Source organism: Gordonia sp. McavH-238-E (assembly GCF_022348225.1).
GTDB classification, from domain to species: Bacteria; Actinomycetota; Actinomycetes; order Mycobacteriales; family Mycobacteriaceae; genus Gordonia; species Gordonia terrae.
Genome location: NZ_JAKRFE010000005.1, coordinates 115,343 through 346,028, shown reverse-complemented (window position 1 = coordinate 346,028; position 230,686 = coordinate 115,343). Strand labels below are relative to the sequence as shown.

205 protein-coding genes, 1 tRNA gene, 1 other RNA gene, 2 pseudogenes and 2 riboswitches (1 of these 211 only partly in view) are annotated in these 230,686 nt (G+C 68.7%); of the genes and pseudogenes, 128 read left to right on the top strand and 81 right to left on the bottom strand.

The window, feature by feature from the left end:
• Positions 1–53: 53 nt before the first annotated feature.
• Both MHN80_RS09650 and MHN80_RS09645 read right to left on the bottom strand, forming a co-directional pair.
• Positions 54–1,272 (bottom strand): annotated as a pseudogene (locus MHN80_RS09650) (IS110 family transposase).
• 417 nt (positions 1,273–1,689) lie between these two features.
• A complete protein-coding gene (locus MHN80_RS09645; protein WP_239401164.1) occupies positions 1,690–2,877 on the bottom strand; it encodes a TetR/AcrR family transcriptional regulator in 1,188 nt (395 codons plus the stop codon).
• Between the two features lie 200 nt (positions 2,878–3,077).
• Between MHN80_RS09645 and MHN80_RS09640 the strand changes: the two genes are divergently transcribed.
• The 5 genes from MHN80_RS09640 (at position 3,078) to MHN80_RS09620 (ending at position 8,422) form a co-directional block, all read left to right on the top strand.
• Entirely contained in the window at positions 3,078–3,884 is an 807-nt protein-coding gene (locus MHN80_RS09640; protein WP_101819388.1) for an enoyl-CoA hydratase-related protein, read from the top strand.
• Positions 3,885–3,963: 79 nt separating this feature from the next.
• Complete coding sequence (fadD5, locus tag MHN80_RS09635; RefSeq protein ID WP_239401162.1) at positions 3,964–5,568, top strand: fatty-acid--CoA ligase FadD5; 1,605 nt, start codon at positions 3,964–3,966, stop codon at positions 5,566–5,568.
• Between the two features lie 234 nt (positions 5,569–5,802).
• Positions 5,803–6,933 (top strand): NDMA-dependent alcohol dehydrogenase, encoded by a 1,131-nt coding sequence (locus MHN80_RS09630; protein WP_004022989.1) that lies wholly within the window; start codon positions 5,803–5,805, stop codon positions 6,931–6,933.
• A gap of 23 nt (positions 6,934–6,956) precedes the next feature.
• On the top strand, positions 6,957–7,775 hold the full coding sequence (locus tag MHN80_RS09625) for a serine hydrolase (RefSeq protein WP_239401160.1): 819 nt from the start codon (positions 6,957–6,959) through the stop codon (positions 7,773–7,775).
• 128 nt (positions 7,776–7,903) lie between these two features.
• Positions 7,904–8,422: a DUF3145 domain-containing protein gene (locus MHN80_RS09620; protein ID WP_004022987.1), complete on the top strand. Its 519-nt coding sequence runs from the start codon at positions 7,904–7,906 to the stop codon at positions 8,420–8,422.
• 109 nt (positions 8,423–8,531) lie between these two features.
• On the opposite strand, the gene MHN80_RS09615 is transcribed toward MHN80_RS09620, so the two are convergent.
• The 6 genes from MHN80_RS09615 to aceE form a co-directional block, all read right to left on the bottom strand.
• A complete protein-coding gene (locus MHN80_RS09615; protein WP_101819391.1) occupies positions 8,532–9,983 on the bottom strand; it encodes an acyl-CoA carboxylase subunit beta in 1,452 nt (483 codons plus the stop codon).
• Between the two features lie 37 nt (positions 9,984–10,020).
• Positions 10,021–11,289, bottom strand: coding sequence for a KasA/KasB family beta-ketoacyl-ACP synthase (locus MHN80_RS09610; RefSeq protein WP_004022985.1), 1,269 nt, complete (start codon positions 11,287–11,289; stop codon positions 10,021–10,023).
• Positions 11,289–11,591, bottom strand: coding sequence for a meromycolate extension acyl carrier protein AcpM (gene acpM, locus MHN80_RS09605; RefSeq protein ID WP_004022984.1), 303 nt, complete (start codon positions 11,589–11,591; stop codon positions 11,289–11,291). Before acpM ends, MHN80_RS09610 begins: the two co-directional genes overlap by 1 nt.
• A 132-nt stretch (positions 11,592–11,723) precedes the next feature.
• Complete coding sequence (locus MHN80_RS09600) at positions 11,724–12,632, bottom strand: ACP S-malonyltransferase (protein ID WP_239401158.1); 909 nt, start codon at positions 12,630–12,632, stop codon at positions 11,724–11,726.
• Positions 12,633–12,827: 195 nt separating this feature from the next.
• Positions 12,828–14,099, bottom strand: coding sequence for a CdaR family transcriptional regulator (locus tag MHN80_RS09595; protein WP_101819394.1), 1,272 nt, complete (start codon positions 14,097–14,099; stop codon positions 12,828–12,830).
• A gap of 77 nt (positions 14,100–14,176) precedes the next feature.
• Positions 14,177–17,059: a pyruvate dehydrogenase (acetyl-transferring), homodimeric type gene (aceE, locus tag MHN80_RS09590; RefSeq protein WP_275447596.1), complete on the bottom strand. Its 2,883-nt coding sequence runs from the start codon at positions 17,057–17,059 to the stop codon at positions 14,177–14,179.
• A 152-nt stretch (positions 17,060–17,211) separates the two neighbouring features.
• Here aceE and MHN80_RS09585 point away from each other — a divergent pair, with 152 nt between their 5' ends.
• The 3 genes from MHN80_RS09585 to MHN80_RS09575 all read left to right on the top strand — a co-directional run bounded on the left by MHN80_RS09585 (position 17,212) and on the right by MHN80_RS09575 (position 18,918).
• Complete coding sequence (locus MHN80_RS09585; RefSeq protein ID WP_239401156.1) at positions 17,212–17,829, top strand: hypothetical protein; 618 nt, start codon at positions 17,212–17,214, stop codon at positions 17,827–17,829.
• 187 nt (positions 17,830–18,016) lie between these two features.
• Complete coding sequence (locus MHN80_RS09580) at positions 18,017–18,439, top strand: DUF3052 domain-containing protein (RefSeq protein ID WP_004022979.1); 423 nt, start codon at positions 18,017–18,019, stop codon at positions 18,437–18,439.
• Entirely contained in the window at positions 18,436–18,918 is a 483-nt protein-coding gene (locus tag MHN80_RS09575; protein WP_239401154.1) for a peroxiredoxin, read from the top strand. The genes MHN80_RS09580 and MHN80_RS09575 overlap by 4 nt, the downstream gene beginning before the upstream one ends.
• Here the strand turns inward: MHN80_RS09575 and MHN80_RS09570 are convergent.
• Positions 18,908–19,771, bottom strand: a pseudogene (locus tag MHN80_RS09570) (serine/threonine-protein kinase). The gene MHN80_RS09575 and the pseudogene MHN80_RS09570 overlap by 11 nt on opposite strands.
• Before the next feature lie 127 nt (positions 19,772–19,898).
• Between MHN80_RS09570 and MHN80_RS09565 the strand changes: the two are divergent.
• Positions 19,899–21,104: an RtcB family protein gene (locus MHN80_RS09565; RefSeq protein WP_239401152.1), complete on the top strand. Its 1,206-nt coding sequence runs from the start codon at positions 19,899–19,901 to the stop codon at positions 21,102–21,104.
• A 105-nt stretch (positions 21,105–21,209) separates the two neighbouring features.
• Here the strand turns inward: MHN80_RS09565 and MHN80_RS09560 are convergent, their stop codons facing one another.
• From MHN80_RS09560 to MHN80_RS09530, 7 genes are all read right to left on the bottom strand, one after another.
• Positions 21,210–21,407, bottom strand: a complete 198-nt coding sequence (locus MHN80_RS09560) for a CsbD family protein (RefSeq protein ID WP_058252045.1) — start codon at positions 21,405–21,407, stop codon at positions 21,210–21,212.
• A gap of 71 nt (positions 21,408–21,478) precedes the next feature.
• On the bottom strand, positions 21,479–22,027 hold the full coding sequence (locus MHN80_RS09555) for a hypothetical protein (protein ID WP_239401150.1): 549 nt from the start codon (positions 22,025–22,027) through the stop codon (positions 21,479–21,481).
• Positions 22,024–22,623, bottom strand: coding sequence for a DUF6286 domain-containing protein (locus MHN80_RS09550; protein ID WP_239401148.1), 600 nt, complete (start codon positions 22,621–22,623; stop codon positions 22,024–22,026). The genes MHN80_RS09555 and MHN80_RS09550 overlap by 4 nt, the downstream gene beginning before the upstream one ends.
• Positions 22,620–23,174: an Asp23/Gls24 family envelope stress response protein gene (locus MHN80_RS09545; protein ID WP_239401146.1), complete on the bottom strand. Its 555-nt coding sequence runs from the start codon at positions 23,172–23,174 to the stop codon at positions 22,620–22,622. Before MHN80_RS09545 ends, MHN80_RS09550 begins: the two co-directional genes overlap by 4 nt.
• Positions 23,167–23,346, bottom strand: a complete 180-nt coding sequence (locus MHN80_RS09540) for a hypothetical protein (RefSeq protein WP_004022968.1) — start codon at positions 23,344–23,346, stop codon at positions 23,167–23,169. Before MHN80_RS09540 ends, MHN80_RS09545 begins: the two co-directional genes overlap by 8 nt.
• The gene (locus MHN80_RS09535) at positions 23,343–23,681 is read right to left on the bottom strand and encodes a hypothetical protein (protein ID WP_239401144.1); all 339 of its coding nucleotides are present in this window, start codon (positions 23,679–23,681) and stop codon (positions 23,343–23,345) included. Before MHN80_RS09535 ends, MHN80_RS09540 begins: the two co-directional genes overlap by 4 nt.
• Positions 23,681–24,178, bottom strand: a complete 498-nt coding sequence (locus tag MHN80_RS09530; protein WP_004022966.1) for an Asp23/Gls24 family envelope stress response protein — start codon at positions 24,176–24,178, stop codon at positions 23,681–23,683. The genes MHN80_RS09535 and MHN80_RS09530 overlap by 1 nt, the downstream gene beginning before the upstream one ends.
• 124 nt (positions 24,179–24,302) lie before the next feature.
• Between MHN80_RS09530 and MHN80_RS09525 the strand changes: the two genes are divergently transcribed.
• Positions 24,303–24,956, top strand: a complete 654-nt coding sequence (locus tag MHN80_RS09525) for an RNA polymerase sigma factor (RefSeq protein ID WP_239401142.1) — start codon at positions 24,303–24,305, stop codon at positions 24,954–24,956.
• On the top strand, positions 24,949–25,425 hold the full coding sequence (locus MHN80_RS09520) for a hypothetical protein (protein WP_239401140.1): 477 nt from the start codon (positions 24,949–24,951) through the stop codon (positions 25,423–25,425). The genes MHN80_RS09525 and MHN80_RS09520 overlap by 8 nt, the downstream gene beginning before the upstream one ends.
• 53 nt (positions 25,426–25,478) lie before the next feature.
• On the opposite strand, the gene MHN80_RS09515 is transcribed toward MHN80_RS09520, so the two are convergent.
• The 6 genes from MHN80_RS09515 to MHN80_RS09495 form a co-directional block, all read right to left on the bottom strand.
• Positions 25,479–25,553 (bottom strand) — tRNA-Val (locus MHN80_RS09515).
• A gap of 354 nt (positions 25,554–25,907) precedes the next feature.
• Complete coding sequence (locus MHN80_RS09510) at positions 25,908–26,615, bottom strand: CPBP family intramembrane glutamic endopeptidase (RefSeq protein ID WP_004022963.1); 708 nt, start codon at positions 26,613–26,615, stop codon at positions 25,908–25,910.
• A 50-nt stretch (positions 26,616–26,665) separates the two neighbouring features.
• Complete coding sequence (locus MHN80_RS09505; protein ID WP_239401138.1) at positions 26,666–27,757, bottom strand: NAD(P)H-binding protein; 1,092 nt, start codon at positions 27,755–27,757, stop codon at positions 26,666–26,668.
• A gap of 102 nt (positions 27,758–27,859) precedes the next feature.
• Entirely contained in the window at positions 27,860–28,843 is a 984-nt protein-coding gene (locus MHN80_RS09500) for a YafY family protein (protein ID WP_239401136.1), read from the bottom strand.
• 74 nt (positions 28,844–28,917) lie between these two features.
• Complete coding sequence (locus MHN80_RS25890) at positions 28,918–29,223, bottom strand: hypothetical protein (protein ID WP_374206325.1); 306 nt, start codon at positions 29,221–29,223, stop codon at positions 28,918–28,920.
• Positions 29,224–29,360: 137 nt separating this feature from the next.
• Positions 29,361–30,464 (bottom strand): protein kinase, encoded by a 1,104-nt coding sequence (locus MHN80_RS09495; RefSeq protein WP_374206324.1) that lies wholly within the window; start codon positions 30,462–30,464, stop codon positions 29,361–29,363.
• Between the two features lie 158 nt (positions 30,465–30,622).
• Here MHN80_RS09495 and MHN80_RS09490 point away from each other — a divergent pair, with 158 nt between their 5' ends.
• On the top strand, positions 30,623–31,447 hold the full coding sequence (locus tag MHN80_RS09490) for a maleylpyruvate isomerase family mycothiol-dependent enzyme (protein ID WP_239401134.1): 825 nt from the start codon (positions 30,623–30,625) through the stop codon (positions 31,445–31,447).
• 63 nt (positions 31,448–31,510) lie between these two features.
• On the opposite strand, the gene MHN80_RS09485 is transcribed toward MHN80_RS09490, so the two are convergent.
• The 3 genes from MHN80_RS09485 to MHN80_RS09475 form a co-directional block, all read right to left on the bottom strand.
• Complete coding sequence (locus MHN80_RS09485; protein WP_239401132.1) at positions 31,511–32,398, bottom strand: type IV toxin-antitoxin system AbiEi family antitoxin domain-containing protein; 888 nt, start codon at positions 32,396–32,398, stop codon at positions 31,511–31,513.
• 113 nt (positions 32,399–32,511) lie between these two features.
• Positions 32,512–34,485, bottom strand: coding sequence for a protein kinase (locus MHN80_RS09480; RefSeq protein WP_239401130.1), 1,974 nt, complete (start codon positions 34,483–34,485; stop codon positions 32,512–32,514).
• Between the two features lie 87 nt (positions 34,486–34,572).
• Entirely contained in the window at positions 34,573–35,385 is an 813-nt protein-coding gene (locus MHN80_RS09475; protein WP_064570582.1) for a spermidine synthase, read from the bottom strand.
• A gap of 111 nt (positions 35,386–35,496) precedes the next feature.
• On the opposite strand from MHN80_RS09475, the gene MHN80_RS09470 reads away from it, so the two are divergent.
• The gene (locus MHN80_RS09470) at positions 35,497–36,432 is read left to right on the top strand and encodes a cobalamin biosynthesis protein (RefSeq protein WP_239401228.1); all 936 of its coding nucleotides are present in this window, start codon (positions 35,497–35,499) and stop codon (positions 36,430–36,432) included.
• Here the strand turns inward: MHN80_RS09470 and MHN80_RS09465 are convergent.
• Positions 36,410–37,405, bottom strand: a complete 996-nt coding sequence (locus tag MHN80_RS09465) for an SURF1 family protein (RefSeq protein ID WP_239401128.1) — start codon at positions 37,403–37,405, stop codon at positions 36,410–36,412. The two genes, MHN80_RS09470 and MHN80_RS09465, sit on opposite strands and share 23 nt — an antisense overlap.
• A 37-nt stretch (positions 37,406–37,442) precedes the next feature.
• On the opposite strand from MHN80_RS09465, the gene MHN80_RS09460 reads away from it, so the two are divergent.
• The gene (locus MHN80_RS09460; RefSeq protein ID WP_004022953.1) at positions 37,443–38,447 is read left to right on the top strand and encodes a putative zinc-binding metallopeptidase; all 1,005 of its coding nucleotides are present in this window, start codon (positions 37,443–37,445) and stop codon (positions 38,445–38,447) included.
• Between the two features lie 96 nt (positions 38,448–38,543).
• Here the strand turns inward: MHN80_RS09460 and MHN80_RS09455 are convergent, their stop codons facing one another.
• From MHN80_RS09455 to MHN80_RS09445, 3 genes are all read right to left on the bottom strand, one after another.
• Positions 38,544–39,590: an IS30 family transposase gene (locus MHN80_RS09455; RefSeq protein WP_239401226.1), complete on the bottom strand. Its 1,047-nt coding sequence runs from the start codon at positions 39,588–39,590 to the stop codon at positions 38,544–38,546.
• Positions 39,591–40,042: 452 nt separating this feature from the next.
• Positions 40,043–40,522 (bottom strand): low molecular weight protein-tyrosine-phosphatase, encoded by a 480-nt coding sequence (locus MHN80_RS09450; RefSeq protein WP_033203936.1) that lies wholly within the window; start codon positions 40,520–40,522, stop codon positions 40,043–40,045.
• Between the two features lie 45 nt (positions 40,523–40,567).
• Complete coding sequence (locus MHN80_RS09445) at positions 40,568–41,254, bottom strand: HAD hydrolase-like protein (protein WP_239401126.1); 687 nt, start codon at positions 41,252–41,254, stop codon at positions 40,568–40,570.
• 30 nt (positions 41,255–41,284) lie between these two features.
• Here MHN80_RS09445 and cobC point away from each other — a divergent pair, with 30 nt between their 5' ends.
• From cobC to MHN80_RS09415, 6 genes are all read left to right on the top strand, one after another.
• Positions 41,285–42,481, top strand: coding sequence for an Rv2231c family pyridoxal phosphate-dependent protein CobC (gene cobC, locus MHN80_RS09440; protein WP_239401124.1), 1,197 nt, complete (start codon positions 41,285–41,287; stop codon positions 42,479–42,481).
• On the top strand, positions 42,459–43,595 hold the full coding sequence (locus MHN80_RS09435) for a Nif3-like dinuclear metal center hexameric protein (RefSeq protein ID WP_239401122.1): 1,137 nt from the start codon (positions 42,459–42,461) through the stop codon (positions 43,593–43,595). Before cobC ends, MHN80_RS09435 begins: the two co-directional genes overlap by 23 nt.
• A gap of 81 nt (positions 43,596–43,676) precedes the next feature.
• A complete protein-coding gene (locus MHN80_RS09430; RefSeq protein WP_064570578.1) occupies positions 43,677–44,414 on the top strand; it encodes a zinc ribbon domain-containing protein in 738 nt (245 codons plus the stop codon).
• A 4-nt stretch (positions 44,415–44,418) separates the two neighbouring features.
• Positions 44,419–45,111, top strand: a complete 693-nt coding sequence (locus MHN80_RS09425; protein ID WP_239401120.1) for a histidine phosphatase family protein — start codon at positions 44,419–44,421, stop codon at positions 45,109–45,111.
• 71 nt (positions 45,112–45,182) lie between these two features.
• An RNA gene (gene rnpB / locus MHN80_RS09420) (RNase P RNA component class A) lies at positions 45,183–45,599 on the top strand.
• A 72-nt stretch (positions 45,600–45,671) separates the two neighbouring features.
• Positions 45,672–47,120: an RNB domain-containing ribonuclease gene (locus MHN80_RS09415; RefSeq protein WP_239401118.1), complete on the top strand. Its 1,449-nt coding sequence runs from the start codon at positions 45,672–45,674 to the stop codon at positions 47,118–47,120.
• Positions 47,121–47,184: 64 nt separating this feature from the next.
• On the opposite strand, the gene MHN80_RS09410 is transcribed toward MHN80_RS09415, so the two are convergent.
• The 3 genes from MHN80_RS09410 to panB form a co-directional block, all read right to left on the bottom strand.
• Complete coding sequence (locus MHN80_RS09410; RefSeq protein ID WP_239401116.1) at positions 47,185–48,678, bottom strand: CYTH and CHAD domain-containing protein; 1,494 nt, start codon at positions 48,676–48,678, stop codon at positions 47,185–47,187.
• A gap of 69 nt (positions 48,679–48,747) precedes the next feature.
• The gene (pip, locus tag MHN80_RS09405; RefSeq protein WP_239401114.1) at positions 48,748–49,731 is read right to left on the bottom strand and encodes a prolyl aminopeptidase; all 984 of its coding nucleotides are present in this window, start codon (positions 49,729–49,731) and stop codon (positions 48,748–48,750) included.
• Between the two features lie 87 nt (positions 49,732–49,818).
• Positions 49,819–50,664: a 3-methyl-2-oxobutanoate hydroxymethyltransferase gene (gene panB / locus MHN80_RS09400; RefSeq protein ID WP_239401112.1), complete on the bottom strand. Its 846-nt coding sequence runs from the start codon at positions 50,662–50,664 to the stop codon at positions 49,819–49,821.
• A gap of 326 nt (positions 50,665–50,990) precedes the next feature.
• On the opposite strand from panB, the gene glnA (MHN80_RS09395) reads away from it, so the two are divergent.
• From glnA (MHN80_RS09395) to MHN80_RS09380, 4 genes are all read left to right on the top strand, one after another.
• Complete coding sequence (gene glnA / locus MHN80_RS09395) at positions 50,991–52,331, top strand: type I glutamate--ammonia ligase (protein WP_004022942.1); 1,341 nt, start codon at positions 50,991–50,993, stop codon at positions 52,329–52,331.
• 67 nt (positions 52,332–52,398) lie between these two features.
• Positions 52,399–55,428: a bifunctional [glutamine synthetase] adenylyltransferase/[glutamine synthetase]-adenylyl-L-tyrosine phosphorylase gene (locus MHN80_RS09390; RefSeq protein ID WP_081487044.1), complete on the top strand. Its 3,030-nt coding sequence runs from the start codon at positions 52,399–52,401 to the stop codon at positions 55,426–55,428.
• A gap of 75 nt (positions 55,429–55,503) precedes the next feature.
• Positions 55,504–56,454, top strand: coding sequence for an endonuclease/exonuclease/phosphatase family protein (locus tag MHN80_RS09385; RefSeq protein ID WP_101819423.1), 951 nt, complete (start codon positions 55,504–55,506; stop codon positions 56,452–56,454).
• Positions 56,451–57,134 (top strand): heme oxygenase (biliverdin-producing), encoded by a 684-nt coding sequence (locus MHN80_RS09380; RefSeq protein ID WP_239401110.1) that lies wholly within the window; start codon positions 56,451–56,453, stop codon positions 57,132–57,134. Before MHN80_RS09385 ends, MHN80_RS09380 begins: the two co-directional genes overlap by 4 nt.
• 43 nt (positions 57,135–57,177) lie before the next feature.
• On the opposite strand, the gene MHN80_RS09375 is transcribed toward MHN80_RS09380, so the two are convergent.
• On the bottom strand, positions 57,178–57,363 hold the full coding sequence (locus MHN80_RS09375; RefSeq protein ID WP_004022938.1) for a hypothetical protein: 186 nt from the start codon (positions 57,361–57,363) through the stop codon (positions 57,178–57,180).
• A 233-nt stretch (positions 57,364–57,596) separates the two neighbouring features.
• Between MHN80_RS09375 and MHN80_RS09370 the strand changes: the two genes are divergently transcribed.
• Positions 57,597–58,655, top strand: a complete 1,059-nt coding sequence (locus MHN80_RS09370) for a zinc-binding dehydrogenase (RefSeq protein ID WP_239401108.1) — start codon at positions 57,597–57,599, stop codon at positions 58,653–58,655.
• Between the two features lie 46 nt (positions 58,656–58,701).
• Here the strand turns inward: MHN80_RS09370 and MHN80_RS09365 are convergent, their stop codons facing one another.
• Entirely contained in the window at positions 58,702–58,959 is a 258-nt protein-coding gene (locus tag MHN80_RS09365; protein WP_004022936.1) for a hypothetical protein, read from the bottom strand.
• A gap of 137 nt (positions 58,960–59,096) precedes the next feature.
• A complete protein-coding gene (gene glnA / locus MHN80_RS09360) occupies positions 59,097–60,530 on the bottom strand; it encodes a type I glutamate--ammonia ligase (RefSeq protein WP_239401106.1) in 1,434 nt (477 codons plus the stop codon).
• A gap of 322 nt (positions 60,531–60,852) precedes the next feature.
• Here glnA (MHN80_RS09360) and MHN80_RS09355 point away from each other — a divergent pair, with 322 nt between their 5' ends.
• Positions 60,853–61,356, top strand: a complete 504-nt coding sequence (locus tag MHN80_RS09355; protein ID WP_064570570.1) for a hypothetical protein — start codon at positions 60,853–60,855, stop codon at positions 61,354–61,356.
• Between the two features lie 171 nt (positions 61,357–61,527).
• Here MHN80_RS09355 and MHN80_RS09350 read toward each other — a convergent pair whose 3' ends face one another.
• The 6 genes from MHN80_RS09350 to MHN80_RS09325 form a co-directional block, all read right to left on the bottom strand.
• Positions 61,528–62,268, bottom strand: coding sequence for a DUF4191 domain-containing protein (locus tag MHN80_RS09350; RefSeq protein WP_004022933.1), 741 nt, complete (start codon positions 62,266–62,268; stop codon positions 61,528–61,530).
• 30 nt (positions 62,269–62,298) lie between these two features.
• Positions 62,299–63,387 carry a lipoyl synthase gene (lipA, locus tag MHN80_RS09345; protein WP_004022932.1) on the bottom strand — a complete coding sequence of 363 codons (1,089 nt, stop codon included), beginning with the start codon at positions 63,385–63,387 and terminating at the stop codon, positions 62,299–62,301.
• Entirely contained in the window at positions 63,384–64,121 is a 738-nt protein-coding gene (gene lipB / locus MHN80_RS09340) for a lipoyl(octanoyl) transferase LipB (RefSeq protein WP_101819427.1), read from the bottom strand. Before lipB ends, lipA begins: the two co-directional genes overlap by 4 nt.
• Positions 64,114–65,013: a TIGR01777 family oxidoreductase gene (locus tag MHN80_RS09335; protein ID WP_239401104.1), complete on the bottom strand. Its 900-nt coding sequence runs from the start codon at positions 65,011–65,013 to the stop codon at positions 64,114–64,116. The genes lipB and MHN80_RS09335 overlap by 8 nt, the downstream gene beginning before the upstream one ends.
• 36 nt (positions 65,014–65,049) lie before the next feature.
• Positions 65,050–66,843, bottom strand: a complete 1,794-nt coding sequence (gene sucB, locus MHN80_RS09330; protein ID WP_239401102.1) for a 2-oxoglutarate dehydrogenase, E2 component, dihydrolipoamide succinyltransferase — start codon at positions 66,841–66,843, stop codon at positions 65,050–65,052.
• A 241-nt stretch (positions 66,844–67,084) separates the two neighbouring features.
• Positions 67,085–68,629, bottom strand: coding sequence for a leucyl aminopeptidase (locus tag MHN80_RS09325; protein ID WP_239401100.1), 1,545 nt, complete (start codon positions 68,627–68,629; stop codon positions 67,085–67,087).
• A 113-nt stretch (positions 68,630–68,742) separates the two neighbouring features.
• Here MHN80_RS09325 and gcvT point away from each other — a divergent pair, with 113 nt between their 5' ends.
• Together gcvT and MHN80_RS09315 are read left to right on the top strand one after the other, a co-directional pair.
• Positions 68,743–69,861: a glycine cleavage system aminomethyltransferase GcvT gene (gene gcvT / locus MHN80_RS09320; protein ID WP_239401098.1), complete on the top strand. Its 1,119-nt coding sequence runs from the start codon at positions 68,743–68,745 to the stop codon at positions 69,859–69,861.
• Between the two features lie 91 nt (positions 69,862–69,952).
• Positions 69,953–71,059 (top strand): branched-chain amino acid aminotransferase, encoded by a 1,107-nt coding sequence (locus MHN80_RS09315; RefSeq protein WP_004022926.1) that lies wholly within the window; start codon positions 69,953–69,955, stop codon positions 71,057–71,059.
• A 12-nt stretch (positions 71,060–71,071) separates the two neighbouring features.
• On the opposite strand, the gene MHN80_RS09310 is transcribed toward MHN80_RS09315, so the two are convergent.
• From MHN80_RS09310 to MHN80_RS09300, 3 genes are read right to left on the bottom strand one after another with little or no spacing between them, the layout of a single operon-like run.
• Positions 71,072–71,869 carry an adenosylcobinamide-GDP ribazoletransferase gene (locus MHN80_RS09310; RefSeq protein ID WP_239401095.1) on the bottom strand — a complete coding sequence of 266 codons (798 nt, stop codon included), beginning with the start codon at positions 71,867–71,869 and terminating at the stop codon, positions 71,072–71,074.
• Between the two features lie 17 nt (positions 71,870–71,886).
• The gene (gene cobT, locus MHN80_RS09305) at positions 71,887–73,770 is read right to left on the bottom strand and encodes a nicotinate-nucleotide--dimethylbenzimidazole phosphoribosyltransferase (RefSeq protein ID WP_239401093.1); all 1,884 of its coding nucleotides are present in this window, start codon (positions 73,768–73,770) and stop codon (positions 71,887–71,889) included.
• 3 nt (positions 73,771–73,773) lie between these two features.
• The gene (locus MHN80_RS09300) at positions 73,774–74,463 is read right to left on the bottom strand and encodes a DUF3043 domain-containing protein (RefSeq protein ID WP_004022923.1); all 690 of its coding nucleotides are present in this window, start codon (positions 74,461–74,463) and stop codon (positions 73,774–73,776) included.
• A 217-nt stretch (positions 74,464–74,680) separates the two neighbouring features.
• Here MHN80_RS09300 and MHN80_RS09295 point away from each other — a divergent pair, with 217 nt between their 5' ends.
• From MHN80_RS09295 to MHN80_RS09280, 4 genes are all read left to right on the top strand, one after another.
• Entirely contained in the window at positions 74,681–75,757 is a 1,077-nt protein-coding gene (locus tag MHN80_RS09295) for a glycerate kinase (protein WP_239401091.1), read from the top strand.
• Between the two features lie 219 nt (positions 75,758–75,976).
• Positions 75,977–76,336, top strand: coding sequence for an iron-sulfur cluster assembly accessory protein (locus tag MHN80_RS09290; protein ID WP_004022921.1), 360 nt, complete (start codon positions 75,977–75,979; stop codon positions 76,334–76,336).
• Between the two features lie 204 nt (positions 76,337–76,540).
• Positions 76,541–77,518 carry a carbohydrate kinase family protein gene (locus MHN80_RS09285; RefSeq protein ID WP_239401089.1) on the top strand — a complete coding sequence of 326 codons (978 nt, stop codon included), beginning with the start codon at positions 76,541–76,543 and terminating at the stop codon, positions 77,516–77,518.
• 67 nt (positions 77,519–77,585) lie between these two features.
• A riboswitch (guanidine-III (ykkC-III) riboswitch) is annotated at positions 77,586–77,652 on the top strand.
• Between the two features lie 10 nt (positions 77,653–77,662).
• The gene (locus tag MHN80_RS09280; RefSeq protein WP_239401087.1) at positions 77,663–77,977 is read left to right on the top strand and encodes a multidrug efflux SMR transporter; all 315 of its coding nucleotides are present in this window, start codon (positions 77,663–77,665) and stop codon (positions 77,975–77,977) included.
• Between the two features lie 127 nt (positions 77,978–78,104).
• On the opposite strand, the gene asnB is transcribed toward MHN80_RS09280, so the two are convergent.
• A complete protein-coding gene (asnB, locus tag MHN80_RS09275) occupies positions 78,105–80,030 on the bottom strand; it encodes an asparagine synthase (glutamine-hydrolyzing) (protein ID WP_004022918.1) in 1,926 nt (641 codons plus the stop codon).
• Positions 80,031–80,434: 404 nt separating this feature from the next.
• Between asnB and MHN80_RS09270 the strand changes: the two genes are divergently transcribed.
• Together MHN80_RS09270 and MHN80_RS09265 are read left to right on the top strand one after the other, a co-directional pair.
• A complete protein-coding gene (locus MHN80_RS09270; protein ID WP_004022917.1) occupies positions 80,435–81,532 on the top strand; it encodes a cytochrome c oxidase subunit II in 1,098 nt (365 codons plus the stop codon).
• A gap of 2 nt (positions 81,533–81,534) precedes the next feature.
• Positions 81,535–81,951, top strand: a complete 417-nt coding sequence (locus tag MHN80_RS09265) for a cytochrome c oxidase subunit 4 (RefSeq protein ID WP_004022916.1) — start codon at positions 81,535–81,537, stop codon at positions 81,949–81,951.
• A 122-nt stretch (positions 81,952–82,073) separates the two neighbouring features.
• On the opposite strand, the gene MHN80_RS09260 is transcribed toward MHN80_RS09265, so the two are convergent.
• From MHN80_RS09260 to MHN80_RS09240, 5 genes are all read right to left on the bottom strand, one after another.
• On the bottom strand, positions 82,074–83,570 hold the full coding sequence (locus tag MHN80_RS09260; protein ID WP_374206322.1) for a bifunctional phosphatase PAP2/diacylglycerol kinase family protein: 1,497 nt from the start codon (positions 83,568–83,570) through the stop codon (positions 82,074–82,076).
• Between the two features lie 148 nt (positions 83,571–83,718).
• Positions 83,719–85,341, bottom strand: coding sequence for a cytochrome bc complex cytochrome b subunit (locus tag MHN80_RS09255; RefSeq protein ID WP_004022914.1), 1,623 nt, complete (start codon positions 85,339–85,341; stop codon positions 83,719–83,721).
• On the bottom strand, positions 85,338–86,495 hold the full coding sequence (locus tag MHN80_RS09250; protein WP_004022913.1) for a ubiquinol-cytochrome c reductase iron-sulfur subunit: 1,158 nt from the start codon (positions 86,493–86,495) through the stop codon (positions 85,338–85,340). The genes MHN80_RS09255 and MHN80_RS09250 overlap by 4 nt, the downstream gene beginning before the upstream one ends.
• Positions 86,492–87,388, bottom strand: coding sequence for a cytochrome c (locus MHN80_RS09245; protein WP_004022912.1), 897 nt, complete (start codon positions 87,386–87,388; stop codon positions 86,492–86,494). The genes MHN80_RS09250 and MHN80_RS09245 overlap by 4 nt, the downstream gene beginning before the upstream one ends.
• Before the next feature lie 55 nt (positions 87,389–87,443).
• A complete protein-coding gene (locus MHN80_RS09240) occupies positions 87,444–88,055 on the bottom strand; it encodes a heme-copper oxidase subunit III (protein ID WP_081487040.1) in 612 nt (203 codons plus the stop codon).
• A 153-nt stretch (positions 88,056–88,208) separates the two neighbouring features.
• On the opposite strand from MHN80_RS09240, the gene MHN80_RS09235 reads away from it, so the two are divergent.
• Together MHN80_RS09235 and trpD are read left to right on the top strand one after the other, a co-directional pair.
• Complete coding sequence (locus MHN80_RS09235; protein ID WP_239401085.1) at positions 88,209–88,694, top strand: hypothetical protein; 486 nt, start codon at positions 88,209–88,211, stop codon at positions 88,692–88,694.
• Between the two features lie 22 nt (positions 88,695–88,716).
• Positions 88,717–89,787, top strand: coding sequence for an anthranilate phosphoribosyltransferase (gene trpD / locus MHN80_RS09230; protein ID WP_239401083.1), 1,071 nt, complete (start codon positions 88,717–88,719; stop codon positions 89,785–89,787).
• Between the two features lie 37 nt (positions 89,788–89,824).
• Here trpD and MHN80_RS09225 read toward each other — a convergent pair whose 3' ends face one another.
• Both MHN80_RS09225 and MHN80_RS09220 read right to left on the bottom strand, forming a co-directional pair.
• Positions 89,825–90,103: an Lrp/AsnC family transcriptional regulator gene (locus MHN80_RS09225; protein WP_004022908.1), complete on the bottom strand. Its 279-nt coding sequence runs from the start codon at positions 90,101–90,103 to the stop codon at positions 89,825–89,827.
• 26 nt (positions 90,104–90,129) lie between these two features.
• On the bottom strand, positions 90,130–91,932 hold the full coding sequence (locus MHN80_RS09220) for a DEDD exonuclease domain-containing protein (protein WP_239401081.1): 1,803 nt from the start codon (positions 91,930–91,932) through the stop codon (positions 90,130–90,132).
• A gap of 612 nt (positions 91,933–92,544) precedes the next feature.
• Positions 92,545–92,776: riboswitch (cyclic di-AMP (ydaO/yuaA leader) on the top strand.
• Between the two features lie 16 nt (positions 92,777–92,792).
• On the opposite strand from MHN80_RS09220, the gene MHN80_RS09215 reads away from it, so the two are divergent.
• From MHN80_RS09215 to MHN80_RS09200, 4 genes are all read left to right on the top strand, one after another.
• Positions 92,793–93,476: a C40 family peptidase gene (locus MHN80_RS09215; protein WP_239401079.1), complete on the top strand. Its 684-nt coding sequence runs from the start codon at positions 92,793–92,795 to the stop codon at positions 93,474–93,476.
• A 232-nt stretch (positions 93,477–93,708) separates the two neighbouring features.
• The gene (locus tag MHN80_RS09210; protein ID WP_239401222.1) at positions 93,709–94,746 is read left to right on the top strand and encodes an NlpC/P60 family protein; all 1,038 of its coding nucleotides are present in this window, start codon (positions 93,709–93,711) and stop codon (positions 94,744–94,746) included.
• A gap of 6 nt (positions 94,747–94,752) precedes the next feature.
• Positions 94,753–96,147 carry a hypothetical protein gene (locus MHN80_RS09205; protein WP_239401077.1) on the top strand — a complete coding sequence of 465 codons (1,395 nt, stop codon included), beginning with the start codon at positions 94,753–94,755 and terminating at the stop codon, positions 96,145–96,147.
• Positions 96,147–97,271 carry a glycosyltransferase family 4 protein gene (locus tag MHN80_RS09200; RefSeq protein ID WP_239401075.1) on the top strand — a complete coding sequence of 375 codons (1,125 nt, stop codon included), beginning with the start codon at positions 96,147–96,149 and terminating at the stop codon, positions 97,269–97,271. Before MHN80_RS09205 ends, MHN80_RS09200 begins: the two co-directional genes overlap by 1 nt.
• 37 nt (positions 97,272–97,308) lie before the next feature.
• Here the strand turns inward: MHN80_RS09200 and MHN80_RS09195 are convergent, their stop codons facing one another.
• The gene (locus MHN80_RS09195) at positions 97,309–99,117 is read right to left on the bottom strand and encodes a long-chain fatty acid--CoA ligase (RefSeq protein WP_064570562.1); all 1,809 of its coding nucleotides are present in this window, start codon (positions 99,115–99,117) and stop codon (positions 97,309–97,311) included.
• A 108-nt stretch (positions 99,118–99,225) separates the two neighbouring features.
• Here MHN80_RS09195 and MHN80_RS09190 point away from each other — a divergent pair, with 108 nt between their 5' ends.
• The 6 genes from MHN80_RS09190 (at position 99,226) to MHN80_RS09165 (ending at position 103,954) form a co-directional block, all read left to right on the top strand.
• Entirely contained in the window at positions 99,226–99,681 is a 456-nt protein-coding gene (locus tag MHN80_RS09190; protein ID WP_239401073.1) for a hypothetical protein, read from the top strand.
• Entirely contained in the window at positions 99,681–100,118 is a 438-nt protein-coding gene (locus MHN80_RS09185; protein WP_004022899.1) for an SRPBCC family protein, read from the top strand. Before MHN80_RS09190 ends, MHN80_RS09185 begins: the two co-directional genes overlap by 1 nt.
• 20 nt (positions 100,119–100,138) lie before the next feature.
• Positions 100,139–101,362 (top strand): ArsA-related P-loop ATPase, encoded by a 1,224-nt coding sequence (locus tag MHN80_RS09180; protein WP_239401071.1) that lies wholly within the window; start codon positions 100,139–100,141, stop codon positions 101,360–101,362.
• 206 nt (positions 101,363–101,568) lie between these two features.
• Positions 101,569–102,087, top strand: a complete 519-nt coding sequence (locus tag MHN80_RS09175) for a hypothetical protein (RefSeq protein WP_239401069.1) — start codon at positions 101,569–101,571, stop codon at positions 102,085–102,087.
• Entirely contained in the window at positions 102,087–103,094 is a 1,008-nt protein-coding gene (locus tag MHN80_RS09170) for an ROK family protein (protein ID WP_004022896.1), read from the top strand. The genes MHN80_RS09175 and MHN80_RS09170 overlap by 1 nt, the downstream gene beginning before the upstream one ends.
• Before the next feature lie 152 nt (positions 103,095–103,246).
• Positions 103,247–103,954 carry a 1-acyl-sn-glycerol-3-phosphate acyltransferase gene (locus MHN80_RS09165; RefSeq protein ID WP_101819571.1) on the top strand — a complete coding sequence of 236 codons (708 nt, stop codon included), beginning with the start codon at positions 103,247–103,249 and terminating at the stop codon, positions 103,952–103,954.
• 4 nt (positions 103,955–103,958) lie between these two features.
• Here MHN80_RS09165 and MHN80_RS09160 read toward each other — a convergent pair whose 3' ends face one another.
• Entirely contained in the window at positions 103,959–105,530 is a 1,572-nt protein-coding gene (locus MHN80_RS09160; RefSeq protein ID WP_308219772.1) for a mannosyltransferase, read from the bottom strand.
• Positions 105,531–105,633: 103 nt separating this feature from the next.
• Between MHN80_RS09160 and MHN80_RS09155 the strand changes: the two genes are divergently transcribed.
• Together MHN80_RS09155 and MHN80_RS09150 are read left to right on the top strand one after the other, a co-directional pair.
• Positions 105,634–106,116: a polyadenylate-specific 3'-exoribonuclease AS gene (locus tag MHN80_RS09155; RefSeq protein ID WP_004022893.1), complete on the top strand. Its 483-nt coding sequence runs from the start codon at positions 105,634–105,636 to the stop codon at positions 106,114–106,116.
• A 43-nt stretch (positions 106,117–106,159) separates the two neighbouring features.
• Positions 106,160–107,551 (top strand): class II 3-deoxy-7-phosphoheptulonate synthase, encoded by a 1,392-nt coding sequence (locus tag MHN80_RS09150; protein WP_033203917.1) that lies wholly within the window; start codon positions 106,160–106,162, stop codon positions 107,549–107,551.
• Positions 107,552–107,808: 257 nt separating this feature from the next.
• Here the strand turns inward: MHN80_RS09150 and MHN80_RS09145 are convergent, their stop codons facing one another.
• Complete coding sequence (locus MHN80_RS09145) at positions 107,809–109,023, bottom strand: protein kinase (RefSeq protein WP_101819449.1); 1,215 nt, start codon at positions 109,021–109,023, stop codon at positions 107,809–107,811.
• Positions 109,024–109,176: 153 nt separating this feature from the next.
• Here MHN80_RS09145 and MHN80_RS09140 point away from each other — a divergent pair, with 153 nt between their 5' ends.
• Positions 109,177–109,542 (top strand): Rv2175c family DNA-binding protein, encoded by a 366-nt coding sequence (locus MHN80_RS09140; RefSeq protein ID WP_239401065.1) that lies wholly within the window; start codon positions 109,177–109,179, stop codon positions 109,540–109,542.
• Here the strand turns inward: MHN80_RS09140 and MHN80_RS09135 are convergent.
• Complete coding sequence (locus MHN80_RS09135) at positions 109,511–111,133, bottom strand: alpha-(1->6)-mannopyranosyltransferase A (protein WP_239401063.1); 1,623 nt, start codon at positions 111,131–111,133, stop codon at positions 109,511–109,513. The genes MHN80_RS09140 and MHN80_RS09135 overlap by 32 nt on opposite strands.
• A gap of 8 nt (positions 111,134–111,141) precedes the next feature.
• Positions 111,142–112,395, bottom strand: coding sequence for a polyprenyl synthetase family protein (locus MHN80_RS09130; RefSeq protein WP_239401062.1), 1,254 nt, complete (start codon positions 112,393–112,395; stop codon positions 111,142–111,144).
• Between the two features lie 11 nt (positions 112,396–112,406).
• On the opposite strand from MHN80_RS09130, the gene MHN80_RS09125 reads away from it, so the two are divergent.
• Positions 112,407–113,384: a methylenetetrahydrofolate reductase gene (locus tag MHN80_RS09125; protein WP_033203915.1), complete on the top strand. Its 978-nt coding sequence runs from the start codon at positions 112,407–112,409 to the stop codon at positions 113,382–113,384.
• Positions 113,385–113,436: 52 nt separating this feature from the next.
• On the opposite strand, the gene MHN80_RS09120 is transcribed toward MHN80_RS09125, so the two are convergent.
• From MHN80_RS09120 to MHN80_RS09110, 3 genes are all read right to left on the bottom strand, one after another.
• Positions 113,437–114,426 carry a DUF3153 domain-containing protein gene (locus MHN80_RS09120; protein ID WP_239401060.1) on the bottom strand — a complete coding sequence of 330 codons (990 nt, stop codon included), beginning with the start codon at positions 114,424–114,426 and terminating at the stop codon, positions 113,437–113,439.
• A gap of 184 nt (positions 114,427–114,610) precedes the next feature.
• Entirely contained in the window at positions 114,611–116,230 is a 1,620-nt protein-coding gene (locus tag MHN80_RS09115; protein ID WP_239401058.1) for an NAD(P)/FAD-dependent oxidoreductase, read from the bottom strand.
• 1 nt (position 116,231) lies between these two features.
• Positions 116,232–116,906 (bottom strand): N-acetyltransferase, encoded by a 675-nt coding sequence (locus MHN80_RS09110; RefSeq protein ID WP_101819454.1) that lies wholly within the window; start codon positions 116,904–116,906, stop codon positions 116,232–116,234.
• 403 nt (positions 116,907–117,309) lie between these two features.
• Here MHN80_RS09110 and MHN80_RS09105 point away from each other — a divergent pair, with 403 nt between their 5' ends.
• The 23 genes from MHN80_RS09105 to MHN80_RS08995 all read left to right on the top strand — a co-directional run bounded on the left by MHN80_RS09105 (position 117,310) and on the right by MHN80_RS08995 (position 145,253).
• Positions 117,310–117,789 carry an SAV_6107 family HEPN domain-containing protein gene (locus MHN80_RS09105; protein WP_033204021.1) on the top strand — a complete coding sequence of 160 codons (480 nt, stop codon included), beginning with the start codon at positions 117,310–117,312 and terminating at the stop codon, positions 117,787–117,789.
• A gap of 166 nt (positions 117,790–117,955) precedes the next feature.
• Positions 117,956–118,360 (top strand): DUF3040 domain-containing protein, encoded by a 405-nt coding sequence (locus tag MHN80_RS09100; RefSeq protein ID WP_004022882.1) that lies wholly within the window; start codon positions 117,956–117,958, stop codon positions 118,358–118,360.
• 520 nt (positions 118,361–118,880) lie between these two features.
• Complete coding sequence (gene mraZ / locus MHN80_RS09095) at positions 118,881–119,321, top strand: division/cell wall cluster transcriptional repressor MraZ (protein WP_064570559.1); 441 nt, start codon at positions 118,881–118,883, stop codon at positions 119,319–119,321.
• A gap of 246 nt (positions 119,322–119,567) precedes the next feature.
• Positions 119,568–120,554 carry a 16S rRNA (cytosine(1402)-N(4))-methyltransferase RsmH gene (rsmH, locus tag MHN80_RS09090; RefSeq protein WP_239401056.1) on the top strand — a complete coding sequence of 329 codons (987 nt, stop codon included), beginning with the start codon at positions 119,568–119,570 and terminating at the stop codon, positions 120,552–120,554.
• Between the two features lie 2 nt (positions 120,555–120,556).
• The gene (locus MHN80_RS09085; protein WP_239401054.1) at positions 120,557–121,426 is read left to right on the top strand and encodes a hypothetical protein; all 870 of its coding nucleotides are present in this window, start codon (positions 120,557–120,559) and stop codon (positions 121,424–121,426) included.
• A 108-nt stretch (positions 121,427–121,534) separates the two neighbouring features.
• Complete coding sequence (locus tag MHN80_RS09080; RefSeq protein ID WP_239401052.1) at positions 121,535–123,460, top strand: penicillin-binding protein 2; 1,926 nt, start codon at positions 121,535–121,537, stop codon at positions 123,458–123,460.
• Between the two features lie 286 nt (positions 123,461–123,746).
• Positions 123,747–125,420, top strand: coding sequence for a UDP-N-acetylmuramoyl-L-alanyl-D-glutamate--2,6-diaminopimelate ligase (locus MHN80_RS09075; protein WP_239401050.1), 1,674 nt, complete (start codon positions 123,747–123,749; stop codon positions 125,418–125,420).
• Positions 125,417–125,902, top strand: a complete 486-nt coding sequence (locus MHN80_RS09070; protein WP_239401048.1) for a UDP-N-acetylmuramoyl-tripeptide--D-alanyl-D-alanine ligase — start codon at positions 125,417–125,419, stop codon at positions 125,900–125,902. The genes MHN80_RS09075 and MHN80_RS09070 overlap by 4 nt, the downstream gene beginning before the upstream one ends.
• A gap of 124 nt (positions 125,903–126,026) precedes the next feature.
• Positions 126,027–127,124, top strand: coding sequence for a phospho-N-acetylmuramoyl-pentapeptide-transferase (gene mraY, locus MHN80_RS09065; protein ID WP_004022875.1), 1,098 nt, complete (start codon positions 126,027–126,029; stop codon positions 127,122–127,124).
• 25 nt (positions 127,125–127,149) lie between these two features.
• The gene (gene murD / locus MHN80_RS09060; protein ID WP_239401046.1) at positions 127,150–128,715 is read left to right on the top strand and encodes a UDP-N-acetylmuramoyl-L-alanine--D-glutamate ligase; all 1,566 of its coding nucleotides are present in this window, start codon (positions 127,150–127,152) and stop codon (positions 128,713–128,715) included.
• Positions 128,716–128,720: 5 nt separating this feature from the next.
• The gene (ftsW, locus tag MHN80_RS09055) at positions 128,721–130,658 is read left to right on the top strand and encodes a putative lipid II flippase FtsW (protein ID WP_239401044.1); all 1,938 of its coding nucleotides are present in this window, start codon (positions 128,721–128,723) and stop codon (positions 130,656–130,658) included.
• 101 nt (positions 130,659–130,759) lie between these two features.
• Positions 130,760–131,947, top strand: a complete 1,188-nt coding sequence (murG, locus tag MHN80_RS09050) for an undecaprenyldiphospho-muramoylpentapeptide beta-N-acetylglucosaminyltransferase (RefSeq protein ID WP_308219769.1) — start codon at positions 130,760–130,762, stop codon at positions 131,945–131,947.
• A 109-nt stretch (positions 131,948–132,056) separates the two neighbouring features.
• Positions 132,057–133,619, top strand: coding sequence for a UDP-N-acetylmuramate--L-alanine ligase (gene murC / locus MHN80_RS09045; RefSeq protein WP_239401218.1), 1,563 nt, complete (start codon positions 132,057–132,059; stop codon positions 133,617–133,619).
• Positions 133,616–134,317: a cell division protein FtsQ/DivIB gene (locus MHN80_RS09040; protein WP_064571809.1), complete on the top strand. Its 702-nt coding sequence runs from the start codon at positions 133,616–133,618 to the stop codon at positions 134,315–134,317. Before murC ends, MHN80_RS09040 begins: the two co-directional genes overlap by 4 nt.
• Before the next feature lie 330 nt (positions 134,318–134,647).
• The gene (gene ftsZ, locus MHN80_RS09035) at positions 134,648–135,814 is read left to right on the top strand and encodes a cell division protein FtsZ (protein WP_004021229.1); all 1,167 of its coding nucleotides are present in this window, start codon (positions 134,648–134,650) and stop codon (positions 135,812–135,814) included.
• A gap of 8 nt (positions 135,815–135,822) precedes the next feature.
• On the top strand, positions 135,823–136,593 hold the full coding sequence (gene pgeF / locus MHN80_RS09030; protein ID WP_239401042.1) for a peptidoglycan editing factor PgeF: 771 nt from the start codon (positions 135,823–135,825) through the stop codon (positions 136,591–136,593).
• A 25-nt stretch (positions 136,594–136,618) separates the two neighbouring features.
• Entirely contained in the window at positions 136,619–137,386 is a 768-nt protein-coding gene (locus tag MHN80_RS09025; RefSeq protein ID WP_239401040.1) for a YggS family pyridoxal phosphate-dependent enzyme, read from the top strand.
• Positions 137,387–137,499: 113 nt separating this feature from the next.
• Positions 137,500–138,219: a cell division protein SepF gene (locus MHN80_RS09020; RefSeq protein WP_004021226.1), complete on the top strand. Its 720-nt coding sequence runs from the start codon at positions 137,500–137,502 to the stop codon at positions 138,217–138,219.
• A gap of 56 nt (positions 138,220–138,275) precedes the next feature.
• Positions 138,276–138,617 carry a YggT family protein gene (locus MHN80_RS09015; RefSeq protein ID WP_004021225.1) on the top strand — a complete coding sequence of 114 codons (342 nt, stop codon included), beginning with the start codon at positions 138,276–138,278 and terminating at the stop codon, positions 138,615–138,617.
• 322 nt (positions 138,618–138,939) lie between these two features.
• Positions 138,940–139,755 carry a DivIVA domain-containing protein gene (locus tag MHN80_RS09010; protein WP_239401038.1) on the top strand — a complete coding sequence of 272 codons (816 nt, stop codon included), beginning with the start codon at positions 138,940–138,942 and terminating at the stop codon, positions 139,753–139,755.
• A gap of 33 nt (positions 139,756–139,788) precedes the next feature.
• On the top strand, positions 139,789–140,649 hold the full coding sequence (locus tag MHN80_RS09005) for a hypothetical protein (protein ID WP_239401036.1): 861 nt from the start codon (positions 139,789–139,791) through the stop codon (positions 140,647–140,649).
• Between the two features lie 356 nt (positions 140,650–141,005).
• A complete protein-coding gene (gene ileS, locus MHN80_RS09000) occupies positions 141,006–144,149 on the top strand; it encodes an isoleucine--tRNA ligase (protein WP_275447568.1) in 3,144 nt (1,047 codons plus the stop codon).
• Between the two features lie 198 nt (positions 144,150–144,347).
• Positions 144,348–145,253, top strand: coding sequence for an RNA polymerase subunit sigma-24 (locus MHN80_RS08995; protein ID WP_239401032.1), 906 nt, complete (start codon positions 144,348–144,350; stop codon positions 145,251–145,253).
• 27 nt (positions 145,254–145,280) lie between these two features.
• Here MHN80_RS08995 and MHN80_RS08990 read toward each other — a convergent pair whose 3' ends face one another.
• Entirely contained in the window at positions 145,281–145,973 is a 693-nt protein-coding gene (locus tag MHN80_RS08990) for a TetR/AcrR family transcriptional regulator (RefSeq protein WP_101819472.1), read from the bottom strand.
• 115 nt (positions 145,974–146,088) lie between these two features.
• Here MHN80_RS08990 and MHN80_RS08985 point away from each other — a divergent pair, with 115 nt between their 5' ends.
• Together MHN80_RS08985 and MHN80_RS08980 are read left to right on the top strand one after the other, a co-directional pair.
• Complete coding sequence (locus tag MHN80_RS08985) at positions 146,089–146,544, top strand: nitroreductase/quinone reductase family protein (protein ID WP_239401030.1); 456 nt, start codon at positions 146,089–146,091, stop codon at positions 146,542–146,544.
• A 10-nt stretch (positions 146,545–146,554) separates the two neighbouring features.
• Positions 146,555–148,129, top strand: a complete 1,575-nt coding sequence (locus MHN80_RS08980; protein WP_374206321.1) for a DNA polymerase IV — start codon at positions 146,555–146,557, stop codon at positions 148,127–148,129.
• A 56-nt stretch (positions 148,130–148,185) separates the two neighbouring features.
• Here the strand turns inward: MHN80_RS08980 and MHN80_RS08975 are convergent, their stop codons facing one another.
• Positions 148,186–149,169, bottom strand: coding sequence for an asparaginase (locus MHN80_RS08975; protein ID WP_239401028.1), 984 nt, complete (start codon positions 149,167–149,169; stop codon positions 148,186–148,188).
• 281 nt (positions 149,170–149,450) lie between these two features.
• Between MHN80_RS08975 and MHN80_RS08970 the strand changes: the two genes are divergently transcribed.
• Complete coding sequence (locus tag MHN80_RS08970; protein ID WP_004021215.1) at positions 149,451–149,930, top strand: hypothetical protein; 480 nt, start codon at positions 149,451–149,453, stop codon at positions 149,928–149,930.
• 125 nt (positions 149,931–150,055) lie between these two features.
• Here MHN80_RS08970 and MHN80_RS08965 read toward each other — a convergent pair whose 3' ends face one another.
• Positions 150,056–151,003 carry a hypothetical protein gene (locus MHN80_RS08965; protein ID WP_239401026.1) on the bottom strand — a complete coding sequence of 316 codons (948 nt, stop codon included), beginning with the start codon at positions 151,001–151,003 and terminating at the stop codon, positions 150,056–150,058.
• A 40-nt stretch (positions 151,004–151,043) separates the two neighbouring features.
• On the opposite strand from MHN80_RS08965, the gene lspA reads away from it, so the two are divergent.
• The 5 genes from lspA (at position 151,044) to MHN80_RS08940 (ending at position 158,566) form a co-directional block, all read left to right on the top strand.
• Positions 151,044–151,709: a signal peptidase II gene (gene lspA, locus MHN80_RS08960; protein WP_239401024.1), complete on the top strand. Its 666-nt coding sequence runs from the start codon at positions 151,044–151,046 to the stop codon at positions 151,707–151,709.
• Positions 151,702–152,628, top strand: a complete 927-nt coding sequence (locus MHN80_RS08955; protein WP_101819478.1) for an RluA family pseudouridine synthase — start codon at positions 151,702–151,704, stop codon at positions 152,626–152,628. Before lspA ends, MHN80_RS08955 begins: the two co-directional genes overlap by 8 nt.
• Positions 152,629–152,691: 63 nt before the next feature.
• Positions 152,692–154,248 (top strand): protein kinase, encoded by a 1,557-nt coding sequence (locus tag MHN80_RS25700; RefSeq protein ID WP_308219768.1) that lies wholly within the window; start codon positions 152,692–152,694, stop codon positions 154,246–154,248.
• 239 nt (positions 154,249–154,487) lie between these two features.
• Positions 154,488–158,030, top strand: coding sequence for a DNA polymerase III subunit alpha (dnaE, locus tag MHN80_RS08945; RefSeq protein WP_239401022.1), 3,543 nt, complete (start codon positions 154,488–154,490; stop codon positions 158,028–158,030).
• Positions 158,031–158,296: 266 nt separating this feature from the next.
• Positions 158,297–158,566, top strand: a complete 270-nt coding sequence (locus MHN80_RS08940; protein WP_101819481.1) for a hypothetical protein — start codon at positions 158,297–158,299, stop codon at positions 158,564–158,566.
• Here the strand turns inward: MHN80_RS08940 and MHN80_RS08935 are convergent.
• Positions 158,509–159,495 (bottom strand): SMP-30/gluconolactonase/LRE family protein, encoded by a 987-nt coding sequence (locus tag MHN80_RS08935; protein WP_239401020.1) that lies wholly within the window; start codon positions 159,493–159,495, stop codon positions 158,509–158,511. The two genes, MHN80_RS08940 and MHN80_RS08935, sit on opposite strands and share 58 nt — an antisense overlap.
• Positions 159,496–159,716: 221 nt before the next feature.
• Between MHN80_RS08935 and ilvA the strand changes: the two genes are divergently transcribed.
• Together ilvA and MHN80_RS08925 are read left to right on the top strand one after the other, a co-directional pair.
• On the top strand, positions 159,717–161,093 hold the full coding sequence (gene ilvA / locus MHN80_RS08930; RefSeq protein ID WP_239401018.1) for a threonine ammonia-lyase IlvA: 1,377 nt from the start codon (positions 159,717–159,719) through the stop codon (positions 161,091–161,093).
• Positions 161,094–161,258: 165 nt separating this feature from the next.
• The gene (locus tag MHN80_RS08925) at positions 161,259–161,585 is read left to right on the top strand and encodes a hypothetical protein (protein WP_239401016.1); all 327 of its coding nucleotides are present in this window, start codon (positions 161,259–161,261) and stop codon (positions 161,583–161,585) included.
• Positions 161,586–161,634: 49 nt separating this feature from the next.
• Here the strand turns inward: MHN80_RS08925 and treZ are convergent, their stop codons facing one another.
• On the bottom strand, positions 161,635–163,395 hold the full coding sequence (treZ, locus tag MHN80_RS08920; protein ID WP_275447564.1) for a malto-oligosyltrehalose trehalohydrolase: 1,761 nt from the start codon (positions 163,393–163,395) through the stop codon (positions 161,635–161,637).
• A 340-nt stretch (positions 163,396–163,735) separates the two neighbouring features.
• Between treZ and MHN80_RS08915 the strand changes: the two genes are divergently transcribed.
• The 9 genes from MHN80_RS08915 to MHN80_RS08875 are packed head-to-tail and all read left to right on the top strand — an operon-like array spanning position 163,736 to position 173,286.
• The gene (locus MHN80_RS08915) at positions 163,736–164,593 is read left to right on the top strand and encodes an ABC transporter permease (RefSeq protein ID WP_004021204.1); all 858 of its coding nucleotides are present in this window, start codon (positions 163,736–163,738) and stop codon (positions 164,591–164,593) included.
• Position 164,594: 1 nt separating this feature from the next.
• Positions 164,595–165,461 carry an ABC transporter permease gene (locus tag MHN80_RS08910; RefSeq protein WP_239401012.1) on the top strand — a complete coding sequence of 289 codons (867 nt, stop codon included), beginning with the start codon at positions 164,595–164,597 and terminating at the stop codon, positions 165,459–165,461.
• Positions 165,462–165,471: 10 nt separating this feature from the next.
• Entirely contained in the window at positions 165,472–166,806 is a 1,335-nt protein-coding gene (locus MHN80_RS08905; protein ID WP_004021202.1) for an MlaD family protein, read from the top strand.
• Entirely contained in the window at positions 166,803–167,837 is a 1,035-nt protein-coding gene (locus tag MHN80_RS08900; protein ID WP_239401010.1) for an MCE family protein, read from the top strand. Before MHN80_RS08905 ends, MHN80_RS08900 begins: the two co-directional genes overlap by 4 nt.
• The gene (locus MHN80_RS08895) at positions 167,834–168,823 is read left to right on the top strand and encodes an MCE family protein (RefSeq protein WP_004021200.1); all 990 of its coding nucleotides are present in this window, start codon (positions 167,834–167,836) and stop codon (positions 168,821–168,823) included. Before MHN80_RS08900 ends, MHN80_RS08895 begins: the two co-directional genes overlap by 4 nt.
• A gap of 26 nt (positions 168,824–168,849) precedes the next feature.
• Positions 168,850–169,950, top strand: a complete 1,101-nt coding sequence (locus MHN80_RS08890; protein WP_239401008.1) for an MCE family protein — start codon at positions 168,850–168,852, stop codon at positions 169,948–169,950.
• Positions 169,947–171,134: an MlaD family protein gene (locus tag MHN80_RS08885; protein ID WP_374206320.1), complete on the top strand. Its 1,188-nt coding sequence runs from the start codon at positions 169,947–169,949 to the stop codon at positions 171,132–171,134. The genes MHN80_RS08890 and MHN80_RS08885 overlap by 4 nt, the downstream gene beginning before the upstream one ends.
• A complete protein-coding gene (locus tag MHN80_RS08880) occupies positions 171,131–172,303 on the top strand; it encodes an MlaD family protein (RefSeq protein ID WP_004021197.1) in 1,173 nt (390 codons plus the stop codon). Before MHN80_RS08885 ends, MHN80_RS08880 begins: the two co-directional genes overlap by 4 nt.
• 59 nt (positions 172,304–172,362) lie before the next feature.
• Positions 172,363–173,286 carry a hypothetical protein gene (locus tag MHN80_RS08875; protein ID WP_239401006.1) on the top strand — a complete coding sequence of 308 codons (924 nt, stop codon included), beginning with the start codon at positions 172,363–172,365 and terminating at the stop codon, positions 173,284–173,286.
• A gap of 10 nt (positions 173,287–173,296) precedes the next feature.
• On the opposite strand, the gene treY is transcribed toward MHN80_RS08875, so the two are convergent.
• The 4 genes from treY to MHN80_RS08855 form a co-directional block, all read right to left on the bottom strand.
• Complete coding sequence (gene treY / locus MHN80_RS08870) at positions 173,297–175,687, bottom strand: malto-oligosyltrehalose synthase (protein WP_239401004.1); 2,391 nt, start codon at positions 175,685–175,687, stop codon at positions 173,297–173,299.
• Positions 175,688–175,691: 4 nt separating this feature from the next.
• Positions 175,692–178,301, bottom strand: coding sequence for a glycogen debranching protein GlgX (glgX, locus tag MHN80_RS08865; protein WP_374206319.1), 2,610 nt, complete (start codon positions 178,299–178,301; stop codon positions 175,692–175,694).
• Between the two features lie 133 nt (positions 178,302–178,434).
• Entirely contained in the window at positions 178,435–180,612 is a 2,178-nt protein-coding gene (locus MHN80_RS08860; RefSeq protein ID WP_101819489.1) for an acyltransferase family protein, read from the bottom strand.
• A 169-nt stretch (positions 180,613–180,781) separates the two neighbouring features.
• Positions 180,782–181,339, bottom strand: a complete 558-nt coding sequence (locus MHN80_RS08855) for a TetR family transcriptional regulator (protein WP_033203892.1) — start codon at positions 181,337–181,339, stop codon at positions 180,782–180,784.
• Between the two features lie 132 nt (positions 181,340–181,471).
• Here MHN80_RS08855 and MHN80_RS08850 point away from each other — a divergent pair, with 132 nt between their 5' ends.
• Genes MHN80_RS08850 through MHN80_RS08825 form a run of 6 tightly spaced genes read left to right on the top strand, consistent with a single transcriptional unit; the run spans position 181,472 to position 186,787 of the window.
• Positions 181,472–182,794, top strand: a complete 1,323-nt coding sequence (locus MHN80_RS08850; RefSeq protein ID WP_239401002.1) for an adenosylmethionine--8-amino-7-oxononanoate transaminase — start codon at positions 181,472–181,474, stop codon at positions 182,792–182,794.
• Positions 182,791–183,972, top strand: a complete 1,182-nt coding sequence (locus MHN80_RS08845; RefSeq protein WP_239401000.1) for an 8-amino-7-oxononanoate synthase — start codon at positions 182,791–182,793, stop codon at positions 183,970–183,972. Before MHN80_RS08850 ends, MHN80_RS08845 begins: the two co-directional genes overlap by 4 nt.
• Positions 183,969–184,841: an ATP-dependent dethiobiotin synthetase BioD gene (bioD, locus tag MHN80_RS08840; protein WP_239400998.1), complete on the top strand. Its 873-nt coding sequence runs from the start codon at positions 183,969–183,971 to the stop codon at positions 184,839–184,841. The genes MHN80_RS08845 and bioD overlap by 4 nt, the downstream gene beginning before the upstream one ends.
• A gap of 41 nt (positions 184,842–184,882) precedes the next feature.
• Complete coding sequence (gene bioB / locus MHN80_RS08835) at positions 184,883–185,920, top strand: biotin synthase BioB (RefSeq protein WP_004021188.1); 1,038 nt, start codon at positions 184,883–184,885, stop codon at positions 185,918–185,920.
• A gap of 34 nt (positions 185,921–185,954) precedes the next feature.
• Entirely contained in the window at positions 185,955–186,194 is a 240-nt protein-coding gene (locus MHN80_RS08830; protein ID WP_004021187.1) for a hypothetical protein, read from the top strand.
• A complete protein-coding gene (locus MHN80_RS08825) occupies positions 186,191–186,787 on the top strand; it encodes a DUF2567 domain-containing protein (protein ID WP_239400996.1) in 597 nt (198 codons plus the stop codon). The genes MHN80_RS08830 and MHN80_RS08825 overlap by 4 nt, the downstream gene beginning before the upstream one ends.
• Here the strand turns inward: MHN80_RS08825 and MHN80_RS08820 are convergent.
• Together MHN80_RS08820 and map are read right to left on the bottom strand one after the other, a co-directional pair.
• Complete coding sequence (locus MHN80_RS08820; RefSeq protein ID WP_239400994.1) at positions 186,750–187,481, bottom strand: NUDIX domain-containing protein; 732 nt, start codon at positions 187,479–187,481, stop codon at positions 186,750–186,752. The genes MHN80_RS08825 and MHN80_RS08820 overlap by 38 nt on opposite strands.
• A gap of 103 nt (positions 187,482–187,584) precedes the next feature.
• Positions 187,585–188,358 carry a type I methionyl aminopeptidase gene (map, locus tag MHN80_RS08815; protein ID WP_239400992.1) on the bottom strand — a complete coding sequence of 258 codons (774 nt, stop codon included), beginning with the start codon at positions 188,356–188,358 and terminating at the stop codon, positions 187,585–187,587.
• Positions 188,359–188,440: 82 nt separating this feature from the next.
• On the opposite strand from map, the gene MHN80_RS08810 reads away from it, so the two are divergent.
• From MHN80_RS08810 to nadC, 4 genes are all read left to right on the top strand, one after another.
• Positions 188,441–188,701, top strand: a complete 261-nt coding sequence (locus tag MHN80_RS08810; RefSeq protein WP_239400990.1) for a helix-turn-helix domain-containing protein — start codon at positions 188,441–188,443, stop codon at positions 188,699–188,701.
• Positions 188,698–189,204, top strand: a complete 507-nt coding sequence (locus MHN80_RS08805) for a DUF1990 family protein (RefSeq protein ID WP_239400988.1) — start codon at positions 188,698–188,700, stop codon at positions 189,202–189,204. Before MHN80_RS08810 ends, MHN80_RS08805 begins: the two co-directional genes overlap by 4 nt.
• A gap of 193 nt (positions 189,205–189,397) precedes the next feature.
• Positions 189,398–190,465 (top strand): quinolinate synthase NadA, encoded by a 1,068-nt coding sequence (nadA, locus tag MHN80_RS08800; protein ID WP_239400986.1) that lies wholly within the window; start codon positions 189,398–189,400, stop codon positions 190,463–190,465.
• Positions 190,462–191,373 carry a carboxylating nicotinate-nucleotide diphosphorylase gene (gene nadC / locus MHN80_RS08795; protein WP_275447536.1) on the top strand — a complete coding sequence of 304 codons (912 nt, stop codon included), beginning with the start codon at positions 190,462–190,464 and terminating at the stop codon, positions 191,371–191,373. The genes nadA and nadC overlap by 4 nt, the downstream gene beginning before the upstream one ends.
• Before the next feature lie 4 nt (positions 191,374–191,377).
• On the opposite strand, the gene MHN80_RS08790 is transcribed toward nadC, so the two are convergent.
• The 3 genes from MHN80_RS08790 to MHN80_RS08780 all read right to left on the bottom strand — a co-directional run bounded on the left by MHN80_RS08790 (position 191,378) and on the right by MHN80_RS08780 (position 194,325).
• Positions 191,378–191,698: a hypothetical protein gene (locus MHN80_RS08790; protein WP_239400982.1), complete on the bottom strand. Its 321-nt coding sequence runs from the start codon at positions 191,696–191,698 to the stop codon at positions 191,378–191,380.
• A 324-nt stretch (positions 191,699–192,022) separates the two neighbouring features.
• Entirely contained in the window at positions 192,023–193,663 is a 1,641-nt protein-coding gene (locus MHN80_RS08785; protein ID WP_239400980.1) for an HNH endonuclease signature motif containing protein, read from the bottom strand.
• Between the two features lie 206 nt (positions 193,664–193,869).
• Complete coding sequence (locus MHN80_RS08780) at positions 193,870–194,325, bottom strand: hemerythrin domain-containing protein (protein WP_101819578.1); 456 nt, start codon at positions 194,323–194,325, stop codon at positions 193,870–193,872.
• A gap of 158 nt (positions 194,326–194,483) precedes the next feature.
• On the opposite strand from MHN80_RS08780, the gene hisD reads away from it, so the two are divergent.
• The 25 genes from hisD (at position 194,484) to MHN80_RS08655 (ending at position 223,580) form a co-directional block, all read left to right on the top strand.
• Positions 194,484–195,827, top strand: coding sequence for a histidinol dehydrogenase (gene hisD, locus MHN80_RS08775; RefSeq protein ID WP_239400978.1), 1,344 nt, complete (start codon positions 194,484–194,486; stop codon positions 195,825–195,827).
• Positions 195,824–196,975, top strand: a complete 1,152-nt coding sequence (locus MHN80_RS08770; RefSeq protein ID WP_239400976.1) for a histidinol-phosphate transaminase — start codon at positions 195,824–195,826, stop codon at positions 196,973–196,975. Before hisD ends, MHN80_RS08770 begins: the two co-directional genes overlap by 4 nt.
• A complete protein-coding gene (gene hisB / locus MHN80_RS08765) occupies positions 196,972–197,610 on the top strand; it encodes an imidazoleglycerol-phosphate dehydratase HisB (protein WP_101819501.1) in 639 nt (212 codons plus the stop codon). Before MHN80_RS08770 ends, hisB begins: the two co-directional genes overlap by 4 nt.
• A complete protein-coding gene (gene hisH / locus MHN80_RS08760; protein ID WP_239400974.1) occupies positions 197,607–198,248 on the top strand; it encodes an imidazole glycerol phosphate synthase subunit HisH in 642 nt (213 codons plus the stop codon). The genes hisB and hisH overlap by 4 nt, the downstream gene beginning before the upstream one ends.
• Positions 198,245–198,583, top strand: a complete 339-nt coding sequence (locus tag MHN80_RS08755) for a hypothetical protein (RefSeq protein WP_239400972.1) — start codon at positions 198,245–198,247, stop codon at positions 198,581–198,583. Before hisH ends, MHN80_RS08755 begins: the two co-directional genes overlap by 4 nt.
• A 66-nt stretch (positions 198,584–198,649) precedes the next feature.
• Entirely contained in the window at positions 198,650–199,393 is a 744-nt protein-coding gene (gene priA / locus MHN80_RS08750) for a bifunctional 1-(5-phosphoribosyl)-5-((5-phosphoribosylamino)methylideneamino)imidazole-4-carboxamide isomerase/phosphoribosylanthranilate isomerase PriA (RefSeq protein WP_239400970.1), read from the top strand.
• Positions 199,393–200,274, top strand: coding sequence for an inositol monophosphatase family protein (locus MHN80_RS08745; RefSeq protein WP_239400968.1), 882 nt, complete (start codon positions 199,393–199,395; stop codon positions 200,272–200,274). Before priA ends, MHN80_RS08745 begins: the two co-directional genes overlap by 1 nt.
• Positions 200,271–201,044, top strand: a complete 774-nt coding sequence (hisF, locus tag MHN80_RS08740; protein ID WP_004021169.1) for an imidazole glycerol phosphate synthase subunit HisF — start codon at positions 200,271–200,273, stop codon at positions 201,042–201,044. Before MHN80_RS08745 ends, hisF begins: the two co-directional genes overlap by 4 nt.
• A gap of 40 nt (positions 201,045–201,084) precedes the next feature.
• The gene (gene hisI / locus MHN80_RS08735; RefSeq protein ID WP_004021168.1) at positions 201,085–201,486 is read left to right on the top strand and encodes a phosphoribosyl-AMP cyclohydrolase; all 402 of its coding nucleotides are present in this window, start codon (positions 201,085–201,087) and stop codon (positions 201,484–201,486) included.
• A 76-nt stretch (positions 201,487–201,562) separates the two neighbouring features.
• Positions 201,563–201,742 carry a tautomerase family protein gene (locus tag MHN80_RS08730; protein WP_004021167.1) on the top strand — a complete coding sequence of 60 codons (180 nt, stop codon included), beginning with the start codon at positions 201,563–201,565 and terminating at the stop codon, positions 201,740–201,742.
• Positions 201,739–203,313 (top strand): anthranilate synthase component I, encoded by a 1,575-nt coding sequence (locus tag MHN80_RS08725; protein ID WP_101819506.1) that lies wholly within the window; start codon positions 201,739–201,741, stop codon positions 203,311–203,313. The genes MHN80_RS08730 and MHN80_RS08725 overlap by 4 nt, the downstream gene beginning before the upstream one ends.
• Positions 203,310–204,113 carry a TIGR02234 family membrane protein gene (locus tag MHN80_RS08720; RefSeq protein ID WP_239400966.1) on the top strand — a complete coding sequence of 268 codons (804 nt, stop codon included), beginning with the start codon at positions 203,310–203,312 and terminating at the stop codon, positions 204,111–204,113. Before MHN80_RS08725 ends, MHN80_RS08720 begins: the two co-directional genes overlap by 4 nt.
• Positions 204,114–204,277: 164 nt before the next feature.
• Positions 204,278–205,096 (top strand): indole-3-glycerol phosphate synthase TrpC, encoded by an 819-nt coding sequence (trpC, locus tag MHN80_RS08715; RefSeq protein WP_004019826.1) that lies wholly within the window; start codon positions 204,278–204,280, stop codon positions 205,094–205,096.
• Between the two features lie 61 nt (positions 205,097–205,157).
• Complete coding sequence (gene trpB / locus MHN80_RS08710) at positions 205,158–206,504, top strand: tryptophan synthase subunit beta (protein ID WP_239400964.1); 1,347 nt, start codon at positions 205,158–205,160, stop codon at positions 206,502–206,504.
• Complete coding sequence (gene trpA, locus MHN80_RS08705) at positions 206,501–207,310, top strand: tryptophan synthase subunit alpha (RefSeq protein WP_239400962.1); 810 nt, start codon at positions 206,501–206,503, stop codon at positions 207,308–207,310. The genes trpB and trpA overlap by 4 nt, the downstream gene beginning before the upstream one ends.
• An 80-nt stretch (positions 207,311–207,390) precedes the next feature.
• On the top strand, positions 207,391–209,124 hold the full coding sequence (gene lgt, locus MHN80_RS08700) for a prolipoprotein diacylglyceryl transferase (RefSeq protein WP_239400960.1): 1,734 nt from the start codon (positions 207,391–207,393) through the stop codon (positions 209,122–209,124).
• A 294-nt stretch (positions 209,125–209,418) separates the two neighbouring features.
• Entirely contained in the window at positions 209,419–213,990 is a 4,572-nt protein-coding gene (gene gltB, locus MHN80_RS08695; RefSeq protein ID WP_239400958.1) for a glutamate synthase large subunit, read from the top strand.
• Positions 213,983–215,488, top strand: coding sequence for a glutamate synthase subunit beta (locus MHN80_RS08690; protein WP_101819511.1), 1,506 nt, complete (start codon positions 213,983–213,985; stop codon positions 215,486–215,488). Before gltB ends, MHN80_RS08690 begins: the two co-directional genes overlap by 8 nt.
• 169 nt (positions 215,489–215,657) lie before the next feature.
• Positions 215,658–217,082 (top strand): pyruvate kinase, encoded by a 1,425-nt coding sequence (pyk, locus tag MHN80_RS08685; protein ID WP_064571845.1) that lies wholly within the window; start codon positions 215,658–215,660, stop codon positions 217,080–217,082.
• 76 nt (positions 217,083–217,158) lie between these two features.
• Positions 217,159–218,037: an acyl-CoA thioesterase II gene (locus MHN80_RS08680; protein WP_101819513.1), complete on the top strand. Its 879-nt coding sequence runs from the start codon at positions 217,159–217,161 to the stop codon at positions 218,035–218,037.
• A gap of 24 nt (positions 218,038–218,061) precedes the next feature.
• Positions 218,062–218,568 carry a hypothetical protein gene (locus MHN80_RS08675; RefSeq protein WP_004019834.1) on the top strand — a complete coding sequence of 169 codons (507 nt, stop codon included), beginning with the start codon at positions 218,062–218,064 and terminating at the stop codon, positions 218,566–218,568.
• Between the two features lie 220 nt (positions 218,569–218,788).
• Positions 218,789–220,774: an ABC transporter ATP-binding protein/permease gene (locus MHN80_RS08670; RefSeq protein ID WP_239400956.1), complete on the top strand. Its 1,986-nt coding sequence runs from the start codon at positions 218,789–218,791 to the stop codon at positions 220,772–220,774.
• Positions 220,775–220,882: 108 nt separating this feature from the next.
• Positions 220,883–222,712 (top strand): long-chain fatty acid--CoA ligase, encoded by a 1,830-nt coding sequence (locus MHN80_RS08665; RefSeq protein ID WP_239400954.1) that lies wholly within the window; start codon positions 220,883–220,885, stop codon positions 222,710–222,712.
• Between the two features lie 49 nt (positions 222,713–222,761).
• Positions 222,762–223,232 (top strand): DUF6325 family protein, encoded by a 471-nt coding sequence (locus MHN80_RS08660; protein ID WP_004019837.1) that lies wholly within the window; start codon positions 222,762–222,764, stop codon positions 223,230–223,232.
• Between the two features lie 42 nt (positions 223,233–223,274).
• Entirely contained in the window at positions 223,275–223,580 is a 306-nt protein-coding gene (locus tag MHN80_RS08655; RefSeq protein ID WP_239400952.1) for an SHOCT domain-containing protein, read from the top strand.
• A 50-nt stretch (positions 223,581–223,630) separates the two neighbouring features.
• Here MHN80_RS08655 and eutC read toward each other — a convergent pair whose 3' ends face one another.
• The 3 genes from eutC to MHN80_RS08640 all read right to left on the bottom strand — a co-directional run bounded on the left by eutC (position 223,631) and on the right by MHN80_RS08640 (position 226,280).
• Entirely contained in the window at positions 223,631–224,434 is an 804-nt protein-coding gene (gene eutC, locus MHN80_RS08650; RefSeq protein WP_239400950.1) for an ethanolamine ammonia-lyase subunit EutC, read from the bottom strand.
• Entirely contained in the window at positions 224,431–225,840 is a 1,410-nt protein-coding gene (locus MHN80_RS08645; RefSeq protein WP_239400948.1) for an ethanolamine ammonia-lyase subunit EutB, read from the bottom strand. Before MHN80_RS08645 ends, eutC begins: the two co-directional genes overlap by 4 nt.
• A 212-nt stretch (positions 225,841–226,052) precedes the next feature.
• The gene (locus MHN80_RS08640) at positions 226,053–226,280 is read right to left on the bottom strand and encodes a dodecin (protein ID WP_033203881.1); all 228 of its coding nucleotides are present in this window, start codon (positions 226,278–226,280) and stop codon (positions 226,053–226,055) included.
• A 95-nt stretch (positions 226,281–226,375) separates the two neighbouring features.
• Between MHN80_RS08640 and MHN80_RS08635 the strand changes: the two genes are divergently transcribed.
• Entirely contained in the window at positions 226,376–226,783 is a 408-nt protein-coding gene (locus tag MHN80_RS08635; protein ID WP_239400946.1) for a YchJ family protein, read from the top strand.
• Positions 226,784–226,790: 7 nt separating this feature from the next.
• Here the strand turns inward: MHN80_RS08635 and MHN80_RS08630 are convergent, their stop codons facing one another.
• The 4 genes from MHN80_RS08630 to MHN80_RS08615 all read right to left on the bottom strand — a co-directional run.
• Positions 226,791–227,723, bottom strand: coding sequence for an antibiotic biosynthesis monooxygenase (locus MHN80_RS08630; protein WP_239400944.1), 933 nt, complete (start codon positions 227,721–227,723; stop codon positions 226,791–226,793).
• A gap of 89 nt (positions 227,724–227,812) precedes the next feature.
• Positions 227,813–229,210 (bottom strand): amidohydrolase family protein, encoded by a 1,398-nt coding sequence (locus MHN80_RS08625; protein ID WP_239400942.1) that lies wholly within the window; start codon positions 229,208–229,210, stop codon positions 227,813–227,815.
• A 44-nt stretch (positions 229,211–229,254) separates the two neighbouring features.
• The gene (locus tag MHN80_RS08620; RefSeq protein WP_239400940.1) at positions 229,255–230,508 is read right to left on the bottom strand and encodes a multidrug effflux MFS transporter; all 1,254 of its coding nucleotides are present in this window, start codon (positions 230,506–230,508) and stop codon (positions 229,255–229,257) included.
• Between the two features lie 10 nt (positions 230,509–230,518).
• Positions 230,519–230,686 carry the 3' portion of an antibiotic biosynthesis monooxygenase gene (locus tag MHN80_RS08615; RefSeq protein ID WP_239400938.1) on the bottom strand. It continues 828 nt past the right edge of the window, so only the last 168 of its 996 coding nucleotides appear in the window; the start codon falls outside the window, past its right edge; it ends in the stop codon at positions 230,519–230,521.

The window sequence follows — 230,686 nt, the reverse complement described above, 5'->3', positions numbered from 1 at the left end:
GGTGAGAGGAGCGATAGCGACGAGCCTCGAAGACATCCCAGGGGTGCATGGTGTCAAGCGGCGAGGGTGGTGCGGTGGTTCCAGGCGGTGTGTTCGTTGTAGAGGGTGCGGTGGGTGAGGCAGCCGTGGAGGATGCCGATGAGCCGGTTGGCGACTGCACGCAGTGCCTGGCTGTGGGACTTCTTCTGGTCGCGGAGGCTGTCGTAGTAGGAGCGGGCGCCAGGACTACCGGTCAGGGCGCTTTGCGCCATCCGTAGGGCGGCGTCGTTGAGTCGGGTGTTGCGGATATGGCGGGCCAACACGACGTGTCCTTTGCCCGAGGCGATGGTGCGTGGTGAGGTGCCGGCGTAGTTTCTGCGAGACTTGGCAGTGGCATAGCGTTCGGGGTCGTCCCCGAACTCGCCAAGCATCCGGGCGCCGGTGATGTCACCGACTCCGGGCATGGACAGGTAGATCTCGGCGTCGGCGATGCGCTCTAAAAGACTGGGACAGACTGGTTTCGAGTTGACCGATTTGGGTGTTGAGCGCGGCCAGCATTTCCACGGTCGCTGTCACGGTCGCGGCATAGGCTGCGGTGAGCGCCTCGGGTGCACCCAGGTGGCCGCTACCGCGTAGGGCGTGCTGGATGTCGCGGGCACGGGTGTCGATATTGCGTTGGCGGCCGCCCTTTTTCAAGGCCGATCGGATCGCTGCGACCGACAGTGCCGCGCCCTGTCGGGGCGTTGGTGCGCGCCGCAACACCGCCAGGCAGTCTTTGTGGGCGAGGTCGTCGCCGAAGGCATCGACCGCGGCCGGGTAGTAGGCGCCGAGTTGGGAGCGCAACACATTCTGTTGCGCTGAACGCGCCCACACCAGGTTCTGGTGGGTGCGGGCCATCACCGTGATCGCGTCGGCGGCGACGGTGTCGGCGGCGACGAGGCGATGGTTGTGTCGGTCGGTGCGCACCAGATCAGCAAGGGTTTTCGCATCGGCCTTATCGGATTTGGTGCCCCCGACATGGTGGCGGTCGCGATACCGCGACACTGACAACGGGTTGATCGCGAACACCTGATAGCCCGCGGCGGCCAGGGCGGTGACCCACATGCCGTGATCGGTTTCGATACCCACCACCACCTCGGCGGGATCCTGGGCGAACCGGGCGATCAGTTCGTGCATCGCGGTGGCACCGGCAGCGGTTTCGGGTATTCGGCGGGTGGCCAGGGTGGTGCCGTGCTCATCCATCACGCACACGTCGTGATGATCTGAGGCCCAGTCGTTGCCCACAAAGATCATGACAGTCGTTCACCTCGTCTTCGGTCGTCTCGACGATCTCGATGTGAACCTTGCGGGAGTCACCCTGGACGCGGCCTAATGGATCAGTGCTCACCCAGATGTTTCGGGGGCACGACATCCCAGAAGCGTTCGAGCGGGTGATCCCTCCCGGCCGGGCCACGGTCTTCGAGTAGAAATCCGACACCGTTTCAGGGCCTGGCAGTGGTCACCGACCAGGAAGGCTCACACGACCAGCATCCCCTCCAGGACACCGATCCACCCCCATTAGGGCCTGGTGAGGCACGTTGCGATGCCCTTCGTGGCTCGCTTCGCTCGCACCTCAGGGAGCAGGGCTGGCCTCCGGGCGCTCCTCAGGAAGCAGGGGGTCGCTTCGTCCGGATCAGGGACCGGAGTCGAGAGCGTGGACGTGATCGATTCTCAGCCGTGCAGCAGGATGCGCATCGCGAGCGCCTCGATCCGCTCGGGTGAGGGCGGTGGGGACTGGCGGGACAGGTCGGTGACCACGTTGAGCGCCGCATGCACGAGGAACCGGGCCTGGGAGAGCGACAACTCGTCGCGGTCGCGGGTGAGCCAGGTGGCGAACTCGTCGACGGTGATCCGCTGCTGGTTGCGGAGTTCCGCGCGTACCTCCGGGGTCGTGTGCCCGATCTCGGTTTCGTAGATCGCGATCAGATCTGTTGTGCTGGAACTCAACCGGATGTAGGCGGCGAGGATTGCGACGATCGCCTCCCGGGGCGTCGTCGACGCGGCGAGGGCGTCGGCGATCGCCGACGTGACCCGGTCGGTGGCGCGCCAGAACGATGCCTCGAGGATTGCGACCTTGCTGGGGAAGTAGCGATACACACCCGAAGCGGGCAGCTCGGCCGCATGCGCGATGTCCTCGATCGTCACGTCCCGGAACCCGCGAGCGGCGAAGAGTTCGATCGCCTCGGTGAGGATGACCTCGCGCCTGGCTGCGGGCGCGAGGCCGGCGACCGTCGGCGGCTCCGGTTCTGTGGACTCGGGGAGGTCGACGTCGAGCAGGCCGGCCGCGGCGCAGCTCATCAGTGCCGTCGCGTCGCGGGCCGGCAACGCGGCGCGGTGCGTCGTCGGACTCGCCGCGACGCTGATCATCGCGGCCGCCATGAGGTTGGCGTCGACCTCGCCGAGCGACGGCCGCAGCCGACGGGCGGCCGCGCGTACGCGTCGGTGCTGGTGGACGACGACGTCTCGGACGATCGCGGCGTCGGCCGGCTCGAGATACCGAGATTCCCAGCGATACAGCCCCCCGCGGCGCCGGTTGTCGAACGAGGTGGCGGTGATCGCCTCGAGGAGCGCGTGCAGTTCCGCCGGCGTCCCCTCGGGAACGGTGTCGAGGACGTCGCGCAGACCGGTGGCGAGTTCGGCGGTGGTCTCGGCGAACAGTGCGTACTTGTTCGGAAAGTGCCGGTACAGCGCAGGCGTGGAGATGCCGACGGCCTCGGCGATGTCGTCGAGACGCACCGCGTGATATCCGCCGTCGCTGAACGCCTTCGCCGCGGAGTCGACGATCATGCGTCGCCGATCGGCTGGACGGCGACGCCGGGCGTCCGATTCGGGACGCGACGTCTGCGGGCGGGCGGTCATGACGACACAGCCTAACCGGAGACCACGTTCTCGTGACACATTTCGGGCTCTCGGACCAAAACAGCAGTAGAAGCGCTCAATCGCAGCTGATAAGTTAACGAGAATTCTCGTGATCTGCGTCGCACTGTGATAGTAATCTTAGCGATGGCACAGATGTGGGGAGCTGTGTCTATCGAAACCGGCATGAGTGGGGAGAGGTAGTGAGCGACGAGAGCACGCACGGCGGAGTGGTGACGTCCGTGGACGATTCCGGGATCGGGCGGCTGACGATCTCGCGACCCGAACGGATGAACGCCCTCGACGGCGGGGCGCATCAGGCGATCGAGGACACGTTGGCGGAGTGGTCGTCTCGGGACGACGTCCGCGTGGTCGTGATCGACGGCGCGGGCGGCAGTTTCAGCGCCGGTGCCGACGTCCGGGGCTTCGCCGAGAGGTCGACCGAGGGCGGCGCGTCCGGGTTCACCCGCGACCAGGCCCGGCAGATCATCTCCGGGGGCTCCGATCTCCTGCGCGCCGTGCGATCGGTCCCGGTCCCGGTGATCGCCTCCGTCGACGGCGCAGCCGCCGGAATCGGCGCATCGCTCGCGCTCGGTGCCGATCTCATCTACACGACGGCACGGTCGTACTTCCTGCTCGCGTTCGTCAACATCGGTCTGATGCCCGACGGCGCCGCGTCGATGTCGTTCGCCACGGCGGTGGGCCGCGTACGTGCCAACGAGTTGGCGCTGCTCGGCGAGAAGCTCCGAGCGTCGGAGGCTCTCGACGCCGGACTCGTCAACGGGGTCGTCGACGACCGCGCCGCGCTCGACGAGGTGGTCGGCACGGTGGCGCACAAGCTTGCGACCAAGAGCCCCGCCGCGCTACGGCTCACGAAAGCCGCGCTCGATGCCCACACGATGGCCGGGTTCGACGCCGCGATCGAGCGAGAACTCGACGGCCAGACCGAACTGCTCCAGTCCCCGGAGTTCCAGGCGGCGATCACCGCGTTCGCCGGCGCCTCCAAGTGAGCGCTGCGTCGCACCGGACGCACTGCACCACAACCGTTCCCGACCCCACCATCAGAAAGACAACGAGGAGACCGATCGTATGACCGCGACCGTCGACACCTTCAGCGACCTGGCCACCGAGCCACTGCGCTCGCGCCGCAACCACTGGAACAACCAGATCCGCCGGCACGCCTTCATGACCCCGGACAAGCCGGCCCTGAAGTTCTTGGGCAACGTCACCACCTGGAAGGAGCTCGACGAGCGCAGCCGGGCCTTCGCCGCCGCACTGAGCCGACGCGGTGTGCAGTTCGGCGATCGCGTCCTGATCGTCCTGCTCAATCGCTCGGAGTACGTCGAAGCGGTCCTCGGCGCCAACCTGATCGGCGCCATCCCGGTGCCGGTGAACATCCGGATGAGCCCGGCCGAGGTCGCCTTCCTCGTCGACGACAGCGGTGCCAAGGTGATCGTCACCGAGACCCTGCTGGCACCGCTGGCCGACGCCGCGGCCGCCTCCACCGGCGCGATCGAGCACACCATCGTGGTCGGTGGGTCGGACAAGGAGAACCACCTCGACTACGAGTCGCTCGTTGCCGAGGACGCCTCGGATCTCGAGGAGATCGACGTTCCCGAGGAGACCGTCGCGCTGATCATGTACACCTCGGGCACGACCGGAAAGCCCAAGGGCGCCATGCTCACCCACACGAACATGCAGGCGCAGGCCGTCACCTGTCTGCAGGCTCTGCAGACGCGGTCCGACGACATCGGCTCCTGCGTCGCGCCCATGTTCCACATCGCCGGCCTCGGCGCGATGGCGCCGCTGTTCTACATGGGTGCGCTCTCGGTGATCCATCCGCTCGGTGCGTTCGACCCCAACGACATGCTCGACACCATCGAGAAAGAGGGCACCACCTCGATCTTCCTGGTACCCGCGCAGTGGCAGGCCGTCTGCGCCGCGCAGCAGGCCAAACCGCGCGACCTCAAGCTCCGGGTGATCAGCTGGGGTGCCGCCCCGGCGTCGGACACCGTCCTGAATGCGATGAACGAGACCTTCCCCGACGCCCTGAACGTCGCCGTCTTCGGGCAGAGCGAGATGTCGCCGATCACCTGTGTGCTCGAAGGCAAGGACGCCCTGCGCAAGATCGGCTCCATCGGCAAGGTCGTCCCCGCGGTGACCGCGCGCATCGTCGACCCCGAAGGGAATGACGTGGCGCAGGGCGAGGTCGGCGAGATCGTCTACCGGGGACCGAACATGATGAAGGGGTACTGGCAGAACGAGCAGGGCACCGCCGACGCGTTCGCCGGTGGCTGGTTCCACTCCGGCGATCTGGTCCGCGCCGACGAGGAGGGCTTCCTCTATGTCGTCGACCGCGCCAAGGACATGATCATCTCCGGTGGCGAGAACATCTACTGCGCCGAGGTGGAGAACGCGCTCTTCGGTCACCCGAGCATCACCGAGGCGGCGATCATCGGTCGCGCACACGAGAAGTGGGGCGAGGTGCCGGTCGCCGTGGTGGTGCTGGCCGAAGGTGTCGAGGACCTGACCCTTGCCGACCTGGAGCCGTACCTGAACGAGAACCTGGCCCGGTTCAAGCATCCGAAGGACATCGTCATCGTCGACGAACTGCCCCGTAACGCCGGCGGCAAGGTCGTCAAGCCGACCCTGCGTCAGAGCTACGGCAGCAAGGATGCCGGCCTGGCCGACTGAGGCCGCGGTTCACGCCACACCAACACCCTCCGACCTGGGCGCGAGCACTCGCGCCCAGGTCGTTGTGTGCTGGTCGGCGCGCGATGCGTCGGGCATCGACACAAGCAAGAAACACCCACTAGAACACGTTCCAATTTTGTGGTTGAGTGACTACTGTCACGTCATGGCGGCAACCGTCGGAGTGAGTAGGTCCTCCCGGTGTGAGACGTCGCCGGGTTCGAACGGAGGAGTTCAGTGAAGACAAAAGGTGCGCTGCTGCGGGAGCACAACAAGCCGTGGGCGATCGAAGAGATCGAGATCGGCGATCCCAAGGCCCACGAGATCAAGATCAAGATGGAAGCCGCGGGCATGTGCCACTCCGATCATCACCTGATGACCGGTGGCATCCCGATGGCCGGGTTCCCGATCCTGGGTGGCCACGAGGGTGCCGGCGTCGTCGCCGAAATCGGCGAGGGGGTCACCGACTTCGAGGTCGGCGACCACGTCGTGCTGTCGTTCATCCCGTCGTGCGGCAAGTGTCCGTCGTGTCAGTCGGGCATGGCCAACCTGTGCGACTTCGGCGCCATGCTGCTGCAGGGCGAAGCCGTCTCGGACAACACCTTCCGCATCCACACCGCGGACGGCGAGAACGTCTACCCGATGACGCTGCTCGGTACGTTCTCGCCCTACATGGTGGTGCACGAGGCGTCGGCGGTGAAGATCGACAAGGACATCCCGTTCGAGGTCGCCGCACTGTGTGGGTGCGGCATCCCCACCGGTTACGGCTCGTCGACCCGCAGCGGCGACGTCCGGCCGGGTGAAGATGTCGCCATCGTCGGTGTCGGCGGCGTCGGTACCGCGGCGCTCCAGGGCGCGGTGATCTCCGGCGCACGCAACCTGTTCGCGATCGACCCGGTCGAGTGGAAGCGCGAGCAGGCGCTCAAGTTCGGGGCCACGGCGGCGTTCGCGTCGGTCGAGGAGGCCGCCATGGCCATCGCGGAGACCACGCACGGCGGTATGTGCCAGAAGGTGATCGTCACCGTCGGCGAGGTCCACGGCAAGGATGTCGACCTGTGGATGGGGATCACCGCCAAGGGTGGCACCTGTGTGCTGACGGGTATGGGCAACATGCTCGAGAGCGACGTGAATCTCAACCTCGCGATGCTGACCCTGCTGCAGAAGAACCTGCAGGGGTCCATCTTCGGTGGTGCCAACCCGAAGCTCGACATCCCGCAGCTGCTGTCGATGTACAAGATCGGGAAGCTCAACATCGCCGACATGATCACCCGGCAGTACCGCCTGGACCAGATCAACGAGGGTTACCAGGACATGTTGGACGGCAAGAACATCCGCGGTGTCATCCGCTACACCGAAGAGGACTGGTGAGCACCCGGGTAACGTGACCCGATGTGTCTGTCCTTGATTCTCTGACGGAATGGCCCGTCGACCACGTGTCGGCGGCGATCATCACCCGCGACGGGGTCGCCGAGCAGTTCGGCGACCCCGGTCGTGTCTTCGAACTCGCCTCGGTCACCAAGCCGCTGGTGGCCTACGCGGTTCTCGTGGCCGTCGAGGAGGGGGCCGTCGAACTCGACGACCCGGCCGGGCCGCCGGGGTCGACGCTCGCCCACCTGCTCTCGCACGCGTCCGGATTGTCCTACGACACCCGCGAGGTGGAGGCGCCGCCGGGGGAGCAGCGGATCTACTCGAGTTCGGGCTTCGAGGTGGCCTCCGAGACGGTGGCGGATGCCACCGGTATCGAGTTCGGCCGCTATCTCTCCGAAGCCGTCTGCGCGCCACTGGGGATGCCGTCGACCGCGCTCTACGGTCCCGCCGGGCACGCGGCCCGGTCGAGCGTCGCGGATCTGGCGATCTTCGCGCAGGAGTTGTTGTCTCCGCGCCTGCTGGCGCCGGAGACGTTCGGACAGCTGACGTCGGTCCGGTTCCCCGGCCTCGACGGGTTCGTCCCCGGGTTCGGCAAGCATCGCCCCAACGACTGGGGTCTCGGCTTCGAGATCCGCTCGGAGAAGTCGCCGCACTGGACCGGGACGAGAAATTCTCCGCGCACGTTCGGGCACTTCGGACAGGCCGGGACGTTTCTCTGGGTGGACCCGGCGCTCGACGCGGCGTGCGTGGTGTTGACCGATCGGGCCTTCGGGGCGTGGGCCAAGCCGCTGTGGAGCGAGTTCAACGATCGTGTCGTTGATGAACTCTCGTCACAGAACTGAATTTTTCTCGCACCAGAAACTAGCGCAACACGTGCATCATGGGGCACAATCGAGCTTACGAATGTGATATCCGCTGTCGTGAGGTGTGTTGGGGAAGACGTTCCTCGTCGACAACGGAGGTGAACAAGGTGCGCAATCTGAATCAGTTTGCGGACATGACAACAGGAGTGGTGTACATCCACTCGGCGCCGGTGGCGCTGTGCCCGCATGTGGAGTGGGCTCTGTCGTCGACCCTGAATGCGCGCGCCAACCTGAAATGGTCGGCACAGGATGCCGAGCCGGGCATGCAGCGCGCCACTGTCGACTGGGCAGGGCCGGTCGGCACCGCGGCACGTCTGGTGACGGCTCTGCGTGAGTGGTCGGCGCTTCGCTTCGAGGTGACCGAGAACGCGAGCGAGGGCGTCGACGGCGAACGGTTCTGCTACGTCCCGGGTCTCGGCCTCTGGCGGGGCTCCACGAGCGCCAACGGTGACGTCATCATCGGCGAGAACCAGTTGCGCTCGATGATCGAATCACAGCCTGACAGCGCCGGTCTCGCCGGCGAGCTCGAAGGCGCACTCGGAACCGCATGGGACAACGCGCTGGAGCAGTACCGCATGGGCGGCGCGGGCGCCGAGGTGACCTGGCTGCAGCAGCGGGTGGGGTGACCCTTCGAGACGCTTCCTCCGCAGGCTCCGGAAGCTCCTCAGGGAGCGGAATAAAGAAGTGCCCCGGTCCTCGTGGACCGGGGCACTTCTCGTCGTCTGCGAAGATGCGTCAGAGGGGGATGTTCTTGTGGCGTCCGCGACGTGCGGGTGCGGCCGCGAGCGCTTCGGCGATGATGCTGCGTGTCTGCGCCGGGTCGATGATCTCGTCGACGACGCCGATGGACTGGGCCCGGCCGACACCGCCGGCGATCGCCTCGTGCTCGGCGGCGAGGCGATCGTGCAGAGCCTCACGCTCGTCGTCGGGTGCCGCCGCGAGCGCCTTCTTGTGCAGGATGCCCACCGCGGCCTTGGCGCCCATCACGGCCACCTCGGAACCGGGCCAGGCGAACACAGCGGTGGCGCCGAGCGCGCGCGAGTTCATCGCGATGTAGGCGCCGCCGTAGATCTTTCGTGTCACGAGGGTGACCCGGGGGACCGAGCACTCGGCGAACGCGTGGAGGAGCTTGGCGCCGCGTCGGACGACGCCGTTCCACTCCTGGCCGACACCGGGCAGGTAGCCCGGCACGTCGGTGATGACGATGAGCGGGATGCCGAAGGCGTCGCAGAGGCGCACGAACCGCGAGGCCTTCTCGGCACTCTCCGAGTTGAGGCAACCGCCCATGCGCAGCGGGTTGTTCGCGATGACGCCCACGCTGCGGCCGGACAGGCGGCCGAAGCCGACGACGATGTTCGGCGCCCACTTGGCTTGCAGCTCTTCGAAACTCGAGATCTCGGTCTCGCCGTCGGCAGCCACGCCGGAGTCGAGCAACTGCTCGACGACGGGGTGGACGTCGTAGGCGCGCCGATTCGACTCGGGCAGCAGGGCCTTGAGGTCGGTGTCGCCGGCCCGGGCGTGTTCGCGGTCGAAGTGTCCCTGCTGGGTGAACGTCGACACGAGACGCCGTGCGCGCCACAGGGCGTCGGGCTCGGAGTCGGCGACGATGTGACAGACGCCGGACTTCTTGCCGTGGGTGTTCGGTCCGCCCAGCGACTCCATGTCGACCTCTTCGCCGGTGACGCTCTTGACGACGTCGGGCCCGGTCACGAAGACCCGGCCGGCCGGCGCCATGATCACGACATCGGTCAGGGCCGGTCCGTAGGCGGCGCCGCCTGCGGCGAAACCCACGACAACCGAGATCTGCGGGATGTAGCCGGAGGCGCGCACCATGGCCTCGAAGACCTGGCCGACAGCGTGCAACGCCTCGACACCCTCGGCGAGGCGAGCGCCACCCGAGTGCCAGATGCCGATGACCGGCGCCTGCTCGGTGATGGCGGTGTCGATGGCGTTGACGATGTGCGCACACCCCACGACACCCATGGCGCCGCCCATGACGGTGCCGTCGGTGCAATAGGAGACCGTTCGGACCCCGTGGACCAGACCGACGGCGGCCTGGACGCCCGACTTGTCGCGCGGATGGAGCAGCGACATCGTGCCTTCGTCGAAGAAGTTGGTGAGCCGCAACAGGGGGTCGCGGGGATCGGCAGCTTCTTCGCGGCCGGCAACGGGAGCCAAGGTCGTCATCGATGTCTCCTGGGTGTCGGGGGTGTGGCGGGAGTGCTCAGTAGCGACCGAAGGCGAGCGCCACGTTGTGCCCACCGAAACCGAACGAGTTGTTGATCGCGTAGTCGATCTGCCCGTAGCGGGGTTCACCGTGCACGACGTCGATGTCGCATTCCGGGTCCAGGTTCTCGAGGTTGAGGGTCGGCGGGATGACGCCTTCCTCGATGCTCTTGATGGTCAGGACCGATTCGAGCGCGCCGACGGCACCGATGGAGTGTCCGAGGGCGGACTTGGGCGCGTACACCGCGGCGTGCTGGCCGATGGCGGCGAGGATGCCCGCTGCCTCGGCGGTGTCGCCGATGGGGGTCGACGTCGCGTGTGCGTTGATGTGGCTGATGTCGGAGCGCTGCAGACCGGCTGTCTGCAATGCCCGGGTCATGGCCCGCGCGTTGCCCTGTCCACTCGGGTCGGGAGCGACCAGGTGGAAACCGTCGGAGGTGATGCCCGTGCCCAGCAGGCGGGCGTGGATGTGTGCACCGCGTGCTCGAGCGTGTTCTTCGCGTTCGAGGATCAGCATCGCCGAACCCTCACCGAAGACGAAGCCGTCGCGATCCTTGTCGAACGGTCGCGAGGCGGCCGCGGGGTCCTCGTTGCGCGTGCTCATCGCACGCATCATCGAGAACGCGGCGATCGGCACCGCGTCGATGTGTCCCTCGACGCCGCCGGTGACGACCATGTCGGCGTCACCCATGACGATGTGGCGCCAGGCGTGCGCGATGGCCTCGGCACCGGACGAGCAGGCCGAGACCGGGGTGATCACGCCGGCGCGTGCGCCGACGTTGAGTCCCGCGACGGCCGCCGGTCCGTTCGGCATCGCCATCGAGACGGCGAGGGGGGAGACCTTGCGGTAATTGCCGGTGCCCTCCATGGCCTGGACCGCGTCGACCATTGCGTCGGCGCCGCCCTGGCCGGTGCCGATGACGACCGCGAGGCGGTCCTTGTCGACGTCGGGTTCGCCGGCCTGCGCCCAGAGGCGCTTGCTCATGACGTGGGAGATGCGCTCGACATAGGCCATCCGCCGGGATTCGATGCGCGTGACCTCTTCGGCGGGATCCTGGAGCAGACGACCGCCGATGCGCACCGGGAGGTTGTACTTGGTGATGAAGTCGTCGGTCAGCTCACGGATGCCCGATTCGCCGGCCAGCAGGTTCTTCCAGGTCGAGTCGAGATCCCCACCCAACGAGGTGGTGGCCACCATGGAGGTGACCACCACACTCGGGAAGTTCCCACCCAGCGTGGAGTACTCGCGGAGGGAAGAGGGGGTCATCAGGCCTCGTCTGCCTCGACCTGCGCCTTGATGGCAGCTGCGGCCTCGGGGTTCTCGTTCTCGAGCTTCTGGATGTAGGCGACGGCGTCGCCGACGGTGCGCAGGCCGGCCAGATCCTCATCGGGGATCTTCACGCCGTACTTGTCCTCGGTCTGCACCGCGATCTCGACCATGGACAGCGAGTCGATGTCGAGGTCGTCGACGAACGACTTCTCGAGGGTCACCTCGGACGGCTCGATGCCGGTGACTTCCTCGATGATCTCGGCGATGCCGGCAATGAGTTGTTCCTGGGTGGCAGCCACTGTGTGGTTCCCTTTCCGTTTTCCTACGTGGATGTGAGATTTCCGGAGCGCAGCACGGACCGAGCGGTCCGCGCGCTTGGACACGCCGACATCAGAGCCGGCGTTCCGGGGGTCGCGGACTACCCGCGACCGCTATCCAAGTTCGGTGATCTTCGCGATGTCGCCGGGCTCCTTGAGCGCCAGCGCGGGAGTGCCCTTGAGTTCGCGCTTGGCGATACCCACCAGCGTCCCCGCCGGGGGCAGTTCCACCACGGCGTCGGCCGAGTGGTCCCGCAGGTACGCCGAGCAGAGATCCCAGCGGACCGGCTTGGTCACCTGTCCCACCAGTTTTGTCAGCGCATCGGCGCCGTTCGTTACAGGTCGGCCGTCGGAGTTGGACAGCAGGGTCCGGGTGGGGTCGGCGGGCGTGATCTGGGCGGCAGCCGCGGCGACGGCTTCTTGCGCCGGGGCCATGAAGTGCGTGTGGAAGGCGCCGGCGACCGCGAGCTTTCGGATGCGGGCCTTTTCCGGGGGCGCGGCGATGAGTTCGTCGATCTGCGCGACCGCGCCTGCGGCGACGATCTGCCCGGCAGCGTTGCGGTTGGCGGGGACGAGCTCGAGCTCGTCGAGGCGGGCGAGGACGGCAGCCTCGTCGCCACCGAGCACGGCCGCCATGATGGTGGGCTGCAGGGCGCAGGCCTTGGCCATCTCGGCGCCGCGGATCGCGGCCAGCGTGACGGCCTCGTCGGCGGAGATGACGCCGGTGATCGCCGCGGCGGCGAGCTCACCGACCGAATGTCCGGCGACGACGGCGTCGGCGGGCAGTTCGCCGTTCTTGCGCACCTCGTCGTAGGCCAGCAGTGCGGCGACGACAACGAGCGGCTGGGTCACGGCGGTGTCCGTGATCTCCTCCGCCGTCGCGGTGGTGCCGAGGCGTTCGAGGTCCAGACGGGTCTGTTTGGACCACGTGGAGATCTGGTCACGCGCGCCGGGCAGTTCGAGCCACGGGGTCAGCATGCCGGGTGTCTGTGAGCCCTGTCCGGGAGCAAGCATCGAAAGCACGTGACCAGAGAACACCCTTTCCCCTCGGGATGTGGGTGTGGAGAAGCATGAACCTTGTTGCCGCGTTTTGTGGGGTTCCCACAAAGGTGACCTTGGGGTCACCTGGTTCGTCACCAGTCTGAGATTTGTTACCCAACCGTGTTCTCAGGTCTCCTATCAGCACAAACGGTGAATCGGACATGAAACGCCTGTGACCTATGGGGCAGGTGTTGGCGATTTGTGCCGGAAGTGTGTCAGACGACCCACCGTGGACGCGACCCTCAGAACGTAGGCGTCGCGGGGGTTAGTTGGGTCACGTCCTGTGATTTCTGAAATTTTCTTCAGTCGATAACGAACCGTATTTGGATGTATGTACAGAACTCGTGCGCACGACTCGACCGAGCCGCCTGAGTCCAGATACGCGTCGAGGGTGGTGGTCAATGTGGTGCCGCCGTCGGCGAGCGGGTGGACGAGTGACTCGACCAGAGCGGTCATCGCCGACTCGTCGCCGTTGAGTGCGCGCTCGGGCAGGAGTTCGAGACTGTGCACCGGCCGCGGGGCGCTGGGCCAGCCGGCCACCGCCTCGATCCCGGCCATCGCCTCGGTGGCGCTCGAGTGCGCACTGCCGAGATTCGGCATCGTCGGCCCGATCACCACCGGGCCGTCGGCGAAGTGGGAGAGGAGCGCCGAGACGAACCGCTCGGTCGGACGGGCGGGGCCGCTGACGATCGCCACGAGCACCGAACCCTGCACCACCGACAGGGCGGATCGGTCGAACGACTTGGCCGTGTTGTGGATCGCCAGTGGGACCGACACGTTCTGTTCCGGTGGCGGCGTCCCGACTATCACCGTGGCAGGAGCGTCCGAGTCCCAGTTCAGTGCTGCTGCGCGCGAGAGCAATTGGGGGCCGGTGTCACCGCGGACCACGGCGTCGACGACCAGTGCTTCGAGTCGGGAGTCCCACGCGCCGCGCGATTCCGCGGCTGAGGCGTAGATGGAGGCGGCGGCGAAACCGATTTCGCGTCCGTATCGCAGCACGGATTCGGTCAGCGCGCGGAGCTGGGCATCGTTGCGGGCCAGCAGAGGGAGCCATTTCTCGAAGAACTCCATGGCCACGCGGACCATCTCGACGGTCTGCAGCAGGGTGATCCGGCGGGCGAGGTCCTGGGGAACGACCTGGAAGGCCTGAACCGTGAACTTCACGTTGCCCTCGGGGTCCTGAATCCACTCGACGAAGTTCACCACCGCGGTCTGTACGACGAGCTGCACGCTCGCGCGCTGTGCGGCGTCGAGATCGGAGAAGTACGGCAGCTGGTCCTGCATGGAATGGACCGCCTCGGTGGCGAGGCGGCCGCTGTACTGCTTGACCCGCCGCAGCAGCGTGTCGGGGAGCGCGTCGTGCACGGTGGCGGGGGCCGGTACGTGGGCACCCCGCTCACCGAACACGTCCGCGGGTGGGGACTTCCTGTTCACGCGGGCATCGGACACGACCTCAATCTAGACCTTCGGGGCGGCAGGAGTCCCCGGCCGTGGGCGAGACGAGGCCGCGTCCGTCGACGCGATGCTCAGGCGACGCCCGGATCGCTGGTCTGCTCGGGCGCGGCCGAGACGTCGTCGATCCGGTATTTGTCGGCAGCCTGCTTGGCGACCGACATCTCGATGTTGCCGTCCCGTGCGAGCGCCACGAGCACCGCGACCACGATCGACTCCGCGTCGACGTTGAAGAACCGCCGTGCCGCGGGCCGGGTGTCGGAGAACCCGAAGCCGTCCGTACCCAGCGTGAGGTAGGTGCCCGGGAGGTAGGCCCGGATCTGCTCCTGCACGCCGCGCATGTAGTCGCTGACACCGACGAACGGACCGGCGGCGTCGGCGAGCAGCCCGGTCAGGTAGGCCGGGGTCGGCTCGGTCGCCGGATCGCGAAGCGCCTCGCGGTCGGCGCGGATGCCGTCCCGGGCGAGTTCGCTCCAGGAGGTGACCGAGTAGACGTCGGCGCCGACGTTCCATTCCGCTGCGAGCATGTCGGCCGCGCGCAGGGCGTCGGGCATGGTGACGCCGGAGACCAGGATGTTGGCCGGATGTTCCGTGCCCTCGGGCGCCTTCTGGAACCGGTACGCGCCTCGGACGATGCCGGCCGGGTCGAGCCCCTCGGGCTTGGCCGGCTGACTGATCGGCTCGTTGTAGACCGTGAGGTAGTAGAAGACGTTCTCCGGATCGTCCCCGTACATGCGCTCCATGCCGTTCTCGACGATGTGGCCGAGCTCGTAGGCGAAGGCCGGATCGTAGGCGACGACGGCAGGATTGGTGGCCGCCAGCAGCGGGGAGTGCCCGTCGGCGTGCTGGAGTCCCTCGCCGGTCAGCGTGGTGCGGCCCGCGGTCGCGCCGATGACGAAGCCGCGCGCCATCTGATCGGCCGCCGCCCAGAAGCTGTCGCCGGTGCGCTGGAAGCCGAACATCGAGTAGAAGATGTAGAGCGGGATCATCGGCTCGTCGTGCGTCGCGTACGACGTGCCGACCGCGGCGAAGCTGGCCGCCGAGCCGGCCTCATTGATGCCCTCGTGGAGGATCTGGCCCTCCGAGCTCTCCTTGTAGGCGAGCATGAGTTCGGCATCGACCGAGGTGTAGAGCTGTCCGTTGCGGTTGTAGATCTTGAGGGTCGGGAACCAGGAGTCCATCCCGAACGTGCGCGCCTCGTCCGGGATGATCGGCACGATCCGCTTGCCGACTTCCTTGTCGCGCAACAGATCCTTGAAGACGCGGACGAGCGCCATGGTGGTCGCGACCTGCTGCTTGCCGGACCCCTTGGCGGTGGCCTTCAGTGCCGAACTCATGTCGGCCTTCAGGACCTTCGCCGTGGTGCGGCGGCTCGGCAGGAACCCGCCGAGGGTCTTGCGCCGGTCGAGCATGTACTGCAGCTCGGGCGAGTCCTTGCCGGGGTTGTAGTACGGCGGCAGATACGGATCCTTCTCGAGCTGCTCGTCGGTGATCGGGATTCGCGTGCTGTCGCGGAAGGCCTTCAGATCGTCGAGAGTCAGTTTCTTCATCTGGTGCGTCGCGTTGCGACCCTCGAAGTGCTTGCCCAGCGTGTAGCCCTTGATGGTGTGGGCCAGGATCACCGTCGGTTGGCCCTTGTGGGTCATCGCCGAGGCGTAGGCCGCGTGGATCTTGCGGTAGTCGTGACCGCCGCGCTTGAGGTTCCAGATGTCGGCGTCGGAGAGGTCCTTGACGAGTTCCTTGGTGCGCGGGTCGCGGTTGAAGAAGTGCTCGCGGACGAAGGCTCCGTCGTTGGCCTTGTAGGTCTGGAAATCGCCGTCGGGGGTGGTGTTCATCAGATTGACCAGCGCACCATCGCGGTCGGCGTGCAGCAGCGAGTCCCACTCGCGGCCCCAGATCACCTTGATGACGTTCCACCCCGCACCACGGAAGAACGACTCGAGTTCCTGGATGATCTTGCCGTTGCCACGAACCGGTCCGTCGAGGCGCTGCAGGTTGCAGTTGATGACGAACGTCAGGTTGTCCAGGCCCTCGGTCGCCGCGAAGCTGGCGAAGCCGCGCGACTCCGGCTCGTCCATCTCGCCGTCGCCGAGAAACGCCCACACGTGCTGGTCGGACGTGTCCTTGATCCCGCGGTCGTGCAGGTAGTGGTTGAACCGTGCCTGGTAGATGGCGTTCATGGGACCGATGCCCATCGACACCGTCGGGAACTCCCAGAAGTCGGGCATCAGCCGGGGGTGCGGGTACGACGGCAGGCCGCCGCCCTCACCGGCGTGGCTGTGCTCCTGGCGGAACCCGTCCATGCGGGCCTCGTCGATCCGGCCCTCGAGATAGGCGCGGGCGTAGATGCCCGGGGAGGCGTGGCCCTGGATGAAGATGTGGTCGCCGCCGCCGGAGTGGTCCTTGCCGCGGAAGAAGTGGTTGAAGCCGACCTCGTACAGCGACGCCGACGAGGCATACGTGGAGATGTGGCCGCCCACACCGACGCCCGGCCGCTGGGCGCGATGCACCATGATCGCGGCGTTCCAGCGGATCATCTGGCGGAAGCGGCGTTCGATGTCCTCGTCGCCGGGGAACCAGGGCTCGGCCTCGGTGGGGATGGTGTTGACATAGTCGGTGGAGGTGAGCGCGGGGATCGACACGCGCTTCTCGCCGGCCCGTTCGAGGAGTCGCAGCATCAGGTACCGGGCGCGACCGGGGCCGGCGGCATCGAGGAGCGCGTCGAACGAGTCGAGCCATTCGTCGGTCTCGTCGGGATCGATGTCGGGCAGATAGGACGCGACTCCTTCGCGGATGACCCGGACTCGTTGTCCGGCGGCGCGTCCGTTCGAGCGGGGGCCGGTGTTCCCGGCTTGTTCGCTCGGCGAGACGTCCTGTGTCGCATGGTCCATCTGGTTGGTCACGGTGATGCCTACTCCCTCTGACAGGCCGGACTCGGGGTGGTGGTCCGACTGCATGGCGTCGGGCACCGCGCTCCGATGTTGTGCGGTGCCTCCCTTCATCGTGCCCCATGTGGGGTGGCTTGGCACCGGGTGGATCCTTGTCGGGTGTCGCGATCGCCGGGATGCGGTAGCGTCCAGAAACGGTTACTGACCAGTAGGGGGAGTGAATGCCGGATCGAGGAGCGGTGGCGGCCGCGAGCCACCGCGGCCGTGTCGTCCGGTCGACGATCGCAGCCACGATCGCACTCGGGGCCGCGCTGACGGGTGCATGCGCCACCACGGTCGGCGGCGCGGGCGCCCCTGCGCCGGGCGAGGTCGCCGTCTACCGGTCCGAGCTGTCGGCCTCGGCGGCCGCCGAGGTGCGGGCCGAGGGTGTCGAGCTGTGCCGCGAGTCGATGGCGTCGATGGTCGTGATGGTCCGCGGGTTCAACGCCTTCGTCGCCCGGCTGAACGTCGCACAGTCGTATCCCGGCGTCGGCGATCTCGACGAGAAGGCGCGGGCCAGTCTGATCGCCGGTGCCGATCAGATCCGACCCAAGATCACCGCGACCGCCCCGGTCGACGTCTCGACGCCGGCGCGGACCTTCCTCGAGTCGACCGCGAGGCTGGAGAATGCCATCCGTCGTGAACTGAGTACCGGCCTGAATCCGGTGTCGGGGCAGTGGTCCCGTGACAAGCAGCGGCTGCTCGACGTGTGCGGCGGCTACACGCCGCTGCCGGCAACATCGTCGGCCACCCCGCGCTCGTCCGCCCCCTCGACGAGGTCGGCTCGCCCGGGCGGTTAGCGTCGCCCCGCTCGGGGTAGGCACAGGCCGATCGCGAAACGCCCGAAATCCCTGACGGCGTTCGGCTTGCAATGTGAGGCTTTAGGCTGTTGCCTATGCTGACAGGCGAACGGCGTGCGGAAGCGTACGCGGATTCGGCACAGACGACACACACAACGATCCACACATCTTCAGGAGGTCACGCGCGGTGGTAGCCGCCACAGACGGTAGCAACGCCCAGAAACTGGGCTTGACCGCAGGCTTGGTCGTGCAGGAACTCGGCTGGGACGAGGACACCGACGACGAACTGCGCGCTGACATCGAGGACGCGATCGACGCCGAGATGGTCGACGAGGATGCCGACGACGTCGTCGACGTCGTGGTCCTCTGGTGGCGCGACGGTGATGGTGACCTCGTCGACGCCCTGATGGACGCCATCGGTCCGCTCGCCGAAGACGGTTTCGTGTGGGTGCTCTCGCCGAAGACGGGCCAACCCGGCTACGTCGATCCGAGCGAGATCGCCGAAGCGGCCCCGACGGCGGGGCTCACGCAGACCTCGGCCATCAGTCTCGGTGACTGGTCGGCGGCCCGGTTGGTCCAGCCCAAGGCCCGCGCGGGCAAGAAAGCATGAGCGGTGCTCTGCCTTCTGCGCCCCTGACCGTCGGCGACCGGGCACCGGACTTCGCCCTTCGCGACCAGAACAATCAGCTCGTGTCGCTCTCGGCACTGCGAGCCGATCGCAATGTGCTCGTGGTGTTCTTCCCGCTCGCGTTCACCGGCACCTGCCAGGGCGAGTTGGGCTACATCCGCGACCAGCAACCGCGCTTCGAGAACGACGACGTGACGACGGTGACGGTATCGGTCGGTCCCTCGCCCACCCACAAGGTGTGGTCCGCAGCGCAGGGATTCCTGTTCCCGCTGCTGTCGGACTTCTGGCCGCACGGTGACACCGCGCGTGCCTACGGCGTCTTCAACGAGGATCGCGGTTATGCCAATCGTGGAACCTTCCTCGTCGACAGGGACGGCGTGATCGTCTTCGCCGGCATGGTCGGTCCGGGCGAGGTGCGCGAGAACGCCGTCTGGGACAAGGCTCTCGGCGTCATCGCCTGACCGGGCCCTCGGTCATCCACGCGAGCCGTTGCCAGACGGCCCCCATCTCCGGTCGTCTGTCGGGATCGAGATCGAGCATGTGACCGAGCAACTCGACGAGTTCGTCGGGCACATGGCCGCGCGCACCGGCACCGGACGACATCGGTCTGATCGACGTCGGGCGACCGCGAGTGCGGAGTCGCCCGATGCCCCGCTCCGACCACGGCGGGATCGCGCCGTACGGTCGCCGCGACGTCAACACCTCGAAGAGCGTGACGCCGAGGGCGAAGACGTCCGCGGCGGGACCCAGAGCGACGCCGACGGCCTGCTCGGGCGGTAGATACCCGCGCGTTCCAGAGCCGTCCCGTCGCTCGCCGGGGCGGCCGAGGATCCCGAGGTCGATCAGGATCGCCTACCCGCCGTGGATGATGACGTTCGACGGTTTCACATCCAGGCGGATCCAGTTGTGACTGTGCAGATGGTGAAGTGCCGCCGACAACTGCACACCCAGCTGCAGCACATCGTGGGTGCTGAGCGGACCGTTCTCGATCGCTGCGTCGAGGGTGGCGCCGGGGATGGTCTGCATCGTGAAACCCACCAGGCCCGATTCGTCCGGCGGCAGCATCCCGTAGCCGCGCACCTGATGCGGGTGAGCGAGATCGGCGAGCACGTGTCCCTCGCGGCGGACGGACTCCGCGACCTCCTCGTCGTGACGCCGATGCCTGCGGATGACCTTGAGGATGCACCGTGTGCGACGTCCGGTGTCGAAGGCGTCCCAGTCGTGACCGTTCCGCCGGTGGTCCCGAGCGGAACGGTTCTCCCTCTCATGGGCGTCGATGAGGTCTCCGTGAGCAGCGCATGAGGGATCTTTCATCGACGTCTGTGGGTGTCGTCCGGGAATGTCGAGTGGCATCGTGGGGGTGCAAATCCGGTTGCCGCCGGGAGTATTCGACGCTTTGATGTGAGAGCCCGCGAGCCGGGCGCTCACGAAAGGAAACCCCATGCCGACCATGGCGTCGCCCAAGGTGCTCAATTACGCATCGCACGTGGACGACAACACCCTGACCCAGGCGGCCCAGACCGCCCGGATGCCGTTCGTACATCCGCACATCGCCCTGATGCCCGACGCACACTTCGGGAAGGGTTCTGCGGTGGGCACGGTCATCCCGACGACCGGCGCGGTGATCCCGGCCGCCGTCGGCGTCGACATCGGCTGCGGAATGATCGCGGTGCAGACGCGACTGCGCGCCGAGGACATCGACGGGATGGATCTCGGCCGACTGCGGGCGAAGATCGAGGACGCGATCCCACTGTCGCCCGGCAACTACAATCGTGGGATCGACCGTTTCGCGTTCACCCGGGCACGGATCGACTCGCTCGACGAGCAGGCGACGAACGACGGTGTGCACCTGTCGCATTCACCGAAGTGGCGGGAGCAGCTGGGCTCGCTCGGCGGAGGCAACCACTTCATCGAGCTGTGCCTCGACGAGGGGGACGTGGTGTGGCTGTTCCTGCATTCGGGTTCCCGGGGTGTCGGCAACAAGATCGCGCAGAAGCACATCAAGATCGCCCAGCGGCTGTGCCGCCAGTGGTGGATCAAGCTGCCGAACGCCGACCTCGCCTACCTGCCGCAGGGGGCCCCGGAACTGACGGCGTACCTGCGGGATCTGTCCTGGGCCCAGCGGTTCGCGTTCGAGAACCGGGCCGAGATGATGGATCGTTTCGTCGCGGTGTTCGCGGAGTGGTTCGGCGACGACGTCTCCGGTGGACTCGACGACCGGTCTGAGTCGCTGGAGGTGGACCGGATCAACTGCCACCACAACTACACCGTGCGGGAAACGCACGCGGGCAAGGATGTGTGGCTCACCCGGAAGGGAGCGATCGACGCCCACGAGGGCGTCCGTGGTGTCATCCCGGGGTCGATGGGAACCCGGTCGTATGTGGTGCGGGGCAAGGGAAATCCGGCCGGGTTGTGCTCGGCGCCGCACGGTGCCGGCCGCCGGTACTCTCGGAGTGAGGCGCGGCGGCGTTTCACTGCCGACGATCTCGCCGCCCGGATGGCGGGGATCGAGTACCGGCACGGTGACGAGTGGGTCGACGAGATCCCCGATGCGTACAAGGACATCGATCAGGTGATGGCCGACGCTGCCGATCTCGTGGACATCGAGCACACCCTGCGGCAGATCCTCAACGTCAAGGGGACGTGACCTACCGGCGCCGGACCACGAACAGGACGAATCCCGAAGGCGCCGAGCGCCTTCGGGATTCGCCTGACACCGCCGGCGAGGAGGTTCGGTGGCCGGCGGTGTTGCTCACTTGCCGGTCAGCTTGTCCTTGATGTTCGACGCGGCGTCCTTCACGTTCTCCACCCCGTCCTTGACGGCAGCGGAGAGCTGATCGCCCTTGCCCTCGCTCTTGAGCTGGTCGTCACCGGTGACGTCCCCCGCGGCCTCCTTGGCCTTGCCCGAGAGATCTTCGGCCTTGTTGCCGACCTTGTCGCTGAATCCCATTTCTATGCTCCTTCTTCTCATTTGAGACGGCGGCCCCCGATGAGCCGTCCGTCGAGTTCACGGGTCCAGGGTCACCGATCGAGATGGACGAAAGCCTGGACGTGCACGCCGGACTCGCCGAGTGCCCTCCGGATCGCGGCGACGGCGTCGGCGACGGGTGCGGTGACCTCGTCGAAGCCCCGGTTGGGCTTCGCCGAGACCTCGAGTCTGATGATGCTGCGTGACCGGTCGTCGATCGCCTTTGCCGTCACCTTCTGGAACAACGGGTTGCCCGCCAGTTCCTCTGCGGCCGCGTTGGCGATCAACTTCGGTGCGACGGTGAGGGTTCCGGTCTGGTCGGAGCCGTCGAGCAGGGCGTCGTCGACCGCTCGGGGTCGTATGTTGGTGGCCAGCAACAGCAGACCCCAGCCGAGGGCGATCACGGTGACCCCGACCAGCACCCAGATCCACCAGGACGCCTGGGCTGCATCGAGAGCGGCGCGCTCGTCGAGACGGTCGACCCACCCGGCCACCGGCTCGGCGTCGACGCGCCAGGCCACGGCCCCGGCGCCGACGACGATGAGCAGCAGGGCGACGAGCCCGACCGACAGTCGGTGTGCGGTTGCGGGAAGACGGTTCATCGGACGCTCCTCGTTCCGCGCTCACGCAGCCGTACGACGACTCGCGGCGGCGATTGCAGATCGGCGGCCACCGAGTCGACGGTGGTCTCGATGAGTGCGCGGTCGGCGACCTGTGTCCGCACGCCGACCGTGCAGGTCATCTTGCGACGGGTCACCACCGTGTCGGCGTCGAGTACGCCGGGAAGGTCGGAGACAGCGGCGCTGCACCGTCTCGCGACATCACCGGGACGCGTCCACATCCCGTCTCCGCCGGCGAGTTCGAGATGTGTCCGGCGTCGTGGCTTGATCGCGATCCACACCAGGATCAGGCCCAGGAGGATCGCCCCGACGGCGGCGGGCCACATCCAGTTCTGCCACTGCAGGTCGGCGATCCACTCGGCGGCGGTGACCGACCACGCGCGACCGTCCAGCCAGTTGGCGTTGACGGCGATGTCTCGCACGGACACCGCGCCCAGTGCGATGAACGCGAGCCCCAGTGCGGCGCCGGCGATCGCGGCGCCGGGCAGGGCCGCGGGCGGAAAGACGTGCCCGGGTTCGCCGGTCCGCTCGCTGTCGAGCGTGGCGCGATCGGGTGCGACTTCGGCGTGAGTTGTCATCGTCGTGCCCCCGTCTCGGTGCTGATGGTCGGAGTGAAGGCCGCGGTGTCGTGCGGCGGATCTGCCGCGTCCGGTGCGTCCGACGGCGGGTTCGCCTGCGGCACGTCGGGCTGCATGTCCTCGCGGACCGGCGGGAGGTCGACGTACCCCCGTTGCCGGCGTCGGATGGCCTGCCGTGGCTCGAACTTGGACACCGTCACGTCGACGCGCAGTGGGACGACCCCGGTGAGGCGCTCGACCTCGGCGGCGACGTGATCGCGGGTGCGGCGCGACACCTCGGCTACTGCACACGGCCACTCGAGTGCGAGGGAGAGCGTGATCCGGGTGCCGCCGGCATGAATGCTCGCCGTGGGCAGGCTGGACCGCTCGCCGACCGGCCCCAGGACCGAGCCGACGCCGCCGCGATGGCGGACGACGCCCGGGATGTCGAGAGCCGCACGGGCCGCGACCTTTTCGAGGACGCGGTCGGCGATGGTGAGCGTCCCGGGTGGCGAGACGCCCCCGGACGGGCCGCCGCCCGGCGCGGGCCCGCCGGTGTGCTGCTCAGCCACGACCCCGGCTCCGCAGGAGCGCGCCCAGGTCGATGGCGCCGTCCCGGTTGAGACCCAGCACCAGTCCCGCGGCTCCGAGCACGACGGCCAGCAGGAAGCCCGCCAACCCACCGGCGACGGCGGCCAGAGCCAGGAGGAGCCCCACGAACAGGCCCACGACTGCGTTGTTCATTCCGCTTCCCCTTCATTCGGACTCGGCTTCGAGCTCACGCTGATGTCCGCCACGGTCACCGAGACCGGTCTCGCGGCAACCGTCTCGGCGGTGTCGCGCACCTTCGCGGCCACGCTCTGGAGGTCGTGCGCCGCATCGACGACGATGTGGACCTCACCGCTGTCCTCGGCCAGGGACACACCCGGGACCCGATGTCCGGGAAGATAAGTGGCGATCTCGCCGAACAGTCCACTGTGTAGGTCGTGCACACCCGGGACCGCGAGTACGGCGGCAGCGAGGCGATCTGCCAGTGCGCCGCCCTCCTCCGTCCGCGCGTCCGGGTGGTCCGACGTCATCACTGGACCCGCGGGGTGGTGTTCGACTCCTGCTCGTCGTCGCCGAACGCGATGTCGTGGACGGTCACGTTGACCTCGGTCACCTCGAGGCCGGTCATCTGCTCGATCGCGCTGATCACGTTGCGTCGGATGGCTGCTGCGAGCTGATGGATCGCCACGCCGTACTCGGCCACGATCGAGACGTCGACGGCGGCCTGACGCTCACCGACCTCGACCTCGATTCCCTGGGTTGTGCTCACCGTCGTGCCCGGCAGGACGTCGCGGACCCGGCCCACCACGCGCTCGGTGGTGCCGCCCAGGTCGTGGACCCCGTCGATCTCCCGAGCTGCGATCCCGGCGACCTTCGCGACGACGATGTCGGCGATGGAGGTGCGTCCGCGGTCGCCGGTCGACTCACGGCGGGCGAGTGCACGCCCTGCAGCAGCGTCGGTACGCGACGCGTCGACAGCGGCGTCCTCGTGTGTGGCGTCCTTGGTGGTGGTGGCGCTTGCGGACATGTCGAACTCCTTCGGTCGTCGTGTCTTCTTCGTAGACGGACCGCGTTCGGATGATGCGTTATCGCAAAGGCTGTTCACGATCCGTCTGTAAGGTCAGTCGGGACGGACGGGGGGAGTTGCACGGATGAAACCCAGTGATTCGGCTCACAGGCAATCGCTCGACCTGTCCGAGCTCGGCGACGACGAGCTCGCGGGCGCCGCGTCGGTCGGCGACACCGAGGCCTTCGACGTGCTCGTCCGACGCGTGACACCCGGTCTGCTGCGGTACATGTCGCGGATGGTCGACGGCAGGCAGACCGCCGAGGACCTCACCCAGGAGACCTTGCTGGATGCATGGAAAGGGTTGCCCGACTTCGCGTTCCGGAGCAGCTTCCGCACCTGGATGTTCACCATCGCGCACCGGAAGGCGGTCGATTACCATCGTCGCCGACGCGATGTACCGTTCGACGACGAGCGGTTCGCCGAACTCGAAGCGGTCGGACCGCTGCCGGCCGACATGGCCGAGCGGAGTCTGCTCATCGATGCGCTGCGCGCCGAACTGGACAATCTCCCCGCCAATTCGCGCGCCGCGTGGTGGCTCAAGGAGGTCGAGGGGCTTACGCTCGAGGAAATCGGACAGGTGTTACGCATCACAACCGGGTCGGTGCGCGGTCATCTCCAGCGCAGCCGGAAGTTCCTGTTGACCCGTTTGGAGCCCTGGAACCCTGGTAAACCGAGAACCACACCGACGGCCACGACGAGCGTCGACGACGCGGAGGGAGGCGAGGTCGGTGCCTGACAACCACGCGCGCGACTCCGACGCCACCGACGTCGCCGACGCCTGGCTGGTCGAGGCCACGCGGCAGATCGCCGACGAACCCGCGAGCGACGTCGACCGGTTGATCTCCTCGATCTCGGGGAGCCTGCAGCGGATCCGGCGTCCCGCGCGAACGCTGGCGACCGACGGCCTGCGCATCAACACCAGCGACCGCGTCGTCAAACAATTGATCGCGATCCGGACCCGACGCGAACTCGGCCGTCTGACCGTCTTCGTGTCGGTCGACGGCGACGGCGAGACCGTCGACGGCGTACGTGTCGGTCTCATCGCCCGCTACGCCGACGACCTGCCCGCACTCTCCGACGACGTGCGCGACATCGTCGACGAGGTTCTGGTCGAGACCCTCGGGGCCGACAGCAGTGCCGTCGCCCGCCGCAACATCTCGGTGCGCTGGCAGGATGTGTACACGCGAGAGTGGCTGACTCGCTAGCGATGTGACAGCCCGAAGCCGCGCGGCAAGGGTTGGGGGCTGTGGGATCGGGGTGGTGCGCGCAAAGGGATTCGAACCCCTGACCGCTGGTGTGTAAGACCAGAGCTCTACCGCTGAGCTATACGCGCGCGCCGCAGCCACATACGTGGCGCTGCGCACACGAATTTAGTCGCTCCGATGCCGGTCGCCCAAACCGGGTCTGACCGGGGGGCTGAGTGGTCGGGTCGCCGGCCCTTCGAGGCTCGTCGCTATCGCTCCTCGCACCTCAGGGATCAGAGGGGTGCTTGCGCTCCTCGCACCTCAGGGATCAGAGGGGTGCTTGCTGCTCCTCGCACCTCAGCGCTGAGAGGGGCGCTCGCGCTCCTCTCAGCGCAGGGGCGGACGGGTGTCGATGCCCCGGAGAGTAGGGAGCGGGACCGGCAGACTTCATCTCGACTGCCAGACTTCGATCGAAGTCTGGCAGTCGAGTCGAGGTCTGGCTGTCAGGCGAAGACGGGCGGTAGCGCCAGGACCATGACGGCGCCCCAGATCACGTGGGTGATCGCGGGTGCGAGGACGCCGGCGGTGCTGCGACGGAGGATCGCGCAGACGGTGCCGAGGACGGCGCCCGCGAAGCCGAGCATCACATTGCCGCTGGCCATGGTGACCAGCACATAGATCACCGTCGACACGAGGATCGGGTTGTGCGGGCGCGCCGCCGAATAGACCGAGCCGCGGAAGAACAACTCCTCGGCGAGGCCGTTGACCATGGTGATCGCGGTGACCACGGCGAGGCTGCCGAAGTCGGCGAAGGCGAGCACCTGGTTGGCGAGGTCGCTGACGCCCGGGATCATCCGTGCGACCAGGCCGCCGACCACGAACGCGCCGCCCACCGCCAGGCCGACGACGACGCCGAGTCCGATGGCGCCGATGCGGTCGGGGGGGCGTGACGGGGTGGGGCTGAAGGCACCGAGCCGCAGCGGTCCGGAGACGAATGCGCCGACGATCCACACCGCAGCCAGACCGATGGTCAGCGGATAGAAGGCCGCATCTCCCGGCTCCACCCGTAGGGAGACACCGAGAACCACTGCGCCGATGACGAGGAAGACGCCGACCAGCCAGCGTCGTCGGATGTAGTGGGCGCCGGGGTCGGGGTCACGGTCCGCGGCGACGGAGTCGTACAGGTCGCGCGCCAGTGAGGTCACCAGCACATCACCACCTCGTTCGATCGGTCAGAGAATCGGTCGATCAACGGTTACGGTCACGACGCTACATCGGCGCGTGTGGGACGGAGAACTCCGACGACCTTCAACGCGACCCCGATGGACGTGCCGATCGTCTCGACGACACTCCGCTTCACACGGAGCCAGTCACCGCCGGCCCAGGCCGGATCGGTGTCGGCGAGATGATGCAGGTCGTCGAGATCGCACACCGAGCGGGGGTACGGCGACCGCACCGAGGCATGGACGGCCTCGCGCATCGGCGTCAGACCGCCTTCCGGTGGCGGGACGAGATCGCGGATGCGGTGCTCGGACGCCGTCATCGGGTGGTCGAGCGAGGTGACGAGTTCTTCGGTGAGAGACGCCGGGACCGGCACGAGCATGCCGCCGACCCGTCCCGCGAGCCGGGTCGAGATCCCGAAGACCGGCAGCCGCAGTCTCGGCATCCGGATCGCCGACACGTACTCGTGCAGGATCGAGATGTAGCGTGCGCTGTCGGGGCCGGAGATGTCGTAGTGCCCTGCGGGCAGGACCGACGAGTCGCACGCCGCAGCCAGGTAGTGAACCGCGTCGCGGATGGAGATGGGATCCATCTCGTTGGTGATCCAGTCGGGCTCGGGGATCACCGGCAGCCGATCGGCCATGTACCGGATGATCTCGAACGATGTCGAACCGGCGCCGATGACCACGGCTGCGCGTAACCAGACGAGTTCGGGCCCGCCGTCGACCACCAGTCCCTCGGCCACGTCGGCGCGGCTCTGCAGGTGGGTGGACAGCTTGTCGTCCGACGGCACGAAACCGCCGAGGTAGATGATGCGATCGACTCCGCTGTCGCGGGCGGCCTCGGCGACGTTGCGCGCAGCATCCCGGTCGCCGTTGGCGAAGTCGGCCTGGCCGATCGCATGGACGAGGTAGTAGATCGCGTCGATCTGACCCGCGTCCGACATCGCCTTCGTCACCGAAGCCGGGTCATCGGCGTCCATGGTCACCATGCTGACCTGCGACGACCAGCCGAATTTGGCGAGCTTTCGGGTGTCCCGCGACGTGACGACCACGTCGTGTCCCTGTTTGAGCAGTGCGCACACCAGTCGGGACCCGACGTACCCCGTGGCGCCAGTGATGAGAAGTCGCATGACACCGACGGTAGAGAAATTCGACGGCTTCGGTCGGGCTAGCGGCCGGGGTGTGACGGACACGGTGCCGATGTCACGGCGAGATAACAGCCGTGACGGCGATCACGGTTGGGCGTCGACCGCTCTGCGGTATCGCTCCGCGACCTGGTCGTGGTACTCCGCCGCCGCCGCCATCTCGGCGCGGAGTTCGGCTGGTTCGATGATGGTGAAGTCCGCTCCGAACGCGTACATCCAGCGCGCTATCGATGCCAGCGACGTGCTGTACAGGGTGACCTCGCAACTGTGCTCGTCGCCGGACTCGAGCGCCCCCCAGGATTCGTGAACCATCGCCGAGACCTCATCGAGCGAGGCGTGGATGCGTACTCGTGCGGTCGCACGCCGATAGACCGAACCGAGGCCGCGCAGCACGAACGCCGCCGCGCCGCCCTCGGGTGGCTCGCGCGGGGTGAACCGCGGCCCGGTCGGCACTTTCGGTTCCATCCGGTCGACGCGAAACGAGCGCCAGTCCATCCGCTGGATGTCGAAACCGACCAGATACCAGCGGTTCCCGTTGCGGACGAGACGATAGGGCTCGATCTCGCGCCGACTCTCCTCGCCGTCGTTGCGCCGGTAGTCGAACCGCAGGCGCTCGTTCCGGTGGCATGCGGTCGCGATCTCGGTGAGCCGGTCGGCCGACACGGCGCTCGCCGGCGCCGTGCGGGGCACGGCCTCGATCCGCAGTGCATCGAGCCGGTGGCGCAGTCTCGACGGCATGACCTGGCGCAGCTTCGCCAGTGCGCCCGCCGACGCCTCCGCCATGTCGGCGACCGCGCCGGTGGTCACCGCGTCGAGTCCCAGGGCGACTGCGAGGACCTCCTGGTCGTCGAGCAGCAGCGGCGGCATCTCGGCGCCCGCGCCCAGCCGGTACCCACCGCGCGAGCCGACGTTGGCATCCACCGGATAACCCAACTCGCGCAGCTTGTCGACATCGCGACGAACGGTGCGGGTTGTGATTTCGAGGCGTTCGGCGAGCTCTCGACCCGACCACTCGCGTCGTGTCTGCAGCAGCGACAACAGCGCCAGTAACCGAGCCGAGGTTTCCAACATGCGTCTCATCGTGCCCGATGACGCGGACAGGTTCGGTCCTTGTTCGGCGCGACGTCACATTCTGTCAGCGGGGGTCAGCAGGTGATCTGCGATTCCGGGTCGGTGGTGTAGTCGAGCCATCGGCCGTACGACGGTCCGCCGATCTGGTTGCGCATCGAGCAGATGTCACCCAGAGTTCGGCCGGCAACGTAGTAGACCGCGTAGATCGGAGTGCCCACCCGGCTCACCTGTTTCAGCGACGGACACGACTGATCGGTGCGCAGGTAGCTCGCTCCCGGGAACTGGTTCAGATATGACTGCACTTCTCCGGGGTAATTGCCGGGCGCGATCGCGTTGGCGACCACGACGATTCCCGTGCCGTCGCACGCCGGTCGGGTCATCGGCACGGTGAGACCGAGGTCGCCGGGAACGATTGCGCGTGGTGAACTCGTCTGTGGCGATGGACCGGGTCGGGACGTCGGGCCCGGTTGTGATGTCGGTCCGGGCACCGTCGGCGCCGAAGTCGGTGAAGGCGTGGTCACGGTGGTCGGTGGCGCGAGAGGTCCCCCGCCGTCGCGGGGCTGTCCCGCTGGGTGGTGACGATGGCCCAGGCGACGATCCCGGCGCAGAGGAGCAGCACGACGACCGTGGCGACGATGATCGGGACCAGAGGCGAACGGCGGCGCGTCGGCGAAGTCCAGGCCGCGGCCCGGGTGGCGTCCCATGGTCCGACCGGACCAGGGGTGCCGTTCGGACCGGACGCGTATCGAGTCGCGGGCACGACGGTCGGCGGGCCGGCCGGAATGATCGTCGGGGTGCCACCGAGAGGCTCCGAGCGCAGGGCCGCCCCGGCGTCGGCGACCAATTCGGCGGACGAATGCTGACGCTGCGCCGGATCTTTCGCCATCCCGCGGGCGATGACGTGATCGACGGCGGCACCCAGGCGCGGCGGCGGGGCGGTCAGGTGAGCGGCGATCAGCCGTTCGATTGTCGTCGCCGAAGCGAATGGATGTGTGCCGGCCAGACATTCGAAGAACACACACGCCAGCGCGTAGATGTCTGCGGGCGGTCCGACGGCGTCGTCCCCGAACCGTTCGGGCGCCATGTAACCGAAGGAACCGACCGCGGTGCCGGTGCTCGTGAACCGCGTATCCGTGTCCGCCTGCGCGAGACCGAAATCCACGAGGTATGCGAAGTCGCGATCGTCGACGAGGATGTTGTCGGGCTTGACGTCGCGGTGTACGAGCCCGGAACGATGCGCCGCATCGAGCGCGTCGCCGATCTGGCCGATGATCCGCAGCGCGCGGTCGGGCGGCAGGGGCCCGTCTTCGAGGAGCAGGGTACGCAGGTCACGGCCATCGACGAGACGCATGTCGATGAACAGGCGACCGTCGATCTCGCCCCAGTCGTGGATCGGGATGACGTGCGGGTCGTTGAGGCGGGCGGCGACGCGCGACTCGCGGTGGAACCGGTCACGGAACGCAGGATCGTCGGCGACCTGCGGTCCGAGCACCTTCAGGGCGACGACCCGATCCTTGCGGGTGTCGGTGGCGCGGTAGACCTCGCCCATCCCGCCCCGGCCGATCAACCCCTCGATGATGTAGGGGCCGAGTCGATCGCCGGGGCGTACGGATTCTGACACGCGGACAAGAGTAGGGGGCCACAGTCGTCTGCGGATGTCGACACCACGCATTGTCGCCCGTTCGGCGGGTCCCGGGATTCACGGAACGGTCCTCGATACGGTTGATCCGAGTGATCCGCCGGCGACCCCGACACCGGCACCGACCCGAGGGAGTGACGATGGCGACGACGATCCTGCCGATCGACGAGGTGACCGAGGCGCTGATCGCCCAGTGGGGCGTGATCGGTGAGCTGGCCCGGACGCTCGACGACGACGCGTGGTCGGCTCCGTCGGTTCTCCCCGGCTGGACCAACGCCGACATCGTCGCCCATGTCGTCGGCACCGAGAGCATGCTCGACGGTCGCGACGTCGAGGCCACCCGCACGGTCAGCGCCCTCGATCACGTCCGCAATCCGATCGGTGAACTCAACGAGAAGTGGGTCGACCACTACCGGCCGAAGCCGCGTGCCGAGGTGGTCGCCGCCCTCGACGAGATCATCGGCGTCCGCGCCGCGGCGCTGAAAGCCATGTCGCAGGCCGACTTCGACGCCGAGGCGATGACGCCCGCCGGACCCGACACCTACGGCCGATTCATGCGAATCCGCATCTTCGACTGCTGGGTGCACGAGATCGACCTGCGTGACGGCACCGACCGTTCCGCGGTCGCGCAGCCCGGCCCGGCGTCCCTGGCCCTCGACGAGATCGGTGCGTCGCTCCCGTTCGTCGTCGGCAAGCGGGCCGACGCCCCCAAGGGCAGTACCGTGCTGTTCGACATCACCGGGGTGTCCCCGCGAACCGTGCGGATCGCGGTCGGGGACCGGGCGGGCATCGTCGACGAGTTCGACGGCGGTGACGATGCCGCCGACGTACGTATCCGGCTGGACGCCACCAACTTGGCGCGGTTCGCCGGAGGGCGGCGTGACGCGGACCCGTCCGCGGTGGAGTTGCATGGCGATCATGCTCTGGGACAAGCGATCCTGAAGCGGATGAACTACGTGATCTGATCGGCCGGGCGGTCGGGTTCCGGTTGCGTTTAGTCCCGGAAGCCGGGACAAAACGCAACCGGATCAGGCGACCGAGCGGCTCAAGGCATCGTGCACCGTGGTCACCACCTGATCGCCCCGTTCGACGATGTCGGCCCAGGTGAAATTCAGCACTGTCCAGCCCGCGGCGATCAACGCATTGCGTTTGGTCCGATCCCGCTGAAATGTCGTGACGTCGCGGTGATGGGCGAAACCGTCGATTTCCACGGCCAGCTTCTCGCGGGTGAAGGCCACGTCGATGACATACCCCTCGGCAGGCATGTTCGGTGTCCAGCCCTCCGTGCCCGACTCGTGAAACAGCGTGGCCACGATCCGCTCGGCCTCCGACCGCGCGCCATCGCCGAGGAGCCGCAGGTAGCGGGTGATGGTCGGGGAACCGTGCCGCCTGGGGTACCGGGAGTGTGCGGCCTCGAGGTCGGCGAGCTTCACGGTGCCGGACAGGAGTGCCGAATCGAGAACAGCGATTCCCAGTTCGGCGGCGGCGTCGAGGACGGTGAGCGCTGTCGCAGTGACACGTAGGTCGGCGTGCGTGGTGACGTCGACCTCGTCGAGGTGTCGGTGCCGGATCACCGCGGTCGCCGACGACCGTCCATGGGCTCCGCGAGAAGCTGTGAAGACGAGGTGTTTTCGTGGCTCGGTGGGATGCAGACCGAGCCACCACGCGGCGGCGAGCCCTCCGAGTGCAGCATCGGCGCCCACCGAGAGCACCGCGATGCGCGCTTGAGCCCGCGCCGATCGGTGATGGCCGGCCACGAGGTACACCGCTCGCGCGACTGCCACCCATTCACCGGAGGCGCGTCGTCGGCCGATCGCGGATCGGCTCAACCCGGTTGCGATCGCCTGCGATGCCGAGACCACGCCGTCCTGCCTGCTGATCAGTTGATGAAGATCGTCCACGGGCTTTGGACGCATCAGCGGCCGTTCCGGTTGCATGCCGGGGTAGCAACCAACAAGCCTGAGGTTCCGGTTGCGGTTTGTCCCGGAAGCCGGGACAAACCGCAACCGGATCCGGGGGACTCGTCGCCCTACTCGCTGACGGTGGCCTTCTGGATCAGCAGGTTCTGATTCGGCGGACCCGACGCCGCCCCGGGCCGGGTCGGGGTGAACCCGCCGGCCAGGACCTTGTCGAGGACGGCCAGTCCGGACGGGTCGATGGTGCCGGCGATCGAGTAGGTCAGCGGCAGGCGGGTGTCGTCGGCGAGCAGGAAGAACGTGGTCGATCCGGTCGCGCCCTCGTCGTCGGGCAGGTCGAGGATGCCGACGGTGCCGCGGGGATAGGTGACCTGCGGTACCCCGTCGTCGTCGGTGCCCGCCGACGGCAGGTTCTCGGGGAGCTCGTCCGGGCTGGTCCAACCCGGATTGGTGCCCTCCCGGCCACCCGACGAACCGCAGATGAGGTACTGCCGCGACGCGCGGTGACACTTGCTGTTGTCGTAGAAGCCGGACTTGATCAGCGACACCATCGCCCCGACGTTGCAGGGCGCCTCCGCGCGGTCGAGCGTCAGATCGATCGTGCCCTGGCCCGCGATCGGGATCTGCGCCTCCACCGTTCCGGTGTTCGGCTGGCTCGCGGCCGGTGCGGGCTCGGTGATGCCGCCGACAGCTGTGCGCTGAGGGTAGTCGCACGTCACGGTGCCCGCCGGGATCGCACTCGTCGACGTGCTCGGCGTGGGGGAATCGTCGCCGCCGGAGCCCGACAGGACCACCACGATGCCGGTCACCGCCAGCGCGATGACCACCAGCCCGACTCCCACCGCGATGGCGACGTTCCGCCCGGTGTTCGACTTCCGCGGCGCAGGCGTCGGTGCGCCGCCCCACTGGGTCGGGCCGGAGAACTGCTGGGGACCGGAGAACTGCTGGGGACCGGAGAACTGCTGGGGACCCGAGAACCGCTGGGAACCGGAGTGCTGCTGAGGGCCCGAATGCTGCGGGGGACCCGAGTACGACGAGTGTCTCTGCGGGCCGGAATGCTCAGGGGGAGAAGCAAACCCGCGCGCGCCGGGCTGGCCGGCCGGGGGCGTGCCGGGCGAGATGATGGTGCGATCCGACGGAACCGGTCCGCCGGGCTTTCCGAACGCGTCCGAGCCGCTCCCGCCCGGTGCGTACGTGGGTGGGGCCGTCGGGGGTGGGGCCATCGGGGGTGGTGTCACGATGCGGGGTGTCACCGTCGGCGGCGCCGACGACGGGGGAGGGTCGGTGAGCGCGGTCGACGCCGCGCGGAGCAGTTCTCGGGCCGTCGGATAGCGGTGTGCCGGATCCTTGGCGAGTCCGCGTGCGATCACCGGGTCGAGCGGACCGCCCATCGTCGGTGGTTCCTTGGTGATGTGCGCGGTCATCAGACCCTGGTCGGTCTTCGCCGGGTACGGCGTCTGACCCGTGACGCATTCGTAGAGCACGCAGGCGAGTGCGTAGTTGTCCGAGCTGGGTCCGGCGGGGTCGTCGCCGAAGCGCTCCGGCGCCATGTACGCGAGTGTCCCGAGGGCGGTTCCGATCTGGGTGAGTCGGCTGTCCGTGGTGCCCTGGGCGATCCCGAAGTCGACGAGGTACGCGAAGTCGTCGGCGTCGACGAGGATGTTGTCCGGCTTGATGTCGCGATGCACCAGGCCGCCACGGTGCGCGGCGTCGAGTGCGGACGCGACCTGGCCGAGGATCGCCACGGCCCGGGCGGCCGGCAGCGGGCCATCGGCGAGAAGCTTGCGCAGGTCCTGCCCGTCGACGAGCCGCATGTCGATGAACAGCACGCCGTCCTTCTCGCCCCAGTCGTGGATCGGGATGACGTGCGGGTCGGAGAGCTTCGCCGCGGTTTTCGACTCACGCTCGAATCGCTCGCGGAAGTCCTTGTCGTGGACGAGATGTGGGGGCAGGAGTTTCAACGCGACCCGGCGTTCGCGCACGGTGTCGTAGGCCTCGTACACCTCACCCATGCCGCCACGACCCAGAAGTCTGTCGATGCGGTACGGGCCCAGCGTCGTACCCGCACGCGACGATGGATCGCTCACGTCATCCTCGGTTCCTCGGCGTCGGAATCGAGACAACCCTATCCAATCGACCGTGATCGACGTGCAGCGTGCTTCGTGACGCCATCGTCACGCCTCGTCGGTGAGGGCCTCACCGCGGGCGAACTCCCGAGCGCGGTCCCCGGAGAGGATCTGAGCCGGTAGTGGGTCACTGAGCAGAGTGCGGATGAGTGTCGCCGAGGGTTCGAGCGGTGCGTCGCTGCCTGCGATCACGATGTTGCCGGTGCGCCTGCCCTTGAACATCGCGGCATCGGCGATGAGCGCCAGATGGTCGAACGCGGCTCCGACGGTCGCGGCTTCGGCCCGGGCGCCGGCGAGGTCGCGGCTGTCGCCGCAGTTGGCCAGGTACAGGCCACCGGGGGTGAGGACATCGCGCACACGCTCGGTGAACTGCGTGGTCGTCAGATGCCGCGGGGTGCGGTCGCCGGCAAAGGCGTCGCGCACGACCACATCGCGCGTGCCGGGCTGGAGCGACTCGACGACCTGCCGTGCATCGCCGACGCGGATACGCAGCTTCGGCGCGCGGGGCAGGTCGAACCATTCCCGGACGAGGCGTGCGAGTTCGGCGTCGATCTCGACGGCCACCTGACGGGCGTCCGGGTAGCGGTGGTCGAGGTGACGTGCCAGTGCGCAGGCCGCGCCGCCGAGGTGCAGAACCCGGAGGCGATCGGTGGTGTCGGGGTGACGCTCGTCGATGACGGCGGCCATCTGGCGCAGGTATTCGAAGTCGAGCGCAGTGGGGTCGTCGGGGTGGATGTGCGAGCTGTGGGCTCCGTTGATCGTGAGCAGCCACCCGCCCGCGATCGTGTCCGGGCTCAGCTCGGCAACGCCGGTGTCGATGTCGTACCGACCGGGCGTCGGGTGTGCGGTTGTCCGGGCCACGGGGGCCAAGTCTGGCACGGCACGGGTCGATACGATCGCGCGGTGCCCAGACCGCCCCGTGTTCGCCGTCCCCGCCCCGATCGTCGACGCGGTGCCGTCACCGCGGCCGGGATGCTGGTCGGTTTCGTGCTCGACGATCTGTTCGGCGATCCGGCACGCGGCCACCCGGTGGCCGGGTTCGGCCGGCTGACCGGCGCCGTGGAGCGGCGCCTCTACCGGGATTCGCGGCGTGCGGGTGTGGGTCTGGTCGGGGTGATGGTGGGATCGACGGTGGTCCTGGCGGCTGCAGCGGATCGACGCGCGACGGGCATCGCCGGTGTCGCGGTGACCGCCGCGTCGACGTGGATCGCCCTGGGCGGCACCTCGCTGTGCCGGGTCGGCGACGCGGTGGCGGAGGCATTGGAGACGCACGACATCGATGCCGCGCGGGCGCTCATCCCGAGCCTGTGCGGCCGGGACCCGGAGTCGCTCGACGAGGCCGGCCTGTGCCGCGCCGCCCTCGAGTCGATCGCGGAGAACACGTCGGATGCGACGGTCGGGCCGCTGGTGTGGGGCGCCGTCGCCGGTGTCCCCGGCGTGCTGGGGTATCGGGCCGTGAACACGCTCGATGCGATGGTCGGATACCGAAATCCGCGCTACCAGGACTTCGGCTGGGCGGCCGCGCGCCTGGACGACCTCGCCAACCTGCTGCCGGCGCGGCTCGCCGGTTCGTTGCTGGTGGTGCTCGGCGGCGCGCCGCGTCGGACCGTCGAGGCCTGGCGGCGGGACAGCGGCGCCCATCCGAGCCCGAATGCCGGGGTCGTCGAAGCCGGGTTCGCGGGTGCGCTGGGCGTGCAACTCGGCGGACGGACGGTCTACCCGCACGGAGTCGAGGTGCGTCCGACCCTCGGCTCCGGACCGGCGCCGGGACCGGCGGATCTCCGTGCCGCCGTGGCGCTGTCCCGACGCGTGCAGCGCGCGACGGTCCTGACCTGCGTGGTCGTCGCCGTCGCGCGTCCGGGCGCCACGGCCGCGGCGCGCTGGCTCAGCCGCCGTATCGCCGGGTGAGCTTGTCGCGGACGTCGCGCGACTCGTCGACGTTCCGCCGGCCGTGGCCGATGTCGCCGACCTGATGGGTCATCGTGGTTCCGGCGGCCGCCCGGAGCTCGTCACGACGGTGCTGCCGCCGCTGGGCGCGTGACTCGGCCGCCGGACCGGGAGTCGCGTCCGGTTCGGACGAGGCCTCGGAGTCGGGTCCGGCCGGGGTGGCCGCGGCCGGTTGCGCCGCCGCCGACGCCTCGGCGGCAGCCCGGCGTCGGGCGCGGATCTCGGAGTACAGGAAGTAGCCGACGCCCAGGGGGGCCATCACACCGAACGCCAGCCATTGCAGGCCGTAGGACAGGTACGGTCCGGTGTCGAGCTGCGGCAGCGAGATCTCACCGAGTGAACCCGGCTGGTCAGGAGAGAGCTGCAGGTAGAAGTCGTCCATCGGGGTCGAGGTCGCGGCGGACACCAGGCCCGGGTTGATCGTCGCGACGGTCAGCGCGCCGTTCTCGACGCGCGTTCCGCGCTCGGTACTCACGCTCTCGGCTGCCCGGATCCGGCCGTCGACGGTCTGTTCGCCGGCCGGTGGTGCGGGGATGTCGGGTACTGCACCCTCGACCGGCCGTACGTACCCGCGGTTGACGAGGATCACCCGGTCCGACCCGGTGACCGCGAACGGGGTGAGGACCTCCACGGCGGGTCGCTGGTCGATGTTGCGGAGCCGGACCAGAGCCTGCCGGTCCGGCAGATAACGGCCGGTCACCGCGACGGACCGCCACTCCGAGGACGGCACGAAGGCCGACGACGGCGCGACCTCGGCCAGTGGGGCCGTCTCGATCGACGTGGCGGTACGGATCAGGTCGTTGCGGCGTTCGGTGTCGGAGTTCTTGCCCAGCTGCCAGGGTGCGAGCAGGGTGAAGCAGGCCACCGCGAACGCCGCGACCACGAGACCGAGCGCAATCCACCCGGGCCGGAGGATCGTTCGCAGTACGTGCACACCGCCCAGGTTACCGAGCGGGGGTAGCCTGATCGAAATGCGAGACTTCCTCTGCTTGAAGTGCGGTCAGCGTCTCTCCTTCGAAAACAGTCTGTGCCTGAACTGCCGGAGCCCGCTCGGCTTCTGGCTGAAGACCCGGTCGATCCACGTCCTCGACGACAAGGCACGCGCGGAGGTCGACGGCGTGCTGCTCGAACGTTGCGCCAACACCAAAGTCGCGCAATGCAACTGGCTGGTGAAGTGGAGTGGCAAGCCGACGATGTGCGAGTCGTGCCGGCTCACTCGCACCCGGCCCGGCGACGATGACACCGAGGCGTTGGTCATCTTCGGACAGACCGAGACCGCCAAGCGGCGCCTCATCCTGGAACTCGACGAACTCAAGCTGCCGATCGAGACGCGGGAGGAGAATCCGCAGTCCGGTCTCGCCTTCGACCTGCTCTCCAGCGCGCAGCAGTCGGTCATCACCGGTCATGCGAACGGGGTCATCACGCTCGACCTGGCCGAGGGGGACGACGTTCACCGCGAACAGATGCGCGTCGAGCTCGCCGAGCCGTATCGGACCGTCCTCGGCCACTTCCGGCACGAGATCGGGCACTACTACCAGCTCGTCCTCATCACCGACGATCGACGCCCGGGCTTCGAGGAATTGTTCGGCGATCCCGACGAGGACTACCAGGCAGCACTGGACCGCCACTACAGCGAGGGCGCGCCGGAGGGCTGGCAGCAGGACTTCGTGTCGTCGTACGCGACGATGCATCCGGCCGAGGATTTCGCCGAGACATTTGCGCACTACCTGCACATTCGCGACACCCTCGACACCGCGGCGGCGTTCGCGATGGCGCCCGCCGGCTCGACCTTCGAAGGGGTCCCGCCCGGTGATGTCGGCTTCGATCGGATCCTCGGCGAGTGGTTACCGCTGACCTGGGCGCTCAACCAGATCAACCGGTCGATGGGGCACCCCGACCTCTATCCGTTCGTGCTGCCCGAGAAGGTCCTGACCAAGATCCGTTTCGTGCACAACCTCGTGGCCCCGGCGGCCTGAGGCTGACCACTGCTCCCTGAGGTGCGAGCGAAGCGAGCCGCGAAGGGCCTCGCAAGGTGTCTGGCGGATTCTAGGGGTCCTCGCAACACCGGTTGGTTAGACTGGCACAAGTAAATCACGCAGACGCTCGGCTGGGGTTCTCCAGTCGAGCGTTTTGCGTGGTCGGCCGTTGAGTCTGTGGGCGACGAGTTCGAGGTCCTCGGCGCTGTGTACCGACAAGTCGGTTCCTTTCGGGAAGTATTGGCGCAGTAAACCATTGGTGTTCTCGTTAGAGCCGCGCTGCCATGGTGAATGCGGGTCGCAGAAGTAGACCGACACACCGGTGGTGACGCTGAACTGCTTGTGCGCCGCCATTTCACAGCCCTGATCCCAGGTCAACGACCCCCGCAGATGCTCGGGTAGAGAACCGATCAGCGGGATCAGCACGTCGCGAACCTCCTCGGCTGTATGCCCGCCAGGCAGATGCCCGAGCAGGACGTAGCGAGTCGTGCGTTCGACCAGCGTCACGATGGCCGATTCCGAACGAGTACCGACAATCAGGTCACCCTCCCAGTGGCCCGGTACCGCCCGGTCCTCGACCTCAGCCGGCCGATCGGAGATCATCACCATCTCGTCGACAAACCGGGCTGCGCGGCGCTCTGGAGACCGGCGAGGCTTACGACGTGTGCGTCCGGTGCGCAACGCGTCGGCGACTTCACGGCGCAACCCGCCGCGGGCCTGAACGTAGATCGCCTGGTAGATCGTCTCGGTACTCACTCGCATTGCCTTGTCATCGGGGAACTCGACGATCAAAGCGTGACAGATCTGTTCGGGAGACCACTGCTGGGCAAGTTTGTCACGGACGTAATCCCGAAGCGGCCCAACGGTGACGAGTTTGGACTCCTTCGGCCGTAAACGCGTACTCGCCCAGGCCGTTTGAGCCCGACAGGGACGGTATACCCCTGACACCGAGTACGCATCGATCTCGCGTTTGATCGTCGACGCCGCCCGCCCCAACCGGCGTCCGATCTCGCGCAACGAGTCGCCGCCACGGTGCATATCAGCGATCTGTTCACGCTCAGACAAGCTCAGGAACCGAGGATGCAGCTGGGCGTCGATCTTGGCCACCGACGGCCGTTGCCCCGCTGAGTCGTACGTCGTCATACCGGTCTTGTAGTCGATGCGGCGACCATCGGGATGAAGGCGCGCGTGAGCACGTTTGCGTATCCCTTGATCCCAATCCTGCGCAGTCCGGATATTGACGCCCACCTGCTGGGCGGCGTCGCGACGACGAACACCAGTCGCCCGCAACTCGTCATAGCGAGCGCGCCCGGGATGCCCAGAGGTCCCCGGCTTGCCACGCCCGCGTAACCCGGCTCGACGGACCCAGCCAGACGCAGTACTGCGATTGACACCCACACAACGAGCGGCAACCGTGACACTCCCGCCTTCGCGATCCAGCGCCTCGAAGAACCGATCCTTCAACTCTGCAGAAACCACGATCCCCGCAACTCCCTGAAAGCCAGGGTGTTGCGGGGATCGCTAAAACCCGCCGTCTCACCAGGCCCTTCGTGGCTCGTCGCTATCGCTCCTCGCACCTCAGGGACCAGGGATTATCAGGACACCCCGAGTTCGGCTCGTACCCAGTCGATGAGCCCCGGCATCGAGCCCTCGATCTGCTCGCGCGTCAGTACGAAGTCGTCGGGGGTGCCGTAGTACGGGTCGGCGAGGTCGAGATCGTCGGCCGGGGCCGCGGGGTCGAACGAGCGCAGCAGCCGCGTGCGGTCGCCGAGCCGCTTGCGTTCGAGTTCGCGCACGTGGCCCTCGTCCATCGCGAGCAGGAGGTCGGCGTCGAAGTGCTCGGGTCCGAGCAGAGCGGCGACGTGGGCGTCGGAATAGCCGTGTGCGACCAGTTCGGTCCGCGCGCGATTGTCCGCCGGTTCGCCGACGTGGTAGCCGCTCGTCCCGCAGCTCGACACCCGCACCTTGCCGCCGAGTCCGGCGTCGTCGAGTGCGGTCCGGAAGATGTTCTGCGCCATCGGTGACCGGCAGATGTTGCCCGTACACACGAAGCAGATGTGAAGTTCGTCAGCCACTGCTACCTCAACAAGTCGATTCGCCGTCCGCTGTCGGGGTGGGGGTCACACACCCAGCACGTCGCGCAGTTCGGCCACGGACCCGACCGTCCAGGTCGCGCCCTGTTCCTCCCCGCCCAGAGCGTAACCCCAACGCACGAGGATCGCCGGGATGCCGAAGGCCGCTGCGCCCTGCACATCGTGGCTGCGGTCGCCGATCATCACGACCGGACTGGTGACGTGCCCGGTCTGCGGGTCGGTGGCGATCCCGAGCTCGTCGAGCGCGGAGGCGATCACATCGGCCTTCTCGCGGCGGGTGCCGTCGTCGCTCGCCCCGGCGATGAAGCGGAAGTGATCGGCAAGACCGAAATGGTCGAGAATCCGGCGGGCGGTGGTCTGGTTCTTCGACGTCGCGATCGCCACGGTTCGACCCCCGGCGGCCAGATCGGCGAGCAGCTCGCCCATGCCGTCGAAGACCGAGTTCTCCAACCAGCCGACCTCGGTGTACCGCTCTCGATATGCGCGCATCGCCTTCTCGGCCACCTCGGGCGAGAGTCCCAGTGCGTTGAGCGTGTCGATCATCGGCGGTCCGGCGATACCGGCCACGATGCGCGGGTCGGGGTCGGGCGCCCCGACCACGGCGAGAGCATGCCGAAAGCTGTTCTCGATACCTGCGAAACTGTCGGTGACCGTGCCGTCGAGGTCGACGAGTAGGACGGTCTCGGGATGGCGGGGAGCCGGCGTCGTCGTCACGTCTCCATCGTGCACGTAAGGTCTGAACACATGACAGCTGGGTACGACGCGCTCGATGTCGAGTCCGGGCCCTCGCGTCCGTCCGTGTCTCCTGCGCGGGCCCGCACCGGCAGGGGGATCACCGAGACGCACCCGCCGCGCGCCGATCTCACCGACCCGGAACGCCATGGCGACCAGGACGCCGTCCCAGGGCTCGTCGACTTCGCGGTCAACGTCCGCGGCACGCCGCCCGCATTCGTGCTCGACGCGATCCGGGCGGGACTCGACGATCTCGCGCGGTATCCGACCGGAGCGCAGGAGCGACGCGCCGTCGACGCCATCGCCGCGGCACACGATCGTCGCCCCGAGGAGGTGCTGCTGCTCTCCGGCGCCGCCGATGGATTCGAGATGCTCCCACGACTGGGTGCCCGGCATGCGGCCCTGATCCAGCCGTCGTTCACCGAACCCGAGATCGTGCTCCGGGCCGCCGGCATCCCGATCACCCACGTCACGCTGAGGGCGCCCTGGAACCTGGCCGCGCCGGCCGGCGTCGAGACCACCGCCACGGTGCCGGACGATGCCGACCTCGTCATCCTGGGCAACCCCACCAATCCGACCTCGGTGCTGCACCCGGTCGAGGCCATCGCCGCGCTGCGCCGGCCGGGGCGGATTCTCGTGGTCGACGAGGCCTTCGCCGACCTCACCCTCGGCGCCGACGGATCGCCCGAACCGCAGTCACTCGCCTCCGCCGACTGGCCTGACCTCCTCGTGATCCGCAGTGTGACAAAGACGTTCGGTCTCGCAGGCCTGCGTGCGGGGTACCTGCTCGGGCCGGCGGACCTGCTCGACCGGTTGCGGGCGGGGCGTCGGCCGTGGGCGGTGTCGACCCCCGCCCTCGCAGCGCTGACCGCCTGCGTCGAGGAGCAGGGGCAGCGCTACTGCGCCGAGACCGCGCACCTGGTCGCCGCGGAGCGTGCCGACATGGTCGACGAACTCACGCGCGTCGGACTCCGGGTGGCGGCCGCTCCCGCCGCGCCCTTCGTCCTGGTCGAGATGCCCGACGCCACCGAGGTGAAACAGCGTCTGGTCCGCCACGGTTTCGCGGTGCGGAGCTGCGCGAACTTCGTCGGCCTCGGCGACTCGCACCTTCGTCTCGCCATCCGTGGCCTTCCGCAGGTTCGGGCGCTCACGCGCGCGATCGAGTTGGTACGAGAGGAGATCGGCCGTGACGTCGGAGACCCGTTCTGAGGTGACGGTCGGTGACGTCGTCGCCGTGGTCGAACGTGCCTATCCGCCCGTCCTCGCCGAATCGTGGGATGCGGTCGGTCTGGTGTGCGGCGACCCGGCCGATTCCGCGCGCGACGTCCTGGTGTGTGTGGACGTGACCGACGCGGTGGTCGACGCCGCGGTCGAGGCCGGCGCCGGGATCGTCGTCGCTCACCATCCGCTGCTGCTGCGGGGCGTCACCTCGGTGGCCGCCGACACCCCCAAGGGACGGATCGTGCATCGGCTCATCCGCAGCGGGATCGCACTGCTGTGCGCACACACCAACGCCGACAGTGCCCGGCCCGGTGTCTCCGACGCGCTCGCCTCTGTGCTCGGACTCCGCGGCACGGTTCCGATCGATCCGAAACCGATTGCAGCCATGGACAAATGGGTCGTGATGGTGCCGGAGGGCAACGTCGAGCAGGTGAGCGAGGCCATGTTCGCCGCGGGCGCGGGAGCGATCGGTGACTACCGGGACTGCTCCTGGACCGTCGTCGGAACGGGACAGTTCGAGGCCGGCGAGGACGCGTCGCCGACCATCGGCGAGATCGGGATGCGCACCCACGTCGACGAGGCGCGGGTCGAGATGGTCGCCACCCGTGGCCTGCGCGCCGGGATCCTGCGTGCTCTGCGCAACGCCCATCCCTACGAGGAACCGGCCTTCGACGTGTTCGAGCTGGCCGACCTGGGCAGCGAGGTCGGACTCGGTCGGGTCGGGTCCCTCGCCGAGCCGATGACACTGCGCGACTTCGTCACCGAGGCCGCCCGGGTGCTGCGCACCCCGACCGGCATTCGCGCCGCGGGCGACCCCGACGCGCTCGTGCAGACCGTCGCGGTGTGCGGCGGGGCCGGGGATTCCCTGCTCGATCGTGTCCGCGGTCTCGGCGTCGACGTCTATCTGACCGGTGATCTCCGTCATCATCCGGTCGACGAGAGTCTGCGCGATGGGGGGCCGGCCCTGGTCGACGCCGGACACTGGGCGACCGAGTTCCCGTGGTGTGCCCAGGTCGGGACGCTGCTGGAGACCGAATTGGGGGCGCCGGTGCGAGTCTTCGACGCGCCGACCGATCCGTTCGCGCTGCACAGCGCGGGCTGAGTCCGGAGAAACCGAGCCGCCGCCGGCTCGTGGACACCTCCCGCGTACGGTGGGGGGACTTTCGCCGAAGAGGAGACCGCAATGAAAGTCGACGCCGCCGTGCAGCGACTGCTGCTCGATCTCGCGGACTCCGATGCCGAGATCAACCGTCTCGTCCATCGCCGCAAGACCCTGCCAGAGGACGCCGAGATCGCCGAACACAACTCCGCGATCGATGCTGCGCGTGACGATCTGGTGCGCGCGGAGATCGCCGCGGAGGACCTGGGTCGCGAGTACCGTCGGATCGACTCCGAGGTGACCGGTATGGCCAACCGCGAGGCCAAGGACTCGGCCCTGCTGACCGCCGGTGGTCTGGCGCCGAAGGCGTTGTCGGAGTTGCAACATGAGCTGGCGGGGTTGGGTCGTCGGCGCGCCGTGCTCGAGGACGAGATGCTGTCGTTGATGGAGCAGCAGGAGGCCGTCGAATCCGAACGCACCCGTGCCGCGGCAACCATCAGCCACCTCGAGGAGAAGGTCGCCGAGGCGCAGGTCCGGCGGGACAAGTCGCTGGCGACCATCGACGAGGACCTGTCGCGTGCGCGAGAGCGCCGGGAGTCCGTGGCGGCCGAGATCGATGCGCCGCTGCTCGCGGTGTACGACAAGCAGCGCGCCGGCGGACGTATCGGTGCCGGCCTGCTGCGCGCCCGCCGCTGCGGAGCTTGCCGGATGGAACTCGACCGCGGGACGATCGCAACCATCAGTGCGGCGCAGTCCGACGAGGTGATCCGATGCGAGGAGTGCGGTGCAGTCCTCGTGCGCACCGCCGAATCCGGGATCTAGATTCGTGACGGCCACTGCCGAAGAGTCCGCGCCCGAGGGCGATTCGACGACGAAGGCGCCGTCGTGGCAGGGCCGGCGGGGCGAACCGACGCGGTTCATCCTGCTCCGGCACGGACAAACCCCGCTGTCGGTGGAGCGGCGCTATTCCGGCCGTGGCAATCCCGAACTCACCGACGAGGGCCGGCGCCAGGCACGCGCGGCCGCGCAGCGCGTCGTCCGCGAGGACGGGATCACCGCGATCGTGACCTCGCCGCTGCGTCGTGCACGAGCGACGGCCGAGGAGGTCGGTGCGCTGACCGGAATCGACGTCATCGAACACCCCGGGTTGATCGAGAACGACTTCGGCGACTGGGAGGGCCTGACGTTCACCGAGGCGTCCGCGCGCGACCCGGAGCTGCACCGCACCTGGCTGTCCGACATCACCGTGCCGGCGCCCGGCGGGGAGAGCTTCGCGCAGGTCGCCGAGCGCATCGCGCAGACGAAAGCCGAACTGCTGGAGAAGTATTCGGGGCAGACCGTGGTGCTGGTCTCCCATGTCACGCCGATCAAGACGCTGTTACAGGACGCACTCGGCGTCGGACCCGAGCTGTTGTTCCGGCTGCACCTCGACCTCGCGTCGGTGTCGATCGCCGAGTTCTTCGACGACGGCGGCTCCGTCGTCCGGCTCGTCAACGACGCGGCGCACTGGCGCGACTGACGCGTTCGGCGATCCCGGTCGCCGCCCGCCTGTCGCCGTGTGCGGTTCCGTGCGTATCCTGGGTGCGCGAACGAGTCGGCCGGGCGGCCGCGGTACGCGGAACGGGCGGTCTCCCGCCACGCCGCGCATCGAGGAAAGTCCGGACTCCGCAGAGCAGGGTGGTTGTCAACGGCAACCCGGGGTGACCCGCGGGACAGTGCCACAGAGAACAGACCGCCGGCCGCGAGGTCGGTAAGGGTGAAACGGTGCGGTAAGAGCGCACCAGCGGCACGGGTGACCGTGCCGGCTCGGTAAACCCCACCCGGAGCAAGGCCGAAGCACGCACCTCACGGTGCGTGTGCGCGGGCGTCACGAGGGCTGCTCGCCCCAGCCCGCGGGTGGGCCGCTCGAGGTACCCGGCGACGGTGTGCCCAGATGGATGGTCGCCACCCGCATCGGTCTCACCGACCGTGCGGGTACAGGATCCGGCTTATGTGCCGACTCGTTCGCCCTTTCTCGATCGACGCCGCGATCGCGCGTCGTGCGCCGCAGGGGCCCGCGTGCTCTCTAGGGTTGGGGGAGTGAAACGCATTCTCTCGGCCCCGGACATCGACTTCGCCGGTACACGCACCGAACTGGGCGTCGACGAGGAGTACGGCGCGGACGCGCTCGCCGAGGCACGGGCCACCGCGGAACGGATCGAGTCCGACGCCCCGGGTGCAGATCGGTACGCCGAGGTCCGCGAGGACCACACCGGCGTCCCCTTCGTCACCATCGACCCACCGACCTCCCGCGATCTCGACCAGGCGGTACACATCACGGCCGACGGTGACGGGTTCGTCGTCGACTACGCGATCGCCGATGTCGCGGCCCTGATCACCCCGGAGGGCGCCCTCGACCAGGAGAGCCGTCGACGCGGCACCACCGTGTACTTCCCGGACGGCTCGGTCCCGCTGCACCCTCGCGAGCTGTCCGAGGGCGCGGGTTCCCTTCTGCCCGAACAGGTCAGACTCTGCGTGCTGTGGACCATCCGCGTGGCCGGAGACGGGTCGGTGACCGATGTTCGAGTGCGACGATCCCGCATCTCTTCCGTCGCCCGCCTCGACTACGCCGGTGTCTCGGCGGACGCGGCCACCGGTCGGTTGCACCCGTCCATCGCGGCTCTGCCCGCGTTCGGCGAGCTCCGGCGCGAGGTCGCGTTGGCGCGCGGTGCGGTCGAACTCGACCTGCCCGATCAGACGGTCGTCCGCACCGACGGCGGGTGGCGGCTCGACCTCGAGGCACATACTCCCGCCGACATGTGGAACTCCCAGGTGTCGCTGCTCGCCGGGATGTGCGCGGGCACGCTCATGGCCGAAGCCGGTGTGGGGTTGCTGCGCACGCTGCCGCCGGCCGACGAGGATGCGGTCGAGGATCTGCGCGCCGCGGCCCGGGCGCTCGGCGTGGACTGGCCGGACGGAGTGTCGGTGGGACGGTTCCTGGCGGGTCTGCCGGGGGACGAGGCGAGCACCCTGGCGTTGCAGTCGGCTGCGGGCGGTCTGATGCGCGGCGCCAACTATCTCGCACTTCCCGGGGGCGACGACGCCGAGACCGTCGACGACGCATGGATGCGGCATTCGGCGATCGGCGGGCTCTACGCCCATGTCACCGCGCCGCTGCGTCGGCTCGGCGATCGCTTCGCCACCGAGGTGTGCCTCGCGGTCACCGCCGGTACATCGGTACCCGACTGGGTGCAGCGGGCGTTGCCGACGCTGCCGAACATCCTGCGGTCGGCCGACACGCTAGGCGCCACCGCGGATCGCGCGAGCATCGACCTCGCGGAAGCCGTCATCCTGCGCGAGCGGGTGGGCGAGCGGTTCGACGCCGTGGTGATGTCTGCCGCCACCGAACGTCGTCCGGCGCAGATCTTCCTGTCCGATCCGCCGGTGATCGCGCGCAGCACGGGTGATCTGCGCCCCGGCGACCGCGTGGTCGTCGAACTCACCGAGGCCGACGAGATGAGCCGGACGGTGGAGTTCCGCCGGGTCTGAGTCGTTGCGGGGGAGTGGTTTCGACTCGGCTCGCCACCGGTGCGTGGCTCGAGCAGCAGCGGTGTCAGAGGTCCTTGGCGACCCTCCGGTATGCGGCGATCGCGCGATGACCGTCGGCCTCGAGCCGGGCGTCGATCCGGCCGAGGACGAACATGTCGGGGCCACCGAGGTTTCCGGCCGACGCGATCTGCGCGAGTCGCGTCCGGTTGATCCGGGTGTCGTTGAAATCGCCGAGCGCGGACTGGATCTTCTTGGCGGCCGAGCCGACGGCACGGTACTTCTTCTTGCCGAGCGGTTCGGTCGCGTCGATGCTGTAGCGCAGACGCTTCGCGCGCTTGCGGACGGTGTGCATCTGCTCCTCCCATTCGTCCGACCCCTCGGCGAAGCTCGCCAGGCGGGCCTGGGCGCGATGAATGTGCTTGCGGCTGCGGGCGATCGCCTTGTCGACGACCGTCGTCGCCGGGAGGTCGGCGTCGGGACCCGGGGGCGGCGAGGCGATCAGGCCGTCGATGCTGTCGAGCAGGGTGAAATACCGCTTCGACGACATCGCCGCGTGCGCCGCGCGCAGTGCGCGGTCATGCACGGTGACCTCGGTGCCGGCGAGTTCGGCGCGCAGCTCGGGCGAGGCGTTCTCGCCACGCAGAAGTGATTCGCTCAGCTCGAGCTGCACCTCGGAATCGCGGGCGTCGCCGAGGATCTGGGCCAGCAGCTTCAGCTCGGCGCCGATGTGTGCGGTGCGCTCGGCATCGAGGACGGTGGGGAATCCCGACAGCACGCTGCGCAGACGGCGGCAGGCCACCCGCATCTGGTGTACGGCGTCGGGGGCGTCGACACGCACGAGCGGGTCGTAGGCGACCAGCGAATTGCGGTGCAGCGCGATGTCGGTCACAACGAGTTCGAGTGCGGTGGGTCGCTTGGAGAGTCGCGGCTCGTGGACCGTCGGCGTCGCACCGATCGCGCGGGCGAGCTTCGACGCGCTCGACGCCTCTCGGCCGCCCCCGGCGCGCAACGCCTTGTCGGCGGCCTTGAGCAGCTTGGTCGTGCCGCCGGCGAGCAGTTCGAACTCCCACTCCGCCCACTGCTGGCAGTGGCCGCCCGGCATGAGCGACTGTGCCGTCACCAGATCCTCGGCGAGCTCGGCGAGCGGCTCCTCGTCGGCACCGAGCAGTCGGGTGACGGTGCGCGTCGTCGAGATCACCGCGACCGGGATGAGTGTGCGTGCGCGGATGTGGGCGAGGACCGGGGCCGACAGCGCCTCCGGCACCTCACCGTCGGCGGGTGCCTCGTCGAATCCCACCTGCAGTTCACGCCGCGCGCCGGGAATGTGGCTGGGACGCTTGAGATGCCAGCCCTCGTCGGTTCCGCCGGTACGCCTGCGCATGGTGATCTTGTTGCCGGCGAGGTCGAGATTCTCGGTGTCGAAGTAGGTGGCGTCGAGAGAGAAGGTCTCCGGGGGCGTCGCCGAGACGACGCCCGGCAGGGCTCGCAGGTCGGGGGCCACGTGACCGGCGTCCACATCGAATTTGAGCTCCACCTCGACCTGCTCGGATGCGGCCACCTGGATCCTCCTGAAGTCGTCGACGGCTGTCCGTCGAGTTTAGTGGTGTGCCTCGGCGCGCGGCGTCGGCTACCGCGCGAACCGGTCGGTCGCCTCGATGAGGTGATGCCGGATGCCCGGTTCGTAGGATGCGTGCCCGGCGTCGGCGACGATGTGCAGATCGGCCGCCGGCCATGCGCGGTGCAGGTCCCACGCACTGCGCGTCGGGCACACCACGTCGTAACGGCCCTGGACGATCACGCCGGGGATGGAGGCGATCGCGTCGATGTTCTCGAGGAGCTGGCCGTCGCGGAGGAATCCGTGGTTGACGAAGTAGTGGTTCTCGATCGACGCGAAGGCGAGGTCGAACCGGTCGGCGTCCGTGCCGTGCGGTGTGTCCTCCGATGCGTCGGCCGTGTCCTCCTCGGGGCGGGGGAGGAGATAGCTGGTCGCCTGTTCCCAGCCCGTCCAGGCGCGGGCGGCGGCGCGAGCTGTCTCGGCGTCGTCGGAGGTGAGCAACCGGTGATACGCCTCGACCAGGTCACCGTCGCGCTCGTCGACCGGTATGGGTTCGAGGTAGCTCTCCCACAGATCGGGGTAGATGTGGGCGGCGCCGCCGTTGTAGTACCAGTCGATCTCGCTGCGTCGCAGCAGGAAGATGCCGCGGAGCACGAGTTCGGTGACCCGATCGGGATGGGCCTGCGCGTAGGCGAGGCCCAGTGTTGAACCCCAGGAGCCGCCGAAGACCTGCCAGCGCTGGATGCCGAGATGGGCACGGAGTCGCTCCATGTCGGCGATGAGGTGTGGCGTGGTGTTGACGCTGAGGTCGGCGCCGTCGGCGATGTGCGGACGCGACCGGCCGCAGCCGCGCTGGTCGAACAGCACGATGCGGTACTTCGCCGGGTCGAAGAACCGGCGTTGCGTCGGAGCGGTCCCGCCCCCGGGTCCGCCGTGTACGAACACCGCGGGCTTTCCGTCCGGGTTGCCCGACGTCTCCCAGTAGATCTTCTGGCCGTCACCGACATCGAGGTGGCCGGCGGCGTAGGGCTCGATCTCCGGGTAGAAGTTCCGCATGGACGTCAGCGTAGGCGTCTGCGCCGTGCTGGGCCGGTGGGACGTCCCGGCGACAGGCGTGCTGCGCCGGGACGGCGGAGCCGCGGGTCAGTAGCTGTGCTCGGGACCCGGGAAGATCCCGCGGCGTACCTCGTCGGCGTATTGTTCGGCGGCCGAACGCAACTCGCCCCCGACATCGGCGAAGCGCTTGACGAATCGGGCGGTCTTGCCGTGGGTGAGGCCGGCCATGTCCTGCCAGACGAGGACCTGGGCGTCGGTCTCGTTGCCCGCGCCGATGCCGACGGTCGGGATGGTGAGCTTGCGCGTGATCTGGCCGGCGAGGTCTGCCGGGACCATCTCCATCACCACGGCGAAGGCACCCGCCTCTTGGACGGCGATGGCGTCGGCGATGAGCTGATCGGCACCGTCGCCGCGACCCTGGACGCGGAACCCGCCCAGCCCGTTGACGCTCTGCGGGGTGAAACCGATGTGCGCCATGACGGGCACGCCGGCGGCGGACAGAGCGGCGATCTGCGGTGCCACGCGCTCGCCACCCTCGAGCTTGACCGCGTGTGCGCCGGTCTCCTTGAAGATCCGGAACGCGTTCTCGAGGGCGTGCTGCGGCCCGATCTCATAACTGCCGAACGGCATGTCGGCGACGACCAACGCGTGCGGTGCGCCGCGAACGACGGCGCGGATGAGCGGGATCATCTCGGCGACGGTGACCGGGATGGTGGTGTCGTAGCCCAGGACCACGTTCGCGGCGGAGTCGCCGACGAGGAGGACCGGGATCTCCGCAGCGTCGAAGATGCGGGCGGAGGAATAGTCGTACGCGGTGAGCATCGACCACTTCTCGCCTTCGGCCTTCATCTGGGCCAGGTGGTGGATGCGGGTCACGCGCCGCTTGGCGGACTGACCGGAGGCGGGCGCGCCGTATACCGAGGAATCGGACATCGTGGTCTCTTTTCTGCCTCGAGTCCCGACTGGCCGGAGCGGCGCGGCGGGTACCCGGGTTGAACACGGACGTAGGCCATTGTTTCACCGGCGCGGCCCGTTGTGACCGGCCGTCTGTATGCGATTGGTCACACGCGTCGACCGGCCGGGCTCGGGCGATGTGGGACCCTGGAGACCGGCCGGCCCGCGACGACGACACGTCTCGGGTCCCGGGTGCTCGCCGCAGCTTCCCACGATGTGGGATGACGGCTGCAAAACCGCTGCACAGCGAGTTGGATTCGCGCGTGTAACACGGATTTAACAGCGTACTTCTAAGGTCGGCGACCATGGATCGCCAAAAGGAATTCGTGCTGCGGACCCTCGAAGAGCGCGACATCCGTTTCGTACGTCTGTGGTTCACCGACGTCCTCGGTTATCTGAAATCCGTGGCGATCGCCCCGGCCGAACTCGAAGGCGCGTTCGCGGAGGGGATCGGCTTCGACGGCTCGGCCATCGAGGGCTTCTCACGGGTCTCGGAAGCCGACACCGTCGCGAAACCCGATCCGTCGACTTTCCAGGTGCTGCCGTGGACCACCTCGGCCGGCCGGCACCACTCGGCCCGCATGTTCTGCGACATCGCGATGCCCGACGGCACCCCCAGCTGGGCCGACTCGCGCCATGTCCTGCGCCGGCAGCTGAACAAGGCCGCCGACCTCGGCTTCAGCTGCTACGTCCATCCCGAGATCGAGTTCTTCCTGCTGAAGGAGGCGCCGCTCGACGGATCGGTGCCGACCCCGGCGGACTCCGGCGGCTACTTCGACCAAGCCGTCCACGACGCCGCACCGAACTTCCGGCGGCACGCCATCGAGGCGCTCGAGTCGATGGGGATCTCGGTCGAGTTCTCCCACCACGAGGGTGCGCCCGGGCAGCAGGAGATCGACCTGCGCTACGCCGACGCGCTGTCGATGGCCGACAACGTCATGACCTTCCGCTACCTCATCAAGGAGGTGGCGATCAACGAGGGCGTCTGGGCGACCTTCATGCCCAAGCCGTTCAGCGAGCATCCCGGGTCGGCGATGCACACCCACCTGAGTCTCTTCGAGGGCGACATCAACGCCTTCCACAACCCCGACGACCCGATGCAGCTCTCCGCAACGGGCAAGAAGTTCATCGCCGGCATCCTGCACCACGCCTCGGAGATCAGTGCGGTCACCAACCAGTGGGTCAACAGCTACAAGCGGCTCATCCACGGCGGCGAGGCGCCCACTGCGGCGACCTGGGGTGGCGCGAATCGTTCCGCGCTGATCCGGCTCCCGCTCTACACGCCGAACAAGGCGTCCTCGCGGCGCGTCGAGGTGCGCAGCCCCGACTCGGCCTGCAACCCGTATCTCACCTTCGCGGTACTGCTGGCCGCGGGCCTCAAGGGCATCAACGAAGATTACGAGCTGCCCGACGAGGCCGAGGACGACGTCTGGGCCCTCACCTCCGCCGAGCGTCGTGCGATGGGCTACAAGGAACTCCCCGGCAGCCTGGCCGACGCGTTGAAGGAGATGGAGAACTCGGAGCTGGTCGCCGAGGCGCTCGGCGAGCACGTTTTCGACTACTTCCTCCGCAACAAGTGGACGGAATGGACGAACTACCGCAGCCTCGTGACCCCGTTCGAGCTGCAGAACTACCTGCCGCTGTAGAGCCCGGTCCGACCCGGTCCGGCACCGCGATGTCGTATTCGGCGGACTCGGTCGCTACTTTTGTGATGTGACAACACGATCGGGACCCGCTGGGCGAGCCGGACGCAGCACGGTCCCCAGCGCGGGACGCCTGGGTCTCCTCGACGACTCCGCACCCCGGAACCTGGCCGACCTCGGCTGGAACACGCCCGAATCGGTCGATGTGTTGTGGGCGCTGTCGCGATCACCCGACGCCGACCTCGCGCTGCGAACGCTCGTGCGGCTGCGCGGAGCCGTCGGTGACGAGTGGTCCGAGATCGACGCCCTGGTGCGGGCGGAGCGCTCGTTCCGCGGCCGCCTGTTCGCGGTCATCGGCTCCTCGGACGCACTCGCCGATCACCTCGTCGCCGAACCTTCGAGCTGGCGATTGCTGCTCGCCGACGAGCTGCCCGACCGCGCCGAGGTCGACCGTCTGATGCTCGCCGCCGTCGACGCCCAGGCCGTGCCGGGTGAGGTCGAGAAGGGCAATCGGGTCTACCGGGCCCGACTGGCCGGCCCGAAGGCCGTCGTCGCGCTACGCCTGGCCTACCGCAACCTGATCCTGCAACTCGCCGCGCACGACGTCGCCTCGACCGTCGAGGACGAGCCGGTGATGTGGCTGCCCGAGGTCGGCGCGTACCTGTCCGACCTGGCCGACGCCGCCCTGACCGCGGCGCTCGCCGTCGCGTTCACCGAGGTGTGCGGCGACGATCCCATCGCGGTGCGGATCGCCGTCGTCGCGATGGGCAAATGCGGTGCGCGCGAGCTCAATTACGTCAGCGACGTCGACGTCATCTTCGTCAGCGACCCGGCCGACGGAACCGCGGCCCGCATCGCAGGCGAGATGATGCGCATCGGTTCGCTCGCGTTCTTCGAGGTCGACGCCGCACTCCGGCCCGAGGGCAAGTCCGGCGCGCTGACGCGGACACTCGAATCGCATGTCGCCTATTACGAGCGGTGGGCCAAGACCTGGGAGTTCCAGGCACTCCTCAAGGCACGGGCGATGACCGGCGACATGCAGCTCGCCGACGAGTACATCGCCGCCGTCAAACCGATGGTGTGGAAGGCCGCCGAGCGACCCGACTTCGTGCCCGAGGTGCAGAAGATGCGGCGCCGCGTCGAATCCCTGCTCCCCGAGGACGAGCGGGAACGCAACCTCAAGCTCGGACGCGGCAGTCTGCGCGACGTCGAGTTCGCGGTCCAGCTCCTGCAGATGGTGCACGGCCGGGTCGACGAGAAGCTGCGCGTCATGCCGACCGTCGACGCGCTGGCCGCGCTCACCGCGGGCGGCTACGTCGGACGCGACGACGCCGCCAATCTCAGTGCGTCATACCAGTTCTTGCGGTTGCTGGAACACCGTCTGCAGATGCAGCGGATGTCGCGGACGCACCTCCTGCCCCAGCCCGACGACCACGAGGCACTGCGCTGGCTCGCCCGCGCCGCACACATCCGTCGTGAGGGCGAACTCGACGCGACAGGGGTGCTGCGCGAACAGATCCGTCACCAGAGCCTGCGGGTTCGGCGCCTGCACCAGAAGCTGTTCTACCGGCCGCTGCTCGAGGCGGTCACCCGCTTCAAGACCGACGAACTGACCCTGACCGACACCTCGGCCGAAAGACGGCTGGCCGCACTGGGTTACGCGAAACCCGACCGCGCGCTGAGCCACATCCGCGCCCTGTCGAACGCGCCGGGACGGCGCGGCCAGATCCAGCTCCTCATCCTGCCCCAGCTGCTCGAGCACATTGGCGACACCCCCGACCCCGACGCGGGTCTGCTGAACTACCGCCGCCTCTGCGATGTCATGGAGGACACCGACTGGTTCCTGCGTCTGTTGCGCGACGACGGCGTCGTCGCGGCGCGGCTGATGAAGGTCCTCGGGACGTCGGAGTACATCGCGAACATGCTGATGCGCTCACCCGAGGTGATCCACCAGTACTCCGACGGACCGGACGGTCCCAAGCTGTGCAACGTCCGGCCCGAGGACGTCGCCAAGGGGCTCATCGCGTCGACCGTTCGCCAGCAGGACATGAAACGAGCCGTGGCCGTTGCGCGTTCGCATCGGCGTGCGGAGTTGGTACGCATCGCGTCCGCCGACGTCCTGGGGCTGCTGGACGTGCCGGCCGTCTGCAAGGCGCTGTCCGGTGTGTGGGCGGCGGTGCTGAATGCCGCGCTGACCGTGGCGATCAACATCTCCGAGCGCGAGCGGGGGAGCCGTGCGCCGGCCCGCATCGCGGTGATCGGAATGGGTCGGCTCGGCGGCGGCGAACTCGGCTACGGCTCGGATGCCGACGTGATGTTCGTGTGTCAGCCCGACCGGGCCGCCGAGGAGTCCGAGGCGCTCAAGTGGGCGCAGACGATCGCCGAGAACGTGCGGTCGATGCTGGGCAGCCCCAGCGCGGACCCGCCGCTGGAGGTCGACACCGGATTGCGCCCGGAGGGCCGGAACGGCCCCATCGTGCGGACCCTGGCGTCCTATGCCGCCTACTACGCGCAATGGGCGCAACCGTGGGAGGTCCAGGCCCTGCTCCGTGCTCACCAGGTCGCCGGCGACGAAGCCCTCGGCATCGACTTCCTGCACATGATCGATCATGTGCGGTACCCGGCCGGTGGGGTCAGCAACGACGCCGTGAAGGAGATCCGCCGGATCAAGGCCCGGGTCGATGCCGAACGCCTGCCGCGCGGTGCCGATCCGGCCACCCACACCAAACTCGGCCGCGGCGGCCTCGCCGACATCGAGTGGACGGTGCAACTCCTCCAGCTCAAGTACGCGCACCGCTACCGCAGCCTGCACAACACGTCGACGCTCGACTCACTCGATGCCATCGGCGCCGCGGAGTTGCTGTCGGAGAACGACGTCACGCTGCTGAAGGACGCCTGGACGACCGCGACGAAGGCGCGCAATGCGCTGGTCCTGGTCCGCGGCAAGCCGATCGACCAGCTGCCCGGACCGGGCGCGCAACTGCGCCAGATCGCGTTCGCCGCGGGGTGGCCGGAGGATCAGGCCAACGAATTCCTGGAGAATTATCTGCGGGTGACGCGCCGGGCCAAGGCCGTGGTGCTCAAGGTCTTCGGGGCCTGACACACCGGCGGTACAGACGAGGCCCGAGGGCACAGATGAATCCGGCGGGGGAACACCGGGTCACATGGGGGAGCGATGACGAGATTTCTGTGGGCGGCTGCGTACGTCCTGGGGTGGGCGATGCTCGCCGGCGTGGTGCTGGGTGTGTTCCTGCACTACTACCCGTCACGCGGTGACGTCACGCTGTACCTCACGAGCGCGGTCCAGTTCGCGCTCATCCCGGGGTTGATCGCGATCATCGTCTTCGGGGTTCTGCGACGCTGGTTCATGCTGGCGCTCGCCGTCGTGGCGGCCGGCGCTCTGGCCTACACCCAGGTGCCTCTCGTCGTCGCCGAGGCCGCGCCCGCCGGCGAGCGGTTCACGGTGGTCTCGGCGAACCTGCTCTTCGGCGGTGGTGACATCGCTGCGCTCGAGAAGATCGTGGCCGACGCCGATCCCGACCTCGTGTCCCTGCAGGAGGTCACTCCCGAGGCGCTGGAACGCCTGCGGCGCAGCGAGATCGGGCGAGCGCTGCCGCACGAGTTCGCGATCCCGTACAGCTACGCGGCCGGTACCGCGATGTTCAGCAAGATGCCGCTCGACGAGCGCTACAACATCCCGGGGACCGTGCTGCACAACCTGCAGGCCCGGACCGACCTGCCGGGGGCGGCGGGCACCCAGGTGCTGGCCATCCATCCGGCCGCACCGTTGTGGGGCCGCAACTGGGACTGGCTCGCCGACATGGACACCCTCGCCGCGCATTTCGAGCAGCTCCCGCCAGGCCGGGTGATCGCGATCGGGGACTACAACTCCACGTGGAATCACGCGAAATACCGCAGTCTGTTGACCAACGGGCTCGTCGACGGCACCGATGTGGCGGGTGCCGGGTTCCTGCCCAGCTATCCCACCGACAAGCAGATCGGCAACCGGCCGCTGGTCGCCATCGACCGCGTCATCCTGCGTGGCTTCGTGGCGACGTCGATGGACACCCACTACCTGCCGGGTTCCGATCACCGGACTCTGGTGGTATCACTGGTGGCATCATGACGGATCTGCAGAACGCCGGGCCCCAGGACGCCGACCGCCCGAGTGTGCCGGAGCGTCGGAGTATCTCCGAGCGATTGCGGTCGGCGACCGCGGTGGCGCACGAGCGCGCCGAACACGCTCCGTTCATCGACGACCTGATGTCGGGCCGGCTGGACACCGGTGAGTACCAGCGCCTCGCGATCCAGCTCTACTTCGTCTACGAGGCCCTCGAACGTGTCGGCGCCGACCTGGCGGGAGATCCCGTCGCCGAGGCCGTGCTCGACCCGAGATTGCTGCGCCTGCAACGACTCGGTGCCGACCTCGCGTCCTTCGGCATCGACCCGTCCGACACGACGCCGTTGCCCGCGGTGGCGCGGTATGTGGCCGCGATCGAGTCCACCCGCACCGACCCGGCGCGGTATGTGGCCCACCACTACACGCGCTATCTCGGCGACCTCAGCGGCGGTCAGGTGGTGGCCCACCGCATGCGGGAGCACTACGGCGTCGACGACGCGGCACTGAGCTTCTACTCGTTCGACGAGATCGCCAAGCTCAAGCGCTACAAGGACGCCTACCGGGCACGGCTCGACGCACTACCCCTCGACGCGGACGGAATCGATCGTCTCGTCGGCGAGGCGATCGCGGCATTCGATCACAACCAGGCGGTGTTCGGCGATCTCGACGGCGCCCGGGCGGCCTGACCCATAGGTCCGTCCGCGCGGTCGGGATCTGACAAGCTCCGGCTCAGTTGACCTGCAGCTTGACCGTGCGGTCCAGCACGACCTCGCTCAGGTCGTCATGACCCTTCACGAGCTCGATCCGTAGTTGATTGCCGTCGAGTCGGCTGGTGGTGCGAACGACGCGGGGAGTGCCTTCGAGGCTGATCCGGTCGCCGGGTACGAGGTCTTCGACATATACATCGCGGGTCATTCGTCCAAACTACGGTCGTACCTGGTGAGTCGGCAGGGTAACAAGTCCCGAAAGTGGTACGGATCACAGGCCGCGTCGGCCTCCTGGTCCACGAATTGCGGGATCGGGCGGTGCCCAAGTGACGAGGTGGACGGTCTCTCGACGAGTGAGCCGGGGCGTCTCAATCTGAGACCAACCGCTCACCGGTCCGTGCTTACGCTGCGGGCGAGACCCGCAGACGTGAGGAGTCGTCGATGAAAGCTCTCGTGTATCACGGTCCCGGCCGGAAAGCCTGGGAGGACGTTCCGAATCCTGTTCTGCAGGAACCGACGGATGCGATCGTCCGGATGGAGGTGACCACCATCTGCGGGACGGATCTGCACATACTCAAGGGCGACGTACCGGCGGTCACGCCGGGTCGGATTCTCGGTCACGAAGGCGTCGGCGTGGTCACCGAGGTCGGTCCGGGCTGCGAACGGGTTCGGGTCGGGGATCGCGTGATCGTGTCGTGCGTGAGCAAGTGCGGTACGTGCGAGTTCTGCCGAGCGGGTCTGACGTCGCATTGCCAGACGGTGGGTGGCATCGGCTGGATCTTCGGCCACCTCATCGACGGGACGCAGGCCGAATTCGTCCGGGTTCCGTTCGCCGACAACGGACTCATCCCGCTTCCGGAGAAGGTGACGCCGGAGCAGGGGACGATGCTCAGTGACATCCTGCCGACGGGTTACGAGATCGGGGTGCTCTACGGCGCGGTCGCGGAGGGCGACGTCGTCGCCGTCGTCGGGGTGGGGCCGGTGGGTCTGGCCGCCGTGATGACGGCCTCGGCCGCCGGTGCCTCCAAGGTGATCGCCGTGGACGGCAACAAGTTCCGGCTCGAGCAGTCCCGGGAGTTCGGCGCGACCGACACCATCGACGTGAATGCCGGCGGCGACGTCGTCGCCCAGCTCCGAGAACTCAGCCGGGGCGGACTCGGTGTGGACGTCGCGATCGAAGCTGTCGGAGTACCCGCGACGTTCGGCGTCGCGCTCGACTCGGTGCGTCCCGGCGGTCACGTCGCCAACGTGGGCGTGCACGGCGAGAGCGTGACGTTCCCGATCGAGCGGGACTGGATCAACAACCTCACGATCACCACGGGCCTGGTCAATGCCACCACGGCGCCCGAACTCCTGGAGAGCATCGAACGCGGCGACATCGCCCCGGAGAAGTTCATCACCCACCGGTTCACGTTCGATCAATTCGACGAAGCGTACGACACGTTCGGCAACGCTGCCGACGAGCACGCGCTCAAGGTGATCATCGCCGGCGGCGACTGAGGGACGCCCCCTCACGGCGACGTACGCCCCGATCTGCGTGGCGTCGCTACTCTCTGGCCTCGGCGATGGACAGCACGACCGTGGTGCGCTCGTCGGAGTCCAGCGTCTCGTCGTCGGCCGTGTGGTCGACCAGCGAGAAGTGCCGGACGTTGGCGAGGTTCACGATGTGCGCGGACCCCTCCAGTTCGAGGGCGATCGGTTCGCGTTGCCGGACCATGTCGCGGACGAACTGCATCACCTCCGGGACGGACTCCGCGAACAGCAGCCGGATCTCGAACTCGTCGGACGTCAGGAGTGTGCCCATGCGGCTCATCGTCGCACGATGGGACGGGCGGGTAGGGCGCCTCGCGCGGATTGCCGTGCTGGTCGCCCGGCAACGAAACGGCCCGCTCGGCGATCGGAGAACGATCGCGGAGCGGGCCGAGTCGGCTGGAGCGTGGCTCAGCAGTCGTAGTACAGCGAGAACTCGTACGGGTGCGGACGGATCTGCACCGGCTCGATCTCGTTCTCGCGCTTGAGCGCGATCCAGGTCTCGATGAGGTCCTCGGTGAACACGCCACCGGCGGTGAGGTATTCGTGATCCTCTTCGAGGCGGTCGATGACCGCGGCCAGCGAGGTCGGAGCCTGCGGGATGCTCTTCGCCTCCTCCGGCGGGAGCTCGTAGAGGTCCTTGTCGACGGGCTCGTGCGGCTCGATCTTGTTCTTGATGCCGTCCAGGCCGGCCATCATCATCGCGGCGAACGCCAGGTACGGGTTGCCCGAGCTGTCCGGGCAACGGAACTCGAGGCGCTTGGCCTTCGGGTTGTTGCCGGTGATCGGGATACGCACGCAGGCCGACCGGTTGCGCTGGCTGTAGACCAGGTTGATCGGGGCCTCGTAGCCCGGCACCAGACGCTTGTAGGAGTTGACCGTCGGGTTGGTGAAGGCCAGCAGCGACGGCGCGTGGTGCAGGATGCCGCCGATGTAGTAGCGCGCCAGGTCCGACAGGCCCGCGTAGCCGGCCTCGTCGTGGAACAGCGGCTTGCCGTCCTTCCACAGGGACTGGTGGGCGTGCATGCCCGAGCCGTTGTCACCGAAGAGCGGCTTCGGCATGAAGGTGACCGACTTGCCGTTCTGCCACGCGGTGTTCTTGATGATGTACTTGAACAGCTGCACGTCATCGGCTGCGTGGAGCAGCGTGTTGAACTTGTAGTTGATCTCGGCCTGGCCCGCGGTGCCGACCTCGTGGTGGCCGCGCTCGAGCTCGAAGCCCGAGTTGGTCAGGTTCGTCGACATCTCGTCGCGCAGGTCGACGTAGTGGTCGTACGGTGCGACGGGGAAGTAGCCACCCTTCGGGCGGACCTTGTAGCCGAGGTTCGGGCTGCCGTCCGGGTCGGTCGGCGAGGCGGTGTTCCACCAGCCGGACTCGGACTCGACCTCGTAGAAGGTGCCGTTCATCTCCGAGCCGAAGGACACCGAGTCGAAGATGTAGAACTCGGCCTCGGCGCCGAAGAAGCAGGTGTCGGCGACGCCGGTCGAGGCGAGGTAGTCCTCGGCCTTGCGGGCGACGTTGCGCGGGTCGCGGCTGTAGGCCTCGCGGGTGAACGGGTCGTGGACGAAGAAGCTGAGGTTCATCGTCTTGGCCTTGCGGAACGGATCGATCCGCGCGGTGGCCGGGTCGGGCAGCAGCATCATGTCCGACTCGTTGATCGACTGGAAGCCACGCACCGACGAGCCGTCGAATGCCAGACCCTCCTCGAAGACGTCCTCGTCGAAGGCCGTCGCGGGGATCGAGAAGTGCTGCATGACACCGGGCAGGTCGCAGAATCGGATGTCGACGTACTCGACACCTTCCTTCTTGATGCCCTCGAGTAGTTCTTCTTTACTGCTGTACACCGTGCGGTGACTCCTTCGTGATCGGTGGTCCGTGTATGGGGACACGCCACATCCGCCACTGAGAAACAGCAGCGGATCTCAGCGGCAACCGTATGGAGGCGAAGTTGCCCATGCGCTAAGTCCGTGTTTCCCCCGTGTTACACGCGCAGTGGTGTTCGCTACACAGCGTGTTCGGGGCGCGACGCACTCGGCGCACCCCAACCCTAGCGGCAGGCCCGAATGGGCGGGACGGGTCGCGACAACCAGCGACTACGATGGTTCGCAGTGCGGCGGCGATGCGGACCGAGGTGGTCGCGCGGTCGCGTGAGAGGAGTCATCACCGATGGGACGAGTCACGGGTTCCTGGTTGTCGGGACCGCAGATCGGTCCCGCGTCCGGCGTGGAGAACGAGTACCGAGGGCAAGATCTGGGCCTGCCGGAGAACGGGCCCGGGTCGCTGGCGACCGGTTGGCCGCGGGTCGCGGGTCTGCTCGTCGACTGGCTGATAGCCGCCGGACTCGCGCTGCTGTTCGTCGGGTTCTACTCGCCACACCTCGCCACCACACAGCTCGGCGTGTGGTTCGTGATGGGCATCTTCGCGGTGACTCTGTTCGGGTTCACCCCGGGCCAACTCGTCATCGGGATGCGGGTCGCGCGAGTGGATTTCGGTTCCGAGCGCAACACCGCCGAGGCGACCGGCGAGCAGAGCCCGGCGGCGGTCGGGATCGTCCGCGCCTTCTTCCGTCAGCTGCTGATGATCTTCCTGGTGCCGGCGCTGATCAACGATTACAACGGGCGCGCCCTGCACGACCGCGCCACCGGAACCGCTCTCGTCCGGACCCGCTGACGGCGGCCGATCCGCAGGAGCCACTCATCGACAAACCCACCACCGAATCGAATCGGTGGTGGGTTTTGTCGTAGGTCGTTGCCCGTCGAACTCACCCCGGTGCACAGTCGACGCAATTCGGTGCACGGTCGACGCAATTCGGTGCACGATCGACGGGGTGGGGCGGAAGCGTCAGCCGCGGCGGCGCGCCGTCCGTTGCATGCTGCGCATCTTGGCGTTCGCGGGGAGCGGCCCCTTCGGCATGCCGGGGCCGGGAGCCTTGCTGCCGAGGGCGGACAGCCGACCCTCGAGGGTCTCCATCCGCTTGCGGTCGATGTTGCTGGGCAGCTTGTTGAGGTGCCGTTCGAGCTTCGACAGCGGGATCTGACCGTCGTCGTTGCCCACCATGATCTCGTAGATCGGGGTGTCGCCGACGACGCGCGCGACCTTCTTCTTCTCCTGGCCGAGCAGCGACTTGATGCGCGTGGGCGAGCCCTCGCCGACGAGGATCACACCCGGCTTGCCGATGACGCGGTGCACGGCGTCGAGCTGAGACGTCCCGGCGACGGCCTGCTTGACCCGCCACTGCCCGCGCATGTTGCCCAGGGCCCACCCCGCGGCGCCCGGCTGTCCCTCGGCCTTGGTGTAGACGTTCTTCTGGACCCGGCGGCCGAACAGGATGAACGCACCCAAGATGCCCAGCACCACGCCGAGCGGGATCAGCAGCCACGGCGAGCCGAGGACGAACCCGAGCGCGGTGAAGACAGCGATCGACAGGACGATCACGCCCACCATGTAGGGGATGAGTCGTTTGTCTTCCTTGCGCTGCATCTGGAAGGCCTGCCACAGCTGTTGGCGCCGTTCCTTCGATGCCGCCTTACGGGCCTTCTTCTTCTCGGCCTTGACCTCTTTGCTCACCTGCGCCTTTGCCATGAGCCCAGTTTACGTCCGCGCGCCGAGGAGTCAGCGGGCGAGGCGGGCCATCAGGCTGGAGGCCTCCTGGCTGGCCGATCCCTCGGCTGCCAGGTGGGCCAGTGCCGGCGAGATCTCGCGGCCGTGATGGGCCATCGCCTGCGCGTACAGACGCCCGGCCCGGTACGACGAACGCACCAGCGGACCCGCCATGACGCCGGCGAAACCGACTTCCTGCGCGAACTCCGAGTGGTCGACGAACTCCTCGGGCTTGACCCAGCGCTCGACCGGATGATGCCGCGGCGAGGGCCGCAGGTACTGCGTGATGGTCAGGATGTCGCAGCCGGCCTCGTGCAGATCCACGATCGCCGACTGCACCTCCTGCGGGGTCTCGCCCATGCCCAGGATGAGGTTGGATTTCGTCACCAGACCGAAATCGCGTGCAGCGGTGAGGACTTCGAGAGACCGCTCGTAGCGGAACGCCGGCCGGATGCGCTTGAAGATGCGCGGCACGGTCTCGAGGTTGTGCGCGAGCACCTCGGGGCGGGCGTCGAAGACCTCGGCCAGCAGGTCGGGCTTGGCGTGGAAGTCCGGGATCAGGTTCTCCACACCGGTGCCGGGGTTGAGGCGGTGGATCGCGCGGACGGTCTCGGCATAGAGCCAGGCGCCCTCGTCGGGCAGGTCGTCGCGGGCGACCCCGGTGATGGTCGAGTAGCGCAGACCCATCGCCTGCACGCTCTCGGCGACACGGCGGGGTTCGTCGCGGTCGAGGGCCGACGGCTTGCCGGTGTCGATCTGGCAGAAGTCGCAGCGGCGGGTGCACTGCTCGCCGCCGATGAGGAAGGTAGCCTCGCGGTCTTCCCAGCACTCGTAGATGTTGGGGCAGCCGGCTTCTTCGCAGACGGTGTGCAGGCCTTCACGCTTGACCAGGCCCTTGAGTTCGGTGAACTCCGGGCCCATCGTCGCGCGGGTCCGGATCCACTCCGGTTTGCGTTCGATGGGGGTCTGGGCGTTGCGCACCTCGAGGCGCAGGAGTTTGCGGCCTTCGGGGGCGGGGCTCGGAGTCTGGGGTGCGGGTGCCGATGCCGTGGGTGTGGCGTCGGGGGCACCGGGTCCGGGGGTGAGGGGGGACGCGGTCACTGAATCGATCCTACGCTTGCAGTAGTGGGTGTTTCGGACTGTGTGGTGGCGGGCACCGGGTTGGCGGTGGGGTCGAAGTCGGGGGCGTCGAGCGCGGAGCACACCGCGTCGACGGTGTCGTCGAGCATCGAGTCCACCGAGAGCGGGCGGTTCAGTTCGCGGGCGAGGGAGGTCACCCCGGCGTCGGCGATTCCGCAGGGGACGATCGCCTCGAACGCCGACATGTCGGGGTCCACGTTGAGCGCGAAGCCGTGCAACGCCACCCCGCGTGCGACGCGGATACCGATCTGTCCGAGTTTGCGTTCCCCGGCGTCGTCGGTGATCCACACGCCTGATCGGCCGTCGACACGACCTGTGGCCACGCCGAGCCCGGCGCAGACCGTGATCAGCGCCGCCTCCAGGCGACGCACGTACTCGACGACGTCCAGCGGCTCGGCGAGCTTCACGATCGGGTAGCCGACGAGCTGCCCCGGGCCGTGCCAGGTGATCCGACCGCCGCGGTCGACATCGACCACCGGCGCGCCGTTCGTGGGCCGGTCGGAGTCCTCGGTCCGTTTGCCCGCGGTGTAGACGGAGGGGTGTTCCAGCAACAGCAGTACGTCGTGGTCGAGAATGCCGTCCGCGCGGTCGGTGGCCAGCCCGTGCTGCATGTCGTAGGCCGACTGATAGTCGAGGACGCCGAGCCGTCGGATCTCGACCGGATCGGTACTCGCACGGATTGGTCGATCAGTCATGGCGTCGGGAACCGGTGGCGTAGGCCAGGGCCTCGTCGACACCGGGATGGGTGAAGGTGAATCCGTGATCGGTCAGCACCTCAGGTGCAACGCGTTGACTGAACAGAATCATTTCCTCGGCCATCTCGCCGCCGACCCGGCGTGCCGCGAAAGCGGGGACCTGCAGCACGGTCGGACGGTGTACGGCACGGCCCAGAGCCGACGCGAACTCGCCGAACGGAACGGCGCCCGGTGCGCTCAGGTTCACCGGTCCCGACACGTCGGAGGCGAGGAGGAACTCGATGGCCCGCACCTCGTCGATGAGGCTGATCCACGAGAAGTACTGCTTCCCGTCGCCGATGGGCCCGCCGAGCCCCAGCTTGAACAGCGGACGGAGCTTCCCGAGCAGACCACCCTGCGCACTCAGGACGGGCGCGGTGCGCAGCAGGACGAGACGGGTGCCGTCTCCCGCGTTGGCGGTTGCCGCGCGTTCCCAGTCCACGACCAGGTCGGCGAGAAAACCCTCGCCCGGACCGTCGAACTCCGTCGCCGGCCGTGAACCGGTGTCGCCGTAGTAGCCCGTCGCGCTCGCACTGACGAAGGTCGGGATACCGAGATCCCGGACCGCCTCGGCGAGGATCTCGGTCGGGGTGATCCGCGAGTCCCGTAATTCCTGTTTGAACCGGCCGGTCCACCGGCCGTTGCCGACGCCGACACCACCGAGTGACACCACCGCCTCGACGCCGTCGAGGCTCTCGGGCGGGACGCCGATGGTCTCGGGATCCCAACTGAACTCGTCATCGGCGCGTGCCTCGCGGCGGACCAGACGTGTGACCGTGTGGCCCGCCGCGCGCAGCGAGTTGACCAGGGCGTTGCCGATCAGCCCCTGTGATCCTGCGACGGCGATCCGCATCGCGTGTCCTCGGTGTGCCGTCTCCGGGAATCCGGGCTAGAGGCCCAGGTCCGCGGCGAAGGCAGCCTCTTCGAGACGCTTCTTCACCGTGGTGAGGAAGCGGCCGGCGTCGGCGCCGTCGATGAGACGGTGATCGTAGGTCAGCGGCAGGTAGGACATCGAGCGCACCGCGATCGACTCCGAGCCGTCCTCGCCGGTGATGACGACCGGACGCTTGACGATGGCACCGGTACCGAGCATCGCCGCCTGCGGCGGGACCAGGATCGGGGTGTCGAACAGGGCGCCCTGGCTGCCGATGTTGGTGACGGTGAAGGTGCCGCCGGCGAGCTCGTCGGGCTTCAGGCCGTTGGACCGAGCGCGCGACGCGATGTCGGCGATGGCCCGGGCGAGGCCGGCGATCGACAGGTCGTCCGCGTTGTGGATGACCGGCGACAACAGACCCTGCGGGGTGTCGACGGCGATCCCCAGATGCACCTTGTCGTAGTAGGTGATCTCCTTCTTGTCCTCGTCGATCGACGCGTTGACGTTCGGGTGCGCCTTCAGCGCCTCGACGACGGCCTTCGCGATGAACGGCAGGAACGTGAGGTTGACGCCCTCAGAGGCCTTGAAGCTCTCCTTGGCCGCCTTGCGCAGTCCGGCGATGCGGGTCATGTCGACCTCGAAGACCTGCGTCAGCTGGGCGCTCTGCTGCAGGGACTCGCGGGTCTTCTTCGCCGTGATCTGCCGGATGCGGTTGATCTTCTGGGTGGTGCCGCGCAGCTCGGCCAGCTCGGGACGGATCTCCGGCGATGCGGACTTCCCGGCCGATGCCGCGGGTGCCGACGGAGCAGCAGCCGCCGCGGGCTTCTGCTCAGGAGCGGGCGCCTTGGCCTCCTCGGCCGCCGCGAGCACGTCCTGCTTGCGGATCCGGCCACCGACACCGGTGCCCTTGATCGCGTTGAGGTCGATGTTGTTCTCCGCGGCCAGTTTGCGCACCAGCGGGGTGACGTACGGCGTCGACTCGACGGTCGGCGGGTCGGACTTCTCGGGGGCCTTGGACTCGGCCTCGGGCTGCGGCTTCTGCTCCTCCTCGGGAGCGGGTGCCTGCTCGGGTTCGGGCTTCTGCTCGGGCTCCGACTTCTGCTCGGGTTCGGGTTCCGGCTCGGGCTCGGGTTCCGGCTCGGGCTCCTTCTTCGACGGAGCCGCCGACGCGTCACCGATGACGGCGAGCTTGCCGCCGACCTCGATCACGTCGTCCTCTTGCGCGAGGATCTCGAGGAGCGTGCCCGCGACCGGGGAGGGGATCTCGGTGTCGACCTTGTCGGTCGAGACCTCGAGCAGCGGTTCGTCGGCCGCCACCTCGTCGCCCACGGACTTCAGCCAGTTGGTGACCGTGCCCTCGGTGACGGACTCGCCGAGCTCGGGCATGAGCACATCGGTGCCCTCGGCCGAGCCGGAACCGGTGTCGGCCGTGGGCTTCTCGGCGGGGGCGTCCTCCTCGGTGGAGGGCTCTTCGGCCGCCTGCTCGGGCTCGGGTTCGGGGGCGGCCTCGGTGGGCTCGTCGCCTCCCGCCGACTCCGAGCCGGAGTCGTCGGAACCGGAGTCGGCCTCGTCGGCGTCACCGATCAGGGCGAGGTCGCCGCCGACCTCGACGACGTCGTCCTCCTGCGCGATGATCTTGGTCAGCACACCCGAAGTGGGCGCCGGGATCTCGGTGTCCACCTTGTCGGTCGACACCTCGAGCAAGGGCTCGTCGGCCTCGACGGTGTCGCCCTCCTCCTTCAGCCACCGGGTGACTGTCCCCTCGGTGACACTTTCACCAAGGGCGGGCATCTGGACGGAGAAGGCCATCGTTGTGAACTCCTGAACTCGACGTGGTGGTCTGTAGGTGATGCCCAATGGTGTGTGCGCCGTGGGCACGGGGTCGGGGGCGGTACGACGACCGCGCAGATGAGTGGCGGATCAGCCGCTCATCCCCGCGGCCAACCCTACCCGCACGGTGCGCCGCCGACTCGGTTCGGCTCGTACTCGTCGGTAACGATTCTCATCGGTGCGGCACGCGGGTGTCGGCGGCTGTCGGTCGGCTGTCTTCTCAGCCGTTCGCAGCGATGTCCTCGAGCACCGCGGCGATGGTCCGGACGGGTACGCCCGTACCGCCTTTCGTGGTGTAACCCCACGGGCTGCCGGTGTTGAAGGCGGGTCCGGCGATGTCGATGTGGGCCCACTGCACATCCTCCGGTACGAACTCCTTCAGGAAGATGCCGGCGGCGAGCATCCCGCCCCAGCGGTGCGGGGTCACGTTCGCCAGGTCCGCGACGCGGGACTTCAGGTCGGCGCGGAGTTCCGCGGGCAGCGGCATGGCCCAGGCGTTCTCGCCGACATCGGCCGAGCGGGCCGCGACGCGGTCGCGGAACTCGTCGGTACCCATGACGCCGGGTGTGCGGGTGCCGAGCGCCACCATCTGCGCACCGGTCAGCGTTGCGGTGTCGATGAGGTAGTCGGGATCGTCCTCGCAGGCCCGCACGATCGCATCGGCGAGGATGAGACGGCCCTCGGCGTCGGTGTTGAGGACCTCGACCGTGCGTCCGCCGTACTGGGTGAGCACGTCGCCGGGGCGCTGGGCGGTCGACGAGGGCATGTTCTCGGCCATCGGCACGGTCGCGGTGACCGTGACGTCGATGTCGAGGCGGGCGGCCAGGATGGTCGCGGCGATGACGGCGGCGGCGCCGCCCATGTCCGAGGTCATCGCGTCCATGTTCGCGGCGGGCTTGATGGAGATGCCGCCGGTGTCGAAGGTGATGCCCTTGCCGACGAGAGCGACCGTCGTGGGGGACTTCTTCGCGGTGTGGGTCAGCCGGACGAGGCGCGGCAGTCGCGAGGAACCCTTGCCGACGCCGATGATCCCGCCGTAGCCCTGCGCCTCGAGCTGCTTGTCGTCGAGGATCTCGACCTTGAGCCCGGCCTTGCTCCCGAGCGTGCGGGCGCGGGCCGCGAACTCCTCGGGATAGAGGTGACTCGGCGGGGTGTTGACGAAGTCACGGGCGATGGCGACGGAGTCGGCGATCGCGACCGCCCGCTCCAGGCCGGCCTTGGCCTCCTTGGACTTCGATTCGACGAGCAGTGTGATGCGTTGCGGCGGAGTCTTCTTCGGCTTCGAACTGGACGAGCGGAAGTCGTCGAACCGGTACGCGCCGAGGAACAGCCCTTCGGCCGCGGCGAGGAGATCGATCGCGGCGAGCGTGGTGGCCACCGACTCGTGCCCGTCGAGCTCGCGCGCGACGATCCCGGCGGCCTGCCGGACCTGGTCGGCGTCGTCGAGGTTGTCGGCGTCGCCGAGACCGACCGCGACGACGACACCGACCGGCAGGGACTCCGGAGCCGCGGTCCGGGTGACCTCGCCGTGCGAGCCGGTGGCCCCGAGTGCCGTGAGGGCGGCGCTGATGGCGGCGGCCTGAGCGTCGTCGAGGATGCCGTCACCGATGGCGAGAGTCGGCTCGGCGCCGGGGCCGTCGGCATCGTCGTCGGACGACGACGCGCTGATCAGGCCGATGACCAGGGCGGAATCGCCCTTGCCGATCGAGGTGGACAGTTCGAGTTCGGGGCCGCGTGCGCGGTCGACGGTGTCGTTCTTGCTCACCCGCTCAACTCTGCCACAGCGGCGCCGCGGCGGGCTGCCGCGAACGCCGATCCCGCCGGGCGTGCCGCCACGGGTGCGCCCGGCGGCGCGGGTCGCCCGATAGCGTGGACGGCATGAGTGAACTCCTCGCCGGGCCGATCGCCGACCGTCACGCCGCACTGGGGGCCACCTTCGCCGAGTTCGGCGGATGGAACATGCCGGTGTCGTACTCGGGCACGGTGGCCGAGCACGCCGCGGTGCGGGACAACGTGGGCATCTTCGACGTCAGTCACCTCGGCAAGGCGCTGGTGTCCGGGGCGGGCGCGGCGGCGTTCGTCAACTCGACGCTCACCAACGACCTCGGCAAGATCGTGCCCGGCAAGGCGCAGTACACGTTGTGCTGCAATGAGTCCGGCGGTGTCGTCGATGACCTGATCGCCTATCTCGTCGGTGACGACGAGGTCTTCCTGGTGCCCAACGCGGCGAACACCGCGGACGTCGTGGCCCGACTGCAAGCGGTTGCGCCGGAAGGCATCTCGATCATCGACCAGCATCGTGACCTGGCCGTCCTGGCGGTGCAGGGGCCGAGGTCTCCCGACATCCTGACCGGACTCGGACTCCCCGCCGACATGGAGTACATGGCCTTCGCCGACGCCGAGCTCCCGACGGCGGGCGGGACGGCTCGCGTGCGGGTCTGCCGGACCGGATACACCGGCGAACGGGGTTACGAGATCGTGCCGCGCTGGGACGACGCCGGTGCGGTCTTCGACGCCCTGCTCGAGGCGATCACCGCGGCCGGCGGGTTGCCCGCCGGCCTGGGTGCGCGGGACACGCTGCGCACCGAGATGGGGTACGCACTGCACGGACACGAGCTCGGTCCCGACATCTCGCCGGTGCAGGCGCGCTCGAGCTGGGCGGTCGGTTGGGATAAGCCGTCGTTCTTCGGGCGCGACGCCCTGCTGGCCGAGAAGGAGGCCGGGCCGGCGCGTCGCCTGTACGGGTTGCGGGCGACCGGACGCGGAGTCCCGCGGGCCGGCTGCGCGGTTCGGCAGGCAGGCGACGCAGCGGGCGGAGCGGCGATCGGGACCTGTACGTCGGGCACGTTCTCGCCCACGCTCAAACAGGGCATCGCACTCGCGCTGCTGGACACGGCGTCGGGGGTGCGCAAGGGTGACGAGGTCGTCGTCGATGTCCGCGGCCGCGACCTGACGTGTGAGGTCGTGATCCCGCCGTTCGTGCCGTCGCACGTGTGACCTGCGAGCACTCGCATGGGGCCGCACCGGGGCCCGGGGGTGACCCCACCGGGCGCGGAAATGCTTTTGGACCCGGCGGTACGATGGCGCCATGACCTTGGAGTTCAACCGTACCGAGCACCCGCATCCGGTGTCTGAGGGCCGGCGCGCGGAGATCCTGTCCGCCCCGGGATTCGGGCGCCATTTCACCGACAACATGGTGATGATCGACTACGACGCCGAGGTGGGTTGGCACAGCGCCACGGTGAAGCCGTACGGTCCGATCGCGCTGGACCCGGCGGCCACGGTTCTGCACTACGGCCAAGAGGTGTTCGAGGGGCTCAAGGCCTATCGCCAGCCCGATGGTTCGATCGCCGCGTTCCGGCCCGAGGCCAACGCGGCCCGGCTGCAGCGCAGTGCCGAACGACTCGCCATGCCGGCACTGCCGGTCGAGGATTTCATCGCCTCTCTCAAGGCACTGCTGGATGCGGACAACGAGTGGGTGCCCGCCGCCGGCGGCGAGGAGTCGCTCTATCTCCGTCCGTTCATGTTCGCCTCGCAGGCGAGTCTCGGCGTGAACGCCCCGTCCACGAAGTACATCTACTCGGTCATCGCGTCGCCGGCCGGCGCCTACTTCGCCGGCGGCATCAAGCCGGTCAGCGTCTGGCTCTCCACCGAGTACGTTCGCGCAGCACCGGGCGGTACCGGATTCGCCAAGTGCGGTGGGAACTATGCCGCCGCGTTCCTCGCGCAACGGCAGGCGACCGAGCAGGGGTGCGACCAGGTCGTGTGGCTCGATGCGATCGAGCGCCGCTTCATCGAGGAGATGGGCGGCATGAACCTGTTCTTCGTGTTCGGCTCCGGTGCCGACGCCCGCCTGGTGACCCCCGAACTGTCCGGGTCGCTGCTGCCGGGGATCACCCGTTCGTCGTTGCTGACGCTTGCCACCGACGCCGGCTTCGAGGTCGAGGAACGCAAGATCACCACCGAGGAGCTGCGCAAGGGCGTGGCGTCGGGCGACATCACCGAGGTGTTCGCCTGCGGCACCGCCGCCGTCATCACCCCGGTCGGCCGGGTCAAGGGTGAGGGCGAGGACTACACCATCAACAACGGTGAGACCGGCGAGGTGACCCAGGCGTTGCGGGACACCCTCACCGGCATCCAGCGCGGGACGTTCGCCGACACCCACGGCTGGATGACCGAGCTCTACCGCCGCTGACCGGCGCCGCGGTCAGAGCAAGAGGCCGACGACGGCGAGTGCGACCCCGAGTTCGATGGTCGCGCCCAGCACGTCGCCGGTCATCCCGCCCATCCGCCTCGCGCAGTGCCGGGTGAACCACCAGGCCACTGCCGCGACGCCGAGCACGACCGCAGATCCTTGGACGACGGCGGCCACCTCGAGGTGGCCGCCGTCGAATCCGTTGGCAGACAATCCGAGTGGGACGGTCGCGATGAGCGCGACAAGCAGCCAGGCGGCGATGGAGGTGTGCTGGGTGCCCGCGACGAGCGCGCCGAAGCCGTTGCGGTGGGCCGGATCCAGTGACCGCCGGGTGCCGATGACCGCGCCGAGCCGGCCGAGCGCGATGGCGAACGCGAGGTCGTACCATCGGGACTCATCGGCCAGTGTGGCGAATCCGGTCGACTGCACCGCCAGGACCAAGACCAGCGTCGCCACGCCGAACGGTCCGACGGTGCCGCTGCGCATCACCTCGGTGACACGTTCGGGCGGGCCGTAACACCCGAGTCCGTCGGCGGTGTCGGCGAGCCCGTCGAGATGCATGCCACGGGTCAGCGTGGCGAGCAGGACGACGACGAGAACACCGATCAGCAGCGTCGGGAGTCCGGTGTGTGAGAGTCCGAGGGCCGCGATCGCCGATCCGGCACCCAGCACCACGCCCACCACCGGGACCGACGCCATCACCGCCGCCCCCAGCGATCGATCCGGCGCGGCCGACGCCTCGTGACCTCCGACGGGCGCGATCGTCATCCAACTGAACGCGGTACGGAGCGCCCGGGTCGGCGGAATCACGGCGAATCCGTTCGGCGTCAGGATGTCTCGGCGTCGGCGGCGATGGTCCCGTCTGCGGAGTCCCCATCTGGGGTGCTGTTGTCGGTCACCCCGGCCTCGTCGAAGGTGGCCATGGACACGAGCAGATCGGCGGCCGATTGCACGATCGGCAGGGCCAGGACGGCTCCGCTGCCCTCGCCGAGCCGCATCGAGAGATCGAGAACCGGAACCAGGTCGAGGTGCTCGAGGGCGATCTGATGGGCGGGTTCGACCGACCGGTGACCGGCGATCCACCAGCGCATCGCCCCCGGCGCGAGCTCGTTGGCGACCATCGCCGCGGCGGTGATCACCACGCCGTCGAGGATGACCGGCGTCCGGCGCAGGGCCGCCTGGGCGAGGAAACCGACGGTGGCGGCCAGGTCGGCCCCGCCGACGGCGGCGAGCAACGCGAGCGGGTCGTGGATCACCTTACGCGCGCGGCGCATACCGTCGCGGATCGCGGCGGTCTTGCGCATCCACCCGGCGTCGTCGACGCCGGTTCCCCGGCCGACGATCTCGACCGGTTCGCGCCGGGTCAGCGCGCCGATGAGGACGGTGGCCGGGGTGGTGTTGCCGATACCCATCTCGCCGGCGATCAGCAGATCGGTGCCCGAGTCGACGAGGTCGTCGGCGATGGCGCGGCCGGCGGCGAGTGCCTCGCGCGCCTCGGCGAGAGTGATCGCGTCGGTGGTGCGCAGGTCGTCGCTGCTGCGCCGGACCTTGTACCGCGACAGCTCCGGAGCGGTGTCGGCGTCGACGGACATGTCGACGACCTTCACCGTCGCGCCGACGCGGCCCGCCATGACGTTCACCGCCGCGCCGCCCGCGGAGATGTTGGCGACCATCTGTGCGGTCACCTCGGGCGGGAACGCCGAGACCCCACCGCGGGCGACGCCGTGGTCGCCGGCGAAGACGACGACGGTGGGGGAGGTGAGAGGTGCGGGCGGGCACTGGCCCTGGCAGGCGGCGATCCAGACGCCGATCTCCTCGACGCGGCCCAGCGACCCCGGTGGCTTGGTGAGGGTCGCCTGCCGCTTGCGGGCGTCCTGGGCGATCGCCTCGTCGGGCGGCGTGATCGGCGCGAACACCTCGGCGTCGGTGGGGTCGGGCCGGGGGCCCGTGGAGAATCCCACGCCCGCAATCGGTTCGGGCGCGGAGGAGTCGGGCGCGGAGGAGTCGGGCGCGGAGGAGTCGGGCGCGGAGGAGTCGGCCGTGGGGGTCGCGGTGGCGACCGACGTCCCCGGAGCAGGCTCGTCGTGATCGGAGGCCGGCGCCGAGGGCGGCGGGGTGTCCGACGCCGAATCCGCACTGCCGGTTGTCGTCCGGGTGATCGGCGATCCCGGCGTGGCGGGAAGGTTGAGGACCCGCCCGGCGACGACGAGGTCGACACGCTCGCACACCTGCGCCACCCGGGCGTTGAGGGTTCCGAGCAGGTCCTGGAAGACCCGTCCGGCGGGGGTGGGAGGTACGAGCGAGAGCCCGGCTTCCGGGCTGATGAGCACCACATCGGCGGTCATGGCGCCCAACGCGTCGCAGAGGTCGTCGATCGGGCCGTCGAGGTCGATCTCCGACCCCGAGGTCCAGCCGTGGACGGCGTCGATCTGCGCGGTGAGCCAGTTGCCCAGATCGTCGACGAGGGCCGGGATGTCCGGTGCGGAGCGCAGGGCGTGCCCGAGGTCGGTCGTCTCGATCGTCGTGTACCGCGCGTCGCGGCGTTCGCGGTGGATCCGCACGCGGTCCATCCAGTCGCCGTCGGAGGACGTGAGCGGGCCGGTGGCCAGGTATCGGATCTGCCGGTGCTCGCCGAGCAGGGACTCGCCGTGCGCGGACTTACCCGAGCGCACGCCTCCGAGGACAAGGGTGCGCACTGCGCGATCGGTCATCGATCAGACTTCGTCGCCCGGCGAGACCATCGGCTTGGGGGCGCGCATCTTGCGCAGCTGCATCGCGCGGGTGAACGCGTACCAGCCGAGCTTGAAGCCCCCGTCGCCGGACTCCGGGAAACGTTCGGCGACGCGGCGGTTGACCATGCGGCCGAGGATCACACCGTCGACGGCCATCAGTACGACGAACGCGACAAGGATGAGGTTCGTCAGCGCGGCGGCCTGTGGGACCAGGAACATCAGGACGATCAGCAGGATGGCGAACGGCATGAACAGCCCGGCGAAATTGCGCCGGGCGTCGACGATGTCGCGGGTGTAGCGCCGTGCGGGGCCCTTGTCGCGCGGCATCAGATAGGCCTCGTCGCCGGCCATCATCCGTTCCCGCTGCTGGAGCCGCTTCTCGCGTCGCTCGGTGGAGAGTGCCCGCTTCTCCTCCTTGGAGAGCGTGGACTTGAGCTCCTTCTTGCGGGCGCGTGCCTCGGAACGGTTCGTCGGGGGTGGCGCGACGGGACCGCGCCGCCGGTTCTCGGCCTGGCGGCGAGACGGCGTCGGGCGCCCCTTGCCCGGGGTGTACTTGCTGCCCTTGGCGGAGGGCGCGACGTCGGTGCCGGACTCGTCGTCGGCGGTGTAGGTGGAGACCGAGCTGTCGCCGGAATCCGCCTGGGTGTCGTCCTTCTTCCATGGCAGCTTCACGCCTGTAGAGCCTAGGTGATCGGTGTTGCGAGACAAACGCGCGGTCGTCGCTTTTCGGTGGTCGCCGCCTGATGACGCCCCGAGGGGCGTGCCCACCGCGGACGCGGCGTCCGGAGTCGCACTGCCGGGATCGGGTCCGCTCCCTATACTCCGTGCTCATGACCGGGAACGACGCGACGCGCGGTGCGGCACCCACGGGACCGGCGACGGGGTTCCGGTGCGCATCCTGATCGCGCCGGACTCGTTCGGCGACACCATGTCCGCGGTGGTCGCCGCGCACGCGATCGCGCGCGGGTGGACTGCCGCGCGGCCGGATGACGAACTCGTCGTGGCCCCGCAGTCCGACGGCGGACCGGGCTTCGTCGACGTCCTGGCGTCGCGATTCGGGACCGTGATCACCGAATCGGTGTCCGGCCCGCTCGGCGCGGGCGTGCGTGCCCGGTGGCTTCTCGACGAACCGTCGACCGCCTACATCGAGTGCGCGCAGGCGTGCGGTCTACATCAGCTGGGCGGTACGCCGACGCCGCGCACGGCGGTGGCGGCCGACACCCGAGGTGTCGGTGAGCTCGTCGCGGCGGCACTGGCGCGCGGGGTGGACCGGATCGTGATCGGACTCGGCGGCAGTGCGACGACCGACGGCGGTGCCGGCCTGCTGGAGGCCCTGGGCGGCGGCGATCACGCCCGGCGGCGACTTCGCGGCGTGGAGCTGATCGCGGCATCCGATGTGGAGAACCCGCTCCTGGGCCCGCTGGGCGCGGCGGCGGTGTTCGGTCCGCAGAAGGGCGCCGACCCGGACACCGTCGCCCTGCTCGCCAGGCGGCTCGACGACTTCTCGCGCGTCCTCGGTGACCTCGCAGGTCGGGACATCGCCGACGAGCCGGGTGCCGGTGCCGCAGGTGGTCTGGGTGCGGCGCTCCTCGCGCTCGGAGGCGTCCGCGTCTCCGGCGCCACCGTCGTCGCCGACGCGACCGGCCTGGCTGCCGAGGTCGCCGCGGCCGACGTCGTCGTCACCGGGGAGGGCAGGTTCGATGCGCAGACGCTCCGCGGCAAGGTCGTCTCCGCACTGCACTCCGCTGCCTCGTCGCTCGGCGCTCACGGTGCCGGAGCGGCGACGATCGTCCTCGCGGGACAGGTCGCCCTGAGCCCCGACGAGATCGCCGAGGCCGGTGTGGCGGCGGCGCACGCGATCGTCGACGTCGCGGGCTCGGTCGAGGTCGCGATGGCCGATGCGGAGAACCAGCTCGTCGCGCTCGCCGAAACGGTGGCGTCCGATCTCGATGACGCGCACCGCTGATCGCGCCGATGTGTCGAGCCGAGGACCCGGCCGGACCTCGGGGAAACGCCCGTCCGACTGGACGGGAATACCACGGGGAGGAGTACGGTTGTACGCACGGGCACAACCGGTCGACCTCCCGGCGAGCGGGGTGAATCCCGAACGGCCGTGCGGGGCGCAACCCATCACGACGGCATCGGGCCACATTGCACCGGGACCACACCACTTACAGGAGCATCCATGACCGTGCAGAACGAAACGAGCACAGCCACGAGCACCGGCGTCGTCCTCAGCGACGCTGCCGCGTCCAAGGCCAAGGCGCTGCTCGACCAAGAGGGCCGCGACGACCTCGCGCTGCGTATCGCCGTCCAGCCGGGTGGTTGCGCGGGCCTGCGGTACCAGCTCTTCTTCGACGATCGCACCCTCGACGGTGACATCACCACCGACTTCGGCGGCGTCACACTGGCTGTCGACCGGATGAGCGCGCCCTACGTGCAGGGAGCGACCATCGACTTCGTCGACACCATCGAGAAGCAGGGTTTCACCATCGACAACCCGAACGCCACCGGCAGCTGTGCCTGCGGCGACTCGTTCAACTGACACGTCGACACACGTCAGACGCTTTCCGGCACCGGCCGCATCCCATGGGGGTGCGGCCGGTGTCGTATGTCGTGGGGTGAGTAGCGTGGACACCTGTCTGTGTCATCACCTACCCGGGTCATCACCCATTCGGGTCATCACCTGGCGGTCACCACCTGCTGGGCACTATCTGTCGGGCAACCACATGAAGGGCTGAGATCTCCAGTGGCAATCGTTGTGTGCGGCTCCATCGCAACCGATCATCTGATGAAGTTCCCGGGCAAGTTCTCCGAGCAGCTGCTCGGCGACCACCTCGAACACATCTCCCTCAGCTTCCTCGTGGAGGACCTCGTCGTCCGGCGCGGTGGGGTCGGCGGCAACATCTGCTACGCGATGGGTCAGCTCGGCGGCGCCCCGGTCCTGGTCGGGGCCGTCGGGTCCGACTTCACCGAGTATCGCCAGTGGCTCGAGTCCAACGGAGTCGACTGCCGCGGTGTCCGCGTGTCGGAGTCCCATCACACCGCGCGGTTCATGTGCACGACCGACGAGACGATGGCCCAGCTGGCCACCTTCTACGCCGGTGCGATGAGCGAGAGCCGCGACATCGCCCTCGCCGAGGTGATCGCCGAGGTCGGCACGCCCGACCTCGTCCTCGTCGGTGCCGACGACCCGGCCGGGATGATCCGCCACACCGAGGAGTGCCGAACAGCGGGTATCCCGTTCGCCGCGGACCCGTCGCAGCAGCTGGCCCGCCTCGACGGCGAGCAGACGCGCACCCTCATCGACGGCGCCGCCTACCTGTTCACCAACGAATACGAGTGGGGTCTCCTCCGTCAGAAGGCCGGGTTGTCCGAGGCGCAGGTCGCCGAGATGGTCGGGGTCCGGGTCACGACGCTCGGCAAGGACGGCGTGGAGATCGTCGACCGCGACGGCACCCGCATCCATGTGTCCGTCGTGCCGGAGACCGCGAAGGTCGACCCGACCGGCGTCGGCGACGGATTCCGGGCCGGGTTCCTGTCCGCGCTGTCCAAGGGACTCGGTTTCGAGCGCGCCGCGCAGGTCGGGTCGATGGTCGCGGTGCTCGTGCTCGAGACCGTCTCGACACAGGACTGGGCCTGGGACTCGGACTCGGCTCTCGCCCGGATCGAAGGCGCGTACGGCGCCGAGGCCGCCGCGGAGATCAAGGCGGCGTTCGCCGGCTGAAGTCCGGTCTGCCCGGGGTGGTGACGCGTCTGACGTTGCCACCCCCGCCCCGGCGTGAGACGTTGGAACGGAGTCCCGATCGAGGACTCCCGGACGAGGGGTGCTGTACCCGGTGTGCGACAAGACGGCCCGTGGGAGGTCGTCATGTCATGGCTCGTTCTCGTCGTGTCGGGTGTGTTCGAAGCAGTGTGGGCCACCGCGTTGGGTCGGTCGGAGGGCTTCACGAAACCGGGGCCGACGGGCTTGTTCCTCTTCGCGCTCGCCATCAGCATGGCCGGACTGGCCTATGCGATGCGCGACTTGCCCGTGGGCACCGCCTACGCCGTGTGGGTGGGCATCGGGGCTTCGCTCACCGTGGTCTACGCCATGCTCACCGGTGGGCAGCCGGTGTCGGTGTTGCGGGTGTTCTTCCTGCTGATGATCGTCGGCGGGGTCATCGGTCTGAAGCTCGCGAACTGAGTGCACGACCGTCGAAGCCGCCCCGGAAATGGGCCCTGCGTGGCGAAGTCGGTGACGTATCGTGGTCGACTGCGCTGTGGCCGGCGATTTCCGGGGCGGGTTGTGTTGCCGGAGAACGACTCTCGGACTAGACCCGCACCGGATAGGTGTGGTCGATGATCTCCGGGACGATCGTGCCCTCGACGAAGATGCCGTGCCAGACCATGAACATCAGGACCGTCCAGAGCCGGCGGCTGTTGTCCACCACGCCTTCTCGATGCTCGTCGAGCATCGCGATCACCGCGTCCTTGGCGAAGATGTGATCGGTCTGGGAGTGCGTGATGGTCTCGTGCGCCCAGTCGTACATCTCGGTGCCGGCAAGCCAATGCCGGATCGGAACCGGGAAGCCGAGCTTCTTGCGGTGCAGGACGTGCGCCGGGACGATCTGCTCCAGTGCCTTGCGCAGCGCGTATTTCGTTGTGCCGTGGGCGATCTTCTCGTCATGGGGGAGGCCCTCGGCGATCGCGAAGACCTCCGGGTCGAGGAACGGCACCCGCAGCTCGAGAGAGTTGGCCATCGTGATCTTGTCCGCCTTGACGAGGATGTCGCCGCGCAGCCAGGTGAACAGATCCAGATGCTGCATGCGGGCCACCGGATCCCACCCCTCGCTCATCGCGTAGATCGGGGCGGTGACGTCGGTGTGGGTCCATTCGGGGCGGTAGTCGCGCAGGACCGCGCGTAGCCGCGCGTCGTCGAAGCTGCGGGCGTTGCCGTAATAGCGCTCCTCGAGTGTGAGCGAACCGCGGTGCAGCAGGCTCTTGCCGCGCGTTCCCTCCGGGATCCGGTCGGAGATCTTCCCCGCCGCGCGACGCAGCGGCCGCGGCAGCCGATCGAAGGCGGCCAGGGACAACGGCTCCTTGTAGATCGTGTATCCGCCGAACAATTCGTCGGCGCCCTCGCCGGAGAGCACGACCTTGACGTGCTTACGTGCCTCGGCTGCCACGAAGTACAGCGGGACGAGCGCGGGGTCGGCGACCGGGTCGTCGAGGTACCAGACGATCGAGGGGATCGCCTCGATGAACTCCGACGGTCCGACGACCTTCACCACGTGGCGAGCGCCGATCGCCGCCGCCGACTCGGCGGCGACGTCGACCTCCGAATAACCCTCGCGCTCGAAGCCGGTGGTGAAGGTGATGAGGTCCGGGTTGTGCCGGATCGCCAGCGCGGCGATCGCCGTCGAGTCGATACCGCCGGACAGGAACGACCCGACCGTCACATCGGCCCGCATGTGCTTGGCGACCGAGTCGGCGAGTACGTCGGCGATCTCGTCGTAGCGCTTCTGCCGGGTGGCGTCGGTGACCGGGCGGACGCCGAACTGGGGAGTGAAATAGCGCCGGATCGACAGCGGACTGCCCGGTGTCGCGGTGGCATGGCAGCCCGACTCCAGTCGCCGGATCGAGGCGTGGATCGTCTCGGGTTCCGGGACGTACTGCAGCACCGTGTAGTGCTCGATCGCTCGGGGATCGAGTTCCGTCGACAACCCGATGCGTTCGATCAGTTCGAGCAGACTCTTCTTCTCGCTGCCGAAGACGAGCCCGCCGGGGCCCGATGCCACGAACAGAGGCTTGATGCCGAAGGGGTCACGGGCGAGGAAGAGCGAGCGGTTCTCGGTGTCCCAGATCGCGAACGCGAACATGCCGCGCAGCCGCCGGACCGCGTCGGGTCCCCAGTGATGGAAGGCCGCGACGATCGCCTCGCTGTCGCCCTCGGTGCGGAACAGCGCGCCCTCGTCCCGGGCGAGCTCGGCCCGGATCTCGAGGTAGTTGTAGATCTCCCCGTTGAACACCAGCGCATACCGATCGGGATTCTCCGGCGGACCCCAGCGCAGTGGCTGATGCGAGTGCTCGATGTCGATGATCGAGAGCCGGTTGAAGCCGAACACGATGTCGTCGTCGTGCCAGGTGCCGGGTTCGTCGGGTCCGCGATGCCGCATGCAGTGCGAGGCCACCGCCACCGGATCGACGACCTCGGCGGCCGTTCCGTCGGATGTCAGCAGGCCGAGCAGACCACACACGTCTCGTTCTCTCCATTCGGTAGCCAGTCCAGGCGCAGGTTCCGACGCGGCGTCGGACCGCGTCCGAGTATGCCTGAAGCGGCCGGTCGTGTTCCGACACGGCGGGGTCGGGTGACCCGCGTGGCCGCGACGTCGTCACCGGGTCGCCGACATCGGTTCGAGGCGGAAACCACGGGGACACGACCGGATCGCGCCCCGATTCCGACAGCTTCCGCGGGTTGGTCTACGCTGCGTAGTACTAGGTGCAAGAATTGCTGTGTGTCCACGGCAAGACCTTGCCCCGTGCAGGTCATGTGGCATGCACTCACCTCGGCGCGAGGGCGCCGGTGAGCGAGCAGGAAGGCGTGAAATTGGCACACGGTGGACGGCCCCGAGCGAGGCGTGTCTCATCAGCGTCGCGGACGATGAAGCGACTGGCATTCGTCGCCACTCTCGGCCTCGGCGCACTGCTGATGTCGGGTTGCGACGCCAGTGAGGCGATGCGTTTCGGTTGGCCCGAGGGCGTCACGCCCGATGGCAAAGAGATGGTCGATCTGTGGACCTGGTCGGTCATCGCAGCGCTCGTCATGGGCATCCTGGTGTGGGCGCTGATCTTCTGGACGATCACCTTCCACCGTGCGAACGACGCGAAGAAGGGCGTGTTCCCGCGCCAGACCGCATACAACGTGCCGCTCGAGCTCACCTACACGGCGATCCCGTTCGTCATCATCGCGGTGCTCTTCTACTTCACGGTCATCGTGCAGAACAACGTCGAGAGCAAGAACGACGACTCGAAGGTCGTCGTCGATGTGACCGCGTTCCAGTGGAACTGGAAGTTCGGCTACAACCAGGTCGAGTTCTCCGACGGCACGACCTACAACGGTTTCGAGCAGAACGGCAACCCGTTCGAGGTCCAGGCCCAGACCGGTAGTGGCGCCGAGACCGAACACGCCGGCAGCGACGAGGGTGGCGAGCACGGCGAGCTCCCGGGTCCCGCCGGTGGCCGTGACGACGACATCCGCGATTACCTGAAGTTCGACAAGATCGAGACGGTCGGCTCGTCGTCGGAGATCCCGGTGCTGGTCCTGCCGACCGGTAAGCGCATCGAGTTCAACATCGCCTCGGCCGACGTCATCCACTCGTTCTGGGTGCCGGAGTTCCTGTTCAAGCGCGACGTCTTCCCGTTCCCGGAGCAGAACGCGACCGACCCGGTCTTCCAGATCAAGTCGATCGACCGGACCGGCGCCTTCGTCGGCCGCTGCGCCGAGATGTGCGGCACGTACCACTCGATGATGAACTTCGAGGTCCGCGCGGTCGCCCCCGAGGACTTCGACAGCTACATCCGCTTCCGTGAGGCAAATCCCGGTGCCACCAACGCCGAGGCTCTCGCGGCGATCTGCCAGGCCCCGGAATCGGTCACCACGGTGCCGTTCGACACCCGCCGGGCCACCGACGGAACCGTCGGCGCAACCGGTGACCCGGACAACCCGACCCTCGCCAACTGCACCAAGAAAGTGAGCTGACGATGAAGATCGAGGCACGCCTCTTCGAGATGCTGACCGCCTTCTTCTTTCTGACGGGCGTCGCGTACACCCTGTTCACCGCTTTCACCAGCAAGGGCATCGAGTGGGTCGGCGTCGTCGGCCTGTTCTTCGCGGCCGGCCTGACGCTCATCGCGGGCACCTTCTTCCGCTTCGTCGCCCGACGCGTCGAGATCCGCCCGGAGGACTACGAAGACGCCGAGATCGAGGACGGCGCCGGCGAGCTGGGCTTCTTCAGCCCGCACTCGTGGTGGCCCATCCTGATCGCGCTCGGCGCCTCGACCTTCGCGGTCGGCTTCGCCACCGGCAACTTCTGGCTGTCGATCTTCGCGGCGGTGGTCATCATGGGTACGGCCGCCGGACTCGTCTTCGAGTACCACGTCGGTCCCGAGAAGCACTGAGCCGCCGCGGTATACGCGGTCGACGAACACATACGAAGCGCCCCACCGGATTCCGGTGGGGCGCTCTCGTGTCGCCGGTGTGTCCCGCCCGCAACGCTCGGGCGGGCCACCCGGATCGGAGCTCAGGGCCGCCGGGGGGCGACGGGCCGGAACACCTTGAGGGCGCGGTAGTCGACCCGGAAGTCGGCGTGGGAGTACGAATCCTCGACCTCGCCGTCATGCGACACGGCGACGGGACCGTCGACCGCGGTGAACCGGAACTCGGGCACCTGCATCTCGTGGTAGAGGTGCGAACGTTCGAGGCGTCCGACGGCGAGTGAGCCGAGCAGCCGTAGGGTCGCCCAGCGGTGACCGGTCTCGAGGATGCGCACGTCGAGGAGACCGTCGTCGAGTCGGACACGACGGGTCGGCAGGAATCCGGTCGGCTGGTAGATGGAGTTGCCGACGAGGAACAGGGACGCGTCGAGCACCCGTCCCTCCACCTCGATGCGTACGTGCGGATCCTTGCGGAGGACATGGAGTACGGCGGCCGCGGTCGCGAGAGGACGGCTGATCCGACGCTGTAGGCGCCGGCGGACCCGGACGAAGTCGGGGTGCGCGCCGATGCTCGCCGTGTTCAGGATCAGTCGGGAATCGTTGAGCCACACCGCATCGACACGTGACGCCGACCCCGAACGGACCGCCTCGATGGTGGCCTCCACCGTGCCGCAACCGATGTCGCGGGCGAAGTGGTTGAAGGTGCCCGCGGGGAACACCGCGAGCGGGATGTCGGCGGCGAGTGCCGGCCCGGCGGCGCACGCCACGGTACCGTCGCCACCCGCCACCCCGAGGATCGTGGCGCGCGTCGCGACGTCGGCGAACACGGCCGCCATGTCGTCGGTCTCGTCGAGCTCGATGATCTCGGCGGCCGGCAGTCGGCGGCGGATCTCCTCGAGGACCCGACGCCCACGGCCATCCGCGGAACCTGGATTCACGACGACGACCAGACCCACGCCGTCCGGGTTGCGGTCCGCGTCGACGACCGACGGGGCGGCCAGGGACAGCGACGGTTCGGTGATGGGCGGTACGACGCGCGCACCGATGGTCGCGATCGCGGCGCCGATGCCGAGCCCGGCGACCACATCACCGGGGTAGTGGGCCCCGGTGGCCACCCGGGACAAGCCGACCAGCCCGGCCAGTGCGGACAGCAGGAGACCCGCCGGCGGGTTCTCGACGGCAACACCGACGGCGAACGCCGCAGCGCTGGCCGAGTGACCCGAGGGCAGGGAGTTCGACGTCGGGCGCCGGCGGCCGCGTCGTGGCACCGGGATGAGCCCGTGGGCCGGACGCGAGCGGCGACGCACACGTTTGGCGCCCTGGTTGGTCACCAGGCTCGTCACGGCGAGCGAGACGATGCCGCGCGCGGCACCGCGCTGCAGCGACGGACGTCCGGACACGGCGAGCCCGGCCGCGATGGCCATCCACAGCTTGGAGTGGTCGGCCGCCCGGGTGAGCGCCGGCATCGTCACGTCGAGCAGCGGGCTCGGTGAGCGGGCGATCGAATCGTAGATCTCGGCGTCGAGAGTGCCCATCCCACGGGTGATCTGGGACAGACCGGAACTTCGGGGCGGTCGGTGCATGGGGTCCACCGTGCCACATCGACGAACGGTGCCGGGCGCTGACGCGGGGGAGGGGAGTGGTTCGACCCGGAAACGCACCGCGGGCCGTCGTGCACCCGATGGTGCTCGACGGCCCGCGGTGGGTCGTGCGGTGGGACTTCTCGCGTGGCTACTCGCCGAAGGGGTTGCCGCCCTTGGCCTGTAGCTCGCGGAGAGCCTTGCGTTCGCCTGCCTCGATCTCGTGCTCGAGTTCGACGTTGCGCAGTTGCTCCTCCAGCGGATCGGCCGTGAGGATCGAACCGGTACCCGGTGCGCCCGCGGAACCGAGCTTGTTCATCCGCTTCGGCAGCGCCGCACCCTCGTAGGGGAGCGGGATCGGGTGTCCGTGGCTGTCGACCGGGCCGAGCGGCTGGTGGACCTCGATGTACTCACCCTGCGGGAGACGCTTGATGATGCCGGTCTCGATGCCGTGTGCCAGGACCTCGCGGTCGCTGCGCTGCAACGAGAGCGCCCAACGGTAGGTGATGAAGTACACCAGCGGCGGCAGGATGATCAGACCGATGCGTCCGATCCAGGTCGTCGCGTTGAGCGAGATGTGGAACTTGAACGCGATGATGTCGTTCATACACGCGATCGTCAGCAGGATGTAGAACGAGACCGCCATGGCGCCGATCGCAGTCCGCACCGGTGCGTCACGAGGACGCTGCAGCAGGTTGTGGTGCGCATCGTCGCCGGTGAGCTTCTTCTCGATCCACGGGTAGGCGAACATCAGGCCGAAGATGATCGTCATGATCAGCACGACCCAGTTCGACATCGGCACCGTGTAATTGCCCAGGTAGAGCTCCCACGCCGGGAACAGACGTATCAGGCCGTCGGTCCACATCATGTAGATGTCGGGCTGCGAACCCGCGGAGACCTGTGCCGGGTTGTACGGACCGATGTTCCAGACCGGGTTGATCTGGAAGATGCCCGACATGATCGCGAGCACGCCGGTGACGAAGGCGAACATCGCGCCGGCCTTCGCCGCGAACACCGGCATGATCCGGACACCGACGACGTTCTTCTCGGTGCGGCCGGGGCCGGGGAACTGCGTGTGCTTCTGGTACCAGACGAGCGCGAGGTGCGCACCGATCAGCGCCAGGATGATGCCCGGGAAGAGCAGGATGTGCAGCACGTAGAGGCGCGGGATGATGATCACGCCGGGGAAGTCGCCGCCGAACAGCGCCCAGTGAATCCAGGTGCCGACCACCGGGATACCGAGGACGATGCCACTCATCGCGGCGCGGACGCCGGTGCCCGAGAGCAGGTCGTCGGGGAGCGAGTAGCCGAAGAAGCCCTCGAACATCGCCAGGATCAGCAGGAGGCAGCCGATGATCCAGTTGGCCTCACGCGGACGGCGGAACGCACCGGTGAAGAAGATGCGCAGCATGTGCACGATGATCGACGCCGCGAACAGCAGTGCGGCCCAGTGGTGGATCTGACGGACGAACAGGCCACCGCGCACCTCGAACGAGATGTTCAGCGTGGTCTCGTACGCCTTGGTCATCATCACGCCGTTGAGCGGCTGGTAGGCGCCGTCGTAGACCACGCGCGTCATCGACGGATCGAAGAACAGCGACAGGTAGACACCGGAGACCAGCAGGATGATGAAGCTGTACAGCGCGATCTCACCCAGCATGAACGACCAGTGGGTGGGGAAGACCTTGTTGATCTGGCGACGCATACCCGCGGCCAGGTGATACCGCGAGTCGACTTCTTCGGCTTGAGTGCCGAGGCGTTCGGCGATGCTCATGACTTACGCTCCCAGAATGCCGGTCCTACGGGCTCGATGAAGTCGCCTGCGGCAACGAGGTAACCCTCATTGTTCACCGTGATCGGCAGCTGTGCCAGGGCACGGGCGGCCGGTCCGAAGATGGGCTTGGCGTACTCGAGTGCGTCGAACTGCGACTGATGGCAGGGACACAGGATGCGGTTGCTCCGCTGCTCGTAGAGCGACGCGGGGCAGCCGAGGTGGCTGCACACCTTGGTGTAGGCGAAGTAGTCACCGTAGTTGAAGCTCTCCTGACCCTTGCGCTTGACGGCACGGGCCGCGTCCTCGGGACGCAGACGGATGAGCATGACGGGGTTGCGGACCTGGTGCAGGCCCTCCTCCAGCAGGTGGCGGGAGTGCTCGGACTCGCCGAACCCGTCCGAACGACGCCAGGGGAACACGGTCTCCATACCGCCTGCGTCGAGATCTTCCGGCCGGACCAGGGCGACCTGGAACGGATTGCCGGTGTCGCGCCGCAGGTAGATGGTCTCGTTGGGAGCTTCCGGCGGGTTGTAGATCGGCGACCATCCCGAGTGCCACAGCGGCGAGTCGGCACCCTCGGCCCACGGGTTCTTGATGAATCCGCCGAGGAAGGCGACCAGTCCGGTGAGCGCGAACGCACCGAGACCGAACCCGGCCGAGCCGATGATCATCTTGCGGCGACCGAGGGTCGAGGTGGTGCCGGTGTCCTGCAGCAGGCCGACGATCGTCTTCTTGTCGACCTCGGCCGATCCACCGTCGTGCCGGTCCTGGACCGAGATCTCCGCCGGGATGAACTTCTTGGTGATGAGGATCATCGCGACGCCGATGGCGAACACCGAGAGGCCGAACGTCACACCGAGGAGCGGCGTGTTGAACGTGTACCACCAGTAGTTCGGGTCATCGGGGAGCGCGAACTCCCAGTGGTTGAACAGGAAGATGCCGAGGCAGGCCAGGGCGGAGACGCCGGCGATGGTGAACCAGATGGCCACCTGACGCTCGGCGCGCTTCTCGACCCGGGTACCGGGCACGGTGTAACGCTCGGACCGGTGGATGATCTCGACGCCGTCGAGATTGGTGCCGAGTTTGACGAGCTCGTCGGTGCTCATCTGGTCGAGTTCGTCCCGCGACGGGACATCCTTGTCGTTCGCGCTCATGCTCGAGATCCCATCCACATGGCGCCTGCGACGATGGCGATGACGCCGACGAACCACATGACCATGCCTTCACTGACCGGGCCGAAACCGCCGAGTCCGAGTCCGCCGCTGGGCTTCGCCTCGGTCGCGTACTTGACGTAGGCGATCACGTCCCTTTTCTCTTCCGGATCCAACTGGCGGTTCGAGAACTTGGGCATGTTCTGCGGACCGGTCAGCATCGCGGTGTAGATCTGTGCCTCGTTGACCCCGTCGAGGTTCGGCGCGAACTTGCCCGAGGACAGCGCTCCGCCGCGCCCGGTGAAGTTGTGGCACGACGCGCAGTTCAGGCGGAACAGTTCGCTGCCCCGGCCGATGCTGTCGCCGCGCAGGGACTCCTGCGCGACCGAGCCGTCGGCGTTGCGCGGGACCTGCGGTCCGCCGCCCTCGGCCTGGATGAAGGCGCCGAGCTGGTCGATCTGCTCGGTCGTGAACTTCGCGGGCTTGCGCTGGGCCTGCGCCTCGCCGCGAGCCGCGGGCATACGTCCGGTCGAGACCTGGAAGTAGACGGCGGCGTCACCGACGCCGAGCAGCGCGGGACCACGATCGGGCACACCCTGGAGGTTGGCGCCGTGGCAGGTGATGCACGAGGTCTCGTAGAGCTTCTGACCGTCGTCGATCATCGCGGCGTTGCTCTCGTCGGCGACCGCGACCTGGGGGTCGGGGGTCAGGACCGAGGCGAGGACGCCTGCCATGACGAGACCGGCCAGCAGCACGATGGTGCCGGTGGCGCGCCGACGGAGCTTGCGTCGTGTCTTGGCGCGGCGGCCGGCGTCGCGTGCAGAGGAGCGTCGGGCCGAGGCATCGGGTCCGACCTCGGTGCCGCTATCCGACGGACGCGGTGGAGATGAACTCATCTGTGACTCTCTACTAAGCGGGACGGGCTGTTGTTCTAGAGCGAGGTCGCCGATGTCATCGGATGAAGTAGATCGTGACGAAGAGTCCGATCCACACGATGTCGACGAAGTGCCAGTAGTAAGAGACAACGATTGCGGCGGTTGCCTGCGCCGGCGTGAACTTCGACAGCTTGGTCCGGATGAGCAGGTAGACGAACGCGATCAGACCACCGATGACGTGGAGGCCGTGGAAGCCGGTCGTCATGTAGAAGACCGAGCCATAGGCGTCTGACGCGAGGGTCGTGCCGTGCTCGACCAGGTGGTAGTACTCGTACGCCTGACCGCAGACGAAGAACGTGCCCATTGCCAAGGTGATGACGTACCAGCGGCGGAGGCCGAAGACGTCGCCGCGTTCGGCAGCGAAGACGCCCATCTGGCAGGTCACCGAGGAGAGGATCAGCACCGTCGTCACCGGGATGGCGAGGGCGAGATTCAGCTCGGTCGGCGGCGGCGGCCAGCCGACCGCCGAGTTGGCACGGGCGACGAAATACATCGCGAAGAGGCCAGCGAAGAACATGAGCTCACTGGACAGCCACACAATCGTGCCGACGCTGACCATGTTGGGCCGGTTCAGCGAGTGCACGCGCGAGGTGATGGCTGTTCCTGAGGTACCTACAGCGCTTGTCACAAGTGAAGTATGACGGTTCGTAGTAAGCGGTGGCCACCCGGGTCGGAAATTGCCTCCGAGTAATTCTCCCGGTGCAGGTCCGCGCCGGTATCGGCCAGCCGTCGGCGTGTCCTGGAGGCGCCTGGCGCGGGCCCGGCTCGCTACCGTGTGTTCATGTCGAGTTCGACCTCACCCGGCCCCCGCGATCTCAACGGCCGTGTGGTCGAGCAGAGCCGCTTGGCCCGTCTCCGTGCGCGCCTTCGCCCGCGTGCCGAGGCGGGACCGCTGACACTGGACCAACGGGTGGAGGTGGTGGCGAGTTCCGATGACGATGCGATCGCGAGTTCGGTCGCCCTCGACGCGTCGTCGTGGCGTGCGGCCGAGGAGGTCATCCTGCGCCATCACGTCGAGGTGCCGCCCGAGCGGCGGTCCGAGGCGGCGGCCGTCGCCGCCCTCGACGGCTACGAGTCGGTCGAGGACGAGCGCTGGGGTCCGAGACCGGCGGCGCGCGAGGACGGACTGGTGGTCCTGGTCCTGGCGCGGGTCCAATTGCTCGACGCCATGCATCTGTCGCAAGAACGATCCCGCATGGCCAGCCTCGGCTCGCGGCACGGCGGATTCGTGCGCGAGTGGGCCGTCCTCCAGCGTCCGTCCGGCTGAGCAGACACTAGGCTTTCTCCTCGTGAGTACCGCACAGTCCGACTTCAGCTGGCCGCAGATCCTCGGCAAGATCGTCGATCGCCTCGACCTGAGCGCGGACGAGGCCGCGTGGGCGATGAACGAGATCATGACCGACAGCGCGACCGGCGCTCAGGTCGCCGCCTTCGGCGTCGGCGTGAAGATGAAGGGGGCGGCGCCCGCGGAGCTCCTCGGATTGTCGCGGGCGATGCTCGATCACGCGACGCTCGTGGACGTCAGCCGGCCGGCGGTCGACGTGGTCGGCACCGGCGGTGACCGGTCGCACACGGTGAACATCTCGACGATGACGTCGATCGTCATCGCCGCCTCGGGGGTCGCGGTGGTCAAGCACGGCAACCGGGCGGCGTCGTCGAAGAGCGGCGGTGCCGACGTGCTCGAGGCGCTGGGCGTGAACATCTCCCTCGACGCCGCGGCGGTCGCCCGATGTGTCGACGAACTGGGGATCGGGTTCTGCTTCGCGCCCGTGTTCCATCCCGCGTTCCGGTTCACCGGCCCCCCGCGCAAGGAGATCGGCATCCCGACCGTATTCAACGTGCTGGGGCCGCTGACCAACCCCGCGACACCGTCGCGCGGGCTGATCGGCTGCGCATTCGCCGACCTGGCCCCGGTCCTGGCCCGGGCCTTCGCCGAGCGCGGCGGCTCCGCGCTGGTGGTCCGCGGCGACGACGGTCTCGACGAACTGACGACCACCACCACGTCGACGGTGTGGCAGGTCATCGCGGGGGAGGTCAACGAACTCAGCGTGGATCCCACCGATCTGGGCATCGCGCGCGTTGAACTGTCGTCTCTGCAGGGCGGTGACGCGACGGTCAATGCCGCGATCGCGCGCGAGCTCCTGGCCGGGACCACCGGTCCGGTCCGCGACGCGGTGCTGCTGAATTCGGCCGGGGCCATCGTCGCCTTCGAACAAGACGCACCCATGACCTCGGCGGAACTGACCGACGCGCTGGGCGCGGCGAAGGGCCGCGCCGCGGAGGCGATCGACAACGGTGCCGCCGCGGACCTGCTGCAGCGGTGGGCCGATCTCAGCGGTCAGCTCGCGGCACACGCCTGACGACTGCAGGGCCCTCATCACCTGACGTGCTGGTGAGTCAGTTCTCGCCGATGGAGAATCCGCCCTCGACGTCGGAGCTGGAGTAGCTGCGGAAGGCGATGTGGGTGGCGCTCTTGAGCACGCCCGGGAGCCGGTTGATCTCGCCGGTGACGACCGTCGCGATCTGCTCGTGGTCGCGCACCCGGATCTTCGCGATCAGGTCGACATCGCCCGCGCAGGAGTACACCTCTTCGACCCCGGGGATGTCGGCGACGGCCTGTGCCGTCTCCGGGATGCGGTGGATGTCGGCCTGGATGAGGACGATGGCAGTGATCATGCCGTCAGCCTAGTGGTGTGTCCCGGTCAGCTCGCCTGTCGCACGCGAGGGTCGGTGCCGGGCCTGGCCGCACGTGCGTCGTGCGCCGACTGCGACCAGCCGAGCCGGCGTTCGGCCGAGCCGGCCGGTAGTGCGACCGGCTCGCTCGTCGAGACGATGCGCGCGCCCGGCTCGGTCATCCAGCGGTAGACGAGACCGACCTCCTCGGCCGGCGCGCCGCGCAGCGGTCCGTCGCCGGGCAGCACGGTCTCGGCCGCGGCGACCAGCGCGTCGACGACGGGCATGGGGGAGACGCCGCGTCGTGCCCGTCCGGCTGCCGCGAGGCGTCCGTGCCGGATCACCGCGAACTGCCATCCCCGTTCGCCGTCGGGTCGCGCGACGACGATCTCGGCGATCGCGCAGAGCGCCGCCAGCCGCTGACAGCGGGCGAGGGTGTCTATTGTCAGCGCGAGCCGGTCCCGGTGTCGCGCCGCGGTCTCGAACATGTGGGCCTGCGCGAGGTCGGCGAGGCGTGCGGTGAGGCCGTCGAGGAGTTCGTCGGCCTCACCCCGCATGAGGCGTCGAGCCGCGGTGACGCGCGGGGAGTAGTCGGGGACCGTCTGTGGTTGCGTGGTGGCGGCCCGGCACGAGCCCGGGCGTCGGCGCCCGTCGGCGTCGGGGCACCAGTGGTAGCCGTTGGCGCCGAGCCGCTGGGTGCACGTCCGCAGGCCCGCGGCCGCCGAGATCACATCGGCGACGGTCGCCGCGTTGGTGCGGTTGCCGACCGGGCCGACGGATTCGTCGGTGGGCGTGCGACCGACCTTCAGGCGCGGGAAGCGTTCTTCGGTCAGGGTCACCCACCATCCCTTGTGCGGCTGCGTCGAACGACGGTTGTACGCCGGTGCGTGTGCGCCCAGCAGCCGTAGTTCGCGAACCGCGGCCTCCAGGGGATGGGAGCACTCCACGAAGTCGACCCGTTGGGCGAGGAGCACCATCTCGGCGATGCGGCGACGCGGGTCGCTCCCGCTGAAATACGACCGGACCCGACGGCGGAGGTCCACCGCGGTACCCACATAGAGGACCTCGTCCGACGGTCCGCGGAAGAGGTAGACACCGGGACGGGAGGGAACGTGGTCGGCCAGCGTGCGCTTGGCCCGTAGCCGCGGGTCGGTCCGTGGAAGGTAGGACGTCAGGTCACCGACGGTCGCGATGCCCTGGTTGCCGACGCGTTCGAGGAGTCGGTGGAAGACCTCCACCGTGGCGCGCGCGTCGTCGAGTGCCCGGTGGGTGGGTCGCACCGCGACGTCGAACAGGTCGGCGAGGGCGCTGAGCTTGACGGTCGGTGCCTCGTCGCGGGTGAGGATGCGCCGGGCCATGGTCACCGTGCACAGGGTCAGGCCGAACGTCCACGGGAGCTGGAGCCGGATCGCGTTCTGGCGCAGGAAGCCCATGTCGAATCGAGCGTTGTGCGCCACCAGGATGGAGCCGCGGGCGAACTCGAAGAACGAGGGCAGGACCGACTCGATCCGCGGTGCGTCGGTCAGCATGGCCGTGGTGATGCCGGTCAGGGTGACGATCTGCGGCGGGATGGGCCGGCCGGGATCGACGAGGGTGGCGAACTCGCCGATGATCTCGCCGCCGCGGATCTTGACCGCGCCGATCTCGGTGATCCGGTCGCGTGCCGGATCGGAGCCGGTGGTCTCCAGGTCGACCACGACGAGAGTCGTGTCGAAGAGGGAGCGGTCGCTGAACTCGTTCGACGAGTCACCCGTGGCCACCTGATCGGCGGCCTCCAGGTCGGCGAAGGTGAGCTGCCCGGCGGGGGAGCCGGCCACGCTGGTCTGCGTCACCCGGCGAACACTAGTTCGATCCACCGACAGCGCGACGGCGGCGCACCGAGCGTCGCTCATGTGACTGCTGTGACTGCTGTGTCGATCGCTGTTCGACGGACTTGTCGGTGGTCGCTCCTACTCTCCACCTGGACGTGAGAAATGCGGTGTTCTCACGGTGACCAGGACCCCTACGAGGGCCGACACGGCCCCGCCTCACCAGATGAGATGGAGATCACACTATGTACGTCGACTGCGCGCGCTGCCCCGCCCGTCCCGTCGCCTGTGACGGGTGCATGATGACGGTGCTGTTTGGCGGTCCGAGCTGGGACGATATGGCGGACCAAGGTGGAGTTTCGGTAACGGCGGCAACGGTCGAGGCGGACGCCGAGATCGACCTCGCCATCGACGTTCTGCAGGCTGCTGCAATGGTGACGAGTAGTGCTGCACGATCTGCAAGATCCGCCAAAGAAGCAGTTCAGGGGCCAGATCGGCACGCCTCTGTGACGGTCCTCAGGGCGGGCTGAGAATCGGCCCAGGTTTGGCTGTCCGTCGCCTAGTGGACAGGGCGCATCCGATTTCGTAACCTTTCTGAGACCTTGCGGAGCGTCCCGCTTCAACAGAAGTGGTCCGCAGTAGTCACCGCTCAATCGCCCTCGCGGCGAACCGGGGAACCACAACCTTCGGGCGGGCTCGTCGGAGCGCATCACCATCGATGCGCTTCTCGCGAAACCGTTCCGAATCGGGGTGAATCGCGTTGCCACGCATGAGTGTCCAGTGGATACCTCATGCGCGAAACACGCGTAGGGCCACTCTTCCGGCCCGAACCCGACAGCTAACTCGGTCGGCGGTACAGGAAGATCTGAAGGAGAACTCGCTTCGTGGCCAAACATCGTTTGGAACAGCCCAATCGTGGCAGCACGGTCGCCAAGAAGGCGGTGATCGCCGGATCGATCACGCTCGGTTCGCTCGCCGCCGCCGCAGGCCCTGCTCTCGCCGCCCCGGTCCACACCCCGCTGGGCACTTTCGAGATCCCGGCACTGCCCGGTGCGAAGGCCCCGGAGGCCAAGCCCGCACCTCAGGCCACACCCGTGAGAAAGTCGCCCGCGGCCACGGTCGAGATCCCCAACCTGGGACAGTTCACCGTGCCGGGTATCGCGCCGGACCAGATTCCGCAGCAGTTCCGCCCGCAGGGCGGCGCCCCGCTCGGCCAGCCGCAGCTGACCGCAGGTGAGAAGGCCGTCAAGGCCGCGGAGAGCAAGATCGGCTCCCCGTACTCCTACGGCTCGGCCGGCCCCAACGCCTTCGACTGCTCGGGCCTCGTCTACTGGTCTTACAAGCAGGCCGGCAAGAACATCCCGCGTGACAGCTACGGCCAGCTCGGTGGCGGACGCGCGGTGTCCTACTCCGACGCCAAGCCCGGCGACGTGATGATCTTCAACGGTGGCGGCCACGCCGGCATCTACGTCGGCAACGGCCAGTTCGTCCACTCGTCCAACTACGGCACGCCGGTCAAGCGCGACGCCGTCAAGGAGTGGACGCTGACGGGCATCCGTCGGTACTGACCACAACCGAACACGAACAGACTGAGCACGAGGGTCTCTGGACGGGCGGGTCGCGTGGATCGCGATCCGCCCGAACCAGTCCCGGGGGCCTGTCGGCGGCCTAGGGTGGTCGACGGGACGTGGGGCACGGGTGACGACGACCCGGGTTGCTCAGGGAGCGACGAGCACACACGAGGGAGTGAGTAGGACCGTGCTGATCGGGGAGGGACGGGCTCGCGCAACGCGGCCACGTATGCGTTCGGGTCCGCTGATGCTTGCGGTCTGCGTCCTGTCGGCGCTCGCCGTGCTCGTACCGACGGTCGGTGGCGGGGTCGGTGCCGCCCGCGCGGTGCCCGCGCGTTCGGCGGATCAACTGCTCGACCGTTACAAGCAGCTCGGCGTCGACGCGGAGAAGACCACCGAGGCGATGCACAACGCGAAGATCGAATACGACAAGCAGCGCGGCATCGTGACGGCGGCCAAGACAGCGGCGGCCGAGGCGCAGCAGAAGCTCGACACGAGCCGTGCCCAGCTCGCGGTGCATCAGAACCGGGTCGACGCGATCGTGCGCGCCAGCTACCAGGGTGCCCGCGTGAGCGGCCTCTACGCGGTGATGATCAGCGACTCCCCCCAGGCATTGCTCGACCAGATGTCGGGCCTGGACATGATCTCCCGTCAGGCGTCGGCGGATCTCACCGCCATCAAGAAGGTCCGTGCTCAGACGGCGGTCGCGAAGAAAGACGCCGAGCAGACGGCAGTGGCGGCCTCCGAGGCGGTCTCCCGCGCCGAGCGCGTGCGCGGTGATCTGCAGACGAAGCAGGCCGACCTGCAGCTCCAGGCGATCCAGATCCGGGCGATCTACAAGTCCATGACCGGCAAGCAGCTCGCCGCGCTCCGCGGACCCACCTTCGACTTCGATCCGCGCCTGGTGCCCAGGGGCACCGCTGCCGGACTCGTCGCGGTTCAGGCCGCCCTGACCCGGATCGGTGATCCGTACGTGTGGGGCGCCACCGGACCCAACTCGTTCGACTGCTCGGGTCTCATGGTCTGGGCGTTCAAGCAGGCGGGCAAGACCATCCCGCGCTCGAGCGAGGCGCAGATGGGTGGCGGGCAATCCGTCGGCCGCGACGATCTGAAGCCGGGTGACCTGATCATCTACTACCCCGACGCGCACCACGTCGGCATGTACGTCGGCGACGGCTATGTCATCCATGCGTCGACCTTCGGCGTCCCGGTGAAGGTGGTGCCGATCGACGAGGCCGGCCCGTACAACTCCGCCCGCCGGTTCTAGTCCCCGGTGACCCCACGGCGCAGACGTGCCGGCCCGGCCTTGGCCGCTGTCGCCCTGACCGTTGTCGTGGCCACCGGATGCGGCACGGTCGGAATTCCGGGCGGGGGCTCGTCCACCGCACCCGCGTCGTCGACCACCGAGGTCAACGTCTACGAGCGTGATCGTGCCGCGGGGGTGACCCGACTGCTCGACTCGCTCACCGAGACCGTGCGCTCCGGCGATGTCCGGGCGATCGGCGCCCTGTTCGACACCGCCGCGACGCCGGCGTTCCGAAACAGATTCGTCACCGCGACCGGCACATTCGCGCCCCGCCGGTTCACGCCGCGGGACGGTCGTTCCGGGATCCTGCGGTTCGCGACGTTCACGTATCAGCTCGCGCCCACCGAAGAGGCGGAGGTGCTCGTCCCCGGCGACCTCCAGGAGCTCCTCGACGCCGGGGGCAGTTCGGACTCCTGGGTGGCGCCGGTGGAGCTGCGCTACGCGCTCGGCGGCGAGACCGCCCCGGGTATCGCGGAGTCCGAGGTGGTCGTCGGTACGCAGTTCGTGGTCGCCCGTCACGGCGACGAGTGGCGCCTCGTCGGCGACGCCGAGGCCCTGGGGCGCGAGCCGCCCCCGACGCAGATGTGGGAGCTGCCCGGACTCCAGGTCGCCGACACCGCCACGGCCGGCGGTACATCGGTGGTCGCGTCGTACCTCCGGACAGCGCCGACGGTGGCGACGCTGCGACGTGAACTGCCCGGGGCGGTCGACGCCGTCACCGCGTTCTGGGGTGGGTCCTGGGATCGTCGTGCCGTCGTCGTGGCGACCGCGACCGACGACCAGTTCACCGCACTGGTGCCCGGCGGGCGCGCGGCCACCGGCGCGGCAGCCGCCGCCACGGTGCACAGCACCGTGGACCTGGTGCAGCGCACCGCGACCGGTCAGCGGATCATCCTGACCCCGACGGCGCGGGAGCTCGCGCCTCCCACTCTCGCCGTCGTGCTCCGGCACGAGCTGACGCACGTCGCCGCCCGCACCTCCACCGCTCTCGACGCGCCGTTGTGGATCACCGAGGGCGTCGCCGAATATGTCGGCCGCAAGGGCACATACACGCGGTTCGCCGACGCCGCGCCCGATCTGACTGCGGCCGTGCGCACCGGTGCGCTCCCGGCGGGCCCACCCGCCGATCCCGACTTCGCGATGGACGGGCAGACTTCACTGGTGGCTTATCAGAGTGCGTGGTCGTTGGCCGCCTACGTCGCCGATCGATTCGACGAGGCCCACCTGAAGAAGATGTACATGGGTGTCGCGGCGTCGGCCGTGCCCGCGGCCCAAGACGCGGCGATCACCTCGACCCTCGGGCTGACGCGCGCCGAACTGATCACCGGCTGGCAGCGCTGGCTCGTCCGGCAGGTCGGCTGATGACCCGGACGTTGTTGCTCACCAACGATTTTCCGCCGCGGCCCGGCGGCATCCAGTCCTACCTGCAGAATCTGGTGGACCTGCTGCCGCCGGAGGACGTCGTCGTCTACGCGCCGCGCTGGCGCGGTGACTCGCACGAGGAGTTCGACGCGGCCGCCGAGTATCGCGTGTACCGGCACCCGACGACCCTCATGTTGCCCACGCCGTTCGTCGCCCGCCGCGCCGCCGAGATCGTGCGCCGGGAACAGATCTCGACGGTGTGGTTCGGGGCGGCCGCGCCGCTGGCCGTGCTGGCGCCGGCGATGCGCCGTGCGGGCGCGCAGCGGATCATCGCGAGCACGCACGGCCACGAGGTCGGGTGGTCGATGCTCCCGGGCGCGCGCCAGGTTCTCGGTCACATCGGTCGCCACTCCGACGTGATCACCTTCGTCAGCCGCTACACCCGCGGCCGGTTCGCGTCGGCCTTCGGTGCGCGGGCGGCGCTGGAACATCTGCCCCCGGGTGTCGACACCGAGCGCTTCGCCCCGGACCCGGTGCTGCGTCAGCAGTTTCGCGACCGTCTCGATCTGGGGGAGCGACCGACGATCCTCTGCCTGTCGCGGCTGGTGCCCCGCAAGGGTCAGGATGTGTTGATCCGCGCCCTGCCGCTGATCCGACGCACCATCCCCGACGCGACGCTGGTCATCGTCGGCGGTGGTCCCTACGCGAAGACCCTGCGCGACCTCGCCGCCGACACGGGGGTGGCGGGTGATGTCGTCTTCACCGGTTCGGTGCCCGCCGACGAACTCGCGGCCTACCACAACATCGCCGATGTGTTCGCGATGCCGTCCCGGACGCGGGGTCGTGGACTGGACGTCGAGGGGCTGGGCATCGTCTACCTGGAGGCGTCGGCGTCCGGCGTGCCCGTGGTCGCGGGTCTGTCCGGTGGTGCGCCGGAGACCATTGACGAGGGGGTCACCGGGACCGCCGTCGACGGCACCGACGTCGACGCCGTCGCCCTGGCCATCCTGTCGATCCTCTCCGATCGTGCGGCGGCGGCCGAGATGGGCCGGGCCGGCCGGCGTTACGTCGTCGAGAACTGGCAGTGGAGCCAGATGGCGGCCCGCCTGCGCCAGTTGCTCTGAGGGCAACCGGCGCCGGCGGACCACGCCGGCGGCGAGCTCACCGCTGGTAGATCGCCTCGATGTCGCCGGCGAACTTCTCCACGACGACATTGCGCTTGACCTTGAGGGTCGGTGTCATCTCGCCGGTCTCCTCGGTGAAATCGGTCGGCAGGATCCGGAACTTCTTGATGGCCTCGGAATGCGACACCGTCTTGTTGGCGAGGTCGACGGCCGACTGGACCTCGGCGCGCAGGTCGGCGTCGTCGGCGAGATCGGCGACCGTCGCGGACGCGGGCTTCCCGGTGCGTTCCTTCCACGCCGGGAACGCCTCGGGATCGATCGTGATCAGTGCGGCCACAAAAGGTTTCGCGTCACCGACGACGGTTGCCTGCGAGATCAGGGCGTTCGCGCGGATGACGTCCTCGAGTCCGGCGGGGGAGACGTTCTTGCCGCCGGCGGTCACGATCAGTTCCTTCTTGCGCCCGGTGATCGTGATGAATCCGTCGGCATCCACGGTGCCGAGGTCGCCGGTGTGGAACCAGCCGTCCACCACCGCGGACGCGGTGGCTTCCGGGTTCTGCCAGTACTCGGTGAAGACGACACCGCCGCGCAGCAACACCTCACCGTCGTCGCCGATTCGGACAGCGTTGCCCGACAACGGCTTCCCGACACTGCCGATCTTCGACGCCGACGGGGTGTTCACGCTGAAGGCGGCGGTGGTCTCGGTCAGGCCGTACCCCTCGAAGACGGGCACGCCGACGCCGGAGAAGAAGTGTCCCAGGCGGGCGCCGAGCGGAGCGCCGCCGGAGATCGCCATCTGACACTCGCCGCCGAGAGCGGCGCGGAGCTTCTTGTAGACGAGGGCGTCGAAGACGCCGTGCTTGACCTTCAGCGCCAGACCGACCTGCCCCTTCTCCGTCGCCTGCGAGTAGGCGATCGCGGTGTCGGACGCGGCGTCGAAGATCTTGCCCTTGCCGCCGTCGTGCGCCTTCTGCCGGGCGGTGTTGTAGACCTTTTCGAACACGCGCGGCACCGACAGGATGAGCGACGGTTTGAAGACGGCGAATTCGTCGACCAGGTTCGGGATGTCGCTGGTGTGTCCGACCTCCGCGCCGGCCTCGATGGCGACGAGCGTGATGGCGCGGGCGAGCACGTGGGCGAGGGGGAGGAACATCAGCAGACGCTTCTCGTCGCGCGCGATGACCTTGTCGAGGATGTCGCCGGCGAGGACCGCCCGCACCTCGGAGAGCATGTTGGCGTGGGTCAGTTCACAACCCTTCGGGCGTCCGGTGGTCCCCGAGGTGTAGATCAGGGTCGCCGGATCGGCGGCCTTGACGGTGGCCCGGCGGGCTGCGACCTCGTCGTCGTGGACGTCGGCGCCCGCCGCGACGAGTTCGTCGACGGCACCCGGCGCGTCGGTGCGGTCGATCTGGAAGACGGTGACCGGCGTGGCGAGGGAGTCGATGGACTCGAACTCGGCGCGATGACCGTCGTCTTCGAGGACGATCGCCACCGCGCCGGAATCCTGCATGATCCACTCGATCTGACCTGCGGAGGACGAATCGTAGATCGGGACGGTGATCGCGCCGGCCGACCAGATCGCGAAGTCGAAGAGGTTCCATTCGAGGCGGGTGCGCGACAGCAGTGCCACGCGGTCGCCGGGATTGACGCCGGAGGCGATCAGGCCCTTGGCGATCGCGGAGATCCGGGACGCGGCGTCGGCGGCGGTGACCGGCTCCCACCGGTCGCCCTGCTTGTGGCGGAACACGATGTGCTGCGGTGATCGCTCCGCCAGGCCGAAGATGATGTTCGTGCAGTTCTCGTCGTCGGCGATCGAGAACTTCGCGGGCACGCTGTACTCACCCATCGTGGTTACCCTCCAGTAGACATCAGTCACCGAATCGTATCCCCGCTGCTGAAACGGACTGATCGCGACGTCGGTTTCGGGTGCACTACCCTGCGCCGACGCGAGTATGTGAAGCTAGTGGGCGTGACGAGCATCCAGGTGGCCGACGAGGTCTTCGTCGCCGCGGCACCGCCGTCGGCAGCCGCCGTGATCGGCGACCCCGCCAACTGGCGCAAGTGGTGGCCGGACCTCCGGCTGGCGGTCACCGAGGACCGGGGCGAGCAGGGCGTGCGCTGGCGGGTCGAGGGTCCGGTGTCGGGGACGATGGAGATCTGGAACGAGGCGGTGCTCGACGGCTTCGTGCTGCACTACTTCCTCCATGCCGAGCCCACCGCCCCCCTGCCCGAGGACCCGCGAGCCCGGGCCGACGTGCTGGCCGAGGCCAACAAGCAGCGTCGGGTGACGGGCAAAGAGGTCTCCTTCGAGGTCAAACGACTGCTCGAGGACGGCCGTGTCGTCGGCGGCCCCGCTGCGGGCCACGACCGGGCTCCCGGACCGCACACGACCGCGACCGGGGCGCCGTGATGGCCGACCACACCGAACGCGACATCGTGATCGGCGCCGATGCCGACGCCATCCTCGCCGTCATCGCCGACTTCGAGCACTACCCCGAGTGGGTGACCGCCGCCCGCGAGGTCGAGGTGCTGCGCGCCGATGAGTCCGGCCGCGCCCTGGAGGTTCGCTTCGTCCTCGACGCCGGTGTCCTGCAGGACACGTATGTGCTTGCCTACGAATGGGATCCGAACACCACATCGGTCTCCTGGCGCCTCGTGTCGAGTGATCTGCAGAAGGATCAACGCGGCCGCTACATACTCACCCAGCAGGTTCCGGGATCGACGAAGGTGACCTATGAACTCATGGTCGATCTCCAGGTGCCGATGATCGGACAACTGAAGCGACGCGCCGAGAAGGCCATCACCGACGCCGCACTGAACGACCTCAAGAAGAGGGTCGAAGGCTGATCGATCTCACACCCATCCACGTGGTGCTCGGTCCGGGGGGTTCTGGTGTCTCCGCGATCGCAGCCGCCGGCGCGACCCGGCGTCCCGCCGCCAACCGGGCGACCCGCGCGGCGCCCCGATCGGGCCTCGCCGTCGCCGAACCCGACACGCTTCTCATCACCGTCGACCGCTGGTCGCCGGTGCATGACTGGGCGCGGGTGTATCGCCGGCCGGGTGAGCCCATCGTGGTGTCCAAATACCTGCACCTGCTGAGCCTCGATCGGCTGGACCTCACCGAACGCACGTGGTCGGCGTTCGCGGAGGTGCTCGAGCAGACGGTGAGCCGCAGCAAGACGATGCTTCCCGGGGTCGGCGTACTCGCGGGCATCGATGCCGCCGAGCTCACCGCACTGCCCGGGATCGACGACTTCCTCCTCCTGCGGCGTATCCGCGACGAGGCGGTCAGCGGCCGGTGGCAGCGGATCGTCGTCGACTGCTCCGGGTGTGGTGACCCGCTCCAATTCCTGCGTGGCGGAGCGGTTCTCAGCCAGGCGCTCAACCGGTTCTGGCCTCGGCACCGGCGTCTCGCGATGGCCGCCGAACGTCCGATGGTCGCCCAGCTGACGGCCGCGGTCGACGCCATCGACCGGGACTGCCTCGACATCGCCGAGCTGTTCGCCGACCCACACGCGGTCGCGGTACATCTCGTGCTCGCCGCCGACGACCGGAGCCGGCGGCTGACCGGGTATCACCTCGCCGCCGCCGACCTCATGGGATTGCCGCTGGCCTCGGTCCAGGTCAACGCGGGTGTCGGTGCCGAGTCGGCGGCCGAGATCGCCGACATGGTGCAGGCCGAACTCGCGGACGCCGTCGGCTCCCGATCCGTGCACGTCCAGGTGGTCGAGAAATCGGCCGACACGATCGATCGCATGGCCCGGCTGCGCAAGCTGTCGGTGACGTTGCCCGAGCCGCACGGCGTCCCGCGGGGGTCGGCCGCGGCCGAGGTCGAGGCGGGTCAGGGCCGCGTGGACGGGAGGCCGGCGGGCCCGGTGTACCGGTTGTCCTGGCCGCAGCGCCTGCCGGATCCGGACTCGCTGGCCCTGGGGCGCAGCGGAGACGACCTGCTGGTGACGATCGCGGGATTCCGTCATCCGGTGCGGTTGCCCTCGGTCCTGCGGCGATGCACGGTGGTCGACGCCGACTGGGACGGAGCGAGGCTGGGGATCCGGTTCGTCCCCGATCCGTCGGTCTGGCCCCGGTCGTAGAACCGATCCGATCAGCCCGCATGCATCGTCGACACCGCGAGTCGCTCCGACGACCAGCGGGAACGGCGATGGTGGAATGATCCGACCCGGTCGGGGTACGTTCGGAGACCGCACTGTTCGACCCGGCAGGGTACGGTGCCGATGACCCCGACGACAGACACGCGGGTGGGTGTACGCGCGGGGCCAGGAGAAGGGGTGAGTTCGCGATGGGCACGGACGACGAGACGTTCCGGCAGGCCGGTGACGGGTCCGCGCACGAGCGTCGAGACGGGCCCGCCGACCCGGTCCGTGACCTGCTGCTCGGGCTGGCCGCTCAGATCGACCACCTGGCCGCTCTCTTCGCGCCGGCTCCGCAGTCGGCCACTCCCGATGGTGGGGATGTGGGAGGCGCCCGGCCGGGGTTCGCGGCCCTCGTCGACGGTGGTCCGCTCGGACATGCGCTCTCCGGGGCATCGGGGGAGATCACCTCGCTGCTCGCGGAGATCGGTGACCTCGTCGCCCGGCTGATAGCGGCCGTCATCGCCGTGCTCGAGGCCATCGCCGAGGCGCTGCGCTCCTCGCCGACCTCATCCGCGACCCCGCGCCAGTACGAGCCGATCGCGGTGCGGGTCAACGTGGCGGCAACCGATCGCGACGCCGGGTCGCCGCGCCCGACCGCACCGCGCCCGACCTCACCGCGCCCGACCGCACCGCCCCCCGCATCCGGCCCCGGGCAGGAGAACTGATGGGCGACTTGACGATCGGCATCGACATCGGCGGCACCAGCGTGCGTGCGTCGGTCGTCGACGACCGGGGGACGATGCTCGACACGCTCCGCGCGCAGACCCCGCCCACCGCGGACGCGCTCGAGCACTGCCTGGACCGGCTCGTCGGCGAGTTGACGTCGCGGTGGGACGCCAAGGCCGTCGGGCTCGCGATCGCCGGTTTCCTCACCACCGACCGCCGGATCGTCCGGTTCGCGCCGCACCTGCCCTGGCGTGAGGCGCCGGTGGCCGAGGAGATGACCAGGCGCGTCGGCATCCCGGTCTTCGCCGAACACGACGCCAACGCCGCGGCGGTGGCCGAATGGCGGTTCGGGGCCGCCGCGCGCGGACACAACACCGTCGTGCTGGCGATCGGTACCGGAATCGGCGCGGGATTCGTCATCGATGGGGAGATCTACCGCGGAAGTTACGGTGTCGCACCGGAACTCGGACATCTCACGATCGTCCCGGACGGGCGTGCCTGCGCCTGCGGCAAGCGCGGCTGCTGGGAGCGGTACTGCAGCGGAACCGCCCTGGTGGACACCGTGGTGGAGTTGCTCGCCGACGGCGATTGGGGACGAAGCCAGCTGGCGGCCGACGTCGCGGCCGATCCCGGGTCGTTGACCGGCCGTCGCGTCGCCCGCGCCGCTGCGGACGGTGACGCCGTGGCGTTGGCGGCGTTCGGGCGGTTCGCGACGTCGCTGGGCCAGGGGCTCGCGATGATCGCCGACATCTTCGACCCCGACCTCATCGTGCTGGCCGGCGGCGTCGGCGCGGCGTCGGGCCTGTTCCTCGACGAGGCCCGGGAACACTATGCCCGGCAGGTCACCGGCGCCGGACACCGCCAGCTCGCTCGCATCCGCGGTACCCAACTCGGCGAGACCGCAGGCGTCGTCGGCGCGGCAGAGGTTGCGCGCCAGGCGATCCGGTCGACCGACCGCACCCTGACCGAACCCGGGCCCGAGTCGCGTCCGGCCTCCGGACTCTGAGTGCTTCGCACGGCCTGCCGATCCTGGCCGGACGGTAGAGTTCGACGCGGGTAAGGTCTTGGCGTCGGGGCACCCGGTGCGTTCCGCGGTCTCCGCGGGGCGATCGGCCGGCGGGAAATCATCGGGTCGGTGTGCGCGGCGAGGAGAATCTCATGTGGTACTGGGCGTTCAAGTACATCTTTCTCGGCCCGATCCTGCGGGTCCTCGGTCGGCCGACCATCGAAGGGCACGAGAACATCCCGACCGACGGCCCGGCGATCCTGGCCAGCAACCACCTCGCGGTGATGGACAGCTTCTTCCTGCCACTGATGGTGGACCGCCGGATCTACTTCCTCGCCAAGAGCGAGTACTTCACGGGCACCGGCCTCAAGGGCGGATTCCAGCGCTGGTTCTTCACCGCCGTCGGTCAGATCCCCATCGACCGGTCCGGCGCCCAGGCGGCGGAGGGCGCACTCACCGCCGCGCGCCGCCAGCTCGACAAGGGCAAGCTGATGGGGATGTACCCCGAGGGCACCCGGTCGCCGGATGGACGCCTCTACAAGGGAAAGACCGGCCTCGCCCGGCTGGCCATGGACACCGGGGTGCCGGTGATCCCCGTCGCGATGATCGACACCCACAAGTTCAACCCGCCCGGCAGCATTCTCCCGCGGCCGACCCGGGTCGCGGTGCGCATCGGCAAGCCCCTGGATTTCTCGCGCTACGAGGGCATGGAGGGCAACCGCTACATCGAACGCGCGGTCACCGACGAGATCATGTACGAGCTGATGCAGCTCTCGGGTCAGCAGTACGTCGACGTCTACGCCGCGAGTCTCAAGAACCAGGCGCCGCCGGTCGAGCCGCCCGCTGCCGACGCCGCCTGACTGCTCAGCCGGCGTCGCCCACCCGGGTGCCGTCGAGGACGGCGCACAGGTCGGGAATCCAGTCGCGATCCGCCGGCACGATCTCGGCGGTGTCGAAGAGCCGTAGCTCGTCGGCGGAGAACCAGCGCACGTCCAGGTGCTCGAGTGCGGTCGGGGTCCCGGACCGCAGGCGGGCGAGGTAGGCGTGCAGGGTCAATCCACCCGGCAGCGCGACGGGGGAGCCCACGGCCCCCAGCGGTTCGACCTCGGCGCCGAGTTCCTCGCGGATCTCCCGGACCAGCGCGGCCGCATGCGTTTCCCCGGATTCGACCCGGCCACCGGGCAGTTCCCACCGGCCGGCGAGTTCGGCCGGACGTGACCGCTGGGCGAGAAGCAACCGACCGTCGACGATGATCGCGGCGGCGACCACATCGGGCGGTCGGGAGTCGCGCGGATCGTCGCGTGCGGCGCGGGTCGCGATCATCCAGGCGAAGGTGACGAAGGTGGCGACCGGCCACGCGGCTCCGAAGATCGCCTCGAGTGTCGCCGGGGGCTCGGGACCGTACTCGATGGTGATCCGCAGAAGCCACGGGATGCCGAGCCCGGCGACCGCCACCCACATCGCGAGTACGACTCGTGCGCCCCGACGCCGTGACCCGGCGCCGTGGACGAGCCAGATCGCCAGCGGGATGACCCACACCCAGTGATGGACCCACGAGATCGGCGAGATCAGGAGCCCGAAGAACTGCACCACGAGGAGGATGCCCAGTGCGTCGGAGACCGCCCGCCAGGCGAACACGGCCACCAGGACCGCGACCAGGACGCCGATCATCCAGATCCAGCCCGTCCCGACGTCGAAGCCGACGAAGCGGGACAGGGTGCCACGCAGGCTCTGGTTGATCACCGCCTCGACCGGGCCGATGCGCTCGGCGTCGCCGAACAGGGTGCCGTAGTAGGTCCGGGTGACGTCCGGGAAGAGCAGCAGGCAGCCGAGGACCGTGAACACGAAGGCAGCCGCGGCGGCCACCGCACCCAGGGGCTTGCGGGCTGCCAGATACCAGAGACCCGAGATGGCCGGGGTCAGCTTGATACCCGCCATCAGACCGATGAGCGCACCGCCGGCCAGTACCCCCCGGTCGCTGCGCGCCCAGGTCACCGCCAGCAGGGTGCCCAGCATCAGGAAGACGTTGATCTGGCCGTAGTCGAGGGTGACCCGCACCGGCTCACACCAGATCGCGGGCGCGGTCCACAGGGCGGCCACGGCGTAGACGTCGGTGGTCGACCCGCACAGGCGCAGGGCGAGTACCACGCACGCATACAACGCGCCGAAGGTCGCCAGCTGCCAGCCGATCGCCACCAGATCCCACGGTACGAGGGACAGCGGGTACAGCACGACGGCCGCGAACGGCGGATAGGTGAAGGGCAGCGCGAAGTCGGTCTCACCGGCGTAGGTGAAGACATAGAGCGACCCGTCGGCGAGACCCGCCGAACCGTCGCGGTAAACGTGCAGGTCCACGAAGTTCCTGCCGTTCACGGTCAGCGTGTCCCAGACGAGCCGCGCGATGATCGACGCCGCCAGGAGAGCGGTCGCCAGCACAGACCTGGAGCGCACGAAATACCAGGGTAGACAGGCAGAGGGCGGTATGGCGAAACGGTGCGCGGTGCGCGGGTCGGTGCGCGGGTGTGTGAATACTTGACCCATGCGCTTCTTCTACGACTCGGAGTTCATCGAGGACGGCACCACCATCGAGTTGGTCTCGATCGGGGTCGTCGGTGAGGACGGCCGCGAGTTCTATGCGGTGTCGACCGATTTCGATCCCGGCCGGGCGGGGGACTGGGTGCGGGCCAACGTGTTGCCGAAGCTGCCGTCGCCGTCGTCCTCCGCATGGCGGGACCGCCGCCGCATCCGCGAGGATCTGCTCGAGTTCCTCACCGCGGACGGCACCGACATCGAGCTGTGGGCCTGGGTGGGTGCCTACGACCACGTGGTGCTCTGCCAGCTGTGGGGTCCGATGACCGCGCTGCCGCGGGAGATCCCGCGCTTCACCCGCGAGTTGCGACAGCACTGGGAGGCCGCTGGTCGTCCGGCGCTTCCGCCCACACCGTCGGATGCGCACGACGCGCTGAGCGACGCCCGCCACAACCTGCGCCGCTGGGAGGCCATCGAGAAGGCTCGCGTCTGACCCGCGGACGGGTCGTCGGCCGCGTCTCCTTTACCCTGGACGGGTGGTGAACTGGACCGTAGACGTGCCGATCGACGAGCTCCCCGAGCTCCCTCCGCTACCGGGTGATCTCCAGACGCGTTTCGACGACGCGCTCAGCCGCCCGGCCGTGCAACAGCCGAGCTGGCCGGCCGACGAGGCGCGCAAGATGCGTACCGTCCTCGAGTCGGTTCCACCGATCTGCATGCCCGCCGAGGTCCAGACGCTCGCCGCGCAACTGGCCGACGTCGCCGAGGGGCGCGCGTTCCTGCTTCAGGGCGGCGACTGCGCGGAGACCTTCGCCGACAACACCGAACCGCACATCAAGGGCAACATCCGCACGCTGCTGCAGATGGCCGTCGTGCTGACCTACGGCGCCAGCATGCCGGTCGTGAAGGTCGCGCGGATCGCGGGCCAGTACGCCAAACCGCGATCGTCCGACACCGACGCCCTGGGTCTGCCCTCCTACCGCGGCGACATGGTCAACGGGTTCCCCGCGGACGCGGCGGTGCGGGCACACGATCCGTCCCGTCTGGTGCGGGCGTACGCGAACGCGGCCGCCGCGATGAACCTCGTCCGGGCTCTCACGCAGGCCGAGGCGGACCTGACGCGGGTGCACGACTGGAACCGTGAGTTCGTGCGCACGTCACCGGCCGGCGCGCGCTACGAGGCGCTCGCGTCGGAGATCGACCGCGGTCTGCGGTTCATGGACGCATGTGGCGTCACCGACTCGAATCTGAACTCCGCCTCCATCTTCGCGTCGCACGAAGCGCTCGTCCTCGACTACGAGCGCGCCATGCTGCGTCTGGCCGACGACCCCGACGGGCCGGGCAAGGTCCTCTACGACCTGTCGGCCCACTTCCTGTGGATCGGCGAGCGGACCCGCCAGCTCGACGGTGCGCACATCGCCTTCGCCGAACTCGTGAACAACCCGATCGGGGTGAAGATCGGGCCCACGACGACCCCGGAGCAGGCCGTCGAATACGTCGAGCGGCTCGATCCGCACAACGTGCCGGGGCGGCTCACGCTCGTCGCGCGGATGGGCAACGGCAAGGTCCGCGACGTGCTGCCGGCGATCGTCGGCGCCGTCGAGGCGACCGGACACAAGGTCATCTGGCAGTGCGATCCGATGCACGGCAACACCCACGAGGCGTCGACCGGTTTCAAGACCCGGCACTTCGATCGCATCGTCGACGAGGTGCAGGGCTTCTTCGAGGTCCATCGCGCGCTGGGCAGCCATCCCGGCGGCGTCCACGTCGAACTGACCGGTGAGGACGTCACCGAGTGTCTCGGTGGCGCACAGGAGATCTCGGACCTCGATCTCGGCGGGCGCTACGAGACCGCCTGCGATCCTCGTCTCAACACCCAGCAGTCGCTCGAGCTCGCCTTCCTCGTCGCGGAGATGCTGCGCGGCTGAGCCTTCGCTCGCACCTCGGTATCTGCGGTCTGGCGGCCGTCGTGGACCACTGAAGAACTCCGCTCCCTGAGGAGGCCGGAGCCTGCGGAGGCCGTCACGAAGGGTCGTGGCGAGATGCGTCGCCAACCCTTCGTGACGCGCCCTCCGCAAGCTCCGGGCGCTCCTCAGGGAGCGGTGGATCAGCAGATCTCTCGGTGCGGTTCTTTCGGATCAGGGAGCAGAGAACTCGGCCACTCGCACCGCAGGCGAGCAGCGAGTCAGCCGATCGCGAGGAACGTGCTGCCGACCCAGAAGCCGAGGGCGCCGAGTCCCGCGGTGAGCAGCAGCACGACGACGATCCACATCAGGGCGCCCAGGCGGCTGCCGCCGATGAGTTCGGGCTCCACGGCCTCGGGCCGAGCGGTGCGGCGGGTCACGGGACGCGGCGACGGTGCGAGGTCCTCGCGTTCGGCCGCCGGTTGCTCGACCGGGGTGTCGTTCGCCTGCCGTACCGGCTCGGACGCCGGGGTGTGCGGACCCGGCACCGACTGCACCCGCGTGCCGTGCCCGCCGGGATCCGGACCCCGGTAGCGGGACACCGTCTGTCGCTCGGCCGACCGGCGGGGCGCCGGCACCGTGAACGGCGGGAGATCGAGTTCGTCGGCGACGCCGAGGAGCGCCCGCTGCATGTCGAAGCCGTCCACATACCGGTCGGCGGGGTTGCGTTCGGTCGCGCGCAGCACGATCTCGTCGAACTCCTCGGGCACCCCCGCGATCACGTCACCGGGCGCCGGCACATCGAAGCTGAGTCGCTGGTAGGCGAGCGCGAGGGGCGAGTCGCCGGAGAAAGGTGTTCTGCCCGTGAGGAGTTCGAACATCATCACACCCATGGAATAGACGTCGCTGCGCGCATCGGCGTGGGTGGACTCGACCTGCTCGGGAGAGAGGTAGGCGGCGGTCCCGAGGATCACGCTCGCCGAGGTCACCCCCGCCTCGGCGACGGCGCGCACGAGCCCGAAGTCGGCAACCTTGACCTCGCCCTCGTCCGAGATGAGCACGTTCTCGGGTTTCACATCGCGATGGACCAGGCCCGCGGCATGTGCGGTGCCGAGTCCGCCCAGTACCGGCGCGGCCACCGCGACGACGGCATGGGGCGGCATCGGGCCGCGTTCGCGCAACAGTTCTCGCAGACTGCCCCCGTCGACCAGTTCCATCACCAGGAAGGCGATGCCGTTGTCGATGCCCTGGTCGTAGACGGCGACCAGCCCGGGGTGCTTCAGGCCGGCGACCGCACGCGCCTCGAACTCGAAGCGGCGGAGGAACTGTGGGTCACCGGAATAGCGGGAGTCCATCACCTTCACCGCGACGTCGCGCCCCAGCCGCAGGTCGACCGCGAGATACACCGCCGACATCCCGCCGCGCGCGATGGGCGCGTCGATCCGGTACCGGTCCTCCAGGACGGTCCCGAGCATCGTGTCGACGGGGGAGTTCACGCTGCCGAATCTACCTGCCGCCCGGGCCGGTCGAGAGCATCGGCACGATGCCGAGACCGACTGCGTTGCCGCCGGGCCTTCGCGGGTCTCGTTCGGCCGGTTGTCTCGACCCGACGGTTTCTCCCGCTCCCGACGACCGGTTACCCTTTCGACGTGGGTTCCCTACCGTTGTCGCCTGACACTCTGCCGTCCGACACCGAGTTCCTGTCGATCGACGATGTCGCCGGCCGTCTCGGGGTGTCGACCAACCGAGTGCGCACACTCATCCGTGACCATCATCTGCTCGCGGTCAGCCACGATGGCCACCCGGCGATTCCGGCTCTGTTCGTGGACGAGGACGGCGTCGCCAAGCATTTCTACGGACTCGTGGCGGTCCTGATCGACGGCGGTTACACGCGCGACGAAGTGATGGAGTGGCTGTTCACCGAGCAGGAAGATCTCGGTCTCCACCCGGCAGCTGCGTTGCACACGGATTTCGCCCGCGAGATCATCCGCCGGGCGCAGGCCCAGGCTTTCTGACCGACGCCCCGGCCTCGAATTCCCTGGCCTCGAATTCCCCGGCGCGCGCCGACTTCTCCACCCCGGACTCCGCGATGGCATCCGATGCAGGAGCGCTCTCACCGGCCGGGGTCGCACCCCACGCCCACCTCCCGAACCGGCCCAGCCGCAACGGGTCCCGATGGGACAGCGACCACGCCGCCAGGCCCGCGAGTGCCGCGGCCAGCGCCACCTCGACGGGCTTGTAGAAGACGATCGCGTCGTCGGGCTGGAAGACGATCAGCAGGAAGGTCGACGCGCCGACGACCGTCGCCCGCACCCACATCGGCAGGTCGAAGGCGACCGCGATCACCAGCACCCAGGTGTAGTACCAGGGCAGCGTCGACGGTTCGAGCAGCAGCACGGCCAGCATCGCCCAGGCCATCCCGGCCACCGCATCCCGTGCGTCGTGTCGATGTCGCCACCACACCGCGACGAGGGTCACCGCGAGAACGACCGAACCGATCGCCCGGGTGACCTCCAGAACCGGTTGCAGGTTGAGTGCGACGAAGGGCGCCGCGATCAGGGTGACGAGATGGGCGGCGAGGGTGGGGACGGTGAACCAGTTGATGATGACGTCGGCCCACCCCAGACCGGTGAGCCAACCGAGTCCCAGACCGATCGCCAGGGTCCACACCCCGAACACCGCGACCGCGATGCCGACGATCGACGCGAACACCGTCACCACGTCGCGGGATGTCACCGGTCGACGAGAGCGGATGTGCGACAACCAGATCCACAAGACGAACGGCAGCGCGATCCCGGCGGTGATCTTGATCGACACGGCAAGCGCCAGGACCGACGTACCCCACACATGCCGGCCGTCGACCACCAGGACGATCCCGGTCACGAGCACGCCCATCATGAGCAACTCGACGTGCGGGCCCGCCACGAGGTGGATCAGGACCATCGGATTGAACAGGGCCAGCCACAGCCCGGCCTGGGGTGAGGCCCCGAACCGTTCGGCCAAGCGCGGGATCGCCCAGAGCGCCAGAAACAGTCCGGGCAACAGCACGAGCCGGATGGCCAGCACGCCGATGATCGCGTGATCGCCGGTGATCTCGGTGACCACGCGCAGCATGCCCATGAAGAAGGGGCCGTAGGGAGCCGTTGTGGTCGCCCACACCTGCGCCATGCTGTCCACGAGTGGGCCCGGTAGGTGGGCGGGACCGTCCGCGTACGGATCGAAGCCTGCGCCGAACACGGCGCCCTGCGCCAGGTAGGCGTAGACGTCGCGGGAGTACACCGGCACCGCCACGAGGAGTGGGGCGGCCCACACCAGTACCCACCGACTCAACGTCCGGGTCGATGGCGCGGGAGCAGCGCGGGAGAAGATCCGACGCCCCAGTCGGACCCAGCCGAACACCATGAGGAAGACGCCCAGCCAGAACAGGGTGCCGAAGACGTTCTTCCCGTGTCCGTAGGTGATCCAGCTCAGACCCAGATCGGACAGGACGGTCGAGTTCCGCGGCGGGTCGCCGACCCCGAAGCTGCCGAGGCAGACGAGCACGGAACCGATGGCGCCGAGGATCAGATCGAACCGGCCGGTCGAGCCGCGCTCGGCCCGTGTCACGGGAGCGTTCACGCCTCGCGGTGCGCGACGCGATGTGCGACCGCGATCAGCTCGGTGCGGATGTCGGCGCCGATGTCGGCGGCGTCGAGTGCGGACAGCGCCGACCCCAGCAGCTCGTCGATCGAGTTCTCGACTTCGGCCACCGCGCCCACCTCGACGAAAATGCCACGCGCGGAGTTCAACTCGTCATCGTCCAGGGCGCGCCCGAGGTGGGAGCGCAGACGCGCGCCGAGCGCCGGGTCGGCCGCGTCGGCTCGTTGCAGGGCGATCGCGAGCAGTGCCGTGCGTTTGCCGGAGACGAGATCGTCACCCGACGGCTTCCCGGTCCGTTCCGGATCACCGAACACACCGAGCAGGTCATCGCGGAGCTGGAATGCGACGCCGAGATCGTGGCCGATGGACCGCAGGCCCGACACGAGATCGTCGGACGCACCGGCCAGCCGCGCGCCCAGTTCGAGGGGCCGCGCCACGGTGTAGGCGGCGGTCTTGAACTCCATCACGCGGTAGGCGGCCTCGGTCGAGTCGTCGCCGCCGGCCTCGTTGACGATGTCGAGGAACTGCCCGCCGAGGACCTCGGTCCGCATCGCCGCCCATGTCGCGCCCACCGCGGCGGGCAATGGGCGGCCGCCGTCCTCGATGGTCGATCCGTCCCTGCCGGTCGCGCCGACCTTGCTGCCGGTTGAGCCGACCCTGCTGCCGGTTGAGCCGACCCTGCTGCCGGTCGCGCCGACCTTGCTGCCGGTTGAGGTTGTCGAAACCCCCGGCCGATGACCGTGAACCAGGTCGTCCGCCCAGGCGAGCGCGAAGTCGCCGGCGAGGATCGCAGCGGCGACACCGTGCGCGCCGGGGTCCCCGGCCCACTTCGCGCTCTCATGGCGCGACTCGAATTCGCGGTGCACCGTCGGAAACCCGCGACGGGTGTCGGACCGATCGATGATGTCGTCGTGGATGAGGGCGCAGGCCTGCACGAGCTCGAGTGCGGCGCAGACCCGTAGTGCGTCCCGCGGGCCGGGTGCATCGTGTCCGGCGACCGTGCGGTCCGACGACGATGTCCCGCAGCGCCAGCCGGCAAAGGCGAAGACCGGCCGGATGCGCTTGCCGCCCCGCAGGACGAAATCCCGGATCAGTTCGGCGGCCTCGCCGACCACCGGCGCGATCGCGGCGGTGGCGGGCACCGCGTCGGCGAAGAAGGCCCGCAACTCGGCCTCGACGGCGCCCGGGACCGCATCGAGCGAGGTGGGCGTGGGGATCGTGGAGGTCACCCTGCCAGGCTATGCGACCAGCTCCGTACACTGTGCGAGTGACCCCAACCGCTCCCGCACCCTCGATCGTCGAACGTCTGGCCGCTCCGCACCGCGGCCCGGTCCCGTTCTCCGTCGAGTTCTTCCCACCGCGTGACGCCGAGGCCGAGTCCCGGCTCTGGCGGGCGGTGCGCATCTTCGAGCGGTTGTCCCCGGCGTTCGTCTCGATGACCTACGGCGCCGGCGGTTCCACCCGGGACCGCACCGTGCGCATCACCGGCGAGCTGGCCGCACAGACCACTCTGCTGCCGGTGGCCCACCTGACCGCGGTCAACCACAGCGTCGCGGAACTGCGGGCGCTGGTCGGCGCCTACGCCGACCAGGGCATCACCAACATCCTCGCGCTGCGCGGCGATCCGCCGGGCGATCCGCTCGGCGAGTGGGTCGCCCATCCCGACGGGGTCGAGTACGCCGAACAACTGGTCCGGCTCATCGACACCCTGGGCGACTTCCACGTGGGAGTGGCGTCGTTCCCGGAGACCCATCACCGGTCGCCCGACATCGATCACGACACCCGCACGCTGGTCGACAAGTTGCGCGCCGGTGCCGAGTACTCCATCACCCAGATGTTCTTCGACGTCGAGCACTACCTGCGGCTGCGCGATCGGGTCGCCGCCGCCGACCCCGAGCAGGGACTCAAACCGATCATCCCGGGCATCATGCCGGTGACCTCACTGGCCACCGCGCGGCGGATGGTCGAGCTGTCGGGTTCGGTGATCCCGCCCGACGTCGAGGAACGCTTCGCCAAGGCGGCCGGGAACGGTGCCGAGGAGGATCGCGCGTCGGTCCGTGCCGTCGGCATCGACTTCGCCACCGAGATGGCGCAGCGCCTCGTCGCCGAGGGCGCGCCGTGCCTGCATTTCTGCAGCCTCAACTTCGCCAAGGCCACGACCGAGGTCCTGGGCCGTCTCGGCGTGGACGTCGACGCCGCGCTGCACGTTCCGGCCTGAGCGGGGAGACCCGGCACGCCGGACCGGTGTTGACGCCGGACCGGCTGCCGAATCACGTCCCGGCGGAGGGCTTCCGGTCCGTGGCGGGCGGTGTCGGTGACGCACCTGCTGCGGGATCGGCGGCTGCGGCGAGTCCCTCGCCCGAGATCGTCGACGGTGCGGACTTCGTCGGTACCGGCCGTCCGGGGCGTGGTCCGCGGTATCGCTTGCTGTAGGCGATCCGGACGATCACCAGGACCACCACGACGCACAGCAGGGCGACGAACCACGACCAGCTGCTGACCGCGGCGGTCGCCGGGTCCGGGTAGGTGGCGTCGGCGCTGAAGTCCGATGGTTCACCGGGTGCAGGCGTCCAGGTCACGGTCGATTCCCCGACCTGTTCACCGTTCGTCGCCGTCACCGGACCGCCGAAGGTGACGGTCAGCTGGACGTAGTCGCGTTCCGGGACGAGCTCGGTCAGGTCGGTGTCACCGCGGAATCGCACGACCTCGCCGCTGCGCTTGGCGGTGAGGTCCATCGTCAGCGAGGTGTCGCCGTAGGCGTCGGCCACGATGTCGCCGAGTTGGGCGAACTGACCTGCCGTCAGATCACTGAACGTCGCTCGCGAGCCCACCCGGGTGGCGGGATCGTCCTCGTCGGGATTCCCGTCCGCACCCGCGTCATCGTTCCCGGCGGTCTCGGAGGGGGAGGAGGATTCGGATTGGGCCGGGCTCTCGGGTCCGGCGCCGGGAGTCGACGACGGCGCGTCGGGTCGCTCGGGCACCTGTCGGTAGTCGGTCACCGAGACCTGCCCGGCCATCGACTCGGGGAGATCGAACTGCGGTGTCCCGCGCGGATTGTCCGGGGTGGTCGCGACGACCACGCTCCCCGAGTAGCGATCACCGACCGTCGTCGACCGCTCGAGACAACCGGCCATCAACGGGGACAGGGCGACGAGGGCGACGGCCACCGCGGACGGCAGCAGGCGCCGGGCCCGACGGGGTTCGGCTGGGCGGGACTCGGGCGCACCCGGTACGGGATTCGACGAACGCACGGTGCTCATCGTGCCAGACCTCGACGGAAGCGCGGGGCACCCATCGTGCCGCGCCGCGTCGGGTCTCCCGGCCACCCCGATGTCGAACCACCCGGCCCGGACACCGCCCACCGGCCCACGGCGGCAGATCGCGGTCGGCGGTCGCCCCGAGGGTTCTTGTCCAGGGCGCTTCTCGGGTCGGACGGTCGGTGAGTCAGGATCGGCGGCCGAACCCCCGGCGCCCGCGCCGCAGAGCCGACTGGGCGGCGATGTACCCGCTGGCGCCGGTGACACCCCCACCGGGGTGTGTCGACGCGCCGGCGAGGAGCAGCCCGTCGGCGCCGGGCACCCGGTGGCCCGCGAGGTCGGGGGTCGGGCGCCACATGAACATCTGGTCGATGGACATCTCGACGTGCATGATGTTGCCGCCGATCAGACCCAGCTCGTCGGCGAGGTCCCGCGGTGTCTGGATGTACCGGTGTGCGATCGACTCGGCGAATCCGGGTGCATGGCGGTCGACCTCGTCGCAGACGGCCTTCGCGGCCCGGTCGGCCGCGGCGGGCCAGTCGCCCTCGGCCAGCCGGTACGGATGCCACTGCGCCCACAGGTTGATGACGGAACGGCCCGGCGGAGCGAGTGTCGGATCGATCGCCGAGTAGCTCATCGCGACCACGGCGGGACGCGGCGGGAGCTCGCCCACCGACGCCGCGGCGTGGGCCCGGGTGAGGTGGGCGCGGTCGGTGACGAGCAGTCCGAGAGCCGAATGGACACCGTGCTCGGGCAGGTCGTCCGGCAGATCCCGGTAGGCGGGCAGACTCGTCGTCCCCAGCCGTACCGCCATACCGATCCCGCTGCCGACGACGATGGCGCGTCGCCACCGGTCGATGGTGCCGGCGTCGTAGCCGCCGGCGGCGAGGAGATCCAGCGTCGTCAGCACGTGGCAGGCGCTGATGATGGTGCCGGCACAGCGGGTTTCGCCGCTGCGGGTGAGTACTTGCCAGTGGTCGCCGCAGCGCCCGATGGAGACCGCGGGGTCGCCGCACGAGACGATGCCGCCATCGTGGTCGATCCGGTGTACGAGTGCGTCGGTGAGGGCACCGCTGCCCCCGATCGCGCGGCCGGGTGGAATCCGGTGCATGAGTGCGGCGAAGCCGACCATCGGTGCGGTCCCCGGTGCACTCATCGGCGGCCCGGACTGCGCGCCGAACCACGCGAGTCCGGCCTTGAGCTGTTCGGAGTCGAAGTACTCGTCGAGAAGCGAGTCGCCCGAGGCCATCAACTCGGCGGTGAGGTTCAGCACCCGGCCGCCCCGCCGGCCGAGGAATCCGGTGCGCGCCGTGGTCGCGGTGTCGCCGAGCCCGCCGAAGGCCCGGCCGAACCGACCCATCGTCGCCGGTTGGTAGAACGCATCCATGACCGCGCGGGCACGTGGTGTCCACGTGGCGACGAATCGGCGGTAGGCGGCGGCATCGGCTGCACCACAGGCATTCTCGATCGACGCGCAGGTCGCGTCGAGGTCGGTGCGGAAGACGATCGGCGGGGCCGTCCCGGTCGCCGGGACGAAGGCCCACGGATCGCAGTCGACGTACCGCAGACCGTGTGCGGCCAGCTCGAGGTCGTCGAGGACGGGGGAGTGACGGATCATCAGGTGCGACGACGACCCGCGGTCGACCCGGTGCCCGGGGAACCGTTCGACGGTCGAGACGGCGCCGCCGGGGATCTCGTCCCGCTCGAGGACCTCCACCTCCCGTCCGGCCTGTGCCAGATAGGCCGCGGCGATCAGCCCGTTGTGGCCCCCGCCGATGATGACGGCGTCGCGCCGGGTTCCGTGCATGTCAGCTCCCGGCTTCGGCGCGCCGGGCCGCGGTCGGCGGTTGTAGTTCGAGGGGGAGCGGCCGTCCGAGGAAGGCGAACGGACGGGGGTCGCCGGTGAAGGTGAAATGACGCAGGACGTCGGTGAAGCCCATCCGCCGGTACAGCGACCAGGCCCGGTTGTCCTCGGCAGGGATCTCCGGGGTCGAGAGGAGTACGTGACGTTCGGGCCGGTCGGCGAGGAGTCGCGCGAGCAGCCACTGGCCGATTCCTCGTCCCTGGGCGGTGGGGTGCACGTGCAATTCGGTGAGTTCGAAGTAGTCGCGGGCGATCGCCTCGATCGTCTCGGGCGGCCGGCCGGTCTGACGGAGTCCGAGTCGCAGCTGCTGGTTCCACCATTGGCCGGTCGCGCCCGTGTATCCGTAGGCGATGCCGACCAGCAGGTCGTCGGGCCCGATGCCGACCGGCGGACCCACCCGACGGCGCGCGGCAGGCATGGTCCGCGCCTCGTAGGGACTCACGGTCTCGACCGCTCCCACTGCGCGCCATCCGGGCCGGCCGATGTGCTCACGCCAGAGCCCGGCGCGGTGGATCTCGGTACCGCGCGGATAGTTCATCGCGGTCACGTAGATCTCCAGTGCGGGCTCGAGCCAGGCCCGGGCGTCCTGGCCGGTCAGGCTCACCAGGCGGATCGTCAACGGACTCCCGTTCTCCTCGTCGTCGTTCTTTGTGTAGTCGTTCTCTGCGTCGTCGGTGTCTGCGTCGTCGTCGGCCGCGTATGAGTCGCTCGGCATCACCGACGGCGCACCGCCCTCTGGGGTGGATACCGGCGCCGGACACTTCCGGGAATTGTCCTATCGATGATGCACACTCGGCAGGAATCGGGTCGCGGGTGGTGGCGTTGTACAGGCCGGCGGTGGGTTCGGGTCACAGATGTCTTGAACACCGACGCTGGGCTAGCTATATTGAACGTGTCGAACGGATGTTCGATGAATGTGCCTCCGCAAGCTGTTCGCGTTCATCCACGACACGGTCCGGCGGCGGACGAGGGAAGCGTCTGCCGCCGGACACAACGACCACACGCACGAGGAGGAGGACGGCATGGCCAGGAGTCGCAGCGCCACAGCTCTCACCCACGGGGCACCCGTCGATCCGGTGATGGTCGGCCGCGCCCGCGATCTCCTCGAGCGCGCACACCTGCTCCTCGACAACGCTGACGGCGTCGACGACGGCGCCGAACGTTTTCGACAGCTGTATCTGGTCGCCCTCCGCGCATCGGGTGCGGCCCTGGCCGTCCACGAGCCGATCGGCACGGTCCGGCGCAGGACGTCGACCTCGAACGCGTGGACACGCATCGGCATGGTCGCACCTGAGCTGGCGCCCATCGCCGCGCGGTTCGCGGCGCTCTCGCCGGTCCGGATGAAGATCGAGTCCGGCATCATCCGCACGGTCGACCCCGACAGCGTGGCCGGAATGCGTCTGCTCGTCCTCGATTTCCTGCGCCAGGTCGAGACGATGGTCATCGCCTACGAGCAAGGAAAACTCGGTTTCGAGGCCCCTCAGATCGGCGCGACAGCGTGAATCGGGCCACACTTTGCCGTATCTCGCACCGGCCGGTCATCCGCAACGGCGAGTAATGGTGGTCGCGGTCGGTTTCACCTCGTATCATGGGACGATATAGGCGCAGACGCCTTTCCGGTCGCGGGTGACCTTCGTCGGCGTCGCGGATCAGTGAGAAGGAGGGTCGGTGCCACTTTCGGAGCACGAGCAACGCATGCTCGAACAAATCGAGAGCGCGCTGTACGCGGAAGACCCCAAGTTTGCGTCCAGTGTCAAGCGTCGGCGTCTGGGGAGGTCGAGCGGTCGTCGTCGCTTGCAGGCGGCGGCGATCTTCGTCGTCGGCCTGGTGATGCTGGTCGGTGGACTCATCGTCGACATCAGTATCGGCGGATTCCCGATAGTGAGCCTGCTGGGCTTCCTGGTGATGTTCGGGGCCGGTCTCTTCGCTCTCTGGGGAGACAGCAGCGGCACCGCCGAGTCCGGTTCGTCGGCGCCCAGGGCCGGCAAGAAGCAATCCGGGTCGTCCGGCGGCAAGCGCAAGCTGTCCGAACGTATGGAGGAGCGATTCAATCGCCGGTTCGAGCAAGAGTGATCCGCTGATCGCGACTCCGCGTTCGTCGATCGGCTGACCGACCCCGCGACACAACTGCATAGCGAGAGCCGCGTGCCTTCGGGCACGCGGCTCTTTTCGTGCTGCCGTTCGCCTCCTGTGAGTTCCGAAACACTGCGTGACGCTCAGTCGACGGGATCGGACGCACGGTCGACGAGATTGGACGCCCAGTCGGCGGTGTCCCCACTTCACCCCACCGGCGATCCCCAGTTCCCCCCACCTAGGCGCCCCACTACGCCCCACCCATCGGTTTCGCCCGGTCATTCAAGCCTCTCTGGCAACACAAAGCACCTCTTGTCACGCCGCTCGCGTCGAGATTTCTTCTCGCGACGCGCCGAGGCAGGCTTCGCCACACTCGAATCAATGTCTCTGAACTGCATATTTGCTGAGGTGGGGTGAATCAGGGGGCGTATGGGGTGGAAAGTGGTGGAAAGTGGGGTACTGTGGCATCACCGGGTGAGGCGCAGGACGGCGCGGAATCTGGTGGGCAGGAGGTGTCGACGTGTCCGTGCGATTCGTCGGTACCTACACGCCCAAGTTGGACGACAAGGGGCGGCTCACGCTGCCCGCCAAGTTCCGCGACGCACTGGCAGGAGGGGTAGTGGTCACCAAAGGCCAAGATCACAGCTTGTCGGTGTACCGGACCGAGGAGTTCGATGCGATCGCCGCTCGGATCGTCGAGGCATCTCGAAACGATCCCGATCTGCGTGCCTTCCAGCGAACCTTCTTCGCCGGTTCGGAAGAACAACGACCAGATGGTCAGGGCAGGATCAGCCTGTCCGCCGACCATCGTGTCTACGCGGGGCTGACGAAAGAGTGCGTGGTGTTCGGCAGTTTCGACCACCTCGAGATCTGGGACTCGGCCGCGTGGAACGAGTACCAGACCAGCCACGAGGAGAACTTCTCGGCCGCCAACTCCGCGGCCCTGAACGCGGTGCTGTAGCCGGGCCACCCAGGCCCGGCGACCGACCAAGAGACAGACCGAAGAGACAGCAACCGATGGGCGAGTTCGGTGCCCAGAGGCTTCGGGTGGCACGAGGCCTCGGCCCGGTCGCGACCCTGGCGTACTTCCCCAACGCCAGGTGCGTGATCGGGTCGGGACCCCGCTCCATCCGACCGCCTGCTCTCGCCGACCAGAAGCAACCGCCCACCGCCGATACCGCACACATGCCGATGGGGGGTCTTCATCATGGTCGATGCAGGTGACGAACCTCGCCGTTCCGGCGAGTACGGACACGTACCGGTGATGGGTACTCGGATCGTCGAACTACTCGCCCCCGCACTGGATTCCGATGAACCACGGGTCTTTCTCGACGCCACGCTCGGCGCCGGCGGGCACAGCCAACTCATCCTCGAGTCGTTCCCGAACGCCAGGGTGGTCGGCATCGATCGAGATGCGTCCGCCCTCGAGATCGCCCGCGCACGCCTGGCTTCGTACGCCGACCGGATCTCCCTGCACCAGGCCACGTTTCACCAGATCCGTGAGGTGATGGACGCGGCGGGCGAATCGGCGCTCGACGCCGCGCTGTTCGATCTCGGTGTGTCCTCGATGCAGCTGGATCAGGCGGGGCGCGGGTTCGCCTACGCGGTGGACGCGCCGCTGGACATGCGGATGAATGCCGACGATCCGCTCACCGCCGCTGACGTGCTCAACACGTATTCGCACGGTGAATTGGCCCGCGTGCTCTCCGATTACGGCGAGGAACGATTCGCCGGACGGATCGCGTCGGCGGTTCTCCGCGAGCGGGACAAGCAGCCGTTCACGACCAGCGCACGTCTCGTCGAACTGCTCTACGACGCGATCCCCGCGGCCACCAGGCGGACCGGCGGGCACCCGGCGAAGCGGACCTTTCAGGCACTGCGCATCGAGGTCAACCACGAATTGGACGTCCTGCGTGAGGCATTGCCCGCGGCGCTGGACTCACTCGTGGTCGGTGGCCGGGTCGCGGTGATGAGTTATCAATCGTTGGAGGACCGGATCGTCAAGCGCGAGTTCGCCACGCGCACGACGTCGACCTCGCCTCCCGGGCTTCCCGTCGAATTGCCCGGCACTGCACCGGATTTCCGTCTCATCACCCGCGGGGCCGAGCGTCCGGACGACACCGAACTGGCCACCAACCCGCGCTCGGCACCGGTTCGTGTCCGCGCGATCGAACGAGTCGAGAAGAAGGGCTGAGCATGACCATCCTGCACGAGGCCCCGTCGCGTGCCGCCGACGACGACCGCGACTCTCGACGGTCCCGCCGGACCCGCATCGAGTCCGAACGGGCGACACGGTCGCGCGCCGCCCAGCGCGCACTCGACCGACGCCATCGCCGGACCGCAGCAGGTCGTGCCGCGCCGACGCGTCGCACCGGCGGTGGACTGTCGATGACCGGGGTGTCCCTGCGAGAACGACTGCAGCACACCCCGTTCGTCGTGCCGGTCATCGCGCTGCTGGTACTCGGGCTGGGGCTCAGCCTGTGGCTGTCGACCAAAGCGGCACAGGACTCCTACAAGCTGGGCATCGAGCGGACACAGAACCAGTCCCTCATCGATCAGCGGGACGCACTCAAGCGCACCTATGAATCCGGCAACTCGGCGCCCGAATTGTCCGACAAGGCAGCACGTCTCGGGATGATCCCGGCCGACAACCCGGCACGCATGATCGTCGACGACCCGCGTCGTCCCCGAGTGGTGGGCAAGCCGGAGCCTGCCTCCGGCCGTCCGATGGGGAGTCTGAATCCGGACACCGCACCGGATCCCGCGGACTCGGTCGACCCGAGCCAGGTCGACGACTCGATCGGGCTGGGTGGGCGGTCGGGGTCGGCGGGCTCCGAGGCGGGCCGCACGACCACCCCTCAGCCCACTCCGTCGCCATCGGCTGCCGGTCAACCGACCACACCCTCGCAATCCGCACCCTCGCAATCCGCCCCGTCGCAGACCGCCCCGCCGGGTGCGAATCCGCTGCCGTCCGGGACGAATCCGGTGCCGTCCGGAACGAGTGCGGTTCCGCCGGCCGCACCGTCGACACCGACCCCGGCGCCGAATGTGGTGCCGAGCCCGTGAGTCATCGGTGTCCCGGCCCGCAACGTGGGCTGGGTCTCCGGCGTCATCTCCAACCCGCCGGGATCAAATCCGGTGTAACGACGTTGAAGCGGTGAACAATTGACGACCATGACACGTGCGACCTTCGAGCGGCTCGGCGCCGGGCCGTCACGACCGGGACGTCGCCCCGGTGGAGGGCCGGCCGCGGGGTCGGGAGGGCCGAAGCGGCCGGGGACCGGCAAGCGGAACGGCCGGGGCCCGCAGAGCTTCGTCTTCCGTGCGCGCGCGGCCGGCGTGCTGGTGCTGCTCGTCGTTCTCGCCGTCGCGGTCAAGATGATCGTCGTGCACACCGTGCAGGCGGGGTCGATCTCCGCCGAGGCCGCGCAGCAGCGCGAGTACACCCAGGTCCTGACCGCCAAGCGCGGAGCGATCCTCGATCGCAACGGGCGCCCGCTCGCCTACACCGACGAAGCCAGGTCGTTGACGTTCTTGCCCAAGGCCGTTCGCAAGACGATCGACGAGGAGCATCGCAAGAATCCGGCCCTTCCCGACGTCGACACGAGGCTGAAGGAGATCGCCAAGGGCGTGTCGGTGGCCCTCGGCGGTTCGATCAGCGAAGAGGATCTGCTCGCCAAGGTCACCGGCGAGGACACCTTCGTGTACCTCGCCCGGTCGGTGAGCCCCGACGTCGCGTCGCGGATCACCGAGGAGTTCCCCGAGGTCGGCGCCGACCCGCAGAGCAACCGCCTCTACCCGGGCGGGTCACTGGCCGCGAACGTGGTCGGCGACGTGAACTACGACGGCAACGGCCTCATCGGACTGGAGGCGTCGCTGGACTCCATCCTGTCCGGGACCGACGGTTCGCGGACCTATGACCGCGGGTCGGACGGCGCGGTCATCCCCGGCAGCATGCGCAACGTGCACCCGGCGCTCAACGGCGCCACGGTGCGCCTCACCCTCGATTCCGACATCCAGTGGTTCGTCCAGAGCCAGATCATGAAGGCCAAGCAGGCTTCCGGCGCGCAGGGGGCCTCCGCGGTCGTGCTCGACGCGCGAACCGGGGAGGTGCTGGCGATGGCGAACGACGGGACCTTCAACGCGTCGGTCCCGCTGTCCGAGCAGCCGGACGCCGACCTGGGCAACCCGGCCGTCACGTCGCCGTTCGAGCCGGGTTCGGTCAACAAGCTCATCGCGGCCGCGGCCGCCGTCGAGTACGGGATCACCAAGCCCGACACCGTCCACCAGGTACCCGGGAGCATCCGGATGGCCGGCGTGACCGTGCGTGACGCGTGGCCACACGGGGTCGAGCCGTACACCACCACCGGCATCTTCGGTAAGTCCTCGAACGTCGGCACCCTGATGCTCGCGCAGCGGATCGGCGAGGAGCGCTTCGCCGACATGGTGAAGAAGTTCGGTCTCGGTCAGCGAACCGGGGTGGGCCTGCCCGCGGAGAGCGCGGGCGAGGTGCCCGCGCTGAGCCAGTGGTCGGGTGGCTCGTTCGCCAACCTGCCCATCGGACAGGGGCTTTCGATGTCCTTGTTGCAGATGACCGCGATGTACCAGGCGATCGCCAACGACGGACTGCGCATCCCGCCACGGATTCTGTCCTCCGAACAGCGCGACGGGTCGGCACCCGACGACCGGGCGCGACCCCAGCCGGTCCGCGTCGTGAGTGAGTCGACCGCCCGCACCGTCCGGGACATGTTCCGGTCGGTGGTCCAGGACGATCCGACGGGTGAACAGCAGGGCACCGGGACCAAGGCGGCGGTCGACGGCTATCAGGTGAGCGGGAAGACCGGCACCGCCCAGCAGGTCGATCCGGCGTGTGGGTGCTACTCGAACTCGCGGTACAACATCACCTTCGCGGGGATCGCGCCCGCCGACAACCCGCGCTACGTCGTCGGGATCATGCTCGACAACCCGCGTCGCAGTTCCGACGGATCAGGCGGTCAGTCGGCGGCACCGCTGTTCTCGACCATCACCTCGTGGATGCTCCAGCGCGCCCAGGTGCCGCTGTCGGCTCCGACGCCGCGACTGACCCTGACCGCGCGGTAGGCCGTACGGCGTCGCCGGCCGGCCGGTCGCTCGATCCGGCAGGTGTCGCCGTGGCGCACCGTGTGCCGGACCTGTCCGGGCGGGCCGGTATCGTGAGTGCGATTCTGCGCCGCCCGGAGAGGGGTCGACGCGCCCAGCGGCCCGCCCCGATCCGACGTCCGATCCGACCCCGCACGGACCCGCCCCGCACGACCAGTACTTGCCCGCGCAGGCGGACCGCCCGCCCGAGACCAGAAACCCCGAGACCAGAAACCCCGAGAGAAAACCGAGGAGGCGAGGAGCACCGATGGCGTCTCGTCGACGATCACCGGACCGCAGTGGTGGACCGATCCGTCCCCGGCAGGTCACACCGACACCCGTGTCGGTGCTGTCCACCGCCACCGGCGCCAGACTCGACCTCGTCGGTGGCGCAGACGCCGAGACGGACGTCACCGGCGTCACCCTGCGTGCACAGGAGGTGCGGCCCGGTGATCTGTTCGCCGCGCTGCCCGGGTCGAGCACCCACGGCGCCCGGTTCGCCGACCAGGCCGTGGCGGCCGGTGCGTCGGCGATCCTCACCGATCCGGCCGGCCGGGACGAACTCGCCCGCGTGCTGCCGCCGGAGACCGCCGTGGCGGTCCTCATCCATCCCACTCCGCGCACGGTCCTCGGCAATGTCAGTGCGCGCGTCTACGGCAACCCGTCACAACGGCTCAAGCTGATCGGCATCACCGGCACGTCGGGCAAGACCACGACGTCCTACCTGATCGAAGCCGCCCTGCTGGCCGCCGGACACTCCGTCGGCCTGATCGGCACCGTCGAGACGCGGGTGAACGGCAGCGCACAACCGAGTTCGCTGACCACGCCGGAGGCACCGACCCTTCAGGCCCTGCTCGCGGCGATGCTCGAGGACGGCGTCGACATCGTGGTGATGGAGGTGTCGAGTCACGCGCTGGCCCTCGGTCGCGTCGACGGTGCGCATTTCGCGATCGGCGCCTTCACCAACCTCTCGCAGGACCACCTCGATTTCCACCAGACGATGCGCGCCTACTTCGATGCGAAGGCGCAGCTGTTCGTCCCGTCCGCCCCGACCCATGCGGTCCGGGCGGTCGTGTGCGTCGACGACGAGTGGGGTCGGCGGATGGCCGAGCTCGCCCGGCGGCCGGGCGAGGCCGCCCATCTGCAGCCGGTCCTGGTGTCCACCGGGCCGACGCCGGCCCACTGGCACGCGGGTGAGTCGTCGCTCGAGGCCGACGGTTCGTCGCGTACACCGTTCGCCGAGCCGGACGGCGACCACGAGCTCCGCATCCCGCTGCCCGGCCGGTACAACGTGGCCAACGGGCTCCTCGCCGTCGCCGTCGCGCACGCCGCGGGGGTGCCGGTGCCGACCGCGCTCGAGGCGGTCGCGTCGGTGAGCGTGCCGGGACGCCTGCAGCGCATCGACCGCGGGCAGCCCTTCCTGGCGCTCGTCGACTATGCCCACAAACCGGGCGCGGTCGATGCCGTGCTGACAACCCTGCGCGGCCAGTCGACCGGACGGGTCGCCATCGTCATCGGCGCCGGCGGCGACCGCGACACCGGGAAGCGTCCGCTGATGGGGGAGGCCGCCGCGCGCGGCGCCGAGCTCGTCGTCGTCACCGACGACAACCCGCGTACCGAGGACCCCGGTGCGATCCGCGCCGAGGTGCTCGCCGGGGCCCGCGCGGTGCCGGAGACGCAACGCCCCCGGGGTGCCGAACCGATCCGGGAGATCGGCGACCGGGCCGCGGCGATCGAGGCGGCGATCGGCTGGGCGAAGCCCGGTGACATCGTGCTGGTCGCGGGCAAGGGACACGAGGCAGGTCAGGAGATCGACGGCGTGAAGCATCCCTTCGACGACCGCGAGGTCGTCGCCCATGCGTTGGAGTCCCGTGTGCAGGAGTCCCGGGCACGGGAGTCGACCCCCGGGGCCCCGGATTCGGCAACCGGGGACCGGTCATGACGACGCCGTCGGTCACGGTGATCCGTGGGAACCCGCCGGTGTCGGTCGACGACGCCCGTCTGCTGCTCCGGCGCCTCGCCGAATCCGCCGGGGCGGGCCGCACCTGGGCGGTGATCGCCGAACTCGCCTCGCCGGCGGGGCTGACCGAGAACCAGCGCGTCGTCGAACACGATCTGCTGGGTCGTCTGGCGGTCCGGCTGGCCGTCGACAAGACTCTCTGCGTAGGCGACTCGCGGTCCGTGCACGCACTGCATCAGGGCGCTGTCATGGAGGGTTCCTGGGGCGACGAGGCCCGCATCGTCGCATCGGCCGACGAGGCCGCCGGTCTTGCCGACATCGACCCGGACTGGCGTCCGGCCGCCGGCGACGTGATCCTGCTGGCGACGGCCACCGCCGATCTCGACGCGGTGGTCTCCGCGTGGTCGGAGCACGGGGGATGGCAGGTCGTCGTTGCGGCGACCGGCGAGGAGTCGGCGCCATGAACGGCGGGACAACCATCGGGACGGCGATGCCGTACCGGCGCGGGGCACAGGACGGGTTCGGGGGAACGATTGTGGTCGAGGACAGAATTCCGGTCGGGTACGGAGAGGATGCGGGGGCAACGCGGTGACACAGATACTCCTCGCGGGCGCGATCGCGATCGCGGTGTCGATCCTGTTGACGCCGATCCTGATCAAGGTCTTCTCCCGGCAGGGATTCGGGCAGGAGATCCGGGTCGAGGGTCCGCAGAGTCACCAGACCAAACGCGGTACCCCGTCGATGGGTGGTGTCGCGATCCTCGCCGCGCTGTGGGCGGGTTACTTCGGTGCCCATCTCATCGGGGTGTTCACCGACGCCGGGAACGGGCCCACCGCGTCCGGCCTGCTCGTCCTCGGCCTGGCGACCGCGCTGGGCGTCGTCGGGTTCCTCGACGACATCATCAAGATCCGCAAGCATCGCAACCTCGGTCTGAACAAGACCGCGAAGTCGATCGGCCAGTTCATCGCCGCCATCCTCTTCGGCATCCTGGTGCTGCAGTTCCGCAACGACTACGGGTACACGCCGGCGAGCACGAACCTGTCCTACGTCCGCGACATCGACGCGATCACGCTCGGTTCGGTGGTGTTCGTGGTCTTCTGCTGGCTCGTCGTCGCGGCGTGGTCGAACGCGGTGAACTTCACCGACGGACTCGACGGCCTGGCGGCCGGCTCGATGGCGATGGTCCTGGGCTCCTACGTCCTGGTCACGTTCTTCCAGTTCGTCAATGCCTGTGCGGGTGGCGCCAAGCCGCCCAGCGAGATCCCCACGGGGTGCTACCAGGTGCGCGACCCGCTGGACCTCGCGCTGATCGCGGTGGCCGGCGGCGGCGCATGCCTGGGCTTCCTCTGGTGGAACGCGGCTCCGGCCAAGATCTTCATGGGGGACACCGGCTCGCTGGCCCTCGGCGGAATGCTCGCCGGCCTGTCCATCACCACGCGGACCGAGCTGCTCGCGGTCGTCATCGGCGCACTGTTCGTCGCCGAGATCATGTCGGTGGTGATCCAGATCGCCTTCTTCCGGACGACCGGACGACGCGTGTTCCGGATGGCGCCCTTCCACCATCACTTCGAACTCGGCGGCTGGGCCGAGACCACGGTGATCATCAGGTTCTGGTTGCTCACCGCGATCGCGTGCGCCCTCGGTCTGTCGCTGTTCTACGGCGAGTTCCTCACCACCAATGGCTGATCGCCCGGTGCGGGATCCGGAACCGATGAGGTCGGAGCCTTCGGGGCCCGACCCGCGCGAGCTGGCCGGCCGGATCGTGGTGGTCGGCGGCGCCGGGACCGCCGGTCTGTCCGCCACCCGATTCCTCGTCACGCTCGGCGCCGATGTGCTTCTGGCCGACGATCGCTTCGCCGGCCGCGATGCGTCCCCGGCCGATCGAGAGACCGCGGCCGGTGCGGTCCCCGGGGTCGCGGAACTGGCCTCGCGGGGGGTCGAGCCGATTGCCGTCGCGGATCTGCTCGCCGACCCCGCACGGATGGCGACCGCCGCGGTGGTCATCGTCTCGCCCGGCTTCGCGCCCACACACCATCTGGTGCGGGCGGCGACCGACAGCGGCGTACCGGTCTGGGGCGAGGTCGAACTCGCCTGGCGCGTCGACGCAGCAGGACTCCTCGGCGAACCTCGCACCTGGCTCGTGGTGACCGGCACCAACGGCAAGACGACGACCACCTCGATGCTCGCCGGGATCGTCGAGGCCGCGGGTCGCGCAGGCGCTGCCTGCGGCAACATCGGTCTCCCGGTGCTCGATGCGATGCAGGCCGATCCGCGAGTGGATGTGCTCTGCGCCGAGTTGTCGTCGTTCCAGCTGCACTGGGCGCCCTCGGTCCGTCCGGATGCCGGGGTGGTGCTCAACGTCGCCGATGACCACCTCGACTGGCACGGAACATTCGACGCGTACGCGCTCGCGAAGGCGGGAGCCCTGCGCGGTGCGGTGGGTGTCGTCGGCCTCGACGATCCGGTCGCGTCCGGGCTGCCCGCCGCGGGCCGGCGCATCGGCTTCACCCTGTCCGAGCCGCAGCCCGGGCAGCTCGGTGTCGAGAACGGCCGGTTGACCGATCGCGCCTTCGACGCCGGCCGGCTGTTCGACGCCGACGCGGTGCGACCGGCCGGGCCGTCGGGTGTTGCCGACGCCCTGGCCGCCTCGGCCCTGGCGCTCGCGGCCGGCATCGGAGCCGACGCGATCCGGGCCGGGCTGGCGGCGTTCCGTCCGGCCGGTCATCGTGGTGAGGTCGTCGCGTCCCGGGACGGGGTGGTCTTCGTCGACGACTCGAAGGCCACCAATCCGCATGCCGCGCAGGCCGCGGTGGCTGCCTTCGAGCGGGTCGTGCTGATCGCGGGCGGTCTGCTCAAGGGCGCGTCGATGGACGAGATGCTGACCGCGGTCCGAGCTCGGCTCGTCGGCGTGGTCGCGATCGGGCGCGACCGCGACCTTGTGATCGAGGCGATCGCGCGACACGCCCCAGAAGTCCCAACAGTCACAGTATTCACAGGAGACGATGACACGGTGAACGTGCATCGTCCGGGACAGGCTGGTCCCCAAGCCTCAGCATCCGATCGCCCGGGTTCGGGCTCCTCGGCGTCGGTCGCGGTCATGGACCGGGCCGTCGAGGAGGCCTGGGCGTTCGCCGTCGCGAGCTCACCCGCCCCCGACGCCGTGCTGCTCGCCCCCGCGGCGGCCTCGTTGGACATGTTCGCCGGTTACGGTGCGCGCGGGGACGCCTTCGCCGCTGCCGCACGCCGGATCGCCGGCTCGCCCCGCGCCGGACGGTGAGTCCGATGGGCAGCCGGACCCCGGCCCCGGACGACGAACCCGCCGACGACACATCCGGTGCCGCCGGCGTCGAGGACGTCGACGCCGGCACGGGTGACAAGGCCGATCGACCGGGTACCGGGCGCGCGGCGGGCAGCAGTTCGCCGACGAGCGGGGCGCTGGGCCGGTCCACGGGTGCGGCCGCCGCGACCGCCGCGTCGGTCCCGGCGATCGTCCTCGACGCGATCCGCAACCTGCTGGCCCGGCCTCTTGCGTCGTACCAGCTCATCCTCACGATGTCGTTCCTGCTCACCGCATTCGGACTGGTGATGGTTCTCTCGGCATCGTCGGTCGAGGGCTACTCCAAAGAGGGGTCGGCGTATGGACTGTTCACCACCCAGGTGATCTTCGCCCTGCTCGGCCTCGTGGTGTTCTACCTGATGCTGCGCGTGCCGGTACGGCTGCTCCGCCGGTTCGCCGCCCCCGCGATGTTCGTCGCGGTCGTGCTGCTGGCGCTGGTCCTCATTCCCGGCGTCGGCACGCTCAGTCAGGGCGCACGCCGCTGGTTCGTCATCTACGGCCTGTCGGTGCAGCCGTCCGAGCTGGTGAAGGTCGCGCTGTGCATCTGGGGCGCGCATCTGCTCGCCTCGCGCCGGCGCGACAACGCCTCGCTGCGCGAGTTGCTGGTGCCACTCGTCCCGGTGGCCATGCTCGTCTGCCTGCTGATCATCCTCGAACCGAACCTCTCGACGACCATCACCATCGCGATCATCGTCGGTGCGCTGCTGTGGTTCGCGGGTCTGCCGATCAAGGTCTTCGCCTCGTTCGCGGTGTCCGGCATCGTGCTGGCCGTGATCCTCGCCCTCGCCGAGGGGTACCGGTCCCAGCGTGTGATGAGCTTCCTCGGCAACGTCGACGACCCGCAGGGCGCCGGCTATCAGGCCCGCCAGGCGACCTACGCACTGGCGAACGGCGGGGTCTTCGGCGTGGGTCTCGGCCAGTCGAGCGCCAAGTGGAACTACCTGCCGAACGCACACAACGACTTCATCTTCGCGATCATCGGCGAAGAGCTCGGGCTTCTCGGCGGCCTCATGGTCGTGTTCCTCTTCGTCGTCCTCGCCTACATCGGGTTCCGGATCGCGCACCGTTCGACCGATCCGTTCCTGCGCCTGATGTCGGCGACCATAACGGTGCTGATCATCGCGCAGGCCTTCATCAACATCGGCTACGTCATCGGACTGCTGCCGGTGACCGGAATCCAGTTGCCGCTGGTCTCGGCGGGCGGCACGTCGACACTGACCGTGCTCGCGATGCTGGGGTTGCTCGCCAACGCGGCCAGACACGAACCCGAAGCGGTGGCGACACTCACCGGCGGATCGCCGAGCCGCGTCGCGCGGTGGTTGCGACTCCCGACGCCGGTGGCCTACCGGCAGACGCGGGCGGAATCGCTGCGCGACCGACTGGACCAGCGTCGCGCCGGGGGGCCGCGCGTGGCCGCAGCCGCCCACGGTGGTCGAGGACCGGCGTCGCGTCGCCGGCCACCGAGTGGACGCGCGCCGTCGGCCGACGCGGGTCGCGCCCGCCGGCGGTTCCCGCTGCCGTGGAAGCGCGCCGCGACGACGCAGCAGGCCCCGCATGACGATGGGCGAGCGCGCCGGTCGGCTCCTCGAGGCGGCACGACGACCTGGGGCGCCCGATCGACGGCCACCGGCCGTGCCGGCGGTCCGACGGGGCGGGCCCGACCTGGGCCGACTCCGCGCGGCGGCGTCGACTACGGTGTCGGGTATCGGGGGAGCGGGCGGAGTGCGCGCGGCGCCGGGAGCGGAGCGAGCGGGTCGTATGTCCGCGGCGCCGGGAGCGGAGCGAGCGGGCCACATCCGCGCGGCGCCGGGGGCGGAGCGAGCGGGCCGTATGTCCGCGGCGCCGGGAGCGGAGCGAATGCCCGTGGCGCGGGTCGCCGGTGACCGGTGCGGTCCCCGCGGGTGCCGGAGTGCGACCGTCCCGACCTGTCGGGCATGGGTGCCCGGCTGACATGACCAGAGGCTGAAATGGAGTGACGACGCCGGTGAGTTCGGGTGCAGTACACGCTGATTCGACCGGGCGGCCGACGAGCCGTCCGTTGTCGGTGGTCGTCGCCGGCGGCGGTACGGCCGGTCACATCGAGCCCGCCCTCGCCGTCGCCGACGCGGTCAGCCGCATCGATCCGACCGCCCGCATCACCGCCCTGGGCACCAGGCGGGGCCTCGAAGTCGATCTGGTCCCGGAACGCGGATACGACCTGCAGCTGATCCCGCCGGTGCCGTTGCCGCGTAAGCCCGGCCTCGATCTGGCGCGTACCCCCGGTCGTCTGCTCGGTTCGGTGGCCGCCACCCGCAGGGTGCTCGACGACGTGGATGCCGACGTGGTCATCGGCTTCGGTGGGTACGTGTCGGTGCCCGCATACCTGGCGGCACAGATGCACCTGCGGCGGCGCAACAGGATCCCGATCGTCATCCACGAGGCCAATGCCTCGGCGGGCATCGCCAACAAGGTCGGTGCCCGGTTCGCCGACCGCGTCCTGGCTGCCGTCGACGGCTCCGGGCTCGACGCGACGGTCGTCGGCATCCCCGTCCGCGGTGTGCTCGCCGAACTCGACCGTCCGGCCCTGCGAGCGAAGGCGCGCCACTACTTCGGACTCGACGACGACGCGCCGACGCTGCTCGTCTTCGGCGGCTCGCAGGGTGCGCAGCGACTCAACGACGCGGTGTCGGGCGCGGCCGAGACGTTGGGCAGGTCCGGTATCGGCGTGTTGCATGCCTACGGCCCCAAGAACTCGATCGATCCCGCCGTCGTCGACGGCGCGCCGCCGTACCGTGCGGTCGGATACCTCAAGCGGATGGATCTCGCGTACGCGGCCGCCGATCTGGTGATGTGCCGCTCGGGTGCGATGACCGTCGCCGAGGTGTCGGCGACCGGACTACCCGCGATCTACGTCCCGTTGCCGCACGGTAACGGCGAGCAGCGGTTGAACGCCTTGCCCGTCGTGGAGGCGGGCGGGGGACTGCTCGTCGATGATTCGACGGTCGACGCCGAGTGGGTTGCCCGCGAAGTGCCGGCATTGCTGACGGATTCGGTGCGGCTGAACGAGATGTCGGTCGCCGCAGCGGGCACCGGACACCGGGACGCCGCCTCGGCGGTGGCCACCGCGGCGATCGAACTCGCGCAGGATTTCCGTGCCGGGCGCCGGAGCGGGAGGTCACGGCGTGAGCGATGAGACGGTGAGCCACGAGACGGTGAGCGACGAGACGGTGGACCACACGACGGAGAGCGACGTGTCGGCGTCGGCCCAGGGGGCGCTGCCCGACCAGTTGAGTCGCGTGCACATGGTGGGCATCGGCGGCGCCGGGATGTCGGGACTCGCCCGGATCCTGCTGGCCCGCGGTGGTCAGGTCTCCGGGTCGGACGCCAAGAACAGCCGTGGCATCCTCGAACTCCGCACCCGTGGCGCCCGCGTCCAGGTCGGGCACGATCCGTCAGCGCTCGACCAGATCCCCGGCGGCCCGTCGGTCGTGGTGACCACCCACGCCGCCATTCCCAAGACCAACCCCGAACTCGTCGCGGCACGCTCACGCGGCATCCCCGTGCTCCTGCGCCCTCGTGTGCTGGCCCAGCTGATGGCGGGCTATCGCAGCCTGCTGATCGCGGGGACCCACGGCAAGACGTCGACGACCTCGATGGCCGTCGTCGCACTGCAACATGCCGGAACCGACCCGTCGTTCGCGATCGGCGGCGAGCTGAACGAGTCGGGGACGAACGCACACCACGGCGGCGACCCCATCTTCGTCGCCGAGGCCGACGAGAGTGACGGCTCGTTGCTGGAGTACACACCCGACGTCGTCGTGGTCACCAACATCGACGCCGACCATCTCGACTTCTTCGGTTCGATCGAGGCCTATGTCGAGGTGTTCGACCGGTTCGCCGCGCGGATCACGACCGGCGGGTCACTCGTCGTGTGTCTCGACGACCCGGGGTCGGCAGCGCTGGCCGGCCGCGTCGCCGAGCCGCTCACCGCGCGGGGGGTCGAGGTCCTCGGTTACGGACGCGGGACGCACGCCGCGCTGGCGCCGACCGTCCCGAACGTCGCCACCATGCTGTCGTGGGAGCCGCGCGGCGTCGGCGGAGCGGCCACGGTCCGGTTCACCGCACCGTTGTGCCCGGACGTGGAGGACCGTCGGCTGACCCTTCCGCTCCCCGGAGAGCACATGGCGCTCAACGCGATCGCCGCGGTCATCGGTGCGGCTCGGACCGGCACGCCGGCCGGCGCGGTGGCCACCGACATCTCGGACCGGTTCGACGGCATCGTGGCCGGGATCGGTTCGTTCGGTGGCGTCCACCGGCGCTTCGAGTTCCGGGGACAGCGCGGCGGCGTCGAGGTCATCGACGACTACGCCCATCATCCGACCGAGGTGCGTGCCGTGCTGTCGGCGGCACAGGACATGGTCTCCGCACGCGGCGGGCCGGGCGCGGAGCGCGGTCGGGTCATCGCCGTGTTCCAGCCGCATCTCTATTCGCGCACCGTCGAATTCGCCGACGACTTCGCCGCCGCCCTGGACCTCGCCGACACGGTCGTGGTCGCCGACGTGTACGGGGCCCGCGAGGCCCCGATTCCCGGGGTCAGCGGGCGCACGATCTCGGACAAGCTGACGGTGCCGGGCATGTTCGCCCCGGACCTCTCTCGGCTGGCCGCGCAGGTCGCCCGGCTGGCGCGGTCCGGCGACGTCGTCCTCACCCTGGGAGCGGGCGACATCACCATGCAGGGGCCGGAGATCCTCGCCGCGCTCGCCTCGGCGTCGACGACCGGCGACGCCGCCGACGGCGCGGATCCGGCCGGATCTCCGGCCGACGCACCCGGGGAGTCCGGCGACCGGACGGGGCGGGTGTCGTGATCCGGTGGCCGGAGCGCCGCCGGTCCCGCGTGCTGCTCGGCACGCTCATGGTCGTCGCGATGGGGGTCGGCCTGGTCTTGATCGCCTATCTCACCCCGCTGATGTCGGTGCGCGGCACCGATGTCCGGGACAACGGATCGATTCCCGCGGACGAGATCCTGCGGGTCGCCGCGGTGCCGTCGGGCACCCCGCTGCTGCAGGTCGACACCCGGGCGGTGGCGCAGCGCGTCGCCACGATCCCGTCGGTCGAGTCGGCGCGGGTGCAACGGAGCTATCCGTCGTCGCTGACCATCACCGTCGTCGAGCGGGTGCCGGTCGTGATCGTGAACAACGGCGACGACGTCCACGTCCTCGACAAATCCGGTGTCGCGTTCCTCGACTACGACCGCACGCAGGGGGTCCCGCCCGAGGTGCTCAAGCTCCCGGTACTCGTCACCCCCAATCCGGGACCGGCGGACCCGACCACCCGGGAGACCATCGCGGCGGTGGCGGGACTGCCCGAATCGCTGGCGCGGCAGGTCATCCGGGTGACCGCGACCTCGCCCGTCGACATCGAGTTCACCCTGTCCGAGAAGCGCACCGTCGTGTGGGGTGACAGCGACCGGGGCGCCGAGAAGGCCCGCACGCTCACGCACCTGCTCACCCGCAAGGCGACGATGTACAACGTGTCGAGCCCCGAATTCCCGGCCTATCGGTGACCGCCCGGCGGGTCCGGGCGTTCCCGGGTTCGCCGGCGTGGCCGTGCGAACCCGCCGCTGACGGCGCGGTGACCCCCGAGTACGAGTGAAAAGCCGCGGATTCCGGGGCAATTCGGGTGCGACTTCCCGACACGCCGAGGGCGGATCTGGATACCGGCGCCCTCGATGCCTAGCGTCATGACCACAACGAGTTACTTGACATAACTCTAAATCTATGGTTCAGGTTTAGGGTTTGTCGCCAGCGGGACGCGGACCGGCCGGTCCACACAGACACATCACGACGAGATCGCGACTCACCACGAGGTCGATCCACACAAGGAAGGCGAGCGCATGACGCCACCGCACAACTACCTGGCCGTCATCAAGGTCGTCGGCATCGGCGGTGGCGGCGTGAATGCCGTCAACCGGATGATCGAGCAGGGACTCAAGGGAGTCGAGTTCATCGCGATCAACACCGACGCCCAGGCGCTGTTGATGAGCGACGCCGACGTCAAGCTCGACGTCGGGCGTGACTCGACCCGAGGTCTCGGCGCGGGCGCCGACCCCGAGGTCGGTCGCCGTGCCGCCGAGGATGCACGCGACGAGATCGAGGAACTCCTCAAGGGCGCCGACATGGTCTTCGTGACCGCGGGCGAGGGAGGCGGCACCGGTACCGGTGGCGCACCCGTGGTCGCATCGATCGCGCGCAAGCTCGGCGCGCTCACCGTCGGTGTGGTCACCCGCCCGTTCGCCTTCGAGGGCAAGCGTCGCGGCGGACAGGCCGAGGCGGGCATCACCGCCCTGCGCGAGTCCTGCGACACCCTCATCGTCATCCCGAACGACCGTCTGCTGCAGCTCGGCGACGCGCAGGTCAGCCTGATGGACGCGTTCCGCAGCGCCGACGAGGTGCTCCTCAACGGTGTGCAGGGCATCACCGACCTCATCACGACGCCGGGCCTGATCAACGTCGACTTCGCCGACGTCAAGGGCGTCATGAGCGATGCCGGCAGTGCGCTGATGGGCATCGGTTCGGCTCGTGGCGAGGAGCGGGCGCGCAAGGCCGCGGAGTCCGCGATCAACTCACCGCTGCTCGAGGCCTCGATGGAGGGCGCCCGTGGTGTGCTGATCTCGATCGCCGGTGGCAGCGACCTGGGTCTGTTCGAGATCCACAACGCCGCGACCCAGGTGCAGGAGGCTGCGCACGAGGACGCCAACATCATCTTCGGCACGGTGATCGACGACAACCTCGGCGACGAGGTGCGGGTCACGGTCATCGCGGCCGGCTTCGACGGCGGTTCGCCGAAGAAGCGGGCCGACGTGCCCGCCGCCGCGGGACGCTCCGCGGTCGGTCAGGGCCAGGCCGGTGCCGTGAACTCGCCGCCGAAGAACGATCCGCTGTTCGGCGACATGCCGAAGGGTGCGGGTGATCCGTTCGAGCAGGAGCAGGAACCGCCTCGTCGGAACACCGTGCGGCTCGATGACGACGACGTCGATGTGCCGTCGTTCATGAAGCGCTGAGCCCCCGGATGCGGGTGCGTCGTGTCATCACCACCCGTGCCGGCGGGGTCTCGGTGTCTCCGTACGATTCGTTCAATCTCGGTGATCACGTAGGGGACGATCCGGAAGCGGTGGCGGCCAACAGGATCCGGCTGGCCGAGCAGATCGGCGTCCCGGCCGGGTCGGTGGTGTGGATGGAGCAGATCCACAGCCGCAACGTCACCGTGGTCGACGAACCGGTCATCGAGCCGGTGCCGGTCACCGACGCGCTGGTCACCACCACACCCGGGCTCGCCCTCGCGGTGCTGTCCGCCGACTGCGTCCCGGTACTCCTGAGCGACGACGAGGCCGGTGTGATCGCGGGGGTCCATGCGGGACGTGTCGGCGCCCGGATCGGCATCGTGCCGGCCACGCTGCGTGCCATGGTCGACCTCGGGGCCCGGATCGGGTCGATCGGTGCTTTTCTCGGTCCGGCTGCGAGCGGCGACCACTACGAGGTTCCCGCCGCGATGCAGGCCGATGTCGAGAAGCACCTGCCGGGCAGCGCCGTGCGCACCAAGAAGGGCACCGCGGGCCTCGATCTGCGCGCCGGTCTCCGGCGGCAGTTGTTGGACGCGGGAGTGGCCGGTGTCGCGGTCGATCCGCGATGCACGATCTCCGATCCGAGCCTGTTCAGCCACCGACGCGGGGCGCCCACCGGACGGCTCGCCTCGGTCATCTGGATGGACCCGGACACCGACGAGACCCACGAGACCCCCGAGACTCCCGGGAGCGGAGCGGGCGGGCCGCTCGGGGAATGACCCCGGTGGCGAGAAGGATGGGGACATGACCGGGTCATCTTATGCGCGCACCGTCGAACTGGGGGACCGGCTGGCGGCAGTGCGTCGTCGCCTCGACGCGGCGGTGGAGTCCGCCGGTCGCCCGGCGGGCTCGTGCGAACTGCTCGTGGTGACGAAGTTCTTTCCGGCGGACGACGTGCGCAGGTTGTTGCAGCTGGGCGAGCGTGCGTTCGGGGAGTCGCGCGAACCCGAGGCCGGACGGAAGGTCGCCAGTGTGCTCCGGGACTGGGAGCTGGGCGACTGGGAGTCGCCCGACCCCGACGATGTCCCGGTGTTCGACATGATCGGTTCGGTGCAGTCCAAGAAGGCGCGGTCGGTCGCACGGTGGGCGCGCGCGGTGCACTCCGTCGACCGTCCGAAGGTCGTCGACGCACTCGAACGTGCCGCTGCCGCGGCGCTCGACGACGGCGAACGCGCCGACCGACTCGGCATCTTGCTCCAGGTCAGCCTCGACGGCGATCCGCAGCGCGGCGGTGTCGTCGAAGCCGACCTGACGAGTCTGGCCGAGCAGGTCGTCGCCGCGCACTCGCTGCGCTTGCGCGGGCTGATGGTCATCGCTCCGCTGCATGGCGACCCCGCGCACTGGATGGCCGAGACGGCACGTGTCCACGAGGCGTTCCGGGTGCGCTTCGACGACGCCGCGGAACTGTCGGCAGGCATGTCCGGAGACATGGAAGCGGCGGTTGCCGCGGGCTCGACATGCGTGCGTGTCGGAACCGCGATCATGGGCGAGCGGCCGCTAGTCTCTCAGTAATCACATTGGTAACACCAGAACCAAGTGACACAAGAAGCGCAAAGAACTCACTGACAACAGATGCACCACCCGGCACGGCAGCAACCGGCGTCGCACTACCAGAGAGGCCGTCAATGACCACGATGCAGAAGTTCAAGGCTTACTTCGGCATGGTGCCGCCCAGCGAGTACGAGGACGACTACCTCGAGGAGTCGGCCCCGCCGCTGCGTGAGCGGTCGCGTGAGCGTGCCTACCGTGACGACTACTACGGCGACTCGTCCTTCGACCCCGGATACGAGCCCTCGTTCCGCGATGCGGGTTACCGCGAGGAGATGGCCTACCGGGACGAACTGGCCGACCGCCATTACGACGCCGGCTACGAACTCGCCCCGGAATATGCGGCGGAGTTCGCCTACGCCGCGCCCCGCGCATCCGGCGACGGCCCGATGCGGGCGCCGGCGCGCCTCGAACCCCTCCAGCGCTCGTCGAGCGCCGCGCTGCGCGCCGCCGCTGCACCGCGGTCGATGGGCGCGGACCCGCGCGTCGAACTGGAACGCGTCTTCGCCGACAGCCCGCTGCAGAAGATCACCACCCTGCGGCCGTCGGACTACAGCGAGGCGCGCACCATCGGTGAGCGGTTCCGTGACGGCAACCCGGTCATCATGGACCTCGTCGACATGAGCAACGACGACGCCAAGCGACTCGTCGATTTCGCCGCGGGTCTCGCGTTCGCCCTCCGCGGGTCGTTCGACAAGGTCGCGACGAAGGTGTTCCTGCTGTCGCCCGCCGACGTCGACGTGTCGCCGGAGGACCGCCGCAAGATCGCCGAGACGGGTTTCTACAACCACTCCTGACCGGCGTCGGGGACCTCGGTTCGTCGCCGCGCGCCATGTTCAGGCACTCTTGACGCGTGGCTGCGATTCTGTTGAGCGTCTTGTATTACATCCTGCTGATCTTCTGGTTGCTCCTCTTGGGCCGCCTGGTCGTCGAACTGGTCCGAACCTTCGCCCGTGAGTGGCGTCCGACCGGCGTCGCGGTGGTCGTGATCGAGATGGTCTTCACCGTGACCGACCCCCCGATCAAGGCCCTGCGTCGTGTCCTCCCGCCGATTCCACTCGGCCCCATCCGGCTCGACCTGTCGCTCATGATCGTCATGCTCGTCGTGATCATCGGAATGAACATCGTGAACGGTCTGCGTGCCGACGCCCTGGCCGACTCGCTGGCGATCGCCGCTCATCTCGTCCGTCCGTGATCTCCGCCCCGCCCGCGAACGGGCGCGCACCCGGCGGAGCGTCATTCGTCGACACGCGCGCCGCGACGCGCGGGTACCCCGCGATAGGGGAATGGTCTACCGTTGTAAGTCATCTTCGGATGACTGTTTCATTTCGACAGTGCATCGAAGAGATGCGACCAACGGTTCGCGTGTGACAGGATTGGACGCCAGTTACGATTTTTGACTGGTATGAATAGTTAGTGACAACCTGGATTGGTCGAACGACCCATCGTCGCGCGACCCGGGTTGGACGGCCCGCCAACTGAACACAAGTTCACCACCAGACACGAGGGGAACCGACATGCGGCTGACTCCAGCTGATGTGCACAACGTCGCGTTCAGCAAACCGCCCATCGGTAAGCGCGGTTACAACGAGGATGAGGTCGATCAGTTTCTCGACTTCGTCGAAGCCGAGCTCGCCCGGCTGATCGAGGAGAACACCGACCTGAAGCAGCGCGTCGAGGAGCTCGAGGGAGAGCTCGCCGATGCCCGCTCCGGTGCCGGCTCCTCGGCAGACGACCGGACCCAGATGTTCGCCAAGCCCGCTGCGGCTCCCGAGCCTCCCGCCCCGGCGCCGACGCCGACCCCGCAGGCGACCAACGACGACGCCAACGTGCGCGCCGCCCGCGTGCTCGCACTGGCCCAGGACACCGCGGACCGTCTGACCGGGAGCGCTCGCGCGGATGCCGACGCGATGCTGTCCGACGCCCAGACACGGGCCGACACAATGGTGTCCGAGGCGCAGACGAAGTCCGACGCCATGCTCGCCGACGCCCGCCAGCGGTCGGAGGCCATCCTGGCCGACGCGCAGACGCGATCGGAGGCGCAGCTGCGCCAAGCGCAGGAGCGTGCGGACGCGCTGCAGAGCGATGCCGAGCGCAAGCACAGCGAGATCATGGGCACGATCAACCAGCAGCGCGGTGTTCTCGAGGGTCGGATCGAACAGCTCAAGACCTTCGAGCGCGAGTACCGGACGCGTCTCAAGACCTACCTGGAATCGCAGCTCGAGGAACTCCAGCAGCGTGGCAGTGCGGCTCCCGTCGAGGGTGGTCGGCCCGATCAGTCGTTCTCGAACGATCCGGGTAACGGTGGATTCAGCAGCTACTCGCCCAGCTGATCTGGACCATTCGGTGCGCACTAGGCTGGTGATGTGCTGACCTTGGCCCTGGCCGCGACCCTTCTCGGGTTCGTGCTGCTCATCCTCGGCCTCATCACCGGGACCGTGTGGCTGGCCGTGGCCTGCATCGTGGTCTGTCTCGTCGGCCTCGGATTCCTGCTGGTGGACGTGTTCGCCGGCCGCAAGGGCGAGGCGGGTCGGTCGCTCGAGGACATGGTCCCGGGTGCTGGTCGCGACCCGGCCGACTCCGATGTCGAGCGCGAGCCGACAGACGATGTGGCCGCGGATGCGCCCACCGGTCGGTATCCCGTGCCCGGTGCCGTGGATTTGGTCGATGACGGTCCGGACGCCTACCGGCCGGGGTCGTTCGAACCCGGGATGGCCGCTCCGGAGGGTTCCGTGCCCCCCGGTCGCCCCGCGCCGGAACGTCGCGAGGGAAATCTGGCGGACTACCTGCGGTCGGTCGGCGCCGACGCGCCGAGCGCGGACAATCCCGTACCGAGCGCAGCACCCGACGACGTGCGCGCCCCGGGGGGATCTCCTGGCCTCCAGCGGCCGCCGACTCCACCGCGCTACGCATCGCCGCCTCCGGGCACGGTCCCGCCTGCCCAGCAGTCCGGTCGGTTCGGACCGCCGCCGTCCGCGCCACCGCAATCGCCTCCTCGGCCCGGGCAGCCGCAGGGATGGGGGCGCCCCCCGACGTCACCTCCATCGGGCCGGCGCCCGTTCGAGCCGGCGCAGTCGGGGTGGGTCCCCGAGGACGTGCCGGGCGGCGACACCGCCGGACCGGACGACTGGTCTACGCATCCCGAACGCCCCGACGATTCCGGGTCTCGCCGTCGGCGCCCGGATTTCGACCCGCTCGATCCGAACTGGCATCCGCCTGCTGACTGACCCGGTGGCGGGCGCGTGGCGGGTGCCGTCGAACCCGTTGGCCCGACCGGACAGGTCGTCGCTACACTGGGTCACGCGTCGATCCGGCCATCACCGGGGAGCACCCGGAAGAACAGGACCCTCGGGTCCTCAGTAGAACCGGGCGGGTGTGGCCCGTCACAGCCGCAGGATCACCCCGGCTACTCGCCGTGGCGGTTCGACGAGTGGCGCCGGGTCCCCGGTGCAAGCGGGGTGGTACCGCGCAGACCTCCGGAATGCGTCCCCGTGCCGATGAGACATCACCAGGCACGAGGAGACCAGCCGTGAGCGACGCGACCGACCCCGCCCAGAACGCTCGGGTGTACCCGAAGGTCGACATGACCGGGGGCACCGGGCGCAGCGCCCCGGACTTCCCGTTCGTGGAACAGCGGGTGCTGCAGTACTGGGACACCGATTCCACCTTCGCCGCGTCGATCGACAATCGAGCCGACGCCGAGGAGTTCGTCTTCTACGACGGTCCGCCCTTCGCCAACGGGCTGCCTCACTACGGCCACCTGCTGACGGGCTACGTCAAGGATCTGGTACCGCGGTACCAGACCATGCGCGGCAAGAAGGTGGACCGCCGATTCGGCTGGGACACACACGGTCTGCCCGCCGAACTCGAAGCCGAACGCCAGCTCGGGATCACCGACAAGTCGGAGATCGAGAAGATGGGCATGGCCAAGTTCAACGAGTACTGCCGCGACTCGGTGCTGCGCTACGCGGGGGAGTGGCGGGACTACGTGACCCGCCAGGCGCGCTGGGTCGACTTCGACAACGACTACAAGACCCTCGATCTCGACTTCATGGAGTCGGTGATGTGGGCATTCAAGGCCCTCTACGACAAGGGGCTCATCTACCAGGGCTACCGCGTGCTGCCGTACAGCTGGTACGAGCAGACGCCGCTGTCGAACCAGGAGTCCAAGCTCGACGACGCCTACCGCATGCGGCAGGACCCGGCGGTCACCGTCACGATGCCGCTCTCGGTACCCGACGGTCCGCTCGCGTCGCTCGACGGTGTCAATGCGCTGATCTGGACGACGACGCCGTGGACGCTGCCGTCGAACCTGGCGATCGCGGTCAATCCCGATGTCACCTATGTGCACGTCCGGGCCGCGGATGGTCAGGAGTACCTGCTCGCCGAGGCGTTGCTCGGTGCGTACGGGAAAGAGCTGGCCGATCCCGAGGTGGTCGGTACGCATCGGGGGGCCGAACTCGAGAACCTGTCGTACACACCGCCGTTCGACTTCTTCACCGGGCATCCGAATGCGCATCGGGTGTTGCTCGGCGACTACGTCACCACCGAGAGCGGTACCGGCGTCGTGCATCTCGCCCCGGCTTTCGGTGAGGAGGACATGGACCTCGCGACGGCCAACGGCATCGAGGTGGTTCAGCCTCTCGACCCGGGTGGGCGTTTCACCTCGCAGGTCCCGCCGTACGAGGGCCTCATGGTGTTCGACGCCAACCCGGTGATCATCAAGGACCTCAAGTCCACCGGGCGGATCCTGCGGCACGAGACCATCGAGCACTCCTACCCGCACTCGTGGCGGTCGGGGCAGCCGCTCATCTACATGGCGGTGCCCTCGTGGTTCGTGGCGGTCACGCAGTTCCGCGACCGAATGGTGGAGCTGAACAAGCAGATCACTTGGGTGCCCGAACACATCCGAGACGGCCAGTTCGGCAAGTGGCTCGAGGGTGCTCGCGACTGGAACATCAGCCGCAACCGGTATTGGGGTGCGCCACTACCGGTCTGGGTGTCCGACGACGCCGAGTTCCCGCGGATCGACGTCTACGGTTCGCTCGACGACCTCGAACGCGACTTCGGGGTGCGGCCGGACAATCTGCACCGTCCGTTCATCGACGACCTCACGCGCCCGAATCCCGATGACCCGAGCGGGAAGTCGACGATGCGGCGGGTGCCCGAGGTCCTCGACTGCTGGTTCGAGTCGGGCTCGATGCCCTTCGCGCAGGTGCACTACCCGTTCGAGAACCGGGACTGGTTCGACGGTGGTGATTCCGCGAATGCGCCGGCACACAACCCGGGCGACTTCATCGTCGAGTACAACGGGCAGACACGCGGCTGGTTCTACACGCTGCACGTGCTGGCCACCGCGCTGTTCGATCGCCCGGCGTTCAAGACGGTTGCCGCGCACGGGATCGTGCTCGGGGACGACGGCCAGAAGATGTCGAAGTCGAAGCGCAACTATCCCGACGTGAACGAGGTCTTCGACCGCGACGGCTCGGATGCGATGCGGTGGTTCCTGATGGCCTCACCGATCCTGCGCGGCGGCAACCTCGTCGTCACGGAGCGGGGAATCCGCGAGGGCGTCCGGCAGGCTCTGCTGCCACTGTGGAACGCCTACAGCTTCCTGCAGCTCTATGCCGAGCGACCCGCGGTGTGGCGCACGGACTCACAGCATGTCCTGGACCGCTACATCCTCGCGAAGCTGGCGACGACCCGCGACTCGATGACCGAGGCCCTCGACATCTACGACATCGCCGGGGCGTGTGATGCGTTCCGCGAGTTCGTCGAGTCGCTCACCAACTGGTACGTGCGGCGGTCCCGCGCGCGCTTCTGGGCGGGCCAGGACGAGGACACCGACGCCTTCGACACGCTCTACACCGTGCTCGAGGTGGCCTGCCGGCTCGCCTCACCGCTGCTCCCGCTGGCCACCGAGGCGATCTGGCGGGGTCTCACCGGCGAGCGGTCGGTACACCTGACGGACTGGCCGACGGGCGACGAACTCCCGGCCGACGCCGACCTGGTGACGGCGATGGATCAGGTCCAGGCGGTGTGTTCGACGGCGTCGAGTGTGCGCAAGGCCAACAAACTGCGCGTCCGCCTGCCGCTGTCGGGACTCACGGTGGCCTCGTCCACCGCGGAAGCACTCGAACCGTTCGTCGACCTCATCAAGGACGAGATGAACGTCAAGGCGGTCACGCTCGCCACCGATGCCAGCGCATACGGCCGGTACGAGATCGCGGTGAACGCCCGGGCCGCGGGTCCGCGTCTGGGCAAGGACGTCCAACGTGCGATCAAAGCGGTGAAGTCGGGCAACTGGACGGTGAGTGAGGGTGCCGACGGCTCCGAGGTGGTCGTCGCCGACGGCATCGAACTGCGCGAGGGCGAGTTCAGCCGCCGGCTCGTGGCCGTCGAGCCCGATTCGACCGCGGAGCTGCCGGGCGGGAACGGTCTGGTCGTCCTGGACACCGCCGTCACGCCCGAACTCGAGGCCGAGGGATGGGCGAAGGACCGCGTCCGCGAGTTGCAGGATGCCCGGCGCACCCTGGGTCTCGACGTCTCCGACCGGATCACCGTGCGGCTCGTCGTGCCCGCCGAGCGACTGGACTGGGCGCGGACGCATGCCGATCTGATCGCGGGCGAAGTGCTCGCGGTGCGGTTCGACGTCACGGGCGACGGCGACGCCGGCAGCATCGAGCTCGGTGACGGCGTGACCGCCGACGTGGTGAAGGCGGGTTGATGCGAGCCGGGTGAACCGCGCCCGCTGGATTCGGTCCGGCGGCCGGAGTGATCCGGGACGGGATTGCTGCACTTCCTTCGAGGGGGTGCAACGTCACGTACCGTGTGGTCACTTCCGCGACCGGGGAAGGCGCGGACCCGGCGGCATCGGAACCTCCTTCCGACGTCACCGCCCGACCCGTGCAGGAGGGCCGACTCGATGACCGGCACAGATGTGGATCCCCGCACGACACACCACGCTGCGCTCGGACCGCTGCTGTTCACCGTGGCCTACGAGATCCTCGGCTCGGCCGTCGATGCGGAACACGTTGTGCGGCAATGCTTGTGTCAGAGCCCGCCCGGCCCGGGGGAGGTCGGGCCCGGGGACGCCCGGACGCATGTCACCGCGCTGGTCGTGCCGCGAGCGGTGGATGCGCTGGCTGTCCGTCGACGCGCCGCGGACGGTTACGTCGGGCCGTGGCTGCCCGAGCCCATCCGGTTGGACGATGACGCCATGGCCGATGGGGTCCTCGCCGAGGCGGTGTCGACCGCGCTGCTCGTGGTCCTCGAAGAACTCGAGCCCGAGGCCCGCGCGGTGTACGTCCTGGGCGAGGTGTTCGGATTCGGCGCCGACGCGATCGCCACGATCCTGTCGCCGACGTCGGGGGACGTGGAGCGGATCGCGGAACGGGCCCGATCCCTCGTCGAACGTCGGCGCCCCCGCTTCGATCCGGTGGACCGTGCCCGCGCCGCGGAGATCGTCGATGCATTCCTGTCGGCGGCCGAATCTGGTGACGCCGGAACCCTGTTGACCCTCATGACACCCGACGTGGTGCTCACCTCGGACAGCGACGGCAAGACCACGGCGGTCCGCCGGCCCATGTGTGGTGCGCCCGCGGTCATGCAGGTCCTGTCCGGATTCGCCCGGATCGGTGCGGTGCTCGACGACTATCGCGTCGAGTTCGCGATGTTCAACAGTCAGCCGGGAATGATCCTGCACTTCGACGGCCGGTTGCAGACCGTCCTGACCCTCCGCGTCGTCGACGGTCTGATCGCCGACATCTACGTGATGCGCAACCCCGACAAGCTCGGTGGGGTCGAGCATCCCCGGTCCGTGACCCGGTGACCTTCCGCCGGCTCGAGGAATGACACGTCAGGCGAACAGTCCGGACAGCGTCTGTTCGATCTGGAACCGGAACAGCTGTTCGGGGTGTGCGAAGGTGTCGGCTCCGTACTGGCCGAATGTCTCGAGGCTGATCGCGCCGACGAGCACCGCCCACAGCGTGGTGGCCGCGGCCAGGACCGCGGCCGGCGTGTCGAGGTCGAACTCGTCGCGGATGGCGTCCATGTCGGCAGCGATGTCTGTTGTCGGAGAAGGAAGGTCGGGACGCAGCAGGCCTTCGTGATGGGCGGCGACGCACTCGCGGAGAAGCCGGACGGGGATACGAGTACCCGGACCGATGGTCCGATCACCGGGGGCGGAGTAACCGGGCACCGGACTTCCGTAGATCAGCGCCCATCGGGCGGGGTCGGCGAGCGCCCACCTTCTCGCCGCCGCGGCCGCGGCCGCGAGCCGTTCGCGCCGGTCGGCGGCATCGACGGAGTCGGCCGCGGCATCGACCGCGTCGGCGACGTCGGTGTACGCCTCGACCAGCAGCATGGTCAGCAACTCGTCGCGGCTCGGGACGTACCGGTACACCGCGGAGGAGACGACGCCCATGTCGCGGGCGATGGCGCGCAAGGAGAGCCCGGCGGCCCCGTAGGTGGTCAGGTGTTCGCGTCCCAACCGACGGATCTCGTCGGTCATCATCGCGCGGTTCTCCGCGCGGCTTCGTCCGGTGGCCATGGCGATGATCCTGCCACAAATCGAGAGCGGTGCTCTTGATTTGTGGGCGTGGCGTCTGCATACTGAAAGCGAGAGCACTGCTCTCGAAACCTGACACCTCGACGAAAGGCCGAACATGACCGCGACTGCCCACTACAAGGCCCCGAGCGGCTTCGACGCCGTCGTCAACCGCGCTGTCCGCTGGCTCGCGGACCGCGGGGTCGATCTGGCCGGGGCGCAGACGCTCACCGTCGTCGGCCGGCGGACCGGCACGCCGCAGCGGGTGCCCGTCAACGTGCTGCGACTCGACGGGGCGGAGTACCTGGTCGCGGTCCGCGGCGACACCCAGTGGGTGCGGAATGCGCGGGCGGCCGGGACGGCCGAACTGCGCCGCGGCCGGCGGCGGACCGTCGTGGCCCTCACCGAAGTCGACCCCGCGCTCCGTCCGCCGGTCATCCGTGACTATCTGCGGCGCTGGGGGTGGGAGGTCGCGCGCTTCCTGCCCGCGGGTCTCGAGGTCTCGTCGTCGGACGACGAACTGGCTGCGCACGCCGAACTGATCCCCGTCTTCACCGTCACCGCTGCTCACTAGACTCGGTGAGGTGTCACGTCCCGAGTCCGAACCGCCGCAACGTCGCGGTGTGGTGTCGGAGCACCCCGGGACCTCGGCGGGCGGACAGGGGCCCGAACGCAGCTCGCGCTGGGTGATGCACCTCGACATGGACGCGTTCTTCGCCTCCGTCGAACAGCTCACCCGGCCGACTCTGCGCGGCCGGCCGGTCCTCGTCGGCGGGTCCGGCGGACGCGGGGTGGTCGCCGGGGCCAGCTACGAGGCCCGCGTGTTCGGTGCCGGGTCGGCGATGCCGATGCACCAGGCGCGTCGGCTCATCGGTCCGACCGGTGTGGTCATCCCGCCGCGCGGCTCGGTGTACAGCACGGTCAGCAAACGGGTCTTCGGCATTGTGCGCGAAGCGGTTCCGATCATCGAGACACTGTCGTTCGACGAGGCGTTCGGCGAGCCGGCCGAGCTCGTGGGGGCGACGGTCGACGAGGCCCGCGATTTCGCCGAGTTGCTCCGGGCCCGAATCCGGTCCGAGGTGGGACTCGCCGCGTCGGTCGGACTCGGGAGTGGCAAGCAGCTGGCGAAGATCGCCTCGGGTATGGCCAAACCCGATGGGGTGATGGTGATCCCGCCGTCGGGGCAGCTCGACTTCCTGCATTCGCTCCCGGTGCGCAAGTTGTGGGGCATCGGGCCGGTGTCGGGTGATCGCCTGGCGCGCCTGGGCATCGTGACCATCGGGGACCTCGCGGCGATGTCGCCGGTCGAGGTCGCCTCCGTCCTCGGCGGTACCGTCGGGCCCGCCCTGCACCGTCTCGCGCACGGCATCGACGACCGGCCCGTCGCCGAACGTGCGTCCGCGAAACAGATCAGCGCCGAGTCGACCTTCGCCGAGGACATCGTCGAACTGGATGCGCTCCGTCCCGCCATCCGCAAGGCCGCCGTCGACGCACACCGCCGATTGCGCGCCGACGGACGGGGCGCGCGCACCGTGGTGCTGAAGCTCAAGAGATCCGACATGTCGATACTGACGCGCTCGGCGACCACCGCCACGGCCACCACCGACTTCGACGATCTCGAGCGCTCGGCGCAGCGACTCGCCCTCGACCCCCGGTCGGTCGGCGCCATTCGTCTTGTCGGCGTGAGCTTCTCGGGCCTCACCGCGGTCCAGCAGTATGCCTTGTTCGACGATGTGTTCGCGGAGGGGGCGGGCGATGTCGAGACCACCCACCACGACACGGCCGAGGGCGACGCCGCGGATGCGGACCGGATTGCAGTGCCTCTGCCGGAGGTCGGCGCCGAGACGGCCGACCCGGTGGTCGACGGTGTCGGCGCGGCGCTCGCCGCACCGGTGACGGACTCGCTGTCCGCACCCACACGATTCGCGCCGGGTGGCAGTTCGATGCCGGTCGGACGATTCGGGCCGGGCGCCGATGTGACCCATCCCGATCATGGACACGGCTGGGTCCAGGGCAGTGGACACGGAGTCGTCACCGTGCGGTTCGAGACGCGGACGAGCGGGCCGGGACGCACCCGCACCTTCGGCGTCGACGACCCCGAGCTCCGTCCGGCGAACCCACTCGACAGCCTCGAGTGGGATCTCCCGCACGACGACTGACCCGCGCGTACGGGCGACGGGTGGCACCCGCTGTGAACCGATGCCGGCGGCGCTCCTCAGGGGTGTCGGCCGACGAAGAAATCCGCGATCGCATCGCGATCGTGGCCCGCGGTCACCAGGGCGATCAGGGCCATGCGAGCCTGCGGGGCGCGCAACCATGGCGACACGATCGCGCCGGCCCGACACAGATCGACGGCACCGCCGCCCCCGCCGTAGGTCGCCGACACCTCGCCGTAGGGGACCCGGCTCGTCACGACGACGATCACCCCGCGCTGCACGGCGAGGGCCACCTCCGCGGTGATGTCCGGGTGGGTGTTGCCCGCCCCGGTGGCCGCCAGGACCAGCCCCGCGGCGTTCTGGGCGACGGACGCGGCGATCAGACCCGGCGACACGCCCGGGTAGAGGGTGAAGGCGTCGACCCGCGCCGTCCGCCCGACCGGCACCGGTTCCGTCAGCACCCGTCGCGGGAGCGGCGGGTCGTTCGCGGGACCGGCGGCCTGCACGGTGTCGAAGGCAGCGAGGGCGGTGGTGGACACCTTGAACAGACCGCGTGCGGGTAGCAGCCGACCGCCCAGGGCCACGAGGACGCCCCGACCGCGCGCGGCCGGGTCGACGACCGCGGCCAGCGCGGCGCCGAGGTTCGCCGGACCGTCGGCCTCCGGGGAGTCGGACGGCAGCATCGCGCCGGTGAACACGACCGGCCGGTCGTCGGCGGCATACAGGTCGGCGAGGAACGCCGTCTCCTCCATCGTGTCGGTTCCGTGTGTGACCACCACACCGCGGACCGCCGGGTCGGTGAGCGCGTCGGCGATCGCGCGGACCACCGCGAACTGGTCGGCGACCGTCATCGCCGAGCTGTCCACCGACATCAGATCGACGGTGCGGATCGCGGGTCCCGTGTCGGTTGTGCCGGCGACGGACAGGAGTTCGGCGGAACCGAGTGCGGGGACCGCGCCGTCGGCGGTGCGGTGGGCGGCGATGGTGCCTCCGGTGCTGATCAGCACGATCGCGGGGGTGCCGGTGGGAGGGGTGCCTGTCATGGTGCCCAAGGGTCACCGGAACCCGACCGGCCCGTCAAGCGTTGCCTGCTCGGCGCCGCCCCGGACTGCCGGACCGTCGGGGGTGTCGTCGGTACCGGGGACCCACAGTGCTCGTCGTTTGGCATAGTGGTGTGGGCCGTCGCCGGGTCGTACCCGGCAGACACGTCCGGCATCGCGGTACGAGTAGCGCCCACCGGCGCACCCCATGCCCGAGAACACAGTGAGGGAGATCGTTGAAGTATCGGAAATTTCTGGGCGCGACCATGATCGCGGCAGCGTTGATGACCACCGTCGCGGCCTGCGGGAGTGACGACGCCGACGCACCACCAGCACCGACGCTCACCAGCACCGACACCGCAGCCGCCGGCGGCGATGGCTCCGAGATCACCGACGGCAGCAACCCGCCGTCGATCGCGGCCCTCAACGAGCTGGTCGACAAGGCGGTCGACCCGGACATCCCGCGCGCCGAGAAGGTCGAGCTCGTCGAGGGATCGGAGAAGGACCCGGCGATCTTCGACGAGCTGGTCAAGGCGCGTGCCGAGAACTCCGACGTCGACTGGGTGCTCGTCAACCCCGTGATCAGCGCCGGCCCCAACAAGGCCCGCGTCAAGGTCCGGATCGAGACCGCAGGCAACCCGCCGACCAACGCCGAGTCGACCATCGTCTTCGACGACGGACGCTGGAAGCTCTCGAACGAGACCGTGTGCAACCTCCTCGGCCTCTATCAGGTCGAGAGCGCCATGTGCGCCCCCGCGAGCTGACTTCCGTCCGCCTCGCCACCGAGTGGGGTGGCGTCCCCGACGGTGCCTTCCGGCGCGTCTCTCGCCGATCATGATCCGCGGCCCCGGATCGCCGACCGATGTCGGCGAGCCGGGGCCGTCGGCATTCAGCGCCAGGTGACGGACAGGCCGGTCTGCTGGAGCAGCGGGCGGCCCGGGTCCGCGCCGACCAGCTCTCGGGCCCCGCGATAGGTGGCCTCACCGGAGACCGGGAGCCCGCGTGTCAGATCGACGGTGACCGTGCCCTCGCCGGCGTAGCTGTAGCGGCTGATGGTGAGGCTGTCACCACCGCCGGGGATCGCGAACACCGAGTTCACCGGGGTCTCGTCGGCCGTGTAGTCGATGGTCAGCCGGTTGCCGTCCCAGGAGGTGAGTCGCGCCTCGATGGTCTGGGTGACGGTCGCGGCCGCCGCGATCACCCGTTCGCTGCGCCACGTCGCGCCGACCGCGACGGGTTCGGTCGGCAGTACCACGGCGGTGTTGAACGCCGAGACCAGCGCCTGCTCGACCGCGAGCCGCGCCTCGCCGCCCGCCTGCTCCGGCGGCGCGATACGCAGCGACACCGGCGCGTATCCCGGACCGAGGGTGAGCCCGGCCGTCGCACCGGCCATCGCCGCCATCGCGTCGTTCAACGTGGTGTCGGGGGACGTGACCGAGCCGAGGTCGAGTTCGAGGTCGGCGAGATCGGCACAGCCGAAGCGTGCCGTGAGGGGCATCTCGACGGTCTGGGCGTCCGCGCTGCCCGGCGACGCGACCTCCGACGTCGTCACGAGGGTCACCGACTGGGCGGTCGCGACATCCGGTGCGGTGGTGGGCACGCGGCGCTCGCCGTTGCCCGGGTCGACGATCGTCACCGTCGCCGGTGCGATCGGCACCGGTGCCGCACCGGCGGCACGGGACGGTGAGTCCGCGCTGCAGCCCGCCGACGTGCTCGGCCGCGCATCGCCGGACGTCTCGTCGGCATCCGACGAGCATCCCGCGACCAGGACCGACAGCGCGGTCGCCGCTGCGATCGACGAGACGACGGACCGGAGGCGACGGGGATGCGGGGACACGGGTAGCCAGGGTATTCGACGGGTCGTGGACAATGATGCTGTGGATGACCAACCCCTGACGGATCGAGAGCACGTGGACCCGCACGGAAGTGTCGAACCCGGGGCCGACCGCGGACCCGACGACACCGACACGTCCGTACGCGAGCGCGGCCGCCGGCTCCCGAAGGTCACCCTCGCGGTGCTCGGTGTCGCACTGGTCATCCTCGGCCTCGACCAGCTGACGAAGACGATCGCGGTCGCCACCTTGGATCCGGCACGCCCGGTGGAGATCATCGGCGACTTCGTGACCCTTCGTCTCATCCGCAACAGCGGGGCGGCCTTCTCGCTCGCGACCGGATACACCTGGGTGCTCTCGATCATCGCCCTGGTGGTCGTCCTGGTGATCATCCGCTACAGCAGCCGTCTGCGGTCGTGGTGGTGGGTGGCCGGTCTGGCGCTCGTGCTCGGTGGGGCCATCGGGAACCTGATGGACCGGATCTTCCGCTCACCGCAACCACTTCAGGGTCACGTGGTCGACTTCGTGTCGGTGGGATGGTGGCCGGTGTTCAACGTCGCCGACTCCGCCGTCGTGTGCGGCGCGATCCTGCTGGTCATCCTCTCGGCGCTCGGCTTCGACTACGACGGCACCCGCACGGGCTGGGCGGCGCGGCGAGACCGGCGCGACGAGCAGGACACCGCGGGTACCGAGGGCGGCGCCCATGCGTGAGTCGCGATTCCTGCCGGTGCCCGACGGCCTGGACGGGATGCGCGTGGACGCCGGCGTCTCGCGGATGCTCGGGCTCTCGCGCACCGTTGTCGCCACCCTCGCCGAAGACGGCGACGTGGTCGTCGACGGGGTGGCGGTGGGGAAGTCCCACAAACTCGCCGCCGGCACCATGCTGCACGTGACCCTGCCCGAACCCGAGGAACCGCTGCGCGTCGAACCGACGCCGGTCGAGGACCTCGAGGTCATCTATCACGATTCCGACATCGTGGTCGTCGACAAGCCGGTGGGAGTGGCCGCGCATCCGTCCGTCGGCTGGAGCGGACCCACTGTCATCGGGGCCCTGGCCGCCGCTGGTTTCCGGATCTCGACCTCGGGCGCGCACGAGCGTCAGGGAATCGTTCACCGTCTCGACGTCGGTACTTCCGGGGTCATGGTGGTCGCCGTCTCCGAGCGCGCGTACACGCTGCTGAAACGGGCCTTCAAGCAGCGGACCGTGCACAAGGGGTACCACGCCCTCGTCCAGGGCCACCTGGATCCGCCCTCGGGGACCATCGATGCTCCCATCGGTCGTCATCGGGGCAACGACTGGAAATTCGCGGTCACCGCGAACGGCAAACCGAGCGTCACCCACTACGACACCCTGGAGATGTTCGCAGCGGCGTCGCTGCTCGACGTGCACCTCGAAACCGGTCGTACACATCAGATCCGCGTTCACTTCTCGGCCCTGCATCATCCGTGTTGCGGTGATCCGACCTACGGTGCCGACCCGGTCCTGGCAAAGAAGCTGGGTCTCGAACGCCAATGGCTGCACGCGCGGTCGTTGGGATTCGCCCATCCCGCCGACGGTCGGCAGGTGGAGTTCACCTCGTCGTATCCGAACGACCTACAGCACGCGCTCGACGTCCTGCGGGCGACCTGACCGGGGGCGTTCGATCGACGGCTTGTGGGCGACATCCCCGCCTGGCACGGCTAGATTGAGGGGGTGCTCGAGCCGGGAACCCTCGTCGCCGGGTACCGCGTCGACCGGGTACTCGGGAGCGGAGGCATGGGTGCGGTCTTCCTCGCCCGGCATCCTGAACTGCCGCGATACGACGCCCTGAAGGTACTCAAGGACTCGGCAGGACTCACCGACAGCAATTTCCGACGCCGGTTCCTACGCGAGGCCGAGGTCGCGGCCACGCTCGACCACCCCAACATCGTCACCGTCTTCAACCGCGGACGCGCGAGTGTGCCGGTGGCGTCGAGACCGGACAGATCGGCCGAGGCCGACTTGCTGTGGATCGCCATGCAGTACGTTCCCGGAACCGACTGTGCGCGGGAACTCGCCGCCCGCGGCCGGTTCGCCCCGCGGCGCGTGGTGCACATCGTCTCGGAGGTGGCCCGGGGGATCGATCACGCCAACCGGCGCGGGCTGCTCCATCGCGACGTGAAACCCGCCAACATCCTGCTCGCCGAGGTCGACGAGGACTCGTCGTTCGACGAGCAGCGGGTCCTGCTGACGGACTTCGGGGTCGCCAAACTGTCCGACGAGACCGAGGCGCTCACCTCGGTCGGCACGGTCCTGGCCACCCTGTCCTATGCCTCACCCGAACAGTTGACGGGCGGCCGACTCGACGGCCGGACCGATCAGTACTCGCTGGCGGCCACCACCTTCCACCTGCTCACCGGACGCGTGCCCTTCGACGATCGCGACAACGGCGCGGTCATCGGAGCGCATCTGAAAGAGCCGGTGCCGCGGGTGTCCGAACTCGTACCCGGCCTCACGCCCGAGGCAGACACCGTCCTCGCCCGGGCGATGGCGAAGACGCCCGGCGACCGATTCGCCAGTTGCCGGGAGTTCGCCGACGCCCTGGCCACGAGCCTGCGGAATGTCCGGCCGAGATCTGTCGCCGACCTCGATGCGGAAACGATCCGCGGGGTCCCCGGCGTTCACCCGGTCGGCCGCGCCGCGGCCGCCCCGCCGCCGGAGATGCCGGTACGCCCCGGTCGACCGACACCGCCGCCTGCCGGGCGTCCCCCGGCCGCCGACCGGATGCCCACGGATCGTCGCCCGCCCCGGCCCGGACACCCCGCGCCTCCGGACCCGGCCCTGGAGGCGACGCAGCGGGCGGGCGCGGCACGCGAAGCCAACCCGCCGCCCGAGCGGGGGCCGGCCCGTACGCATCGCCCGGATGCGGGACCGCGACGGGATGCGGGGCCTCGAGCGGTTCACGGGCCGCGCCCGGTGGCCCGTCCGGGAGAGGGTTCGAGGCCGACGACCGGCGCCGATCCGGCGGTGTGGCAGCACCCGCCGTCGAACCCCTTCCGCCAGAGCAACGACCACCTACGACCCGACGGCTCGCGGCCCGACCGCGCCGGTCCACCGCATGATCCGCTCCGTTCCGGCCCGCCGGGTGTCGGACGTGGCCCGGCGCCGCGGAATCCTGCCGTTCCGTCCGGATCGGTACGGCCCGCCGGGCCCAACCGGCTGCCCGTCGTCCTCGCGATCGTCGCCGGTCTGCTGCTGATCGCGATCGTCGTGGTGTTCCTGGCCCTGTGAGGGGCAGGAGCGTCGTCTACCCGGTGGCCGGCGCCGCCGTGGTACCACAGTTGTCCCATGCGTCACGACCCGGAGTGGCACCCCGGAGGTGTCGGTACACGCGCCTAGAGTGGACCCGGAATCGGACCCGGCACACCGAGCGCCATCGGGGGCGCTCTCGGGCGCCGACACACGCCGATCGAACCGACATCTGACGACCGACCCGACAACCACCGACCGATCTGGACAGAAGAGGCGCCGTGACGGACTCGTTTGTACACCTGCACAACCACACCGAGTACTCCATGCTCGACGGTGCGGCGAAGGTGTCCCCGTTGTTCGCCGAGGCCAAACGGCTGGGGATGACCGCGATCGGTATGACCGACCACGGAAACATGTTCGGCGCCAGCGAGTTCTACAACACCGCGGTCAAGAACGACATCAAGCCGATCATCGGCATCGAGGCCTACATCGCCCCCGGATCGCGGTTCGACACCAAACGCATCCAGTGGGGCACCCGCGAGCAGAAGAGCGACGACGTCTCCGGCTCGGGTGCGTACACGCACATGACCATGGTCGCCGAGAACGCGGCCGGCCTGCGCAACCTGTTCAAGCTGTCGTCGCTGGCATCCATCGAGGGACAGCTCGGCAAGTGGTCGCGGATGGACGAGGATCTGATCGCCGCGCACGCCGAGGGGATCATCGCCACCACGGGCTGCCCGTCCGGTGAGGTGCAGACGCGGCTCCGGCTCGGTCACGATCGCGAGGCTCTCGAGGCCGCGGCGAAGTGGCAGGAGATCTTCGGCAAGGACAACTTCTACCTCGAGTTGATGGAGCACGGCCTCGAGATCGAGCGGCGCGTGCGCGACGGTCTGCTCGATATCGGTCGCAAGCTCGGCATCAAGCCCATCGTCACCAACGACTGCCACTACGTCACCAAGGAGCACGCCGCGGCGCACGAGGCGCTGCTCTGTGTGCAGACCGGCAAGACCCTCTCCGATCCGACCCGGTTCAAGTTCGACGGCGACGGGTACTACCTGAAGTCCGCGGCCGAGATGCGCGAGCAGTGGGATTCGATCGTCCCGGGCGCCTGCGACAACACCCTCGAGATCGGCGAACGCGTCGAGTCCTACAAAGAGGTCTTCACCCACCGCGACCGCATGCCGGTCTTCCCGGTGCCCGACGGCGAGACGCAGCAGACCTTCCTCCGCAAGGAGGTCGCCAAGGGACTCGCCGAGCGTCGGTTCGCCGGCACCGAGGTGCCCGAGGAGTACCTGCAGCGCGCCAACTACGAACTCGACGTCATCATCCAGATGGGGTTCCCGGCGTACTTCCTGGTCGTCGGCGACCTCATCCGGCACGCTCTCGAGGTCGGCATCCGGGTGGGTCCGGGTCGTGGCTCGGCGGCCGGCTCCCTGGTGGCCTGGGCCCTGGGCATCACCAACATCGACCCCATCCCGCACGGACTGCTCTTCGAGCGATTCCTCAACCCCGAGCGTGTGTCGATGCCCGATATCGACATCGACTTCGACGACCGTCGTCGAGGCGAGATGGTGCGGTACGCGACCGATCGGTGGGGCAGCGACAAGGTGGCCCAGGTCATCACCTTCGGCACCATCAAGACGAAGGCCGCGATCAAGGACTCGGCGCGCGTCCAGTTCGGTCAGCCGGGTTTCGCCATCGCCGACCGCATCACCAAGGCGCTGCCGCCGCCCATCATGGCCAAGGACATCCCGGTCTGGGGCATCACCAACCCCGAGCACGAGCGGTACAACGAGGCCACCGAGGTCCGCACGCTCATCGAGACCGATCCGGACGTCAAGAAGATCTACGATACCGCCATCGGTCTGGAAGGCCTGATCCGCAACGCGGGCGTGCACGCCTGCGCGGTCATCATGTCGTCGGAGCCGCTGACCGATGCCATCCCGGTGTGGAAGCGCGCGCAGGACGGCGCGATCATCACCGGATGGGACTATCCGTCATGTGAGGCCATCGGCCTGCTGAAGATGGACTTCCTCGGTCTGCGCAACCTCACCGTCATCGGTGACGCCCTCGAGAACATCAAGCTGAACCGGGGCATCGACCTCGACCTCGACGCGCTGCCCCTCGAAGATCCCAAGACCTACGAGCTCCTCGCCCGCGGCGACACCCTCGGCGTGTTCCAGCTCGACGGCGCGGCGATGCGCGAACTCCTGAAGATGATGCAGCCCACCGGGTTCGAGGACATCGTCGCCGTCCTCGCGCTGTACCGGCCGGGTCCCATGGGTGTGAACGCGCACACCGACTACGCCAAGCGGAAGAACGGTCTGCAGGACATCCGGCCGATCCATCCGGAGCTGGAGGAGCCGCTCAAGGAGATCCTGTCGGAGACCTACGGCCTGATCGTCTACCAAGAGCAGATCATGCAGATCGCGCAGAAGGTCGCCGGGTATTCGCTCGGACAGGCCGACCTGCTCCGACGCGCGATGGGCAAGAAGAAGAAGGAGATCCTCGACGAGGCCTATGACGGCTTCGCGGAGGGCATGCGCAACAACGGTTTCTCCCAGGCTGCGATCACCGCACTGTGGGACACCGTCCTGCCGTTCGCCGGGTACGCGTTCAACAAATCGCACGCCGCGGGCTACGGACTGGTGTCGTTCTGGACCGCCTACCTCAAAGCGAACTATCCCGCCGAGTACATGGCCGGTCTGCTGACCTCGGTCGGCGACGACAAGGACAAGGCCGCGATCTACCTGGCCGACTGTCGCAAGCTCGGCATCACCGTGCTGCCGCCCGATGTCAACGAATCCCAGCGGAACTTCGCCGCGGTCGGCAAGGACATCCGGTTCGGCCTGGCCGCGATCCGCAACGTCGGGTCCGGGGTCGTCGGGTCGATCATCTCGGCGCGTGAGGAGAAGGGGAAGTTCACCAATTTCTCCGACTATCTCGGCAAGATCGACGTCACCGCGTGCAGCAAGAAGGTGACCGAGTCACTGATCAAGGCCGGGGCGTTCGACTCACTGGGTCACCCGCGCAAGGGCCTGTTCCTCGTGCACGGGGAGGCCGTCGAATCGGTCATCGGTACCAAGAAGGCCGAGGCGATCGGCCAGTTCGACCTCTTCGGCGACGCCGGCGGTGCCGACGACTCGATGGCCGAGGTGTTCGCGGTCAAGGTGCCCGAAGAAGAGTGGGACACCAAGCACAAGCTCGCCATCGAACGAGAGATGCTGGGGCTCTACGTGTCCGGCCACCCGCTGAGCGGTGTCGAACACGCGATTGCGGCGCACACCGACACCTCCATCACGACGCTGCTCGAGGGGAACGTCGCCGACGGCGCCCAGATCACGATCGGCGGCATCATCTCCTCGGTGACCCGGCGCGTGAACAAGAAGGGTGAGCCCTGGGCCGCGGTCACGCTCGAGGACATGGTCGGTGGCGTCGAGGTCTACTTCTTCCCGCGGGCCTACGTCGCGTACGGGATGGACATCGTCGCCGACAACATCGTCCTGATCAAGGCGCGGGTGAATTTGCGAGACGACAGCATGATGATCAGCGCGAACGACCTCGCAGTACCGGACCTGGAGACAGCCGGCGCGACGAAACCCGTCGCGTTGACGCTCTCGGCCCGGTTGTGCACCCCCGACCGCGTCGCCGCGCTCAAGCAGGTGCTGACCCGGCATCCGGGAATGGCCGACGTGCACGTCACCCTGGTCAGCGACAAGCGCCAGACCCAACTGAAACTGACCGAGTCGCTCCGGGTGGCACCCAGTTCGGCGTTGATGGGTGACCTCAAGGCACTACTCGGGCCCAGCTGTCTGAGCTGACCTCCTGAGGGTTGCTGCTGGTTGAGGAGCGATAGCGACAGGCGGCCTTTCCGCTGGTTGAGCAGGCGAGGAGCGATAGGGACAGGCGGCATTCCTGCTGGTTGAGCAGGCGAGGAGCGATAGCGACGAGCCGTGTCGAAACCACCCGACGCACCCCTCACAGGCGAGCCGTGACCTAGGTTTCGGGCCCCCGAACATTTTCCTTCGTCATCCGCTACACTCGTCGTCACGTCCGGTACACGCGGCTTGCGAGGGAGTGATTCGAGATGACGACCCTGATCGATGTCGACCCGAGCCATCGAGAGCCGCGGGCGGCCCGCACCGTCGACGTCTTCGGTGTGCAGTGGCCTGCGCACAAGATCCACGCAGTCGTGGCAGCCGCGGCGGTCGCGCTGGTGAGCCTCCTGCTCGTCGGGTCGCTCGAGATCACCGCGTGGGCGAGCGGGCTTGTCCTGCTCGCCGTGTGGTGGGGCGAGCGCTACCTGCCCGGTACGGCAGCTGTCGCTCCCGCGTCGAACCCGCCCGGGATCTCGTAGATCCGACCGTCGAAGCCGGCGCGGAACAGACGTCCGGCCGAGAATCCGCGGTTTCCGCGTCCGTACGAGAGGACACTCGACGTCGGGAGTCCGGTCGCCAGCACGCAGTAGCTGCCCGGTGAGGTGACCCGCACGATCTCACCGGTGGCGTTGAACGGCACGATCGGTCGGTCGCGCGAATCCAGCGTCAATCCGTCGGGAGTCGACGGCGCGCCCACGTTGAGCAGATTCTGTACAACTCGCGGATTCGCGGTGGAGATCCGGCTGACGCCCGGGTTGACGAACGTCCGCGACACGTAGAGCCACCCGTCGCCGCGTCCGAGTACCGCCCCGTTGGCGCTCGGCAGCGCTCCCCAGGCCGCCTGCACGGCACCGGTGGGACCCACCCGGCCGATGAGATTGCCGAAATCGTTGGTGGCGTACACATTTCCGCGCGCGGACACGTCCATCCCGTTGGCCGCCGAGAGTCCCGACACCCAGGGGCGCAGCGCGCGGGTGGTGACATCGAGGCGCGCGATGGACGCGTGTCGCAGCGCATCGCCGACGAACACACGAGGATCGGCACCGTATCCGACCAGCAAGGTGCCATCGGGGGTCCAGGCCAGTGCGCCCGCGCCGCTCCCGCCCGGCACGCGTGCGATCGGAACAGCCGGTGCGCCCGGTCCGGCGAGGCGATACACGCGACCCGTGATCAGGTCGGTGGTGTAGAGGCGACCGCCGGCGTCGACGGTCAGGCCCTCGAGCGCCGCGCCCGGTACCGAGCCGACGAGTCGAGCAGGCTGGCCGGCTCCGGCGCACACCGGCGCGGCGACAGCTTGCGCCGGTTCGACCGCTGCGCCGAGTCCGACGGCCAGCGCGGCAGCCGCACCGAGAGCGGCCAGCCGCGACAGTCGGCGCGCGCGGGATAGGAAGGTTCGACGAACGGTCATGGCTGCTCCCTGGTGGGTGGGGCTGGGTCACCGTCGGTGGTCACGATGAGGCGGCCGTGGGGAGGTTCCCGCCCGGCCGGCTCTCATACCCACCGTCCAGTGTTACGCCACCGGGCGGGCGAATGTGTCGTGATCGCGATTCGGGCGGGTGTCGAGACGGCGAAGCCGCAACCGGCAAGACTCGAACCCGCAGGACCGGATCACCGGCCGACAGTGAGAACATGGCTGTCGTGAGTACGCACCACGTCCCGGTCCATCAGCAGGCTTTGTCGGTAGACGCGATCGAAGCCGCGTCGATTCGCATCGCCGACGCGGTGGCGCGTACCCCGCTCGAGACCTGTCCGCGCCTGTCGGCCGACGCCGGGGCCGAGATCTACCTCAAGCGGGAGGACCTGCAGGCCGTCCGCTCCTACAAGCTGCGCGGCGCCTACAACGTGATGGCGCAGTTGTCGGCCGACGAGCTGTCACGCGGTGTCGTCGCGGCCAGTGCCGGAAACCACGCCCAGGGTGTGGCGTTCGCGTGCCGCAGCATGGGGGTGCCCGGTCGGATCTACGTCCCGACCACCACGCCCAAACAGAAGCGGGACCGAATCCGTTGGCACGGTGGTGACTTCGTCGAACTCCGAGCCGTCGGGGAAACCTACGACGCCGCTGCGGCGGCCGCCCAGGACGATGTGATGCGCACCGGGTCGGCGTGGATCCACGCGTTCGACGACCCGCGGACCGCCGCGGGGCAGGGGACCATCGCCCACGAGATCGTCGAGCAACTCGGTCGTGTACCCGACGTCGTCATCGCACCGGTCGGCGGCGGGGGATGTCTGGCCGGGATGGCGACGTACTTCCGGGGTCTGTCCGATGACGTGACGATCGTCGGCGTCGAGCCGACCGGTGCGGTGTCGTTGAGTGCCGCCCTCGTCAACGGGGGACCGGTGACGCTCGCCGAGATCGATCCGTTCGTCGACGGCGCGGCGGTCAAACGCATTGGCGCCATCGGGCACCGGGTGCTGTCGGAGCTCGGCGCGACGGTCACCGATCATCCGGTGCTCGCCCAGATCACCGCGACGCCGGCCGTGCGGGTGATGCCAGACGAGCGTTTCGCGCCTGCGCCGGGAACCGCGCACATCACTCATGTCGATGAGGGTGCCATCTGTTCGGCGATGCTCGAGCTCTACCAGAACGAGGGCATCATCGCCGAACCCGCGGGGGCGCTCGCGGTCGCGATCCTCGACAAATTGCAGCTGCCGGCGGACGCCGCGGTGGTGTGCCTCGTGTCCGGCGGCAACAACGACGTGTCCCGATACGGCGAGATCATCGAACGCTCGCTGGTCCACCGGGGGCTCAAGCACTACTTTTTGGTCGACTTCCCGCAGGAGCCCGGTGCGTTGCGCCGCTTTCTCGACGAGGTCCTCGGACCCGACGACGACGTCACGATGTTCGAATACGTCAAGCGCAACAACCGCGAGACCGGTGCCGCGCTCGTGGGCATCGAGCTCGGACACCGCGACGGACTCGGCGGCCTCATGGACCGGATGGACCGCTCGCGGTTGCACTGTGAGCGGCTCGAACCGGGTTCCCCGGCGTACGCCTATCTCACGTAGGACGTCGGGTGCTTCGTGGGCCGATGCGCATTCCCGGAGCCCCGATGTCCGACACGCGAACGACTCCCGACAATCCGGGAACATTCCCGACCTGGGTCGCCTCCAAGTACATGAACCGCCCAGAAGCACTGCACACCAGCGCTTCACCACTTGGAAGGACCCACCATGAGCACCGAGATCCCCGCCGACGCCGTTCTGATCGACACCGATGGCGACGGAGCCGTCGACGCCGCACTCACCGATGTCGACGGTGACGGCACCACCGACGCCATCCTCGACACCGACGGCGACGGCCAGGCCGACTCCATCGCCTACGACACCGATGCCGACGGCGAGATCGACGTCATCGAGGCCGACACCGACGCCGACGGTCTCACCGACATCGCGGTGGCCGACACCGACGGTGACGGCACCTTCGACACCGCCGTCGACGACGAGGGCAACGTCGAGGTCGGCGACTTCGGCAGCATCGACGGCGGCGACTCCGTCTGACCCCACCTTCCGATCCATGGCCCGAAGCCGCGGTACACGCGGCTTCGGGCTAGGAGACGTTGCCGCGGTGGCCGATGATCACGTTGTGGCCCGGCGAGGTGAACCCGGCGCCGTCGGAACGGGCCGCCTCCCACGCCATCTCGACGTCGAGTACGAGGGGCACGGTGACCGGTTCGTCCCCGGGCACGCACACCACGGACCAGTCCCCGCGGTGCATCGCGAACCATCCGGACGCCTCGTCGAAGTCGACGGACACCGACGCGAAGGTCGGATCGTGCAGCGCCGCTTCGGCTTTCCGTAACGCGATCAGCGTTCGGTAGAAGTCGAGCATGCGGGCGTGGTCGGGATCGTCGAGTTCGGTCCAATCCAGCTTCGACAGCTCGAACGTCGCCGGATCCTGCGGGTCCGGCACATCGTCGCTGTCCCAGCCGTGTTCGGCGAACTCCGCCTTGCGCCCCTCGGCGGTGGCTCGGCCCAGTTCCGGTTCCGGGTGGGACGTGAAGAACTGGAAGGGCGTCGCGGCAGCCCATTCCTCACCCATGAACAGCATCGGGGTGAAAGGGGACAGCAGGACCAACGCAGCCTTGATCGCGAGTTGACCGCCGTCGAGATAGGCGCTCGGACGGTCGCCGATCGCCCGGTTGCCGATCTGGTCGTGGTTGCAGGTGTAGGCGAGCAGCGCCGACGCGGGCACGGAGTCGGTCGGGATCGGCCGTCCGTGATGCCGCCTGCGGAACGAGGAGTAGGTGCCGTCGTGGAAGAAGCCGCCGGTGAGGACCTTCGCCAGGCACTCGTAGCTGCCGAAGTCGCCGTAGTAACCCTGCCGTTCGCCGGACACCAGCGTGTGGATCGCGTGGTGGATGTCGTCGTCCCACTGCGCCGCGAGCCCGAGTCCGTTGACGGTGCGCGGCAGGATCATCCGGGGATCGTTGAGATCGCTCTCGGCGATCAGCGACAGTGGGCGCCCGAGTCGGGCGGCGAGGTCGTCGGTGGCGGCGGCGAGCTCCTCCAGGAGGTGAACGGCGCGGTGATCGGTCAGCGCGTGCACGGCGTCGAGACGCAGTGCGTCCACGTGGAACTCGCTGAACCACCGCAGCGCGGTGCCGAGGATGAACGCGCGCACCTCGTCGGAGTCCGGATCGGACAGATTGACCGACGACCCCCACGATGTGGTCCCCGCGCTGAGGTAGGGCCCGAAGTCGGGTAGGTAGTTGCCGGAGGGGCCGAGGTGGTTGTACACGACGTCGAGGACGACGCCCAGTCCCGCCGCGTGACAGGCGTCCACGAACCGGGCCAGCGCCGCGGGCCCGCCATAACTCTCCTGGACCGCGTACCAGCCGACGCCGTCGTAACCCCAGTTGTGCTCACCGTTGAACGCGTTGACCGGCATCAGCTCGACGAAGTCGACTCCCAACTCGACGAGATGATCGAGTCGGTCGACCGCGGAGTCGAGCGTGCCCTCGGGTGTGAACGTCCCCAGATGTAGCTCGTAGACCACCGCACCCCGGATGTCCCGGCCGGCCCACGCGTCGTCGGTCCAGGCGTCGGGGTCGACGGTGAACAGCGCGGAGAGTTCGTGCACCCCGCCCGGCAGACGGACGGCGCGCGGGTCCGGACGCGGTGGTCCGCCGTCGATCGAGAAGCCGTAGCGGAGATCGCCATCGGTGCCGTCCGCCGGCATGGCATCGACCTGCCACCAACCGTCCGCCGCGGTCGACATGGGCGTGCGCACCTGCGTCGAACCGGTCTCGCTCGTCGTCACGAGGTCGACGACCTGCGCGTTCGGCGCCCAGACGCGGATCTCGTCCAGCGACCGCGGCGATCGGAACGGGCCCCCAATGGAACGAAGTGGTAGGTTTTGTTCCCGTTGGTCGGCCGACCAAGTTATTGTGCTCTGGGCAACAGCAGGAACGGTCGGGGGATTCGTCACATCATGCAAGGTATGTCGGACCCCGGACAGGTGCAGTCGCGGGCTACTGTGAGGCCGGACACATTCGGACCACGAGAATGGGGTATGTTACCCGCGGCGCTTCTGCCCACGGGGGGCACGCGGAGGGGTTCTGCGGAAACGAGGACGCGTGTCGGCGACGACACGCGCGATCGCGACCTGACGGCCGGTGAACGGGTAAGCCGAGACGCAAGGGTAGGGATTGAGCACTAACGCAGTCACCTCGGACGACGAGGAGGTGGGCCGCAAGAGGCCGGGGGCGGTTCGGTCGTGGTACGACGGCCACATCGTCGCCTCGTTCGACACCTTCGGACGTCAGCTCGGCATGTTCGTCGAGGTGTTCCGGACCCTCTTCGTCGACCTCTTCAAGCGGCGGTTCCCGTTCGGCGAGTTCGTCCGACAGTGCGCCTTCATGGCCAGCACGTCGGTCTTCCCGACGCTCCTGGTCGCGATCCCGATCGGCGTCATCGTGTCGATCCAGGTGTCCAACATCGCCGGTCAGGTCGGTGCGACCTCGTTCTCCGGTGCCGCGACGGGCCTGGGCGTGATCCGGCAGGGCGCCCCGCTGGTCACGTCGTTGCTCCTGGCCGGCGCGGTCGGCTCGGCCATCGCCGCCGACCTCGGCTCGCGCACGATCCGCGACGAGATCGACGCCATGCGCGTCATGGGTGTCAACCCGATCGAACGGCTCATCTCACCGCGACTGCTCGCGACCATGGTGGTCAGCTTCCTGCTCTGCGGGTTCGTCTGCTTCGTCGGGTTCATCACGGGTTACGTCTTCAACGTCTACTTCCAGGGCGGCACACCGGGCAGCTACACCGGGACCTTCGCGTCCTTCGCGACCACCGCGGACCTGATGTTCGCCCTGGCCAAAGCCGTCATATTCGGCGCGATCGTGGCGATCGTCGCCTGCGATCGCGGCCTCTCGACGAAGGGCGGACCCGCCGGCGTGGCCAACTCGGTCAACGCCGCCGTCGTCAACTCGGTCCTGCTGCTGTTCACGGTGAACGTGATCCTGACGCAGCTGTTCACGATCCTGTTCCCGGCGAAGGTGGTGTGAGATGACCGCGTCACGGTACGTGCCACCGGCCCTGCGGCCGCTCGAGGCCGCCAAGGCGGTGTATCGCGGTCCGCGCGATGCGCTCGCCGCCATGGGCCACCTGATCACGTTCCTGGTCCGGTCCATCGGTGCGGTCCCACTGGCGTTCCGCCACTACAGCAAAGAGGTGTGGCGCCTCCTGGCCGATGTGGCGTGGGGCAACGGTGCCATCGTGGTCGGCGGTGGAACCGTCGGCGTCATGGTGATCCTCGGGGTCATGGGCGGTGCGACGGTCGGGATCGAGGGCTACACCGCCCTCAACCTGCTCGGCATGTCGCCGGTGACCGGCGGTCTGTCCGCCTTCGCGACCACCCGTGAGATCGCGCCCCTACTCGCCGCGACCGCGTTCACCGCCCAGTCGGGCTGCCGGTTCACCGCACAGCTGGGTTCGATGCGCATCGCGGAGGAGATCGACGCCCTCGAGGCGATCGCGATCCGGCCGCTGCCGTACCTCGTCACCACCCGGATGTGTGCGGCGGTCCTCGCGATCGTCCCGCTCTACTCGGTGTCGCTGGCCGCGAACTACCTCGCCTGCCAGTTCATGTTCATGGTGCAGAGCGGTCAGGGCGGGGGCACCTACCTGTACTACTTCAACCAGTTCCTCGTCTCGTGGGACATGTTGTTCTCGTTCCTCAAGGTGATCGTCTTCGTCCTGCTGACGACCTTCATCCAGTGCTACTACGGCTACTTCGCCTCAGGGGGACCCGAAGGAGTGGGAGTTGCTGCCGGACATGCCATCCGCCTCGCGATCATCGTCATCGTGTTCGCGAACCTGGTCATGACACTCGTGTTCTGGGGCACCTCGCCCGGAATCAAGATCTCGGGTTGAGGGGGAGACCGTGAACATCGCGACCGACGGGCGCAATCCCTCCCTGCTGCAGTACGTACTGCGCGGCGTCGCCTTCCTGCTCGTCCTGCTGGTCATCTTCGTGCTGCTCTTCATGCGCTACCAGGGGACGTTCAGCAAGACGGTGGCCGTGACCGCCGACCTCGTCGATGTCGGTGACGGCCTCTCCAACGGCGCCGACGTTCGGTACAACGGGCTGATCGTCGGGACCGTCAAGTCCATCGCCGTCGACGACGACTCGCAGACCGATGCCGCCCGGCTGATCAAGAACGTCGGCATCGACATCGAGCCGGCCCAGGCCGAGGGGATCCCGGCGTCGGTGACCGCGCGGACGGTTCCGTCGAACCTCTTCGGCGTCAACTCCGTCGAGTTGGTCCCGCCCGCCGAGGTGGGCGGCGACCGGCTGGCCGCCGGTGCCGTGATCCCGGCCGACAAGTCACTCGAGACGATCAAACTGCAGGACGCCCAGAACGAGCTGAAGCAGATCCTCGACGCCGTGCCGCCCGAGGAACTCGCGCAGGTGCTCGGCACCATCGCCGACGCCCTCAAGGGCGGCGGATCGGTGTTCGGGTCGTTCGTCGGCGTGTTGCGGACCTACTTCGACTCGATCAACGCCCAGTTCCCGCCGGGAGCCCCGCCCGGTTTCGACAACTTCGACGCCGCGCTCACCGGACTGTCGCAGTCGGCGCCGCAACTCCTCGACACCCTGGGACGCAGCGTGATCCCGGCGGTGACGATCGCGGAGAAGCAGCGCGATCTGACCGCGGTGCTGACGGCCAGCCAGGGGCTGCTCGATCAGACCCAGTTGCTGTTCGCGCGCAACGGCGACGGCGGTCAGCGTCTCGTGACCGATCTGAACCGGATGCTGGGTGCGCTGGTCCTGGAACCGAACTCGCTGCCCCAGGGCGTGATCGCACTGAACAATCTCGCCGCCCGGGTGCTGACGGTGTTCACCGGCACGAACGGGCACGTCCAGCTCAACATCGGCGTCAGCTTCGGTGCCTTCCAGCGCTACACCCGGCAGAACTGTCCGGTCTACGACGGCGGTCCGTACGGCACCCTGCGCGGCCCGGGTTGTGTCGGGCCCGGAACGGGGACGGGGCCGACCATGTCCGGTCCGCTGTCGATCTACCCCTCCGACGGCATGCGCCGGAACAAGCCGGTGGGCAACGTGACCACCGACGCCGACAACAAGACCCTCGGCACCGTGTTGCGTCGCACCCCGTCGGCGGCCGACACGATCATGCTCGGACCACTGGTCCAGTCGCTCGACGTGCGGAACGCCACCGGTCCCGCGGGCGGCGACGGCCAAGGAGGAGGACGATGAGCGCGGCCTCGGAGTCGATCCGCAAACCGCTGATCGGGTTCACGATCTTCGGCATCGCCGCGTTGCTGGTCACCTACGTGATCTTCTCGACGCTGGAACGTTCGGTGCCGGGCACGACCAACAGCTACACCACCTACTTCAAGGACGCGTCGGGTCTCGCCACGGGCGACGACGTCCGTATGGCCGGCGTCCGCGTCGGCCGGGTGGACCAGATCGAACTCGCCGACGGCCGCGCGCGGGTCACCTTCGAGGTGCAGAACAACCAGCAGGTGTACACCAACACCCGTGCGGCGATCCGCTATCAGAATCTCATCGGCCAGCGGTATCTGAACCTGACCCTCGTTCCCGATCGGGACAGCCGGCCACTCGACCCGGGGTCGACGCTCGAGCTGCCCTCCGAGGACTCGTTCGACGTCACCACGCTGCTGGCCGGGTTCCAGCCGGTCTTCGAAACCCTCACCCCGGAGCAGGTCAATGCCCTGTCCGAAGGGTTGATCCAAGCGTTCCAGGGCAATTCGGTGTCGCTGAGCTACACGGTCGCCGAGGTCGGTCGGCTCGCGGAGGACACCGCCAACCGCGACGTCGTGCTCGGGGCGATCATCAACAACCTGAGCGTGGTGATGCGTGACCTGTCGCGGCAGGGCGGCCAGCTGGGCACCGTCATCGAGTCGATGTCGGCGCTGATCGCCAATCTCAACTCCAACTCGGCGGCCTTCGGTAGCGCGGTCACCGACATCGGCCGTACCGCAAGCGGTTTCGCCGACGTGCTGAGCGAAGGCCGGCAGAGTCTGGCGAACGCCGCGACGGACGGTCGAATCGCGACCAACACGCTGATCAGCAACGGCGCCAAACTCGATCGGATGGCGGTCGACGCCCCGGTCTTCCTCGGTCACTTCCCGCTCGTGCTCGGTGAGGGCGCCTACTTGAACATCTATGCGTGCGATCTCGACGTCGCGATCGGTGACGTCCTGCTGCCGCCCGGCATCTTCAACAAGATCGGCGGCACGAATCACTCGGTGGTGTGCCGATGAGCTGGTTCCGTAAGAGTTTCCGCAACAACCGGCGGGTGTGGGCCGGTGTGATCGGTGCCGTGGTCATCGTCGCCCTCCTGCTGGGCGTGACGGCCCTCGCCACTGCGCATCTGGGCAAGCAGACGCTCACCGGCGACTTCGCCCAGGCCGGCGGTATCCGGCCGGGGGACAAGGTCCGCGTCGCAGGCATCGACGTCGGCGAGGTCACCGAGACCGAACTCGCCGGGCAGCACGTGGCGATCACCATGAAGGTCGACAACGACGTCCGGGTGACGTCCAACGGCTCGGCGGAGATCAAGATGTCGACGCTGCTCGGTCAGCGCTACATCGATGTGTCGCTGGGGGATTCGCCCGAGGACGCGCCCGACGGACACATCGCGAAGACGGCCGTGCCCTACGACCTGCAGCGCACCATCGAGGCGGGGGCGCCGATCCTGACCGGTATCGACGACAAGACGCTCTCCGAGAGCATCCGGACCCTCAACCGGCAGCTCGCCGGCGTGCCGGCGATCACCGAGCCGACCTTCGAGGCGCTCACCCAGATGTCGAAGGTCATCACCAACCGCAAGGACCAGATCAATCAGCTGATCGCCGACACCAAGACGATCACGACCATCGTCAACGACAATCAGGCCCAGCTCGCCGTGATCGTCGGGCAGGGACGCGATCTCACCCAGAAGATCGTCGCGCGTGAGGAACTGGTCACCCGCATGCTCGACGGCATCGCCGAACTCACCGAGCAGGCGACCGCAGTGGCCGGCGAGAACGCCAACCAGTTCGCGCCGATCATGGCGAACCTGAACACGATCACGCAGGGGCTGGAGAAGAACCGCAACAATCTCCGCAAGCTGCTGGAGATCCTGCCGGTCACCGCGCGCCTGACCAACAACGTCATCGGTGACGGGCCCTACGCCAACGGCTACCTGCCGTGGGGCATCTTCCCGGACAACTGGCTGTGCCTGGCGCGGGTGGTGGACGGATGCTGACCACGGACAGGACGACAGGTACGACGATGCACGCCAACCGATCCCACCGCCCGATCCTGCTGATCGGGATCGCGCTGCTGGGCATCCTCGGGCTCTCGGGCTGCTCGATGATCCCCGGGAGCTGGAAAGCGGCGGTCGGACAGGCCATCGAGGTCACCGCCTACTTCGACAACGTCGCCGGGCTGTACGTCAGCAACGACGTCGCCGTCCTCGGCATGCCGGTCGGTCAGGTCACCGCGGTCGAGCCACAGGGTGATCGGGTGAAGGTGACCATGACGATCGACAACGACGTCCCGGTCCCCGCCGACGCGACCGCGGCGATCGTCAACACCTCGATCGTCACCACCCGGCACGTCGAGCTCTCACCGGCCTACGACGGCGGACCGAAGCTCCAGGACGGATCGGTCCTGAAGGAGACGAAGGCGCCGGTCTCGGTCGGCGAATTGTTCGACGCCATCGACGGTCTGGTCGTCGCACTCAAGGGCGAAGGTCGAGGCCCCGGGCCGCTCGCGGAGATGATCGACATCACCTCCGGCATCGCGACCGGCAACGGCGAGGAGATCCGCGCGGCACTCGACGAACTCGGCGGGGCGTCAGATGTGGTGGCGGGCAACAGCGATGCCCTCGTCGACATCATCGAGACCATCGAGGGACTGACCACCACCCTGGTACAGAACTATCCGAAGATGACGGCCTTCTCGAAGTCGGTCAACGAGGTCTCGGAGCTGCTGGGCGACCAGGCGCCGGGTCTGCTCGCGACGCTCGGGAACCTGAACCAGACCTTGCAGAACACGACCGTGTTCCTGCAGAACAACACCAACACGATGTCGGTGTCGTTCGACCGGCTCGCCGCGTTGACCGCCAACCTCAGCGACTACTCGCGGCAGGTGGTGGAGACCATCGACGTCGGACCGCTGCTCTTCCAGAATCTGAGCAACTCCATCTCGGCCGAACAGGGCGCGTGGCGCGCACAGGTGCTCCTCGACAAGTCCCTCGTCGACAACGAACTGCTCGCCAAGTTCTGTGAGGCGATCAACCTGCAGAAGGACGGTTGCCGGACGGGCAAGCTCAAGGACTTCGGTCCCGATCTCGGTATCTACTCGGCGATGCTGGAGCTGACGAAATGAGAACGGCGACAATGGACTCGCTGGACCGTCCGGGGCCGGGCGGACGTCCGTCACCGGCGCGGTCACGCCGCGGGCCCGATCGCCGGAACGGGCTTCGCCGAGGTGGCGTGCTCGCGGTGTTGCTCGCCGCGCTGATGGGACTGACCGGGTGCGGTCTGCTCCCGAGTCTCACGGTCGAGCAGATCCCGCTGCCGGCACCGGGTGGTATCGGGGACTCGATCACGCTGAACGCGAAGTTCGACAACGCGCTGAACCTGCCGACGCGGGCGAAGGTGAAGCTCAACGGAACCGACGTCGGGCAGGTCACCGACCTCGTCGCCAAGGACTACACCGCCCTGGTGACCATGGAGGTCAGCAAGAAGACCAAACTCCCGGTGGGCACCGGCGCCGAGCTGCGCCAGGCCACGCCGCTGGGCGACGTGTTCGTCGCGCTGCTGCCGCCGATCGAGGCGCGTGACGGCCTGATGGTCGACGGGGACACCCTCACCGGTCCGACGTCGGCCGCGGCGACGGTCGAGGATCTCCTGATCAGCATGAGCGGGGTCGTGGACAGCGGGTCCCTCAACTCGCTGACCGTCATCCTCACCGAACTGAGCAGCGCCGTCGCGACGAACCCGACGGACCTCAACGGCGCCATCCGCGGCCTGACGACCGGTATCCGAAAGCTGAATCAGAGTTCCGCGGCGGTCGACCGGTCGCTGGCCACCACACGCGTCCTGACCGGGCAACTCGCGGACGGGCGCGCACAGATCATGGCGTCGATCAACAAGCTGGGTCCGGCGCTCGAGTCGCTGAACGGGCAGATCGCCACGATCCTGACCACGCTGGACAAGACCCAGCAGGTCACCGCGGCGACCAACGACTTCCTCGACACCGACCAGGACAACCTCGTCGAGATGCTCGGCCATCTGTCGACGGTGCTGGCCGGCCTCCGGCAGGCCGCCGGCCCGCTCGGATCGCTGGCCGACAACCTGCACACGCTGACTCCGAAGTGGGTCAAGTCCACGCCGGGCAGCGCGGCCGCGGTGTCGTCGAAGGTCTACTGGCTCAGCCCCGGTGTCGGATTCGACTCGGCGAGCAGGCTGCCCGAGATCGAGGACGTCGACGAGGGTTCGGCTGCGCTGCAGCAGACACTGACCCGCCTGCTGGCGCGGATCACCGGGACCAAGGGGTGTTGCGGATGAGCGGCGTGTTCGGAGTCCTGCGCAGGAATTCGGTACTCGTGGGCAACATCGCCCTGGTGCTCGTGATGGTCGTCGGACTCGGCTACCTCACCCTGGGGGTCCTGAGGTGGCAACCCCTCGCCGACAAGTACTCGCTCACGATCGAGTTCCCCATCTCCGGCGGTCTGCAGGAGACCTCGGGGGTCACGCTGCGAGGTGCCAGCATCGGTGATGTGGACACCGTTCGGGTGCAACCGGATTCGGTCGAGGTCGTGGTCACGGTGGACGACCGGTACAAGATCAACCGCGATTCCAAGGTCGCGGCGCTGGGACTGTCGGCGGCGGGTGAGCAGTACGTCGACTTCCAGCCGGCCACCTCCGACGGTCCCTATCTCGAGGACGGCGACGTCATCCGGGCAGACCAGACCGAGGTCACCGTTCCGTTCTCGCAGCTGCTCGAGTCCTCGCTGGAACTGATCAACCAGATCGACCCCGCGAAACTCCGTTCCGCCGTGGACAATCTGAAGATCGCGCTGTACGACGAGGACGGCCCGAACGACCTGTCGGTGATCTTCGACTCGGGCGGCACCATCTTCGCGAAGCTGTACACGGCGTTGCCGGAGACGACCAAATTCATCCAGAACGCGGGCACCATCTTCAAGACCACCGCGCAGATCCAGCCCGACTTCGGTACGACGGTGGCCGGACTCAGTTCGCTGGTGAACGCGGCGGCGTCGTCCGACAAGGAACTCCGTGAGCTCCTCGATCGGGGTCCATCGCAGTTCACGAGTCTGGCCGGTTCGATCAATCAGCTGACCGATCCGATCACGGACGTGACGAAGCAGTTCGTCGACATCGCCGAACAGGGTGCGCTGCGTGCGCCGGCTCTGGCGACGCTGTTCCCCGCCATCCGGGACGCCAGTGTCAAGAGCCTCACCATGTTCCACGACGGAGCCTGGTGGGCCTTCGGCTCGGTCTATCCGCGCCCGAGTTGCAACTACCCGGTGACCCCACGTCGGCCGACGCAGATCCTCGAGCTGACCATCCCGACCAATCTGTACTGTGTGACCGAGGATCCGCGTCAGCAGATCCGAGGCTCGGCCAACGCGCCGCGGCCGCCGGGCGATGACACCGCGGGACCGCCGCCGGGTTACGACCCGAACGCCCGTACCGTTCCGCTCGACAAGTGATGGGCCGCTCGACGACTGACGGCCACTCGACGACGACAGACAAGTTGCGTGACCTGTAGATGACTGACCGGAATGACCCCGACGTGACCCCGGAGACCGAGAACGAGGCGGGCGCCGCCTCACCAGAGGCCGACGCGGTCGAACCCGCCGGCACCGATGCGGTGACGCACGACGAGGAGTCGGCGACCGAGACGACGACCGAGACGACGACCGAGACGACGACGCCCGCCACGGCGTCGGCGCCGCGTGGGAAGTCCGCCCGCCGCGGCGGCTCGTCGGCGACCCCGTCGAAGCCGGGCACGGCAGCGACCCCGACGACCGAACCGGCCGACTCTCCGACCGAGTCCGCGAAGGACTCGTCGGACCGGCGGGAGATCTCCTTCACGGTGACGGGCGGTGGGATCAAGAAGGTCCTCGCCGCCGTCGTGGCGGTCGCCCTCGTCGCCCTCGTCGCGTTCCTGGGCTGGCGTGCCTACGACCTCCAGCGGGAGGCCGATGCGTTCGCCGACTCCAAGACGGCCTCGGCGGACTTCGTGACCAAGCTCGTCACCACCCTCAACGCGGCCAATGCCGGCAATTCGAAGGAACTGCTCGGTCCGCTGTCGACCGGTGAGCTGCGCACCCGCCTCGAGCAGGAGCGCGCCGACACCGAGGCGAACGTGGAGTCGCTGAACATCGAGGTGTCCTCCACGATCAACGTGGTGGCCGTCGAGACCGTCGACGCCGACTCCGCGCAGACGGTGGTGATGGCGGAGGTGACCGGCCGAAGCGTGAAGCTGCCCAACGGCGGCACCAGCCTGATGGTCTTCCGTCTCGATCTGAGCAAGGAAGACGGCAAGTGGCTGGTGTCGAAGGTCGACGGCCCGCCGGGCAGCCCGAGCGGCCAGATCGACCCGTCGCAGTCGCTGCCGGGCGCGGGCGGAGCACCGGCACCGCAGCCATCCCCGCAACCGGCGGCCCCGGCTCCCGCGCCCGCAGGCTGACCCGAAGCGGTCAGTCCCGCACGAGAATCGCCACCGGGTGCCGGCTGCGCGCGGTGCGGAGATCGACCGCCCCGTCGTGCACGGTGCCCGTCCGCTCGTCACGCCATCGCGATCCCGGGGGCAATGTGATCGACGTGGCGGCCGCCGCCTCGTCGTCGAGGCTGTGGGTGAACCGCGCGGTGACTACGACGACCGAGGGGCCGTCGTCGGTACCGCGCGCGAACGCGATGGTGTGATCGGCGGCCGGCCCGTCGGCGGTCAACCGGTCGTATGTACCGGACGCACCGAACGCATGGGCGTGACGGGCCCGGGCCCGCAGGGCATCCCGTACGAGTTCGGTCTTGGGATGCTCGGTCGAGCGGCCGAAGTCGACAGGTCGCCGGTTGTCGGGGTCGACGAGCGAGTCCTCCCACCATTCGGTGCCCTGATAGATGTCGGGCACTCCGGGGCCGAGGATCGCAATCGCCTTGCGAGCCAGCGCTTCCTGCTCCCACGCCGATGCGATCCGGGCGACGAGTTCGGAGATCGCGGCCGCGATGTCACCGGAGGTGACCTGGCCGATCCAGGCCTCGACTGCCGCCTCGAACTCCTCGTCGATCTCCGTCCACGTGGTGCGGAGTCCAGCCTCCCGAGTCGCCTTCCGGGCGTACTCGATCAGTCGCTCGCGTAGCTCGTCGGTGACCCGGCCGTCGATCGGCCAGACTCCGAAGATGTTCTGCAGCAGGAAGTATCCGGTCAGGTCATCCGGCACGTCGGTGTCATGCCAGACTCTGTCGACCAGCTGGGACCATCGGGCGGGGACCTGGGCGAGCACCGCGATGCGTGCGCGCACGTCCTCGCCGCGTTTGGTGTCGTGCGTCGATGTCGCCGTCATCGCCAGCGGCCAGGTCGCCGCACGCTCGGCGTTGTGCCGGTGGAACTCGGTGAGCGACAACACCGGGTTCGCGGGGTCACCGCCGACCTCCTGGGCGGACACGAGCCTGGCCGTGCGGTAGAACAGGCTGTCCTCGACACTCTTCGCGGTCACCGCGCCGCAGGTCTGGGCCAGCCGCGACGTCACCTCGCCGGGCTCCGCCGTCTCGCGCACGATGACCTCGAGGGCCGGACGCAGTTCCGGCTTTGCGTCGCCGACGCCGGCGGCCACCGCGAGGAGGCGTGGACGCAGCGACGGGTAGTCGGCCCGATAGACCCCGAGAGCGGCGATGAGTTCGGCACAGGCAGCGGCGATGAGGTCCGTGTCGGCGGCGGGCGCACCGCCGCCGACGGCGTCGATCGCGCGCACGAGGCGTCGCAGTTCGGCCGGGAAGGACTCGCGCAGCGTGCGGAGCTTCCGATCGTGCTCGGCGGTCTCCACCCACCGTGCGTCTCCGGTGTCGCCGGTGATCCGTTCGTGCACTTCGGTGAGCTGGGCGACTCCGGCCGGTGCCACGAACACCGCGTCGATGACGCGCATGTGGTCGTACCCGGTGGTGCCCTCGACCGGCAGGGTCGGCTCGAGCGGCTCGTCGGGAGCCAGGATCTTCTCGATGTAGAGCAACCGATCGTCGCCCACGTCGGCGCGGAGGCGACGCAGGTAGTCCTGCGGATCCCACAGGCCGTCGGGATGATCCACGCGCACACCGTCGATGAGGTCGGCGTCGAGCAACTCACGCAGCCACTGATGCGTGGCGTCGTAGACCTCTGGATCCTCCTGGCGGAGACCGGCGAGCTCGTTGACGGTGAAGAACCGCCGATACCCGATGAGCCCGCTGTTCCAGGGGACGAGCCGATAGTGCTGGCGGTCGTGGACCTCACCCGGTGTTCCGTCGCCGGCGCCGGGAGCGGAGCGAGCGGGCCGAGTGTGCCCGGCGCCGGGAGCGGAGCGAGCGGGCCGAGTGTCCCCGCCGGTGCCGGGGGCGATCGGGAACGCATGGTCGTAGTACCGCAGATGCCCGTGCTCGTCGATCTCGAGTGGACTCAGGTCGCCGTCGGCGGCGACGATCGGCAGCGCCAGCTTCCCGTCGGCCCCGTTGTCGACTCCGAAGTCGGCATCGAAATAGCTCGCGTACGCCGACCCCGACCCGTGGCGGAGCAGGTCGGCGAACCATGGATTGGCGAGCGCGTCGGCCACCCCGGTGTGGTTCGGGACGATGTCGATGATCAGACCCAGCCCGCGTTCGGCTGCCGCCGAACGCAATTCGCGCAGACCGTCGAGACCGCCGAGCACATCCGCCACCGCCGGTGGCGGTAGCCAGTCGTAGCCGTGCGTCGAGCCGGCCGACGCCGTGCCGATCGGGGAGAGGTAGACGTGACTGATCCCCAACTCGACGAGGTGGTCGAGGATGCTTGCGGCGTCGGCGAACCCGAAGTCGCCGTGCAGCTGGAGCCGATACGTCGCGTGCGGGGTCGGACGATTGCTCATGGATTCAGGCGGTCTTCCGCAGGACCAGGACCGAGCGGGCGCCGACCGTCACCGACTCGCCGGAAGCGGCCGTCAGTTCGGTCTCCCCGACGGGGTGGGTCGTGTCCAGTTCACCGACCCACTCGTTGCCGTACCAGTTCGGCGGAAGAGTGAAGTCCAGGTCCTCGTAGTGTGCGTTGAAGCAGATGAAGAACGAGTCGTCGACCACCAGTTCGCCGCGTTCGTCCTTCTCGCCCAGGCCGTTTCCGTTGAGGAACACGGCAAGGCTCTTGCCGAACCCGCTGTCCCAGTCCTCGGCGGTCATCTCCTGGCCGGCGGGTGTGAGCCAGGCGATGTCGAGCGCCTGGTCACCCCATCGGATCGGCTTCCCGCCGAAGAACTTCCGACGCCGGAACACCGGATGTCGGGTGCGCAAGGCGATGGCCTTGCGGGTGAACTCCAGCAGGTCGGCGTTCTCCTCGGCGAGTGTCCAGTCCATCCAGGACAATTCGGAGTCCTGGCAGTAGACGTTGTTGTTGCCCTGCTGGGTGCGTCCGATCTCGTCGCCGTGCGCGAGCATCGGCGTGCCCTGCGACAGGAACAGCGTGGCCAGGATGTTCCGCTGCTGCCGTGCGCGCAGTGCGTTGATCTCGGGATCGTCGGTCGGACCTTCGACGCCGCAGTTCCACGATCGGTTGTGGCTCTCGCCGTCGCGATTGTCCTCGCCGTTGGCCATGTTGTGTTTCTCGTTGTAGGACACCAGGTCCCGCAGCGTGAAACCGTCGTGGGCGATGACGAAGTTGATGCTCGCCAGCGGGCGTCGGCCGGTCGCCTCGTACAGATCCGAGGACCCGGTCAACCGGGAGGCGAACTCGCCCAGGGTGGATGGCTCGCCGCGCCAGTAGTCGCGCACGGTGTCGCGGTATTTGCCGTTCCATTCGGTCCACAGCGGTGGGAAGTTGCCCACCTGGTAGCCGCCCTCGCCGATGTCCCACGGTTCGGCGATGAGCTTCACCTGGCTGACGACCGGGTCCTGCTGCACGAGATCGAAGAACGCCGACAGGCGGTCCACGTCGTGGAGTTCGCGGGCCAGCGTGGACGCGAGGTCGAAACGGAAACCGTCGACGTGCATCTCGAGGATCCAGTAGCGCAGCGAGTCCATGATGAGCTGCAGCGTGTGCGGATGACGGCCGTTGAGACTGTTGCCGGTTCCGGTGTAGTCCATGTACATCTCGGGCTCGCCGTCGACGAGCCGGTAGTAGGCGGCGTTGTCGATGCCGCGGAACGACACGGTCGGACCGAGATGATTGCCCTCGGCGGTGTGGTTGTAGACGACGTCGAGGATGACCTCGATGCCCGCGTTGTGGAATTCACGGACCATCGCCTTGAACTCGGTCACCGCGCTGGCCGGCTGGTCGGGGTTCGACGAGTATTCGATGTGCGGCGCCAGGAAGCCGAAGGTGTTGTAGCCCCAGTAGTTCCGGAGACCCTGATCGCGCAGCACGAAGTCCTGCATGAACTGGTGGACGGGCATCAGCTCGATGGCCGTGATCCCCAGTTCCTTGAGATGGTCGATGATCACCGGATGGCACAGCCCCGCATAGGTACCGCGAAGGTATTCCGGGATGTCGGGGTGGGTCGCGGTCATACCCTTGACGTGCGCCTCGTAGATCACCGTCTGGTGATACGGGCGATTGGGCGACCGATCGTTCTGCCAGTCGAAGTAGGGGTTGATCACCACCGAGACCATGGTGTGCCCGAGCGAGTCCAGTTGCGGCATCTCGTTGACCGGTTCGGCGCCGGCGGTCTGGGCGTTGTCCTCCGCGCTCGGTGCGGCTCCGTTGTCGTCCTGCCCGGTCTCGGCGGGTGGGGCCTCGTCGGTGTTGTCGGCGTCGGGGTCGGCCGCATCGTCGGGCGCGGATGTGTCGGCGTCGTCGGCGCCGTCCGCCTCGGGCCCGGTGTCACCGGCCGCGTCGGTCACGGTGGCGGAAGCCTCGTCGCCGCTGTCGTCGGCCGCGGGTTCGTCGTCGGCCTCGGGAGGCGACGGGAGCGGGTAGGAGAACAGCGATGCGTCGCCGTCGAAGTCGCCGTGGAACGCCTTGCCGTACGGGTCGAGCAGCAACTTGCTCGGGTCGCAACGCAGTCCCTGCGACGGGTCATAGGGTCCGTAGACGCGGAAGCCGTAGAACTGTCCCGGACCGACGTTGGGCAGATAGCAGTGCCAGCAGTATCCGTCGACCTCTTCGAGCCGGATGCGGCGTTCGTGGCCCTCGCGGTCGATCAGGCACAGCTCGACGGCTTCGGCGACCTCCGAGAACAGCGAGAAGTTCGTTCCCACACCGTCGTACGTGGCGCCGAGGGGGTACGGGGTACCGGGCCACACCGGGATCGGCGCCGGCTCGGGGTGGACGAGCGCCTCGGCCTGGATCGGGTCGGACGGCATCGGAACCGGCTCGGAGGTGATGTCGCCGCTCGGTGGCGCTGCTGTCGTCGAGGTGGTGTCGAGACCTGGTTCGCGGGGCTCACCGGAAGAGCTGGGATCGGCAGAAGAGTGAGGATCGGCGGTGGAGCCGGGATCGCCCGGCTGGGCACCGGGGGCTGGCGGTTCGGTCTTACCCGCCTTCGGCGACGTCATGGGTCGACCCTAGTCGCGTTGTCGCGGGTGGTCATCTCCGGACGCGGTCGGTCGGCCCGGATGTGGGATGTCCCACCGGTGGGCGGTCGCCGACCCCGGGCAGCGGGCGATCAGACGGCGCCGGCCGGCGTCGTCACGGGACCCCGGGGCCGGTCCACGGCAGCTGTTCCGCCATCTGTCGGCCGAGTTCGTCGGTCAGGCTGCGGACGTAGGTCGCACTCAGGTGATGGGGATCCTTGTAGACCGTGATGTTGCCGACGATGGCCGGGCAGCGGTCGGGGGTGCAGATGCCGTCGGACATGTCGAGCGGGTGGAAGTCCGGTCGCGTCGAGGCCAACGCTGCGGCGGGATCCTCGGGCTCGAGCACGGCGGCGCGATTCGATCCGCAGCTCTCCGCGTCGCCGCCGTCGGCGAGGCAGATCGGCGTGTCGATGGTCCCCTTCGCGTTCTTCGGCCACGGGGTGTCGCGCATGCCGAGTACCGGTACCCCCGCGTCGAGGAAGCGATCGAAGATGGGCACGTAGTCCGGCGGGACCCAGTCGCCGGGTTCGTAGTCCCGCGGTCGGGTCGAGTTCGTCAGGACGGCATCCGGTTTGTCCGCGATGACGCGGTCGATGACGCGCTGCCCCCAGTCGTAGCACTCCGGGTAGGGCACGCCGCGCTGCTTGGGGATCTTGTTCGTCGACAGCGGGCACCCCATCTTGAGGTAGGTCTTCACCTTGAAGCCGTTGCGCTTGCCGAGGGTGTCGAGTGCCGAGATCCACATCTCGGCGTGTGAACCGCCCGCGAGCGCGATGGTGCGCGTCGCGGTGGGGTCACCGTAGACGCCGACGTGGATCTCGTTGTCGGTGAAGTCGCTCATGTACCCGTCGGTCGAGGTCTCGGGGAAGTCCTTGATGACCTCCAGGGCCGACGGCTGCGGGTCGAGTGCGGGAACCGGCCAGCCGTCGAGCAGTGCGCGGGCGCCCGGATACGACCTCGGATCGAGGTTCTTGGTGTCGACGACGATGTTGGCGACGTGCCGTTCCCACACGGTGATGCCGACGCCGGTGACGAGGGTGCCCACCACCAGGATCGACGTCACGACCGACGTGTACGACAGCCACCGCGAACGTCCGTCGCGGGTGCCGCGGGTCAGTGCCGACCGGTCGCCCCCGCGCAGTGGGTCCTCGATGTAGCGCTTGGTGAGCCACGCGAGGCCGACCGACACCCCGAGGATGACCACACCCTCGAAGAAGTTCGCGTGGTTCTTGTCCCGCCAGGTCAGGTAGAAGATCAGCAGTGGCCAGTGCCACAGATAGAGCGAGTACGCGATTGTCCCGAGCCACACCGGCCACCGGCTCGCCAGCCATCGGTTGGTGACAGGCATCTCGGTGGCGGCGGCATGGGTGCCGCGCGGCGGCTTCTGCAGGGCGGTCGCGCCCGCCCAGATGATCAGCAGCGTCGCACCGACCGGTACGAGCGCCATCGGACCGGGGTAGGCGTTCACGCCGTCGATCCAGAATCCGCAGCTGACGATCAGCGCCAACGCGGCGACGGTCGCGACGTTGCGAAGCCAGTTGGGGACTCGGAGCGACGGCAACCAGATCGCCAGCAGGCCGCCGGCGAGCGGCTCCCACAGCCGCGACAGCGTGTCGTAGTAGTTGTACGGCTGGTTGATCGCCAGGCCGCGGTGGGCCCAGTAGAAGGAGACGAGGGCGACGGCGAAGACCGCGCCGCCGACCAGGAACCTGATGACCCGGGGATCGGCGAACGGCCGCGCGACCCGGGCGCCGAGTTTGAGAAGCGCCGCGAACGCGAGGGCGACGAGCAGTGTCACGACGAAGAACTGGCCCTGCACGGACATCGACCAGATGTGCTGCAGCGGGCTGTTCGCCGAGCTGGCGGCGAGATAGTCCTGCGAGTTCTGTGCCAGATACCAGTTCTGGTAATACAACGCGCTCGCGATGACCTCACGCCCGACGTTGGCCCAGCGGGTCTGCGGCAGGATCAGCAGCGTCAGCACGGTGACCGCGATGAGCACCGTGAACAGTGCCGGCAGCAGGCGTTTGAGGAGCCGCTTGAGCCGCGGCCACGGGTTCAGCGTGTCGCGGAAGGTGACATGCGGCGCCTGACTGGAGATCGCGTGGCGCAGCAGCGACCCGACGAAGAAGTACCCCGACAGCGTGAGGAAGACGTCGACGCCGCCGGAGACCTTGCCGAACCACACGTGGAAACAGGCGACGAGGGCGATCGCGATGCCGCGCAGGCCGTCGAGGTCGGTGCGGTATGCGGGCGTCGTCGGCGTCGAGGGGGACGACTCCGGCGCCACTACTCGCGTCGTCGATGCCACAGGGCGTGTTCTTTCCGGTGGGGGACAGATCGGTCTCGAGGGCCGGGCCGCGATGACCGGCTAGCAATGTACTCGCCGAAGCTGTGAAATACCGATTCCGGCAACTGTGACACTCGCGCGGAACCGGGCATCGGCCGACGCGGTGGGATCACCGGGAGCCGCGTGTCCGGGCCCCGTCGAGGATGATGGCCAGCCCGTCGCGGAACTCGCCGGCGAAGTTCCGTCCCGATGGTCCGGTGACGCCGAGGCGCTCCATCTGTGCGCGCGTCTGTTCTTCGATGGTGAGGCCGATCACGAGCTGGCACAGAGCCGTGCTGACCGCCTCGGCGTCGCGCAGCGACAATCCGCCGGCCGACCCGGCGGCGATGATGTCGGCGGTGATCGCTTTCGACGACAGCCCGCTGGCCCAGCTCGACGACACCACCTCCGCGCTGTCGGGCACCGCGAGCAGTGCGCCGCGCATCCCGGACGCGAGCCGATCGAGGCGTTCGTCCCATGCCAGCCCGGTGTCGGGGATCGCGACCGCGTCCAGGATGTCGTCGGCGAGCGCGGCCAGCAGTGTCTGTTTGTTGGGGAAGTGCCAGTAGAGCGCGTTGGGGCGCACGCCGAGCTCGGTGGCGAGCCGTCGCATCGACAGGTCGGCCAGGCTGTGCTCGCCCAGGATGTCGCGGGCGGCGCGCAGGACGTCGGTGCGACTGTTGCTCACCCGCGCCAGCGTAGTGATCTCCCGAATCGGGCATCCGACCCGCCCCTGTACACCGTTCAGGACTGCCTGTACGGTGTTCAGGAATCCTGGACGGTGTCCAGGGGCGACCGTTGGCGACCAGGAGGTGCAGAGGTGGATCACGAGGACGTCAGCCGCATCGACGCACGCCACATCTGGCATCCATACGGTGCGCTGCCCGCGACGACGCGGCCGCGGGTCGTGACCTCGGCCTCCGGTGTCCGCCTCGAACTCGCCGACGGGCGGACGGTCGTCGACGGCATGAGCTCGTGGTGGGCCGCGATCCACGGGTATCGCCACCCCCGGCTCGACGCGGCCGCAGCCGCTCAGCTGGGGCGGATGTCGCATGTCATGTTCGGCGGGCTCACCCATGAGCCGGCCGCGCGGCTGGCGCAGCTTCTCGTCGACATCACTCCCGCCGGGCTGCAGAAGGTGTTCTTCTGTGACTCGGGATCGGTGTCGGTGGAGGTGGCGGTCAAGATGGCGCTGCAGTACTGGCGCAGCCGCGGGCAGACGGGGCGTACCCGTCTGCTCACCTGGCGCGGCGGCTACCACGGCGACACCTTCGCCCCGATGAGCGTGTGTGATCCCGACGGCGGCATGCACGCGATGTGGTCGGGCGTGCTCGCGCGGCAGATCTTCGTCGACGCGCCGCCGGTTGACTTCCGGGCCGACTATGTCGCCGAACTGGAGCGGACCGTGCTCGCGCACCGCGACGAGCTCGCCGCGATCATCGTCGAACCCGTCGTCCAGGGCGCAGGCGGAATGCGTTTCCACGACGCGGCGTATCTACGTGCACTCCGCGAGATCTGCGACCGCCACGACGTCCTGCTCGTGTTCGACGAGATCGCCACCGGATTCGGCCGTACCGGAACGCTGTTCGCGGCCGACGCCGCTCCCGCTGCCGACGGCGGGACGGGTGTGTCGCCGGACATCATGTGTGTCGGCAAGGCGCTGACGGGCGGCTACCTGACCCTCGCCGCGACCCTGTGTACGACGGAGATCGCCGAGGTGATCAGCGCAGGGGAGGCGGGCGGCCTCGCACACGGTCCGACCTTCATGGCCAACCCGCTGGCGTGTGCGGTGGCGGTCGCGGCGATCGAGCTCCTGCTGGAAACGCCGTGGGCCGAGCGGGTGTCGGCGATCGAGCGCGGACTCGCCGAGGGGCTGGAACCGCTCCGGGAACTCGACGGCGTCGTCGATGTGCGGGTCCTCGGCGCGATCGGCGTCGTCGAACTCGATCGACCGGTCGACATGGTCGCGGCGACCGACGCCGCGGTCGACGCGGGCGTCTGGCTGCGGCCGTTCCGCACCCTCGTCTACGCGATGCCACCGTTCATCAGCACGTCCGAGGACATCGCGGTGATCGTCCGCGGGATCTCCGCGGCCGTCCACGCGACGGTGGGCGATCGCGCTCTGGTCGGGGTCCGGTCATGACCTCGGCTCAGGCACAACGGGACTCGACGGTCGTCACCGGCGCGGAGGTCGGGCTGGCGTGGCTCGCCGGCGCCGCGCGGCGGCGCGCCGCCGCCGGATTGCATCGCCGTCCGCATGTCCGGCGTGCCGGTGCCGGGGAGATCAACCTCGGCTCCAACGACTACCTCGGGTTGTCGACGCACCCCGCGGTCGTCGCCGGGGCCCGTGCCGCCGCGGATCGGTGGGGCGGGGGATCGACGGCCTCCCGTCTGGTGGTCGGCACCACCCAGGCGCACATCGACCTCGAAGACGATCTCGCCGACTTCCTCGGCTTTTCGGCCGCGCTGACCTTCTCGTCGGGCTACCTCGCCAATGTCGGCGCCGTCACCGCGCTCGCGACGCGCGGCGACCTCATCGTCAGTGACACCGGTACCCATGCATCACTGATCGACGGTTGCCGGTTGTCCCGCGCCCGAGTCGTGGTCGTCGATCGCGGCGACCACGCGGCCGTGCGGCGGGTGCTGGCCGAGCGCACCGAGAGCCGCGCGCTGGTGGTCACCGATTCGGTGTACAGCATCGACGGTCAGCCGGCGCCGGTCGCGGATCTGTATGCCGCGGCCCGCGCGCACGGCGCAGCCCTGCTCGTCGACGAGGCCCACGCCCTCGGTGTGCGCGGTCCGGGCGGACGGGGACTCGTTGCCGAGCAGGGCCTTTCGGGGGCGCCCGACCTCGTCGTCACGACCGTGCTGTCGAAGTCGCTCGGGGCGCAGGGCGGTGTGGTCCTCGGATCGGCGGTGCTGCGGTCGCACCTGATCGACTGCGCACGCACCTTCATCTTCGACACCGGCCTCAATCCGGCCGCGGTGGGTGCCGCGCATGCCGCCCTGACGATCCTGCGCGCCGAACCCGGTCTGCCGGACCGGTTGCGCGCCAACGCCCGTCGGCTGGCGTCCGCCTGCGGCGTCGACGAACCGGCCGCCGCCGTGATCTCGATCGTCGTCGGGGATCCGCAGCGTGCGGTGGCGGCCGCGACGGCGTGCCGCGACCGCGGCGTGCTCGTCGGATGCTTTCGCCCGCCCTCGGTTCCGGTCGGGACCTCGAGGCTACGGATCACCGTGCGCGCGGATCTCGACACCGACACCCTCGACCGGGTGGCCGCCGTCGTCGACGCGGCCCTGCGCGAAGTCGGTGCACGGTGAGCACCAGAACACGAGGCACCGTCCTCGCCGTCACCGGGACGTCGACCGACGTCGGGAAGACCGTCGCGACAGCGGCCCTCGCCGCGGCTTGTCAGATCCCCTGGGGGCGAGGAGCGCAGGCGCGCCACCACCCCGTGCTCCCTGAGGTGCGAGGAGCGCAATCGGCGAGTTACCCCTTGCTCCCTGAGGTGCGAGGAGCGATAGCGACGAGCCACGAAGGGCCCGAAACCCGAGTAGCCGTCTGCAAACCGGTCCAGACCGGGATCGGCCACGACGAGCCCGGCGACCTCGCCGAGGTACGACGCCTCGCGGGCGACGTCACGGCCGTCGAGCTGTTTCGTTATCCCGAGCCCCTCGCCCCCGACACCGCCGCGCGGCGCGCCGGGATGCCAATGGCCGATCCGACGGTCATCGTCCAAGGGGTGGACGATCTGGCGGTGTCACACGACCTCACCCTCGTGGAGGGGGCGGGCGGTGTGCTCGTGCGACTGGGGGAGTCGGCCACGATCCTCGACATCGCCGCGGCCACACTCGCTCCCGACACCGCCGACGGTCTTCTGATCGTCGTGGCGCCCGGACTCGGCGCGCTCAACCACGCCGAGCTCACCGTGGGCGCGGTGCGGGCGCGCGGCCTGCGCCCGGCCGGTCTCGTGATCGGTTGGTGGCCGGACGATCCCGACCTCGCGATGCGCTGCAACCGCACCGATCTCCCGCGGGTGACCGGGGTACCGGTGGTCGGCGTACTGCCCGCGGGCGCGGCGAGTCTCGCACCCGCCGATTTCCGGAGCCGCGCATCGTCCTGGTTCGACGACGAGTGGCTCACGACTCTGTCACCCACGTGCCCGGAACAGCTCGTCCGGACGCCCTGAACCGTTCCCGCAGCGGAACATCCATCCAAGGAGTATCACCAGTGACCCAGGCAACAGTCGACGCCGCCACCTCGGCCCCGGCGTCGGACGACATCCTCGCCATCGCCCGCACGCAGGTGCTCGACCGCGGCGAGCCCCTCGATCAGGAGCAGGTCCTGCAGGTTCTGCGACTGCCGGACGATCGGCTCACCGAACTGCTGCAGCTCGCCCACGACGTGCGGATGCGCTGGTGCGGACCGGAGGTCGAGGTCGAGGGGATCATCTCGCTGAAGACCGGCGGGTGTCCGGAGGATTGCCACTTCTGTTCGCAGTCCGGCCTTTTCGCCTCGCCGGTGCGCAGCGCCTGGATCGACATCCCCTCGCTGGTCGAGGCGGCCAAGCAGACCGCCAAGACCGGCGCGACCGAGTTCTGCATCGTCGCCGCGGTCCGCGGTCCCGACAAACGCCTGCTCAGTCAGGTCGCGGCGGGTATCGAGGCGATCCGCAACGAGGTCGACATCCAGATCGCCTGCAGCCTGGGCATGCTCACCCAGGACCAGGTCGACCAGCTGCGCGACATGGGCGTGCACCGCTACAACCACAACCTCGAGACCGCGCGGAGCCACTTCCCGAACGTGGTGACGACGCACACCTGGGAGGAGCGGTGGGACACCCTGCGCATGGTCCGCGAAGCGGGTATGGAGGTGTGCTGCGGTGGCATCCTCGGCATGGGCGAGTCTTTGGAACAGCGGGCCGAGTTCGCCGCCGAGCTGGCCACCCTCGAGCCCGACGAGGTGCCGCTGAACTTCCTGAACCCGCGGCCCGGCACCCCGTTCGGCGACCTCGACGTGCTGCCCGCCGCAGAGGCCCTGAAGTCGGTGGCCGCCTTCCGCCTCGCGCTGCCGCGCACCATCCTGCGCTTCGCGGGTGGGCGCGAGATCACCCTCGGCGATCTCGGCGCCAAGCAGGGCATCCTCGGCGGCATCAACGCCGTCATCGTCGGTAACTACCTGACGACCCTCGGTCGGCCCGCCGAGGACGACCTCGACCTCCTCAGCGACCTGTCGATGCCGATCAAGTCGCTGAACGACACGATCTGACGGGTACGTCCGCAGCGATGGGTAGCGTGTTCTCATGATCGACACCGTCCCGGGACCACTCGCCGAACCGTGCCGGTTCGGCGTCTTCACCGGACTCGAAGTGGAACTGCAGGCCCCCGACGCCGTTCCGCCCGCCGCTCGGTTGGGTCTCGAACCCCCTCGCTTCTGTGGGCAGTGCGGACGCCGGATGGTGGTCCAGGTGCGACCCGACGGGTGGGATGCGCGCTGCTCGCGGCACGGCACCGTCGACTCGACGGAGCTGGGGCGCCGGTGAACCCGCCGGTCCGCACCGTCCCCCGGTTGGCCGTCGTCTCCGTCGGTGTGGCGCTGCTGGGTGCGGTCGCCGGGGTGATCTGGGCCCTTCTCACCCCGCCCACCACCGGGGTCGTGTTCGACGGCCTCCGCCGCGACGACATCCCCGCCGATTTCGGCGGGGTGGGGGCCTTCGCCGTGACGATGTTCGGCTACGGCGCCGTCGCCGCCCTCGTGGTGTGGTTCGCGGCCCGCTCGTGGCGGGGTGTCAGCGGTTTCGTGTGGCCGGCACTGGCGGCCACGGCCGGCTCGGCGCTCGCGGCGACGGTCGGGATGTGGGTCGCGGGACTGCGATTCGACGGCGATCCGACCGCGCTGCCGGTCGACGCGACCTACCGGATCGCCCCGGAGCTCTGGCTCGACGGCGCCACACGGTCGGGGTCGAGCGAGCCGTGGACACTCCTCATCTGCGCTCCGTTCGCATTCGCCGTCGTCTACCTGGTGTGCGTGTTGTCTTCGCGGACCGCTGATCTCGGCGTCGGCGACCTCGCGGACGACGCCTCGTCAGCGGAGGTGCTCACATCGGCGGGCGCAGCGTCGCGAACTCATCCGTGACGCGTAACTCCTTCTCGGCGAAGGCGTAGAGGGCGGGCGGGCGTCCGCCGCTCCGGCCGGTCTTGCCGACGGTGCCGGTGGCGACCACCACGGCGCGCCGGCTCAGGATGCGGAGCAGGTTGGTCGTGTCCACTGGATAACCCAGTGCGGCGCAGTAGATCTCCGACAACGCCGACATCGGGAACCGCGTCGGCGCCAGCGCGAAGGCGATGTTGGTGTACGAGAGTTTCGCGGCGAGCCGATGCCGGGCGGCGTCGACGATCTCGGTGTGGTCGAACGCCAGCGGGGGGAGCGCGTCGACGGCGAACCAACCCGCGGCCTCGGGCGGCGTCGCGGCCGCGTCGGAGGGCACGAGGCCCATGTAGGTCGACGCGATGGTGCGGACCGCGGGCACCCGGCGCGGATCGGAGAAGACCGACAGCTGTTCCAGGTGTGCGATCTCCCGGACGTCGAGAGAATCCGCGACGAGTCGACGTGCGCTCGCCGACAGTGTCTCCGCGGCACCGACCCCGCCGCCCGGGAGGGTCCAGACGTCGTCGACCGACCGCGACAGCAGGACGCACAGCGACGGGCTGTCGATGTCCGAACCGGATCCGGAATCCGGCGCGACCCGGATCTGGAACACCACGGTCAGGACTTCCACCCGGAGGGTCGTACCGTCGGCGATGGGTGGCTCGGACCCGGCGGCTGGCATGCGCACGATTGTAGGGTGCGTACCCTCCGCTGGTGACCGCTGCTGGTTGAGCCGGCTCCGAGCGCGAGCGAGGCGCCGTGTCGAAGCCACCCGGTGACCTCGACTACCCGCCCCGGTTCGTGGTCAGGATCAGCGCCTCGCCCTCGGTGACGGCGATCGTGTGCTCGCTGTGGGCGCCGCGGGAACCGTCGAAAGACCTGATGGTCCAGCCGTCGGCGTCGAACTTGATGCGTTCGGAACCGAGGGTGAACCAGGGCTCGAGCGCGAGGGTGAGTCCCGGGCGCAGCTTCATGCCCCGACCGGCCCGGCCCATGTTCGCGACGTGCGGGTCCTCGTGCATGGTTCGACCGAGGCCGTGTCCGCCGAACTCGGTGTTGACCCGATATCCGTGCGCGGCGGCGACCGCGCCGATCGCCGCCGAGATGTCACCGATCCGTCCGCCCGGGCGTGCCGCGTCGATGGCCGCTGTCAGTGCCTCTTCGGTGGCCGCGACGAGGCGCCGGTCCTCGGCCCGCGGGGTTCCGACGATGACACTGCGCGCGGAGTCGGCCACCCAGCCGTCGATCGCGACGGCGATGTCCATCGACAGCAGGTCGCCGTCGGCGAGGACGTAGTCATGCGGGAGGCCGTGCAGCACAGCATCGTTCACCGACAGGCAGATCACGTTGCGGAAGGGCCCGCGGCCGAACGACGGCGAGTAGTCCCAGTAGCACGACTGCGCGCCGCGCTCGGCGATGAGTTCCCGCGCACGCTCCTCGAGGTCGAGGAGGTTGACCCCGACGTCGGCGCGGCCGGCGACGTCGTCCAGCAGATCTGCGATGAAGGCGCCCGTCACCCCCATGGCGGCAACCTCGGCGGGTGACTTCAGTTCGACCATTCTCGTCCTCTCGAATTCGATGTGCGGTATAGAAATACCACCATCGTCGGTATTTGTATACCGGAGCCGCTACTATCGCCTCATGGTGCGTAACCCGCTGACCCCGGAACAGATCGCGGCAGGTCGTCGTGTCGGTGCTCGTATCCGCGAGCTGCGCGGCGACCGCCCGCTCGGCGACGTCGCGCTCGGCGCGGGCATCTCGCCGGAGACCCTGCGCAAGATCGAGACCGGACGCATGCCGACGCCCGCCTTCGCGACCATCGCGGCGCTCGCCCGCGCGCTCGGCGCCTCGCTCGACGATCTGGCTCTCGTCCTCGACGCCGAGGTGGCGCGGGCGGGGTGAGCGGCGACCGATCGGCACTCACCTATCCGGAGGTCGGCGCGACATCGGGCACGCTGCCGCCCGGTTATCACCACTTGCGCCGGTCGCGGGTCATCGGTTCGGGGGCTGCGTGCTTCGCCACGGCGGGTCAGCGAATTCTGGACTGGGACATGCATCGTCATGCCGGCTTCGGCGTCGACGCGTCCACCCCCGCGGCGACGGTCGGCGCTGACGTCGACCTGCGGGTCGGGGTCGGTCCACTCGGGATCGTCGCGCGGTGCCGGGTCGTCGAGGTGCTCGACGCCCCCCGTGAACAGGGTTTCGCCTATGGAACGCTCCCCGGGCATCCGGAGGTCGGCGAGGAACGCTTCTGGGTGGAATGGCTCGCCGACGACACGGTGGTCGGGCACATCGTCGCCTTCTCGCGCCCGGGGCGGTGGTTCACCCGGCTGGGCGGGCCGGTCGGGCGCCTCGCCCAGTCGCGAATCAGCGAGCGCTATCTCGATGCTCTGATGTGCCGATGAGCTGAACCGGATCGGGGCCGGGGCCGGCGCCACGGCCCGGCCAGGTCGCGGGAATGCTCCGGGTGTGGCGAATGTTACGATGCATAGCGTTTTCGACCATGAGTCGAAAACCTGCCTCGGACACACGGCCCGTGATCTGGGGAACCAGCGTCCCGGAGACGGAACTCGTCGCCGGGCAGCCAGAGGAGTGGCAATGAGCATCACCAGCGATCGCCCCGCGGCCGTGACCGCGCCTGCAGTGTCGGCGCTCATCGATGCGCAGTGGTACGACGCGCCCGGCGGATACACCGGTATCGAGCCGACCCAGGAATGGGCAGACGAGGTCCGCCGTCTCGCCAAGGCGCGCAACGCGACCCTGCTCGCACACAATTACCAGCTCCCGGCCATCCAGGACGTCGCCGACCATGTCGGCGACTCGCTGGCCCTGTCGCGGATCGCCGCCGAGGTCGACTCCGACGAGATCATCTTCTGCGGCGTCCACTTCATGGCCGAGACGGCCAAGATCCTGAGCCCGGAGAAGCGGGTCCTGATCCCCGACGAGCGCGCCGGATGTTCGCTGGCCGACTCGATCACCGCCGACGAACTGCGCGCCTGGAAGGCCGAGTTCCCCGACGCGCTCGTGGTGTCCTACGTCAACACGACCGCCGAGGTGAAGGGTCTGACCGACATCTGCTGCACGTCGTCGAACGCCGTCGACGTGGTGGCCTCGATCGATCCCGACCGGGACGTGCTGTTCCTGCCCGACCAGTTCCTCGGCGCACACGTCAAGCGTGAGACCGGCCGCGACAACATCCACATCTGGGCGGGCGAATGCCACGTCCACGCCGGCATCAACGGTGACGAGCTGACCGCGCAGGCGAACGCGCACCCCGATGCCGACCTGTTCATCCACCCCGAATGCGGGTGCGCGACGTCGGCGCTGTACCTGGCGGGCGAGGGCTTCGTGCCCGAGGAGAAGGTGAAGATCCTCTCGACCGGAGGAATGCTCGACGCGGCCCGCGAGACGGCTGCGAAGCAGGTCCTGGTCGCCACCGAGGTCGGGATGCTGCACCAGCTGCGCAAGGCCGCGCCGGGTGTCGACTTCCAGGCCGTCAACGACCGCGCCTCGTGCCCCTACATGAAGATGATCACGCCCGCCGCCATGCTCCGGTGCCTGCGGGAGGGTCGCGACGAGGTGTTCGTCGACGCTGATGTCGCCGAGAAGGCGCGCAAGAGTGTCGAGCGGATGATCGCGATCGGCAACCCCGGATCGGGCGAATGAGCGCTGGCGTGAGCGACGATTTCGTCGGTCAGGCCGCGGGCGGCGAACTCGGCGTCGCGGTCACCGACGAGGTCCGCGCGTTGATCCGGACCGCCCTCGACGAGGATCTGCGGTACGGACCCGACGTCACGACCGCGTCCACGGTGCCCGCCGACGCGGTCGTCGACGCGGCGATCGTCAGTCGCGCGCACGGCGTCATCGCCGGTGTGCCCGTGGTCGAGGCGGTCTTCGACGAGGTGATCGGCGCGGGCGAGTACACGATCGGAACCCGGGTCGAGGACGGCAGCCGCGTCGAACCGGGCACCGTCGTATTGTCGGTGCACGCCCCGACGCGCGCGCTGCTGACCGCGGAACGCACTGCGCTGAACCTGATCTCGCACATGTCGGGGATCGCGACGGCAACCGCGGCGTGGGTGGCGGCCGTCGAGGAGACGGGCGCGAGAATCCGGGATTCCCGCAAGACTCTGCCCGGAATGCGCCACCTGCAGAAGTACGCGGTGCGGGCCGGCGGGGGGGTCAACCATCGCATGGGTCTCGGCGATGCGGCACTCATCAAGGACAACCACGTCGCCGCAGCCGGTTCGGTCGCGGCCGCACTGCGAGCGGTGCGGGACGCGGCTCCCGGGCTGCCGGTCGAAGTGGAGGTGGACTCGCTGGCGCAGCTCGACGAGGTCCTCGAACTGAGGCCGCAGCTCGTCCTGCTGGACAACTTCGAGCCGTGGGAAACGCAGATGGCCGTCCAGCGACGCAACACGCGCTCGCCGGAGACGAAACTGGAGAGCTCCGGTGGTCTGTCGCTCGACGTCGCCATCGACTACGCCCGCACCGGCGTCGACTATCTCGCGGTCGGTGCGCTGACCCATTCGGTCACCGTGCTCGACCTCGGGTTGGACATCCCCGCGCCCTGAGAGATCAGCTGCCCGGATCGCCGGTCCGGACATCGACCTCGAACACCTCGGTACGGGCGATGACCCGGTCCCGTTCGTCGGCGAGCGCCGTGCGGCGCGGATCGGCGAGATAGGCGTCGAGTGCACTGCGGTCGGCGAGCCGCAGGATCTGCACCTCATGCGGCGTACCGCCCTGTCCGTCGCCGACCACCCGGTTGAGCACCGCACCGCCGTGCTCGGGGAGCAGATCGAGGACGGTGTCCTCGTATCGGGTGAGGTCACCGGCCGCGTCGTCGTGCGCCCAGAGCAGGCAGCAGAGGTGTAGCGGCGATCGCGGGTTGGGCACGACCGGAGGATATCGAGGCGGGCTCGGATCGCACGTAGCGGCCTGGACGCCAGACATACGCGAATCCGGACCTTCGCCGGAAAGTGATCTGGCTCTTCGTGACTCGAATGGTCACGTCATCACCAAGGGTCCGGGCCGCCCGCTCGGTGGCGAGGAAGATCGCCAGGCCCGTCGGCGAGCCCGAGAAGAAGTCGGCGGCAACGTCAGGAACTGTTCCCATGGCGCTGTTGATCGTGCCACCTGACCGGTCCCGGACCCTGTGGTCGACGAACCCGAGAGCGTCGGGAATCCTCTGCCAGCAGGTTTGCGACCTCTCGGGCGCGGTCAGTGGGTGGCGAGGAGCTCCACGAGGTGTGCTTCGACGAGGGAGGGCCGGGGTGGGAGCGGTCCGGGTCGGGGTGGTCGGACGTCGATGACGTGGCTGATGTTCAACCATGACCGGCGCACGTCGTGGAAGTGTGGCGCCTCGGGGCGTGCTTGATCGCCGGGCCGGGTTGGTGGTCCGAGGATCTCGTTGCGCACTGTTTTCAGGTGTGCGGTGAACCGCCGGGGTATGTCGGGTCGGCGGTTGATGTGTTCGGGGTTGGGTGGTGCTCCGGGTTCGGCGTTCAACCGCCAGAGGCAGCGGCCTTCGTCGGGTCCGGACCGTTCGATGCGGGTGGTGTACTGGCCGGGCTGGTCGCCGACCATGCGGTTGTGGCGGGGGCAGGCGGGTGCGAGGTCGTCGATATTGGTGAGACCGCCCTTGGCCCAATCCTTGTGGGCGTGATGGAGTTCGACCTGGGTGGCGGGTTGATCGCAGCCGGGAGTCGAGCACACCTCGCCGTCGGGGCGCGCGAAGGAGACGAGGCGTTGTTCGCGGGTGGCCAGACGCTTCCCCCTACCGAAGTACAGCGGCACCGCGGTGGCGTCCTTGAATACTGCCAACCACGGCTGCACGTCGCCGGCCATCGCGACCAGGTCGGGGATGGGCAGCAGGGTGCCGGTGGCGGTGGTCGCGAGCCCGGCTTCACGGATCAGGTCGCCCAGATCGGCTTTGATGATCAGTTGCACGGGCAGCCCGCGATGCGACGTTCCGATAATCCCGTCTGACAAGCCAGCGGCCAGTGCGGCGTCGAGGGCGTCGTGATTTGTCTGGGCGGGGGTGCGTTGGTCACGGTCGGCTGCGGTGGCCAGCGCGTCGGGGTCGGCGGTGCCGGCCGGACCCAGGGGTGAGGCGGGGTCGTCGGGGTTGTTGAGTCCGGGTTTGCCCCAGACGGCGAACATCATCGTGAGCCGGGCGGCGAGTTCGGGGGTCAGGGTGCCGGAGATGGTGGCGGTGCCGTCGGCTCGTTGGCGTCCGATCCACAGGTTGCGGCGTCGTTTCTGGTCGGTGCCGTCGGACGGTGTGCCGTCGGGGTCGAGGTGAGCGAGAAGCCGCGCGCCGAGTTGGATGATGTCGGCGGGTGTGTGATCGGCGGCGATTTCGGCCATCTGCCGTTCCGCAGCGACTTTCACATCATGCTCGACGGCGTGGGGGATCTGGTCGAGGACATCGAGGGCGGCCTGGACGTGGGCGGTCCCGACCGTTCCTGCGGCGAATGCTGCGGCCAGGGTGGGGTGTTCCGGTTCGAGGCGGTCGCCGCTGAGGCACGTGAGCGTGGCGGTGGCGTTGAGGTGCTTGCGCCGCCGAACCGGGTTGGTGACGCGGAGTCGGTGGTTCATGAACTGGATGAGGGTGCGGTACCCGGTCTTGCGTGGCAGGTCACGACCCTCGACTTCGGCGACTTGCCGGTCACCGGCGTACGTGGTTCGGGCGATGGCGCGTTCGGTCGCGGCGGCGACCTCGATCAACTCTTCGTCGGTGCACGGAGACAGATTGACGGTCTGCAGTTCGTCGAGGATCGCATGCAGCTCGGCCACCAGCTCGACGGCACGCGGTCGGGGCGCAGCCGAATCGTCGTCGACGTGTGTGGTGTCGGCCATGACGGTCACCTCCCCCGAGAGCCGTTGCTGCGAATGTACGTTCGAGTGTACACGAGAATCGGGCAGCGGAGGATTCGAGATATGTTGTCGCGCAGATCTATTGATGCAATCTGCGGGCGGTGGGAACTGTCGGTGTCGTGTGGTAGGCGCCATCTGGTCAGCCCGGCGACCCAGCTCAGGCAGGCGTGTGGGCACCCTCCCGACGCCTACACGCCGTGGTCGAGCAGCTTCTCCCCGGGATGCGCGTGCTCCCAGGCGGCGATCGCGGCATCCCACTGATCGCCGTCGAGAGTCGTCACCGACGCGGGGAACAGTGCGTCCTCCTCTTTCGCGATGTGCCGGTGCAGCCCGTCGACCTCGCGTCGGAACCGGTCGCGGTCGGCGGGATCGGACAGGTCCATCGACGTCAGGAACGCATCGAGCTCCCGGTGCTCGGCGATGAGCGGGTCGATGTACCCGGCGAAGAGGTCCCGGTCGGTGTCGAGCAACTGGGCGAACAACCCGTCTTCCTCGCCGCGCCAGTGTGACCGCAGTTCGATCACGAGCCGGTCCGCGAGCCGGCGGGCGGTGTCGCGGTCGTCGGCATCGAGCGCCCGCACCGCGTCGCCGCCGAGGTTCACGGCCCGTTCGTGTTCGGCGGTGTAGTCGCGGAGCAACGGCATGTCCCGGCACCCGCAGTATTGGCACACTTTCGCGTCCTCACGGTCGTGGGCGATTCCGTTGTCCACCGTAGAAGAACCGTCGCACCACCCGCACCAGAAACCCACTGGCATCCGACACGTATCCTTGTCGGGTAAATCCGCAGCCACCAGGAGAGATCATGCTCGCCCGAATTGACCTGCGCGGTAGCACGCCGACACTCGCCGAGTTGCGTCGTGCTCTGCCCCGCGGGGGTACCGATGTCAATGCCGTCCTCGACACGGTGACGCCGGTGGTGCATGCGGTGGCCGAGAACGGCACCGAGTCCGCACTCGACTTCGGCGAGAAGTTCGACGGCGTCCGCCCCGCATCGGTCCGGGTACCCGCCCAGGTCATCGCCGACGCCCTGGCCGAGCTCGACCCGCAGGTCGCCGACGCGCTGCGCGAATCCATCCGACGGGCACGCACGGTCCACGCCGACCAGCGCCGCGAGACCACGCGCACGCAGGTCGTCGACGGCGGCGTCGTGAGCGAGAAGTGGATCCCGGTCCGCCGCGTCGGTCTGTACGTTCCCGGCGGGAACGCCGTGTACCCGTCGTCGGTCATCATGAACGTCGTGCCCGCCCAGGAGGCCGGGGTCGGCTCGCTGGTCGTCGCGTCGCCGCCGCAGAAGGACTTCGGCGGCTGGCCGCACCCGACGATCCTCGCCGCCTGCGCGCTCCTCGACGTCGACGAGGTGTGGGCCGTCGGTGGTGCCCAGGGGGTGGCCCTGCTCGCCTACGGCGGTCACGACACCGAGGCCGCCGACGCGCCGAACTCCGTCCTCGACCCGGTCGACCTCATCACCGGCCCGGGCAACATCTACGTCACCGCGGCCAAGCGACTGTGCCGCAGCGTGGTGGGCATCGACTCCGAAGCCGGACCGACCGAGATCGCGATCCTCGCCGACGACTCGGCCGATCCCGGCATCCTGGCCTCGGACCTCATCAGCCAGGCCGAACACGACGTGCTGGCGGCCTCGGTGCTCGTCACCGACAGCGCCGAACTCGCTGACGCCGTCGACGCCGCGCTCGACACCCAGGTCGCGGCCACCAAGCACCGCGAGCGTGTGCTCACCGCGCTGTCGGGGGAGCAGTCGGGCGTCGTTCTCGTCGATGATCTCGACGCCGGACTCGCGGTCGTGGACGCCTATGCGGCCGAACACCTCGAGATCCAGACGCGCGATGCCGCCGCGGTCGCCGACCGCGTGCACAACGCGGGCGCGATCTTCGTCGGCCCGTATGCCCCGGTGAGTCTCGGTGACTACTGCGCCGGCTCCAATCATGTTCTGCCGACGTCGGGTTCGGCGCGGTTCGCCTCGGGTCTCTCGGTGCAGACGTTCCTCAAGGGCGTCCACGTCATCGACTACGACGAAGCCGCGCTGCGTGAGGTCGCCGACAAGGTGGTGACGTTGGCCGATGCCGAGGACCTGCCCGGTCACGGCGACGCGGTCAAGCAGCGCTTCGTGAAGAGTGCCGCCCGGTGACCGCGTCCGATGCGGTGGTGGGTGCAGTCGTGCCGGGTGGCTCGATCACCGTCGACGATCTGCCGCTGCGCGCCAACCTCCGCGGCAAGAGTGCCTACGGCGCACCGCAACTCAAGGTTCCGGTGATCCTGAACACCAACGAGAACCCGCACGCGCCGTCAGCGGCCCTGATCGACGACGTCACCGCGTCGGTGCGCGAGGCGGCCGCCGAGCTGCACCGCTATCCCGACCGCGATGCCGTCGCCCTGCGTACCGACCTCGCCGCTTACCTGACCCGGGCCACCGGTGTCCGGCTGGGCGTCGAGAACCTCTGGGCGGCAAACGGTTCGAACGAGGTCCTGCAGCAGTTGCTGCAGGCCTTCGGCGGACCGGGCCGCAGCGCGCTGGGCTTCGTCCCGTCGTACTCGATGCACCCGATCATCGCCGACGGCACGGACACCACCTGGCTGGTCGCCGCGCGCGCAGGCGACTTCTCCCTCGACACCGAGTACGCGGTCGCCGAAGTCGCGAACCGCGAACCCGACGTCGTCTTCGTGACCTCGCCCAACAACCCGACCGGCGGTTCCATCCCGCTTGCCGATCTCCGCCGGATCGTCGAGGCCGCACCGGGCATCGTGATCGTCGACGAGGCGTACGCGGAGTTCTCCGCGGCGCCGAGCGCTGTCGAGCTCATCGACGAGTTCCCGGCGAAGGTCGTCGTCAGCCGCACCATGAGCAAGGCGTTCGCCTTCGCCGGCGGACGCCTCGGGTATCTCGCCGCGGCGCCGGCCGTCGTCGACGCGATCCAGCTCGTCCGGCTGCCGTACCACCTGTCCGTGCTGACCCAGGCTGCGGCGCGCGCGGCCCTTCGGCACAGCGACGACACCCTCGCCGGTGTCGCGGCGATCATCGCCGAACGCGACCGTGTGGTCGCGGCGCTCACCGAGGCCGGGTACCGCGTCGTCGACTCCGACTCGAACTTCGTGCTGTTCGGCGGTTTCCGGGATGCAGCGGCGTCGTGGCAGCGTTACCTCGACCAGGGCGTCCTCATCCGCGACGTCGGGATCGCCGGCCACCTGCGGGTGACCGTCGGACTCGCCCACGAGAACGACGCCTTCCTCGACGTCAGCCGCACCCTTGCCACCACAGATCTGGAGAACACCCAGTGACCAACCCCGCATCCGAGAGCCGGGCACCCCGCATCGCGAAGGTCGAACGGACCACCCGGGAGTCGTCGATCGCCGTCGAACTGAACCTCGACGGCACCGGCGTGACGAACATCTCGACGGGCATCGCGTTCTTCGACCACATGCTGACCGCGTTCGGTCAGCACGGCAGCTTCGACCTGACCGTCGAGGCGAAGGGCGACGTCGAGGTCGAAGGCCACCACACCATCGAGGACACCGCAATCGTGCTGGGCCAGGCGCTGGGTCAGGCGCTGGGCGACAAGAAGGGCATCCGCCGCTTCGGCGACTCGTGGATTCCGATGGACGAGACCCTCGCCCAGGCGGTGGTCGACGTCTCCGGCCGTCCGTACTGCGTGCACACCGGGGAGCCCGAGCACATGCTGACCGCGGTGATCGGCGGCTACCCCGGCGTGCCGTATTCGACGGTCATCAACCGGCACGTCTTCGAATCGATCGCTCTCAACGCTCGGATCGCCCTGCACGTCCGTGTGCTCTACGGCCGCGACCAGCACCACATCACCGAAGCCGAGTTCAAGGCCGTGGCCCGTGCGCTGCGCGCCGCCACCGAATACGACGCGCGCGTCACGGGTGTGCCCTCGACGAAGGGTGCGCTGTGAGCGCCGTCGATGTCACCATCCTCGACTACGGGTCGGGCAACCTGCGGTCGGCGCAGCGCGCGCTGGAACGCACCGGGGCACAGGTGACCGTCACCTCCGACTTCGACACCGCCCTGAACGCCACCGGCCTCGTCGTGCCCGGCGTCGGCGCCTTCGCCGCCTGCATGGAAGGTCTGCGTGCCGTGAAGGGCGACCGGATCGTCGGTCGCCGGCTCGCCGGGAGCCGGCCGGTCCTGGGCATCTGCGTCGGCATGCAGATCCTCTTCGAACGCGGCGTCGAGTTCGGCGTCGAGGCGGACGGGTGCGGGGAGTGGCCGGGCAGCGTGACGCAGCTGCCCGCGCCGGTGTTGCCGCACATGGGGTGGAACACGGTCGACGCGCCCGAGGGGTCGGTCTTGTTCGACGGGCTCGACGCCGACACCCGCTTCTACTTCGTGCACTCCTACGCCGCACAGGTGTGGGAGATGGACAGCGACGGCTCTCGGCTGCGCGCACCCAGACTGACCTGGGCCGAACACGGCGGGCGCTTCCTCGCCGCGGTCGAGAACGGGCCGCTGTCGGCCACCCAGTTCCACCCCGAGAAATCCGGTGACGCCGGCGCCCACCTGCTGGAGAACTGGGTTCGGGGACTCTCGTGACCGGCGGCACGCCGCGCCCGGACGACGACCCCGGGCACGGCGACGGACACCGCGGCTCACCGGTCGAGTCCGGGCCGGCCGACGCCGCATCGGCGCCCGCCGGTTTCTCGATCGCGAAACTCGCCTTCTACGCTCTCGGTGCGGGTGTGCTGGTCCTGATCGTCTCCATCCCGATCATCGCGCTCTGTGCGCGCTGGTCGCCGGTCGCCGGACTCGTCGCCGCGCTGGTGGCGGTGGCGGCGATGATCGCCGCGATCGGTACCGTTGCCAACCGCATGGTCGACCGCGCCCGGGCGGACCTGATCGCGGCGCGCGACGGTCACCACCCGGCCTGACCCGACACCCGAGCACGTCCCGACAGCCGAATCGCTCGATCCAGAACAGACAGGACAGATTCACCCATGGGTAGCACCCTCGAACTCCTTCCCGCCGTCGACGTCGCCGACGGGCAGGCGGTCCGCCTCGTCCAGGGCGCGGCCGGCACCGAGACCTCCTACGGCTCGCCGCGCGATGCCGCGCTGGCGTGGCAGCGGGACGGCGCGGAGTGGATCCACCTCGTCGACCTCGACGCGGCCTTCGGCCGAGGCGACAACCGCGACCTGCTGGCCGGCGTCGTCGGCGAACTCGACGTGAAGGTCGAGTTGTCCGGCGGCATCCGCGACGACGATTCGCTGGCGGCCGCCCTCGCGACCGGCTGCACCCGCGTGAACCTCGGCACCGCCGCGCTGGAGAACCCGGAATGGTGTGCCCGCGCGATCGCCGAACACGGCGACCGCATCGCGGTCGGTCTCGACGTGATCCGTGACGGTGACTCCTACCGCCTTCGCGGTCGTGGCTGGGTGACCGACGGTGGCGATCTGTGGGAGGTCCTCGAGCGGCTCAACCGCGACGGATGCGCCCGCTACGTGGTCACCGACGTGTCGAAGGACGGCACCCTGCAGGGTCCGAACCTCGACCTGCTCGCCGAGGTCGCGGCGGCCACCGACGCCCCGATCGTGGCCTCGGGCGGAGTCTCGGCCATCGAGGATCTGGTCGCGATCGCCGGCCTCACCGGACAGGGTGTCGAGGGCGCCATCGTCGGCAAGGCGCTCTACGCGGGCCGCTTCACGTTGCCGGAGGCGCTGACCGCGGTCGCCGGGGTCTGATGAGCTCTTCCGACACCTCTCTCGACCTGCCCCGGTTGCTCGACACCGCCGGGTCGATCCTCGACGCCGCGGTCGAGCGATTCGTCGACGGGCAGGGTGCCCCGAGCGCGATCAACAAGGGCGGCACCGACTTCGCCACGCAGATCGACCTGGATCTCGAACGGCACATCGGGGCCGAGCTCGCCGATCGCACGCAGATCCCGGTCCACGGTGAGGAGTTCGGCGGTGCCGACGTCGTCGACGGGCCGGTGTGGGTGCTCGACCCGATCGACGGCACGTTCAACTACTCGGCGGGGCTGCCGCTCACCGGAATCCTGCTCGGTCTCGTGGTCGACGGCGAGGCCACCCTCGGGATGACCTGGCTCCCGCTCGTGGGGCGCCGGTATGCCGCACACGTCGACGGCCCGCTGCTCATCGACGGCGAGCCCGCTCCGCCGGCCCCCGACCCCGTCCTCGCCGAGGCGGCCATCGCCTTCGGACCCTTCGATGCCCGCGGTGGCGGCAGGTACCCCGGCTCGCGCCGCGCCGACCTCCTGCGCGAACTGAGCACGCGTGCCGCCCGGATCCGCATGACCGGGTCGACGGGTGTCGACATGGCCTTCACCGCAGCCGGCGTGTTCGGCGGGGCGATCGCCTTCGGCCGGCACCCCTGGGACAACGCCGCGGGCGCCGCACTGGTCCGTGCCGCAGGCGGCGTGGCGACCGACATCGCCGGCCGGCCGTGGACGGTGGCCTCGCCGTCCCTGGTCGCGGGCACACCGACCGTGCACGCCGAGCTGATGGGTGTCATCGCCGAGACGGTCCCGGAATGGGCCCCAGACTCCATCACCCCAGACTCCATCACCCCAGAATCCACCACCCCGAAGGAGACCCGACGATGACGCTGGCGACCCGGGTCATCCCGTGCCTCGACGTCGACGACGGCCGTGTGGTCAAGGGCGTCAACTTCGCCAACCTGCGCGACGCAGGCGACCCGGTCGAACTGGCCGAGCGCTACGACCGCGAGGGCGCGGACGAACTGACCTTCCTCGACGTCACCGCGTCGAGCTCGGGACGGTCGACGATGATCGACGTCGTCAAGCGCACCGCCGATCAGGTCTTCATCCCGCTCACCGTCGGCGGCGGCATCCGGACCGTCGACGACGTCGACACCATGCTGCGCGCCGGGGCCGACAAGGTCAGCGTCAACACCGCGGCCATCGCCCGGCCCGATGTGCTCGCCGAGATGAGCCGTCGTTTCGGCTCGCAGTGCATCGTGTTGTCGGTGGATGCGCGGACCGTGCCGGCGGGGTCGGAGCCCACGCCGTCGGGCTGGGAGGTCACGACCCACGGCGGCCGCAAGGGCACCGGAATCGACGCCGTCGAATGGGCACGCCGCGGCCAAGATCTCGGCGTGGGGGAGATCCTGCTGAACTCGATGGACGCCGACGGCACCAAGCAGGGCTTCGATCTCCGCATGCTGACGGCCGTGCGCGCCGCGGTGTCGGTACCGGTCATCGCCAGCGGCGGCGCCGGCCGCATCGAGGACTTCGCACCGGCCGTGGAGGCGGGCGCCGACGCCGTTCTCGCGGCCTCGGTCTTCCACTTCGGTGAACTCACCGTGGCCGAGGTGAAGACGGCCATGCGCGACGCCGGGATCACCGTCCGATGAGGAGTCCCATGTGCTCCCGAACAGACCAGGAAGGACGCTGATGGCCCTCGATCCCGATCTCGCCGCACGCCTGAAACGAAACTCCGACGGCCTGTTCACCGCGGTGGCCCAGGAACGCAGCACCGGGACGGTGCTGATGGTCGCCTGGATGGACGACGTCGCGCTCGAGCGCACGCTGGCCACGCGGAAGGGCACCTACTACTCGCGGTCGCGCCAGGAGTACTGGGTCAAGGGGGAGACCAGCGGGCACACGCAGTACGTGCACGACGCCCGGATCGACTGCGACGGGGACACCGTGCTGCTGGTCGTCGACCAGGTCGGCGCGGCCTGCCACACCGGCAATCACAGTTGCTTCGACACCGAGTCGCTGACGTTCGGGATCGACGCGGGACCCGATTCCGGGGCCGACGCCGGGCCGGGCTCGCCGGACCCAGCAGAATAGAGCCCCAGACACGAGTCCCGGGACAGATTGCCCGGGAACTCGTCACAACTCGAGACCTTCGAAAGGCGGTGCGTCCATGCCCCTCATCCAGATCTCGCAGACGCCGGGACTGTCCGATCGCGTGAAACGCGAGACGATCGCCGCGGTCACCGAGGCCTACGCCAAGGCGACCGGCAAGAACCCCGATTCGGTCTGGGTGACGATCACGGAGGTTCCGCGTAATCAGTGGGGCGTCGGCGGCGAGCCGCTCGGATGACGTCCGGTACCGGCGCAGCGGCCGCCACGACGACTCTCGCGGAGTTCCTCGATCTCGCGCGCGATCACCGCGTGGTGCCGGTGACGCGCAAGGTCCTCGCCGACTCCGAGACGCCGCTGTCGGCGTACCGGAAGCTCGCGGGTGACCGTCCGGGGACCTTCCTGCTGGAATCCGCCGAGAACGGGCGATCCTGGTCCCGGTGGTCGTTCATCGGCGCCGGTGCGCCGTCGGCCCTGACCGTCGTCGACGGGCAGGCGCACTGGTGGGGGTCGGTACCGGTCGGCGCACCCGAGGGCGGCGACGCGCTGGAGGTGCTCGCGGAGTCGCTGCGCGTCCTGCAGACCGACCCGCTGCCCGGGATGCCGCCGCTGACCGGAGGATTCGTCGGCTTCATGGCCTACGACATGGTCCGCAGGCTGGAACGTCTGCCCGAGACCACGGTCGACGACCTCGGCCTCCCCGACATGATGATGGTCCTGGCCACCGACCTCGCCGCGGTCGACCATCACGAGGGCACGATCACGCTCATCGCGAACGCGGTGAACTGGGACGGCTCCGACGACCGGGTGGAGCACGCCTACGCCGACGCCCTTGCCCGGCTCGATCGGATGACCGAGGCGCTCGCCGCACCCGCGCCGTCGACGGTGTCGACCTTCGACCGCCCGCGGCCCGAGTTCACCGCGCAACGCTCCCTCGCGGAGTACAGCGAGATCGTCACCGATCTGGTCGGTGAGATCGAGGCGGGCGAGGCCTTCCAGGTCGTGCCGTCGATGCGCTTCGAGATGGACTCCGACGCCGACCCCCTCGACGTGTACCGGGTACTGCGCGCCTCGAACCCGAGTCCGTACATGTATCTGCTGCGGATGCCCGGCACCGAGGAGCACAGCGACACCGGCTCGCCCGACGCGATCGCGCGCAAGCCGTTCACCATCGTCGGCAGCAGCCCCGAGGCACTCGTCACCGTGGCCGACGGGGTCGCGACCACGCATCCGATCGCGGGTACACGCTGGCGCGGCGCGACCGAGGAAGAAGACCAGCTGCTCGGCAAGGGGCTGATCGAGGACGAGAAGGAGAATGCCGAACACCTGATGCTGGTCGACCTCGGCCGCAACGACCTCGGCCGCGTGTGCGTGCCCGGCACGGTCAAGGTCAGCGACTACCGGCACATCGAGCGCTACAGCCACGTCATGCATCTCGTCTCGACCGTGTCGGGGACCCTCCGCGACGACAAGCACGCCCTCGACGCCGTGACGGCCTGCTTCCCGGCCGGAACGCTCACCGGGGCCCCGAAGGTGCGGGCGATGGAACTCATCGACGAACACGAGATGACCCGCCGGGGTCTGTACGGCGGGATCGTGGGCTACATCGACTTCGCCGGCAACGCCGACACCGCCATCGCGATCCGCACCGCGCTGCTCGCACGCGGCAAGGCGTTCGTGCAGGCCGGCGGCGGCGTGGTCGCCGACAGTGAGCCCGAGTACGAATACAACGAGGCGCGTAACAAGGCGACCGCGGTGCTCAACGCCGTCGCCGCCGCCTCGACGATGCGACGGGTGGGTGAGACCTCATGACCTCTGCCGAACCAGGAACCGGGCCCGACGCCGAGACGACGCGCCGCAAGTCCGTCCGCCGCCTGCAGGTCATCGCGGCGCTGCTGATGGCGGCCGCCGCGGCCGCCTTCTGGGGGGCGAGCCGGATGACCTGGGCCACCGTCTCGGCCGAGGACGGGTTGTCCCCGCAGCGCGCGTTCGAGGTCAACGGCGGGGACTGGAGTCCCTGGCTCACCCCGCTCGCGCTGGTCTACCTGGCGGGCATCCTCGCGGCGCTGTCGGTGCGCGGGTGGGCCCTTCGAGTCGTCGCGATCCTGGTCGCGGTGGGCGGCGTCCTGGCCGCCTTCCCGGCGATCTCGCTGATCACCGGCGGCGCCGACTCGGACTATGCGGCGGATGCGGGCAGCATTCCCGATCGCTACGTGGTGCTCTACGTCGACACCAACACCCTGGCGGCCCTCCTCGTCCTCGCCGGCACCCTCTGTGCCGTCGGCGCGGCGGTGGCCCTGCTGCGTGTCGCGAAGGGCGCGACCCGGTCGTCGAAGTACACCACCCCGGCCGCGCGGCGCGAGGAGATCGAGACCGAGATCTTCGCCGACTACGAGCGTCGCAAGGCCACCGAGGCACACTCCGGGACGACGCCGACCGGGACGGCCGGGACCGGAGCGGCCGGGTCCGGGAAACCGGGGTCCGGGGACGACGCGGACCCGGCGGAACCGACGGCGGATCCGACTCCGCCGGGCGCCAACGAACGCATGATGTGGGACGCGCTCGACACCGGAATCGATCCGACCGACCCCACCGATCCCGACCGTCGCTGACGCGTGCCCGGAGGCCGGGTGCGCGAGATCACTCCTCCGACACCGGGGCCGGCGGAGTACCCACCGGCGGGGCGAGGTCACAGATCGGCCAACCCGGCCGAACCCGGCCCGGACCGCCCGTCTACCCTGAGATCACACGTCGAGAGAGAAGGGAGCAAGTCGCTGTGAGCGTGCCCAACGTTCTCGAATCGATCATCGAGGGAGTGAAAGCCGACGTCGCGGCTCGTGAGGCCGTGGTCGACTTCGCGTCGGTCAAGGCGGCCTCGGCCAAGGCTCCCGCACCCAAGGATGCGCTGGCGGCGCTGCGCCAGCCCGGCATCGGTGTCATCGCCGAGGTCAAGCGCGCGAGCCCGTCGAAGGGCGAGCTCGCCAGCATCGGCGACCCAGCCGAACTCGCCCGCGCATACGAAGAGGGTGGTGCACGCATCATCAGCGTGCTCACCGAGGAGCGCCGGTTCCGTGGTTCGCTCGCCGACCTCGACGCCGTTCGCGCGGCCGTGGACATCCCGGTCCTGCGCAAGGACTTCATCGTCGGCACCTATCAGATCCACGAGGCCCGCGCCCACGGAGCCGATGTCATCCTGCTGATCGTCGCCGCCCTCGAGCAGAACGTGCTCGCCTCGCTCCTCGACCGCACCGAGAGTTTGGGTATGACCGCACTCGTCGAGGTGCACACCGAGGAAGAGGCCAGCCGCGCTCTCGAAGCCGGGGCCTCGGTCGTCGGCGTCAACGCACGCAATCTCAAGACCCTGCAGGTCGAGCGCGACACGTTCTCGCGTATCGCGCCCGGTCTGCCGACCGAGACCATCCGCATCGCCGAGTCGGGTGTGCGCGGCACCGCCGATCTGCTGGCGTACGCCGGTGCCGGCGCGGATGCGGTACTCGTCGGTGAAGGTCTCGTCACGAGTGGTGACCCGCGTGCCGCGGTCCGTGAGCTCGTCACCGCGGGCACTCACCCCTCGTGCCCGAAACCTGTTCGCTGACAATGCGTCCGGGCCGAAGTCGGTCCGCGTGATCTGTCGGCCCGATCGTCTGTGAGTTGAAGTGACCGCTCATCCTGATTCCGCCCGTACCGATGCCGCCGGGGCCGCGTCGCTGCCCACCGCGAGCGTGGGACTGACGACCCGGACGTCCATCGAACCCGACGAGCACGGGCACTTCGGCGTGTACGGCGGTCGCCATGTCCCCGAGGCGTTGATGGCCGTCATCGACGAGGTCACCACCACGTTCCAGAAGGTCCGTGCCGACGACGATTTCCTCGCCGAACTCGACCGTTTGCAGCGCGATTACGCCGGACGTCCGTCTCCGCTGTACGAGGCGCAGCGGTTGTCCGAGTTCGCGGGCGGGGCGCGCATCTTCCTCAAGCGCGAGGACCTGAACCACACCGGTTCACACAAGATCAACAACGTTCTCGGACAAGCACTCCTGGCCCAGCGGATGGGCAAACACCGCATCATCGCCGAGACCGGTGCGGGCCAGCACGGGGTCGCCACCGCCACCGCGTGCGCGCTCCTCGGCCTCGAGTGCGTGATCTACATGGGCCGGGTCGACACGGACCGGCAGGCGCTCAACGTCGCCCGCATGCGTCTCCTCGGCGCCGAGGTGATCGCCGTCGACAACGGCTCGGCGACCCTGAAGGACGCGATCAACGAGGCCATGCGTGACTGGGTCACCAACGCGCACAACACGTATTACTGCTTCGGCACCGCAGCCGGGCCGCACCCGTTCCCGGTCATGGTGCGCGATCTGCAGCGCATCGTCGGGCTCGAGGCCCGTGTTCAGATCCTGGAGAAGGCCGGACGCCTGCCCGACGCGGTGACCGCTTGTGTCGGTGGCGGTTCCAACGCGATCGGCATCTTCCATCCGTTCATCGACGACCAGAGTGTCCGGCTCGTCGGTTTCGAGGCGGCCGGCGACGGCGTCGAGACCGGCCGTCACGCTGCGACATTCACCGGCGGAACCCCCGGCGCTTTCCAGGGCGCCTACTCGTATCTGTTGCAGGACGAGGACGGACAGACCATCGAATCCCATTCGATCTCGGCGGGTCTGGACTATCCGGGCGTCGGTCCGGAGCACGCTTACCTCAAGGACACCGGACGCGCGGAGTACCGGCCGATCACCGACACCGAGGCGATGGACGCGCTCGCGCTGCTCAGCCGCCGCGAGGGCATCATCCCCGCGGTGGAATCGGCCCATGCGGTCGCCGGCGCACTGAAACTCGGGCAGGAGCTGGGGGAGGGCGCGATCATCGTCGTCAGCCTCTCCGGCCGCGGCGACAAGGACGTGGACACCGCCGCACGCTGGTTCGGATTATTCGACGCCCCGCCGTCGCAGGACGAGGCCACCCTGTCGGAGTCGTCGGACGTCCAGAAACCCGGAGAGCAGGCATGAGCACCCAGTCGATCCCGTCGAAGCTCGGCCCCGTGTTCGACCGATGCCGCGAGGAGGGTCGCAGTGCGCTGATCGGCTATCTCCCGGTCGGTTTCCCGACGGTCGAGGAGTCGCTGACCTCGTTCCGGACCATGGTCGACGCCGGTTGCGACATCATCGAGGTCGGGGTGCCCTACTCCGACCCGGTGATGGACGGCCCGACCATCCAGGATGCCGCCGACCAGGCGCTGACCAACGGCGTGCGCGTCCGCGACGTGTTCACCGCGGTCGAGGCCATCACCTCCGCCGGTGGCAACGCAGTGGTGATGAGCTACTGGAACCCGGTCCTCAAGTACGGCGTCGAGAACTTCGCCCGCGATCTGGCAGCGGCCGGCGGCGCGGGGCTGATCACCCCGAACCTGATCCCCGAAGAGGGTGCGCAGTGGCACGAGGCCGCCGATCGGCACGGTCTCGATCGCATCTATCTGGTCGCGCCGTCGTCGACGACCGAGCGCATCGCCCTCACCGTCGACGCATCTCGCGGTTTCGTCTACGCGGCGTCCACGATGGGCGTGACCGGCGCGCGGGATGCGGTGTCGGACATGGCCCCCGAGCTGTGTGGCCGGGTTCGCGAGTACTCCGACATCCCGATCGGTGTCGGACTCGGCGTGCGCAACCGTGAGCAGGCGGCGCAGATCGCTTCCTACGCCGACGGTGTGATCGTCGGGTCGGCGTTGGTGACCGCGGCGAACGCCGGCCAGGACCGGCTGGCCTCCCTGGTCGCCGAACTGGCCGAGGGCGTCCGCTCGCGTCGCGCGACGGTCTGATCCGAGCTCTCGCTCCTGATCGGCCCCGGCGGGTGCGGTCGACGAGGGGAGCGGTGCGGCCGGTCGGTTAGGGTGGCAGCGTGATCGCGCCGACCTCGACGATGCTGGCCTACCTCCCCAGTCCGCCCCAGGGCGTGTGGGACATCGGCCCCTTTCCGCTCCGCGCGTATGCGCTCTGCATCATCGTCGGCATCATCGTCGCGGTCTGGTGGGGCAACCGCCGGTGGATGGCGCGCGGTGGCCAGGACGGCGAGGTTCTCGACGTCGCGATCTGGGCCGTGCCGTTCGGTCTCGTCGGTGGCCGGCTCTATCACCTCATCACCGACTGGAAGACGTATTTCGGCGCCGACGCCCTCAAGGAACCGATCGACGCCCTGAAGATCTGGGACGGCGGTCTCGGTATCTGGGGTGCGGTCGCGCTCGGTGCGGTCGGTGCGTGGATCGGCGCTCGTCGCCGCGGAATCCGCCTGCCCGCCTTCGGCGACGCCATCGCACCGCCGATCCTGTTGGCGCAGGCCATCGGTCGAGTCGGCAACTACTTCAACCAGGAGCTCTACGGTCGCGAGACCACCCTGCCGTGGGGTCTCGAGATCTACGAACGTCAGAACGCCGCCGGGTACTCCGACCCCGGGCTGATCGACGGCGTCTCCAACGGGGTCGTGGTCGCCGTCGTCCACCCGACCTTCCTCTACGAGCTGCTGTGGAACGTTCTCATCGTCGTCCTGCTCGTGGTCGTCGACCGGTACTTCCGCATCGGACACGGCCGGCTGTTCGCGCTGTACGTCGCGGGCTACTGCCTCGGCCGGTTCTTCGTGGAACTGCTCCGCGACGACCGAGCCGCTGTCGCCAACGACATCGCGGGCATCCGGCCGAACCTGTTCACCGCGGCGCTGGTGTTCCTCGCCGCCGTCATCTACTTCGTGGTCGCGCCCAAGGGACGCGAACAGGGACTGGAGATGTACAACGACGACCGTGCCGCCGAACTCGCGGAGCAGGGCGTGGCCGGGTACGTCGACGACTGGTACGACGAGGACGCCGAACCGGAGACCACGCCGGCCGTCGTTGCCGGCGGGGCCGCAGCGAGTGCGTCGGGGTCGTCGCTGTTCGAGGCCGACGGTCCGGACCGATCCGCCGGAACCCCGGTGGCCGTCGACGAGGTCGTCGCGGGCGACACCGCCGATGACAGCGATGACAGCGATGACACGGTGTCCGCTGAAGCCGCGTCCGATGCGGCAGGGCCGGACGCGACCGAGTCGGAGCCCGAGGAATCCGCACCGGCTGCGGACACCGCGGAGCCGGAGTCCGAGGTGTCGGACGCAGCGGAGCCGGAGTCCGAGGTGTCGGACGCAGCGGAGCCGGAGTCCGAGGTGTCGGACGCAGCGGAGCCGGAGACCGAGGTGTCGGAGGCAGCGGCCTCGCCGGATACCGCGGCGGACGAATCGGATACCGATGGATCCGGCGCTGCCGAGACCACCGCCCCCGACGACGACGCCACCGACAACGCCGACGCACCCGACAACACCGCCACCGACAACGCCGACGCACCCGACAACCCCGCCACCGACGACGACGCCACCGACGCCGCTTCCGACTCCGCCGTGGCAGACGACCCGGCCGGCGATGACGAGCCGACCGGCGATGACCCGGCCGGCGATGACCCGGTCGGCGATGACGAGCCGGCCGCGGAGCCCGGCACCGTCGACGAGGCCGGCGCCGACTCGGCGACGAACGCGCCGGACGAGACGGATTCCGTCGACCCGGTGGACACCCCGAACGACGCGGATCCCGGCACCTCCGGCGGGGCCAGGTCCTGAACCCTCGACCCTGCCACGGTCCGATCCGGGGACCTCGTGGCCGTGGTCGCCTTCGTCACAGGTCTCGGCCGACGACTCCTCCCGGGGTGTTCGGCTAGGATCGGAATCTCACGGTGCGCGATCCCTCCGCCCGGTACCGACCGTCCCAGAGCACGCGATCAGCTCAACGGTTCTGACTCAGCCCGGTACCGATCTCGGCACGGTCACTCGTCCACCGCGCAATGCTCCACGGGCCAGTGCTGTCCCAATGGACACTCAGCAGCGAACCGGTCGCCGGTTCGAGTGGAGGTAGTGATGCTGTTTTCTGCGCTCCCGGTCAAGCAGGGTCTGTACGACCCGGAGACCGAGATCGACTCCTGCGGCGTGGCCATGGTCACCGACATCCACGGCCGCCGTTCGCATTCGATCGTGGCCGATGGTCTGCTCGCCCTGGAGAACCTCGAGCACCGCGGTGCGGCCGGCGCGGAGACCAACAGCGGCGACGGCGCGGGGATCCTGATCCAGCTGCCCGACGAGTTGCTGCGTGACACCGTCGACTTCGACCTTCCGGACGCCGCCGCGGACGGCTCGAACAGCTACGCCGCGGGCACGTGTTTCCTGCCGATGGACCCCGACCTCCGCCGGGCCGCGATCGATCGGGTCGAGACCCTCGCCGCCGACGAGGGCATCACCGTCCTGGGCTGGCGTGATCTCCCCGTGGACCACGAACACGCCGACGTCGGCGGGACCGCCGTCGCATGCATGCCGTACATGATGCAGCTGTTCGTCACCGTCGACCCGGCCCCCGGTGCCGAACGGATCGCCGGGCTGGCCCTCGATCGATACATCTACCCGTTCCGCAAGCAGGCCGAACGGGTGACCGCGGACATCGAGGAGGCGGGTACCGGCCTGTACTTCCCGTCGCTGTCGAGTCGCACGATGGTCTACAAGGGCATGCTCACCACGATGCAGCTGCCGCTGTATTACGAGGATCTGCGAGATGACCGCTGCCTCAGCGCGATCGCCATCGTCCACTCGCGTTTCTCCACCAACACCTTCCCGTCGTGGCCGCTCGCGCATCCCTTCCGGTTCGTGGCGCACAACGGCGAGATCAACACCGTGCGCGGCAACCGGAATCGGATGCGGGCCCGCGAGGCCCTCCTCGAGACCGACCTGATCCCGGGAGATCTCAAGCGCGCGTTCCCGATCTGCACCCCCGAGGCCTCCGACTCGGCATCGTTGGACGAGGTCCTGGAACTGCTGCACCTCGGTGGCCGCGACGTCCACCACGCGGTGATGATGATGGTTCCCGAAGCGTGGGAGAACGTGCCGGACATGGACCCCCGTCGTCGGGCGTTCCTGCAGTTCAACGCATCGCTGATGGAGGCGTGGGACGGACCGGCGTGCGTCACCTTCACCGACGGCACGGTCGTCGGCGCGGTGCTCGACCGCAACGGCCTGCGCCCCGGCCGGTGGTGGCAGACACGCGACGGCCGCGTCATCCTCGCGTCCGAATCCGGTGTCCTGGACGTCCCGGTGGACGAGGTGATCAGCAAGGGCCGCCTCGAACCCGGTCGCATGTTCCTCGTCGACACCGCACAGGGTCGGATCATCCCCGATGAGGAGCTCAAGAGTGAGCTGATGAACGCCGAGGCCTACGACGAGTGGTTGCACGCCGGGCTCCTCGACATCGCGACGCTGCCCGATCGGCCCGTCTTCCAGCCCAACCACGACACCGTCGTCCGCCGTCAGATCTCCTTCGGCTACACCGAGGAAGACCTGCGCGTGCTCCTGACCCCGATGGCGGCGTCGGGTTACGAACCGCTCGGGTCGATGGGCACCGACACCCCGGTCGCGGTCCTGTCGCAGCGGTCCCGGCTGCTCTACGACTACTTCGTCGAGCTGTTCGCCCAGGTCACCAATCCGCCGCTGGATGCGATCCGCGAGGAGATCGTCACGTCGATGAGTCGCGTGATGGGTCCGGAGCAGAACCTGCTCCGGCCGACCGCGGCGTCGTGCCGCCAGATCATGGTGCACTGGCCGGTGCTGGACAACGCCGAACTGGCCAAGCTCGTGCACATCGACGACGACGGCGACAATCCCGGTCTGTCGGCGAAGGTGCTCCGTGCACTGTACGAGGTGTCCGAAGGAGGCGCGGGTCTCGCGGCGGCCCTCGAGGATCTGCGCCGGCGGGCCAGTCAGGCGATCGCCGAGGGACACACGACCCTGGTGATCTCGGATCGGCTGACCGACTCCGAGCACGCCCCCATCCCGTCGCTGCTGGCCACCTCGGCCGTGCACCACCACCTGGTGCGTACCAAGGAGCGCACCAGGGTCGCGCTGGTGGTGGAGTCGGGCGACGCCCGCGAGGTCCACCACATCGCCACCCTCATCGGGTTCGGTGCGGCCGCGGTCAACCCCTACCTCGCGCTGGAGACGATCGAGGACCTGATCGCCGAGGGCGAGCTGACCGGCGTGACACGCGCCAAGGCGATCGGCAACTATCTCGAGGCGCTCGGCAAGGGAGTGCTGAAGGTGATGAGCAAGATGGGCATCTCGACCATCAGCTCCTACACCGCCGCACAGGCTTTCGAGGCCGTGGGATTGTCGTCGGAGGTGGTGCGGGAGTACTTCACCCGGACGGTCTCGCGCATCGAGGGCGTCGGACTCGACGAACTGGCCGAGGAGGTGCGTATCCGCCACCACCGGGCCTTCCCGGAGAATCCCACCGAGCAGGTCTACCGTCGGCTGGAGGTCGGCGGCGAATACCAGTACCGCCGTGAGGGCGAGCTCCACCTCTTCTCGCCCGAGACCATCTTCCTGCTGCAGCACGCCACCAAGACCGGCCGGGCCGAGATCTTCCGGAAGTACTCCGACGAGGTCGATCGGCTTTCGCGCGAGGGTGGCACCCTCCGCGGACTGTTCGAGTTCGATCTCGATGCGTGCGAACCGATCCCGCTCGACGAGGTGGAGCCGGTCGAGGAGATCATGAAGCGCTTCAACACCGGCGCGATGAGCTACGGGTCGATTTCCGCGGAGGCGCACGAGACCATCGCGATGGCGATGAACAGGATCGGCGGCCGCTCGAACTCGGGGGAGGGCGGCGAGGACGTGGATCGTCTCTACGATCCCGAACGACGCAGTGCGGTCAAACAGGTCGCATCCGGCCGGTTCGGCGTGACGAGTGACTATCTGATCAACGCCACCGACATCCAGATCAAGATGGCGCAGGGAGCCAAACCCGGTGAAGGCGGACAACTCCCGGCCTACAAGGTGTATCCGTGGATCGCCAAGACCCGGCACTCGACGCCGGGTGTGGCGTTGATCTCGCCACCGCCGCACCACGACATCTACTCGATCGAGGATCTCGCACAACTGATCCACGACCTGAAGAACGCGAACTCGCAGGCGCGCATCCACGTGAAGCTCGTCAGCGCGGTCGGTGTGGGGACGGTCGCGACCGGGGTGTCGAAGGCGCACGCCGATGTGGTCCTGATCTCCGGGCACGACGGCGGGACCGGCGCATCGCCCCTCACCTCCCTGAAGCACGCCGGTACGCCGTGGGAGATCGGCCTCGCCGACGCCCAGCAGACGTTGATGCTCAACGGCCTGCGCGACCGCATCACGGTGCAGTGCGACGGTGCGCTGCGCACCGGCCGCGACGTCATCACCGCGGCCCTGCTCGGAGCCGAGGAGTACGGCTTCTCCACCGCGCCCCTGATCGTCGCGGGGTGCATCATGATGCGTGTGTGCCACCTGGACACGTGCCCCGTCGGCGTCGCGACACAGAATCCGCAGCTCCGGTCGCGGTTCACCGGACAGGTGGACCACCTGGTGAACTTTTTCCGGTTCATCGCCGAAGACGTCCGGGAGTACCTGGCGCGGTTGGGCTATCGCACTCTCGACGATGCGATCGGGCAGTCACAGCGACTGCATACCGACACCGCGGTGGCGCATTGGAAGTCCGCGGGCCTCGACTTGAGCCCGATCTTCCGCAAGGTGGCGGACAAGGGTCCGAGCCGTCGGGTGCGGGGCCAGGAACACGGCCTCGACCGTGCGCTCGACCAGACCCTGATCCAGCTCGCCGAGGGCGCACTCGAGGACGCGCACCCGGTGACCCTGGAACTACCGGTGCGCAACGTGAACCGGACGGTCGGCACGCTTCTCGGTTCGGAGGTCACGCGTCGGTACGGGGCCGACGGCCTCGCCGATGACACGATCACGGTTCGGCTCCAGGGCTCGGCCGGACAGTCGCTGGGTGCATTCCTGCCGCCCGGCGTCACGATCCGGTTGACCGGTGACACCAACGACTACGTCGGGAAGGGGCTGTGCGGCGGCAAGATCATCGTCGCCCCGAACCCCGATGCGCTGTTCGTCGCCGAAGACCAGGTCATCGCCGGCAACACGATCCTCTACGGTGCGACATCGGGTGAGGTGTACCTCAGAGGCCGTGTGGGTGAACGGTTCTCGGTACGCAACTCCGGTGCGACGGCCGTCGTCGAAGGGGTGGGCGATCACGCCTGCGAGTACATGACCGGCGGCCGGGTGGTGGTCCTCGGGCCGACCGGACGGAACCTCGCGGCGGGCATGTCCGGTGGTATCGCGTTCGTGCACGATCTCGATCAGGCGAAGGTGAACATGGCCATGGTCGAACTCCTGCGTCCCGACCCGGAGGACCTGGCCTGGCTCAAGCGCACCGTCGCGACGCACACCGAACTGACCGGTTCCGCGATCGGCGCGTCGATCCTGGCCGACTGGCCCCGACGCTGCCTCGCGTTCACCAAGGTGATGCCCACCGATTACAAGCGTGTCCTCGACGCGGCCCGGATGGCCGAAGCCGAAGGACGCGACGTCGATTCAGCGATCATGGAGGCGGCACGTGGCTGATCCGCGCGGATTCCTGGAAGTCCCGAAGAAAGAAGCGAAGTACCGGCCCGTCGCCGAACGGGTCCACGACTGGGACGACGTCTACGAGCACGCCGACAACCCGATCAAGGTTCTCGAGGAGGTCAGCGGGCAGGCCCGCCGCTGTATGGACTGCGGTATCCCGTTCTGCCACTCCGGAACCGCCGGGTGCCCGCTCGGCAACCTCATCCCGGAGTGGAATGACCTGGTCCGTCGCGGCCGGTGGGATGCGGCGAGCAGCAGGCTCCACGCGACCAACAACTTCCCGGAGTTCACCGGGATGGTGTGCCCCGCGCCGTGCGAGGCCGCATGCGTGCTGTCGATCTCCGAACCGGCCACCGGCGGCAGCGTGACCATCAAGCGCATCGAGAAGACGATCGCCTACGAATCGTGGGCCGAGGGCATCATCGGGCCCGAGCGTCCCGAGTCCACCACCGGCAAGTCGGTGGGGGTCGTCGGGTCCGGCCCGGCGGGACTCGCTGCGGCACAACAGCTCACCCGGGCCGGCCACGATGTCACCGTCTACGAGCGCGACGACCGTCTCGGTGGGTTGCTGCGGTACGGCATCCCGGAGTACAAGCTGCAGAAGTCCGACATCGACCGGCGCATCGCCCAGATGCGCGCGGAGGGAACGACGTTCGTGACCAACTGCGACGTGGGGACGGACCTGTCGGTCGCCGACCTGCGCGCGACCCACGACGCGGTGGTCCTGGCCATCGGTGCGATGGAGGCGCGCGACAACCCGGTGCCGGGTCGGGAACTGAACGGCATCCACCTCGCCATGGAGCATCTCGTGCCCGCCAACAAGGAGTGCGAGGGCGACGGCCCGGCGGCCATCACCGCGGCGGGCAAGCACGTCGTGATCATCGGCGGCGGCGACACCGGAGCCGACTGTCTGGGTACGGCGCACCGCCAGGGTGCGGCCTCGGTCGTGCAACTCGATTACAACCCAGAACTGCCCGGGGAGCGCGACGACGAACGGTCGCCGTGGCCGACCTGGCCGCTCATCATGCGGACCTCCAGCGCGCACGACGAGGGCGGAGATCGGTTGCACCAGGTCGCGGTGCAACGGTTCGAGGGTGACGACGCAGGCAACGTCACGACCATGGTGCTCGCCGAGGTGGAGGTGATCCGGGACGCCGACGGTCGCCGGGAGATCACGCCGGTGAGTGAGGAATTCGAGATCCCTTGTGAGCTGGCGTTGTTCGCGATCGGCTTCGCCGGCGTGCGCGGCGGCCCGCTGCTGACCGGACTGGAGATCGAACCGAACCGGCGCGGCGTCATCTCGTGCGGGAGTGACTGGCAGACCGACGCACCGGGCGTCTTCGTCTGCGGTGACGCCCACCGCGGCGCCTCGCTGGTGGTGTGGGCGATCGCGGAGGGCCGGTCGACCGCGCGTGCGGTGGACGAGTTCCTCGTCGGCGAATCGGATCTGCCCTCACCGGTCCGGCCGGCATCCCTGCCGCTGTCCGTCCGCTGATCGCCCTGGCGCCCCGCGGTCTCCGCCGAACACGCGCGGCCGCAACAAGTTAAGTAAATTTCATACTCGGCGGTAGCGGCCCGCCACCAGCGGTAACAGTTGGTGGCGGGCCGATGACGAGTCGACGGCGACATGGAGATGCACCCTCGAGGAGGACTAAGGTGTTCTTGTGACACGCCGAACCAAGATCGTTTGCACCCTGGGCCCGGCCACCGCGAGCGACGAGCGTCTGAAAGAGCTCGTCGAAAGCGGCATGGACGTGGCCCGGATGAATTTCAGCCACGGTACGCATGAGGACCATGCGGCCGTCTATGCGCGCGTCCGCAAGGCGTCGGACACGACCGAGAAGGCCGTCGGCGTCCTGGCCGATCTCCAGGGACCCAAGATCCGGCTCGGCCGTTTCGACGGCTGCGACGGCTCGACCGTCTGGGAGACCGGCGAACAGGTGCGCATCACCGTCGAGGACGTGGTGGGCGACCATGATCGGGTCTCGACCACCTACAAGCAGCTCGCCGAGGACGCGAGCCCCGGAGATCGGCTGCTCGTCGACGACGGCAAGGTCGGTCTCGCGGTGTCCGCGGTCGAGGGCAACGATGTCGTGTGCACCGTGACCGAGGGTGGACCGGTCAGCAACAACAAGGGACTCTCGCTTCCCGGGATGAGTGTCTCGGTGCCCGCGATGTCGGAGAAGGACATCGCCGATCTCGAATTCGCGCTGGGGCTCGGCGTGGACATGGTCGCGCTGTCCTTCGTGCGCAGTCCGTCCGACATCGAACTGGTCCACGAGGTGATGGATCGCGTGGGCCGCCGGGTCCCGGTCATCGCGAAACTCGAGAAGCCCGAGGCCATCGAGAACCTCGAGGCGATCGTCCTCGCCTTCGACGCGATCATGGTCGCCCGTGGCGACCTGGGCGTCGAGCTGCCGCTCGAGCAGGTACCACTGGTGCAGAAGCGGGCCATCCAGATGGCTCGCGAGAACGCCAAGCCGGTCATCGTCGCAACGCAGATGCTCGACTCGATGATCGAGAACTCGCGTCCGACCCGCGCCGAGGCATCCGACGTGGCCAACGCGGTCCTCGACGGCGCCGACGCGGTCATGCTGTCGGGGGAGACGTCGGTGGGCAAGTACCCGCTGGAAACGGTCCGCACCATGGACCGCATCTGCCGCGCGGTCGAGTCCGGCCCCCGCGACGTTCCGCCGCTGTCCCATGTGCCGCGCACCAAGCGCGGCGTCATCTCCTACGCGGCGCGCGACATCGGCGAGCGCCTCGAGGTCAAGGCGCTGGTGGCGTTCACCCAGTCCGGTGACACAGTGCGTCGGCTGGCACGTCTGCACTCGCGTCTGCCGTTGCTGGCATTCACCCCCACGCAGGCGGTACGCAGTCAGCTCGCGCTGAGCTGGGGCACCGAGACGTTCATCGTCGACCACGTCGACACGACCGATCACATGATCGACCAGGTCGACCATCAGTTGCTCCGGATCGGCCGCCTCAGCGAGGGCGATGTCGTGGTGATCGTCGCCGGCGCACCGCCCGGGACGGTCGGTTCGACCAACCTCATCCACGTGCACCGGATCGGCGAGCAGGACCACTGAGGTCGTCCGCTCCGGCTCGGGGCGGTGCACGACGCCGTCGCGGCCGAGTTCGAGACACACCATTAGGGTGTGAGGCATGACCGTGGAACAGGCTGGCGATCTCGGCAAACTGCTCGCGTTGCTCGACGTCGAACGTCAGGGCGACGACCTGTTCATCGGGCACCATCCCGAACAGGTCACCGCCAGGACGTTCGGCGGGCAGTTGCTCGGACAGGGGGTTGTCGCGGCGGCGCGCAGCCTGAGCCGCGGCAACCCGCCCATCCACGCCCTGCACGCGCACTTCATCCGCGGCGGTGACGTCACCAAACCGATGGAGTATCACGTCGATCGGTTCCGCGACGGGAGGTCGTTCGCCAATCGCCAGGTGACGGCGAAGCAGGACGGCGAAGAGATCTTCACGATGCTGGTCGCGTTCCAGGACAACACGTCCGGGCTCGAACACGCGGTGGAGATCCCGAACGTGCCGTATCCGGAGGAATTGCCCACTCTCGGTGAGCATTTCAAGGGTTACGAAGACCGCATCGCCACCTTTGTGAATGCGTTGCACCCCATCGACATCCGCTTCGCCAACGATCCGAGCTGGAAGGCGAAGGACGCGGGGGAGAAGCTGACCGACAACCGGGTGTGGATGAAGGCCGACGGCACGATGCCCGACGACCCCGTGATGCACGTCGCCGCAATGTGTTACGCCTCGGACACCACGGTGCTCGACTCGATCATCACCACTCACGGCCTCTCCTGGGGCATGGATCGGTTGTTCGCCGCGACCGTCAATCACTCGATGTGGTTCCACCGCGAGTTCCGGTTCGACGACTGGCTGCTCTACGCGACCCGGTCGCCGGTCGCCACCGGGTCACGCGGAATGGGCTCGGGTCGATTCTGGATGCGCGACGGCACTCTCGCGACATCGGTCGTGCAGGAGGCGCTCATCAAGTACTTCCCGCCCAAGAAGTGACCCTGCAGGTCTGAGGGGGAGCTGATGGACCAGGGGAGAACCACCGCCGAACCGCCACACCGAGCCGCCCACGAGATGTGGCTCGACCCCGGTCCGGCGCTGCCGCGGCGGACGTGGCAGCGGCGCACGCGGGTTCCGGTCATCGTCACGACCTCGATCGCGATGATCGTCTTCGCGGTCATCGTGGGAGTCGCAGTCATCGCCGGCCTCCTGACGACGCCGGTGTTCACGGCCAAGGGCGGGGTGGTCGCGGACTGTTCGACCGAGGTCGCCGCGGTGCCGGGTGGGGGCACGCTGGCCCGCGGCGCGCCGGTCCTCCTCTACGACGCCGCCGGCGGCCAGGTGGCCACGACCACGCTGTCGGTGTTCCTCCGGGCCGACGACGGTTGCCGGCTCACCTTCGAGGTGAGCGGTGTCGAGTACACCGACGCCGGTTATGTGGTGACCGTCGGGGACGCCGACGATCGTTTCTCGGAATCGATCTCGACCGCCGCCCTCCAGCAGGGCGCGGTCCTCCGGCCACTCGGCTGAGACACCGGATCGCGGACGAAACCCGACAATCCGCGCGTCCGCCGACACCGCTCCGCGAGACGCCCGTGCGGTTGTCCGGACACCGGGTGAACGGCGGGTTAAACTGCGCCGGATCATCATCGGAGTTCCCGAACCCGTTGCGGCGGCCGGAACCTCGATGACACCGATCGGCGATGGTGAACCGGGATGCCCGTCGTGGCGTCCGTAGCGAGGAGAGTGCGTGGAGTACAGCATCGACTGGGGCAACGAGGTGTGGGCCAGTCTGAAATGGTTGGCCATCGCGTTCGCGATCTCCGCCGTGGCGGTCCTCGTGATCGGATATCTGCTCTCCCGGTTCAGCCGGTGGGGTGCGCCCCTGTGGCGGGTGATCGGCGGGTTCTTCACCGGCCGGGCGACCCGGTTGAAGGCGTGGGGGCTCGTCGTCGCGCTCACGCTCTTGTCGCTGCTGGGGGTGCGCCTCAGCGTGCTGTTCAGCTACTGGAGCAACGATCTGTACACGTCCCTGCAGACCGCGGCGGAGGGGATCGCCGCGGGCGGGCCGCAGGGTGCCGAGATGCTCCGGATCGGCGAGGATGCGTTCTGGCATTCGATGGCGATCTTCGGCATCCTCGCCGCGGTCCACGTCGTCCGCACGATGGTCGAGATCTACGTGGGCGCGGCGTTCGACATCCGCCTGCGCTACTGGCTGACCGAGGGCGCCACCGCCGACTGGATGGCCGGCCGCGCCTTCTACCGCAACCGTTTCGTGGACCTCAGCGCAGGGTTGTTGCGGCGCAGACGTTTCGGACGCGGCAAAGCCGAACCGCGGCGCCGGGCCGCCGACATCCACCCCGGCGTCGACAACCCCGATCAACGTATCGAGGCGGACATCACGAATCTGGCATCCGTCGGCTCGTCGCTGTTCTGGGGCGGTGGTGGTGTGTCGACCAACGGTGTGCTGCCCGCGTGCGCCTCGATCGTGTCGTTCTCGATCGTCCTGTGGGACCTGTCCGGTCCGGTCACCCTGCTCGGTGTCGAGATCCCGCGGATGATGATGTGGCTGGTGCTGGTCTACGTCCTCGTCGCCAGCGTTGTCGCGTTCGCCATCGGACGTCCGCTGATCCGCCTGAACTTCTGGCGCGAGCGCCTCACCGCGAACTTCCGCTACGCCCTGGTCCGCATCCGTGACGGTGCCGAGAACGTCGCCTTCTACAGCGGCGAGCGCGTCGAACACAACAATCTGATGACCAGATTCCGTGCGGTCGTCAAGAACTTCTGGCAGATCATCCATGTGCAGTTGGCCTTCGTCGGCTGGAACTTCAGCGCGTCGCAACTGGCAGCGGTGTTCCCCTATCTGGTCCAGGCGCCTCGCTTCTTCGACGGTCAGATCAAACTCGGCGACATGACGCAGACCGCATCCGCTTTCGGAGAGATGCACGATGCCCTATCGTTCTTCCGGAACGCCTACGACGACTTCACGGCGCTGCGTGCATCGATCATCCGTCTCGACGGTCTCGCCGACGCCGATTCGCGCTCGCGTGACCTGCCCGAGGTGACGACCGTGGATCGGGAACGCGCCGTTGCGCTGTCGGACATCGACATCAAGACCCCGAGCGGCGACGAACTCATCAGCGCGCTCAGCCTCTCGCTGGCCCCCGGCGCAGCCCTCGTCGTCAAGGGACGGTCGGGGTCGGGCAAGACCACGTTGCTTCGCGGCCTGGCCGGATTGTGGCCGTTCATCGATGGCGAGTTCGCCCGCCCGCCAGGCGAACACACTCTGTTCCTGTCGCAGATGCCCTACATCCCGCTGGGGGACCTGCGGACCGCGGTCGCCTACCCGGCGCTACCCGACGACGTCGGGGACGAGGCCATCAAGGCGGCGCTGGAGAAGGTGTTCCTCCCGCACCTCGTCGGCCGGCTCCACGACGAGGAGGACTGGGTCAAGGTGCTCTCGCCGGGCGAGCAGCAGCGCGTCGCGTTCGCTCGTATCCTGCTCACCCGTCCGCAGGCCGTGTTCATGGACGAGGCGACCTCGGCGGTCGACGAGGGTCTGGAGTTCTCGCTGTACTCGCTGATCCGCACGGAGTTGCCGGAGACGATCCTGGTCTCGGTCAGTCACCGGAGCACGACCGATCAGCATCACACCGACCTGCTCGAACTGACCGGCGGCGGAGGCTGGAACCTGGAGTCGCTGACAGACGGTCCTTCGCTCGACAAACAGTCCTGATCTGGATTTTTTGCCAACCGGTTACCGTTCGGCGGAACCGGTCGTGACACCCGTCCTCACTCGCTACTGTGACGTACGACACATCACTCCGGCAAGTCGAGGACTGTCATGACCGCTGCAGAGACCATCACGTTTCTCCACCAGACCGGCGTCGCCGTCGCGACGCTTCCCGCCGCGTTCCAGCAGACGATCACCGTGCGCCCCGACGCCATCGCGCTCCGCACCGTCGGCGGGTTGCAGGAGATCACCTGGGACGAGTACGCGCGCCGGGTGGAGGCCATCGCCGGGGGTCTCGCGGCGTTGGGCGTCAAGCGCGGCGACACCGTCGGGATCATGCTGACCAACCGTCCGGAGTTCCATCTGGTGGACGCCGCCGCGCTCCACCTCGGCGCGATTCCGTTCTCGATCTACAACACGAGTTCGCCGGAACAGATCGAGTATCTCTTCGGGAACGCGGAGAACTCCGTCGTCGTCACCGAGCAGGTGTTCCTCCCGGTGCTCACCGCAGCGAACACCGCGGTGTCCACGACGGTCGTCGTCGACGGAGTGGCCACGGGTGCCGTCTCACTCGCCGACGTCGAACAGACGCCGGCACCGGAGGGTTTCGACTTCACCGCGTCGTGGCAGGCGGTGCAGCCCGACGACCTGGCCACCCTGATCTACACCTCGGGAACCACAGGTCCGCCCAAGGGTGTCGAGATCACCCATCGCAACATCGTCGCCGAGATGGCTGCGCTCGCCGAGATCGTGCAGGCGGGTTTCGACGACCGTGCCATCTCGTACCTGCCCGCGGCGCACATCGCCGACCGGGTGTCGTCGCACGCGGCCAACATGATGCGCGGTATCCAGATCACCACTGTGCCCGATCCCCGCGAGATCGCCGCCGCACTTCCCGACGTGCACCCGACCTTCTTCTTCGGCGTGCCGAGGGTGTGGCAGAAGATCCGCGCGGGCATCGAGGCCAAGCTGGCCGAGGAGTCCAGTCCGGTGAAGAAGGCGCTCGCGGGCTGGGCGTTCGGGGTCGGGGCGTCGACGGCGCAGGCTCGGGTCGAGGGCAAGAGATCGGGTGGCCTCGCGCACGGCCTCGCGGACCGTCTGGTGTTGCACAAGGTCCGCACCGCACTGGGGCTGGATCAGGTCTCCTTCGCCGGCTCGGGTGCCGCCGCGATTCCGCCCGAGGTCCTGACATTCTTCCTGGGACTCGGTATCCCGGTGCTCGAGGTCTGGGGGATGTCGGAGACAACCGGCGTCTCGACGATGACGACCAGCGACAATCTCCGGATAGGTACCGTCGGCACTCCGGTACGCGGCATGGAGGTGAAACTCGCCGACGACGGTGAACTCCTCGTCCGGGGGCCGGTGGTGATGCGCGGTTATCGCAAACAGCCCGACAAGACCGCCGAGACCATCGATGCCGACGGATGGCTGTCGACGGGTGACATCGCGACGATCGACGACGACGGGAATGTCACCATCGTGGACCGCAAGAAAGAACTCATGATCAATGAGTCGGGAAAGAACATGTCGCCCACGAACATCGAGAACGCGATGAAGGCGGCGTCGTCGCTCATCGGTCAGGTGGCCGCGATCGGCGACGCCCGGCCCTATGTGTCGGCGCTCGTGGTGCTCGATCCGGATGCCGCCGCCGCGCGTGCCAAGAAGCTCGATCTCTCCGGCGCCGATCTGACCGAGTTGTCCTCACATCCGGAGGTGGTGGACGAGGTTGCGGTGGCAATTCGTGCCGGAAATCAGTCACTGTCCCGCGTGGAGCAGGTCAAGCGATTTACCATCGTGCCGACCGCCTGGGACCCCGGCGGCGACGAGCTCACCCCGACGATGAAGTTGCGCCGCAAGCCGATTGCGACAAAGTACGCGAATGAGATCGGTGAGCTGTATCAGGCGCAACCCGGACGGTCGGTGGTCGACCTGCGGTCGTGATCGGGGCCTCGATGAGGTCACATCGCCGGCATGAGACAGGGAGAAGGAATTGGACGACCAAGCAGGTGTCGACCAGACGGCCGATCGCGAACTCGGACCCATCGACTACATCGTGGTCGAGTGGACGGGCAAGCAGCCGACTGGTGAGGCACTTCCACATCTGATCGATCTGATCGACCGCGGGATCGTGCGGCTGATCGACATCGTCTTCATCACCAAGGACGCCGACGGAACGGTTGCCCGGCTCGAGATCAACTCCCTCGGCGCGGATTTCGCGATCTTCGACGGCGCGGCGACCTCCTTGCTCGACGATTCCGACCTCGCGGAGGCGGCCACGGTGATCGATCCGGGGTCGAGCGCGGCGGTCCTCGTGTGGGAGAACGCATGGGCTGCTCCGTTCGCCACGGCCGTCCGAAAAGGGGGTGGACAGCTCGTCGCTTCGGGACGGATACCGGTGAACGCCTTGCTCGCCCAACTCGATGCCGCCGACGCGGCGACCCCGGCCGCGCCGACCGCGTAACCGCCACCTCGACAACCGACCTGAATCTCGAGAGGACAGAACATGCCAGGACTTCTTCGCGGTGTCGCCCGCACCGCGGTCATTTCCGGCACCGCGACAGCGGTGAGCAACCGGGTGTCCCGTCGCCAGGCCAGCCGGTGGGCACAACAAGGTGCCGCACAGGACCCGCAGCAGCAGTATGCCCAGCCCCAGTACTCCCAGCCGCCGCAACAACCGCCCCAGCAAGCGCCCACGCCGAGCCCGACGGACACGATCTCGGCGCTCAAGGAGCTCGCCGCGCTCTACCAGCAGGGCATCCTCACCGAGGCCGAGTTCGCCGCGCAGAAGGCGAAGATCCTGGGGACCTGAAGTTCGCCGCTGCCCAGTGGGAAGCAGGTTCGCGGCCACCCCAGGGGCACTCACGACTCGTGCGTGAGTGCCTCCGCGTCGTCGATCTGCTCGAGGGCGTCCGTGCGCGACATGTCTTTCAGTGCGACCCCGGATCGTCCGAGTCGGCGGGCGCCGTCGATGAGTGCAGCAGTCGTCCGCGCCGCGACGTCGTACTGCAGGCCGTCGGGTGGGTGGATGTTGGAGATGCAGTTGCGATCCGAGTCGGCCCGCCCCGGCCGGGGGAGATGGGTGAGGTAGATCCCCAGGCTGTCGGCGACCGACAGGCCGGGACGTTCGCCGATGATCACGATGAGGGTGGTGACGCCGAGGGCCTCGCCGATGTGGTCGCCGAGGGCGACGCGTGCCTCGGTCGCGATGACCGGCGGCGCGATGGAGTAGCGGCCGTCGAACTGTCGCAGCAGGGCCGCGACGAGGCCGTGGCCGTGGTCGGCGAGAGCCCGCGGCGACAGTCCGTCGGCCAGCACGATCCCGATCTCGGTGTCGGCGCGCGGCACCTGCGAGAGGTCGTCGGGTAACCGGCCCAGATCCGGCCGGCGCAGGTACTCGCTGCGTGTCGCCGCCCGACTGGTGACCACGATCGGGGCATCGAGATCGAGTTCGCCGATGCCACGGGCGAACTCGTCGACGTCGAGCGGTTCGTGCACGGCGTCGCGCGCAAGTGCATGGGCGGCCTGGAATTCGAGGACCCGCCGCGACGGAAGCGAATTGCCCGCGCGGCCGAGTCCGATACGAGCTTGGGTCGTCCGGCGCAGCTCGGCCCACGGGTCGGGGTGCTGCGCCTTGTCGGCGGATGCGGGCCGGTCCGCGGTCATCGCCCGGCCGTCAGCGGTAGCAGGGGAGACTCGCCGGGTTCCACCGGTAGAACCCGACCGTCGCCATCGGTCATGCCGAGTCGGGCCAGCCACGACTCGAACTCGGGAGCGGGCCGAAGGTGTAGTGCCTCACGCACATAGAGCGCGTCGTGGAACGACAGGCTCTGATAGCCGAGCATCACATCATCCGCCCCGGGCACGGCGATGACGAACGCGGCCCCGGCGACGCCGAGCAACGTGAGGAGCGTGTCCATGTCGTCCTGGTCGGCTTCGGCATGGTTGGTGTAGCAGACGTCGACGCCCATCGGGAGCCCGAGCAGCTTGCCGCAGAAGTGATCTTCGAGTCCGGCACGGATGATCTGTTTGCCGTCGTAGAGGTATTCGGGACCGATGAACCCGACGACGGTGTTGATCAGCAGTGGTTTCAGCACGCGAGCCACCGCATACGCGCGGCTCTCCAGGGTCTGCTGGTCGACCGGTTTGCCGCCGACGCCGAGGTGCGCGCCGGCCGAGAGTGCCGATCCCTGACCGGTTTCCAGGTACATCACGTTGTCGCCCACGGTTCCGCGACGCAGTGATCGTGCCGCCTCGTCGGCGTCGCGCAGGATGTCCAGCGTCACCCCGAATCCCTTGTTGGCGCCCTCGGTACCCGCGATCGACTGGAACACGAGGTCGACGGGTACACCCTGCTCGATGAGGTCGACGGTGGTCGTGACATGGGAGAGCACACACGATTGCATCGGGATCTCGAAACGCTGCCGGATGTCGTCGAGCATGTGGAGCAGGTCCGCGGTCGCTCGCGGTGAGTCCGACGCGGGGTTGATCCCGATGACCGCGTCGCCACATCCCATCAAGAGCCCGTCGAGGGTGGCCGCGGCGATACCCCGGGGATCGTCGGTGGGGTGGTTGGGTTGCAGGCGCGTGGCGATCCGGCCGGGCAGCCCGATGGTGGTGCGGAAGGCCGACGTCACCCTCGCCGCGGCGGCCACCAGGATCAGGTCCTGGTTCCGCATGATCTTCGACGCTGCTGCGACCATCTCCGGCGTCAGTCCGGGGGCGATCCGGGAGAGCCGGTCGGCGGCGTCGGCGCGTGGGGCGATCTCCAACAGCCAGTCCCGGAACCCGCCGACAGTCAGGTGGGCGATCTCGGCGAACGCGGCCCGGTCATGGGTGTCCACGATGAGTCGGGTCACCTCGTCGGATTCATACGGCACCAGGGGTTCGTCGAGGAACCGGCTCAGCGGTACGTCAGCGAGTTGCCATGCGGCAGCTGCTCGTTCGGCATCGGACTCCGCGGCGCAACCGGCGAGCTCGTCTCCCGACCGGCGCGGCGTCGCCTTCGCCATCAGCTCGACGAGGCCGTCGAACTCATGGGTGGTGCCGGCGATGGTCTGGTGGTACCTCATCGAATACTCCGGCCCCCAGGGACGTGGTCGCGCATCATGGTCCCCGAAGTCTAGGTTCGGTGTCGAAGAGGCGCACGCCGAACGCGGACGGGGCCGTCGGCGCGCCTCGACCGCCGCAGCGGGTCGGGGACGGCGATGACGGACCGGTGGGCCTCCGGGCCCGGCGCGTTCCTCACGCGGTGAGATCCGCCGTGTGGAACGCGCCGTGGCGATCACGGTGTCGCGTCGCCGGAGCCTTCGATCTTGAAGCCGACCTTCAGCGTCACCTGGAAGTGGGCGATCTGACCGTCTTCGATGTGGCCGCGGGTCTCGGTGACCTCGAACCAATCGAGATGGTTGACGGTCGACGAGGCGCGGGTGATCGCATTCCGGATGGCGTCATCGGTGCCGGAGGCCGAGGACCCGACGACTTCGATGACTCGATACACGTTGTCCGACAAGGGAACCGCTCCAATCATGAGAACCTTCGGGCGTGGGGTGCGGTGGGTCCGCAGCGCGGACGGCCGCTCCTCCTGTCTACCCCTAAGATCGAGAGGTGACCAGTGAATCGGTAAACCGGAACGTCTCCGCGAGGTGCCCGTGTCTGTCGGGTCTCGTCCTCGGCGACTGTTGCGGACCCGTTCTCGCCGGTGAGCGCCCCGCACCGACCGCCGAGGCCTTGATGCGTTCGCGTTTCACCGCTTTCGCGCTCGGAGATCGGAACCATCTGCTGGTCAGCTGGCATCCCGACACCCGCCCCGTCACGCTGGATCTGGACGAGTCGACGCGCTGGTATCGCCTCGACATCGAGTCGACAGCTGCCGGATCACCCTTCGACGTCGAGGGCGAGGTGACCTTCACCGCGTACTACCGACGAGGACCGGAACCGGGATCGCTGCACGAGCGCAGTCGTTTCACGCGACTCGATGGTCGATGGGTCTACCTGGACGGGATCGTCGACTGACGAACACTCAGGCGTCGGCGAAATCCCAGAACTGCAGCCACGTCACGCTGCCGAAGACCGTCAGGCATAGCAGGTAGAGCATCAGGATCGTGCCCGCTCCCGCGATGTTGCTGCGCCAGTTGTTCCCGTCGACCGGATCGAGGAACCGCCGGAAGGGGCGGGACGCCCACGGCATCAGCCACCACTGCATGAGCGAGACGCTGACCACCTGACTCAGCCACAGCGCCAGCCACGGTTCCGCGCCGAGGCGATCGAGGGTCGGGCCGAGGAACCTCGAGAGTGTCATCACCGTCGGGTACAGCACCAGCAGCACCATCATCGCCGACTTCCAGTTCGGCGTCTGCAGTATCCGGCCGCGGTCGGTGCGCACGGTGGTGCCGAAGGCCGTCGTGCTGGCCATCGTCTCGAAATCGTGGGTGAGACTCGAACGCAGCCCGGCGAGGGCTTCGCTGCGTCGGCTCGACGACACCCAGGCCGCCAGCTGACGGTCCGTGCGAAACCGCAACACCGACAGCGACGTCTCGCGCTCGTCGTCGACGAACAGGGCGGTGCCCTCGTAGCCGCCGAAGCCGCTTGCCGCATCGGTCAACACGTGTTGCGCCGCGACGAAGTCGCCGACCGCGCCGGCGACGATGTCGTGCCGGAACGCGCCGACTCCGGGCGGCGGCGACTGTCCGTCGACGAGCTCGAGGACGGGCGTCGCCGGTAGCCAACCGCGCGCTCGTCCGGCCTCGAGCGCAGACCGGTGTCCCGGACCGGCGAGCCACCGGTCCAAGGCGTCCTCGTCGACGAACGTGGTCGCGACCGCCGGATCGAAATGTCCGTCGGTCACCGCCGATATCGCGACGCCCAGGCAGCCGGCGGAATCGGTGGCCGAGGCGGCCAGCGTCGCGGCCCACTCCGCGAAATCGCCGTTGGTGCCGGCGTGGAAGACCGACACCGCGATGATCGCGGTGGTGCCTGCGGTGTCGGTGGCGTCGTGTGTGGTGACGATCGTCGTCTCCTGCCGGGCAGAGTTCCGGTGGCCGGTCAGACGGTGACCCGACGCCCCTGGACGTAGACCTCGGCGATGGATGATTCGCGAAGGCCCATCAACAGGCCGAACAGGGTCTGGTCGCGAGCGAGATCGGCATCGTCGGAACGGACGGCGTTGTCCAGCGTCGACTTCAGGGCGTCCACGGGTTCGATGACGAGGAAATCGGCCTCCTTGCCCAGATCGAAGTTGCCGAAGCGGTCCTCCATGTCGAGCGCGCGGGCGCCCCCGACGGTTCCGATGAACAGCATCTCGGCCGGGTGCATCGACACCCCGGCGTCTCCGGGTTCGGTGATGTGCTGCTTGAACGCGTCGCCGAGGACGCGCGGGACCAGCCATTCGTCGCCGCCGCCGAAATCGGTTCCGGCGGAGATGTTCACACCCGCCGCAACCGTACGCTTCCACGGCATCGTGCCCGACCCGAGGAACAACTGGGACACCGGACAGTGCGAGATCGAGGTGCCGGTCTCGGCCATGCGCGCCAGCTCCGCATCCTGGCAGTGCACGCAGTGCGCGAGGATGGTCCGCGGACCGAGCAGGCTCTTGCCGCCGACCTGCGAGCCGGGCAGGAACTTGCCGTCGTAGGTGTCGAGGTAGGAGTCGACCTGGTAGACCTCCTTGGTGGTGTCGACCTCCCCGGTTCCGGGTCGGTTGTTCTCGTTGAGGTGGCTGTGGACGTAGACGCCTCGGTCCCGGTATTCGTCGTACAGGTCGCCGAGGTTCTTCAGCGTCTCGGTGGTCACCGACAGGGAGAACCGCGGCACGATCGCGACGTGCAGCAACGCGGTGCGGTAGTCGCCGGTGTCGGCGGCGTGCCACTTGTCGATCTCGGCCCTGGTGAGGCGGATCGCCTCTTCCTCCGAGGTCAGCAGCGGCTTGGCGGTGTCACCACCGACGGTCTGGATGCCGCGGCCGGCCACGATACGCAGTCCGGCCTTCTGGGTCTCGGTGAACAGGGAGTCCTGGGCGTGGGGGAAGGCGGAACCGAACACCATCATGGCGGTCGTCCCCGCGGCGACCCGACGCCTGGTGAACTCGACCGCGGCGGCCTGGGCGAATTCGGGGTCGGCGAACTTGGATTCGGACGGGAAGATGCAGAGATTGAGCCATTCGAGCAGCTGCCCGCCGCCGTAGGAGTCGCCGGCGTAGGTCTGCGGGAAGTGGATGTGGGTGTCGACGAAACCCGGGATGAGGTACCCGCCGGGGTGGTCGTGGGACTCCGCCGATGCGAATTCGTCCGGGACATCGGCTTTCTCGCCGGCGAACTTGACCGTGCCGTCGTCGCCGACGACCAGCGCCCCGTCGGGTATCGAGACGAGTGCGTCGACCGCCTCGGTGACGGCCGGACTGCCGGCCAGATGGAAGATGTGCCCGTAGTGGACGGTGTCGGTCATCGGTGCTCCTCGGTTGATGTGGTGCGGTCGTTGCGTTCGGGAGGTCAGAGGCGTTGTGGGTCGGTGAGTCTCGGCGTCTGAGGGATGGTCGGGTGGTCGGTTCGGTGTCGGGCCGACGTCGCCCACCCGAGGAGGAGGACCCCGGCCAGTCCGCAGCCGGCGTACAACCAGCCCAGCGGAGCGGGAGAGGTCTCGGGGAGGACGCCCACGAGGGTCAGCGCCGCCGAGACGATCAGATACGAGGCGGCGGTGGCGATCCCGCCGACCAGCCCTAGATTTTTGGTGAACAGTCCCAGAGCGAGGCCGTACATCTGCGGGCACAGTATGCCGCATCCGGCCAGGGCGAGCGCGGCACCGATCGTCAGCGCCCACGCATCGGAACCGACGGTGAGTGCCGATGTCAGGATCACCGCGGTGCCGGCGCCGAACAGGACGAAGGCGCCGTACGCGAGCCGACGCGTCGACGTCCGGATGGCGAAGTAGCTGCACGCCAGTTCGCCGACGAGATTCGCCGCGCCCACACACAGGGCGATCAGACCGTATGCGGCCGGCGTGAATCCGAGCTCGGACTGATAGAGGAACGGACCCGCGACGCCGAAGGCGAGTTGAGCCGCCGCCATCAACCCGAAAACGACGACGAAGCAGGCGAAGACGGGGTGGGTGATGATCGAGACGGAGGTCCGGGACGTGGCGCGCACATCGACGGGGACACGGTCGCCCGGGGCGAGCGTCTCGGGCAGGGCCATCACGACCACGATGCCGACCAGGAGGGTCATCGCCGCGATCAGGACGAAGATGAGTCGCCAGGTCAGGAACTGGGCCAGCACACCGCCGACGGCCGGCGCGATGACCGGTGCGAGACCCCAGGCGGCACCCAGCAATCCGGCGACCGAGGTCAGTTTCCTGCCGCGGAAACAGTCGGCGGCAACGGCGTAACTCAGGACCACGCACGCGCATGCGCCCAGTCCTTGGACGAAGCGGGCACCGAGCAGCATCGGCACTGTCGTCGCCGCCGCAGAGGCGAGGCTGGCGATGATCGTCACGCCCATGCAGGCTGTCAGAACCCGCTTCCGTCCCCACGCGTCGGCCAGCACCCCGACGGGTACGAAACCCACTGCGAGACCGACCATGTAGGCGGTGACGGTGGCCTGTACGGCCGTCGAGGTGGACGACAGGTCGGTCACCATGTCGGGCATCGCCGGCGTGTAGATGTCGAGGGGGATCTGGCTGAGCGGGACAACGCACAGGAGGATGCCCACGATCCGACCGGGGCGAGGCCCGGCGACACCGGTTGTCACGGCGACGCACTCACGGGAGTGTCCAGAACTGGACCGTGATCAAGTAGAAGATCGCGACCCAGGCCGCGTTCAGCGCAATGATGAGCAGCGCGCCCCGGAGGTTGGTCCGGGGTTGAGGCGCCGTCGACTTCGGTTGCAGCCACCAGCCGAGCACCCGGTTCACGTAGTACGGCATCGT

Excerpts from the sequence above, each read along its gene's own strand:
- MHN80_RS09080 (WP_239401052.1), top strand. The coding sequence starts at position 121,535 with ATGACACGTGCGACCTTCGAGCGGCTCGGCGCCGGGCCGTCACGACCG.
- trpA (WP_239400962.1), top strand. The coding sequence starts at position 206,501 with ATGAGCACCCAGTCGATCCCGTCGAAGCTCGGCCCCGTGTTCGACCGA.
- MHN80_RS09265 (WP_004022916.1), top strand. The coding sequence starts at position 81,535 with ATGAAGATCGAGGCACGCCTCTTCGAGATGCTGACCGCCTTCTTCTTT.
- ftsZ (WP_004021229.1), top strand. The coding sequence starts at position 134,648 with ATGACGCCACCGCACAACTACCTGGCCGTCATCAAGGTCGTCGGCATC.
- fadD5 (WP_239401162.1), top strand. The coding sequence starts at position 3,964 with ATGACCGCGACCGTCGACACCTTCAGCGACCTGGCCACCGAGCCACTG.
- MHN80_RS09255 (WP_004022914.1), bottom strand. The coding sequence starts at position 85,341 with ATGAGCATCGCCGAACGCCTCGGCACTCAAGCCGAAGAAGTCGACTCG.
- MHN80_RS08680 (WP_101819513.1), top strand. The coding sequence starts at position 217,159 with ATGACCGTGGAACAGGCTGGCGATCTCGGCAAACTGCTCGCGTTGCTC.
- MHN80_RS09645 (WP_239401164.1), bottom strand. The coding sequence starts at position 2,877 with ATGACCGCCCGCCCGCAGACGTCGCGTCCCGAATCGGACGCCCGGCGT.
- MHN80_RS09490 (WP_239401134.1), top strand. The coding sequence starts at position 30,623 with ATGGCGACGACGATCCTGCCGATCGACGAGGTGACCGAGGCGCTGATC.
- ileS (WP_275447568.1), top strand. The coding sequence starts at position 141,006 with ATGACCGGGGGCACCGGGCGCAGCGCCCCGGACTTCCCGTTCGTGGAA.
- MHN80_RS08910 (WP_239401012.1), top strand. The coding sequence starts at position 164,595 with ATGACCGCGTCACGGTACGTGCCACCGGCCCTGCGGCCGCTCGAGGCC.
- MHN80_RS08900 (WP_239401010.1), top strand. The coding sequence starts at position 166,803 with ATGAGCGCGGCCTCGGAGTCGATCCGCAAACCGCTGATCGGGTTCACG.
- map (WP_239400992.1), bottom strand. The coding sequence starts at position 188,358 with ATGGTCGAACTGAAGTCACCCGCCGAGGTTGCCGCCATGGGGGTGACG.
- MHN80_RS09260 (WP_374206322.1), bottom strand. The coding sequence starts at position 83,570 with ATGCACCGACCGCCCCGAAGTTCCGGTCTGTCCCAGATCACCCGTGGG.
- MHN80_RS09525 (WP_239401142.1), top strand. The coding sequence starts at position 24,303 with ATGAAACCCAGTGATTCGGCTCACAGGCAATCGCTCGACCTGTCCGAG.
- MHN80_RS09365 (WP_004022936.1), bottom strand. The coding sequence starts at position 58,959 with ATGGGCACACTCCTGACGTCCGACGAGTTCGAGATCCGGCTGCTGTTC.
- ftsW (WP_239401044.1), top strand. The coding sequence starts at position 128,721 with ATGGGCAGCCGGACCCCGGCCCCGGACGACGAACCCGCCGACGACACA.
- rsmH (WP_239401056.1), top strand. The coding sequence starts at position 119,568 with ATGGTCGATGCAGGTGACGAACCTCGCCGTTCCGGCGAGTACGGACAC.
- MHN80_RS08785 (WP_239400980.1), bottom strand. The coding sequence starts at position 193,663 with ATGGCCGACACCACACACGTCGACGACGATTCGGCTGCGCCCCGACCG.
- MHN80_RS09085 (WP_239401054.1), top strand. The coding sequence starts at position 120,557 with ATGACCATCCTGCACGAGGCCCCGTCGCGTGCCGCCGACGACGACCGC.
- MHN80_RS09335 (WP_239401104.1), bottom strand. The coding sequence starts at position 65,013 with ATGCGGATCGCCGTCGCAGGATCACAGGGGCTGATCGGCAACGCCCTG.
- MHN80_RS08955 (WP_101819478.1), top strand. The coding sequence starts at position 151,702 with ATGCGTGAGTCGCGATTCCTGCCGGTGCCCGACGGCCTGGACGGGATG.
- gcvT (WP_239401098.1), top strand. The coding sequence starts at position 68,743 with ATGAGTGAACTCCTCGCCGGGCCGATCGCCGACCGTCACGCCGCACTG.
- MHN80_RS09615 (WP_101819391.1), bottom strand. The coding sequence starts at position 9,983 with ATGACGACCTTGGCTCCCGTTGCCGGCCGCGAAGAAGCTGCCGATCCC.
- priA (WP_239400970.1), top strand. The coding sequence starts at position 198,650 with ATGGGTAGCACCCTCGAACTCCTTCCCGCCGTCGACGTCGCCGACGGG.
- glgX (WP_374206319.1), bottom strand. The coding sequence starts at position 178,301 with ATGACGTCGCCGAAGGCGGGTAAGACCGAACCGCCAGCCCCCGGTGCC.
- MHN80_RS09430 (WP_064570578.1), top strand. The coding sequence starts at position 43,677 with ATGAAAGTCGACGCCGCCGTGCAGCGACTGCTGCTCGATCTCGCGGAC.
- MHN80_RS09350 (WP_004022933.1), bottom strand. The coding sequence starts at position 62,268 with ATGGCAAAGGCGCAGGTGAGCAAAGAGGTCAAGGCCGAGAAGAAGAAG.
- sucB (WP_239401102.1), bottom strand. The coding sequence starts at position 66,843 with ATGGCCTTCTCCGTCCAGATGCCCGCCCTTGGTGAAAGTGTCACCGAG.
- cobC (WP_239401124.1), top strand. The coding sequence starts at position 41,285 with ATGACAGCTGGGTACGACGCGCTCGATGTCGAGTCCGGGCCCTCGCGT.
- MHN80_RS09485 (WP_239401132.1), bottom strand. The coding sequence starts at position 32,398 with ATGCGTCCAAAGCCCGTGGACGATCTTCATCAACTGATCAGCAGGCAG.
- MHN80_RS09120 (WP_239401060.1), bottom strand. The coding sequence starts at position 114,426 with ATGAGCACCGTGCGTTCGTCGAATCCCGTACCGGGTGCGCCCGAGTCC.
- MHN80_RS09270 (WP_004022917.1), top strand. The coding sequence starts at position 80,435 with ATGAAGCGACTGGCATTCGTCGCCACTCTCGGCCTCGGCGCACTGCTG.
- MHN80_RS09235 (WP_239401085.1), top strand. The coding sequence starts at position 88,209 with ATGTCGAGTTCGACCTCACCCGGCCCCCGCGATCTCAACGGCCGTGTG.
- MHN80_RS09290 (WP_004022921.1), top strand. The coding sequence starts at position 75,977 with ATGACCGTGCAGAACGAAACGAGCACAGCCACGAGCACCGGCGTCGTC.
- MHN80_RS09125 (WP_033203915.1), top strand. The coding sequence starts at position 112,407 with ATGCGACCAGCTCCGTACACTGTGCGAGTGACCCCAACCGCTCCCGCA.
- MHN80_RS08995 (WP_239401032.1), top strand. The coding sequence starts at position 144,348 with ATGACCGGCACAGATGTGGATCCCCGCACGACACACCACGCTGCGCTC.
- MHN80_RS08880 (WP_004021197.1), top strand. The coding sequence starts at position 171,131 with ATGAGCGGCGTGTTCGGAGTCCTGCGCAGGAATTCGGTACTCGTGGGC.
- MHN80_RS08665 (WP_239400954.1), top strand. The coding sequence starts at position 220,883 with ATGACCGCTGCAGAGACCATCACGTTTCTCCACCAGACCGGCGTCGCC.
- pgeF (WP_239401042.1), top strand. The coding sequence starts at position 135,823 with ATGCGGGTGCGTCGTGTCATCACCACCCGTGCCGGCGGGGTCTCGGTG.
- MHN80_RS08975 (WP_239401028.1), bottom strand. The coding sequence starts at position 149,169 with ATGACAGGCACCCCTCCCACCGGCACCCCCGCGATCGTGCTGATCAGC.
- ilvA (WP_239401018.1), top strand. The coding sequence starts at position 159,717 with ATGGCTGTCGTGAGTACGCACCACGTCCCGGTCCATCAGCAGGCTTTG.
- MHN80_RS08985 (WP_239401030.1), top strand. The coding sequence starts at position 146,089 with ATGACCGCGACTGCCCACTACAAGGCCCCGAGCGGCTTCGACGCCGTC.
- MHN80_RS09075 (WP_239401050.1), top strand. The coding sequence starts at position 123,747 with ATGGCGTCTCGTCGACGATCACCGGACCGCAGTGGTGGACCGATCCGT.
- MHN80_RS09200 (WP_239401075.1), top strand. The coding sequence starts at position 96,147 with ATGACCCGGACGTTGTTGCTCACCAACGATTTTCCGCCGCGGCCCGGC.
- pip (WP_239401114.1), bottom strand. The coding sequence starts at position 49,731 with ATGCGGAACTTCTACCCGGAGATCGAGCCCTACGCCGCCGGCCACCTC.
- MHN80_RS08925 (WP_239401016.1), top strand. The coding sequence starts at position 161,259 with ATGAGCACCGAGATCCCCGCCGACGCCGTTCTGATCGACACCGATGGC.
- MHN80_RS09195 (WP_064570562.1), bottom strand. The coding sequence starts at position 99,117 with ATGGGTGAGTACAGCGTGCCCGCGAAGTTCTCGATCGCCGACGACGAG.
- MHN80_RS09575 (WP_239401154.1), top strand. The coding sequence starts at position 18,436 with ATGAGCGGTGCTCTGCCTTCTGCGCCCCTGACCGTCGGCGACCGGGCA.
- MHN80_RS08940 (WP_101819481.1), top strand. The coding sequence starts at position 158,297 with ATGACGACCCTGATCGATGTCGACCCGAGCCATCGAGAGCCGCGGGCG.
- MHN80_RS09250 (WP_004022913.1), bottom strand. The coding sequence starts at position 86,495 with ATGAGCGCGAACGACAAGGATGTCCCGTCGCGGGACGAACTCGACCAG.
- MHN80_RS09380 (WP_239401110.1), top strand. The coding sequence starts at position 56,451 with ATGACGGATCTGCAGAACGCCGGGCCCCAGGACGCCGACCGCCCGAGT.
- MHN80_RS09020 (WP_004021226.1), top strand. The coding sequence starts at position 137,500 with ATGACCACGATGCAGAAGTTCAAGGCTTACTTCGGCATGGTGCCGCCC.
- MHN80_RS08745 (WP_239400968.1), top strand. The coding sequence starts at position 199,393 with ATGAGCTCTTCCGACACCTCTCTCGACCTGCCCCGGTTGCTCGACACC.
- MHN80_RS08725 (WP_101819506.1), top strand. The coding sequence starts at position 201,739 with ATGACGTCCGGTACCGGCGCAGCGGCCGCCACGACGACTCTCGCGGAG.
- MHN80_RS08730 (WP_004021167.1), top strand. The coding sequence starts at position 201,563 with ATGCCCCTCATCCAGATCTCGCAGACGCCGGGACTGTCCGATCGCGTG.
- MHN80_RS08675 (WP_004019834.1), top strand. The coding sequence starts at position 218,062 with ATGGACCAGGGGAGAACCACCGCCGAACCGCCACACCGAGCCGCCCAC.
- aceE (WP_275447596.1), bottom strand. The coding sequence starts at position 17,059 with ATGCAGTCGGACCACCACCCCGAGTCCGGCCTGTCAGAGGGAGTAGGC.
- MHN80_RS08830 (WP_004021187.1), top strand. The coding sequence starts at position 185,955 with ATGATCGACACCGTCCCGGGACCACTCGCCGAACCGTGCCGGTTCGGC.
- MHN80_RS09550 (WP_239401148.1), bottom strand. The coding sequence starts at position 22,623 with ATGACAACTCACGCCGAAGTCGCACCCGATCGCGCCACGCTCGACAGC.
- MHN80_RS09505 (WP_239401138.1), bottom strand. The coding sequence starts at position 27,757 with ATGCGACTTCTCATCACTGGCGCCACGGGGTACGTCGGGTCCCGACTG.
- panB (WP_239401112.1), bottom strand. The coding sequence starts at position 50,664 with ATGTCCGATTCCTCGGTATACGGCGCGCCCGCCTCCGGTCAGTCCGCC.
- MHN80_RS08810 (WP_239400990.1), top strand. The coding sequence starts at position 188,441 with ATGGTGCGTAACCCGCTGACCCCGGAACAGATCGCGGCAGGTCGTCGT.
- MHN80_RS09375 (WP_004022938.1), bottom strand. The coding sequence starts at position 57,363 with ATGACCCGCGATGTATATGTCGAAGACCTCGTACCCGGCGACCGGATC.
- MHN80_RS09070 (WP_239401048.1), top strand. The coding sequence starts at position 125,417 with ATGACGACGCCGTCGGTCACGGTGATCCGTGGGAACCCGCCGGTGTCG.
- MHN80_RS09565 (WP_239401152.1), top strand. The coding sequence starts at position 19,899 with ATGCCGACCATGGCGTCGCCCAAGGTGCTCAATTACGCATCGCACGTG.
- MHN80_RS09245 (WP_004022912.1), bottom strand. The coding sequence starts at position 87,388 with ATGAGTTCATCTCCACCGCGTCCGTCGGATAGCGGCACCGAGGTCGGA.
- MHN80_RS09115 (WP_239401058.1), bottom strand. The coding sequence starts at position 116,230 with ATGCACGGAACCCGGCGCGACGCCGTCATCATCGGCGGGGGCCACAAC.
- MHN80_RS08780 (WP_101819578.1), bottom strand. The coding sequence starts at position 194,325 with ATGCCGTTGCTCCGCGACTACACCGCCGAACACGAACGGGCCGTGAAC.
- MHN80_RS09470 (WP_239401228.1), top strand. The coding sequence starts at position 35,497 with ATGCTGGTCGGTTTCGTGCTCGACGATCTGTTCGGCGATCCGGCACGC.
- MHN80_RS09555 (WP_239401150.1), bottom strand. The coding sequence starts at position 22,027 with ATGAACCGTCTTCCCGCAACCGCACACCGACTGTCGGTCGGGCTCGTC.
- MHN80_RS09585 (WP_239401156.1), top strand. The coding sequence starts at position 17,212 with ATGCCGGATCGAGGAGCGGTGGCGGCCGCGAGCCACCGCGGCCGTGTC.
- MHN80_RS09370 (WP_239401108.1), top strand. The coding sequence starts at position 57,597 with ATGAAAGCTCTCGTGTATCACGGTCCCGGCCGGAAAGCCTGGGAGGAC.
- nadC (WP_275447536.1), top strand. The coding sequence starts at position 190,462 with ATGAGCGCTGGCGTGAGCGACGATTTCGTCGGTCAGGCCGCGGGCGGC.
- MHN80_RS09175 (WP_239401069.1), top strand. The coding sequence starts at position 101,569 with ATGGGCACGGACGACGAGACGTTCCGGCAGGCCGGTGACGGGTCCGCG.
- MHN80_RS09185 (WP_004022899.1), top strand. The coding sequence starts at position 99,681 with ATGGCCGACCACACCGAACGCGACATCGTGATCGGCGCCGATGCCGAC.
- MHN80_RS08970 (WP_004021215.1), top strand. The coding sequence starts at position 149,451 with ATGACCACCGTCGCGGCCTGCGGGAGTGACGACGCCGACGCACCACCA.
- MHN80_RS09355 (WP_064570570.1), top strand. The coding sequence starts at position 60,853 with ATGGGACGAGTCACGGGTTCCTGGTTGTCGGGACCGCAGATCGGTCCC.
- MHN80_RS09540 (WP_004022968.1), bottom strand. The coding sequence starts at position 23,346 with ATGAACAACGCAGTCGTGGGCCTGTTCGTGGGGCTCCTCCTGGCTCTG.
- MHN80_RS09105 (WP_033204021.1), top strand. The coding sequence starts at position 117,310 with ATGGCCAGGAGTCGCAGCGCCACAGCTCTCACCCACGGGGCACCCGTC.
- MHN80_RS08990 (WP_101819472.1), bottom strand. The coding sequence starts at position 145,973 with ATGGCCACCGGACGAAGCCGCGCGGAGAACCGCGCGATGATGACCGAC.
- MHN80_RS08845 (WP_239401000.1), top strand. The coding sequence starts at position 182,791 with ATGACCTCGGCTCAGGCACAACGGGACTCGACGGTCGTCACCGGCGCG.
- MHN80_RS25890 (WP_374206325.1), bottom strand. The coding sequence starts at position 29,223 with ATGACCCGACCGGCGTGCGACGGCACGGGAATCGTCGTGGTCGCCAAC.
- gltB (WP_239400958.1), top strand. The coding sequence starts at position 209,419 with ATGCTGTTTTCTGCGCTCCCGGTCAAGCAGGGTCTGTACGACCCGGAG.
- MHN80_RS09385 (WP_101819423.1), top strand. The coding sequence starts at position 55,504 with ATGACGAGATTTCTGTGGGCGGCTGCGTACGTCCTGGGGTGGGCGATG.
- hisD (WP_239400978.1), top strand. The coding sequence starts at position 194,484 with ATGCTCGCCCGAATTGACCTGCGCGGTAGCACGCCGACACTCGCCGAG.
- MHN80_RS09535 (WP_239401144.1), bottom strand. The coding sequence starts at position 23,681 with ATGACGTCGGACCACCCGGACGCGCGGACGGAGGAGGGCGGCGCACTG.
- lipB (WP_101819427.1), bottom strand. The coding sequence starts at position 64,121 with ATGACTGATCGACCAATCCGTGCGAGTACCGATCCGGTCGAGATCCGA.
- murD (WP_239401046.1), top strand. The coding sequence starts at position 127,150 with ATGAGGTCGGAGCCTTCGGGGCCCGACCCGCGCGAGCTGGCCGGCCGG.
- eutC (WP_239400950.1), bottom strand. The coding sequence starts at position 224,434 with ATGACCGCGGACCGGCCCGCATCCGCCGACAAGGCGCAGCACCCCGAC.
- cobT (WP_239401093.1), bottom strand. The coding sequence starts at position 73,770 with ATGACCGATCGCGCAGTGCGCACCCTTGTCCTCGGAGGCGTGCGCTCG.
- MHN80_RS08885 (WP_374206320.1), top strand. The coding sequence starts at position 169,947 with ATGAGAACGGCGACAATGGACTCGCTGGACCGTCCGGGGCCGGGCGGA.
- MHN80_RS08655 (WP_239400952.1), top strand. The coding sequence starts at position 223,275 with ATGCCAGGACTTCTTCGCGGTGTCGCCCGCACCGCGGTCATTTCCGGC.
- MHN80_RS09225 (WP_004022908.1), bottom strand. The coding sequence starts at position 90,103 with ATGATCACTGCCATCGTCCTCATCCAGGCCGACATCCACCGCATCCCG.
- MHN80_RS08895 (WP_004021200.1), top strand. The coding sequence starts at position 167,834 with ATGAGCTGGTTCCGTAAGAGTTTCCGCAACAACCGGCGGGTGTGGGCC.
- MHN80_RS09455 (WP_239401226.1), bottom strand. The coding sequence starts at position 39,590 with ATGACGACGTACGACTCAGCGGGGCAACGGCCGTCGGTGGCCAAGATC.
- MHN80_RS09315 (WP_004022926.1), top strand. The coding sequence starts at position 69,953 with ATGACCTTGGAGTTCAACCGTACCGAGCACCCGCATCCGGTGTCTGAG.
- glnA (WP_004022942.1), top strand. The coding sequence starts at position 50,991 with ATGGATCGCCAAAAGGAATTCGTGCTGCGGACCCTCGAAGAGCGCGAC.
- MHN80_RS09530 (WP_004022966.1), bottom strand. The coding sequence starts at position 24,178 with ATGTCCGCAAGCGCCACCACCACCAAGGACGCCACACACGAGGACGCC.
- MHN80_RS09610 (WP_004022985.1), bottom strand. The coding sequence starts at position 11,289 with ATGACCCCCTCTTCCCTCCGCGAGTACTCCACGCTGGGTGGGAACTTC.
- MHN80_RS09155 (WP_004022893.1), top strand. The coding sequence starts at position 105,634 with ATGCGCTTCTTCTACGACTCGGAGTTCATCGAGGACGGCACCACCATC.
- MHN80_RS09165 (WP_101819571.1), top strand. The coding sequence starts at position 103,247 with ATGTGGTACTGGGCGTTCAAGTACATCTTTCTCGGCCCGATCCTGCGG.
- MHN80_RS08645 (WP_239400948.1), bottom strand. The coding sequence starts at position 225,840 with ATGAGGTACCACCAGACCATCGCCGGCACCACCCATGAGTTCGACGGC.
- MHN80_RS09560 (WP_058252045.1), bottom strand. The coding sequence starts at position 21,407 with ATGGGATTCAGCGACAAGGTCGGCAACAAGGCCGAAGATCTCTCGGGC.
- MHN80_RS08890 (WP_239401008.1), top strand. The coding sequence starts at position 168,850 with ATGCACGCCAACCGATCCCACCGCCCGATCCTGCTGATCGGGATCGCG.
- nadA (WP_239400986.1), top strand. The coding sequence starts at position 189,398 with ATGAGCATCACCAGCGATCGCCCCGCGGCCGTGACCGCGCCTGCAGTG.
- MHN80_RS08625 (WP_239400942.1), bottom strand. The coding sequence starts at position 229,210 with ATGACCGACACCGTCCACTACGGGCACATCTTCCATCTGGCCGGCAGT.
- MHN80_RS09210 (WP_239401222.1), top strand. The coding sequence starts at position 93,709 with ATGCGTTCGGGTCCGCTGATGCTTGCGGTCTGCGTCCTGTCGGCGCTC.
- MHN80_RS09280 (WP_239401087.1), top strand. The coding sequence starts at position 77,663 with ATGTCATGGCTCGTTCTCGTCGTGTCGGGTGTGTTCGAAGCAGTGTGG.
- treY (WP_239401004.1), bottom strand. The coding sequence starts at position 175,687 with ATGAGCAATCGTCCGACCCCGCACGCGACGTATCGGCTCCAGCTGCAC.
- hisI (WP_004021168.1), top strand. The coding sequence starts at position 201,085 with ATGGCCCTCGATCCCGATCTCGCCGCACGCCTGAAACGAAACTCCGAC.
- murC (WP_239401218.1), top strand. The coding sequence starts at position 132,057 with ATGGTGGGCATCGGCGGCGCCGGGATGTCGGGACTCGCCCGGATCCTG.
- hisF (WP_004021169.1), top strand. The coding sequence starts at position 200,271 with ATGACGCTGGCGACCCGGGTCATCCCGTGCCTCGACGTCGACGACGGC.
- MHN80_RS09500 (WP_239401136.1), bottom strand. The coding sequence starts at position 28,843 with ATGTTGGAAACCTCGGCTCGGTTACTGGCGCTGTTGTCGCTGCTGCAG.
- MHN80_RS09170 (WP_004022896.1), top strand. The coding sequence starts at position 102,087 with ATGGGCGACTTGACGATCGGCATCGACATCGGCGGCACCAGCGTGCGT.
- MHN80_RS09460 (WP_004022953.1), top strand. The coding sequence starts at position 37,443 with ATGCGAGACTTCCTCTGCTTGAAGTGCGGTCAGCGTCTCTCCTTCGAA.
- MHN80_RS08820 (WP_239400994.1), bottom strand. The coding sequence starts at position 187,481 with ATGCCAGCCGCCGGGTCCGAGCCACCCATCGCCGACGGTACGACCCTC.
- MHN80_RS09010 (WP_239401038.1), top strand. The coding sequence starts at position 138,940 with ATGCGGCTGACTCCAGCTGATGTGCACAACGTCGCGTTCAGCAAACCG.
- MHN80_RS08875 (WP_239401006.1), top strand. The coding sequence starts at position 172,363 with ATGACTGACCGGAATGACCCCGACGTGACCCCGGAGACCGAGAACGAG.
- MHN80_RS08720 (WP_239400966.1), top strand. The coding sequence starts at position 203,310 with ATGACCTCTGCCGAACCAGGAACCGGGCCCGACGCCGAGACGACGCGC.
- MHN80_RS09025 (WP_239401040.1), top strand. The coding sequence starts at position 136,619 with ATGACCGGGTCATCTTATGCGCGCACCGTCGAACTGGGGGACCGGCTG.
- MHN80_RS08935 (WP_239401020.1), bottom strand. The coding sequence starts at position 159,495 with ATGACCGTTCGTCGAACCTTCCTATCCCGCGCGCGCCGACTGTCGCGG.